The organism is Bradyrhizobium sp. LVM 105, from assembly GCF_003957705.1.
Classification (GTDB): domain Bacteria; phylum Pseudomonadota; class Alphaproteobacteria; order Rhizobiales; family Xanthobacteraceae; genus Bradyrhizobium; species Bradyrhizobium frederickii.
The window spans coordinates 962,061-1,134,705 of the sequence record NZ_QZMV01000001.1 but is presented as its reverse complement, the minus strand read 5'-3'; the positions used below and the strand labels follow the sequence as shown (position 1 = coordinate 1,134,705).

At 65.0% G+C, this 172,645-nt stretch carries 148 protein-coding genes and 1 pseudogene (1 of these 149 running past the window's edge); 75 read left to right on the top strand and 74 right to left on the bottom strand.

Annotated elements, in window-relative coordinates:
- From D6B98_RS40770 to D6B98_RS05345, 4 genes and pseudogenes are all read left to right on the top strand, one after another.
- A pseudogene (locus tag D6B98_RS40770) lies at positions 1-129 on the top strand (chemotaxis protein CheW); the annotation flags it as partial.
- 71 nt (positions 130-200) lie between these two features.
- Positions 201-566 (top strand): response regulator, encoded by a 366-nt coding sequence (locus tag D6B98_RS05355; protein ID WP_007600538.1) that lies wholly within the window; start codon positions 201-203, stop codon positions 564-566.
- 75 nt (positions 567-641) lie between these two features.
- Entirely contained in the window at positions 642-1,832 is a 1,191-nt protein-coding gene (locus tag D6B98_RS05350; RefSeq protein WP_126255841.1) for a protein-glutamate methylesterase/protein-glutamine glutaminase, read from the top strand.
- A complete protein-coding gene (locus D6B98_RS05345; protein WP_126255840.1) occupies positions 1,829-2,701 on the top strand; it encodes a CheR family methyltransferase in 873 nt (290 codons plus the stop codon). Before D6B98_RS05350 ends, D6B98_RS05345 begins: the two co-directional genes overlap by 4 nt.
- A gap of 175 nt (positions 2,702-2,876) precedes the next feature.
- Here D6B98_RS05345 and D6B98_RS05340 read toward each other — a convergent pair whose 3' ends face one another.
- The 4 genes from D6B98_RS05340 to ctrA all read right to left on the bottom strand — a co-directional run bounded on the left by D6B98_RS05340 (position 2,877) and on the right by ctrA (position 5,681).
- Positions 2,877-4,037: a glutathionylspermidine synthase family protein gene (locus D6B98_RS05340; protein ID WP_126255839.1), complete on the bottom strand. Its 1,161-nt coding sequence runs from the start codon at positions 4,035-4,037 to the stop codon at positions 2,877-2,879.
- A 3-nt stretch (positions 4,038-4,040) separates the two neighbouring features.
- Positions 4,041-4,433 (bottom strand): hypothetical protein, encoded by a 393-nt coding sequence (locus D6B98_RS40765; protein WP_126255838.1) that lies wholly within the window; start codon positions 4,431-4,433, stop codon positions 4,041-4,043.
- 1 nt (position 4,434) lies between these two features.
- A complete protein-coding gene (locus D6B98_RS05330) occupies positions 4,435-4,839 on the bottom strand; it encodes a DUF350 domain-containing protein (protein WP_126255837.1) in 405 nt (134 codons plus the stop codon).
- Between the two features lie 140 nt (positions 4,840-4,979).
- The gene (gene ctrA, locus D6B98_RS05325; RefSeq protein ID WP_016848562.1) at positions 4,980-5,681 is read right to left on the bottom strand and encodes a response regulator transcription factor CtrA; all 702 of its coding nucleotides are present in this window, start codon (positions 5,679-5,681) and stop codon (positions 4,980-4,982) included.
- 450 nt (positions 5,682-6,131) lie between these two features.
- Here ctrA and fliI point away from each other — a divergent pair, with 450 nt between their 5' ends.
- From fliI to D6B98_RS05295, 6 genes are all read left to right on the top strand, one after another.
- Positions 6,132-7,457 carry a flagellar protein export ATPase FliI gene (fliI, locus tag D6B98_RS05320; protein ID WP_126255836.1) on the top strand — a complete coding sequence of 442 codons (1,326 nt, stop codon included), beginning with the start codon at positions 6,132-6,134 and terminating at the stop codon, positions 7,455-7,457.
- A 121-nt stretch (positions 7,458-7,578) separates the two neighbouring features.
- On the top strand, positions 7,579-7,998 hold the full coding sequence (fliJ, locus tag D6B98_RS05315; RefSeq protein WP_011084990.1) for a flagellar export protein FliJ: 420 nt from the start codon (positions 7,579-7,581) through the stop codon (positions 7,996-7,998).
- A gap of 345 nt (positions 7,999-8,343) precedes the next feature.
- Positions 8,344-8,889 carry a sigma-70 family RNA polymerase sigma factor gene (locus D6B98_RS05310; RefSeq protein WP_126255835.1) on the top strand — a complete coding sequence of 182 codons (546 nt, stop codon included), beginning with the start codon at positions 8,344-8,346 and terminating at the stop codon, positions 8,887-8,889.
- A gap of 75 nt (positions 8,890-8,964) precedes the next feature.
- On the top strand, positions 8,965-10,035 hold the full coding sequence (locus D6B98_RS05305; protein WP_126255908.1) for an anti-sigma factor: 1,071 nt from the start codon (positions 8,965-8,967) through the stop codon (positions 10,033-10,035).
- A 225-nt stretch (positions 10,036-10,260) separates the two neighbouring features.
- Complete coding sequence (locus tag D6B98_RS05300) at positions 10,261-11,220, top strand: helix-turn-helix transcriptional regulator (RefSeq protein WP_126255834.1); 960 nt, start codon at positions 10,261-10,263, stop codon at positions 11,218-11,220.
- A 117-nt stretch (positions 11,221-11,337) separates the two neighbouring features.
- A complete protein-coding gene (locus D6B98_RS05295) occupies positions 11,338-12,561 on the top strand; it encodes an NAD(P)/FAD-dependent oxidoreductase (RefSeq protein ID WP_126255833.1) in 1,224 nt (407 codons plus the stop codon).
- A 1,138-nt stretch (positions 12,562-13,699) separates the two neighbouring features.
- On the opposite strand, the gene D6B98_RS05280 is transcribed toward D6B98_RS05295, so the two are convergent.
- Positions 13,700-13,936: a DUF1127 domain-containing protein gene (locus D6B98_RS05280; RefSeq protein ID WP_164718393.1), complete on the bottom strand. Its 237-nt coding sequence runs from the start codon at positions 13,934-13,936 to the stop codon at positions 13,700-13,702.
- 187 nt (positions 13,937-14,123) lie between these two features.
- Here D6B98_RS05280 and D6B98_RS05275 point away from each other — a divergent pair, with 187 nt between their 5' ends.
- The gene (locus D6B98_RS05275) at positions 14,124-15,467 is read left to right on the top strand and encodes an aminotransferase-like domain-containing protein (protein ID WP_126255831.1); all 1,344 of its coding nucleotides are present in this window, start codon (positions 14,124-14,126) and stop codon (positions 15,465-15,467) included.
- Positions 15,468-15,470: 3 nt separating this feature from the next.
- Here D6B98_RS05275 and D6B98_RS05270 read toward each other — a convergent pair whose 3' ends face one another.
- Entirely contained in the window at positions 15,471-16,070 is a 600-nt protein-coding gene (locus D6B98_RS05270) for a YdcF family protein (RefSeq protein WP_126255830.1), read from the bottom strand.
- A 65-nt stretch (positions 16,071-16,135) separates the two neighbouring features.
- A complete protein-coding gene (locus D6B98_RS05265; protein WP_126255829.1) occupies positions 16,136-16,723 on the bottom strand; it encodes a hypothetical protein in 588 nt (195 codons plus the stop codon).
- Between the two features lie 79 nt (positions 16,724-16,802).
- On the opposite strand from D6B98_RS05265, the gene D6B98_RS05260 reads away from it, so the two are divergent.
- Positions 16,803-17,237 carry a hypothetical protein gene (locus D6B98_RS05260; RefSeq protein WP_126255828.1) on the top strand — a complete coding sequence of 145 codons (435 nt, stop codon included), beginning with the start codon at positions 16,803-16,805 and terminating at the stop codon, positions 17,235-17,237.
- 151 nt (positions 17,238-17,388) lie between these two features.
- Here the strand turns inward: D6B98_RS05260 and D6B98_RS05255 are convergent, their stop codons facing one another.
- The gene (locus tag D6B98_RS05255; RefSeq protein ID WP_126255827.1) at positions 17,389-17,895 is read right to left on the bottom strand and encodes a YciE/YciF ferroxidase family protein; all 507 of its coding nucleotides are present in this window, start codon (positions 17,893-17,895) and stop codon (positions 17,389-17,391) included.
- Between the two features lie 436 nt (positions 17,896-18,331).
- Between D6B98_RS05255 and D6B98_RS05250 the strand changes: the two genes are divergently transcribed.
- From D6B98_RS05250 to garD, 7 genes are all read left to right on the top strand, one after another.
- On the top strand, positions 18,332-19,414 hold the full coding sequence (locus tag D6B98_RS05250) for a lysylphosphatidylglycerol synthase transmembrane domain-containing protein (protein WP_126255826.1): 1,083 nt from the start codon (positions 18,332-18,334) through the stop codon (positions 19,412-19,414).
- Positions 19,415-19,500: 86 nt separating this feature from the next.
- A complete protein-coding gene (locus tag D6B98_RS05245; RefSeq protein ID WP_126255825.1) occupies positions 19,501-21,453 on the top strand; it encodes an SGNH/GDSL hydrolase family protein in 1,953 nt (650 codons plus the stop codon).
- A gap of 458 nt (positions 21,454-21,911) precedes the next feature.
- Positions 21,912-22,817 carry a LysR family transcriptional regulator gene (locus D6B98_RS05240; protein WP_126255824.1) on the top strand — a complete coding sequence of 302 codons (906 nt, stop codon included), beginning with the start codon at positions 21,912-21,914 and terminating at the stop codon, positions 22,815-22,817.
- Positions 22,818-22,950: 133 nt separating this feature from the next.
- Positions 22,951-23,895 carry a 5-dehydro-4-deoxyglucarate dehydratase gene (gene kdgD / locus D6B98_RS05235; RefSeq protein WP_126255823.1) on the top strand — a complete coding sequence of 315 codons (945 nt, stop codon included), beginning with the start codon at positions 22,951-22,953 and terminating at the stop codon, positions 23,893-23,895.
- Positions 23,896-23,919: 24 nt separating this feature from the next.
- Positions 23,920-25,278, top strand: coding sequence for a glucarate dehydratase (gene gudD / locus D6B98_RS05230; protein ID WP_126255822.1), 1,359 nt, complete (start codon positions 23,920-23,922; stop codon positions 25,276-25,278).
- A gap of 18 nt (positions 25,279-25,296) precedes the next feature.
- On the top strand, positions 25,297-26,745 hold the full coding sequence (locus tag D6B98_RS05225) for an aldehyde dehydrogenase family protein (RefSeq protein WP_126255821.1): 1,449 nt from the start codon (positions 25,297-25,299) through the stop codon (positions 26,743-26,745).
- 116 nt (positions 26,746-26,861) lie between these two features.
- Complete coding sequence (gene garD, locus D6B98_RS05220; RefSeq protein WP_126255820.1) at positions 26,862-28,403, top strand: galactarate dehydratase; 1,542 nt, start codon at positions 26,862-26,864, stop codon at positions 28,401-28,403.
- Between the two features lie 20 nt (positions 28,404-28,423).
- On the opposite strand, the gene D6B98_RS05215 is transcribed toward garD, so the two are convergent.
- Together D6B98_RS05215 and D6B98_RS05210 are read right to left on the bottom strand one after the other, a co-directional pair.
- Positions 28,424-29,161 (bottom strand): hypothetical protein, encoded by a 738-nt coding sequence (locus D6B98_RS05215; RefSeq protein WP_126255819.1) that lies wholly within the window; start codon positions 29,159-29,161, stop codon positions 28,424-28,426.
- Positions 29,162-29,167: 6 nt separating this feature from the next.
- Positions 29,168-30,055, bottom strand: coding sequence for a MipA/OmpV family protein (locus D6B98_RS05210; RefSeq protein WP_245481246.1), 888 nt, complete (start codon positions 30,053-30,055; stop codon positions 29,168-29,170).
- Positions 30,056-30,403: 348 nt separating this feature from the next.
- On the opposite strand from D6B98_RS05210, the gene D6B98_RS05205 reads away from it, so the two are divergent.
- From D6B98_RS05205 to D6B98_RS05195, 3 genes are all read left to right on the top strand, one after another.
- Entirely contained in the window at positions 30,404-31,084 is a 681-nt protein-coding gene (locus tag D6B98_RS05205) for a response regulator transcription factor (RefSeq protein ID WP_126255817.1), read from the top strand.
- A complete protein-coding gene (locus D6B98_RS05200; RefSeq protein ID WP_126255816.1) occupies positions 31,081-32,445 on the top strand; it encodes a sensor histidine kinase in 1,365 nt (454 codons plus the stop codon). Before D6B98_RS05205 ends, D6B98_RS05200 begins: the two co-directional genes overlap by 4 nt.
- Before the next feature lie 196 nt (positions 32,446-32,641).
- Positions 32,642-32,911 (top strand): hypothetical protein, encoded by a 270-nt coding sequence (locus D6B98_RS05195; protein ID WP_164718392.1) that lies wholly within the window; start codon positions 32,642-32,644, stop codon positions 32,909-32,911.
- A gap of 52 nt (positions 32,912-32,963) precedes the next feature.
- Here the strand turns inward: D6B98_RS05195 and D6B98_RS05190 are convergent, their stop codons facing one another.
- The 3 genes from D6B98_RS05190 to D6B98_RS05180 form a co-directional block, all read right to left on the bottom strand.
- Positions 32,964-33,320 (bottom strand): hypothetical protein, encoded by a 357-nt coding sequence (locus D6B98_RS05190; RefSeq protein ID WP_126255814.1) that lies wholly within the window; start codon positions 33,318-33,320, stop codon positions 32,964-32,966.
- Between the two features lie 249 nt (positions 33,321-33,569).
- Complete coding sequence (locus tag D6B98_RS05185) at positions 33,570-34,163, bottom strand: DUF2147 domain-containing protein (RefSeq protein ID WP_126255813.1); 594 nt, start codon at positions 34,161-34,163, stop codon at positions 33,570-33,572.
- 105 nt (positions 34,164-34,268) lie between these two features.
- A complete protein-coding gene (locus tag D6B98_RS05180; RefSeq protein ID WP_126255812.1) occupies positions 34,269-35,297 on the bottom strand; it encodes an NAD(P)/FAD-dependent oxidoreductase in 1,029 nt (342 codons plus the stop codon).
- Between the two features lie 199 nt (positions 35,298-35,496).
- On the opposite strand from D6B98_RS05180, the gene D6B98_RS05175 reads away from it, so the two are divergent.
- Positions 35,497-35,964 (top strand): acyl-CoA thioesterase, encoded by a 468-nt coding sequence (locus D6B98_RS05175; RefSeq protein WP_126255811.1) that lies wholly within the window; start codon positions 35,497-35,499, stop codon positions 35,962-35,964.
- A gap of 21 nt (positions 35,965-35,985) precedes the next feature.
- On the opposite strand, the gene D6B98_RS05170 is transcribed toward D6B98_RS05175, so the two are convergent.
- Complete coding sequence (locus D6B98_RS05170; protein ID WP_126255810.1) at positions 35,986-36,306, bottom strand: 2Fe-2S iron-sulfur cluster-binding protein; 321 nt, start codon at positions 36,304-36,306, stop codon at positions 35,986-35,988.
- 184 nt (positions 36,307-36,490) lie between these two features.
- Entirely contained in the window at positions 36,491-36,865 is a 375-nt protein-coding gene (locus tag D6B98_RS05165) for an Hpt domain-containing protein (protein ID WP_126255809.1), read from the bottom strand.
- Between the two features lie 398 nt (positions 36,866-37,263).
- Here D6B98_RS05165 and D6B98_RS05160 point away from each other — a divergent pair, with 398 nt between their 5' ends.
- Positions 37,264-43,017: an apolipoprotein A-IV repeat region-like domain-containing protein gene (locus D6B98_RS05160; RefSeq protein ID WP_126255808.1), complete on the top strand. Its 5,754-nt coding sequence runs from the start codon at positions 37,264-37,266 to the stop codon at positions 43,015-43,017.
- A gap of 242 nt (positions 43,018-43,259) precedes the next feature.
- Here D6B98_RS05160 and D6B98_RS05150 read toward each other — a convergent pair whose 3' ends face one another.
- Genes D6B98_RS05150 through D6B98_RS05140 form a run of 3 tightly spaced genes read right to left on the bottom strand, consistent with a single transcriptional unit; the run spans position 43,260 to position 46,068 of the window.
- Positions 43,260-44,132, bottom strand: coding sequence for an MlaD family protein (locus D6B98_RS05150; protein ID WP_126255807.1), 873 nt, complete (start codon positions 44,130-44,132; stop codon positions 43,260-43,262).
- Between the two features lie 29 nt (positions 44,133-44,161).
- The gene (locus tag D6B98_RS05145) at positions 44,162-44,932 is read right to left on the bottom strand and encodes an ABC transporter ATP-binding protein (protein WP_126255806.1); all 771 of its coding nucleotides are present in this window, start codon (positions 44,930-44,932) and stop codon (positions 44,162-44,164) included.
- Between the two features lie 2 nt (positions 44,933-44,934).
- Positions 44,935-46,068 (bottom strand): MlaE family ABC transporter permease, encoded by a 1,134-nt coding sequence (locus D6B98_RS05140; RefSeq protein ID WP_126255805.1) that lies wholly within the window; start codon positions 46,066-46,068, stop codon positions 44,935-44,937.
- Positions 46,069-46,202: 134 nt separating this feature from the next.
- On the opposite strand from D6B98_RS05140, the gene dgcA reads away from it, so the two are divergent.
- Positions 46,203-47,198: an N-acetyl-D-Glu racemase DgcA gene (dgcA, locus tag D6B98_RS05135; protein WP_126255804.1), complete on the top strand. Its 996-nt coding sequence runs from the start codon at positions 46,203-46,205 to the stop codon at positions 47,196-47,198.
- Here dgcA and D6B98_RS05130 read toward each other — a convergent pair.
- Positions 47,168-48,364: an MFS transporter gene (locus D6B98_RS05130; protein ID WP_126255803.1), complete on the bottom strand. Its 1,197-nt coding sequence runs from the start codon at positions 48,362-48,364 to the stop codon at positions 47,168-47,170. The two genes, dgcA and D6B98_RS05130, sit on opposite strands and share 31 nt — an antisense overlap.
- A gap of 75 nt (positions 48,365-48,439) precedes the next feature.
- Between D6B98_RS05130 and D6B98_RS05125 the strand changes: the two genes are divergently transcribed.
- Together D6B98_RS05125 and D6B98_RS05120 are read left to right on the top strand one after the other, a co-directional pair.
- The gene (locus D6B98_RS05125; RefSeq protein ID WP_164718391.1) at positions 48,440-49,855 is read left to right on the top strand and encodes a hypothetical protein; all 1,416 of its coding nucleotides are present in this window, start codon (positions 48,440-48,442) and stop codon (positions 49,853-49,855) included.
- A gap of 391 nt (positions 49,856-50,246) precedes the next feature.
- Positions 50,247-50,600 (top strand): ADP-ribosylation/crystallin J1, encoded by a 354-nt coding sequence (locus D6B98_RS05120; RefSeq protein ID WP_126255907.1) that lies wholly within the window; start codon positions 50,247-50,249, stop codon positions 50,598-50,600.
- A gap of 13 nt (positions 50,601-50,613) precedes the next feature.
- Here D6B98_RS05120 and D6B98_RS05115 read toward each other — a convergent pair whose 3' ends face one another.
- Entirely contained in the window at positions 50,614-50,973 is a 360-nt protein-coding gene (locus tag D6B98_RS05115; protein WP_164718416.1) for a hypothetical protein, read from the bottom strand.
- Between the two features lie 84 nt (positions 50,974-51,057).
- Positions 51,058-51,501 carry an RbsD/FucU family protein gene (locus D6B98_RS05110; RefSeq protein ID WP_126255800.1) on the bottom strand — a complete coding sequence of 148 codons (444 nt, stop codon included), beginning with the start codon at positions 51,499-51,501 and terminating at the stop codon, positions 51,058-51,060.
- A gap of 164 nt (positions 51,502-51,665) precedes the next feature.
- On the opposite strand from D6B98_RS05110, the gene D6B98_RS05105 reads away from it, so the two are divergent.
- A complete protein-coding gene (locus tag D6B98_RS05105; RefSeq protein WP_164718390.1) occupies positions 51,666-53,486 on the top strand; it encodes a caspase family protein in 1,821 nt (606 codons plus the stop codon).
- Positions 53,487-53,820: 334 nt separating this feature from the next.
- Here D6B98_RS05105 and D6B98_RS05100 read toward each other — a convergent pair whose 3' ends face one another.
- The 4 genes from D6B98_RS05100 to thiD form a co-directional block, all read right to left on the bottom strand.
- Entirely contained in the window at positions 53,821-54,804 is a 984-nt protein-coding gene (locus D6B98_RS05100; RefSeq protein WP_164718389.1) for a threonine/serine dehydratase family protein, read from the bottom strand.
- Between the two features lie 62 nt (positions 54,805-54,866).
- Positions 54,867-55,925, bottom strand: a complete 1,059-nt coding sequence (locus tag D6B98_RS05095; protein WP_126255797.1) for a glycosyltransferase family 4 protein — start codon at positions 55,923-55,925, stop codon at positions 54,867-54,869.
- A gap of 13 nt (positions 55,926-55,938) precedes the next feature.
- Positions 55,939-56,751 (bottom strand): UDP-2,3-diacylglucosamine diphosphatase, encoded by an 813-nt coding sequence (locus tag D6B98_RS05090; RefSeq protein WP_126255796.1) that lies wholly within the window; start codon positions 56,749-56,751, stop codon positions 55,939-55,941.
- A 292-nt stretch (positions 56,752-57,043) separates the two neighbouring features.
- Positions 57,044-57,844, bottom strand: coding sequence for a bifunctional hydroxymethylpyrimidine kinase/phosphomethylpyrimidine kinase (gene thiD / locus D6B98_RS05080; protein ID WP_126255794.1), 801 nt, complete (start codon positions 57,842-57,844; stop codon positions 57,044-57,046).
- 166 nt (positions 57,845-58,010) lie between these two features.
- On the opposite strand from thiD, the gene D6B98_RS05075 reads away from it, so the two are divergent.
- A complete protein-coding gene (locus D6B98_RS05075) occupies positions 58,011-58,256 on the top strand; it encodes an Lrp/AsnC ligand binding domain-containing protein (RefSeq protein WP_126255793.1) in 246 nt (81 codons plus the stop codon).
- Here D6B98_RS05075 and D6B98_RS05070 read toward each other — a convergent pair.
- A complete protein-coding gene (locus D6B98_RS05070) occupies positions 58,253-59,188 on the bottom strand; it encodes a c-type cytochrome (RefSeq protein ID WP_126255792.1) in 936 nt (311 codons plus the stop codon). The two genes, D6B98_RS05075 and D6B98_RS05070, sit on opposite strands and share 4 nt — an antisense overlap.
- Positions 59,189-59,343: 155 nt before the next feature.
- Between D6B98_RS05070 and D6B98_RS05065 the strand changes: the two genes are divergently transcribed.
- Complete coding sequence (locus D6B98_RS05065; RefSeq protein WP_126255791.1) at positions 59,344-59,760, top strand: CHRD domain-containing protein; 417 nt, start codon at positions 59,344-59,346, stop codon at positions 59,758-59,760.
- Positions 59,761-59,833: 73 nt separating this feature from the next.
- On the opposite strand, the gene D6B98_RS05060 is transcribed toward D6B98_RS05065, so the two are convergent.
- From D6B98_RS05060 to D6B98_RS05020, 9 genes are all read right to left on the bottom strand, one after another.
- Positions 59,834-61,117: a cystathionine gamma-synthase family protein gene (locus D6B98_RS05060; protein WP_126255790.1), complete on the bottom strand. Its 1,284-nt coding sequence runs from the start codon at positions 61,115-61,117 to the stop codon at positions 59,834-59,836.
- A 288-nt stretch (positions 61,118-61,405) separates the two neighbouring features.
- On the bottom strand, positions 61,406-61,852 hold the full coding sequence (locus D6B98_RS05055; protein WP_126255789.1) for a c-type cytochrome: 447 nt from the start codon (positions 61,850-61,852) through the stop codon (positions 61,406-61,408).
- A 154-nt stretch (positions 61,853-62,006) separates the two neighbouring features.
- Entirely contained in the window at positions 62,007-64,316 is a 2,310-nt protein-coding gene (locus D6B98_RS05050) for a xanthine dehydrogenase family protein molybdopterin-binding subunit (protein WP_126255788.1), read from the bottom strand.
- Positions 64,317-64,574: 258 nt separating this feature from the next.
- Positions 64,575-64,850, bottom strand: a complete 276-nt coding sequence (locus tag D6B98_RS05045) for a YjiS-like domain-containing protein (protein WP_126255787.1) — start codon at positions 64,848-64,850, stop codon at positions 64,575-64,577.
- Positions 64,851-65,113: 263 nt separating this feature from the next.
- Positions 65,114-66,640, bottom strand: coding sequence for a murein biosynthesis integral membrane protein MurJ (gene murJ / locus D6B98_RS05040; RefSeq protein ID WP_126255786.1), 1,527 nt, complete (start codon positions 66,638-66,640; stop codon positions 65,114-65,116).
- A gap of 410 nt (positions 66,641-67,050) precedes the next feature.
- Positions 67,051-68,202, bottom strand: a complete 1,152-nt coding sequence (locus D6B98_RS05035) for a DegT/DnrJ/EryC1/StrS family aminotransferase (protein ID WP_164718415.1) — start codon at positions 68,200-68,202, stop codon at positions 67,051-67,053.
- Positions 68,203-68,253: 51 nt separating this feature from the next.
- Positions 68,254-69,258, bottom strand: coding sequence for a Gfo/Idh/MocA family protein (locus tag D6B98_RS05030; protein WP_126255784.1), 1,005 nt, complete (start codon positions 69,256-69,258; stop codon positions 68,254-68,256).
- Between the two features lie 180 nt (positions 69,259-69,438).
- Positions 69,439-70,851, bottom strand: coding sequence for a mannose-1-phosphate guanylyltransferase/mannose-6-phosphate isomerase (locus D6B98_RS05025; RefSeq protein WP_164718388.1), 1,413 nt, complete (start codon positions 70,849-70,851; stop codon positions 69,439-69,441).
- A gap of 7 nt (positions 70,852-70,858) precedes the next feature.
- Entirely contained in the window at positions 70,859-71,848 is a 990-nt protein-coding gene (locus D6B98_RS05020; protein WP_126255782.1) for an NAD-dependent epimerase, read from the bottom strand.
- 221 nt (positions 71,849-72,069) lie between these two features.
- Here D6B98_RS05020 and D6B98_RS05015 point away from each other — a divergent pair, with 221 nt between their 5' ends.
- On the top strand, positions 72,070-73,029 hold the full coding sequence (locus D6B98_RS05015; protein WP_126255781.1) for a lysylphosphatidylglycerol synthase transmembrane domain-containing protein: 960 nt from the start codon (positions 72,070-72,072) through the stop codon (positions 73,027-73,029).
- Positions 73,026-74,045, top strand: coding sequence for an MraY family glycosyltransferase (locus D6B98_RS05010; RefSeq protein ID WP_126255780.1), 1,020 nt, complete (start codon positions 73,026-73,028; stop codon positions 74,043-74,045). Before D6B98_RS05015 ends, D6B98_RS05010 begins: the two co-directional genes overlap by 4 nt.
- On the opposite strand, the gene D6B98_RS05005 is transcribed toward D6B98_RS05010, so the two are convergent.
- From D6B98_RS05005 to rfaD, 5 genes are all read right to left on the bottom strand, one after another.
- Positions 74,033-74,980: an NAD-dependent epimerase/dehydratase family protein gene (locus D6B98_RS05005; RefSeq protein ID WP_126255779.1), complete on the bottom strand. Its 948-nt coding sequence runs from the start codon at positions 74,978-74,980 to the stop codon at positions 74,033-74,035. The two genes, D6B98_RS05010 and D6B98_RS05005, sit on opposite strands and share 13 nt — an antisense overlap.
- Positions 74,981-75,023: 43 nt before the next feature.
- Positions 75,024-76,937, bottom strand: a complete 1,914-nt coding sequence (locus D6B98_RS05000; protein ID WP_164718387.1) for a nucleoside-diphosphate sugar epimerase/dehydratase — start codon at positions 76,935-76,937, stop codon at positions 75,024-75,026.
- An 84-nt stretch (positions 76,938-77,021) separates the two neighbouring features.
- Entirely contained in the window at positions 77,022-78,308 is a 1,287-nt protein-coding gene (locus tag D6B98_RS04995; RefSeq protein ID WP_126255777.1) for an O-antigen ligase family protein, read from the bottom strand.
- The gene (gene rfaE1 / locus D6B98_RS04990) at positions 78,305-79,789 is read right to left on the bottom strand and encodes a D-glycero-beta-D-manno-heptose-7-phosphate kinase (protein WP_126255776.1); all 1,485 of its coding nucleotides are present in this window, start codon (positions 79,787-79,789) and stop codon (positions 78,305-78,307) included. The genes D6B98_RS04995 and rfaE1 overlap by 4 nt, the downstream gene beginning before the upstream one ends.
- Before the next feature lie 12 nt (positions 79,790-79,801).
- Complete coding sequence (rfaD, locus tag D6B98_RS04985; protein ID WP_126255775.1) at positions 79,802-80,782, bottom strand: ADP-glyceromanno-heptose 6-epimerase; 981 nt, start codon at positions 80,780-80,782, stop codon at positions 79,802-79,804.
- Between the two features lie 154 nt (positions 80,783-80,936).
- Here rfaD and waaF point away from each other — a divergent pair, with 154 nt between their 5' ends.
- Positions 80,937-82,007, top strand: a complete 1,071-nt coding sequence (waaF, locus tag D6B98_RS04980) for a lipopolysaccharide heptosyltransferase II (RefSeq protein WP_126255774.1) — start codon at positions 80,937-80,939, stop codon at positions 82,005-82,007.
- 175 nt (positions 82,008-82,182) lie between these two features.
- On the opposite strand, the gene D6B98_RS04975 is transcribed toward waaF, so the two are convergent.
- Positions 82,183-83,220 carry a glycosyltransferase family 4 protein gene (locus D6B98_RS04975; protein ID WP_126255773.1) on the bottom strand — a complete coding sequence of 346 codons (1,038 nt, stop codon included), beginning with the start codon at positions 83,218-83,220 and terminating at the stop codon, positions 82,183-82,185.
- A gap of 126 nt (positions 83,221-83,346) precedes the next feature.
- Here D6B98_RS04975 and galE point away from each other — a divergent pair, with 126 nt between their 5' ends.
- From galE to D6B98_RS04960, 3 genes are all read left to right on the top strand, one after another.
- Complete coding sequence (gene galE / locus D6B98_RS04970; RefSeq protein WP_126255772.1) at positions 83,347-84,360, top strand: UDP-glucose 4-epimerase GalE; 1,014 nt, start codon at positions 83,347-83,349, stop codon at positions 84,358-84,360.
- 118 nt (positions 84,361-84,478) lie between these two features.
- The gene (locus D6B98_RS04965; RefSeq protein WP_126255771.1) at positions 84,479-86,281 is read left to right on the top strand and encodes an ABC transporter ATP-binding protein; all 1,803 of its coding nucleotides are present in this window, start codon (positions 84,479-84,481) and stop codon (positions 86,279-86,281) included.
- Positions 86,282-86,316: 35 nt separating this feature from the next.
- The gene (locus D6B98_RS04960) at positions 86,317-87,018 is read left to right on the top strand and encodes a fumarylacetoacetate hydrolase family protein (protein WP_126255770.1); all 702 of its coding nucleotides are present in this window, start codon (positions 86,317-86,319) and stop codon (positions 87,016-87,018) included.
- Between the two features lie 93 nt (positions 87,019-87,111).
- On the opposite strand, the gene D6B98_RS04955 is transcribed toward D6B98_RS04960, so the two are convergent.
- Positions 87,112-87,570 (bottom strand): YybH family protein, encoded by a 459-nt coding sequence (locus tag D6B98_RS04955; RefSeq protein ID WP_164718414.1) that lies wholly within the window; start codon positions 87,568-87,570, stop codon positions 87,112-87,114.
- 166 nt (positions 87,571-87,736) lie between these two features.
- On the opposite strand from D6B98_RS04955, the gene D6B98_RS04950 reads away from it, so the two are divergent.
- Positions 87,737-88,294, top strand: coding sequence for a Spy/CpxP family protein refolding chaperone (locus D6B98_RS04950; protein WP_126255769.1), 558 nt, complete (start codon positions 87,737-87,739; stop codon positions 88,292-88,294).
- Positions 88,295-88,404: 110 nt separating this feature from the next.
- On the opposite strand, the gene D6B98_RS04945 is transcribed toward D6B98_RS04950, so the two are convergent.
- The 3 genes from D6B98_RS04945 to D6B98_RS04940 all read right to left on the bottom strand — a co-directional run bounded on the left by D6B98_RS04945 (position 88,405) and on the right by D6B98_RS04940 (position 90,698).
- A complete protein-coding gene (locus D6B98_RS04945) occupies positions 88,405-89,334 on the bottom strand; it encodes an aspartyl/asparaginyl beta-hydroxylase domain-containing protein (RefSeq protein WP_126255768.1) in 930 nt (309 codons plus the stop codon).
- Between the two features lie 138 nt (positions 89,335-89,472).
- Positions 89,473-89,628, bottom strand: coding sequence for a hypothetical protein (locus D6B98_RS39710; protein ID WP_007612486.1), 156 nt, complete (start codon positions 89,626-89,628; stop codon positions 89,473-89,475).
- A gap of 146 nt (positions 89,629-89,774) precedes the next feature.
- On the bottom strand, positions 89,775-90,698 hold the full coding sequence (locus D6B98_RS04940; protein ID WP_126255767.1) for a LysR family transcriptional regulator: 924 nt from the start codon (positions 90,696-90,698) through the stop codon (positions 89,775-89,777).
- A gap of 215 nt (positions 90,699-90,913) precedes the next feature.
- Here D6B98_RS04940 and D6B98_RS04935 point away from each other — a divergent pair, with 215 nt between their 5' ends.
- Together D6B98_RS04935 and D6B98_RS04930 are read left to right on the top strand one after the other, a co-directional pair.
- Positions 90,914-91,624: an SDR family NAD(P)-dependent oxidoreductase gene (locus tag D6B98_RS04935; RefSeq protein ID WP_126255766.1), complete on the top strand. Its 711-nt coding sequence runs from the start codon at positions 90,914-90,916 to the stop codon at positions 91,622-91,624.
- Between the two features lie 16 nt (positions 91,625-91,640).
- Complete coding sequence (locus D6B98_RS04930) at positions 91,641-91,877, top strand: tautomerase family protein (RefSeq protein ID WP_205680450.1); 237 nt, start codon at positions 91,641-91,643, stop codon at positions 91,875-91,877.
- Positions 91,878-91,975: 98 nt separating this feature from the next.
- Here D6B98_RS04930 and D6B98_RS04925 read toward each other — a convergent pair whose 3' ends face one another.
- From D6B98_RS04925 to D6B98_RS04905, 5 genes are all read right to left on the bottom strand, one after another.
- Positions 91,976-93,442, bottom strand: a complete 1,467-nt coding sequence (locus tag D6B98_RS04925) for a flavin-containing monooxygenase (protein WP_126255764.1) — start codon at positions 93,440-93,442, stop codon at positions 91,976-91,978.
- A 49-nt stretch (positions 93,443-93,491) separates the two neighbouring features.
- Positions 93,492-93,911 (bottom strand): nuclear transport factor 2 family protein, encoded by a 420-nt coding sequence (locus tag D6B98_RS04920; protein ID WP_126255763.1) that lies wholly within the window; start codon positions 93,909-93,911, stop codon positions 93,492-93,494.
- Between the two features lie 166 nt (positions 93,912-94,077).
- Positions 94,078-95,499 carry an adenosylhomocysteinase gene (gene ahcY, locus D6B98_RS04915; protein ID WP_126255762.1) on the bottom strand — a complete coding sequence of 474 codons (1,422 nt, stop codon included), beginning with the start codon at positions 95,497-95,499 and terminating at the stop codon, positions 94,078-94,080.
- 252 nt (positions 95,500-95,751) lie between these two features.
- Positions 95,752-96,948 carry a methionine adenosyltransferase gene (gene metK / locus D6B98_RS04910; protein ID WP_028137567.1) on the bottom strand — a complete coding sequence of 399 codons (1,197 nt, stop codon included), beginning with the start codon at positions 96,946-96,948 and terminating at the stop codon, positions 95,752-95,754.
- Positions 96,949-97,009: 61 nt separating this feature from the next.
- Complete coding sequence (locus D6B98_RS04905; protein ID WP_126255761.1) at positions 97,010-98,365, bottom strand: hypothetical protein; 1,356 nt, start codon at positions 98,363-98,365, stop codon at positions 97,010-97,012.
- A gap of 172 nt (positions 98,366-98,537) precedes the next feature.
- Between D6B98_RS04905 and D6B98_RS04900 the strand changes: the two genes are divergently transcribed.
- Positions 98,538-100,256 (top strand): caspase family protein, encoded by a 1,719-nt coding sequence (locus D6B98_RS04900; RefSeq protein WP_126255760.1) that lies wholly within the window; start codon positions 98,538-98,540, stop codon positions 100,254-100,256.
- Between the two features lie 178 nt (positions 100,257-100,434).
- Here D6B98_RS04900 and D6B98_RS04895 read toward each other — a convergent pair whose 3' ends face one another.
- From D6B98_RS04895 to D6B98_RS04870, 6 genes are all read right to left on the bottom strand, one after another.
- Positions 100,435-101,565 (bottom strand): cobalamin-independent methionine synthase II family protein, encoded by a 1,131-nt coding sequence (locus tag D6B98_RS04895; RefSeq protein WP_126255759.1) that lies wholly within the window; start codon positions 101,563-101,565, stop codon positions 100,435-100,437.
- 76 nt (positions 101,566-101,641) lie between these two features.
- Entirely contained in the window at positions 101,642-102,358 is a 717-nt protein-coding gene (locus D6B98_RS04890; protein WP_126255758.1) for an ABC transporter ATP-binding protein, read from the bottom strand.
- Positions 102,351-103,106: an ABC transporter ATP-binding protein gene (locus tag D6B98_RS04885; RefSeq protein ID WP_126255757.1), complete on the bottom strand. Its 756-nt coding sequence runs from the start codon at positions 103,104-103,106 to the stop codon at positions 102,351-102,353. The genes D6B98_RS04890 and D6B98_RS04885 overlap by 8 nt, the downstream gene beginning before the upstream one ends.
- Entirely contained in the window at positions 103,103-104,131 is a 1,029-nt protein-coding gene (locus tag D6B98_RS04880; RefSeq protein WP_126255756.1) for a branched-chain amino acid ABC transporter permease, read from the bottom strand. Before D6B98_RS04880 ends, D6B98_RS04885 begins: the two co-directional genes overlap by 4 nt.
- Before the next feature lie 8 nt (positions 104,132-104,139).
- A complete protein-coding gene (locus tag D6B98_RS04875; protein WP_035674417.1) occupies positions 104,140-105,009 on the bottom strand; it encodes a branched-chain amino acid ABC transporter permease in 870 nt (289 codons plus the stop codon).
- Positions 105,010-105,175: 166 nt separating this feature from the next.
- Positions 105,176-106,354 (bottom strand): ABC transporter substrate-binding protein, encoded by a 1,179-nt coding sequence (locus D6B98_RS04870; protein ID WP_126255755.1) that lies wholly within the window; start codon positions 106,352-106,354, stop codon positions 105,176-105,178.
- A 578-nt stretch (positions 106,355-106,932) separates the two neighbouring features.
- On the opposite strand from D6B98_RS04870, the gene D6B98_RS04865 reads away from it, so the two are divergent.
- Positions 106,933-107,223, top strand: a complete 291-nt coding sequence (locus D6B98_RS04865; RefSeq protein ID WP_205680449.1) for a hypothetical protein — start codon at positions 106,933-106,935, stop codon at positions 107,221-107,223.
- Positions 107,224-107,292: 69 nt separating this feature from the next.
- Here D6B98_RS04865 and purU read toward each other — a convergent pair whose 3' ends face one another.
- Positions 107,293-108,156 (bottom strand): formyltetrahydrofolate deformylase, encoded by an 864-nt coding sequence (purU, locus tag D6B98_RS04860; RefSeq protein ID WP_126255753.1) that lies wholly within the window; start codon positions 108,154-108,156, stop codon positions 107,293-107,295.
- A 170-nt stretch (positions 108,157-108,326) separates the two neighbouring features.
- Between purU and D6B98_RS04855 the strand changes: the two genes are divergently transcribed.
- Positions 108,327-109,166, top strand: coding sequence for a uroporphyrinogen-III synthase (locus D6B98_RS04855; RefSeq protein WP_126255752.1), 840 nt, complete (start codon positions 108,327-108,329; stop codon positions 109,164-109,166).
- Between the two features lie 118 nt (positions 109,167-109,284).
- Here the strand turns inward: D6B98_RS04855 and D6B98_RS04850 are convergent, their stop codons facing one another.
- Together D6B98_RS04850 and D6B98_RS04845 are read right to left on the bottom strand one after the other, a co-directional pair.
- Entirely contained in the window at positions 109,285-109,965 is a 681-nt protein-coding gene (locus tag D6B98_RS04850; RefSeq protein ID WP_126255751.1) for a redoxin domain-containing protein, read from the bottom strand.
- A 21-nt stretch (positions 109,966-109,986) separates the two neighbouring features.
- Complete coding sequence (locus D6B98_RS04845; protein ID WP_126255750.1) at positions 109,987-113,304, bottom strand: adenylate/guanylate cyclase domain-containing protein; 3,318 nt, start codon at positions 113,302-113,304, stop codon at positions 109,987-109,989.
- 291 nt (positions 113,305-113,595) lie between these two features.
- Here D6B98_RS04845 and D6B98_RS04840 point away from each other — a divergent pair, with 291 nt between their 5' ends.
- Positions 113,596-114,858, top strand: coding sequence for an MFS transporter (locus tag D6B98_RS04840; RefSeq protein WP_126255749.1), 1,263 nt, complete (start codon positions 113,596-113,598; stop codon positions 114,856-114,858).
- 7 nt (positions 114,859-114,865) lie between these two features.
- On the opposite strand, the gene D6B98_RS04835 is transcribed toward D6B98_RS04840, so the two are convergent.
- The gene (locus tag D6B98_RS04835) at positions 114,866-115,540 is read right to left on the bottom strand and encodes a Crp/Fnr family transcriptional regulator (RefSeq protein ID WP_126255748.1); all 675 of its coding nucleotides are present in this window, start codon (positions 115,538-115,540) and stop codon (positions 114,866-114,868) included.
- A 335-nt stretch (positions 115,541-115,875) separates the two neighbouring features.
- On the opposite strand from D6B98_RS04835, the gene D6B98_RS04830 reads away from it, so the two are divergent.
- From D6B98_RS04830 to D6B98_RS04800, 6 genes are all read left to right on the top strand, one after another.
- Entirely contained in the window at positions 115,876-116,697 is an 822-nt protein-coding gene (locus tag D6B98_RS04830; protein ID WP_126255747.1) for an ABC transporter ATP-binding protein, read from the top strand.
- Positions 116,694-118,625, top strand: a complete 1,932-nt coding sequence (locus D6B98_RS04825) for a long-chain fatty acid--CoA ligase (protein WP_126255746.1) — start codon at positions 116,694-116,696, stop codon at positions 118,623-118,625. Before D6B98_RS04830 ends, D6B98_RS04825 begins: the two co-directional genes overlap by 4 nt.
- A 280-nt stretch (positions 118,626-118,905) precedes the next feature.
- Positions 118,906-119,799, top strand: a complete 894-nt coding sequence (locus tag D6B98_RS04815; RefSeq protein WP_126255745.1) for a branched-chain amino acid ABC transporter permease — start codon at positions 118,906-118,908, stop codon at positions 119,797-119,799.
- Positions 119,800-119,802: 3 nt separating this feature from the next.
- A complete protein-coding gene (locus D6B98_RS04810) occupies positions 119,803-120,876 on the top strand; it encodes a branched-chain amino acid ABC transporter permease (RefSeq protein ID WP_126255744.1) in 1,074 nt (357 codons plus the stop codon).
- A gap of 44 nt (positions 120,877-120,920) precedes the next feature.
- Positions 120,921-122,204, top strand: coding sequence for an ABC transporter substrate-binding protein (locus D6B98_RS04805; protein WP_126255743.1), 1,284 nt, complete (start codon positions 120,921-120,923; stop codon positions 122,202-122,204).
- 145 nt (positions 122,205-122,349) lie between these two features.
- Complete coding sequence (locus D6B98_RS04800; protein ID WP_126255742.1) at positions 122,350-123,183, top strand: ABC transporter ATP-binding protein; 834 nt, start codon at positions 122,350-122,352, stop codon at positions 123,181-123,183.
- A gap of 60 nt (positions 123,184-123,243) precedes the next feature.
- Here the strand turns inward: D6B98_RS04800 and D6B98_RS04795 are convergent, their stop codons facing one another.
- Positions 123,244-124,398, bottom strand: a complete 1,155-nt coding sequence (locus D6B98_RS04795; RefSeq protein ID WP_164718386.1) for an AGE family epimerase/isomerase — start codon at positions 124,396-124,398, stop codon at positions 123,244-123,246.
- An 86-nt stretch (positions 124,399-124,484) separates the two neighbouring features.
- Between D6B98_RS04795 and D6B98_RS04790 the strand changes: the two genes are divergently transcribed.
- From D6B98_RS04790 to D6B98_RS04755, 8 genes are all read left to right on the top strand, one after another.
- The gene (locus D6B98_RS04790; RefSeq protein WP_126255740.1) at positions 124,485-125,708 is read left to right on the top strand and encodes a phenylacetate--CoA ligase family protein; all 1,224 of its coding nucleotides are present in this window, start codon (positions 124,485-124,487) and stop codon (positions 125,706-125,708) included.
- Positions 125,709-126,033: 325 nt separating this feature from the next.
- On the top strand, positions 126,034-127,410 hold the full coding sequence (locus D6B98_RS04785) for a GHMP family kinase ATP-binding protein (RefSeq protein ID WP_126255739.1): 1,377 nt from the start codon (positions 126,034-126,036) through the stop codon (positions 127,408-127,410).
- A 19-nt stretch (positions 127,411-127,429) separates the two neighbouring features.
- On the top strand, positions 127,430-129,349 hold the full coding sequence (locus tag D6B98_RS04780) for an N-acetylneuraminate synthase family protein (RefSeq protein ID WP_245481244.1): 1,920 nt from the start codon (positions 127,430-127,432) through the stop codon (positions 129,347-129,349).
- Positions 129,349-130,038: an acylneuraminate cytidylyltransferase family protein gene (locus D6B98_RS04775; RefSeq protein ID WP_126255737.1), complete on the top strand. Its 690-nt coding sequence runs from the start codon at positions 129,349-129,351 to the stop codon at positions 130,036-130,038. Before D6B98_RS04780 ends, D6B98_RS04775 begins: the two co-directional genes overlap by 1 nt.
- Positions 130,031-130,795, top strand: a complete 765-nt coding sequence (locus D6B98_RS04770) for an SDR family oxidoreductase (RefSeq protein ID WP_126255736.1) — start codon at positions 130,031-130,033, stop codon at positions 130,793-130,795. The genes D6B98_RS04775 and D6B98_RS04770 overlap by 8 nt, the downstream gene beginning before the upstream one ends.
- Positions 130,792-131,640 carry a sugar phosphate isomerase/epimerase family protein gene (locus tag D6B98_RS04765; protein ID WP_126255735.1) on the top strand — a complete coding sequence of 283 codons (849 nt, stop codon included), beginning with the start codon at positions 130,792-130,794 and terminating at the stop codon, positions 131,638-131,640. The genes D6B98_RS04770 and D6B98_RS04765 overlap by 4 nt, the downstream gene beginning before the upstream one ends.
- Entirely contained in the window at positions 131,637-132,398 is a 762-nt protein-coding gene (locus D6B98_RS04760) for an SDR family NAD(P)-dependent oxidoreductase (RefSeq protein WP_126255734.1), read from the top strand. The genes D6B98_RS04765 and D6B98_RS04760 overlap by 4 nt, the downstream gene beginning before the upstream one ends.
- Before the next feature lie 14 nt (positions 132,399-132,412).
- On the top strand, positions 132,413-133,252 hold the full coding sequence (locus tag D6B98_RS04755) for an SDR family oxidoreductase (RefSeq protein ID WP_126255733.1): 840 nt from the start codon (positions 132,413-132,415) through the stop codon (positions 133,250-133,252).
- Positions 133,253-133,482: 230 nt separating this feature from the next.
- Here D6B98_RS04755 and D6B98_RS04750 read toward each other — a convergent pair whose 3' ends face one another.
- Entirely contained in the window at positions 133,483-134,358 is an 876-nt protein-coding gene (locus D6B98_RS04750) for a hypothetical protein (RefSeq protein WP_164718385.1), read from the bottom strand.
- Positions 134,359-134,416: 58 nt separating this feature from the next.
- Positions 134,417-135,157 (bottom strand): hypothetical protein, encoded by a 741-nt coding sequence (locus tag D6B98_RS04745; protein ID WP_164718384.1) that lies wholly within the window; start codon positions 135,155-135,157, stop codon positions 134,417-134,419.
- Positions 135,158-135,618: 461 nt separating this feature from the next.
- Here D6B98_RS04745 and D6B98_RS39705 point away from each other — a divergent pair, with 461 nt between their 5' ends.
- Positions 135,619-136,503, top strand: a complete 885-nt coding sequence (locus D6B98_RS39705) for a class I SAM-dependent methyltransferase (protein ID WP_164718383.1) — start codon at positions 135,619-135,621, stop codon at positions 136,501-136,503.
- A 42-nt stretch (positions 136,504-136,545) separates the two neighbouring features.
- Here the strand turns inward: D6B98_RS39705 and D6B98_RS04735 are convergent, their stop codons facing one another.
- Together D6B98_RS04735 and D6B98_RS04730 are read right to left on the bottom strand one after the other, a co-directional pair.
- Positions 136,546-137,955 (bottom strand): DUF6418 domain-containing protein, encoded by a 1,410-nt coding sequence (locus tag D6B98_RS04735; RefSeq protein WP_126255730.1) that lies wholly within the window; start codon positions 137,953-137,955, stop codon positions 136,546-136,548.
- Between the two features lie 10 nt (positions 137,956-137,965).
- A complete protein-coding gene (locus D6B98_RS04730) occupies positions 137,966-138,829 on the bottom strand; it encodes a hypothetical protein (protein WP_164718382.1) in 864 nt (287 codons plus the stop codon).
- A gap of 434 nt (positions 138,830-139,263) precedes the next feature.
- On the opposite strand from D6B98_RS04730, the gene D6B98_RS04725 reads away from it, so the two are divergent.
- The 5 genes from D6B98_RS04725 (at position 139,264) to neuB (ending at position 145,060) form a co-directional block, all read left to right on the top strand.
- On the top strand, positions 139,264-140,466 hold the full coding sequence (locus tag D6B98_RS04725; RefSeq protein WP_164718381.1) for an HAD-IIIA family hydrolase: 1,203 nt from the start codon (positions 139,264-139,266) through the stop codon (positions 140,464-140,466).
- A gap of 132 nt (positions 140,467-140,598) precedes the next feature.
- The gene (locus D6B98_RS04720; RefSeq protein ID WP_126255727.1) at positions 140,599-141,618 is read left to right on the top strand and encodes an NAD-dependent 4,6-dehydratase LegB; all 1,020 of its coding nucleotides are present in this window, start codon (positions 140,599-140,601) and stop codon (positions 141,616-141,618) included.
- A complete protein-coding gene (locus D6B98_RS04715; RefSeq protein WP_126255726.1) occupies positions 141,611-142,822 on the top strand; it encodes a LegC family aminotransferase in 1,212 nt (403 codons plus the stop codon). The genes D6B98_RS04720 and D6B98_RS04715 overlap by 8 nt, the downstream gene beginning before the upstream one ends.
- Positions 142,815-143,993, top strand: a complete 1,179-nt coding sequence (gene neuC, locus D6B98_RS04710) for a UDP-N-acetylglucosamine 2-epimerase (RefSeq protein WP_126255725.1) — start codon at positions 142,815-142,817, stop codon at positions 143,991-143,993. The genes D6B98_RS04715 and neuC overlap by 8 nt, the downstream gene beginning before the upstream one ends.
- Positions 143,990-145,060 carry an N-acetylneuraminate synthase gene (neuB, locus tag D6B98_RS04705; RefSeq protein WP_126255724.1) on the top strand — a complete coding sequence of 357 codons (1,071 nt, stop codon included), beginning with the start codon at positions 143,990-143,992 and terminating at the stop codon, positions 145,058-145,060. The genes neuC and neuB overlap by 4 nt, the downstream gene beginning before the upstream one ends.
- Here the strand turns inward: neuB and D6B98_RS04700 are convergent.
- The gene (locus D6B98_RS04700; protein ID WP_126255723.1) at positions 145,057-145,668 is read right to left on the bottom strand and encodes an acetyltransferase; all 612 of its coding nucleotides are present in this window, start codon (positions 145,666-145,668) and stop codon (positions 145,057-145,059) included. The genes neuB and D6B98_RS04700 overlap by 4 nt on opposite strands.
- A 195-nt stretch (positions 145,669-145,863) precedes the next feature.
- Here D6B98_RS04700 and D6B98_RS04695 point away from each other — a divergent pair, with 195 nt between their 5' ends.
- From D6B98_RS04695 to D6B98_RS04650, 10 genes are all read left to right on the top strand, one after another.
- A complete protein-coding gene (locus D6B98_RS04695; protein WP_126255722.1) occupies positions 145,864-146,913 on the top strand; it encodes a nucleotidyltransferase family protein in 1,050 nt (349 codons plus the stop codon).
- On the top strand, positions 146,910-147,818 hold the full coding sequence (locus tag D6B98_RS04690; protein ID WP_126255721.1) for a Gfo/Idh/MocA family protein: 909 nt from the start codon (positions 146,910-146,912) through the stop codon (positions 147,816-147,818). The genes D6B98_RS04695 and D6B98_RS04690 overlap by 4 nt, the downstream gene beginning before the upstream one ends.
- Positions 147,815-148,516, top strand: a complete 702-nt coding sequence (locus tag D6B98_RS04685; protein WP_126255720.1) for an acylneuraminate cytidylyltransferase family protein — start codon at positions 147,815-147,817, stop codon at positions 148,514-148,516. The genes D6B98_RS04690 and D6B98_RS04685 overlap by 4 nt, the downstream gene beginning before the upstream one ends.
- A 13-nt stretch (positions 148,517-148,529) precedes the next feature.
- Positions 148,530-149,351, top strand: coding sequence for an SDR family oxidoreductase (locus D6B98_RS04680; protein ID WP_126255719.1), 822 nt, complete (start codon positions 148,530-148,532; stop codon positions 149,349-149,351).
- A 71-nt stretch (positions 149,352-149,422) separates the two neighbouring features.
- Positions 149,423-150,877 (top strand): lipopolysaccharide biosynthesis protein, encoded by a 1,455-nt coding sequence (locus tag D6B98_RS04675; RefSeq protein ID WP_245481242.1) that lies wholly within the window; start codon positions 149,423-149,425, stop codon positions 150,875-150,877.
- 67 nt (positions 150,878-150,944) lie between these two features.
- Positions 150,945-152,333 (top strand): surface carbohydrate biosynthesis protein, encoded by a 1,389-nt coding sequence (locus tag D6B98_RS04670; RefSeq protein WP_164718380.1) that lies wholly within the window; start codon positions 150,945-150,947, stop codon positions 152,331-152,333.
- A gap of 4 nt (positions 152,334-152,337) precedes the next feature.
- Positions 152,338-153,741 carry a capsular polysaccharide export protein, LipB/KpsS family gene (locus D6B98_RS04665; protein WP_126255717.1) on the top strand — a complete coding sequence of 468 codons (1,404 nt, stop codon included), beginning with the start codon at positions 152,338-152,340 and terminating at the stop codon, positions 153,739-153,741.
- Between the two features lie 11 nt (positions 153,742-153,752).
- On the top strand, positions 153,753-154,502 hold the full coding sequence (locus D6B98_RS04660) for a glycosyltransferase family 2 protein (RefSeq protein WP_126255716.1): 750 nt from the start codon (positions 153,753-153,755) through the stop codon (positions 154,500-154,502).
- 164 nt (positions 154,503-154,666) lie between these two features.
- Positions 154,667-155,629 carry a UDP-glucuronic acid decarboxylase family protein gene (locus D6B98_RS04655; protein ID WP_126255715.1) on the top strand — a complete coding sequence of 321 codons (963 nt, stop codon included), beginning with the start codon at positions 154,667-154,669 and terminating at the stop codon, positions 155,627-155,629.
- Positions 155,630-156,191: 562 nt separating this feature from the next.
- Entirely contained in the window at positions 156,192-159,620 is a 3,429-nt protein-coding gene (locus tag D6B98_RS04650) for an autotransporter outer membrane beta-barrel domain-containing protein (protein WP_126255714.1), read from the top strand.
- 94 nt (positions 159,621-159,714) lie between these two features.
- On the opposite strand, the gene D6B98_RS04645 is transcribed toward D6B98_RS04650, so the two are convergent.
- Positions 159,715-163,026: a M10 family metallopeptidase C-terminal domain-containing protein gene (locus D6B98_RS04645; protein ID WP_126255713.1), complete on the bottom strand. Its 3,312-nt coding sequence runs from the start codon at positions 163,024-163,026 to the stop codon at positions 159,715-159,717.
- Between the two features lie 289 nt (positions 163,027-163,315).
- Between D6B98_RS04645 and D6B98_RS04640 the strand changes: the two genes are divergently transcribed.
- Both D6B98_RS04640 and D6B98_RS04635 read left to right on the top strand, forming a co-directional pair.
- On the top strand, positions 163,316-163,528 hold the full coding sequence (locus tag D6B98_RS04640; RefSeq protein WP_347338973.1) for a hypothetical protein: 213 nt from the start codon (positions 163,316-163,318) through the stop codon (positions 163,526-163,528).
- 119 nt (positions 163,529-163,647) lie between these two features.
- Positions 163,648-164,841: a CaiB/BaiF CoA transferase family protein gene (locus tag D6B98_RS04635; RefSeq protein WP_164718379.1), complete on the top strand. Its 1,194-nt coding sequence runs from the start codon at positions 163,648-163,650 to the stop codon at positions 164,839-164,841.
- A gap of 66 nt (positions 164,842-164,907) precedes the next feature.
- On the opposite strand, the gene D6B98_RS04630 is transcribed toward D6B98_RS04635, so the two are convergent.
- The 7 genes from D6B98_RS04630 to D6B98_RS04600 all read right to left on the bottom strand — a co-directional run.
- Positions 164,908-165,780 carry an outer membrane protein gene (locus tag D6B98_RS04630; protein ID WP_126255711.1) on the bottom strand — a complete coding sequence of 291 codons (873 nt, stop codon included), beginning with the start codon at positions 165,778-165,780 and terminating at the stop codon, positions 164,908-164,910.
- Positions 165,781-165,954: 174 nt separating this feature from the next.
- Positions 165,955-167,457, bottom strand: coding sequence for a tripartite tricarboxylate transporter permease (locus tag D6B98_RS04625; protein ID WP_126255710.1), 1,503 nt, complete (start codon positions 167,455-167,457; stop codon positions 165,955-165,957).
- A 12-nt stretch (positions 167,458-167,469) separates the two neighbouring features.
- On the bottom strand, positions 167,470-168,012 hold the full coding sequence (locus tag D6B98_RS04620; RefSeq protein ID WP_126255709.1) for a tripartite tricarboxylate transporter TctB family protein: 543 nt from the start codon (positions 168,010-168,012) through the stop codon (positions 167,470-167,472).
- Positions 168,013-168,186: 174 nt separating this feature from the next.
- A complete protein-coding gene (locus D6B98_RS04615) occupies positions 168,187-169,167 on the bottom strand; it encodes a Bug family tripartite tricarboxylate transporter substrate binding protein (protein ID WP_126255708.1) in 981 nt (326 codons plus the stop codon).
- Between the two features lie 148 nt (positions 169,168-169,315).
- Positions 169,316-170,113 (bottom strand): enoyl-CoA hydratase/isomerase family protein, encoded by a 798-nt coding sequence (locus D6B98_RS04610; protein ID WP_126255707.1) that lies wholly within the window; start codon positions 170,111-170,113, stop codon positions 169,316-169,318.
- 27 nt (positions 170,114-170,140) lie between these two features.
- Complete coding sequence (locus D6B98_RS04605) at positions 170,141-171,340, bottom strand: pyridoxal-phosphate-dependent aminotransferase family protein (protein ID WP_126255706.1); 1,200 nt, start codon at positions 171,338-171,340, stop codon at positions 170,141-170,143.
- A gap of 138 nt (positions 171,341-171,478) precedes the next feature.
- Positions 171,479-172,645: the 3' portion of a pyridoxal-phosphate-dependent aminotransferase family protein gene (locus D6B98_RS04600; RefSeq protein WP_164718378.1), read on the bottom strand. 36 nt of this gene lie beyond the right edge of the window; the window shows 1,167 of its 1,203 coding nt (coding positions 37-1,203); its start codon lies off the right edge, out of view; its stop codon occupies positions 171,479-171,481.

Genomic DNA, 172,645 nt, shown 5'->3' with positions numbered 1-172,645 from the left:
AACCCCGTCAACCTCGATCCCCGCATGGCCAAGCTCGCCGGCGGCGTCCACCGCCTCGACGGACAGCTCATGGTCGTCCTCGACGTCGATCGCGTCCTCGAGCTCGCGCCTGAGATGATGGCGGCCTGATACGGCGGACTCACCGCCGACGTGCCAGTAATTGGAAGTGCCCCCCGCCGGGGGAGGAAGCAGAGGTTCACATGCGCACTTGTCTCGTCGTTGATGATTCCAGCGTCATCCGCAAGGTTGCGCGCCGCATCCTGGAGGGCCTCGATTTCCAGATCCTCGAAGCCGAGGACGGTGAGAAGGCGCTGGAAGCCTGCAAGCGCGGCTTGCCCGATGCGGTGCTGCTCGACTGGAACATGCCCGTGATGGACGGTTACGAGTTCCTCGGCCATCTCAGGCGGATGCCCGGCGGCGACCAGCCCAAGGTGGTGTTCTGCACCACCGAGAACGACGTCGCGCATATCGCGCGCGCGCTGCATGCCGGCGCCAACGAATACATCATGAAGCCGTTCGACAAGGATATCGTGACGGCGAAATTCCAGGAAGTCGGCCTTATCTGAGCGATCGGCCGGAGGCCGACCGGATTCTTCGGCGCCTGTTTTCAACCGTCCCCTTTCAGTCTGAGTTGGTGAGTAATGAGTGTGGCGTTCGCAGGGAATTCGGCAACGACGGCGTCACGCGAAGCAGGGCCGCTGCGGGTGATGATCGTCGACGACTCCGTCGTCATCCGTGGTCTGATCTCGCGCTGGGTCGGTGCCGAGCACGACATGGAAGTCGCAGCCTCGCTGCGGACCGGGCTCGAGGCGGTCAACCAGCTCGAACGCATCAACCCTGACGTCGCGGTGCTCGACATCGAAATGCCCGAGCTCGACGGCATCTCGGCGCTGCCGAAGCTGCTGGCGAAGAAGCGCGATCTGGTCATCATCATGGCCTCGACGCTGACCCGCCGCAACGCGGAGATCAGCTTCAAGGCGCTGTCGCTCGGTGCGGCCGACTACATTCCGAAGCCGGAATCGACGCGCGAAGCGTCGGCCGCGGACATCTTTCATCACGACCTGATCCAGAAGATCCGTCATCTCGGCGCACGGCTGCGGCGCAAGTCCGCAGTTGCGAGTCCGCCGCTGGCACCCGCGAGCCCGGCTCCGGCCCCGCGCAGTCCCGTTGCGCGGCCCGCCGCGCCCGCTGCGACCGTGCAGGCCGCGCCGTCGGGATCGCTGGCGCTTCGCCCGTTCTCCAATCAGGCACCCAAGGTGCTGCTGATCGGCTCCTCGACCGGCGGCCCGCAGGCGCTGATGGCGCTTGTCGGCGAGCTCGGCCCGGTGATCGACCGCTTCCCGGTGCTGATCACCCAGCACATGCCGCCGACCTTCACGACCATCCTCGCCGAGCATCTGGCGCGTTCGAGCCGCCGGCCGGCAGCCGAGGCGGTCGACGGCGAGTCGGTGAAGCCGGGACGGATCTATCTTGCGCCCGGTGGCAAGCACATGCGCGTCGCACGCAACGGCGCGGACACCGTGATCGCACTCGACGACGGCCCCGCCGTCAATTTCTGCAAGCCCGCGGTCGACCCGCTCTTCATCTCCGCCATCGACATCTGGCACGGCAACATTCTCTCCGTGATCCTGACGGGCATGGGCTCGGACGGCATGCGCGGCGGCAAGGACATCGTTGCCGCCGGCGGCAACGTCATCGCGCAGGACGAAGCCTCCAGCGTGGTCTGGGGCATGCCGGGCGCGGCGGCCAATGCCGGCATCTGCGCGGCGATCCTGCCGCTCAACCAGATCGGCGCCAAGGTCAACCGCCTGTTCGCGGGAGATCGCTCGTGACGCCCACCGATTACGATTATCTGCGCAAGTTCCTGAAAGAGCGCTCCGGCCTCGATCTCTCGGCGGACAAGCAATATCTGGTCGAGAGCCGGCTCTTGCCGCTGGCGCGCAAGGCGAGCCTTCCCGGCATTCCCGATCTGGTGCTGAAGATCAGGAACGGCGACGGCCGGCTTGCGACCGACGTGGTCGAAGCCATGACCACCAACGAGACTTTCTTCTACCGCGACAAGATCCCGTTCGATCACTTGCGCGACACCATCCTGCCGGGTCTGATCCAGGCGCGCGCGGCGCGCAGGTCCCTTCGCATCTGGTCGGCGGCGTCCTCGACCGGCCAGGAGCCCTATTCGATCGCGATGTGCGTGAAGGAGATGGGCGCGGCCCTCGCCGGCTGGCGCATCGAGATCGTCGCCACCGATCTGTCGCAGGATGTGCTGGAGAAGTCGAAAGCCGGCGTCTACAGCCAGTTCGAGGTGCAGCGCGGCCTGCCGATCCAGCACCTGGTGAAGTACTTCACGCAAACCGGCGAGCTCTGGCAGCTCAATGCCGACATTCGCGCCATGGTGCAGTTCCGCCAGCTCAATCTGCTGCAGGACTTCTCTCATCTCGGCACGTTCGACGTGATCTTCTGTCGCAACGTGCTGATCTATTTCGACCAGGACACCAAGGCGGTGATCTTCGAGCGGATGGCGAAGTGCCTGGAGGCCGACGGCACGCTGCTGCTGGGGGCCGCCGAATCCGTCGTCGGCATCACCGACGCGTTCCGTCCCATCGCGGACCGCCGCGGTCTCTACCAGCTCAATCCCGCCCGCTCCGGCCGCCCCATGGGTAGATTGATGCCGCAGCCGCTGAAGCTCGCCGCGGCGAAGTGATCTTTCTTCCTTCTCCCCTTGTGGGAGAAGGTGGCGCGAAGCGCCGGATGAGGGGTTGTTTCGGCAAACTCAAATCGTGAGAGGTCGACCGTGGAGAGAGACCCCTCACCCGTCTCGCCGCCTCGCGGCGAGCCACCCTCTCCCACAAGGGGAGAGGGCAAGAAGACAGCTCCTTCTACAAGATCGCATGCGGCAGAAACCGCGAGCGGTTGCCCGTGATCGGGCTCTCGTCCTCGCGGATCGACAAGCCGCACGGCTCGTGATTCACCAGCCAGCTTCCCACCACCGGATAGAAGCCCGAGAAATTCGGCAGCGGTGCCAGGGCCTGCCGCACGAAACCTTCAGCGCCGTAAGGGCCCGCCTGCTCCTCGAGCGGCATCCCGCCGGACACCAGCGTGACGTTGGCGCCTTCGCGCGACAGCAGCGGCTTGCGCACATAGGACGTGCCGAGCTCGGCGGCGCGCGGATCGTCCTCGAAGAACGCCGGCAGCAGATTGGGATGGTTCGGAAACATCTCCCACAGCAGCGGCAGAATGCCCTTGTTGGAGAGCACCGCCTTCCACGGCGGCTCGATCCAGCGCGTCGACGCGTCCTTCAGCTTGGCGCCGAAGGCGTCGTGGAACATCCACTCCCAGGGATAGAGCTTGAAGGCGAGCGCGATGTCGTTCTCGTCGAGATCGACGAAGCCGCCGCCCTCATCGCGCCAGCCGATCGCCTCGATGTCGAGCAGCCTGGTCGAGAGCCCGGCCTGGCGCGCGGTGTCCTCGAGATATGCGAGCGTGCCGGCGTCCTCTGCGTTGCCGGTGATGCCGGCGAGATGGACATGGCGCCCGCCGGCAATCTCCTTCCATGCCGCGATCAATCGCTCATGGATGGAGTTGAACTGATCGGCACGGGAGGGGATGACGCGGCGTTCGATCGCCTGTTCGAGCCAGGTCCACTGAAACACCGCGGCCTCGAAGATCGAGGTCGGCGTGTCCGCGTTGTATTCGAGCAGCTTTGCCGGACCTTTGCCGTCGAATTTGAGATCGAGGCGGCCATAGAGGCTGCGATCGTCGCGCTGCCAGCTTTCGGCGATCAGGCTCCAGAACGCTTCCGGTATCTTCAAGCGCCGCAAACAGCGCTCGTCGCCGATGACACGTCCGGCAAGCTCGAGGCACATCGCGTCGATCTCGCCGGTCGGCGTCTCGATGCCGCGCTCGATCTCGTCGAGCGTGAAGCCGTAATAGGCGCGCTCGTCCCAATAGCGTTCGCCGTCGATGGTGTGGAAGACGAAGCCGCAATGCGCCGCGGTCTCTCGCCAGTCGTCGCGCTCGAGGCAGGTGATGCGCTGCATGGATCAGCCGCCGCCCGAGAAGCCGTGGCCGAACGAGCCGAAGCCGCCGCGGCTCACACTGCTGTGGCCCGAATCGGATGACGTTGCCGACGATGAATGGGACGACGAATCGCTGCTGAAGAAGCTCGATCGCGACGACCAGCGCGAGCTGCCGCCACTGCTCGACGAAGAGCTGCCGCTGCTGGTGCAGGTCGTGGTGGCCTGTCCCGGCACGGCGCCGGGCGTGGGCTCGCAGGTCTGCCGCGGCATCAAGGTGTAGGCGGTGGTGCCGACCGCGAGCGTGCCCATCACCAGCAGGGCGACATGACCAGAGCGCTTCACCGGCGGACGCGGAGGCGGTTTCTCGGCCACCGGCCGGCGCTTGCCGAATTCCTTCTTGGAGGGTTTGTCCGCCATCTCAATAGATCATGCTGGCAGCGTTGAGGAGGCCGGCCGCAAGCGAGGACAGGCCGAGCCAGATCGCGGGCGCAAGCTCGCCGTCGGCGATCCGGGCGGACAGGTTCGGCACCGGCACCCTCACGAGAAAGAACACGATGACCTGCACGATCAGCGCGATGGTCGCCCAGATCAGGCAGTCCAGCACATTGGCCGAGTGCGCGATGGCGCTGACCAGCGGCGCCACGAAACCGAGCAGGCTGAGGCCGAGCGCGACCGCGGCGGCCGGCTCGTTGTCGCGGATCAGCTGGAATTCGTTATGCGCCGTGATGCGGGTGTAGACGAACAAATACGCCACGATCGCGATCAGCCCGGTGCAGAAATAGACCAGGAAGGCGGGCAGGCCGGCCAGTGATTGCAGGATCATCGTTCCCCCATCGTGCAGCGACCATTCGTCGGCCGGGGAAGGATAGCGGTTCAAATGTTAAGCGAGGGATGAACTATGGCCCAAAAAACAAAACCCCGCCATTTGCGGCGGGGTCCAGGCTGGGAGGTAAACCCAGAAGATCAGGCGGGGATGCGCTCGTCGGCCTCGTGCGGCTCGCGCAGCACGTAGCCGCGGCCCCACACGGTCTCGATGAAGTTGCGGCCCTCGGAGGCGTTGGCCAGCTTCTTGCGGAGCTTGCAGATGAAGACGTCGATGATCTTCAGCTCCGGCTCGTCCATGCCGCCATAGAGGTGGTTGAGGAACATTTCCTTGGTGAGGGTGGTGCCCTTGCGGAGCGAAAGCAGCTCCAGCATCTGATATTCCTTGCCGGTCAGATGCACGCGCTGGCCGCCGACTTCCACCGTCTTGGTGTCGAGGTTGACGACGAGGTCGCCGGTCTGGATGACCGACTGGGCATGGCCCTTGGAGCGGCGCACGATCGCGTGGATGCGGGCCACCAGCTCGTCCTTGTGGAAGGGCTTGGTCATGTAGTCGTCGGCGCCGACGCCGAGACCCTTGACCTTGTCCTCGATGCCGGCGAGGCCGGAGAGGATCAGAATCGGTGTCTTGATCTTGGAGACCCGGAGCTGCTTGAGCACGTCGTATCCGGACATGTCGGGCAGATTGAGGTCGAGAAGGATAATGTCGTAATCGTATAATTTACCGAGATCGACGCCTTCTTCCCCCAAATCGGTCGTGTAGACGTTGAAGCTCTCCGACTTCAACATCAGCTCGATCGACTGCGCGACGGCGCTGTCATCTTCAATCAGCAAAACGCGCATGCCAGTTCCCCATAGTCGCCGCTCCTGGGCGTCAGGTCGGCCGCATTCGCGGCACTCAACAAAACGCCTTTGAACAACTGATTCGGATCCTGACAACAGATGGTTAACAAATCCTGATTCTGGAACGCAAGTCCCTCGGGTGCAATTTTTGTCGAATCGCCCTAAGGTCTTGCGGTGAAGCAGTTTTCGTCACCCAGCTCCGTTCAAGTTCCACTTTAAGAGACGGGCCTAACCGACTCCCGCGACTCAGCCTTCTTCTGAAGGGGAGTCACGCTCAGTCACAAAGACAGTGACGCAATGATTAATGATGCGGGTAAACACGAAGTTAAGCGCCGTTCAGAAATATGGCGAAACTTAAGGTTTCCTCCGTGATGTCCCGGAGATCGCTCGGGCGATCCGGGATTTCCGAAGGCGACTACGCTATGAAGGCCCTCATATGAAGGCTCCCCGATGAAGGCTCTTGCCGAACAGATCGGCGACATCGACGGCATCAATATCTATGGCCGTGTGGTCGGCGTCCGCGGCCTGATGGTCGAAGTGGCCGGTCCTATTCACGCCATGTCGGTCGGCGCGCGGCTGGTGATCGAGACCGGGGTCAACCGTTCGATTCCTTGCGAGGTGATCGGCTTCTCCGGCAACAATGCTGTCGTGATGCCGTTCGCCGGCCTCGACGGCGTGCGCCGCGGCTGCAAGGCCGTCATCGCCAATGCCGCCAATCTGGTGCGACCCTCGCCGGCCTGGCTCGGCCGCGTCGTCAACGCGCTGGGCGAGCCGATCGACGGCAAGGGACCGCTGCCGCAAGGCCCCTCGCCGATGCCGTTCCGCAATACGCCGCCGCCGGCGCATTCGCGCAAGCGCGTCGGCGCGCCGCTCGATCTTGGCGTGCGCGCGATGAACACCTTCCTCACCTGCTGCCGCGGCCAGCGCATGGGCATCTTCGCAGGCTCCGGCGTCGGCAAGTCGGTGCTGCTGTCGATGCTCGCGCGCAACGTCGACGCCGATGTCAGCGTCATCGGGTTGATCGGCGAACGCGGCCGCGAGGTGCAGGAATTCCTGCAGGACGACCTCGGCGAGGAGGGCCTGGCGCGCTCCGTCGTGGTGGTCGCGACCTCCGACGAGCCGGCGCTGATGCGGCGCCAGGCGGCATATCTGACGCTCGCGGTCGCCGAATATTTTCGCGACGAGGACAAGGACGTGCTGTGCCTGATGGATTCGGTGACGCGCTTTGCCATGGCCCAGCGCGAAATCGGCCTGTCCGCCGGCGAGCCGCCGACGGCCAAGGGCTATACGCCGACCGTCTTCACCGAGCTGCCGAAGCTTCTGGAGCGCGCCGGCCCGGGCCTCGGGGAGGGCGCCATCACCGCGATCTTCACGGTGCTGGTCGACGGCGACGACCATAACGAGCCGATCGCGGACGCCGTGCGCGGTATCCTGGACGGCCACATCGTGATGCAGCGCTCGATCGCCGAGCGCGGCCGCTATCCTGCGATCAACATCCTCAAGTCCGTCTCCCGGACCATGCCGAAATCGGCCGATCCGCAATTCTGGCCCGTGATCCAGCGGGCGCGCCAGGTGATGGCGACCTATGCCGACATGGAGGAATTGATCCGGCTCGGCGCCTACCGGGCCGGCTCCAGCCCGGAAGTCGACGAGGCGATCCGCCTGCACGAGCCGCTGGAGGCCTTCCTGCGCCAGCGCAAGGACGAAAATGCATCGCTTGCGGACGGCTACCGCCAGTTGGCGCAAATCCTCGGTAATTTGGAAACGGAACGCTAACTTTGTCCGGTCATCATCCGATCCCACAGAGTAGCAGAGCCGGTCTGGGCCTCCATTGGGCCCGTGGGGTGACCGGTATCGTCCCACGTGCAGCGGGGGGACTTCTGGGGAGTACGAGTCGATGAAGTCACGAGATACCCTCATCCGCCTGAAGAAGTTTCAGGTCGACGAGAAGCGCCGCCGGGTCACCCAGATCGAGACCATGATCGCCGATTTCCAGCGGATGTCGGTCGATCTCGAACGCGAGATCCAGACCGAGCAGGAACGCGCCGGGATCAACGATCCCTCGCACTTCGCCTATCCGACCTACGCCAAGGCCGCGATCCAGCGCCGCGAGAACCTGACCCGCTCGGCCGACGAGCTCAAGGGCCAGCTCGACGAAGCCAAGGCCGCGCTGGCCGAGGCCTTCGAGGAGCTGAAGAAGGTCGAGCTGCTCGACGAGCGCGACCAGGCCCGCGAGCGCGCCGAAGAGAACGCCCGCGAGCAGGCCGACCTCGACAGTATCGGCCTGATGCGCGCCCGCATCGGCGCCGTCGCCTGAGCGGCGCCGGCGGCAAGCCAGACCACCGAAACATCCTCAGAACCCGGACCCGCAAGGTCCGGGTTTTCGTATGTGCTGTCCACAGTGTGGCGCCGCCGCCCCTTGGTGGTCGGCTTTGTCGCGCGCTATGGTGGTGGGTGGTCTACCTCGCCCCGCTTGCGGGGAGAGGTCGGATCGCCCTGGCGATGCGTAGCATCGTCAGATGCGATCCGGGTGAGGGGGACTCTAGGCGAGTTCGTCTGCAACCTCCCTTGCGGAGGCTCCCCCTCACCCCAACCCTCTCAGGGCGAGCGTAGCTCGTCCCGACCCCGCAGGCGGGGAGAGGGAGGAAGATGAGGGGGCTGAATGCTGACGCCAGCAGAGCTGGTCGGGTTGATCGAGGCGGTGGCGAAGGGCGATCAGGCCGCGTTCGAGCGCCTCTACGCCGCCACGCGCGCGAAACTCTATGGCGTCGTCCTCCGTATCTTGCGTCGACAGGATCTCGCAGAGGAGGTCATTCAGGAGACCTACGTCAAGATCTGGAACGGCGCCGGCCGGTTCGATCCGGCGCTGTCGTCGCCGATCACGTGGATGGCTTCGATTGCGCGCAACCGCGCGATCGACATCGTCCGCAAGAAGTCGGAGACGTCCATCGAGGAAGAGCCCCAGGCGATGGAGGTTGCGGCCGACAGTCCCGACCCGCTGGCGCGCCGGGAGATGACCGAAGAGCTGAAGCGGCTGCTGGAATGCATCGGCCGGCTCGAGCCGGACCGTCAGCGGCTCGTGCTTCTCGCCTATTACAACGGCTGGAGCCGCGAGCAATTGGCGGAGAAATTCGCCGCCCCCGTCAACACGGTGAAGACGTGGCTCCGGCGCAGTATGTTGGATATCCGGGAGTGCCTCGGACTTTAGAGGATGATGAAGGTGGCAGGAATCAGCGCGGCACCGGCGGTCGACCTCTCTGTCCGGGAGAGGTGAAGGACAGTGATGGCCTATTCGGAGGACCATATCGCGCTCGCCGCGGAATATGCGCTCGGCACGCTCGATGCCGACGAGCGCGCGCAGGTCGAGACCATGATGGCGGTGGACGAGGCGTTCGCCGCGATCGTGCAGGCCTGGTCCTTCCGGCTCGGGGGTCTCAACCAGATGGTCGGCTCGCTCGAGCCGCGGCCGATCGTGTGGGAGAACATCAGGTCCGAGATCGCGCGTACGGCGCGGGCGCAGCAGCCGCCCGCGCTTGCGGAAGCTGCGCCGCCGCCACCTGCGCCTGCACCGGAGCTGCCCGCCTCGGAGCCAGCAGAGCCGGCAGAGCCGGCGACGGAGGCTGCGCCGATACCGGCCGGGTCGCAGGCCGAAGCCGCGCCGCCGGACATGCCGCGTCCGGAGCCGGACGCGCTTCCCGACGTCGCGCCGCAATTCATCCCGCAAGTCCATGCTCCGGATCTTGCCGTCGTGCGCGCGCCGGAGGCGGCGGTCGTCGACGATGGCAACGTGATTCGTCTCGAGGGCCGCGTGAAGCGCTGGCGCTCCATCGCGTCCGTCGCCGGTGCGCTCGCGGCTGCGCTGCTCGTGACGCTGTCGCTCCAGATCTTCCTGCCCGACGCGCTGCCGAACGGCTTGCGTCCTGCACCGCGCATCCAGACCGTGGAAGTCAAGGTTCCGGCCGCGCCGCTCGCCGCGTCCGCGCAATATGTCGCGCTGTTGCAGGGCCAGGCCGGCGGCCCCGCCTTCATTCTCACCGTCGACGGCGCGACGCGGAATTTCACGGTGCGCAAGGTCGGTGCGACGCCGGAGCCCGGCAAGAGCTTCGAGCTCTGGCTGATTTCCGACAAGCTGCCGCGCCCGCGCTCGCTCGGCGTGATCGGCTCCGGCGATTTCACCGCGCGTCCGCTGCTCGCCTCCTATGACGCCGAGGTCGTCAACGACGCGACCTTTGCCGTCACCGTCGAGCAGGCCGGCGGCTCGCCCGACGGCCGGCCGACCTCAGCCCCGGTGTTTTCCGGCAAGCTGATCGAGACCGTGCCGCCGTCCCAGCCGCAGGCCCCCGCGAAAAAGTAGGTGTCGTAGCCGGGATGGAGCGCCGCGCGAGTGCTGGACGCATTGCGCTCGATGCGAGCTGGAAGACATGCCTTCCTGTCGCCATGATCCATCCTGCTGTCGTGTCACGACAAGTCTCCCTGAATCAGTCCCCGATTTGAACCTCGCCGCAATCCGTGGCGTCAAATTTCCGGAAATTGCAGTCGGCGCCGCCGATCGCGGAGCCGGAGAGGGGCTAGAAAGCAGATGGATGCAGCGAGAACGCCGGGCATCGTCGTCCACCAATACACGGGACTGCCGCAGGGTGCGGCGTTCGAGCATTGGCGCGAGCGGGCTTTCGGTCCCTGCGGCCTCGACATCGGGCCGAGCCATGGCGATAGCATCGATTGCCGGCTCCAGGTCAGCGTGGTCGACAACATCGCGCTCGCCATTCCGGAAGGCGCCTCCGCGCAATATTCCCGCACCCAGAGCCACCTCGCCGACGGCAGCGACGACCTCGTCCTGATCGCCGCACATGCGGGCCGCGTCCGCGTCGGGCAGAACGGCCACACCGTCGAGCTTGCTCCCGCCCAGATGGTGCTCGTCGACATGAGCATCACCGGCACCGTCGGGCACACCGACGAAGACCGCTTCACCACCATTCGCATGCCGCGCCGCGCGCTGCTCGACATCAATCCGCGCGCCGAGAACAAGCTGTCGCAAGTGCTCTCCGACGGCGCCGTCGCCGAAACCATCTTCCGCTACCACGCGCTCGCCGCCAATCACGCGCCGCATCTCGACGCGGTGGGCCAGCGCCTGACCGCGCAGCACATGGTCGATCTCGTTGGCCTCCTGCTCGGCACCGATGCCGAGCATGCGAGTCTCGCCCGCGGCCGCGGACACGCGGCGGCGCGCCTAGACCTCATGCGCGCCGACGTGATGGCCGCGCTCGGCCGCAACGATCTGTGCCTGTCCGAGGTTGCAACGCGCTCGGGCTTAAGCCCGCGTCAGGCGCAACGTCTGTTCGAGCAGGCCGGCACGACCTTCACCGAATTCGTGCTGGAGCAGCGGCTGCTGCAGGCACGCAAGCTGCTCAGCGATCCCCGCGCCAGGGCGCGCAAGATCAGCGACATCGCGCATTCCTCGGGCTTCGCCGATCTGTCCTATTTCAACCGCGCCTTCCGCAAGCGCTTCGGCGCGACGCCGTCGGAATTGCGCGAGAGGTAAGCTGCGGTTTTCCGCAGCGGCGCGGCGCTAGCACGGTTGGTCGATCCGGCCGAATGAGCTATATCGGGCTCGGCGGGCAGACCGCAGGATTTTCTTTGGAAAGCACGGTCCACGGACATGGCGCGTATTGTCGTGCTCGGCGCTGGATTTGCAGGCCTGTGGGCGGCCATCGGTGCCGCGCGCAAGCGCGACGAGATCGGCGCCGGCCGCGATATCGAGATCTGCTTGATCGATCGCAATGCTTATCACAACATTCGTGTGCGCAATTATGAGGTCGATCTCAGCGAGGTCGCGATACCGCTATCGAAACTGCTCGATCCCGTCGGCGTCAGTCACGGGATCGGCGAGGTCGAGGCCATCGATCCAATACGGCGCGAAATTTCGCTGATCACAAGCAGCGGCGATGAGAAGCTGGTCTATGACCGTCTCGTGCTGGCGCTCGGCAGCGAGGTGATGCGTCCCGACATTCCCGGACTCGCGGAGCACGCGTTCGATGTCGATAGCTACGCTGCGGCGCTCCGCCTCGAGGAACATCTCGCCCGGCTAGGCCGCAGCGCGCCGTCGCAGGGGTATTCGACCGTCGTGGTGGTCGGCGCCGGCTTTACCGGCATCGAGGTGGCGGCCGAGATGCCCGACAGGCTGGCCCGTGCGGGCCTTGGCGGCAGCCCCCGTGTCATCCTGGTCGATCCCAATCCAGCGGTCGGCGCCAGCATCGGCGCGGCGGCGCGTCCCGTCATCGAGACGGCGTTGGCCGCGCTCGACGTCGAGATGCGTCTCGGTGTGCGCGTCGTATCGGTCGAGGCGGCCGGCATTCGCTTGAGCTCGGGCGAGTTTATTCCGGCTCAGACGGTGATCTGGTGTGCCGGGATGCGTGCGAGCCCCCTGGCGGCAAGTTTTCCGGATGCACGCGACCGGCTCGGACGCCTCCTGGTCGATCCCTTCATGCGGGTTTCGAATGTCGGCGGCGTGTTCGCGGCCGGCGACGTCGCTTCGAGCGTGGTCGACGGGCTGCATCCGACCGTGATGTCCTGCCAGTTCGCGCGTCCCATGGGCCGCTTCGCCGGCCACAATGTTGTCGCCGATCTCACGGGCTTGCCAATGCTGTCGCTGCGGATTGACTGGTACGTGACCGTGCTCGATCTCGGCGGCTGGGGCGCCCTCTATACCGAAGGTTGGGATCGCGACGTGAGGTCGACCGGCGCAGCCGCGAAGGCGACCAAGGAGATCATCAATCGTAAGCGCATCTATCCGCCGCTCACCGGCAACAAGGACGACCTGTTCGCGGCGGCAGCTCCGACCGTGCAGGCGCCGCCACCCACTTATGGAGCGTGGTCGCACTAGGCAATCTGTGACGCTGCCAGCCCGCGGTGTGCAGGTTGGAGCTTGGCGGGAAGCGCAAGTTGCTCCCTCATTGCGAGCTGGCACTCGCGAATCCCGGACGTCGCTTCGCTCATCCGCGCTACAACCCTACAAGGCCTTGCGTTGCCCGACGGGCAAAACACGCCAGCCGTGGGTCAACGCGCGCCGTCGAAAATATTCCACTTTACCGAAATTCGGAAATGACGTATGTGTCGCGCAACCCGGCCCAGGAAAGAGGGGCGTATCGCGATCGTCACGAACGCGGGTCGGGCGGCGGTGGACGCTGATGGCATCGGCGCGAAGGGTTTCGCAGGGCGGAGAGCCGTGAGCGAAACGTCTCGCGCACACGACCGGTGCGATCGGCGTACGGCAAAATCGTGTGGTCCTGACGCCCGGGGTCTGGCGTCAAGTCTTGCGGTGATGTGGCGGCCCGACCGGGCACGCGCATCGATCAGCCGCAAGGCGACGGGGGCAATAGTGCAACGCTCCCCGGGGAGAGCACGACATAAGCCGTCAAACCACTGCGCAGGGAAGGCCGGATGTTTGGCTCCACCTGTATGCCGCTGTGCAGCTTTTCTTAAGCACACGCTTTCGCACAGTGGACCGTGGGTGCCCGGCTGGCACCCGGTCTTCCCTGCGCCCTCTTTCAATTGATGAGGGTGAGGCGACAAGCAAAGCTCGGGCGAAGTGCGCCGCGAGGATGCGACGCCGTGTCCGCATGAAGGCGAGTACGTTGCAAACCCTATGCATCACCGTCACCCTGAGGTGCGCGCGCTGCGGCGCGATAGCGTCGCAGAGCAAGCCTCGAAGGGCGACGGCCCCGCTGCATCAGCTTCGGCCGCGCATCCTTCGAGGCTCCGCATGCGATGCATCCGCATCGCACGCCTCGCACCTCAGGATGACGGGTCGATTATTGTCGCGGCGAAGAGAGTCTGACGGTGTTGAGACGTATGCGCGGAACACTGAGCTCTCGTGCCCCGGACGCAGCGCAGCGTCCCTTCGACGGTGCGCTGCAGAGCCGGGGCCCATGTTGCAGCGAGCCGTGCACGGCCTGCCGGGTCCCGGCTCTGCGCAGCAGCGTAAGAACGCTGCAGCGCGTCCGGGACACAGCTGGGACAACTCACAGATACCGCGTCAGCTCGGTCCTGACCTGTCCGTAGACCGCGTCCTCGATCTGGCTGCGCGTGATCCCGATGTCGCGCAGGGCGCGGTCGTCGAGCTCGTTCAGCGTCTTGACGGCGGAGCGGCGCTCCAGGCGGTCGAACAGCGCATAGGCGGCGTTGGCGAGCGTGCTGAAAAAGCCGCCCGAGGAGGATGGGCGAAAGCTCCGCCCGGCAGTTTGCGAGATCGTGGTCATTTTTCTTCTCCGGCCTGTCGTTCCGCGCGGCGAAGCAAATGCCGTTGGCGCGGACGCTTGTGAGCGCCTGCACCTCATTTGCCGTCGGATTGCTCTCGCTCTCCTCGGCTCAATCGCGGACCTTGATGGAACTTAAATGCTTCAGTACACTGCTCGGAGCAAGTAAAACATTGCTCTCGGTGCAATAATGTCCAAGTTCGAGTACGTGAAGCTTGCCGATGCCATTGCCTCGGATATCTCTAACGGCACGTTAAGGCCCGGCGACCGGCTGCCGCCGCAGCGCAATTTTGCCTATGACCGCGGCATCGCGGTCTCGACCGCGAGCCGGGTTTATACCGAATTGCTTCGCCGCGGCCTCGTGGTCGGCGAGGTCGGCCGCGGCACCTTCATCTCCGGCGATATCAGGCGCGAGGTCGAGACGCTGAGAGAGCCGGCCGAGGCGCGCATCAATTTCGAGGTCAATTACCCGCTGCTGCCGCAGCAATGGGCGATGATCGCCAAGAGCCTTGCCGGGCTTGAGCGCGTCGATGCGCTCGAATCCGCCCTGCGCGTCTCGACCAGCACCGGCACCAAGAGCGCGCGCAACGCGGCCGCCGCCTATCTCGCGCGCAAGGATTTCGCGCCGCAGGCCGAGCAGATCGTGTTCACCGCCAACGGCAAGCAATCGCTCGCGGCCGCGCTCGCCGCGCTCGTTCCCACCGGCGGTCGCTGCGGCGTCGAGGCGCTGACCTATCCTTACGTCAAGAGCATCGCGGCGCGGCTCGGCATCACGCTGGTCCCGATTCCGATGGACGAGTTCGGCGCACGGCCCGATGCGATCCAGAAGGCGCATCGCGAGGCGCATCTGTCGGCACTGTATCTGCAGCCGATCATCCAGAACCCGCTCGGCGTCACCATGAACGCGACGCGGCGCGCCGACATCATGCGCGTCGCCGAAAAGCTCGACCTCACCATCATCGAGGACGCGGTCTACGGCTTCCTCGCCGACGACACGCCGCTGGCCGCGCTCGGCCCGGACCGCTGCATCGTGATCGACAGCCTGTCCAAGAAGGTCGCGCCCGGCCTCGCGCTCGGCATCCTCGTGGCGCCGCCGCGCTTGCGCGAGAGCGTGATGAGCGCGGTCCGCACCGGCGGCTGGATCGCCTCCGGCCATGCGCTTGCGGCCGGGCAGCGGCTGATGGCCGACGGCACCGTCGCCGAGCTGACGCGCTTGAAACGCATCGATGCCTCGCGCCGTCAGCAGACCGTGGCAAGGCTGCTCGCCGGCTACCAGCTCGCCGCCGACCCGCGCTCCTATCATCTGTGGCTGACGCTGCCGCCGCACTGGCGCTCGCAGACCTTCGTGGCGGCCGCGGCTCGGCGCGGCATCGCCCTGACGCCGTCCTCCACCTTCGCCATCGCCCACGGCCACGCCCCCAATGCGGTGCGCCTCGCCCTCGCCCCGCCCACCTTCGAGCAGCTCGATTCCGGCCTGCGCACGATCGTGTCGCTGCTCGGCACCAAGGAAGAGGATTTCGACTCGACGGAGTAGCTCTCAAGCCTCCGGCCATTCCGCGATGAAGCCCTTCGCCTTGTACGGCTCGATCTTGGCCCATTCATGCAGCATGCGGCGGCGAAATTCGGCATCGGTATGCCAGAGCGCACGCGGCGTCGCGAAGCTGTCGACGGTGAGCAACATCTTCTCGACCTCCGGCCAGTGCCGATGCAGCGTCATCGGGTAGCGCCGCGCGGTCCAGCTATTGCCGAGACAGATCACGCTGCGAATGTTGGCAAGGCCCAGCGCGGCATCGATGATCGGCAGCGAGAAGATCACGTTCTCACCGGTATTCATGGCGCGATGCTCTTCGAGGACAAGTTCCGCCGGAATGCCGGCCGCAATCATCGCCGCCTTGATGATCGAGCACTCTGATTGCTCCGAGCCCGGTGTCACCCCACCGCTGACAATCGCCCAGCGGAAATAGCCTTCGCGCCACAGCCGTGCCGCGGTATCGGCCCGCAACGTGTCGTCCTCCCGGGTGCCGAACACGAACAACAGATCGGCCGGCACGAGCGGCGTCTCGATCAGATGCGTGCGGTTGATCTCGGCGATCTCATCGGCGGTCGGCAGACGAGCACCATTGTCCCTGGCTGACATGGGCCGCACGATGCGGCAGCGGCGCACGGCTGCGAACTCACGTTTGATTGCGGCCGGTTGCAAAGCTACGGCAGCAGCGCCTCGGGCAGCCGCGCCAGGGTATAGGAGCGCGGCTGGTTGCGGCGCACGAAGCCGCCGACCTGCCAGGCAAACAGCGCGGCAAAGCCGAGGATGAACAGCGCGCCGGCGAACTCGCCGATCGCCAGCGCGCGGATCAACAGGCCCGCCATCGCGACCGTCAGCATCGCCAGGGATGCCAGCACCGCCGCATAGGCCGTGCGGCCGAGTCCCGACGTCAGCACCGCGCGGCTGCCGGCTTTGGCCATCCGCGCATGCAGCTCGACGATGAAGGCGCGAAAGCCGTTGTCCTGCGGCGCCATCAGCGCAGCGGTCTGCCAGCTCGTCGACAGGATCGCGATGCGGCGGCCGCTGCCGTGGGTGATATCGGCGCGAAAGCGGTGCTGCTGCATCGACACCGGGCGGAACGACAGCCGGACCGCGCTGATCTCGTCATAAGGCCACAGGCCGGACCTGCCGCCAATGTGCCACGACAGCCCCTGCTCCGTCAGCGCGAAGCGATGCGCCGAGCCGATCAGCGACGCCTTGTAGGCATAGCTCGTGACTGCCGCAGCCTCGGCTTTCGAACCCTGCATCCCGACAATCGATCCCGTCCGCGCTATCGCGCCCGCGATCCGCTTGCGCGATCGCCCTCGCCCATCCTACAAGCGAGGCATGGTTGAGACGACCTTTTTTCCGCGCCGTCTGATTCTCGGCGCCGCAATGATCTCCGGCGTGCTGCTGGCGCTCGCGGTGCACATGCTGGGCGCGCGCTACGGGCTCGACCTCGGCGGGCTCTGGCGCTCCGACTCGGCCGAGTTCATCCCCGCGGGCGCGGCGATCGCCTGGTGGCTGATCGCATCGGTCGGGTTTTCCGGCGGCTATTTCACCGCGACGTTGATGCAGAGCGCGGTGTCCGGCCAGATCCCGCAGCGGATGCGGCAGTTCCTGATCGCGGTCGGCGTGCTCCTGCTCGCGGGGGCGGGTCAGGTGGCGGCCGCGCCGAGCCCGATCCCGACCGTCTCGGGCGTGCTGGCCGGGCTAGCAGCGCTCTGCCTCGGCGCCGTCATGGCGTTTTGCGGCGCCCATTTCGCGCTGCGCCGCGGCTGATCTCGGACGCGCAGTCGTCGCCGCTCACGTCGCGCGTGCGTGCGCACCGAAGCCGATCACCGCCGCGGCTCGATCATGACCGAATGATGATGCAGGACATGCAAGCGCCGCGCGGATGGCCGCGCGGCGCCTTCCTCGTTCAGCATTAGGCCTAGCTCGCCGCGCGCAGGTTGACCTTGCTTTCGGCAAGGCTCGTCAGTTTCTTGTCGGTCGCCTTTTCCTCCTCGAGCGTCTTGGCGAGAACGCTGGCGCAATCGTTGCGGCCGAGCTGCTTGGCCCAGGCGATCAGGCTGCCGTAACGGACGATCTCGTAATGTTCGGCGGCCTGCGCCGCGTTGATCAGCGCGGCGTCGAGCACCGCCTTGTCGGCGACTTCGCCGGCGGTCTCATCGGCTTCCTCGATGATGCCGTCGATCGCCGGACAGTCGACCGCCTTCACGGCGACGCCGTGCATCTTGAAGACTTCCTCGAGCCGCGCGACGTGCTGCTTGGTTTCCTCGAGGTGCGTCAAAAAGCCCTGTTTCAGCTGCGGATCAGTGGCCTTGCTCGCCATCTTCGGAAGCGCCTTGGTCAGCTGCTGCTCGGCGTAATAGATGTCCTGGAGCTGGTGCACGAACAGGTCGTTCATGGTCTTGATGTCTTTTGTGAACAGTCCCATCGGTCCGTCCTTTTCTTTCTGGAACACGAAGGCAGCGGCCTGCACGAAAAGCCGCTCATTCCGCCATGTTCGGTTGCTGATGAGGCCCAACGAACGCGCGACATCGACGTTCCAAAAATCACCCGCAAGAAACACCCGTATGGCTTTTGCGCTGGAACAATGCGGAGGGCGCCGGGATCTGAAATCACAGGCTCCACACGTACCGCACGAGCCCGGCGGTTTCGCGACTCATATGCTTAACGCGCCTCCGATGTGAACCGCGTATGACAAAGTTGCCGATCCGACGCAGAACCTCTTGTTGTCAAGGGCTGCACAAGCCGCTGTTTTTGCCTTAAATGAGCTGGATCATGCCTAGCGATCGATGCCTGCCTTTGGCGATGATCGCACCCGACCGGCCAAGCCTGGCCGGTCGGTCTTGCCCCCACCGGGAGGATGAATGCACGGACTGCTGCCCGCGTTGAAGCGCGGCTTCAAGAGATGGATCGGCTGGCGACGGCTTGGCGTTGCCGCGAGCATCTTCATCATCGCGTTCGCGATCACCACGCTGGTGCGGACCCTCAAGGGCATCGATACCGGGGTCATCCTGACGGCGTTGACCGAGATCCCCCGCGGCAGCATCGGGCTCGCGGCGGTGTGCGTCTTTTTCGCGTTCTGCACGCTGACCTTTTACGATTTTTTCGCACTGCGAACGATCGGCAAGAAGCACGTGCCCTATCGCATCGCGGCACTCTCGAGCTTCACCTCCTATTCGATCGGCCACAACATCGGCGCCACCGTCTTCACCGGCGGCGCGATCCGCTTCCGGATCTATTCGGACTACGGACTGAACGCGATCGACGTCGCCAAGATCTGCTTCCTGTCGGGCCTGACCTTCTGGCTCGGTAACATCTTCGTGCTCTCGATCGGCTTGGCGATCCACCCGGATGCGGCGTCCTCGATGGATCAGCTTCCCCCATCGATCAACCGGCTGATCGCGCTCGGCGGCCTTGCCTCGATCGGGGCCTATCTCGTCTGGCTGTGCATGGGCGAGAAGCGGCGCGAGCTTGGCCAGAAGGGCTGGAAAGTGGTGCTGCCCTCGGCCCCGCTGACGCTGGTGCAGATCCTGATCGGTGTGGTCGATCTCGGCTTCTGCGCCATGGCCATGTACCTGCTGATGCCGGCCAATCCGCCGATCGACTTCATGTCGCTCGCCGTGGTGTTCATCCTGGCGACCCTGATCGGCTTTGCCAGCCATGCCCCCGGCTCGATCGGCGTATTCGATGCCGCCATGCTGGTGGCGTTGCCCGAGTTCGGCCGCGAGGAGCTCCTGGCGACGCTCTTGGTATTCCGCATCCTCTATTTCGTGATCCCGTTCGGCCTCGCCATCTCCATCATGGGCACGCGCGAGCTCTGGATGAACGTGGTCGAGCCCTGGCAGGAGCGACGGCGGCTGGCGGAGGCCTGTGCGCAGGCCAATCTGCCCAAGGAGGTGACGCCGATGGAGCGCGAGCGGTTGCTGCGGCAGGCCAATAGACGCTGAAGCAGCCAGCCCGGACCAAAGGGTTGCGGGCGGCGGCGCAATGCTCTCTTATTTCCGCCTCAACTTTGCCGTTGAAGACGCGGGTCATGATCCCTGTATTGCTCCGTACTCTCTCCGCCAGCGCCCTGCTGCTGGCCGGACTTTTGACCGCTTTGCCGGCCGAGCGCGCCGCCGCGCAGGACGCCGGCCCCCTGCAGATCACTTGGGAGGTCCGCAACCGCTTCCGGCTGTTCCGCGAGGAGCGCGACTTCCTGCTCCATGTCGAGAATGCGCGTAACCGCAGCATCCTGGCCGCAGAGCAATCGCTGGAGCTCCAGAGCGAAGGCCGCGGCTGGGCCCGCAACATGGTCAACCGTCTCTGCATCGACCTCCAGGGCCGCGTCAACCAGCCCTGCACCCGCGACAACACCAAGGAAAACTACCTGACCCCGATCGACCATCCCGTCACCGTGCGTCTCGTGGGCGCGGTGCCGGTCGGCGCCACCTGCGCCTGGTCGTTCGACGACGGCGACGGCCCGCAGCAATCGACCTTCGACTGCGCCGAGCCGATCAACTTGCGCGTCCGCTACGGCAGGCAGACGGTTGCGACCGTCGATGTTTCCGCCGGCTCCGATCCGACCCAGCGGGTCCAGACCGAGATCCAGGTCCGCGACATCTTCGTCGCCGGCCTCGGCGACAGCATCGCCTCGGGCGAGGGCAATCCGGACCGGCCGCTGGCGCTGTCCGACGAAGGCTTCTGCTTCCGCTCCTATCTCGGCACCGCTGGCGCGCAGTACTACCGGCCGAGCCGCCACGGCTTCAAGGGCGGCCGCGCTTGCGAGGCGCCGGATACGCTCGCGAACTGGCAACGCTATAGCGCGCTCTGGTTCAACGCACCGTGCCACCGCTCGCTGTACAGCTACCAGACGCGCACCGCGTTGGCGCTCGCGGTGCGCTACACCCACATCGCCGTGACCTACCTGCCGCTCGCCTGCACCGGCGCCAGCATCGGCGACGGCCTGCTCGGCTCGCAGCGCGCCCGCGAATGCCCGCCCGGCAAGACCGGCGTCTGCAACACCAGCGTGAACGCGCAGGTCGCCGAGCTGCGGGAGGCCCTCACCGCGGCGAAAAAGCGCCAGCCCGACCGCACGCTCGATCTCGTGCTGCTTTCGGTCGGCGCCAACGACGTCTATTTCTCCGGCCTCGTCGCCGACGTCATCGTCGACACCGCGACCGAGCGGGCGCTGTTCCGCCGCTCCGGCGTGATGGCGAGCGTCGACGATTCCCGCGATGCGCTGGCGCGCGAGCTGCCGCAGGACTTCGTCAAGCTGCGCGAGGCACTGAAGCCGCTGGTCGGCGGCGATCTCTCGCACGTGGTCTATGTCTCCTACGCCAACCCCGCGCTCGCAGAGGGCGGCGTGCCCTGCCGCGGTGGCCGCGCCGGATTCGACATCCATCCGTCCTTCAACGCCGACCCGCAGCGGCTCGCCCGCGTCTCGACTTTCGTCGACACCGAATTCCTGCCGCAGCTGAAGGGGCTCGCCACCTGCACAAGCGGTGCGCTGTGCCGCGATCCCGAAGCCGACCGCATGACCTTCGTCGATGCGCACCAGGCTGCGTTCGCCGATCACGGCTTCTGCGCGCATTCCGGCAACGATCCAGAATTTGACCGCACCTGCTTTGCCGAGAATGGCCAGAGCTTCAATCCCGATATCGTGAGCGCAGCGAGCCAGCCGATGCTGTGCGGCCGCGGCGCCTCGGAATATCGCGCCTACCTGCCCCGCGCGCGCTGGATCCGCGACGCCAACGACAGCTATTTCGCAGCAATGACCTATCCGCAGGGCTTGCCGGCCGCGAGCCAGCCGACCGACATTCACGATGCGACCTGGGGCGTGCTCTCCGCCGTCTATGGCGGCGCGGTGCATCCGAGCGCGGAAGGCCACGCCGCGATGGCGGATGCCGCCCTGCCGGCCGCAAGTGCCGTGCTCGGCCTCGATGCCGTGCCGCCGAACGTGACGCGCGGATTCCTGCCGCAGCTGCTGCCAAGCGGGCGGCAGTAGAAGCAAGGACGAGATTGCTCCACACCATCATTGCGAGCCTCGCGAGCACCTTCGCACTCCGGGTGTCATCGCCCGACTTGATCGGGCGATCCAGTACGCCGTGACGATCGTGATGACCGGATAAGCCGCGGCGTACTGGATTCCCGCCTTCGCGGGAATGACAGCTGAGTGGGCGGCATCGTCTCGCGCATCAATGTCGCTTGCAGATTTCTTCGCGCCAACATCGTCTCCCAGCTGCCGTTCCATCGATCCAAAAACGGCATCGATCGATACCCGTTTGAACTTGGACACGCCGCGGCGTGCGCCTCTACGACTCGTGAACGTTCCTCCTGAGGGCTCCCATGGGAGCTTGACCAGGCAACTCAACGGCGGCCCTCAAAAGCCGCCGTCTTTGTTTTTGGAGGTGATCGATGCTAGAAGTGCCGGGGAAACGCCTTATTCATCTAAGGCATGTATCGATGTTCGACCTCAACCAGCTCCGCTGTTTCGTCACGGTGGCAGAGGAACTGCATTTCGGCCGCGCCGCCGCGCGGCTGAACATGACGCAGCCGCCATTGTCCCGGCAGATCCAGGTGCTCGAGCACATCATCGATGCGCCGCTTCTGGAGCGCACCAGCCGCTCGGTCCGCCTCACCCCCGCCGGGCGCAGCTTCCTGCCCGAGGCGCGGCGCATCCTCAAGCTTGCGGAAAGCGCCTCGCAGGTCGCCCGTCGCATCGCGCTCGGCAAGATGGGCTCGTTGAAGATCGGCTTCACCGCGGCCGCGGCCTATGGCTTCCTGCCCGAGCTGGTCGCCGCCTGCCGCGCCAAGCTGCCCGAGGTGGACTTCTCGCTGAAGGAGATGGTGTCGGGCGATCAGTTCGAGGCGCTGACCTCGGGCCAGATCGACGCCGGCCTGCTGCGGCCGCCGATCGCGCGGCCCGAGCTCGCCAGCCGCCGCGTCGTCGCCGAGCCATTGCTCGCCGCGATCCCGAAGAAGCATCCGCTGGCGAATGCCGAAAGCATCACCATCAAGGATTTCGACGATCAGCCCTTCGTGATGTATTCGCCCTATGAGAGCCGCTATTTCCACGATCTGCTGGTGGCGCAATTCAGCCGCGCCGACGTGCTGCCGCGCTATGTCCAGCATCTCAGCCAGATCCACTCGATCCTGGCCATGGTCCGCGCCGGCCTCGGCCTTGCCATCGTGCCGGCCGCGGCCGCGGGCCTGAAGATCTCCGATGTACGGCTGCGGCCGCTGAAGCTGAAGGGCCGCGTTCCGGTCGAGCTGTTCATGGTCTGGCGCCGCGACGACGAGAATCCGCTGCTCTCGGCGCTGGTCAAAATCGCCGGTGAACTGTCCTCCGCGGAGGTGGCGGAGGATTGATGCTCAATCCGCATCGGTCGATATAGGCTTTGGCTTGGACCCGCATCGAACGGTCTCTTAAACCACGGCGCATGGACGCGCAGGCCTTTGAGGCTCCCCGTCCTCCACAACACGCACGAAGGGAACAGCGCCCGTGAGCAAGATGACCCCGCAGGAGATGGCCCAGAAGATCGGATCCGGCCTCCTGTCCTTTCCCGTCACGCCGTTTAAGGCCGACTATTCTTTCGACGAAGCCACCTATCGCGCCAACATGGACTGGCTGTGCGGCTACGACGTCGCCGGACTGTTCGCCGCCGGCGGCACCGGCGAGTTCTTCTCGCTGACGCCGACCGAGGTTCCTGAAGTCGTGAAGGTTGCCGTCGAGGAGACCAAGGGCCGCGTGCCGGTGCTCGCCGGCACCGGCTACGGCACCGCGATCGCCCGCGAGATCGCTGTCGGCGCGGAAAAGGCCGGCGCCGACGGCCTGCTCTTGCTGCCGCCCTATCTCACCCATTCCGAGCAGGAGGGCCTCGCCGCCCATGTCGAGGCGGTGTGCGCCTCCGTGAAGATCGGCGTCATCGTCTACAACCGCGACAACGCCATCCTCCAGCCCGACACGCTGGCCCGCCTTGCCGAGCGCTGCCCGAACCTCGTCGGCTACAAGGACGGCATCGGCGACATCGAGCTGATGACCCGCGTCTACACCAAGCTCGGCGACCGTCTCACCTATGTCGGCGGCCTGCCGACCGCGGAGACTTTTGCGCTGCCCTATCTCGACATGGGCGTGACGACCTATTCGTCCGCCGTGTTCAATTTCGTGCCGGAGTTCGCGACCCATTTCTACACGGCCGTGCGCGAGCGCGACCACGCCACGATCCAGGCCGGCCTGAAGAACTTCATCCTGCCGCTGATCGCGATCCGCAACCGCAAGAAGGGCTATGCGGTCTCGATCATCAAGGCCGGCATGAAGGTGATCGGCCGCGACTCCGGCCCGGTCCGCCCGCCGCTCACCGACCTCACCGAGCAGGAGATCGCGGAGCTGACCGCGCTGGTGAAGAATCTGCCCGCCATCCGATCGTCACAACAGGCTGCAGAATAGGACGACAATAGCGAGGAGCGTAGGATGGCCCTGACTGAGATTTCCGGCGCGCCGGTCGCCGGCGCACCTGTCGTCACGGCGATGCAGGTGATCCCGGTCGCGGGCCGCGACAGCATGCTCCTCAATTTGAGCGGCGCCCACGCGCCGTTCTTCACCCGCAACATCGTCATCCTCACCGACAATGCCGGCCACACCGGCGTCGGCGAGGTGCCGGGCGGGCAGAAGATCTGGCAGACGCTGCAGGACGCCCGCGATCTCGTGATCGGCAAGACCGTCGGCGCGATGAACAACATTCTCGCCGACATCCGCACGGCCTTCGCCGATCGCGATGCCGGCGGCCGCGGCAAGCAGACGTTTGATCTCCGCGTGATGATCCACGCGGTCACCGCCGTGGAATCCGCTCTCCTCGATCTGCTCGGCCAGCATCTGGGCCTGCCAGTCGCCGCGCTGCTCGGCGAAGGCCAGCAGCGCAGCAGCGTCGAGACGCTCGGCTATCTCTTCTTCGTCGGCGACCGGCGCAAATCCAAGCTGAACTATGTCCAGGGCGAGACCGGCAAGGCGGAATGGTTCAACCTCCGCCATCAGGAGGCGATGACGCCTGAGTCCATTGTGCGGCTCGCGGAAGCGACCCACGATCATTACGGCTTCGCCGACTTCAAGCTCAAGGGCGGCGTGCTGCGCGGCGAGCAGGAGATCGAGGCCGTCACCGCGATCGCCCGGCGCTTCCCGAACGCCCGCGTCACGCTCGACCCCAACGGCGCCTGGTCGCTGGACGAGGCGATCAGCCTCTGCAAGGGCATGCACGGCATCCTTGCCTATGCCGAGGACCCCTGCGGCGCCGAGGCGGGTTTCTCAGGCCGCGAGATCATGGCCGAGTTCCGCCGCGCCACGGGGCTGCCCACCGCGACCAACATGATCGCGACCGATTGGCGCCAGCTGTCCCATGCGCTGCGCCTCGGCGCCGTGGACATTCCGCTGGCCGATCCCCATTTCTGGACCATGCAGGGCTCGGTGCGCGTCGCCCAGACCTGCCGCGACAACGGCCTGACCTGGGGCTCGCACTCCAACAACCATTTCGACATTTCGCTGGCCATGTTCACCCATGTCGGCGCCGCCGCCCCCGGCAAGGTCACCGCGATCGACACCCATTGGATCTGGCAGGACGGCCAGGCCCTGACCAAGGAGCCGCTCCAGATCAAGGGCGGCAAGATTGCGGTCCCGGACCGGCCGGGACTAGGTATCGAAATCGACAGGGCCGCTATCGATGCCGCGCATGACCTCTACAAGCAGCATGGACTTGGCGCCCGGGATGACGCTATTGCCATGCAGGACCTGATCCCCGGCTGGACCTTCGACGACAAGCGTCCCTGCCTTGTACGGTAAAACACTCTGGAGGAAACGATGACTGCGATCCTGAAGAACTTCATCGGCGGCGAATGGGTCGACGGCTCCGGCGTCACCAGGAACATCAACCCCTCCAACACCAACGACGTCGTCGGCGAGTACGCCAAGGCGGACAAGACGCAGACCGAGAAGGCGATCGCCGCCGCAAAGGCCGCCTTCCCCGCCTGGGCGCAATCGACGCCGCAGGCGCGCTTCGACGCGCTCAACAAGATTTCCCTCGAAATCCTCGCCCGCAAGGAAGAGCTCGGCCGCCTGCTCGCGCGCGAGGAAGGCAAGACCCTGCCGGAAGGTATCGGCGAGGTCGCCCGTGCCGGCCAGATCTTCGCGTTCTTCGCCGGTGAAGCGCTGCGCCTGATCGGCGAGAAGGGCGCCTCGGTGCGTCCCGGCCTCGACGTCGAGCTGACGCGCGAGCCGATGGGCGTCGTCGGCATGATCACGCCCTGGAATTTCCCGATCGCGATCCCGGCCTGGAAGATCGCCCCGGCGCTCTGCTACGGCAACACCGTGGTGTTCAAGCCGGCCGAGCTGGTGCCCGGCTCGGCGCATGCGCTGTCGGAGATCATCACCCGCTCCGGCATTCCCGCCGGCGTGTTCAACCTCGTGGTCGGCTCCGGCTCGGTGGTGGGCCAGACCCTGCTCGATCACCCGGATGTGGCCGCGATCTCCTTCACCGGCTCGGTGCAGACGGGGCGCAAGATCGCGCAGGCCTGCGTGCTCTCCAACCCGATGAAGAAATTCCAGCTCGAGATGGGCGGCAAGAATCCGCTGGTCGTGCTCGACGACGCCGACCTCAAGACCGCCGTCGAGGTCGCCGTCAACGGCTCCTATTTCTCGACCGGCCAGCGCTGCACCGCCTCCTCCCGCCTGATCGTCACCGAAGGCATCCACGACCGCTTCGTCGCGGCGATGGCCGAACGCCTGAACAGCCTGTCGGTCGACGACGCGCTCAAGGCCGGCGTGCATATCGGCCCCGTGGTCGACCAGAGCCAGCTCGACCAGGACCTGCGCTACATCAAGATCGGCCAGGATGAGGGCGCCAAGCTCGCCTACGGCGGCGAGCTGCTCAAGCGCGAGACCCCCGGCCATTACCTGCAGCCGGCGCTGTTCACCGAAGCCAACAACAACATGCGCATCGCGCGTGAGGAGATCTTCGGCCCCGTCGCCGCCGTCATCCGCGCCAAGAACTACGAAGAGGCCCTCGCGATCTCCAACGACACCGAATTCGGTCTCGCCTCCGGCATCTGCACCACCAGCCTGAAATACGCCTCGCACTACAAGCGCAACAGCGAGTCCGGCATGGTGATGGTCAATCTGCCGACCGCCGGCGTCGACTATCACGTGCCGTTCGGCGGCCGGAAGGGCTCGAGCTACGGCGCCCGCGAACAGGGCTCCTACGCGCGCGAGTTCTACACGACGGTGAAGACGGCCTATACGTTCCCGGGCTGATCGGCTGACTACGTAGGGTGGGTTAGCGCAGCGTAACCCACCTCTTCTTTTTCTGCGGACCGAGACATTGGTGGGTTACGCTGCGCTAACCCACCCTACAAATCCCGGAGTCCTCCATGGACCAGGACGTCGCAGCGAAAGAGCAGCCCCGCTACATCAAGCTCAACGAGCGCGACAATGTCGCGATCGTGGTCAATGATTTCGGGCTTCCCGCCGGCTCCCGCTTCGCCAGCGGACTGACGCTGCGCGCCTTCGTGCCGCAGGGGCACAAGACGGCGCTGGTCGACATCGCGCAAGACCAGCCGATCATCCGCTATGGCGAGATCATCGGCTATGCATTGTCGCCGATCCGCGCCGGCGAATGGGTGGACGAGGCGCGCATTCGCATGCCGGAGGCCCCTGACCTCGACAAGCTCGAAATCTCCACCGCCGTCCCCGCCCCGCTGCCGCCGCTCGAAGGCTTCACCTTCGAGGGCTATCGCAACCCCGACGGCTCGGTCGGCACCAAGAACATCCTCGGCATCTCCTCCTCCGTGCAATGCGTCAAGGGCACGATGGAATATGCGGTCAAGCGCATCCGCGCCGAGCTGCTGCCGAAATACCCCAACGTCGATGACGTCGTGCCGCTCACCCACGCCTATGGCTGCGGCGTCGCCATCACCGCGCCTGACGCGGTGGTGCCGATCCGCACGCTGCAGAATCTCGCGCTCAACCCGAATTTCGGCGACGAAATCCTCGTCGTCGGCCTCGGCTGCGAGAAGCTTGCGCCCGAGCGGCTGGTGCCGGAGGGCGTCAGCGATGCCATCGTGCGGATGCAGGATGAAGCCTTCGACGGCTTTGGCGCGATCGTCGATGCGATTATGACCCAGGCCGAGGCCCGCTTGAAGGTACTCAACGCCCGCAAGCGCGAGACCTGCCCGGCCTCCGATCTCGTCATCGGGCTGCAATGCGGCGGCAGCGACGCCTTCTCCGGCGTCACCGCCAATCCCGCCGTCGGCTTCGCCGCGGACCTCTTGGTGCGCGCCGGCGCGACCGTGATGTTCTCCGAGGTCACCGAGGTGCGCGATGCCATCCAATTGCTCACGCGGCGCGCGATCAACGAGGATGTCGGCCGCGCGCTGGTGCGCGAGATGGCCTGGTACGATTCCTATCTCGCCCGCGGCGGCGCCGACCGCAGCGCCAACACCACGCCCGGCAACAAGAAGGGCGGCCTCGCCAACATCGTCGAGAAGTCGCTCGGCTCGATCGTCAAGTCGGGCTCGTCGGCCATCACCGGCGTGCTCTCGCCCGGCGAGAAGGCGACGCAGAAGGGCATGCTGTTCGCGGCAACGCCGGCTTCGGACTTCATCTGCGGCACGCTGCAGCTCGCCTCCGGCATGACCTTGCAGGTGTTTACCACCGGCCGCGGCACGCCTTACGGTCTTGCGGCAGCGCCCGTGATCAAGGTCGCCACCCGCAGCGAGCTCGCGCGGCGCTGGAAGGACCTGATCGACTTCGACGCCGGCAGCATCGCCACCGGCGAGAAGACCATCGAGGAATGCGGCTGGGACCTGTTCCGCCTGATCCTCGATGTCGCCTCCGGCCGCACCAAGCCGTGGTCGGACCGCTGGGGCATCCACAACGACCTCACGCTGTTCAATCCGGCGCCGGTGACCTGAGCGCCGACGAGCCGGCTTCACTATCCCCCGATCAAGTGCATGTCACCGAACGTGACCGGCAGGCTGCGCGTAATGAGGTCGACGACGGCCGCACGCAGGCGTTCGCTCGGCGCAGAACCGCCCAGCGCCTCGTCGACCGGCCCGCTCGGACCGGCCAGTGGCACGGTGCCGGTGTTGTCGAGCGGCGCGGCCGCCCGCTTCTCGATCACGTTGAACGACTTGCCGTCGATGATGCGAACTTCGTACAGCGCGTGGATCAGGCCGTAATCCGCGAGCAGCGTCCGGTATTCGGCAAGGCCAACGCCCTCGACGTTGCGGCCGTTTCCAAGTTTCGACCGCGCCCGGGTGATGACGATGTACGCGTCCAACCCCTGCGGGGCGACGTCGCTGCGAACCAGCTCCTTGAACGGATCGCTGCGCAAGAGATTGACGGGCGCAACCGCCGAATCCCTGATCGCAGCAAACGCAGCGCGCCTGTAGGTCAAGGGCTGCACGCGAAAGCGTCCCTCCAGCAGCCTGGTCGCCTGCTGGACGATCAACTCATCCAGCGCCCACGCGCTGATCGGCAGGCTTTGCGCGGTGGTGCCCAGTCGGGTCAGACCGGCTTGCGTCAGGCTCATCTCCTCGCCGATGGCGGAGACGATGCCGACCGTCTTGATCGCCTGAATACGACTCGCGCGCGTCTCGAATGCCGCGGCGGCGCCGAGCGCGACGCAAGCGGCCGCGAGGCCAATCCATAGAAATGCAATGCGGCGCATGGCGAGCTATCGAATCCTGAAATCGAACGAATAGGACGCGCCGAGGCCGACGGTGGTCTGGTTCGGCGACCCGCGCAGCTTCACCAGCGGACTGTCCGCGGCATCGCCGAGCAGCTTCTCGTATTCGACATAGGCGTGGACCTCCCATTGCGGATTGATGCGATAGGAGATCTGGCTGCCGAAGCCGACCGAGTGCGCGCCGCTCTTCGCGTCGTACATCGGCAATCCCGAGGCCAGTGCCTGCGCCGCATCGACGCCGAAGTAAGGCGCGGTCGCCTTGGTGCTCTTCCAGGTGAAGCGCGGACCGGCCGAGATCGTCAGCCTTTGAATCAGCGGCACGATGACGTCGGCGGAAATGTCGGCGACCGTCCCGGTGTGCCCGCCGATGCCCTGGCGCAATTCGCCGCGCAAGCGTAGCCAGTCGACCGGATAATATTCGACGAAGCCGCCAAGCTCGTAGGCAGCCTTGACGTCGCCAAGGCCGATCAGCTCGGCATATTTGTCGGCCTTGCGCGAGGCGACGTATTTGAAGGCAGGTCCCGCGCGAAAATTGCCGACGTCGAGCAGCGCGATGCTGGCGCTGTCGCGCGGCCCGCGAAACTGATCGATCGATCCGGCGCGACGAATCGAAAAGATCGGGATCGGCATCAGCTTGCCGTTCTTCGATCCGACGAAGTCAGGCATGTACTGCCCGCCGATGCCGACCATGACGGTCCAGTTTCCGGAGGGCGACGGCAGCATCGGCAGGTCGAACGGCGGCGCCGGCAGCGTGAACGCGGTCTGCGCCACGGCCGGTTGAGGGATCGTCAGCGTTGCGCCGAGTGCGGCAAGCACGGCGGTCGTCAGCCGCGCATTCCCCGAGAGGCGGAGAGCGGCTTCGTCAAGATGCATCATTAGGGGGCCCCGTACCGGCCTTGCTGGCCTGGTCGACTGAGTAGTTCGAGCCCCAGCATGTGGTCCGGCAAAATTGCCCCAAGATTGCAAGGCGAGAGCTGCTGGCCGATCCGCTGCCGCCATGTGCCGGTCGCGGGCCGCCGAACCGACATTGCCCGAACATTGCCGCGAGACCTGCAGGCGTCAAAACTTTGAGCGGCAGCACCAATCAGCGCCCGCGTTCCTGCCTTTTATTCGCCAAGCTGGCTGCCTTAATGGGAACCCTGCGAGAGCCGAAACGCCAGACTTCGGCCCGGGAGCGTCACGCTCAGGGGCGTGTTGCTCCAGCAGAGTCAAGGACGACCCCGCGTGCGTTCCCTCGTGATCGAAGACGAACCGCAGATCGGCGCCTATGTCAGCCGCCTGCTCGGACAATTGCACGGAATCGTCGACATCGTCGGCTCGATCGCCGATGCCCGTCAGGCGCTCGACAATTTCAAGTATGATCTCGCGATCGTCGATCGCATGCTGCCCGACGGCGACGCGCTCCAGGTGGTCACGGCGCTGAACCGGTCGCCCGACCGCCCCGCGATCATCATGCTGACGTCCAGGGACGCCAAGGAGGATGTCGTCGACGGGCTCAACGGCGGCGCCGACGACTATCTCGGCAAGCCGTTCGAGCCGCAGGAGCTGATCGCGCGGGTGCGCGCCGTGTTGCGACGGCCCCGCCTGCTCGCGCCCTCCGTGCTCTCGCTCGGCAATGTCGAGCTGCATCTCGGCAGCAACGAAGTCGTGGTCGCTGACAGGAAACTCCTGCTGCGGCGGCGCGAGGCGCTGATCCTCGCCGCCCTCTTGATGCGCCGCGACCGCGTCATCACCCGCGCCGCGCTGATCGAGGAAATCTACGGTTTCGACGACGAGATCGAATCCAACACGCTCGAAGCGCAGGTCTCGCGCCTGAGGAAGAAGCTGGCCGCATTCGGCGGCGACGTCGAAATTCGGAGCATGCGAGGCATCGGCTACATCCTGCGGCTGGCAACACCGCGATGAAATCGATCGCCCGGACGTTTGCACTGTCGCTCGGCATTGCCGCCACGGCGATCTTCCTGACCATGCTCGGTATCTTCATCTGGCGGTATCCGACCGAGGAACGCGAGTTTAGATCCTGTCAAGTTGTGGCCGCCGTTCTCGATCGCGCGACAGTGATCGAAGGGCAAAAACTGACGGTACGTTCGACTCCTGCCCTCGAGGAACTGAAAGCGGACAGCCCAAACCTCTGGTATGTCGTGTCCGCGGGCGACCTGCTCAGCGAGTACGGCAGCGAACATCGGCCCGCCCTCCCCTTCGTGTTTCCCTACCACGGGCCCGTCGGTTCGTCCGTCTTCAGCACGCTCGACCAAAACAGCACCTTCTGTCTCTCCGCGGTGCAACGGGGCTCGTTGCGGCTCGCGATGATGGTCGGCGAGCCTCAGGTGCGCTTTGGCCGTATTGCAAGGACGTTTCTCCTCCGCAGGGTCTTTTCGATCATGCTGGTGGCGCTGGCCTTCGCAGCCACCGTCGCGATCGGTTCGGCGCTTGCTGCGCGTTTCGTCTCGCGCGGCATCGAGCGGGTCGCGCGTCGCGCCCTCGCAATCGATCCGTCGGCCCCGCAGGGCCTGATCTCGTTGTCCGAGGTCCCGCGCGAGCTGAAGCCGCTGGTCGCGGCCTTGAACCGCGCCTTCGGCGAGATCGACGCCTATATCAGGATGCAGCGCCGCTTTCTCGGCAATGCCGCCCATCAGCTCCGCACGCCGCTGACCCTGCTGCGCGCCAAGATCGACGATGTGCCCGATCCGGCTCTGAAGGCCGAGCTGGTGCGCGACGTCCGCCGGCTGACCTCGCTGGTCTCGGCCATGCTGGACCTGGCGCGCCTGCAAAATCATGCGATCGAGAAGCGCCCGATCGATCTCGCGCAGATCACGCTGGATGTGCTGGCCGATTTCGGCCCCTCGGCGCTGGACGCCGGCATCGAGCTTGCGCTGGAGCAGGACGGCAAAGGTCCATTCGTGGTACAGGGCGTCGACGCTGCGATCCGCAGCGCGCTTGCCAATCTCGTCGGCAATGCACTCATCCACGCCCGTGGCGCGCGACGCATCGTCGCCACGCTCGACCGCAACGGCATCTCGATCTACGACGACGGCGCCGGCCTGCCGGACGGCGTCGAGCAAGGGCTGACCGAACCGTTTCAGACCGGCAATACAGCAGGCGACGGCGCCGGCCTCGGCCTGTCGATCGTCCGCGAGATCATGGCCGCCCATGGCGGCGAGCTGGTCATCTCCTCCGCGCCCGGCCGCGGCACGACCATGAGCCTGCGCTTTCCCGTGACCGCAGTGCCGGCCAGGTCTCCGCACCGGGAGCTGCAGACCGGCTAGCTGCGAGCGGCGTCGATCGATGCCGCGAAACCATCCGGAAACATTGACGCGGAAAACTTCGTCGTCGTTTCATCCTGTCGCATTACGCAATCAAATAGGTTCGTGCACGGACACACGATTGTTCGCACGCGAGCGAACCTCTTCCTGCATCGTCACGACCAAACCTCCGATTGACATCTTCAACGGAGATTCTCCAATGCGTCTTCTCACCATGATCGTCGTCGCCGGCGCCTTGGTTGCGAGCTCGACCAGCGCGTTTGCCGGTGAGCTTCCCTCTTACGAAGTGAATTCGTTGCCGATCTCGGCGACCCAGGTGCAGGTGCTCGGCGGCGCCGGCGTCGAGGAGCAGTCGGCCGCCCCCACCATGATCGTCGCCGGCATGCCCGCCTCGCCCGCCCAGGTTTCGGTGCTGTCGCCCCGGGTCAAGCAGCTTGCGAGCGCGGGTTCGGGAAACCAGGCGCGCTAAACCTCTACTTCGCTTGCGGCGCCTGCATCGGATGCGGGCGCCGTCAGCGTTTTCAGGTCATGCTGCCCGGCATGAAGCAGCGCACGCGCGGATGACCGTCGATATAATGCTTCCACACCATGGTGCGACCGATCTTGTTCGGCACGGTGATCACGGCACCGTCGGGCACCACCACCCATTCGTCGTCGATGCGGACGCGGAAGCGGCCGCGATCGGACTCCCAATCGACGTCGGCAATGACGTAGCCGTCGGCGTCGGTGCAGCATTGACCGAACTCGCTATGCAGGCTTTCGAACCAGGGCTTTAGCGGTGAGTTGGCGTAGCGCCCGTCGTCGCGCGCCTGTGCCGAGAATGTCAGAAGCGCCGTCGCGCCCAGCAGCGTCGCTGCGCACAATCTTGAAAATTTCATCTCGTCGTCCCGCGATCAAAATGATCCATGCGGGGGACGACAATGCCGTCGGTTGTCCGCGCCTTGAATCAGGCGCGGCACCGGCGACTCGTCCCCCGGCAGCTGACGACAACTATGCAAATCCGCTGCCAGGGCGCATTCCGGGCAACTACTGCCGCACGGCGCAAAGCCATGCGCCTTTCGGCGGACGCGGCCTAAGATCAAAATCCGGCGCCGAGAAGATGACGCTGAGAAATACCGAAAACCGGCCTATTGCTTGGCCGGCGCCATCATCGTGCCGCCGCTCTTCTTCGGCGCCGGTGCCGGCGGCTTGGTGGTCGCGGCTTGGGCGGGCAGATATTTTGCGACGATGGCGGGATCGACTTGGGCGATGTTGGCGTCAGGCAGACGCGTCCAGGTCTCATCCTTGCCGAGCAGCGCGATGCCGAGATAGCCGCGCAGGGTCAGGGTCTGGCCGTCGGGACTGACCTTCATGTTGGCCTTCCAGATCTGGCCATCGCGCGGATTGAGCACGTTGCCGCCTTCGTACTTCAAGCCTTCGCGCTTCATGTTGCGGACGAAGGAGATGCCGAGCACCGGCGCGTTCTTGCGGTCATCGGTGCACTTGCTGCAGACCTCGTTCGGATCGTCACCGGGGCGCGGGAAGGTCTTTGCGATCACGCCTTCGAAGATGCCGTTGCGGTCGACGAAGAGAAACCATCCGACCGTCTTGCCGTCTTCGACCTTCTGCCACAGGCCCGCCGCCGTGGGCTCGGCGGTCTGCGCCGCAGACGGTGTCACCGTCGCGAGCGACAACGCGAGCGCGAGGAAGGAGAGCAGCCGAAAGCTGGAGAAATTCAGCATTAGATCACCTTGCTATTCCACGACCGGAATGGCCGCAGACTACGGCGATTTCGCGAACTGTTCCAGCACCAGAAACATGGGGCATTGCTTCCCGCCCCGTTGCCGTCAGTTGACTCCCAGCTTCTTTTGCAGGCTGGAGGACGAGGTGGTGTATTGGAACACGAGCCGCTTCTCCGGATAGACGTAGCGATGGGCTTTTTGCGACATCAGCGCGCCCTCGTGGAAGCCGCACAGGATCAGCTTGATCTTGCCGGGATAGGTGTTGATGTCGCCGATCGCGAAGATGCCCGGCACATTGGTCTCGAACGCGGATGTTTCGACCGGCACCAGATTGTTCTCCAGCGCAATGCCCCAGTTCGCGACCGGACCGAGCTTCATGGTCAGTCCGAAGAACGGCAGCATGGTGTCGCAGGCGATTTCGGTGATGCTGTTGTCATTGCCCTTGACGGTGGCGCCGGTGAGCTTGCCTTCGGCGCCGGAGAGCGCGGTGACCTGGCCGAGACGGAGATCCATCTTGCCGTCGGCAACCAGCGCGCGCATCTGCTCGACGCTGTGGGGCGCGGCGCGAAACTCGTCGCGCCGGTGCAGCAGCGTGATGCGCTTGGCGATGGGGTGCAGATTGAGCGTCCAGTCGAGCGCGGAATCGCCGCCGCCGACGACCAGCACGTTCTTGTCGCGGAACGTTTCCATCTTGCGTACCGCGTAATGCACCGAGGTGCCTTCATAGGCCTCGATGCCCGGCACCGGCGGACGCTTGGGCTGGAACGAGCCGCCGCCGGCCGCGATCACCAACACCTTGCACTCGAACACCTTGCCCGCATCCGTGGTGCAGCGAAACAAGGGATCGCCGATCTTCTCCACGGTCTCGACCATCTCGCCGAGATGGAAGGTCGGATGGAACGGCTTGATCTGCTCCATCAGCGCGTCGGTGAGGCCCTGCCCCGAGACGTGCGGAATGCCGGGAATGTCGTAGATCGGCTTTTCCGGATAGAGCTCGGCACACTGGCCGCCGACCTTGTCGAGGATGTCGACGAAATGCGCCTTCATGTCGAGAAGGCCGAGCTCGAAGGCGGCGAACAGACCGCAGGGGCCGGCGCCAATAATCAGCACATCGGTTTTGATCGCGTCGCTCATGTCGTCTCTTTGTCTGTCGCTATCTGTCGGACGGCGCCCTTTGGCCGAGGTGACCGCGCTGGGCCGAGGTGACCCCGCCTGTCTAGCCAACGGGGATGGATCAGGGAAGGCATAAAAGCGGGAGCGCCCCGCGGCCGCACCCACTTGCCGGGGCAGGATAACTGGGCTGTAACGAGCAAGATATGACGGAGATCAATCGGTGAACGCACCAAGTCGCCTCGATACGACGCCGCGCCTGGAGGACTTTCCCTACCGCCTCCGCGACAACGTCCGCTTCGGCGATCTCGATCCCAACCAGCACGTCAACAACGCGGTCTACGCCACCTATTTCGAGACCGGCCGTGTCACCCTGATGAAGCTGCCGGAATACGGCCTGACGCCGCCGGGCCTCGCCTGGATCATGGTGCGGCTCGACATGCATTTCCGCGCCGAGCTGCATTGGCCGGGCACCATCGAGCTCGGCCTCGGCGTCGTCAAGCTGGGACGCACGTCCGTGACCTTCGAGCAGGTCGTGTTCTCGGAAGGAAAATGCATCGCCTCGGCGACGTCGGTCGGCGTCTTGCTCGACGAGGCGACGCGCCGGCCGGCCCCGCTGACCCCTGAGGTGATCGAGAAATTCAGACCCTGGCACAAGCGCGGCATCGAGGTCGCGCCGCCGAGCAGCTAGACTAGTCTTGTCGAGGGACGATCAGGCCTGACGTTCCGGCGTCGCCACGACGAGACCGTCGAGATCGTCGCTGACCTTGATCTGGCACGACAGGCGCGAATTCGGGCGCACGTCGAAGCCGAAGTCGAGCATGTCCTCTTCCATCGGCGTCGGGCTGCCGACCTTCTCGCGCCAGGCTTCGTCGACATACACATGGCAGGTCGCGCAGGCGCAGGCGCCGCCACATTCGGCCTCGACCCCGGGAATGCTGTTGCGGATCGCGGCTTCCATCACGGTTGCGCCGTTCTCGATTTCCACCGTGCGGGTTTCGCCCTTGTGGTCGACAAAGTGAATCTTGGCCATGTCTGCTCGTGTTGCCGCGGTGCTGGGAATGAAGGAGGGTCCGGGCTGTCCTATAACGGGTCGATCAGCCCGGCGCCATAGGGTTTTGACGCGAAGTGAATGCCGCTTTGCGGCAAGAAAATGCGTCAAAACAAGAGGCCAAAACAAGAGCCCGGTGTCCGGCTCGGCGCCATGGTCTCAAGACTCAAGACTTCAGGATCGCCTCGATCGCGGCGCGGGTCTCGGTCACGGCCTCCTTCAGCGCGACGAAGGCGTGGCGCTCGTTCTGGCCGATCTGGATCGCGGTCTCCAGGCTTGCGGCGGCGTCGGCCACCGCAAAGGCGCCGATCCCGCGCGCCGACCCCTTGAGCTTGTGGGCAAGCGCGCCGGCCTCGGCCGGCAATCCAGCCATCGCCGCGATCAGGCGGACCGCCTGCTCGGCGAACATAGCCAGCACTTCCTGCTCCAAATCCGCATCGCCGAGCGTCATCCGGGAGAGATGGTCGAGGTCGAGCGGGCTGTCGATGGGGGCAAGCGGGGGCGAAGGCATCCAGTCCATCCGTTGCAGTTCAGGCGTCATGGCGAAAGGCCCCGGCATCGCGCGACGGTTCCGCCGGTCCGGCGGTGACTTCGCCTCACCCAAGCATGGAAATGGTTAACGAAATGTTCGGGGTCAGAGACGCAGTTCCGCCCGCTTATTGACGAAAAGTTGCCGCAATTGGCCGAGTCCGGTGGAGAATTTCATTTATTGCTAAGGCGTTACGGCGCGATCCTGTTAACGATGATTAAGAATGTCTTAATCGCGGGCATTTCATTCGCGACGCTCTGCCAATAGGATGTTTCGGAAATTGGCGGACAAGCCGTCCGGGTGGGGACGGCTCGGAGATCCGCGCAAGCGGCATGATCCGGTCTGTGGGCTTGCGCAGGGCGCAGGGCTCGCGGGGGGACGCGTACAAGTAACGAGGGCTCGGACTGAACATGGCGAACACTCCGAAAAAGGTCAAAGACCCCACAGAAGTCGCGCTTTCTGCAATCCAGGAAGCTCTCAACATCAGCGACACCGCTGCGGACACCAGCCGCAACGCCGCGATGCGCAACGAGACGGCGCCCCCGGTGACGCCTCCGGCCTTCGACGAGCCGAGCTTCGAGCCGCGCCCTGCCGCCAACGAACGCTCGACCGTGTTCGACCCGGTCGAGGAGCCGCGCGCTTCGCGCCGCGCCGCCAATGACGACCGCGAGACCATCGGCCAGCTGCTGCAGGCGCTGCAGAAGGGCCGCCCTGCCCGCAGCGTCTATACCTTCGCCACCATCTTCGCCGGCGTCTGGCTCGCCGCCTGCGCCGCGCTGACGTTAGGCTTCCTGCCCTCGATCCAGGCCGCCATGGGCCAGAGCGGCGGCGTGCTCGTCATTGCCGGCCTGATCGCGATGTTCTTCGCGCCGATCATGCTGTTCTACTTCCTCGCCAGCCTGGTCTGGCGCGGCCAGGAAATGCGCATGATCGCCCAGGCGATGGCGCAGGTCGCGATCCGCTTCTCCGAGCCCGAGGGCTCGGCCTCCGATTCCATGGTCACCGTCGGCCAGGCCATCCGCCGCGAAGTCGCGGCGATGGGCGACGGCATCGAGCGCGCGATCGCGCGCGCCGGCGAGCTCGAGACGCTGGTCGCCAACGAGGTCGCCGCGCTCGAACGCGCTTATTCCGACAACGAGGTGCGCATCCGCGCCCTGCTCCAGGACATCGCGCACCAGCGCGACAACCTGGTCGGCCAGGCCGAGCAGGTCCGCAGCGCCATCTCCGGCGTGCAGATCGATTTGCGCCACGACATCGCGCTGATCTCGGATGCGATCGCCTCGCGCGTCGACGAGGTCGCCAAGTCCATCACCGGCGCGCTGGAAGAGCGCGGCGCCCACATCACCAGCGCGCTGAGCAATGCCGGCGACAACATGATCCTGGCGCTCGGCGAACGCGGCGGCGACCTGCTCGACCGCCTCGAGGAGGCCAGCAACGAGACCACGCGCGCCGTGCTCGACGCCAGCGAGCGGCTGACCACCAGCCTCAACTTTAAGACCGGCCACGTCCACGACGAGTTCGTCGACCTCGCCGACCGCGTCCACGAGATGCTGAACGAGCGCATCGACCGCATCACGGGCGAATTCGAGCAGCGCTCCGCTGCGATCGTCGACGGCATCTCCGAGCGCACCGAGCAGGTGCACGACAGCCTGAAGAATTCTTCCGACTCGCTGCTGCTCGAGCTCGAGCTGCGCTCCAACGACCTTTCCGCCAAGATCGACGACGCCGGCAACCGCCTCGCCAGCCAGATCATGACGAGCGGCGACAAGGCGAGCGAGGCGCTCGACGCCACCGTCAACACCCTCGTCGCCAAGGTCGTCAGCCAGACCGAGACCGCGCACGATTCGCTGTCGCTGCAGATGAGCGCGTTCGACGAACTGGTCAGGAACCAGGGCACCGAGCTGGTCGAGAAATTCGCCCGCGACTCCGGCACGCTGGGCGCCCTGATCACGCGCCACATCTCCGAGTTCGACCGCACCGTGAAGACCTTCGGCGGCGAGATCGTCGAGCGCATGGGCCAGCGCACGCAGGACATCCATGAGTCGCTGAAGACCTATGTCGACAATTTCGACACCCGCTTCACCGCCAACGGCGGCGAGATCACCGCGATCCTCGACCAGCGCCTGGCGCAGTTCGAGACCACCATCGGCGACCGCGTCGGCAATTTCGACGCCTCGCTGAACGGCAAGATCGCCGGCCTCGATTCCACGATCGAAGGCCACATCAAGACCTTCGACGAGCAGCTCGGCGGCCGCGTCACCGCGCTCGAACAGTCGTTCGACAGCCGCGCGAGGTCGATGACCGAGACGATCGACGGGCGCATCAACACGCTCGCCTCGTCGCTGACCGACGGCGCCGCGCAGGCGATCCAGTCGATCGACAGCCGCCTCACCCACCTCACGACCTCGCTCACCGAGGGCGCATCGCAGGCCGTCGAAACCATCGATGCGCGCCTCAACCACCTCACGACCTCGCTCACCGAGGGTGCATCGCAGGCCGTCGAAACCATCGATGCGCGCCTCAACCACCTCACGAGCACGCTGACCGACGGCGCCTCGCAGACCATCCAGTCGATCGACACCCGTCTGACCCACCTCACGACGACGCTCACCGGCGGCGCCTCGCAGGCGCTCGAGTCGATCGACAGCCGCCTCACCTACCTGACCACCACGGTGACCAACGGCGCCTCGCAGGCCGTGCACTCGATCGACACGCGGCTGACGCTGCTGACCTCGACGCTCACGGACGGCACCGCGCAGGCGATCGAGGCGGTCGACCGCCGCATCACCGGTGTCACCGAGATCATCGACGGCCGCAGCATGCGTCTGACCGACACGGTCACCGCGCGCTTCCAGGAGATCCAGCAGGCCATCGAGACCAAGGTCGGCTCGGTCGCCAGCGACATCGACGTGCGCGTGGCGCAGTTCGAGGACCTGCTCGGCTCGCGCGTCGAGGCCGTTGCCGGCCGCATCGAGAGCAGCGGCCGCCAGGCCAGCGAGGACATGATGTCCCGCGCCGAGATGATCTCGACCGCGATCCGCTCGCACGTCGAGGACGCCGAGCGCTCGCTCACCAATCTCGTCGTCAACACCAGCGAGACGATCCAGACCGGCGCGCGCGCCGCCCAGCAGTCGCTGATGACGGTCTCCTCCGACGTCAACGCCCAGCTCAAGATGACCTCCGCCGAGGTCGAGCGCGCACTGACCGCGGCCGGCACCGGTTCTGCGAACTCGATCCTGAGCAGCGCCCGCGAGGCGCAGTCGACCCTGGTCGCGGCGTCGGGCGAAGCCTCCAACCAGATCAAGGGGCTCGCGTCCGACGTCGAGCGCACGCTGTCGGCGGCAGGCTCGGCCACCGCAGCCTCGATCCTGGCCGGCGCCCGCGAGGTGCAGACCACTCTCGTCACGGCGTCCTCGGACGCGGCCAACCACGTCAAGACGCTCACCGCCGACGTGCAGCGCTCGCTGTCGCTGGCCGGCACCACCACGGCGGAATCGATCACCGCCGGCGCCCGCGACGCGCAGAGCGCGCTGATCGCGGCCTCGACCGAGACCGCCAACCAGATCAAGGCGCTGTCCTCGGACGTGCAGCGTTCGCTCACCATGGCCGGCACCTCGACGGCCGAAACCATCATGAGCGGCGCCCGCGAAGCCCAGAGCACGCTGGTCACGGCATCCTCGGATGCGGCGAACCAGGTCAAGTCGCTGGCGGCCGAAGTGCATCGTTCGCTCTCGCAGGTCGGCCAGTCGACCGCCGAGACCATCACCACCAGCGCCCGCGACGCCCAGAGCACCCTGCTTACGGTCTCGGCCGAACAGACCAGCCAGGTCCGTTCGCTCGCGGCCGAGATGCAGCGCGCGCTGGCGACCGCCGGCGGCGCCACCATCGAGGCGCTCACCAGCGGCGTGCGCGAGGCCCAGGGCACGTTGATCTCGGCTTCGACCGACGCGGCGAGCCAGATCAAGTCGCTGACCACGGACATCGAGCGCACGCTGACCGCGGTCGGCGCCGACACCGCCTCGACCATCCTCAACAGCGCCCGTGAGGCCCAGACCTCGCTGACCTCGACCTCGGCGGACGCCGCGAGCCAGATCCGCACGATCTCGACCGAGATCGAGCGCACGCTGAGCGCGGCCGCCGCGAACGCCACCAACGACATCCAGACCAGCGCGCTCAACGCCCAGAACGCGCTGATCTCCGCCTCCAACGAGGCGAGCTCGCGGGTCAAGTCGAGCTCGGCCGACGTCGAGCGTTCGGTGCTCGCCGCCAGCTCCAGCTTCGGCCAGGCCATGACCGGCAAGACCGACGAGATCGTCACCTACGTGCAGCAGCAGGCCGACCGTCTGTCGAACATGATCGACGCCAAGCGCGGCGCGCTGGTCGACGCGATCGGCTCGAAGACCAGCCAGCTCACGCTCGACATCGACCGCGTCACCTCGGACGCGCTGAAGTCGATCGAGACGCGCGGCCAGGCCTTCTCGCAGACCATGATGGGCAACGGCTCGGAAGTCGCCCGCACCATCAACGCGGCGAGCGAGATCGCCACCAGCGCGGTCGGCAAGTCGCTCAAGGATCTCGAGCTGGCCTCGCGCTCCGCGATCGACCAGTCGCGCCAGGTCTCGGTCGCGGCCGTCACCGAGATGCAGGAGACCAGCAAGATCCTGCGCACCGACACCGTGGCGCTATTCGAGCGTCTGCGCGAAGGCAACATCCTGCTCCAGGAAGTGCTGACCGGTGCGCACGATAACCTCAACTCGCTCGAGCGGGCGCTGGTGACGCGCGTCGCCGACTTCGTCTCGGCGATGAACGACGTCACCTCGCGCAACGGCGCGGCGACGCAGAACCTGGAAGAGCAGCTCAACGTCTTCAACAGCAAGACCACGAAGGCGCTGCAGGATCTCGGCGAGCTGTCGACCCAGTTCGACGCGCACGGCAAGGCACTGGTCGAGGCCGCTCAGGTCGTCGAGCAGAGCAACAAGAACACCACCGCCTCGCTCGCCGAGCGCAAGCAGGCGCTGGAATCGCTGGTCACCACGATCGACCTGCGCACCGCCGATCTCGACCAGCGGCTGTCGCGCTTCACCGGCCTGCTCGATGAATCGCTGGCCGCGGCCGAGGAGCGTGCCCGCGATATCGCCCGCGTGGTCGCTGAGACCGCCGGCGCCGGCTCGGCCGCGATCACCCGCCAGTTCGAGGCGGTGCGCGTGGCCTCCGAGGAGGAGCACCGCCAGACCATCGAGGCGATGCACGACATCTACCGCCAGACCACCGACGAGGCGGACGCGATGTTCAAGCAGTCGACCGAGAAGTTCACCAACCTCGTCGCCAGCATGAAGCAGATGGCCCTCGAGATGCACAACGAGCTCGAAGCCACCCGCAACGAGCTGCGCCGCGGCGTGCTCGAGATGCCGCAGGAGGCCGCCGAGAGCACCGCGCAGATGCGCAAGGTGATCGTCGACCAGATCGAGGCGCTCGCCGAGCTCAACCGCATCGTGGCCCAGCACGGCCGCGGCCTCGACGTCACCACGGCGGGCCGCGCCTCCGTCGCCGTGCATCGCCAGGAAGAGCCGATCATGGCCGTTGCGGGCACTCGCGCGACCGAGACCCGCATGCGCGACACCGGCAGCGCCTCCACGCTGCCCCCGCCGGACCTCGGCATGCCGGCCGCGCGGCGCACCGAAGCGCCGCCGGTCGCGCCTGGCGCCAATGATCCGGGCCGTGACGGCTGGCTGTCGGACCTGCTCAGCCGCACCGACGCCAATCAGGGCGCCCCGACCGGCCGTGAGGCTCCCCGTGGCCGCCCCGCGCCGCAGCCGCAGGCCAGCAGCAATCCGCTGGAATCGCTGTCGCTCGACATCGGCCGGCTGATGGACCGCAACCTCGCCGCCGAGATGTGGGACCGCTACCAGCGCGGCGAGAACAAGGCGTTCACCAAGCGCCTCTACACGCCCGCCGGCCAGAAGGCCTTCGACGAGGTCGCCCGCAAGTACCGCGCCGACCGCAACTTCAAGGGCACGGTCGACCGCTACGTCGCCGAGTTCGAGCGCCTGCTCGACGAAGTCGCCCGCGACGGCCGCGGCCCGCAGGAGCTGCGCAGCCACCTGACCTCGGAGACGGGTCTGGTCTACACGCTGCTGGCGCATGCGGCCGGACGGCTAGGGTGAGCGAAGCTCGCGAATAACGAGTGGCGAACAGCGAATGAAAAACGGAGGCCTCGCGGCCTCCGTTTTTGTTTTGCATCCTCGCTCCCGTGCCCCGGACGCAGCGCAGCGCCCCTTCGGCGGTGCGCTGCAGAGCCGAGGCCCATGGCGCGGCATCGCACGGTGCGGTCCTCTGGGTCCCGGCTCTGCGCAGCAACGCAAGAGCGTTGCGCGTCCGGGACACGAGGCAGCGAACTTACTCGCTCCTACTGCCGCCGCGGCGGCGCGGCCGCCGGCTTCGGCGGCTCGGGCGGCGGCGGTGGGGCGCTGCTGTTGCTGGCGCCGAACAGCACGCGGGTCGGGTTGCGGTCGAAATTGTTCACGGCGCGGCTGATGTCGCCGAGGGTGCGGCGGCCGTCGGCCATCAGAGCGCCGGAGCGCTTGTCGAAATCGTCGGCGAGCTCGCGGATCGACTTCACCGCCTGGAACAGCTCGCCGCCGTCCTTGCCGCCGGCGAGCGTGTTGAGACCGAGCATGAGGCTGTCGGCCTTGAGCATGACGCCGTCGACCTTGGCCATCACGCCGTCGATCTTCTCGGAATTGCGCGCGAGCGAATTGGTGAAGGTCTCCAGATTCTTCAGCGAGTTCTTCACCGATTCCTGATTGTCGGCGACGATCTTGTTGATGTTCTGCAGCGTGCCGCGGATCGCCTCGGTGACGTCCTGCAGCTTGTTGGGATCGGCGGTGAGCGTCGGGATGCCGTCCTGGTCGAGCGGCGGCGGGGCCGCGGCCTCGTCGCCGCCCTTGAGCGAGATTGCGGCGACGCCGGTGAGGCCCTGGAATTCGAGACCGACCAGGGTGTCCTTGCGGATCGGGGCGTTGTTCTCGATCATGGCGAGTGCGACAACCCGCCGCGGATTGTCGAGCTTCACCGAGACCACCTCGCCCACCCGGATACCGTTGAAGTTGACGCTGCCGCCGTTGCGCAGGCCCGCCGCCGGGCCCTCGAACACGACGCGCAGGGGGCTGCGCTGCTTGGTGGTGTGCAGCGACTGAAACCACAGCACGAAGCCGATCGCCGCGGCGATCACCGCCAGCGTGAACGACCCGATCAAGACGTAGTTCGCCCGCGTTTCCATCAGGTGCTCCGGCTACTCATCCCAGCTACTCAAGTCATGACCGCGCGGGCGCGCTTGCCATGGAAATACTGCCTCAACCAGGGATGCTGCGAGGCCTGCATGTCGGCGATCGACCCTGCCGCAATGATCTTACCGTTCCCTAAAACGGCGATGCGGTCACATGCTGTGTAAAGGCTGTCGAGATCGTGGGTTACCATGAAAACCGTCAGCCCCAAAGTGCGTTGGAGCGTCCGGACCAGCTCGTCGAAGTCGCCGGCGCCGATGGGATCGAGGCCCGAGGTCGGCTCGTCCAGGAAGACGAGGTCCGGATCGAGCGACAGCGCCCGGGCCAGCGCCACGCGCTTGATCATGCCGCCGGAGAGCTCGGAGGGAAAGCGCTCGGCCACTTCCGGCTTGAGGCCGACCATGGCGAGCTTGGCCATGGTGATCTCGTCCATCAGCCGCTGCGAGACCCGCAAATATTCGCGCATCGGAAACTGGATGTTCTGCCGCACGGTCAGCGAGGAGAACAGCGCGCCCTGCTGGAATAGCACGCCCCAGCGCCGCTCGACGCTGCGCCGCTGCGAGGTGCTGGAGGAATCGAGGTCGACACCAAACACCTCGATCGAGCCTGCGACCTTCGGCACCAGGCCGATGATGGTGCGCGTCAGCACCGACTTGCCCGCGCCGGAGGGACCGACGAAGCCGAGGATCTCGCCGCGCTTGACGTCGAGGTTGAGGCCGTCGAGCACGCGCGTTTCGCCGAACTGCACGGTGATGCCGCGGACGCGGATGATGGGATCCTGGATTTCGCCGACCATCGTCACATCCCGATCGAGGCGAAGAAGATGGCGAACACGCCGTCCATCACGATGACGAAGAAGATGCCCTTCACCACCGAGGCGGTGGTGTGCTGGCCCAGAGATTCCGCGCTGCCCTGCACGGCAAGCCCTTCGACGCAGGCGACGATGCCGATCACGGCGGCCATGACCGGGGCCTTGACGATGCCGACGATGAAATGATCGATCGAGATGGCGTCGCGCAGGCGCAGCAGGAAGGCCTCGGGCTCGACGCCGCCATAGAGCCAGGCCACGAGCCCGCCGCCATAGAGCGCGGCCATGGCGCCGAGGAAGGCCAGGATCGGCAGCGCCAGCACCAGCGCCATCATGCGCGGCAGCACCAGCACCTCGATCGGATCGAAGCCCATGGTGCGCAGCGCGTCGATCTCCTCGCGCATCTTCATCGAGCCGAGCTCGGCGGTGTAGGCGCTGCCCGAGCGGCCCGCGACCATGATCGCGACCAGCAATACGCCGATCTCGCGCAGCACCAGCACGCCGAGCATGTCGACCACGAAGATGTCGGCGCCGAACCGCCGGAAATGGAAGATGCCCTGCTGGGCGATGATGCAGCCGATCAGGAACGTGATCAGCACGATGATCGGCACCGCGCGCCAGCAGACCTGCTCCATGTGGTGCACGGTCGAGGTCAGGCGGAACGAGCGCGGATGGATGAGAACGCGAAACCATGCCGCGAGCACGGCACCGAGCATGTCGACGAGGCCCGCGACCGTCCCGCCGACGCCGGCCACGGTCCGGCCGATCTGCTCCAGCATGCCGGCGATGGTGATCGGACTGCTGTCGACCACGGCCCCCGCCCTGACCCGCCGAACCTCGTCGACGAGGCTGGAATAATTGGCGGACAGCCCCGCGATCTGCGCCTCGACGGCGCCCTGGGTCAGGCTGCGACGCAGCCGCTCGATCAGCCAGGCCCCGAACGTGTCGAGCTTGGCGACTTCGGAGACGTCGATGAAGATGCTTTGGGGGCTGCCGGCGAGCTTCTCGGCGTCGGCCACTATCCGTTCCAGCACCGGCGCGAAGCTCGCGGTCCAGGTCCCAGTGGCGCAAAGTGCCAGCGCGTTGCCCTTGGCAATCCGTTCCAGCTTCGGATCGCTGTTCAAGATGTCCGCTCCCGTACCGGGGCGGAGAAAATCAGAGAGTTGCGCACGCGCCCTTACCCAGAGAAGGTATCCCCAAGTGGTTAATGTTAGTTGCTAGAGGTAACTAGCAGGTTCAGATTTCGCCAGAGTTCAAAATGACTTCCATGAAATTTGCGTCCCTGGCGGCGCGAATCGAGCGCTTCCCGATCGCGGGCAGTTTTACCATCAGCCGCGGAGCCAAGACCGAGGCCGTGACCGTCATGGTGGAGGTCAGCCGGGACGGGGTGACCGGCCGCGGCGAGTGTGTGCCCTATCCCCGCTATGGCGAGACGCCGGAGGCGACGCTGGCGGCCATTCAGGCCATGCAGGAGGCGTTCGCCGACGGTATCTCGCGGCAGGCCCTCCAGGCCGCCATGGCCCCCGGTGCGGCCCGCAACGCCCTGGATTGCGCCCTGATCGACCTCGAGGCCAAGGCGGCCGGCTTGCGCGCCTGGAACCTGCTCGGGCGCCCGGTGCCGGGCGAGCGCACCACCGCCTACACGATCTCGTTAGGGACCCCCGAGGCCATGGCCGCCGCGACCGCCAAGGCGGCGCACCGGCCGCTGCTCAAGATCAAGCTCGGCGGCGACGGCGTTCCGGAGCGGATCGCGGCGGTGCGCAAGGCCGCGCCCGAATCCGAGCTGATCGTCGATGCCAACGAGGCCTGGACCGAAGCCAATCTGGAAGCCAACCTCGCCGCCTGCGCCGCCGTCGGCGTCACCCTGGTCGAGCAGCCGCTGCCGGCGGGCAGGGACGAGGCGTTGGCGCGGATCAGGCGGCCGCTCGCGGTCTGCGCCGACGAGAGCGTGCATGACCGCTCCTCGCTCGCGCCCTTGCGCGACCGCTACGACGCCGTGAACATCAAGCTCGACAAGACCGGCGGCCTCACCGAGGCGCTCGCGATGGCCGATGCGGCGCAGGCGCTCGGCTTCGAGATCATGATCGGCTGCATGGTCGCGAGCTCGCTGTCGATGGCCCCGGCCATGCTGGTGACGCCGCAGGCGCGCTTCGTCGATCTCGACGGCCCGCTGTTGCTGGCACGCGACCGCGACCACGGGCTGCGGTACGACGACAGCCTGGTCTATCCGCCGGATGCCTCGCTCTGGGGCTGAGCCTTGAGTCGGTGTCGCGCCGACCAGATCAGGAGCGCGCCGCCGGCGGCCATCGCCGCCATGACGTAGTACAGGCCGTCGCCGATGCGGGCGTAGATCGCGCCCGACGCGATCGAGGTCGTGGCGCCCAAGAGGCCGTTGCAGGCGGCGTAATAGCCCTGCCCTCGCGCGATCTGATGCGGCGGCACGCGCTGCACCAGGAGATTCATCGTGCCGACGATGGTCATGCCGAAGGTGAAGCCGTGGCCAAGCTGGACGATCGCGAGCAGCGCCAGCGGCGGCTCGTTCGCGGTGACGATCCAGCGCACCACGGCGCTTAAGCCGCCGATCGCGATCATGGTGGACGGGTGCAGCGAGAAGCGCGGCGACAGCGCGAACACGACGATCTCCGCGATCACGCCCAGCGTCCACAGCCCCGCGATGGTCAGCCCACTGATCCCATGGAGCTGCCAGTTGATGGCCGAGAACGTGTAATAGGCGACGTGGCTGCCCTGAATCAGCGCGGCCGAGACGATGATCGCCCAGAAGCCGGCGTCGCGCAGCAGCGCCTTGCCGGCATGCCTCTCCGTCGTCTTGCGCCTGAGATCGTCGAGCGGCTGAAGCAGCAGGCTGGCTGCGACCGCAACGACGGCCCACGCGACGATGATCCAGATCAGGTCGCGCGCGGCGATGCTGTCGATGAGATAGCCGCAGGCGAGCGAGCCGGCGGCGAACGCCGCCGAACCCCACAGCCGCAAGGGTCCGTAATCGAGGCCGTAACGGGCGACGCCGCGCAGCGCATAGGCATCGGTCAGCGGCATCGTCGGCGTCCACATCATGCAGGTCAGCGCGTAGACCAGGAACAATGCCAGCGGCTGCTGCTGTAATCCGACCGCCGTAAAGCCGATCGCGGTCGCCAGCACCGACACCATCATGGCCGCGCGGATCGCCTGCCGCTTCTCGGCAAAGGCGGTCACTTGCGGCAACGTGGTGAAGCGGGTGATCGCCGGCAGCGCGTTGATCAGCCCGATCCAGGCCGCGTCGATGCCGATCGCCTTCAGCCATACCGGAAAGAACGGCAGATGCGTGCCCGAGACCGCGAACACGGCCGAATAGAACAGGGCGAGGCTGACGGCGAATCGCCGCCTCCTCGATGCCGCGATGGGGATTTGTGATTCGGACTGCATCAAACCAATTGCGATTCGGTCGATATCGTGGTGATCGTTACAGTAACGCGTAGTGATTTGCGCGACGAGATCGTCATGGCCAACGAAGCATTCGCCCTCTCGCCCATGTCTGCCCGCGCGGCCGAGCCGAACGAGCAGGATTACGACGCGATCCGCGAAGCCTTCATGGAGACGGCGCGCGGCCGCTGGTTCCTTGGCGAATACGCCAAGCGCAACCGCAATGCCGACACGCGCATGGTGCTCGACGCGGTCGCGAAGATCGAGGAAACCCTTGCAGCGCAGCGGCAACCCGTCGTCGAGGACCGCCTGCCCGAGGCACTGGTCGAGATCCGCCGCGCGATCCGCGAGGCCGAGACCATTGCGCTTGCCGCGTTCGACCCCGCCGCGATCGAGGCGAGCCTCGCGCCGATTCCGCGCGGGGTGCGCATCATCAAGGAGATCTCCTGGCGCTGGCGCGAGATCGGCGCCGACGGGCGCATCTGCGACCTCATTGATTCGCAGCTCGCCTCGATCGAGGCCGCCTGCGGTCAGGCCCAGGCCATTGATCCCCGTGTCGAGCTCCGGATCGCGTTCGATCTGCTGAAGGACCGGGTCGAGCAGACCGAGGGTGGCGCAACGAAGCAGGCGGCGGCTCCGGCGCAGGAGGCGCCGTCATCCGTGGCCGAAGCGCCTGTCGAGACCGCGCCGGAGGCGATGGCCGGCAAAGCACCCGTGGCGTTTACGGAGCCGCCGCAGGACGCCGCAGCCGAGCCGGAAGCGGCCATGGCAACGGCCGGCGTTGCCGAAGCGTTTGCCGCGGCGGAGCCGACACTCGAGGCCGCCGCGCCGGAGAGGCCGGCCGAAAGCCAGATGGCCGTCGAAAGCCGGATCGCCGTCCAAGACGTCGCGCTCGACCAAGTCGCGCCTGAGACTATCGCGCCCGAGGATGCAGCGCGTGAAGACGTTTCGCTTGAAGCCCCGGCCGCTGACGCCGCGGACGCATTCGCGCTCGACGCCGCCGCGCAGGCCGAGGACGATGCCGTGCTCGAGGCCATCGCGCTGGAGATGGCCGCGCCCGATCCGGAGTTCGACGAGATCATCGCAGCCTCCGAGATGGAGGCGACCGTTCCGGAGCCGAGGCTCGCGGAGACCGCAGCGCCCGTCGCCGCCGAGCTGCCGGAGCCGATCACGCCTGAGCCGGTCGTCGCTCCCGTGGTCGAAGAGCCCGCCGACGCGCCGATCGCGATGGACTCGCTTGCACGCCTCACCGATGCCATCGCTGAGGCCGCCGCCGAGGTGATGGAGCAGCAGGCCCCGGCGATGGCGGCCAGTGCCACCTTCGCCGCGGCTCCGGCCACGACGCTGCCGACGCCCTCGCCCGTGCCGGAGCCCTCGCTCGGCGCCACCATCCTCGCCAGCGGCATCCTGCAAAAGCCCCGCGCCCCCGCCAACGACCCCCTCGCCCCGATCCGCCGCATGACCCAGGCCGAGAAGATCGCGTTCTTCTCGTAAGCGGAACGCCGCTCACTTTCGTGTCCCGGACAAGCGAAGCGCAGATCCGGGACCCAGAGCCACATTCTCGGTGGTCACATGGGCCCCGGCTCAGCAGCGCACCGCTGAACCGGACGATGCTGTGCATCGCCGGGGAAGCGCTGCGCTCGCAATGACGTGCTGAGGCAGCGAGCGTCGCTCTGTCGCCGTCATCCTGAGGCGCGAGGCGTACGATGCGCAGCATCGTGCGGCGAGCCTCGAAGGATAGACGGCCCCGATGCAGCCGGGCCGTCCCCCTTCGAGGCTTGCGGAGCGGCGCGATGCGCCGCTGCGCGCGCACCTCGGGGTGACGGTGATGGAACGGAGAAACGCATCAGTGTATGTAAGCCCATCAGACGCTGGTCCTCACACCATGCCCTCCACCGAAGACACCCTCATCCTCAGGCGCCCCGTCGGTCCCAAAGAGCTCCAGCTGATCGAGCAGTCTGGCATGCGCGCGTTTCCGCCGCGTCTGCCTGACCAGCCGATCTTCTATCCGGTGCTGACCGAGGATTACGCCATCAAGATCGCGCGTGACTGGAACGTGCCGGCGAGCGGCGCGGGCTTCGTGACGCGCTTTGCGATCGCGCGCAACTTCATCGAGAAATACGACGTGCAGGAAGCCGGCGGACGATCTCACCTGGAGTACTGGATTCCGGCCGAAGACCTCGATGCGTTCAACGCCGCGATCGTCGGCTTGATCGAGGTGGTCCGGCGTTTTCCCTAACCGTCTCGAACGATCACCCGCAATTCCACACCGCCCCGATCGGCGTGCGGGTCCAGCACGGGCCAAAGCTGCCGCCGTTGTAGCGGCCGCCGTTGAAGCCCGGGCGGCCGAAATAGTGCCACTCGCCGTCCCAGCGGTAATATTGCGGAACTGGATCGATGTACCAGTGGCGCCGGTCAGCGCGCGACATTCGGCGCATCGCGTCCTTCTGCTTGTAGAGCGGAATGCTGTTGCTGAGCGGCTGCCGATAGCCCGGCAGGAAGCCGTAGCCATGCCAGGCCTGCTTGGGACGCTTTTGAGTTGACGCAGCGGACGCGACGGCTGGCAGCAGCGACAGGACGATGGCAACAATTAGACACACGATGCGCGACATGAATCGACAATAGTCGGTCGGTTGCGCGGAGGCCATTCAAATTCGGGTGCAGGTTCTGCGCAACCTCGCGCGGAATGATTCCGCCTAACCGATCACGCCCTTCCTGATCAGGAAGCAGCCGTAGCCCCTGCTGTCGCCGACCTGCACGACGCCGAACCCAGCCGCCGCCGCGCGGTAGAAATCCGCCCGCGAGAGCTTGCCGGGACTGACCGGATCGCCGCTGGCGCGTTCGATCTCGGCCAGCACCGCGCGCTGCACGTCGGGCACGCGATCGGGATCGTCGACCGGCATCATCACGCGCACCGGATCGGGATCGAAATCGTCGAGCGGATAGACCGACATGATGGCACGGACGGCCGTCTCCATCGTCATGCCGGGCAGCTGGATCAGGCGCTGCGACGATGTGCTGCGGGCGATATGCGTGGCCGGGTGGTTGGCGTCGACGACCACGAGATCGTCGCCGTGGCCCATGGAAGCCAGCAGCCAGAGCAGGTCGGGCGTCAGGATCGGATCGATCGATTTCAGCATGGGGTGGCAGTTCCTCTCAGCGATCGCTAACCATAGCAGGTTCCAAGCGTGATTCAGATCACGTCCGTCGCCATGGTGACAGGGATCACGGACCGCACGCTCGAACGCGGCCAGGCTTGCTCGCAACCAATCTCGTATCGAGATGAGTGCCAAAGGAGCACGCCATGTTCCGCCTAAAGCCTTTGCTGATGACAGCCGGCCTCGTGGGAAGCCTGTTCGGCTTCACCTGCGGGCCCGTTTCCGCGCAAGTCGCCCCGGTCCAGCCTGCCCCCACCACGCTGCAAGGCCCGGAGCAGCGGGTGGCGCTGGTGATCGGCAATGCGAACTACCAGAACGCGCCGCAACTCGCGAACCCTGACGATGATGCCCAGTCGATGGCGCAGTTCCTGAACTCCGCCGGCTTCGAGGTGGTTGCCGCCACCGACCTGACGCAGAACGACATGCTGCGCGTGGTGCAGGACTTTTCCGCCAAGGTCGCCTCGCGCGGCCCGAACACGGTGGCGATGGTCTATTACGCCGGCCACGGCGTGCAGCTCGCCGGCGAGAACTATCTCGTTCCGGTCGACGCCAAGGTCTCGAGCCCGACCGAGCTCGTCAACAATTCGGTGCGCCTCGTCGACGTGATGTCGACGCTGGAGACGATCCCGAGCCGCATGCGCATCGTGATCCTCGATGCCTGCCGCAACAACCCGTTCCCTGAGGTCAACGATGCCGGCCGCGGCCTTGCCATCGTCGATGCGCCGAACGGCTCGATCGTCGGCTACTCGACCGCGCCGGGCGCCGAGGCGCTCGACGGCACCGGCGGCCACAGCCCGTACACGCGAGCCTTCCTCGACGTCGCGCGCGAACCCAACGTGCCGATCGAGCAGCTGTTCAAGCGCATCCGCCTGCAGGTGAACCAGACCACCAGCGGCGCGCAGATCCCGTGGGAGAGCTCCTCGCTGACGAGCGACTTCACCTTCTTCGGCGACACCGCAATTGCCGCCAACCGCGCGCCGGTCAGGGCGCCCGTGGTGCAGATGGCCTCCAACCTGCCGAGCCGTTCGACGCGCCAGGCCTATGACTACGTCGTGTCCGAGGGCCGGCCGGAATATTATCAGGAGTTCATCCGGATGTATCCGCACGACCCGCTGTGCGACCACGTCCGCTGGCTGCTCAACAACATCCTGCTCTCGCAGGCCTGGCACAAGGCCGTGCTCGCGAACTCGCCGCTCGGCTACAAGACCTTCTATGACAGCTACGGCAACAGCCCCTATGCACAGGTCGCGCTGAAGCTGCAGGCGCAGCCGAAGCAGATCCCCCTGATGCAGGCGACCAAGTTCCTGGCGCCGCAGAACATTGCTCCGACCTTGAAGATCGGCAATCTCGGCCAGCCGAAATACATGCCGCTGATGCAGCAGGGTAATGGCGGCGGTCAGATCAATGGCAACCTGCCGGTCGTGCAGAAGCCGGTCGACGGCAATGGCATCGGCAAGCCCGGCAATGGCGGCCAGATCGTCAACCTGCCCTCGGGCAACAACAACCAGCCGAACCCGCAGAACGGCACGCAGTCGCAGTCCCCGGGCAAGATCGTCACCCTGCCCGCGCCGACCACCACCACCACCAACAAGGGCGGCATCGGCAAGATCGTGACGCTGCCTGCGACCAACACCAAGCCGGACGGCGGCAACGCCAATGGTAAGCCGGGCAAGATCGTGAGCATGCCGGTGAACGTCGGCAAGGGCGGCTCGACGGTCGACGCAAAGCCGGTTGTTCAGACCCAGAACCATCCGATCCGCGTCAACAACGGCAACACCGGCATCGTGAAGCTCAACAACAACCCGGTGAACAAGGTGCAGGTGCAGAACAACGTGCAGACCAACCGTCCGCAGCTCAACACGATGCCGAGCCGCATGGTCAACAGCAACAACAACTTCCGGCAGTCGATGAACCAGGCACCGAGCACGAACAATGGCGGCAATCGCCGTAGTGGCTTCATGCACTGATCGCGCGAACGAAGAAGGTGCGCTCCCTCCCCCGCTTGCAAGCGGAAGAGATTGCACTGAGCAAGCCGTGAATTCGAACCACGAAATCGATAAGACAAGGGGCAGAGCGGTGACGCTCTGCCCCTTCTTCATCTCGGCCCTTGAACGTCGTCGTTCCGGGAGGCGCTTTCGCTCGCAATGACGAGGAGAGGTCTCTTAGGGTGGGCAAAGCGAAGCGTGCCCACGTCGCCTCTCTTTGGAATCACTGAAAGGTGGTGGGCACCGCGCTTTGCGCCTTCGCCCACCCTACGGCACTGGATTGCTTCGCCGAAAGGCGCGCGCCCCGGAATGACGGCTAGGCCACCAGCTCGGCGAACAGATCCGCATCGACGTTGCCGCCGGAGAGCACGATGACGACGTTCTTCCCGGCGACGTCGAGACGTCCCGCCAGCAGCGCGGCGAGACCGACTGCGCCGCCGGGCTCGACCACCAGCTTGAGCTCGCGATAGGCGAAGGCGACGGCGGCGCCGACTTCCCAGTCCGACGCCGTGACGCCGCGCGCCAAGAGCTTGCTGTTGATCGCAAAGGTCATCTCGCCGGGGATCAGGGCCATCAGCGCATCGCAGATGGTGCGGCCGGCCGGCGGATGCGGCTCGCGATGGCCCGCGCTCAGCGAAATGCCATGATCGTCGAACGCCTCGGGCTCGGCCACCACGATCTCGGCGAGCGGATAGCGTGCCTTCACCGCGGTCGCGACGCCCGCGATCAGGCCGCCGCCCGACGCCGGTGCCACCACGATGTCGGGGGACAGACCGAGCGTTGCCATGTCCTCCGCGATCTCGCGGCCGGCGGTGCCCTGCCCTGCGATCACGAACGGATCGTCGTAAGGCCTGACCAGCGTCGCGCCGCGCTTCTCGGCGATGCCGCGCGAGATCGCCTCGCGGTCGTCCTTGTCGCGATCATAGAGCACGACCTCGGCGCCGTAGGATTTGGTGCGCTCGCGCTTGGACAGCGGCGCATCCGCAGGCATCACGATGGTTGCCTGCATGTCGAGGATCTTTGCCGCCGCCGCCACGCCCTGGGCGTGATTGCCGGAGGAGAACGCGACCACGCCGCCGGCGCGCTTGTCCTGCGGGATCGAGAATACCTTGTTGAAGGCGCCACGGAACTTGAAGGAGCCGGTGCGCTGAAGCATCTCTGGCTTCAGGAAGACTTTCGCGCCAACCCGCTCGTTGAGCACCGGAAAGGACAACAGCGGGGTGCGGATGGCGTAGGGCGCGATCACGCGCGCTGCGGCATCGATGTCGGCGGGGCCGATCGGGAGAAGCTGTTCGGTCATATCAGACCTTATCGCGGCCATCGAGCCGCGGGCAAGACACCTCCGCGCGAGGAATCTTCCCTTTAGGCGACGAAGCGCGGCTGTTCCGTGCCGTCCCCGCCCGGCAGCACAGCCCCCACCGCCTGGATATTGTCGACAAAAGCCCTCGCCGAGGCTTCCCAGGTGTAGTTGCCGGCGAATTCGACACAGTCCTGCCGGGAGATGTCGAGCGCCGCGAAGCAGGCGCTGCGCAGATCGTGATCGAGGGCGCCGACCGGGGCATTGCCGATCACGTCGCGGGGGCCCTTCACCGGAAAGGCCGCGACCGGCAGCCCGCTCGCCAGCGCCTCCAGCAGAACCAGGCCGAACGTGTCGGTCTTGCTCGGGAATACGAACACATCGGCCGCCGCATAGATTTCCGCCAGCGCCTCACCCTGCTTCTCGCCGAGGAAGATCGCATCGGGATAGGCCTCTTCGAGCGCGGCGCGCGCCGGGCCGTCGCCCACGATCACCTTCGTGCCCGGCAGATCGAGGTCGAGGAAGGCTTGGAGATTCTTCTCCACCGCGACGCGGCCGACCGACAGGAACACCGGTGCCGGCAGGCAGAGGTCGATGGCCCGCGGATGGAACACATTTGTATCGACGCCGCGCGGCCACAGCATGACATTGTCGAAACCGCGCTCGGTCAGCTCACCGGCGAGCGCAGGTGTTGCTGCCATTACGGCACGGCTGGGGGCATGGAAGCGGCGCAGCGCCCGCCAGATCAGCGAGCCCGGCACCGGCACGCGGGCGCGGACATATTCGGGAAAGCGGGTGTGGAAGCTGGTCGTGAACGGCAGCCGGCGCTGGCGGCAATAGCGGCGGACCATCAGGCCGATCGGCCCTTCGGTCGCGATGTGGATGCTGTCCGGGCGCGCCTCCTCGATCAGCCTGGCAATCCGCGCCGGGCGCGGCATCGCCAGCCGCACGTCGCGATAGCTCGGCATCGCGAAGGTGCGGAACGATTGCGGCGTCAGGAACGTGAACGCAACGCCAGAACCTTCGACGTCAAGCCCCTCGGCCGCCTCAGCGAGCTTGGTCAGCGTCCGAACCACACCGTTGACTTGCGGGTGCCAGGCGTCGGTCGCGACCAGGATGCGCATCGGGCGGCCTCTGTTATGCAGCTCTGGCTGCAACCTGCGGGACGGCCGCCGACTTCTGCAAATGATCCGCCCAGGTGATGATCTCGAAATGACCGTCGTCATGCTCGACGAGCGCGGTGCAGCTCTCGACCCAGTCGCCGCAATTCATGTAGCGAATGTCGCCCTCGTCGCGGATCACGGCGTAGTGGATGTGGCCGCAGATCACGCCGTCGGCGTCGTAGCGCCGCGCCTCGGCGGCAAGCGCCTGCTCGAACGCGCCGATATAATTGACCGCGTTCTTGACCTTCTGCTTGGCCCATTGCGACAGCGACCAATAGGGCACCTTGAACAAGCGGCGGAAGAAGTTGACCAAGCGATTCATCTGGATCGCGAAGTCGTAGGCCTTGTCGCCGAGATGGGCGAGCCAGCGCGCGTTCTGCACCACGAGATCGAAGATGTCGCCGTGGATGACGAGATAGCGCTTGCCGTCGGCGCCGGTGTGGACGGTGTTCTCGACCACGTCGATGCCGCCGAAATGCGTGCCGTAATAGTTGCGCAGGAACTCGTCGTGATTGCCGGGGATGTAGATGACCTTGGCACCCTTGCGCGCCTTGCGCAAAAGCTTCTGGACGAGGTCGTTGTGGGATTGCGGCCAATGCCAGCTCGATTTGAGCGCCCAGCCGTCGACGATGTCGCCGACGAGATAGATCGTGTCGGCATCATGGTAGCGCAGGAAGTCCAGCAGAAGATCGGCTTGAGAACCGCGGGCTCCGAGATGAACGTCGGAGATGAACAACGTGCGAAAGCGCCGCTCGGGGCTCTCGTCACTCACATCGTAACTTCCCATGCGTCAGCCTGTAACAATGTCCCGTGACAGGGGGATGACCGATCGAACCTTTGAGGCACCTTCAGATACGAATCACGCCTAGCCTCGCCCTCCCTGCGAATATCAGTCGCATGCGACAATCAGGCGACACGGCGCCGCAGAAGGTGATCGTCATGCCCGGGCTTGTCCCGGGCATCCACGTTCTTCGTGCTGCGTGGCAAGGCGTGGATGGCCGGGACAGGCCCGGCCATGACGATGTGGGGCTAGCGTGCCCCCAAAGTGCGCCGCGGCGGCGCTCCCGCGCGCGGCGGCCTCAGTAGAACCTGTGAAAATGATGGATCGGGCCGTGGCCGTGTCCGACGCTGAAGCGGTCGGCGGCGGCGATCGCCGCGCTGATCCAGGTCTTGGCGTTGCGCACGGCGCTTGCCAGATCCTCGCCCTTGGCGAGCCCGGCCGCGACCGCCGAGGATAGCGAGCAGCCGGTGCCATGGGTGTTGCGGGTCGCCACCCGCGGCGCGGTGAGCGCGAGCGTGTTGTCGGCATCGACGAGATAGTCGATGCTCTCGGCACCCGTGCCGTGCCCGCCCTTGATCAGGACGGCATGGCAGCCGAGCGCCAGCAGGCGCCGCCCCTGGCCTTCGATCTCCGCCTCGCTCGCCGCGACCGGCTCGTCGAGCAGAGCGGCGGCCTCCGGCAGATTGGGCGTGATCACCGACGCCAGCGGTATCAGTCTTGTGCGTAGCGCATTGACGGCCTCGGCGGCGAGCAGCCGATCCCCTGACGTCGCCACCATCACGGGATCGAGCACGACGTGCCCCGGCGACCAGCGCGACAGTGCGGCTGCGATCGCGTCGATGCTGGCGACCTGGGCCACCATGCCGATCTTCACCGCGCCGATGTCGAGATCAGAGAACACCGCATCGATCTGCTCGGTGACAAACGCCGCCGGCACGGCGTGGATGCCGGTGACGCCCCGCGTGTTCTGCGCGGTCAAGGCCGTGATGACGGACGCGCCGTAGACGCCGAGCGCCGCAAACGTCTTCAGGTCGGCCTGGATGCCGGCGCCGCCGCTCGAATCGGAGCCGGCGATGGTGAGTGCGACCGGGGTCGTCATCGCCGGACACATTTGCTGGGAATGGACACCGCCATGGCCTGTCCTAGCGCGACCGTAGAACACCGGCAAGGCCTCGGATCGGCAGCTGGCGGCTCGCAAGTCCGCTTGCTAAATCGTGCCGGGTTTGGCCTATTAGCCGGAAGAATACGCTTTCGGAGTGCCCGCAATGGTTCCTTTTTTCGTCCAGATCAAATGCAAGCTCGGCCAGTCCTACACGGTGGCCAATGCGCTTGCCGAGGCCGAGATCGCCTCCGAGATCTACTCCACGGCCGGCCAATACGACCTGCTGGTGAAATTCTACGTCGACAAGGACACCGACATCGGCCATTTCGTCAACGAGAAGGTGCAGGTGCTGCCGGGCATCCAGGACACCCTCACCATCATCACGTTCAAGGCGTTTGGCGGCAGCTAGCCAGCTTCCTTGTCGGCTTCCTTGCGCTTGGGCCGCGGCGGACCGTCCACCGGCGGTAGCGATTTGAGGTACTCCGCCATCGCCGCAATATCCTCGTCGGGCAATTGCGAGGTGTTCTTGATCACGCGCGTCATTGCGCCGCCGACGCTGTCGCCATCGGGTAATTCGCCGTTCTTGAGGAAATAGGCGATATCCTTCACGCTCCACTCGCCGAGGCGCTTCTGGGTGATGTTGGGCACCCAGCCCTCGCCTTCGGGATTGGGCCCGCCGGCAAAGCGCTGGCTCGAGATGATGCCGCCCAGCGCGTTGCGCGGGCTGTGGCATTCGGCGCAATGGCCAAAGCTGTTGACCAGATAGGCGCCGCGGTTGAATTGCGGTGACTTGCTGCTGTCGGCGACGAAGGGCTTGTCGTCCAGAAACAGGAACTTCCAGATGCCGACATTGCGCCGGATGTCGAAAGGAAAATGCATGTCGTGGTCGCGCACCTTGCCGGTCACGGGCGGCAGCGTCTTCAAGTAGGCAAAGAGATCGAGCACGTCCTCGCGCCTGGCGTGCCGATAGGACGTATAGGGAAAGGCGGGAAAATAATGCTGCCCGCCCGGCGACACCCCGTACATCACCGCGTTGACGAAGTCGGCGTCCGTCCATTTGCCGATGCCGTCGTTCGGATCCGGGGAGATGTTCGGCGCGTAGAACGTTCCGAACGGCGACTTGATCGCGACGCCGCCACCGAGCCTGAGACGATCGGGCTGATTGGGAACGGCATGGCAGGAGGCGCAGCCGCCAGCGTTGAACATCACCTCGCCATTGGCGAGGTTGGCCACATGGGCCGGCGCGTTGCCTGCAGCCACTTTCGGCGCGCTGAGCCACCAATAGGTGCCCGCGGCGACGAGCGCCGCGAGCAGCCCGATGAGAATTGTTCGTTGCAACATGCAGATCCATTCAATCGCCGCGGCGAACTTATGCCCGATGTCGTCGCGGCTCCAGCCACGAAGAATTTAGCCCGCCCCGGCCGGACACGGGAATAAACTGAAACGCCGGCTGTTGGAAGTTTGCCAGCCCGAACGGGTTCAGCAGGGAGAATGTCATGAACAAGACCGTCATTGCCGCCCTGGCGCTTGGTGCCGTGACCTTTGCAGGCCCGGCCAGCGCCGAAAAGCTCAAAGCAACCCTCGACGGCAAGTCCGAGGTGCCGGCAATCACCACCAGCGCCACCGGAACCGCCGATCTGGACTACGATGCCGCCAGCAAGAAACTGTCCTGGACCGTCACCTATTCCGGCCTCTCCGGGCCCGCCACCGCGGCGCATTTCCACGGGCCTGCGGAGGCCGGCAAGAACGCAGGCGTCGCTGTCGCCATCCCGAATGCGGCCTCGAGCCCGGTCAAGGGCGAAGCGACCCTGACCGACGCGCAGGCCGCCGATCTGCTCGGCGGCAAGTACTACATCAACATCCACACCGCGGCCAATCCGGGCGGCGAGATCCGCGGTCAGGTGACGAAGTAAGCCGCAACGCTGCTTCGTGGCGCGAAGGCCGGGCGCAGGAGGGAGCGCCCGGCCTTTTCGATTTTGAGCGCGCTCAAGCCGCGTTCAGCGCCTGCGCGAGGTCGGCGATCAGGTCGGACGGGTTCTCGATGCCGATCGACAGCCGGATCGTGGAATCCAGCACGCCGATCTTCTGGCGGATGTCGGCGGGAACACCGGAATGCGTCATGGTTGCGGGCAAGCTTGCAAGCGACTCGGTGCCGCCGAGACTCACCGCCAGCTTGAGGATCTGCAGCGCGTTGAGAAACTTGACCGCCGCATCCTTGCCGCCGACGATATCGAACGAGAAGGTCGATCCCGCCCCGTGGCACTGCCGCGCGAACACGCGGCCCGCCGGCGAAGCCTCCTCGTGATGACCGAGATAGTGGACCTTGGCCACCTTGGGGTGATCGCGCAGATAGTCCGCCACGAGGCGCGCGTTGCTGTTGGCCTTCTCCATGCGCAGGCTCAGCGTCTCGAGCGAGCGGTTGATCATCCAGCAGGAATGCGGATCGAGCTGGGTGCCGATGGCGCCGCGCAGCGCCTTGATGCCTTTCATGATCGCCTTCGAGCCGAGCGCAGCACCCGCGATCAGGTCGGAATGACCGCCGACATATTTTGTCAACGAATACAGCGACAGGTCCGCGCCGTGCTCGATCGGTCGCTGAAACACCGGGCCGAGCAGCGTGTTGTCGCAGGCAATCACCGGTGTGTGCCCCTGCGCCTTGCCGATGGACTCGGCGACACGCCGGATCATGGCGACATCGACCAGGCCGTTGGTCGGGTTGGCCGGGGTTTCGATCAGGATCATCGAAACGCGGCCCTTGGCCATGGCCTCTTCCGAGGCCTGCTTGACGGCCGCTTCGTCGATCCCGTCGGCGAACCCGACGGCGCCGATCGACAGGCGCGCCAGCGTGTTGGTCAGCAGCGTTTCGGTCCCGCCGTAGAGCGGCTGCGAGTGCAGAATCACGTCGCCGGGGCGGACGAACGCCAGGATCGTGGTGGCGATCGCCGCCATGCCGGATGAGAACAGCGCGCAGCTCTCGGTGCGCTCGTAGATCGAGAGCCTGTCCTCGACGATCTCGCTGTTGGGATGATTGAAGCGCGAATAGACCAGGCCCGCGCCCATGCCTTCCGGCGGCTCGCGCCGGCCGGCGACGTAATCGAAGAAGTCCTGCCCGTCATCGGCCGTCTTGAACACGAAGGTGGAGGTCAGGAAAACCGGCGGCTTGATGGCGCCTTCCGACAGCTGCGGGTCATAGCCATAGGTCAGCATCAGCGTTTCGGGATGCAGCATGTGGTTGCCGATATGCGTCTTCGACGGAAACGGTTTGACCATGGCCTGTCTCGCTTTTCATTGGGATCCTCGCCGCGCGCTGGAATTCCTCACGTCATGAGGCAATCCGGAATGAGATGCGTCGACTCGCATCAACGCCGCGGCCGCTGGTGCGAACATAATCGCTCGGACGGCGATCCGTCAGACCTTATAAACGGAAAAAGGGCGGCTGCTTTCGCAACCGCCCTTTCCGTAGCCCGGATGAGCAAAGCGACATCCGGGATAGTTTCATCAACTCGCACAGGCTTCCCGGATATCGCTTCGCTCATCCGGGCTACGAAAGTATCCGCCTCAGCTGTTCTTGACGCGGTAGGTTTCGTGGCAGCCGCCGCATTCCTTGCCGATGGCAGGCATCGTCGCCTTGAGCGAATCCAGGTCCTTGATCTTGCCCTTGGCCTCGCCAACGACCTTGGCGAAGCTTGCGATCTTCGCGTCGAAACCGGCCTTGTCCTCCCAGACCTTCGGCGAGGCCGAGTAGTCCCCGTCGAGCTTCACGCCTTTGGCGCTGGCCGGAAACAGGTTCGGCAGCTTCTTGGCGGTATCCTCGAACTGCGCCAGCGCGCTGTCCACGGTAGCCTGGTCGTAGGGCTTCTCGCCCTTCACCATTGCCGACATCGCGCCGGCATTCTTGCCGTTGCCCTTCATGAGGGTCTGAGCTTCCTTGATGGAATCCTGTTGCGCCCAGACGGCACCCATCCCGAGCAGCAGCGCGCCCCCGACAATCAACACTCGCTTCATTCGCAAAATCCCTTTCCCTGATGCAGGATCGTGCCGACCCCTGAATGGCCAACACCGATTGGCTGATTTCATTCCATCCGGAGGGCGACGATAAATCGTCGCACTCCGGATCATTGGGCTGAGCCCGTAAAACGCGTTCCGCGTTTGCTTGGACTTACAGGCTGTGGCGGCGGTGATGCTCGTTGATGGCGATCCACACCCGCTCCGGCGTTGCCGGCATGTCGATGTGGTCGATCTTGTATTCGCGCCAGAGCGCATCGACGATGGCGTTGACGACGGCCGGACAGGAGCCGATCGCGCCGGCCTCGCCCGCCCCCTTCACGCCCATCGGATTGGTCTTGCAAGGGACGTTGTGGGTCTCGAACACGAAGGCCGGCCCGTCCGCCGCCCGCGGCAGCGCGTAGTCCATGTAGGTCGCGGTGATGAGCTGGCCGTCGGTGGCGCCATAGACCACCTGCTCCATCAGCGCCTGGCCGATGCCCTGCATCGCGCCGCCATGCACCTGTCCCGCCAGCAGCAGCGGATTGAGCGTCTTGCCGAAATCGTCGACGATCACGTAGTTGACGATCTTGATGATGCCGGTGGCCGGATCGATCTCGACTTCCGCGACATGGGTGCCGTTGGGATAGGTGCCGTCGGCGCTGGCGAAGGTCGCGCTGCCGTTCAGCTTCGACGGATCGACGCCGGGCCGCTTGGCAAGGTCGGCGAACGAGATCGAACGGTCGGTGCCGGCGATCCGCACCACACCTTCCGAAATCTCGAGGTCGCCGGCGCCGGCCTCCAGTGCCTGCGCCGCGATCTCCTTGAGCTTCTGCCCGAGCTCGCGCGTGGCGCGCTCGACGCTAACGCCGCCCGAGGGGATCGAGGCCGAGCCGCCGGTGCCGAGGCCGGTGGCGATCTCGTCGGTGTCGCCCTGGCGGACGTGGACCCGCTCCGGCGCCACGCCGAACTGCTCCGCGACGATCTGGGCATAGGCGGTCTGGTGGCCCTGCCCGCTCGACTGCGTGCCGATCAGCACGGTGACGTCGCCGTTGGGTTCGAGGCGGACATTGGCCGTCTCCTCACCCATCACGCCGCAGATCTCGACATAGCTCGCCAGCCCAATGCCGCGGATCAGCCCGTTCTTCTTGGCCGCCTTGGCGCGCTTTCCAAATTCCTTCCACTCGGCGATCTCCATCGCGCGCTTGAGATGCGCGGCGAAGTCGCCGGAATCGTAGACCTTGCCGGTGGCCGTCTTGTAGGGCAGCGCCTTCGGCGGAATGAAGTTCTTGCGGCGGATGGCGTCCGGCGTCATGTCGAGCTTGCGCGCGCAGGCGTCAACGAGGCGCTCGATGACATAGGCGGCCTCGGGCCGGCCCGCACCGCGATAGGCGTCGACCGGCACGCTGTGGGTGAAGATGGTGCGCACCCGGCAATGAAAGGCCTGGATATCGTAGAGCCCCGGCAGCATGCCGGCGCCGCCATGCGGGATGTAGGGGCCGAAGGTCGACAGATACGCGCCCATGTCGCCCATCAGGTCGCAGTCCATGGCGAGGAACTTGCCGTCTTCCGCCAGCGCCATCTTGGCGGTGGTGACGTTGTCGCGGCCCTGCGCGTCGCCCATGAAATGCTCGGTGCGGTCGGCCGCCCATTTCACCGTCTTCTTGAGCTTCTTAGCCGCAACCGCCATCAAGGCGTATTCGCGATACGGGAACAATTTTGTGCCGAAGCCGCCGCCGACGTCGGGACAGATCACCCGCATCTTGTCGGTTGGGATATTGAGCACGTTCTGGCACAGGATATCGCGCAGACGATGGCTGCCCTGGCTGCCAATCGTCAGCGTCAGATGATCGCGCTTGGAATCATATTCGCAGACCGCCGCGCGCGTCTCCATGAAGCTCGCAACCACGCGCGGATTGACGATCGAGATCTCGGCCACCGCATGCGCCTTGGCGAAGGCGGCTTCGGTCGCGGCCTTGTCGCCGATCGAGACGTCGAACAGCACGTTGCCGGCCTTGTCCGGCCAGACCTGCGGCGCGCCCTTCTTCACGGCATTGACGACGCCGGTCACCGCCGGCAGCGGGCTCCATTTGACCTCGATCGCCTCGATCGCGTCGCGGGCCTGGTCGATGGTCTCGGCGACCACGAAGGCGATGGCATCGCCGACATGGCGCACCTCGTCCTTGGCCAGGATCGGGTAAGGCGGTCCGGTGAACGGATCGGTCTCGAGATTGAACAGGCACGGCAGATTGCCGAGATCCTTGACGTCGTCGGCCGTGAGGATCAGCGCGACGCCGGGGAGCGTGCGGGCACGGCTCGCATCGATGGTGTATTTGGCATGCGCATGCGGCGAGCGCAGCATCAGGCAGCGCAGCGCGGCCTGCGGCGCATAATCGTCGGTATAGCGGCCCTTGCCGCGGATGAGCGCGTCATCCTCCTTGCGCAGCACGCTTTGGCCAACGCCGAACTTGATGGGAGCCGCCATGTTGTCTTCCCGTTCTCATGGTTGTTTTGCGGGCATATTGCCGTGGAAAAACTGGCAAGGCAAACGGGTTTAGGCAGCCGTGTCCCCAATTGAGGCCGATGATTCGAAGCCACTCTCGGCGGTTCTGGCGCGACCCGGCCGCGTAGCCGTGCCAGAAGCGCATCGGGGCTGAATTTCCTGACCAAAAGGTGCTTGTCATGTGGCATCACCTACGCGGACGGCGGCGGCAGCGGAGATCGGCAGGGATTGGTGGGCCTGTCACATTCCACCACGGCCCCACTGAGCCCTCGCATTGTCTCTCAATCTGTCGATGGCGCGTTCAGGCGCGAGGCTGTCGGCCTCGCCGCGCGTCAAGCCGATATCCATCAGCTCCCTGTCGCTGAGGTCGTGCAAGCTGTTGCGCGGGCGCCAGCGCCGCTCCTGAAAGGCAAACCAATAGCGCCCGAGCAGGCTCGGGATGATTGAAAGGTCGAGGCGAAGTCTCGCGGCATCGCGCTCCGTCGCGGCTGTGATGTTCGTCAGTTGGGGTGGCATCGGATGCTCCTGCTGTTGAGCCGGCAGGGAGCGTGGCCAAAGAAAAGAAAAGGCCCCGTCCGATGCCGGCGGGGCCTGGTGGAAAAGATGTCGTCGAATTCCTAGCGCACGACTCCTCCCACAGCCCAGCCGAAGCGGGTCATGTGATTGCGGTTGACGGTGCGCGACGATTTGATCATGCGTTGCTCATAGCACGCCGACCGCACAAAATCAAGAGATGTGCGCGGCCTTCCTGCATCCTGGAGGCGAGCAGCCCCGGTCGCCTAGCCGCGCACCAGCGAGACCAACCACCTGCGGCCGAACAGAACCAAAATCGCAATCGCATAGACGATGGTGCCGCCGACGGCGAGCAGGACCAGCATCAGCTCATCTCGGAAGTGCATCGAGCCGAGCCAAGCGCCACCGAAATGCGCGATCAGCCAGAAGGCGGCGGCGAGGATCAGTCCGATCACGAGGAATTTGCCGAGCGACATCAGCCAGGCACGGTCCGGCACCAGAAAGCCTCGCCGTACCGCGAAGAACAGTACCAGCAACAGATTGGTCCAGACACCAACGGCGGTCGCCAGTGCGAGGCCGATCTGGGCCAGCGGTCCCATCAGGGCAACCTTCAGGGCGACATTGACAGCAATGCCGGTCAGGGATGCGCGTACCGGCGTCGCGGTGTCCTTGCGCGCATAGAAGGTCGCGACCGCGCTGCGGATCAGCACGAAGGGGATCAGGCCGATGGCGTAGGCCGCGAGTGTGGCGCCGGCGGCGGCGGCGTCCGCTTTCGAGAACGCGCCGCGGGCGAACAGCGCCCGCATGATCTCGTCGGGCACGGTAAGGAACGCCGCCACGAACGGGATCGAGAACAGCAGCGTGAAATCGAAGGCGCGGCGCTGCGCCTTCATCGCGCCGTCATGGTCGTTGGCGGTGATCCGCCGCGACATCTCCGGCAGCAGCACCGTGCCGATGGCGATCCCGATGACGCCGATCGGCAGCTGGTTGAGGCGGTCGGCATAATAGAGCGCCGAGAGCGCGCCGGCAGGCAGGAAGGTTGCGATGATGGTATCGGCGAACAGCGCGACCTGCGTGCCCATCGAGCCCAGCGTCGCAGGTCCGAGCGCCTTGAAGAAACCGCGGACGTCCTCGTCGAGCTTCAGCGGTGCAAAACGCGGCAAGCCGCCATGGCGGGCGAGATCGCCGGCGAGCAGGAAATATTGCAGGAAGCCCGAAATGAGCACGCCCCAGGCGGCGGCGTGGCCGGCGGTCGGAAACCAGGCGGCGAGCGCCAGCGTCATCATCATCGCAACGTTGAGGAAGATCGACGCCGCCGCGGCGCTGGCGAAACGCTGCATCACGTTGAGCATGCCGCCATAGAGCGTCACCAGCGTGATCAACAGCAGATAGGGAAAGGTGATTCGGGTCAGCTCGATCGCGAGCTTGCGCTGCTCGGCGTCCTCACCGAAGCCCGGTGCGAGGATGCTCATGGCCTGCGGCATGAACAGCCAGGCGACGATCAGCAGCAGAACCTGTGAAGCCAATAACAGCGTGAAGATGCGGTCGGCGAACAAATGTGCCGCCGCCTGCCCCTTCTCGCCATGGACATGCGCGTAGGCAGGCACCCAGGCGGCGTTGAAGGCGCCCTCGGCGAAGATGGCGCGGAAATGATTGGGCAACCGCAGCGCCACGAAGAAGGCGTCGGCCACGGGACCGGCGCCGAGGATCGCCGCCAGCATGATGTCGCGGGCAAACCCCGTCAGCCGCGAGAGCAGCGTGTAACCGCCAACCGTGAAGATGCGTCCGAGCATGCGTCTGTTTTAGAGCATGGTAGGATTAGGTCTAGGTGCTAGCGGCGATGGAGCTGCGCCCCCTCGCCCATTTGCGGGCAGGGCTATCGGATTTGATAGCCTTCCCCTGCGGCCATCCTTCGAGACGCCCGCCTTCGGCGGGCCCTCAGGATGAGGGCTGAGTGCGCGGCGGCAGTTTCAGCGGGCACCGATGCCACTTAGCCTCATCCTGAGGAGACCGCGAAGCGGTCGTCTCGAAGGACGAGGCGCGCGCTCAGGCCCTGCCAGGACCTCAAATGCGATAGCCCTGCGCTTGCGGGAGGCTGAGGAGAAGGGTCTCAACAACGAAGCCCTCAGAGGGCATAGCCCTCACCCGCACCTTCGGCGCGACCTCTCCCGCAAGCGGGAGAGGTGAAGAAGCCGCGAAGGATTCAGCCCGCGAGCGCGCCGCGGACGGCGGCGATGATTCGTTCCTGGTCGGCTTCGGTCAGATAGGCATGCATCGGCAGGCTGATGACGTCCTGCGACAGGCTCTCGCAAGCCGGCAGTCCGCCCTCGGCGACCGGGTATTGCTTGTAGGCGGTCTGCTGATGCATCGACTTGCCGTAATAGATCGCGGTCGGCACGCACTGGGCCTTGAGCGCGGCAGCGAAACCGTCGCGGTCGGTCCCCTTCGGCAGGCGAATGGTGTATTGCGCCCAGACCGAGGTATTGCCCGGCGCCAGGCGCGGCACGGTGACGACGTTGCTGAGCCCCCGCGCGTAGCGTTCGGCGACCCTGTTGCGGGCGGCGATCTCGTCGTCGAAGATCTTCAGCTTCTCGATCAGGACCGCGGCCTGCATGGTGTCGAGCCGGCCGGTCAGGCCGAGCCGGACATTGTCGTATTTGTCGACGCCCTGCCCGTGCACGCGGATGCTGCGCAGCGTCGCCGCGAGCTCGTCGTCATCGGTGAAGATGGCGCCGCCGTCGCCGAAGCAGCCGAGCGGCTTTGCCGGGAAGAAGCTGGTCGCCGTGGCGAGCCCGAAGGTGCCAAGCTTGCGGCCCTTGTAGCTCGCGCCGAACCCTTGTGCGGCGTCATCGAGCACGAACAGGCCTTCGGCTTTCGCGATCTCGGCGATGGCGTCGTGATCGGCGGGCTGGCCGAACAGGTCGACCGGAATCACCGCAACCGGCTTGAGGCCGGCCTTGCGCGCGGTCGCGATGCCGCGCTTCAGCGAGTCCGGGCTCATGTTGAAGGTGGCCTCGTCGACGTCGACATAGACCGGCGTCGCGCCGGTCCGCGCCACCGGCGAGGCTGTCGCGATGAAGGTGAAGGACGGACACAGCACGGCATCGCCAGGCCCGACATTCTTCGCCATCATCACCATCAGGATCGCGTCGGTGCCGCTGGCGCACCCGACGACATGCTTGGCGCCGGAATAGGCCGCAAGCTGCTTCTCGAGCTCGAACACTTCCGGACCGTTGACGAACTGGCAGTGATCGAGCACGCGCTTGACGGCGGCATCGAGCGAGGCGCCGAGCCGACGGCGCTGCGAGGCGACGTCAATGAAGGGAATGGGTTCGGAACGCAGATGCTGGTTCATGGCCTGGTTCTTGGCGCCTTGCTGGTCTTGAGCGGTCGACATGGAAAGGGATCAGCCGACGACGCGGCGCGGCCCCTTGAGGGCGGGCGATTTGGCCGCGGGCCGTGACGGCGTCTCCAGGCACTGGGTGGCGATCTCGAGGCTGGCGACGCCTTCGTCGCCGGTGACCGCCGGCGTCTCGCCGTTGCGCACGGCCTTGAGGAACGCGATCAGCTCGGCGCGCAGCGGCTCGTCATGTCCGACCGGCAGATGCCGCATCGAGTAGCTGCCGTCGGGCTTGAAGCCGAAGCACTCGGTAACCTGGCGCGTCAAGAGATCGCCCATCACGTATTTGCCGCGGGTTGCGACCGTGACGCTGCGCGCCTTGAACGGCGTCAGCCAGTTGGTGTTGATGTGGGCGAGCACGCCGTTGGCGGTGCGGAACTGGAGCAGCGCGATGTCCTCGCGCTCGGCGACCGCGCTCGACAGCTGCGGCTGCACCTCGACGATGTCGGATTCGGTGAACCAGCGGATCAGATCGATGTCGTGCACGGCGAGGTCGATGACGACGCCGACATTGGACATGCGCGGCGGGAACGGGCCGACGCGGGTGATCGCGATGGAGAGAATGTCCTCGCCCGCGATCGCCTGCTTGACGGCGGCGACCGCCGGATTGAAGCGCTCGACATGGCCGACCATCAGCGTCACGCCGGCCTTGTGCGCGGCGGCGACGATCTCGCGGCCCTCTGCGACCGTGGACGCGATCGGCTTCTCGACCAACACGTGGATGTTCCTGGCGATGCAGGCGAGCGCGACCTCGTGATGCAGATGCGTCGGCGCCGCGATGGTGACCGCGTCGACGCCGGCGGCGATGAGCTGGTCGAGCGTCTCGAAGCTCGGGCAATTGGCAAGTTCCGTCGCGCGGGCGCGATGCGCGTGCGAAGGATCGACGACGCCGACGAGGCTGACGCCGGGCAGGCCGCTCAGCACACGCGCATGATTGCTGCCCATCACGCCGGCACCAATGACGCCGACGCGCAAGCCGGCCTTTGCCGGTGCAGATCCTTTGGAACTCATCTGAGCAAACCCCGATTCAACGCAAATCCCCGGCGCGCTTCTAGCACGGACGCCACATTTGTGGCGAATGCCGCCTTCGCGGCCCGGACACGATTTGATTCAAAAAGTTACACGTTCCCCGGGCCTTAAGCGGAAAAATATCGCCTGTTGGCCCGGGTCTCGTGATTCGGAGTTTGGTGGTTACGACCTTTGATAGTCGTCTTCAATCCGGATGATGTCGTCTTCCCCGAGATAGGAGCCGGTCTGGACCTCGATCAGTTCCAGCTGGATCTTGCCCGGATTCTCCATCCGGTGGACGGCGCCCATCGGGATGTAGATCGACTCGTTCTCGTGCACCGTCTTGACGGTCTCGTTGACCGTCACCTGCGCGGTGCCGCGGACCACGATCCAGTGCTCGGCGCGATGGTGGTGCTTCTGCAACGACAGCCGCCCGCCCGGCTTCACCACGATGCGCTTGACCTGATGGCGCTCGCCGTTGTCGACGGACTGGTAGCTGCCCCAGGGCCGGTGCACCTTGAGATGCTCCTCAGTGACCTTGGGCGCGACCGCCTTCAGCTTGGTGACGAGACGCTTCAGGCCGTTGGCATCCTTCTGGCGCGAGACCAGCACCGCATCCGCGGTTGCGACCACGACGAGATCGTCGACGCCTTCGAGCGCGACCAGCGCCTGGTCGGTAGTGACGTTGCAGTTGCGGGAATCCTCGAACACGGCGGTGCCGTGCGCGGCATTGCCCTGCGTGTCCTTCTCCGACAGCTCCCACACCGCGTGCCAGGAGCCGACGTCGGACCATCCGCACGACACCGGCACCACGGCCGCGCGCGAGGTCTTCTCCATCACGGCATAGTCGATCGAGATCGCCTTGGCCGCGCCGAATGCCTCCGGCTCCAGCGTGACGAAGCCGAGATCGCGGCCGGCATTGTTGACCGCATTGGTGATGGCCTCGACGCTTGCCGCATCGACCCTGCGATATTCGTCGAGCAGCACGCTCGCCGGGAACATGAAGTTGCCGCTGTTCCAGAAATAGCCGGAATTGACGTAGTCGGAGGCCTTCACCGCGTCCGGCTTCTCGACGAAGCGCGCCACCGCATGCACCTCGCCGGAGATCACCTCGCCCGGGTTGATGTAGCCGTATTCGGTCGCCGGCCGCTCCGGCTTGACGCCGAAGGTGACGATGCGCCCGGTGCTCGCGGCGTTAAGGCCCTCGCGGCAGGCGGCGACGAAGGCGGCATTGTCCTGCACCACGTGATCGGCGGCGAGCGCCAGCACGATGGCTTCACTGGCGCGGTTCTGCGCGAACACCGCGCCGGCCGCGATCGCCGGTCCGGAATCGCGGCGCATCGGCTCGAGGATCACGTCGGCCTCGATACCGATCTCGGCGAGCTGCTCCAGCACCATGAAGCGATAGGACGCGTTGGTGATGACGATCGGCCGGTCGAACAGCTGTGGATCTGAGACGCGCAGCAGCGTGTCCTGGAAGGTCGAGCGCGTGCCGAACAGCGGCAGGAACTGCTTGGGCCGCACCTCGCGCGAAGCCGGCCACAGCCGCGTGCCGGCGCCGCCGCACATGATCAGGGGGATTATGCGTTTGTCCATCGTCATCTCAAACCTTGAAGTAGTCCCGATACCAGGTGACAAAATTGTGGACCCCATGCTCGATCGGCGTTGACGGTGCAAAGCCGGTGTCGCGCATCAAATCCTCGACATCCGCGAACGTTTCCAGCACATCTCCCGGCTGCATCGGCAGCAATTCTTTGATCGCCGTCCGGCCCAGCTCCCGCTCCAGAAGACCGACGACGTGCATCAGTTCCTCCGGATGGTGATTGCCGACATTGTAGAGCTTAAACGGCGCATTTGCGGCAGAAGGATCCTCCGCCGGCACAAGATCGATCAGCCTGGATACGACACGGGTCACGTCATCGATATAGGTGAAGTCGCGACGCATCCTGCCGTGGTTGAAGAGCCGGATCGGCTTGCCGGCCATGATGGCGTTCACGAACAGAAACATGGCCATGTCGGGCCGTCCCCATGGCCCGTAGATGGTAAAGAAGCGCAGGCCCGTGACCGGCAGGCGATAGAGATGGCTGTAGGACTGCGCCATCACCTCGTTCGCCTTCTTGGTCGCGGCATAAAAGCTCACCGGATGATCGGTGCGGTCCGCAACCGCAAATGGCATTTTTGTGTTGGCGCCGTAAACGGAGGATGACGAGGCGTAGACGAGATGACGACAGCCGTTATTGCGGCAGCCCTCGAGCACGTTGAGAAATCCGACGAGATTGGACTCGGCGTAGGCGTGCGGCTGCTCGATCGAGTAGCGCACGCCGGCCTGCGCCGCCAGATGCACGACTTTGGCAAAACGATGTTGCGCAAACAGCGCGGCCATCGTCTCGCGGTCGGCGAGGTCGGCCTCGACGAAAGAGAAGCGGGGCTCGCCCCTGAGCAGCGCAAGTCGCGCCTTCTTCAGCGCCGGATCGTAATAAGTGTTGAGATTGTCGAGCCCGACGACGGACCGGCCTTCGCCCAGGAGCTGGCGGGCGACGTGAAAGCCGATGAAGCCGGCCGCGCCGGTAACCAAAATCGCCTGATCTGTCATCCTGTTCCCTGGGGATCCAAGCCGGCCCTGTTTAGCCGCCAGCTCGATCGGCTCGCAATAGGCCCGCAGCGCTTCATGAGGACTCCTCTCAGCGTCCTTAACGAGGGCAATTGAACGAGGGCTATTGCAAGATCGGCGCCAAAACCATACCAAAGCGGCCGAATTCGGCGCCTCGCGTCGGATTGCCTCAAATCTTCGCAAACCCTGTTCATGCGGGCGAAATGCGCCGAATCCTGCTTTCTGCGGCCAAAATCGTGACTTCCGCGGCGCTGCTCTATCTGGCGCTGCGCAAGGTCGATCTAACCGAACTGTTTTCGCGTTTCACCGCGACCAGCCTGCTCTGGATCGGCGTGGCCATCGCAATCACGTTTCTGCAGATCTTCGTCGGCGTGCTGCGCTGGCGCCAGATCAGTGCCGTCTGCGGCGCGCCGCTCGAGCTCGGCCGTGCCATGCGCTACAACGTGATCGGCTCCTTCTTCAACCAGACCCTGCCGTCGGCGATCGGCGGCGACGCGGTCCGGCTCTGGCTCGTCGCGCGCGCCGGCGCCGGCTGGCGTGCAGCCACCTACTCGATCTTCGTCGATCGCGCGATCGGCCTGATCGCGCTCGCGATTCTCATCGTCGCGAGCCTACCCTGGAGCTACACCCTCATCACCGATCCGCACGGGCGCTCGGCGCTGCTGCTCATCGACCTGCTGGCGCTCACCGGCGGCGTCGGCTTCCTGATCTTCGGCGCCCTGAAATGGCGGTGGCTCAAGACCTGGTGGGCCACACATCATCTTCACGCCTGCGCGGTGATCGCCAACCGCGTGATCTTCAGTCGCAGCCGCGGACCGGTGATCGCGATCCTGTCGATCCTCGTTCATGTGCTCGCCGTCGTCATCGCCTGGTGCGTGGTGCAGTCGATCGCGGCTCCGGTTCGCTTCAGCGACGTCTTTCTGCTCGTGCCGCCCGTGATGCTGATCACGATGATGCCGATCTCGATCGCCGGCTGGGGCGTGCGTGAGGCCACGATGGGCCTGGCGTTCGGCTTCGCCGGACTTGCCGCCAACGAGGGCGTCAACATCTCGCTGCTGTACGGCGCCGTGTTCTTCATCGTCGGCGCGGTCGGCGGCCTGGTCTGGATCCTCAGCGCGGAAAAGGCCGCGCAAGGGGCCGCTCCGATCGGGGTGCCGGAGTGAGCTCGACCACCGAAGCACTCGCCGGCGCGCCCGTGCTGCTTGCCGTTGCGATCGCCGCGCTGATCTCGGCGCTCGTCACCTGGACCAGCCGTCCCCTGCTCCAGCGCTACGCACTGGCGCGACCGAACGCGCGGTCCTCACATCGCATCCCGACCCCGCAGGGCGCAGGCATCGCGGTGATTGCCGCGACCCTGATCGTCGCCTCGCTTTGGGGCGCCTCGGCCAATGTCGCGATCCCGCCGGCGCTGGTCGCTGCGACGGTCGTGATCGCGCTGGTCGGCTTCGCCGACGACATCGTATCGCTGCCCGTGCTCGTGCGGCTGGTGCTGCAGGCGGCCTGCGTCGGCGCAGTGGTGTTCACCGCGCCGGAGACCGCACGCATCGTGCCGGCGCTGCCGCTTGCGCTCGAGCGCGGCCTCGTTCTGCTCGCCGGAGTCTGGTTCGTGAACCTCGTCAACTTCATGGACGGGCTCGACCTGATGACCGTGGCGGAAGTCGTGCCGGTCACCGCGGCGCTGCTGCTGCTCGGATGGCTCGGGGATCTCTCGTGGCCGGTCGGACTGCTCGCCGCCGCGCTGTGCGGCGCCATGCTCGGCTTTGCGCCGTTCAACCGTCCGGTCGCAAGGGTCTTCCTGGGCGATGTCGGCAGCCTGCCGATCGGCCTGTTGCTCGGCTGGTGCCTGCTGGAGCTCGCCTGGCACGGCCAACCCGCCGCGGCGCTGCTGCTGCCGGCCTATTACCTTGCGGATTCCACCATCACGCTGCTTCGGCGCATCGTCAGGCGCGAGCCGTTCTGGTCGGCGCACCGCACCCACTTCTATCAACGCGCAACCGACAACGGGTTCACGGTCCCGCGGGTGATCGGCGAGGTATTCGCGCTCAATCTCGTGCTGGCGTTGCTTGCCATCGTCACCGTTCGCGCCGGCTCGACGACGATCATTGTTGCGTCCTTGGTCGCCGGCGCGGTCGCCGTTGGTTTCGTGCTGCGACGCTTTTCCCGCACTCAGGCGTCCTGATCCGACAGCGCCAGCCGCACCCCCTCGTCGAGGGAGACCTGCGGCTGCCATCCGGTGGCGATCGCTTTCGAGATGTCGAGCTCGAGCGAGCCGATCAGCCCGTCCTGCATCTCCTGACGCCCCATCAAGCGGAGGACCATGCCGAGCAGGTTCGGCGGGACGCTGAACAGCCGGGCAGTCCTGCCGGAGGCGCGCGCCAGGCACGCGATGAATTCAGGCGTCGAGACCCGCTCCCGGTCGGCCAGCAGGAAGATCTCGAAATTGCTCACCGCGTCAGGATGGCGCAGCCGATGCAGGATGAATGACGACAGGTTCTGCACGGCAAGAAAGTTGCGGCGATTGCGGATCGCCGCAAAGGGCAGCGGCAGCCCCAGCCTGACCGCGCGCGCCAGCAGCGGGAAATTGCCCTTGGCATGCGCGCCGTAGATCAGCGGCGGCCTGATCACCGAGATCTTCATGTCGACGTCGCGGGCCAGCGTGCTCAAGCCCGCCTCGGCCGCGGCCTTGGATGTGCCGTAGAGGCCACGCGGCGTCGGCAAATCGCTTTCGCTGAACGGCGCGCGGCCGTCATTGCTGCGGCCGTGCACCAGAACGGTGCTGATGAAGATGAAATGACGCACGCCGGCCGTTGCTGCGTGGCGTGCCAGGCGCAGCGTGCCCTCGACATTGACCTTGCGGTGGAGTTCGGCCGCGTGCTCGTCGTTCTTATAATGCACGCGTGCGGCGAGATGGATGACGGCGTCGACGCCTTCAAGCGCCGCCTGCCAATCGGTTTCGGGGCCGATCGAGTCGATCACGACCTCGTCGTCCGCCCCTTGCGAGCTGCGCACCGCGCGGCGGACCGACCAGCCCTCGCGTGTCAATGCGGGCACGACGTGACGACCGACGAAGCCACTCGCTCCCGTTACCAGCGCGACCGGCTTTGTCTCACTCATCGTTGCTCCGACAGAACAGCGCGCAACCCATCGACCGGCATGGTCAGGCCGCCGTCGACCCGAATTCGGGCACCGCATCCTTCAGGATGGTCCTGATGGTGGCGCGGTCCTCGCGCGCGACGGCCTGCTCCAGCGCGCTGATCCATTTGCGCAGCGTCTGCATCGGCGGCTCGTTCGGCTGCGCGGCCATGATGCCGGCAATGCCGATCTCGCGGGTCGGCTCCTCGGAGGCGAACAGGATCTCATACAGGCGTTCGCCCGGCCGCATGCCCGTGAACACGATCTCGATGTCGTAGCCGGGCTGCAGTCCGGAGAGACGGATCATGCGCTCGGCGAGATCGACGATCTTCACCGGCTGGCCCATATTGAGCACGTAGACCGAGACGTCGGGACGCTGCGCGCCGAGCGCGTGCGTGGCCGCGGTGATGACGAGATCGCAGGCCTCGCGGATGGTCATGAAGTAGCGGACCATGTCGGGATGCGTCACCGTCACGGGGCCGCCGGCCTCGATCTGGGCCTTGAACTTCGGCACCACCGAGCCGTTCGACGCCAGCACGTTGCCGAACCGGACCGAGATCAATCGCATCTTCGGCCTGCCACTGCCGCTGGCTGCAGCGAGATCGCGATCGAGCGCCTGGCAGTACATCTCGGCGAAACGCTTGGTCAGACCGAGCATCGACACCGGCTCGATCGCCTTGTCAGTCGAGATCATCACCATGGCTTCGGCGCCGGCGCTGTGCGCGGCATCGGCGACATTGATCGAGCCGAAGATATTGGTCTTGACGCCCTCGCTCCAGTCGCGCTCGAGGATCGGCACGTGCTTGAGCGCGGCGGCATGGAACACGATGTCCGGCTTGAACTCGGCCATCAGGCGCATGATGCGCTCGCGATCGCGAATGTCGGCGATCCGCCCCTCGATCTCGGCTGCCGCACCCCGCGCAGCGAGCCGTTCCGTGATCGCGTAGAGCGCCGGCTCGGAGTTTTCGACGATCAGGAGCCGCGCGGCGCCGAAGGCGACGACGCGCTCGCAGATCTCGGAACCGATCGAGCCGCCGCCGCCGGTGACGATCACCGCCTTGCCGCTGATCAGGGCCTCCAGGCGCTCATAGTCGATCGCCTCGCTCGGCCGCAGCAGGAGATCTTCGACCGCGACGGCGGTGAGCCGCGGCGTATCGCCACTCTCAAGCGAGGGCATCCGGTTGACGATCACACCCAACTTGCGTGCACGCATCAGGACCGATTCCGGATGCGCCTCCGGCTCGAACGCCGACGGCGTCATCACGAGGCGGGCGATCGGCTTGTTGCGTTTGGCGAAGTCCGCAATGACGTCCTCGACATCGTCGATGCCGCCCAGCACCGGCAGGTTGCGGATGAACTGGCCCCGGTCCGCAAACGACGGCGATAAGACGCCGACCGGCCAGATGCGCTTGATTGCCCCGCTCTCGATGCCGCGCAGAAGCACCTCCGCGTCCGCGGCGCGGCCGATCAGCAGCGTCGGTGCCGCCTCCCCGGTCCGCGCATGACGCCGCACCCGCGTATAACGGAAATAGCGATAGGTCATGCGCAGCGCGCTGAGGAAGGCGATCTCCAGGAACCAGTAGAGAATGATCGTCACCTTGCCGAGGAAGAAGGCGCCGCGAACGTTGGGGGCAACGAAGATGTAGTCGAGCACGAGCAGCGCAACCGTCAGCACGGTCGCCGCGCGAATGATGTTCAGCGCGTCAGGCAGCGAGATGAAGCGCCATTTCGTCGTGGTCAGGTTCAAGACGAAGAACACGACCACGCTGAAGGCCAGAAAATAGGGCAGGATCTGGAACAGCAGCGGCAGACGGTCGAAGAAGTCGTCGCCGCCCTCGAATCGCACGTAAAAGGCGGCAAAAAGCGCCGCCGTCGTCGCCAGCAAATCGTGGAGCGCGATCAGGAAATTGCGCGAGGTGAGATGCGAGAGACGCGTCATCCGCCGACCGATGAAAATCCAGTTAGATGCAACCTGTCCGCGCTGATAGCCCATCTGGACCAGACTTGCCAGCCGCGCGGCCGCTCAGGAACCGGCTTCCCCCATCTTCGCCCGGCCCCGTTGCGCCCGGATCACCATGCCGCCGGCCACGCCGACGCCGATGACGTACATCCAGCCCTCATGGAAGTCGAACAGATGGGAGTTGAACAGCGAGGTGAAGACGTTCTGCACCACCACCAGGAGCCCGATCCAGTTGGCGAGCCCGTCGCCGCGAAACAACAGCAGATGCAGGATCCAGATCGCGTAGAGAATGAGGATGCCGATCGCGCCCCATTGCACGGCAACGTTGAGTGTCTGGTTATGGGGATTGCCGATCACCTCGGCCGACGCCCGGTTCTGACCGGCGGGCGCCGCGGCGCGTTCGAACAATCCGCGCGTCGAGCCGGTGCCGTGTCCCATGATCGGCGCCTCCGCCAAGAAGCTCAGCGACTTCCGCCAGAATTCGAGCCGCAGGCCTATGGAGGTCGCCTCGCCCCTTTCGACATAACGCGCGTAGTCGTTGGTAAACCGCTCGGCAGTATGGCGCAGTTGCGGGGAGGCCTGCCAGGCCAGAACGGCGCCGGCGAGCAGGGCGGCGGAGATGATCGCGATGCTGCGCCATTTGAGGTGGAGCAGCGCGAACACGCCGAGCATGATCGGAATGGTGACGAGCGCGGTACGCGACACCACCACGAAGGTCATGTTGACGAAGAAGCTCAGCGCCAGCGCCGTCAGCAGTCCGGCGAGCCAGTAGCGCTTCTCGCGCAGCAATGTCACGATTGGATAGGCCAGCGCGACCGCGCAAAGCGCGAATTCCTGGCTCTGGTCGATGTAGTTCTTGACGAAGACGCCCCGCTCGGGCGGATCGGTCTTGAGCGCGAGGTTCGGGTAGAAGGCGACCAGCCAGGACATCACCGACAACAAGGCGCAGGACACCAGAAAGGCGATGAAGATCCAGTGCCCGCGCGGCGATCGCTCGAAATGATAGAGCAGCAGCGGCAGCATGAGCAGCTTCACGGTCGGATTGACCGCATAGAAGCGCGCGCCCCAGGTCGCGTCCGACCAGAGTGTTCCCACCAGCGCCAGCAGCACCAGTGCGATCGGGGCCGCACAGATCGGACGCTTCAAGGACTCCAGGAACGCGCGGACGTCGAGGAACGGCACCATGCAGAGCAGCATCAGCGCGTTGAAGATTCCCGCAAGCGAGGTCGACCAGGGCAGCGAGGCTGCGGTCAGGACCGCGAAGATATCGACGGTCTCGCGCCAGGCGGCCGGGCTGCGCAGGCGGCGAAGCAACATTTCGCCGGTCGTCTCGCGTGCGAGCACCGTCACTTGCCCCCTCCCCGGGCGCGATGCACCAGCGCCGTCGTGCTGAAGCCCTGGAGGATGTCGACCAGCACGACCACCCCGCCCGCTTGCTCGACGACCTCGTGGCCCACCACCTGCTCGCGGGTGTAGTCGCCGCCCTTCACCAGCACGCCGGGCTTGATCCGCCTGATCAGGTCGATCGGCGTGTCTTCCTCGAAGATGACGATGAGATCGACGGCCTCCAGCGCGGCGAGCACCTCGGCTCGCGCGCGCTCGTCCTGGACCGGCCGCTCCGCGCCCTTGAGCCGCCGCACCGAGGCGTCGCTGTTGAGGCCCACGATCAGGCGGTCGCAGGCGGCGCGCGCCGCAGTCAGCACCTTGACGTGGCCGGGATGCAGGATGTCGAAACAGCCGTTGGTGAAGCCGACGCGCTGGCCCTGCCTCCTCCATTCGGCGAGCTGGGCGTCGAGCGCGGCCGGATCGAGCACGATCTTCTCCTCGGCCGCGAGACTGGCATGCGGCAGGATCTTCCGGCGCAGCTCGGCCGCGCTTACGCTGGCGGTGCCCTGCTTGCCGACGGCGACGGCGGCCGCGGCGTTGGCCATGCGCAATGCCGTGTCCCAGTCCGCGCCGGCCGCAAGCGACACCGCGAGCGCGGCGGCGACGGTGTCACCGGCACCGGAGACGTCGCGCACTTTCACCGGGAACGCCGGAACGTGAACAGCCTCGCCGCCGCGCGGCACCAGCGTCATGCCGTGCTCGCCCTGGGTGACCAGAATCGCCTCGCAATCGGCGAGCCGCATCACGTCCTCGCTGGCATCGACGATGCTCTGCGGCGTGTCGGCGCGGCTGCGCGTCGCTTCCGAAAATTCCTTGCGGTTGGGCGTGAGCAGCGTGGCGCCGCGATAGATCGCCCAGTTCAGGCTCTTCGGATCGACGATCACTGGCTTGCCGAGCTTTCGCGCGGCGTCGATGGTGTGGCGGATGACGCGCGCCGTCAGCACGCCCTTGGCGTAGTCCGAAAGCAGCACGAGATCGGCGCGCGCGATCTGCGGCAGGATCGCCTCGATCAGCTTGGTCTCGACCTCATCGGATACAGGCGCCGCCTGCTCCCAATCCGCGCGCAGCATGTGCGTGGAAAAATGTTCGGAGACGAAGCGGACTTTTCGCGTGGTCGGGCGCGAGGGATCGCACACCAGCACGCTTTCGATTGCAGCGAGCTCGTCCAGCGCCGTCTTGAGCCGGACGCCGGCATCGTCCTCGCCGACGAGGCCGACGAAGATGCAGCGCGCGCCGAGCGAGGCGACGTTGCGCGCGACGTTGCCGGCGCCGCCGATATGGATCTCGCTGCGCTGGGCCGTGATGACAGGCGTCGGCGCCTCCGGCGAAATCCGCGACACCTCGCCATAGACGAACTCGTCCAGCATGATATCGCCGATGCACAGCACCGTGCGGCCTGAGATGGCTTGCGCGAGAGCGTCGAAATCGAGAATGGGCGTCGGCATGGTCAAAGAGCCTCAGCGGAAGCGGTCGGGCCGGTCGAGGTAATCCCCGACATAGGCCTTCACCGCGTCCTCGAGCGTCGTGAAGCCGCCGTTATAGCCGGCGCGGTGGAGCCGATCGACCTCGCTCTGGGTGAAATACTGATAGGCCGAGCGGATCTGCTCAGGCATGTCGATATATTCGATGTTGGGCCTGGTGCCGAGCGCCGCATAGGCAGCCAGCATCAGGTCCCTGAAGCTGCGCGCCTTGCCGGTTCCGACGTTGAACAGTCCGGACACTGACGGCGTCGCCAAGAGCCACATGACGACACGCACGACGTCGTCGACATAGATGAAATCGCGGCGCTGATCGCCGTCGGCGATGCCCTCGCGATGCGATTTGAACAATTGCACGACGCGGCCGGCCTTGACGTCGTCGAACCGGCGCGCCAGCACGCTCATCATCGAGCCCTTGTGGTATTCGTTGGGGCCGAACACGTTGAAGAACTTCAGGCCCACACATTGCGGCGGGAGCGGATCGCCATTTGCCACGCGCCCGGCGACCGCAAGATCGAACATGTGCTTGCTCCAGCCGTAGAGATTCATCGGCCGAAGTTTCTTCAATGCGGGGATCGAGGCGTCGTCGTCGAAACCTCTTTCGCCGTCGCCATAAGTCGCCGCCGAGGAGGCATAGATGAAGGGCACCGCGCTTGCCGTGCACCAGTCGAGAAGGCGCATCGACAGACGGAAATTGGTCTCGAACACGAGGTCGCCGTCGGTCGCGGTGGTCGCGGAAATCGCCCCGAGATGGACGACACCATCGAGCTTGCGGCCTTTCAGCCAGTCCATCAGCTCGGCGGGCGGAACGATATCCACAAGCTGGCGCTTGGCGAGGTTCCGCCACTTGCCCTCGGTGCCGAGCAGATCGCAAACCACGACGTCGCCGCGGCCCGCGTCATTGAGCGCGGCCACGACATTCGACCCGATAAAACCGGCCCCGCCGGTCACCAGCAACATTCCGAAATCCCTGCCCGATTTTTTGCGGTCCGGTCCTGCCGTAGCGCATGAGCCGCTAAAGTGTAAGCGGTTTTGGGATTGAGCGGTTTGTCGGCTTTACCTGCCGGCCGGGAGCGGCTACCGAACCGCCAAATCATTGCGGCCCCTTCAACGAATGAACCAAAATTCACAACTTAGTGGAGATCCAGACCGGAGCGATACCCGCCCGATTCTGATCATTCCCTACATGTGGATCGGCGATTTCGTCCGGAATCACACCGTCGTACGGGTTCTGAAGGAACGCTGGCCAAACCGGCCGGTCGATCTCCTCACCACCCCGCTCTGCGCTCCCCTGATCGATTACATGCCCGGCGTGCGCGAGGGGATCGTCTGGGACCTGCCTCGAGGCCGGCTTGCCGTGGGCCGTCAACTGGCCTTGGCGCAGCTGCTGCGTGAGCGGAACTATGGCACCGCCCTGGTGCTGCCGCGCACCTGGAAGGCCGCCATCGCGCCTGCCCTGGCCGGTATTCCTGAGCGGGTTGGCTTCGTCGGCGAGTTCCGGTTCGGCCTGATCAACCGCTGGCGCTGGGGCGAAAGGAAGCTGCCCCGCTTCATCGACAAGAACGCCGCCCTGGCCCAGCCCGACCGGGCCCCCCTGCCTCCGGAATGGCCGGTGCCGCAATTGCGGGTCCCGGCCGAGGACATCGTCCGCTGGCGGCAGGCCAACGGCCTCGGCGCCGGAGCTGCGGTAGCGCTCGCTCCCGGCTCCGTGGGCGTCTCAAAGCGCTGGACGTACTATCCCGAGGCCGCCCGCCTGTTGGCCGAGCGCGGGCTGGAAGTCTGGGTGGTCGGCGGCCCCGCGGAAAAGGGCCTCGCCCAGGAGATCGTGGCGGCAGGCGGCTCTGGCGTGCGGGACCTCACCGGCAACGATTTGCGCAACGGCGTGCTGGCCATGGCGGCCGCCGGCGTCGCCGTCTCCAACGATTCCGGCCTGATGCACATCGCGGCCGCCCTGGGCACGCCCACCATGGGCATCTTCGGCCCGACCAGCCCCTATCTCTGGGCCCCCCTCAACGGCCTCGCCGAAACCGTGGTGCAGGACAAGGAGGCGCTGTCCTGCCAGCCCTGCCAAAGCACGATCTGCAAGATGAATGATCACAGATGCATGCGGAATATCGCGGCGAGCGATGTGGTGGCGATTGCGCAGCGGGTGTTGAGCGAGGCTGGGGCGCGGGCGACGACGTGAGCTTGGCAAGACCTGTGCCGATGATGACATCGTGCCGGTGTTTTGCCCGACGTGTCAACCAGCTTCGCGAAATCCGCAAAGCTGCGCAGGCGCCAAGTCGTTGATTTCGCTGGCCTCGGCTACTGTGCATGGGGTTGTTTTCGCGGTTTTGGTTTGTGGGCCCGAGAGCGGCACGTCAGAGCAGCGGGCGATAGACCTCGCCGATCCGCGCCGCTTCGGCATCGAGACTGAACTTTGCGAGCACCCGCGCCCGCCCCCGCTCGCCCATCGCTGCCGCAGCGGCCACATCGCACATCAGCGGCTCCAGCGCTGCAGCGAGCGCGTCGGCATCTCCCGCCGGGACCAGCACGCCGCTCACACCATCCTCCACCACGAGCTCGGCCGCGCCGGCACGGGCGGCGACGAGCGCGCTGCCCGCCGCCATCGCCTCGATCAGCGTCAGGCCAAAGCCTTCGTTGCGTGAGGTGAAGGCGTAGATCGTCAGCCGCTGGTACCAGCGCTGCACTGCTTCGATCGGCAGCTCGCCGGTGACGATGATGCGCGATTGCAGGCCGGCGGCCTCGATGCGCTTGTTCAGATCGTTCGCAAAGGGCGTCTGCTCGGCCGTGACCTGACCGACGATGACGGCGGTGAAATCCGGATAGCGCGGCAACAGGCGGCACATCGCATCGACGAAGACGTCGGTGCCCTTCTGCGCACGCACGCGGCCGAAGCAGCCGATGGCGTAGCGGCCCGGCAGACCGCTTTCGGCGAAAGCCGCAGCGCGATCGGTCGGCGGCGCGTAAACGTCGGTGTCGACGCCGTGCGGGATCACCGTCGCCTTCACCTTCAGGAACGAGGCCGAGATGTCACTCGTCGCGATGATCGCGTCCATGCGCCGGATCAGCCAGCGCGTGATCCAGCTATGATGCCGCTGCGCCGCCGAGGTGAACACGAGCCTCAAGGGCCAGCCGAGCGCGCGCAGCACGACGCCGGCGATCATCTCGTTGTTGCGCCGCGCATGCCAGATCAGCGGCGCGTTGCGGCGCCACAGCTTGAGAAAACCGGCAACGCCCAGGCGCGCAATCCCCGCCGGAGCGTCGGAGCCGAACCAGGCGGCGCGATACAGCTTCGCCAGCCGTGGCGCCACCATCCGGTTGGTCGCGGTGACCCCGGAATAGCGCCTGTGCAGATTTGGCACGATCACTTCGAGATCGCCGGGGGAATCGGCCACGTCACGCTCCATTTGACCGGCCCCCTATACGCAACATTAAGCATAGTGACCAGTTCGGCCGCGCCGATACCCCCTCTTCACCACGCAGACGTTAGCTTGCAGCGTTGATCGAAGACGGGTGAGATCATGACCGTGCTAGTCACCGGCGGCGCCGGCTATATCGGAAGTCACACGGTGCTCGCGCTGGCGGAAGCCGGCGAGGACGTCGTGGTGATCGACGATCTCTCGACCGGTTTCTCCGCCTACCTGCCCGAGGGCGTGCCGCTGTTCATCGGCGATGCCGGCGACGAGAACCTGCTCGAGGGCGTGATCGCCCAGCACGACATCGAGAGCATCATCCATTTCGCCGGCTCCGTCGTCGTCCCGGACTCGATGCGCGATCCGCTCGGCTATTACCGCAACAATTTCATGACCGCGCGCAACCTGCTGAATGTGGCGGTCAAGCGCGGCATCAATCGCTTCATCTTCTCCTCGACCGCCGCCGTCTATGGCGATCCGGACCAGGTCCCGGTGCCCGAGCACGCGCCGACGCGGCCGCTGTCGCCCTATGGCTCGTCGAAGCTGATGACCGAGATCATGCTGCACGACGTCGCCGCCGCCTACGGCATGCAATACGTGACGCTGCGCTATTTCAACGTCGCCGGCGCCGATCCGCACGCCCGCATCGGCCTCGCCACCGTCGGCGCCACGCATCTGCTCAAGATCGCGGTGGAAGCCGCGACCGGCCAGCGCGCCAAGATCGACGTGTTCGGCACCGACTATCCGACCCCCGACGGCAGCTGCATTCGCGACTTCATCCACGTCACGGACCTCTCGCAGGCGCATCGTTCGGCCCTCGCATATCTGCGCAATGGCGGTGCCTCGACGACGCTGAATTGCGGCTACGGCCGCGGCTATTCGGTGCTGGAGACCATCGACGCCGTGCGACGCGTGTCGGGCCGCAGCTTTGCCGTGCAATACGCGCCGCGCCGGCCGGGCGACATCATGACCATGGTCGCCGACACCAGCCGCATCCGCGGACTGTTGGACTGGAAGCCGCAATACGAGGACCTCGAGACCATCGCGGCCCACGCTCTGGCATGGGAGGACAAGCTGTTCCGCGAGCGCCATGGCGAGCTTCGCCACGCCGCCTCGGCCTAGAATCATCCCAAGCGCAAGCCCTTAATTGGGCTTGAAAAACCCCGCTTGAGCGGGCACAGAGGCCCATCGATCCCTGACGCGCGGGCAGGCTTTGTCCTGCGCCGTCAATGGACACCGGATGGCCCAGTTTCCAAAGAAAATCACCGACGATCCCTATGCGGCAATGGCCCTGGTGCGCCGCCTGGTCACGGAACAGGGGATCGTCTACTGGCGGCGCTACCTCGCTGCTTTCGCGCTGATGGCGGTGGCCGCGGGCGCGACCGCGTGCGCGACCTACGTGCTCGGCCAGGTCATCAACCAGGCCTATGTCGACAAGAACATCCCCGGCATCGCGATGTTCTCGGGGCTCACGGTGATCCTGCTCTTCATCAAGGGCGTGGCGACCTACGGCCACATGGTGATCCTGACCAAGATCTCGAACGCGATCCTTGCCACCAACCAGCGCCAGCTCTTCGCAAAACTGATGCGCGAGGGCGTCGGCTTCTTCTCCGAGCGCCATTCCTCCGAATTCCTGGCGCGGCTGACGGCCGGCGCCAAGTCGATCACCGACGTGCTCAACATGCTGGTCAACGCCATCGGCCGCGACCTGTTGATGCTGCTCGCCATGATCGGCGTGATGGTGTGGCAGGATCCGCTGATGTCGTTCATCGGCCTCGTCGTGGTGCCGCCGGCGATGCTGGTCCTGCGCAAGCTGGTGAAGCGCATCAAAGGCCTCGCCTACAACCAGTTCACCGGCACCGCCGACATCATGGAGACGATGCAGGAATCGCTGCAGGGCATCCGCACGGTCAAGGCGTTCACGCTGGAAGAGACCATGCAGAAGCGCATCGACGAGAACATCGCGATCGTCGAGCGCAACGCCAACAAGATGGCGCGCGTCGCCAACCGCTCCAACCCGCTGATGGAGATGCTCGGCGGCTTCGCGGTCGCCGGCTGCCTGATGTACGGCGGCTACAGCGTGGTCGCGCTCAACGCCACGCCCGGCGCGTTCTTCTCCTTCATGACAGCGTTCCTGATGGCGACCGAGCCGGCCAAGCGGCTGGCGCGGCTCAACATCGATCTGAACAGCCAGCTGGTCGGCGCCCGCATGCTGCTCGAAGTCGTCGACAGCCCTGCCAGCGAGCGCTCCGACGACGACAAGCCGGCGTTGAAGCTCACCGACGCGCGGATCGAGCTGCGCGACGTCAGCTTCGCCTACCGCACCGGCGAGACCGTGCTCAACCGCATGAGCTTCGTCGCCGAACCCGGCAAGGTCACCGCGCTGGTCGGCCCCTCCGGCGGCGGCAAATCGACCGTGCTGGCGCTGCTGCTGCGCTTCCATGAGGTGACGCAGGGCGACATCGTGATCGACGGCCAGTCGATCGGCGCGGTCTCGCGCAAATCGCTGCGCTCGCAGACCGCCTATGTCGGACAGGACGTCTATCTGTTCCGCGACACCATCCGGAACAACATCGCCTTCGGCAAGCCGGGCGCGAGCGAGGACGAGATCATCGAGGCGGCGAAGGCGGCCTGCGCGCATGATTTCATCATGGGCTTCCCGCTCGGCTACGACACCCCGGTCGGCGAGCACGGCACGCAGCTGTCCGGCGGCCAGCGCCAACGCATTGCGGTGGCGCGCGCGCTGATCAAGAACGCGCCGGTCATCCTCTTGGACGAGGCCACGGCGGCGCTCGATTCGGAGTCCGAGCGGCAGGTGCAGGAGGCGATTGAGCATCTCTGCCAAAACCGCACCACCATCGTGATCGCCCACCGTCTGCACACCATCATGCACGCAGATAGCATCCTGGTGGTCGAGGGTGGCGAGATCGTCGAGCAGGGCCGGCATGACGAGTTGCTCCGCCGCGGCGGCCGCTACGCCTCGTTCTTCCGCCTGCAACACCACCACGACGTCGCCCTGGCGCCGATCAGCGCAACCGCATAGAGTTCGTTCCACCTCAAGAGCAGCGAGACCGCTTCATGAACGCCGCCTCCTACGTCATCCCGCTTCCGCCCCAGGCTTCGCTTCCCGTCGTCGGGGAAAGCGGCCGATATCCGGTTCGCCGTATCTGGTGCGTCGGCCGCAACTATCTCGAGCACATCCGCGAGATGGGCAATGACGAGCGCGCCCCGCCGTTCTTCTTCGCCAAGCACGCCGACATGCTGGTGCCCGACGGCGCCACCATTCCCTATCCGCCGCTGACCAAGGACCTGCATCACGAGGTCGAGCTGATCGTCGCGATGAAGAGCGGCGGCCTCAACATCCCCGCCGACAAGGCGCTGGACCACGTTTACGGCTACGCCGTCGGCATCGACCTCACCCGCCGCGACCTCCAGCTCGCCTCGCGCAAGAAGGAGCGTCCCTGGGAGATCGGCAAGTCGTTCGACTATTCGGCGCCCTGCTCCGCGATTCAGCCGGCCTCGAAGATCGGCCATCCCGCCAAAGGCAAGATCTGGCTCACGGTTAACGGCAAGGAAGCGCAGAAGGGCGACCTCACCGAGCTGATCTGGAACGTGCCCGAGATCATCTGGCAGCTCTCGCAGCAGGTAAAGCTCGCCGCCGGCGACATCATCATGACCGGTACCCCGGCCGGCGTGTCCCAGCTCCAACCCGGCGACAAGCTCGAATGCGGCGTCGACGGTGTCGGCACGCTGAAGGTGAGCATCGGCCAGCCGGAATAGGCTGGAATCCTAGGGGGATTGACGAAAGCGTAATCCACCACCGTCTTTGCTGCGGCAAGATGGTGGATTACGCTTCGCCAATCCCCCTACAGGCTACCAGGCCTTCACCGGCCGATTGGCGTGGCTTGTCTGCGGCACACCGCGATTGAGCGACATGTGCGAATGCACACACAGCCAGCCGTCGCCATGTCTTGAAAACACCATCGTCGCTCGGCCGGGCCGCGCAAATGGGCTGCCATCTTGATGATAGCCCGTGCTCGTCCACGGCGCGATCACCGTTGCCATCGTGCCGTCGGACGATGCCAGGATTGAGGTCTGATCGAGCACGAAACGGAAGTCGGTCGTTTTCGGCCAGACATTGTCCCATTGCGTCGAGACCCACTGATCGAGGCCGGGGATGACATCGTTATGGGTACCGAAGGCCAGCACCTCCGGATGGAAGAGCGGCCGCGCCGAGGCGTAGTCGACGTCCCGGACATGGCCCGCGAAGGTTTCCAGCCAATCGCGGAAGAACTGCATGATCTCGGCATTCGCGGTCGGCAAGGAGGCCATCGCCAGCTCCACATTCGGCAACTCAATCGCGGCAACGTTTGTTGCCATGGCGCGGACTATCCAGCAAGATTTGAAACCCGAGATCACCTCGATCACGATAAAGGTAGCGTCGCAGCCGGGTCCGATGCTTCGGCATCGGCTGGCTCGATTTGATGGAGCCAAATTCATGAGCCGCCTGCTTCTGCTTGCCGCCTCTCTCCTCCTCACCAGCAGCGCCGCCGGCGCCCAATCCAGCCGCCCCTATGCCGGCCTCGAAGGGCGCCCCATCAAGGCGCTGTCACAGCAGCAGATCGACGATCTTCGCGCCGGACGCGGTATGGGCCTGGCTCTTGCTGCGGAGCTCAATGGATATCCCGGTCCCAGCCACGTACTCGAGCTCGGCGATAGCCTCGACTTGACGGCCGATCAACGCGTCGAGGTCCGGCGACTGTTCGATGCCATGAAACAGGAAACCGTTCCGCTGGGTCACAAGCTCGTCGAACAAGAGCGAGCGCTGGAAGACCTTTTCTCTTCCCGTGCGGTCACGTCGGAAACGCTCAAGACGAGCATTGGGGCCATTGCCGAAACGCAGGGGCAGCTCCGCGAGAGCCATCTCAAATATCATCTATCGACCGCTGCCTTGCTCAATCACAGCCAGATGCAGCGGTATGCAGAGTTACGGGGCTACCAGCGTCCCGATAGCTCCCGTCCCGATAGCTCCACAGGGCACAAGCACCATCGCTAGCCGATGCCGACCGGGATCGGCCGATCGTGGCAGGGCGGGACGAAAGCACCCCACATACCGGCATGACGCAAGGGCGAACCAAGCTTCGCCGATCCGCCCCACGCGTCGCTTCAATTCAGTGCCGAATACACGATGAGACCGAGAACCAGCGCCGTCAGAGAGTATTTCAGCGTGTAGTAGACGTTGCGGTTCCACTCCTTGACCTTGCGGCTGGCGAGATGGACCTCGTAGAGCTTGCCGAACACCTTGTTGAGCACGCCGACATTCTCACCGTCGACGTTCTGGGTCGCCGACGCCTTGACGATGTGATGGCTGACCCAGCGGTTGATTGCGGTCATGAAGCCGAACTTCATCGGGCGCTCGACGTCGCAGAACAGGATGATGCGGTTGACGTCGGTCGCGTTCTCGGCGCTGTGGATGAAGGTCTCGTCGAACATGAAGGCCTCGCCGTCGCGCCAGACGCATTCGACGCCATCGACCAGGATCCGGCACTTGTTCGAGTTCGGCGTGACCAGGCCGAGGTGATAGCGCAGCGAGCCCGCGAAGGGATCCCGATGCGCGCCCAGCTTGCCGCCCGGCGGCAACATCGCGAACATCGCGCCGTGCACGCTCGGGATCGACTTGAGCAGCTCAACCGTCTTCGGGCACAGCGTATTCGCCGAGGGCAGGAAGTCGTCATACCATTTCAGGTAAAACCGTTTCCAGCCGCTCTTGAAGAACGAGTAGAATCCCCAATCGTTATTCTTCGCCGCCGCGCGGATAAAACCTTCGTCGAACAGGCGCACGGCCTCGTCGCGGATGGTCTCCCAGTTCTCGCTCAGCGGCTTCAGCTCCGGAAATTGCTCGACCGAGATCACCGGCCTGTTCGGCACTGCCGAGCCCGCATACATCAGCACATTGTAAGGTGCCAGATAGGTGGAGTGATCGCCGAGCTGGCGCGCAAAGCGCAGCCGCTGCTTGCCGCGGAAGTGAACGTAAATCGTCGAGGCCGCCAGCACATAAAGAATGACAAGTTGCGGCGCAAAAAGCTGTTTCAACATCTCCCCGTTCCCCAGTGAACCCAGCCGGGGACGTCATCTACTCCGGGCGAACGGGCGCGACAAGATACTCACCGCTGGGTTGCGTTCACACTGGAGAGAGCAGACGAGGGGACCTGGCGGCGGTCAATCGCGCCCAAATCATGCCCTGGACAGAGCCTGGAGACCCTTGAAGGTCAGGCGCTTGGGATCGGTGACGCCGGCCAGATAGAGACGGCGGATGAAGGCGATGACAGCGTCGCGGTCGCAATCGGTCAGCGCGACGACGGCATCGACGGCGATTCTCTGGGCTTCCATTGGGCTCACCTCGGCCTTGCGAGTAACCCCGGCCGAGACAGGCTAGGACTCATCCGTTAAATCGGCGTTAACCGCTTTGGAACCCTCGCCGATTCAGCCGGGCCGCCGTATACGCAAAACAACGCATTGCGGGGGCGCGAAGCAGCTCAACGCGCCTTGATGCTCTTCTTCAGCAGCGCAAACTGCTTCTTCAGCCGGGGCACCGCGAAGTCGGTGAAGGCCCGCACCTTCGGCACCGAGAGCCGGCCCTGCGGGCAGATCAAATGCGCGGGCATCTCCGGGTCCTCCTCGCTTGCCAGTACAATCTCCAGCTCGCCGCGGGCGACCTGCTCGGCCACCTGATAGGAATACATCCGCGCGACGCCGCGCCCAGCGACCGCGGAGGCCACCGCCGCATAGGTGCTGTTGACGACAAGCCGAGGCGTGAACTGAACCGTGCGCGGCACTGACGCGCCGGCCTGCGGCGCAAAGGTCCAGGAATTGGGAAGGTGCGCCATCGCCACGATCTGATGCCTGGCGAGATCGCCGGGCTCGGTAATGCGTGGATTCTGCTTGAGATAGCGTGGCGCTGCCACGACGACGCGGCTGATCTCGCCGACCCGCATCGCGATCATCGCTGAATCCGCGAGGGGACCGATACGAAGCGCGATATCGATGCCCTCCTCGATCAGGCTGACCGCGCGATCGAACAACAGCAGCTTGGCCGACACGGTCGGATAAGCATCGAGGAACGCATCGAGGATCGGCCGCAAGACCATCTCCCCGGAGACCACGGGAGCCGTGATCGTGAGCAGGCCGCGCGGCGCCATGCGTGGTCCAGCCGCGATGTCGTCGGCTTCCTGGAGCTCGGCGAGCACACGGCGGCAGATCGCGGCATAGCGTTCCCCCTCCTCGCTCAGCTTGATCGCGCGTGTCGTCCGGTGCAGCAGCTCGGCGCCGACGCGTTCTTCCAGAAACGCGATGGCCCGGCTCACCGCTGCCGGCGAGCGGCCGAGCTTGCGCCCGGCGGCAGCCAAGCTGCCCTCGTCCACCGCCAGGACGAACACTTTCATCGCATCCAGACGATCCATTCCCTTCCCATCGCCCCCTGAGCTTCCGCTCGCAGGCTAGGCGCTCGCCGCAAGCTCGACAACTACCGTCGGGCCGCCGACCCCGCATTCGTTCGCGCGGCGAAAGAGTGTCTGCCGGACAGCGGATCTTCGCGACCGGCCCGCCGCAGCGTACCTCAGCACGCAAGCCAGCCGCTGCTGGCGCAGGTTCTCAGAGCAAACAACAGGAGCCCATCATGGGTATCGAGCAGAAGGTCGCCATCGTCACCGGTGCATCACAGGGCATCGGCGCCGCCCTGGTTAAGGGTTTTCGCGATCGCAATTATCGCGTCGTCGCCACAGCCCGCTCCATCAGGCCGTCGGGCGACGATGACATCCTCTCCGTTCCCGGCGACATCGCCGACCGGGCCACTGCCGAGCGCGTGGTCTCCCAGGCCGTCGCCCACTTCGGCCGTGTCGACACGCTGGTCAACAATGCCGGCATCTTCGTCGCAAAGCCGTTCACCCAGTACACGGCCGAAGACTATGCGGCGGTGATGGGCACCAACGTCGCGGGCTTCTTCAACATCACCCAGCTCGCCATCGCCGAGATGGAGAAGCAGGGGTCCGGCCATGTCGTCCAGATCACGACCACGCTGGTCGATCAGGCCAATTCAAACGTTCCATCGGTGCTGGCCTCGCTTAGCAAGGGCGGCCTCAACGCCGCGACCAGGTCGCTCGCGATCGAATACGCCAAGCGCGGCATCCGTGTGAACGCGGTGTCGCCCGGCGTCATCAAGTCGCCGATGCACCCGATCGCGACGCATGCGCAACTCGGTGCGCTGCACCCGATCGGTCACATGGGCGAGACGTCCGACATCGTCGATGCGGTGCTCTATCTCGAGGGGGCCTCCTTCGTGACCGGCGAGATCCTGCATGTGGACGGCGGGCAGAGCGCCGGCCATTGAGACGAGGAGAAGCACGATGCCGATCGTCACCATTCAAGTGACCCGCGAGGGAACGACGCCGGGAGCGGCGTCGCTCACGGCGGAGGAGAAGGCCGCACTGATCAAGGGTTCGAGCCAGCTCCTGCTCGACGTGCTCGGCAAGCCGCTCGAGTCCACCTTCGTCGTGATCGAGGAAGTCGACACCGCCAGTTGGGGCTGGGGCGGCCTGCCGGTGCAGGAATTCCGACGCCGCCGCGCCGCCCAGACAGGATGATCCGCCCGTCATTGCGCGTAGGAGGTCGACAGGACCGGCGCAGACACGGAGCAGGACGTCGTGAGCCGGCCGAAACCGCATTGATTGCGGAGGCGCCGTCAGGAATAGCGCATCACACCGTCATCGATCCGGCCAAAGCGCAGGGAGACGATGTCGAGCGCGTAGTTCTGGTGCAGCCGCCACGGCCGCTTCGAGCCCTGCTTCGGCATCTTGGCCACCGAGCGCTGCACATAGCCCGATGTGAAATCCAGCGACGGCTGCGCTGTGATCGTCGAATCGTCGTTGTGCGGCACGCATTGACGGAAATTGTGCCGGTCCATGTAGTTGATGAGACGGCAGACATATTCGCAGGTGAGATCGCATTTCAGCGTCCAGGACGCGTTGGTGTAACCGAAAGCCGAGGCCATATTGGGCACGTCGGCATACATCATGCCCTTGTAGGTCAGCGTATTGGCAAAATCGACGGCGCGACCGTCGACACTGACCTCGAGGCCGCCGACGACCTGGAGCACCAATCCGGTCGCCGTCACGATGATGTCGGCCGCAAGCTCGCTTCCGTCCTTCAGGCGGATGCCGTCATGCGTGAAGGTGTCGATCTCGTTGGTAACGACGCTGGCGCGCTGCTCGCGGATCGCCTTGAAGAGGTCGCCGTCCGGCACCAGGCACAGCCGCTGGTCCCAGGGATTGTAGCGCGGGGTGAAGTGGGTTGCGACGTCGTAGTCGGGGCCGAGCGCCATTCGCACGCCCTTGAGAATGAGGTCCTTGACCTTCGCAGGCTTGCGCCGGCTGAGCTGGAAGAAGAACATCCCCCACATCACGTTGCGCCAGCGGATCAAATGATAGGCCAGCTGCGCCGGCAGATTGCGGCGCAACTTGTTGGCGAGGGGATCCTGCGCCGGCCGCGATACCACATAGGTCGGCGAGCGCTGCAGCATGGTGACCTGCGCCGCCTTCTTGGCGAGCTCCGGCACCAGCGTGACCGCGGTCGCGCCCGAGCCGATCACGACGATGCGTTTTCCCGCATAGTCGATGTCCTCGGTCCATTTCTGCGGATGCACGATGCGGCCGGCGAAATCCGCAGCGCCCTTGAACTCCGGCGTGTAGCCCGCCTCGTATTTGTAATAGCCCGAGCACATGAAGAGGAAATTGCAGCTAAAGCGAACCAGCTCGCTCGCGCCCTCCCCCGTGATGCGCTCGGCCTCGACGGTCCAGCGTGCCTCGCTCGTCGACCAAGAGGCGCGCTTGACGCGATGGCGGAAGCGGATGTGTTTGACGATGCCGTTCTCGCTGGCTGTTTCGCGCACATAGTTCAGGATTTGCGGCCCGTCGGCGATCGCCTTCGGGTCGGTCCATGGTTTGAACGAATAGCCGAGCGTGAACATGTCGCTGTCGGAGCGGATGCCGGGATAGCGGAACAGGTCCCAGGTGCCGCCGATGCAATCGCGCCCCTCCAGGATGACGTAGCTCTTGGTCGGACACCTGGTCTGCAAATGATAGCCCGCGCCGATGCCCGATAGTCCGGCACCGACGATGAGGACGTCGAAATGTTCTTTCGCTTCCGTCATGGCGCTCTCCCTCGCCGCAGCATGGCAGGGCCGCGCCGAATTGCAACCATCACGGGACGGTCGCGCTGTAGACCTTGGCGGTGTCGAAATACTCGTGGAATTCAACCGCCTTGCCGTCCTCAAAGCGCCAGTAATCGATCTTCGGCGTCTTCGCGACCTTGTTGGTCTTCTTGTTGGTCCATGCGCACTCCCCGCGCGCGACGACGGTGTCGCCCTGCGCGACGAATTCGTTCATCGTGTAGTACTGCATGCTCCAGTCAGCCAGCAGCCCCTCGAAATAGCCTCGCAGTGCATTGCGGTCGTCATAACGCGTGGCAAAAGGCACCGCCGCATTCCCCTGCGGAATCGAATCGAACTCGATCTGCGGGCCGATGACATTGTCGAACCAGTAGTCGACGTCTTGGCCCTTGCTGTCGCTCCACTGGCGATAGGCTTCCTTCAATAGCTGAACATTGGCTTCGCTGGACATCGCATTCCCTCCATATGCATTTCCGACAATGAACGTGGGAAATCGGCCGCCGGCTCTGGAAAGTGGCAGGCTTGTTTCGGCTCTACCTGAAAGCGTACCACAGGCAGCCCCAACAAAAAAAGGCCCCAGATCGCTCCGGGGCCTTTGTGTCGCAACTGCGTACGGCTCAGTAGCGGTAATGATCCGACTTGTACGGACCTTCCTGCTTCACGCCGATGTAGTCGGCCTGGTCCTTGCGCAGCTCGGTAAGCTTGACGCCGATCTTGGCGAGGTGCAGGCGGGCGACCTTCTCGTCGAGCGTCTTCGGCAGCACGTAGACCTTCTTCTCGTACTTGCCGTCCTTGTTGTTGGCGAACAGCTCGATCTGCGCCAGCGTCTGGTTGGTGAAGGACGCCGACATCACGAAGGAAGGATGGCCCATCGCGTTGCCGAGGTTCACGAGGCGGCCCTCCGACAGCATGATGATGCGGTGCTTGTCGGGGAATTCGATCTCGTCGACCTGCGGCTTGATGTTGGTCCACTTCAGGTTACGGAGAGCCGCAATCTGGATCTCGTTGTCGAAGTGACCGATGTTGCAGACGATGGCGCGATCCTTCATCGCGCGCATGTGCTCGATGGTGATGATGTCCTTGTTGCCGGTGGCGGTGACGAAGATGTCGGCGCGGGGCGCGGCGTCTTCCATGGTCACGACCTCGTAGCCTTCCATCGCGGCCTGCAGCGCGCAGATCGGGTCGACTTCCGACACCATGACGCGGCAGCCGGCCTGGCGCAGCGAGGCGGCCGAGCCCTTGCCGACGTCGCCGAAGCCGGCGACCATCGCGACCTTGCCCGACAGCATCACGTCGGTGCCGCGGCGGATGCCGTCGACCAGCGATTCCCGGCAGCCATAGAGGTTGTCGAACTTCGACTTGGTGACGCTGTCGTTGACGTTGATGGCCGGCCACAGCAGCGTGCCTGCCTTCTGCATGTCATAGAGACGATGCACGCCCGTGGTGGTCTCCTCGGACACGCCCTTGATGCTCTTGGCGATGGCGGCGAAGTAACCCTTCGGCTTCTCCTTGAGCTGCTTCTTCAAAAGCGCGAAGAAGACTTCCTCTTCCTCGGAGCCGGGCTTGTCGAGGAAGGCGGCGTCGCCGTTCTCGGCGCGCAGACCGAGATGGACGTACATGGTGGCGTCACCGCCGTCGTCGAGGATCATGTTCGGGTGACCGCCGCCGTGCCAGTCGAACAGCTTCGCGGTGTAGTCCCAGTACTCGGTCAGCGTCTCGCCCTTGACGGCAAAGACGGGAATGCCCGCGGCCGCGATCGCGGCGGCAGCGTGGTCCTGCGTCGAATAGATGTTGCAGGAGACCCAGCGGATGTCGGCGCCGAGCGCGGCCAACGTCTCGATCAGCACGCCGGTCTGGATCGTCATGTGCAGCGAGCCGGCGATCCGCGCGCCCTTCAGCGGCTGCTTCGGGCCGTACTCCTCGCGGGTGGCCATCAGGCCGGGCATCTCGGTCTCGGCCAGCGAGAGTTCCTTGCGGCCGAAATCGGCGAGCGAAATGTCCTTGACGATGTAATCGGTGAAGCCGGGCTTCGCATTCATGTGTGTTTCCTAATCAGTGAGTCTGGCGTGTCAGTAGCAAGGCAAGCTGAACGCTTTGTGGCACCATTCTCCCTCTCCCCGTTCTTACGGGGAGAGGGCCGGGGTGAGGGGCTCTATCCGAGCACTGAGCTCGCGGAGAGTCCCCCTCACCCGCCGCTTCGCGCATAGCCGAAGCCTTGCTTCGGCGTCTCTTAAGTGACGGCCGCCGAAGGCGGCCCATGCTCTCCCCGCAGGCGGGGCGAGGCAAGAGCGTCAGAGCGCGCGCTTGAGCTGCTCGACGAGGTCGGTCTTCTCCCAGGAGAAGCCGCCCTCGTTGTCCGGCGTGCGGCCGAAATGGCCGTAGGCCGAGGTGCGCGCGTAGATCGGGCGGTTGAGGTCGAGATGGGTGCGGATGCCGCGGGGCGTCAGATCCATCGCCTGCGCCGCGGCCTTCTCGAGCTGTTCCTCCGGCACCTTGCCGGTGCCATGGGTGTCGATGTAGATCGACAGCGGACGCGCCACGCCGATGGCGTAGGCGAGCTGGAGCGTGCAGCGGTCAGCAAGCCCGGCGGCGACGATGTTCTTGGCGACGTAGCGCGCAGCATAAGCCGCCGAGCGGTCGACCTTGGTCGGATCCTTGCCGGAGAACGCACCGCCACCATGCGGGGCCGCACCGCCATAGGTGTCGACGATGATCTTGCGGCCGGTCAGGCCGGAATCACCATCGGGGCCGCCGATGTAGAACTTGCCGGTCGGGTTGATGTGCCAGATCGTCTTCGGGGTGATCCAGTCCTTCGGCAGCGCCTCGCGCACATAGGGCTCGACGATCTCGCGGACCTGGTTCGAGGTAAGGTCCGGAACCAGATGCTGGTGCGAGACCACGATCTCGCGCACGGCGACCGGCTTGCCGTTCTCGTATTGCACGGTGACCTGGCTCTTGGAGTCCGGTCCGAGCACCTTCTCCTTGCCGGAGTGGCGGGCTTCGGAGATCAGGCGGAGGATCTTGTGGGCGTAGAAGATCGGCGCCGGCATCAGATCGGGCGTCTCGTTGGTGGCGTAACCGAACATGATGCCCTGGTCGCCCGCGCCCTCTTCCTTGACCTCGCCCGGCTGCAGCGCATCGACGCCCTGGGCGATGTCGGCCGACTGCGGATGCAGGAGGATCTCGATGTCGCAGGTCTTCCAGTGGAAGCCTTCCTGCTCATAGCCGATGTCCTTGATCGCGCCGCGGACGACGCCCTCGATCTGCTCGTTGGTCACCGACTTCGGACCGCGGGTCTCGCCGGCAATCACCACCTTGTTGGTGGTGGCCAGCGTCTCGCAGGCGGCGCGGATCTGCCAGGGGTCGATGCCGGCCTTCGGCCCTTCGCGGTAGAACAGATCGACGATCTCGTCGGAAATGCGGTCGCAGACCTTGTCCGGATGACCCTCGGACACGGACTCGCTGGTGAAGAGATAGGACGCGCGCATCAGTAACCCCTTGTTCCGCCGCTAAGCCGGCGGGCGTTTGCGATGTTTACCTGTGGAAATGTCACTCACGCCGGCGCGAGATGACGTAGGATTCGTCGAGAAACCAGAGCCCATTGTACTTTCGCAGCACGTCCCTGGCGGCATCCAGAGTGCGGCCGTTTTGATTCATTTCTGTCAACCGGTCGTCCTCAATCTGAGCGACATACACCGCCGCATTCCACGCTGCAAAGGCCGTCGAGGTCCCGATCGTACCGGTAACCTCGTTGGGCAGCGCTTCCATATCATACCTGAAGATCGAGCGGTTATCCGCATATGCATTAAAATTTAAGTCGCGGCCCACCGATCCGAGTTCATACTTAACGGCGCGCAATAGCTCATGACGGCTCACCGCGAAAGGATTTTCTCCGGGCCAGATCGCCTGGATCATTTCCATGCCCGGATCCTGGCCATGGGAGTGAATACCGATCAGGCGCCCTCCCGGCCGCAGCGCCCGTGCCAGAGGTGCGATGATCCGCTTGGCCCGGAAGTTGACCGAGGACAGGGCACGGTAGGGCTGGGACGCGATGACGAGATCGAAATTGGCTTCGGTCTGGCCCGGCCGCGGAATGGTCGAATCCAGCAGGAACCTGTGGTCCTCGCGATACAGCACCAGAACCACGGGCCGCTCATACAGCGGCATGGCGGTGCGCGGGCTGATCGCGGCGCGCCAGTTCTGCTCCAGGAACGGCCTCAGCTCGGCGATCTGCTGCTCGAACTCCCCCGATGAGGCGCCCCGCAGCGGGACTTCGTGCCAGACGGTCGCGGCCGCCGCCGCAGGCGATGCCGGCGTGAGCCAGGGCGCCTCCGAATAGAACATGTTGGTGAAGACGAACACCGACGCCGGATGCTCGAAAATGCGGTCCGGCACCTTCTCCAGCGTCAGGCGAAGGTCTTCGAGACTGAGCTCCTTGCCGGCGACGTAGAACGGCATGTGGGGAAAGCGCTGGTGCGTTGCGCGCAGCACCCGCGCCAGCACGGTGCCGTCGCCGACGCCGGCGTCGAACAGGCGCAGGGCCGGCGGGCGCGGATGGATCGAGGCGAGCTCCAGCGCGACCCTGTCCGCGATCACCCGCTTTTCGCTGCAGGTATGGACGAACAGCAGGTATTTCTGGCGGTTCTCGAAGAAGCGGAAATTGCCGCGCGGATCGCGCTTCTCGGGCGGCACCTGAAGCCCCCGCGGCGGCGGCACGCCGCCGGCCATCGAGGCCGCCATATAGGCCTGGATCCGCTCCAGCGTGTCGATGGTGATGCGCTTGCCCTCGCGCAGGCGGTGCACCAGCTTCCCATCGTTCACCGCGCGCCGGCCAAAGGTCGATTCCGCCATGTCCGCCTTACGGCAGAACTCCGTGATCTGGCTCAGGATTTCGTCGTTCTTCATGGAGTGGGACGCGGTGGGCAGACCAAGTGGGACGCACCCTCCTAGCAAAGTCTGCCCACCAAGGGAATAGTGGATCGAGACGCCTCCCCTGCCGCTCACGCCGGCGCCAGCCGTGAACCGCTGCGGCCCACCGGGCAACAAACAGGCGCTTCTCCTGTGAAGGGCCATCGCCATGCGCCGCCTGCTCGTCGCGCTCAGCCTGCTCGCCGCGACCCTTTGGTCCGCACCCGCAGTCGCACAGGCGCGCAATCAGCTTGGGCCGCTCTGCACCACCGACACGACCCCTGCGGAGCAGATGATCGATGCCTGCAACAAGATCATCGCGTTGAAGGTGTTTCGAGGCGAGCAGCTCGCGACCATTCATTTCTGGCGCGCGGTGGGCTGGAATAAGAAGGGCGACTATTCGAAGGTCATCGCCGATGCCACCGAAGCGATCCGACTTCGGCCGAGCCAAGCGGCCTATAATCTCAGGGGATCGGCCTATTACGACAAGGGCGACTACGAGATCGCGATCACCGATTTCGACGACGCACTGACGCTCGGACCGCCCAGCGGCACCATCTTCCACAATCGGGGCAACGCCTGGCGCGGCAAGCACGACTATGCCAAGGCCATCGCCGACTACGACATGGCGATCAAGGCCGATCCGAAATCGGTATTTTCGTTCCAGAACCGCGGCATCTCAAAGCAGGCACTCGGCGACCTCGACGGGGCGCTGGCCGACATCAACCAGGCGATCCGGCTTGATCCTTCGCTGCCGCAGCCGCTGATCAACCGCACCGCGATCTGGCGCGCCAAGGGCGATCTCGATCGCGCCATCGCCGACGGCAGCGAGGCGATCCGGCTGGCCAAGGAAAGGCCGCCGGTCAACATCATGACGCCGCCGAACAGCGTGCTGATCTCCGGCTACACCCATCGCGCGCTGGCGTATGAAGCCAAGGGCGACTACGCCCGCGCGCGCGACGACTACCAGGCGACGCTGGCGATCGTGGCGTCCGACGCCGGCAGCAAGGCCAACCAGGCCACCGCAAAGGTCCGGCTGTCGCTGGTGACGGACGCGGGCGCGCCGATCCCGCGCGATGCGCCCTCGCCGACGACCCAGCCGGCGAATAGTCCTGCCCCACAGCAGACCGGCGCGGCACCGGCCCCCTCGCCTGCTCCGGCCGCTCGCGGCGCACGCATGGCGCTGATCATCGGCAACGGCGGCTATGACCATGTCAAGGCGCTGCCCAATCCCGCCAACGACGCGCGCGCCGTCGCCAAGAGCCTGCGCGACATCGGCTTCACCGTGTCGGAGGGCATCGATCTCGATCGCGCCGCGATGCAGAAGATGACGCGCGACTTCCTGCGCGAAGCCGCCCGGGCGCAGGTCGCGGTGGTCTATTATGCCGGCCATGGCGTGCAGGTCGACGGCCGCAACTATCTCATTCCCGTCGACGTCGCGCTCAAGCCGGGCACGGCCATGACCGAGGCGATGATCGACATGGACACGATCATGGCCGGCCTCGACGACCAGGTTCGCACCAACATCTTGATCTTCGACGCCTGCCGCAACAATCCCATGGCGCAGCAGGTGGCAAGCGCCGGCACCAATCGCGGCATTGAAGGCGCATCGGGCCTCGCGGCACCGACGAGCCTGGGCACTGGCGCGACATTGGGCGCAGGCACGCTGATCGCCTTCGCGACCGCGCCGGGCCAGGTCGCGCTCGACGGCGAAGGCGCCAACTCGCCGTTTTCCGCCGCGCTCTCCCGCCACCTCGGCACGCCCGGGCTGGAGGTGCAGCAGATGCTAACGCGGGTGCGGGCGGAGGTGGTCTCGACCACCAAGAACAAGCAGGTGCCGTGGTCGAACTCGTCGCTGCTGGGCGAGGTTTATCTGGCGGAGAAGTGAGATACGCTCGTGCCCCGGACGCAGCGTAGCGCTTCCCTGGCGATGCGAAGCATCGTCCCGCGAGCGGTGCGCTGCTGAGCCCGGGGCCCACATCTCCGAATAGCAAATCCTGCAGCATGGGTCCCGGCTCTGCGCGGCAACGCAGGAGCGTTGCAGCGCGTCCGGGACACGAGGGCGGCTAGCTCCGCGGCTTTTGGCCCCACACTTCCTTCGCGATCTCGACCGCGAGGCTGAGCTTGGCCCATTGCTCTTCCTCGGAGAGGATGTTGCCCTCTTCCGTCGAAGCGAAACCGCATTGCGGGGAGAGCGCGAGCTGCTCCAGCGGCGCGAACTTGGCGGCTTCCGCCAGGCGGCGCTTGATGTCGTCCTTCTTCTCGAGCTCACCGAACTTCGAGGTGATGACGCCGACCACGACGACCTTGTTACCTTTGGGCAGGAAGCGCAGCGGCTCGAAGCCGCCGGCACGGTCAGAGTCGTATTCCAGGAAGTAGCCGTCGTAATTGGTGCCGGCGAGCATGGTTTCGGCAACGGGCTCGTAGCCGCCCGAAGAAATCCAGGTCGAGCGGAAATTGCCGCGGCAGACATGGGTCGTCACCACCATGTCGGCGGGCTTCTCGGCCAGCGCGTAGTTGATGATGCGCGCATAGATCTGCTGGAGACCATCCGGATTGTCGCCGCGCTCGCGCGCCTTCTGCAATTCGTCCTGCGAGCAGAGATAGGCCCACACGGTGTCGTCGAACTGGAGATAACGGCAGCCGGCGTCGTAGAACGCCTTCACCGCCTTGCGATAGGTCCTGCCGAGGTCCTCGTAGAAGGCCTCGAGATCGGGATAGACGTCCTTGGAGATCGACTTGCGGCCGCCGCGGAAGTGCAGCACAGCGGGCGACGGTATCGTCATCTTGGCGGTGACGTGGGCCTGGTCGGCGACCTTCTTCAGGAAGCGGAAGTGATCCAGCATCGGGTGATCGGCGGGAAAGTCGAGCTTGCCGATGACGCGCACCGCGTCGTGACGGGTCTGCACGCCCGCGAACTGGATGCCGGTGTCGGGGTGGAACAGCTCGCAGCCGGTGAGCTTGGCCAGGAAGTCGAAATGCCACCAGGAGCGGCGGAATTCGCCGTCGGTCGCGAGCTTGAGCCCGATCGAGGCCTGCTTGTGCACGACCTTCTCGATCTCCATGTCCTCGATCTTGCGCAGATCGTCGGCCGAGATCTCGCCCTTCTCGAGCCGGGTGCGGGCTTCCTTGATCTTGGCCGGACGCAGGAGGCTACCGACCTCGTCGGCACGGAAGGGGGCTCTGGTTCGCTGCATTTTTGTTTCTCCCGAAATTTCAGTCGGCGCTCGTTGTACTGCCTCTCCCCGCAAGCGGGGAGAGGCGAAGAAAAAGTCAGTGGGCCACCGCCCCAGCGACGCCGAGGTGCCGCTCCAGGACCGAAGGGTCGGCCTTCAGCGCGGCGCTCGGGGCGTCGTGGACGATCGTTCCGCGCTCCAATATCACAACGCGGTCGGCCAGCCCCAGAATCTTTTGGGCATTCTGCTCGACGATGATCGAGCAGATGCCGCCCGCCCGGGTGATGGTCCCGATCGCCTTCAGGAGCTCCTCGACGATGATGGGGGCAAGGCCCTCGGTCGGCTCGTCCAGCAGCAGCACTTTCGGATTGAGGGTGAGCGCGCGCCCGATCGCCAGCATCTGCTGCTCGCCGCCGGAGAGCTGATTGCCAAAGTTGGTCCGCCGCTCCTTCAGCCGCGGGAACATCTCGTACACCTTCTCGACCGTCCAGGGGCCCGGCTGCGCCACCGCGGTCATGTTCTCCTCGACCGTGAGCGAGCGGAAGATGTTGCGCTCCTGCGGCACCCAGCCGATGCCGGCGCGCGCGCGCTGGTCGGGCCGCAAGCTGGTGACGTCGGTGCCGGCGAGCACGACCGAGCCGGAGAAGCGGCGGGTGACGCCGACGATGGAGTTGATCAGCGTGGTCTTGCCGGTGCCGTTGCGGCCAAGCAGCGCCAGGACCTGCCCCTCGGCGAGGCGCAATGACATGTTGGGCAGCACCACCGCTTCGCCATAACCCGCGCGAAGTGAATCGATCGCGAGCAGGTCAGACATTGACCGCCTCCTCGCCGAGATAGACCGCCTTCACTTGCGGATCGCGCGCGACCTGCTCCGGCGGGCCTTCGGTCAGCAGCGCGCCGGAGACCAGCACCGAGATGCGGTCGGCAAAGGAGAAGACGAGGTCCATGTCGTGCTCGATCAAGAGCACGGTGACGTCGCGCGGCAGCGCGCCGACCACGGCGAGGATGTCGTGGCGCTCGCTCTCAGGGACGCCCGCGGCAGGCTCGTCGAGCAGCAGCACGCGCGGCTTGGCCGCGATCGCGACCGCGATCTCGAGCAGACGCTGCTTGCCGTAGGGCAGCGTCACGGTCTGCTCGTTCATGACGTCGAGCAGGTGGAAGCGGGTCAGGAGATCGGCGATCTCGCCATTGACGTCGCTGCGCGTGCCCATCCGCCGCCACCAGTCGCCGCCATGGCCGAGACGCTCGGAGACGGCAAGACCGATGGTCTCGAGCGGGGTCAGATCGGGATAGAGCTGGTTGATCTGGAAGGTGCGCGACAGGCCGAGCAGCACGCGCTTGTGCACGGGCAGATCGGTGATGTCCTGGCCTTCGAGCAGGATGCGACCCGAGTTCGGCTTCAGCACGCCGGTGAGCTGGTTGATCACCGTGGTCTTACCGGCGCCGTTCGGACCGATCAGCGCGTGCCGGGCGCCCTGCTCGACCCTCAGCGAGAGATCGCGGGTGACGCGCAGGCCGCCGAACTGCTTTTCGAGCTTCTGGGTTTCGAGCGCGATGGTCATGCCTCGCTCTCCGGTACGGCGACGACCGCCTTGCGTCCGGCAACCTGTCTGATGACCAGGTTCGGCACATACAGCACCCAGCGATGCAGGCGCTGTCGGCCGACCAGCACGATCACGACCAGCACGAGGCCGATCCAGAACTGCCAGTATTGGGGGGTGATGGTGGAGAACAATTCCTGGAGCATGCGGAAGATCACCGCACCAATCAGCCCACCATAGAGATAGCCGGTGCCGCCGATGACGAGCACCAGCATCAGATCGGCCGAGCGCTCGAAGGCGAAGACGTCGAGCGAGGCGATCGCGGTGGTCTGGGTGAACAGCGCGCCCGCGATGCCGGCATAGAACGCAGCCAGCGTGTAGATGGCGATCAGGCGGCGGTTGACGGGAATGCCGATCGCCGCAGCCCGCAGCGGGTTGTTCTTGATCGCGCGCAGCGACAGGCCGAATGGCGAATGCACGACGCGGCGGGCGAACAGGAACAGGAGGAACAGCACCGCCAGCGAATAGAAGAAACCGGCCTTGCCGAACATGTCGAACGGAACCTGGCCGAAGATCGGCTGCATCTCGATGCCTTGCAGGCCGTCGGTACCGCCGGTGATGTTGGAGAAGCGCTCGGCGAGCGCTTCCAGCAGCAGCGCGATGCCGAGCGTCACCATCAGGCGTGTGAGGTCGACGCCGCGGATCACCAGGAAGCTGGTGGCAAAGCCAAGCACCATCGCGGCCAGGCCTGAGACGATCAGCGCGAGCACGGGCTCGTTGACGATACCGTGAAGCGCGAGAAGTCCCGCGGCATAGGCGCCGACGCCGAAGAAGGCGGCGTGGCCGAGCGAGACGATGCCGGCATAGCCAAGGATGAGATCGAGCGACATCGTGAACAGCGCCAGGCGCAGGATGTCGGTCATGATCAGATAGCGCGAGGGAAAGGCGAAGCCGCAGGCCAGCACGATCAGCCAGAAGGCGATTTCGCCGTAGTGCCAGCGCGCCTGGCGCTGAGCGTGATAACCGACGTCGGAAGCAGCGTTCATCGGCGAACTCAACGCGCGGCCGTGCGGCCGAACAGGCCGTTCGGGCGCCAGATCAGGATCACTATCATCATGGTGTAGATCACGAAGGGGCCCATCTTCGGCACGTAATATTTGCCGGCGACGTCGCCGATGCCGAGCAGGAGTGAGGCCAGGAACGGGCCTGTTATCGAGGAGGAGCCGCCGACGGTGACCACGATCAGGAAGTAGATCATGAACTTCAGCGGGAAGTACGGATCGAGGCCGAGGATCTCGGCGCTGAGCGCGCCGCCGAGGCCGGCGAGGCCGCAACCAAAGGCAAAGGTAAAGGCGAACACCTGCGGCACGTTGATGCCGAGGCCGCTCGCGGCACGGGGATCGTCGACGGCGGCGCGCAGGCGGCTGCCGAAGCGGGTCTTGGCGAGCACCATCTGCAGAGCGATGGTGAGCAGGCCGCAGATCACGATGATCATCAGCCTGTAGCGTCCGATGCCGACGCCGAACAGGTCGAACTGGCCTTGGAGCGCGGCCGGCAAATTGATGAAGACCCGCGAGGAACCCTGGATGTAGTCGACGGCTGCAACCGACATGAAGGTCAGGCCGATCGTGAACAGAACCTGGTCGAGATGGCTGCGCGCATAGAGGTGGCGGTACAGCGTGCGTTCGAGCACAATACCGATCGCGGCCGAGGAGACGAAGGCGAGCGGCAGTGCGGCGAAAAACGGCCAGCCCATCCGGTTGACCAGCACCATGCAGACATAGCCGCCTGCCATGGCGAAGGCGCCATGGGCGAGGTTGACGAAGTTCATCAGGCCGAGCGTGACCGCAAGCCCGCAGGCGAGCACGAACAGCAGCATGCCGTAGGCAACGCCATCGAACAGGTTGGTGAGGATTGCGGTCATCGTCTCAGCTTGGAGTTATCGTCATGGCCGGGCTCGTCCCGGCCATCCACGTTCTTGTCTGGGCTTTGCGTGGATGCCCGGGACAAGCCCGGGCATGACGCAGAAAGTGGCTCGCGAGATCCCGGATGCGCGCTAAGCGCGCCCCGGGATGACGCGCTTACGCGCGTCACTTCTTGGTCTTGCCGAGATCCTTGACCGCCTCGAAGGTGGCGAACTCGACATTGTAGAGCTCGCCGTCGACCTTCTCCACCTTGCGGATGTAGATGTTCTGCACGATGTCGCGGGTTTCGGGATCGATCGAGATCGGACCGCGCGGGCTTTCCCACTTCTGGCCCTTCATGGCTTCGACCAGCTTGGTGCCGTCGGTGTCGCCGCCCGTCTTCTTCAGCGCTTCGTAGATCAGGTGGATGCCGTCATAGCCGCCCACCGCCATGAAGCCCGGACGATTGCCGAACGCCTTCTTGTAGGCGGCGACGAAATCCTTGTTCATCTGCGAGGGGTGCGCTGCGGAGTAGAGATGCGCGGTGACCGTGCCGAGCACGGCGTCGCCCATGTTGTTGAGCAGGTCGTCGTCGGTGACGTCGCCCGGCCCGATCACCTTGATGCCGGCCTTGTCGAGGCCACGCTCGGCATATTGCTTCATGAAGTTGCCGCCCTGGCCGGCCGGCACGAACACGAAGATCGCGTCGGGCTTGGCGTCCTTCATGCGCTGCAGAAACGGCGCGAAGTCGGGGTTCTGCAGGGGAACCTTGACCTCTTCGACCACCTCGCCGCCGCCGGCCGTGAAATGCTGCTTGAAGAAGTTGAGGGCGTCATTGCCCGGCGCGTAGTCCGAAGTCAGCGTCGCGACCTTCTTGATGCCGTTCTTGACGGCCCAGTCGCCGATGATGGTGGAGGACTGCGCCAACGTGAAGCTGGTGCGCACGATATAGGGCGAGCGCTCAGTGATGATGGACGTGCCGGCCGCCATCACGATTTGCGGAATCTTGGCCTGGGTGGCCAGGGGCGCGGCGGCGAGAGCGGCCGGCGTCACGCCGAAGCCGGCGATGAAGTTGACCTTGTCGTTGACGATCAGCTCCTGCGCGGCAGTCTTGGTCTTGTCCGGGATCGCGGCGTCGTCCTTGACGATGATCTCGATCTTCTTGCCAGCGACGGTGTCGCCCTTCTGCTGCATGTAAAGCTTGATCGCGTTCTCGATCTGCTTCCCGGTCGAGGCCTGGCCGCCCGTCATCGGCAGGATCAGGCCGATCTTGACGCTGTCCTGGGCCTTGGCCGGCGCGACGGCCGCGAGGCTTGCGATGGCGGCCGCTACGGCAGTCCGCGAAAAAATCTTGCGTTCGAACATCAGATGTCCCTCCCCTTCATTCCTGCGTTCTTGTGAGCCGGACCGAGTGCCCGGTCCTTGCCGCTCTTCACTTGCGGACAAGCCATGCCGTGCGGCCACATGGCGTCCTCTGCAACCCCGTTGTCAATCGGACGTTGGGCGACCATTCGGCGCAAGCCGCGTGATCCGCCTCAACGTCGGGCGGGAGAGATTTGTACGATTGTACAAATGAAATGGTCCTGTCAACGAAAAAGCCCCTTGCCCGGATGGCGATGGCTCGTTGACGCGCCACTCTAAGGAGGCCGCACGATGCAGTGGATGGAGGATTCCGCCTCTCACTTGCAGAATCTGGACATCTCACGGCTCCGCGGTGAAGCCCCTCGTCACGCTGACCCAAGCCACCTGAACGAAAGCACGTAATGTATACCGTATCAGCTCAAACGAGCGCTTCAAGACCGAAGTTTGCGTATTATAATACCAATCATGTATACATTCTCCCCCACCGCTGAATAGGCCAATTTTACTGGTTGAGAGCTATGGTTCGCCGCTGACGCCATCCGGCGCTCCTCATCCAGGCCCGATCGGGCACGACCCAAAAGATGTCCATGCGCACCCGTCCGCTTTCGATCGCCGCAGTCGCCCTGCTCGCTTCCGGCCTTGCAGGCTGCGGCACGGTCAACGAGAAGCTCTCCGCCGGCATGGGTGACTACGTCCCGCAATGGGCCGGCGGCCTGCCGGCCGATGCCCCGCCGCGGCCGGGCACACCGCAATACGACGCCTACATGAAGGAACGCGAGCGCAAACGGCTGCTGCCGGCCGCGGACCGCGAGAAGGAAGAGCAGGCGCAGAAGGGCGCGACGGCGACGACGTCGGGGAGCCCGGTGCGCTAACGGAGCGAATGGCGAATAGGGAGTGGCGAATATACCCTCTCCCATTCGCTACTCGCCACTCCCCATTCGCTAATCCACGAACACCACGGTCTTTCGGCCGTTGAGGATGACGCGATCGTCGAGATGGTAGCGGATCGCGCGGGCCAGCACGCGGCGCTCGATGTCCCGACCCTTGCGAACCAGATCTTCCGGCGTGTCGCGATGACTGATGCGCTCGACGTCCTGGTCGATGATCGGGCCTTCGTCGAGATCGCGCGTGACGTAATGCGCGGTGGCGCCGATCAGCTTGACGCCGCGCTCATGGGCCTGGTGATAGGGCTTTGCGCCCTTGAAGCCCGGCAGGAACGAGTGGTGGATGTTGATGCAGCGGCCCGAAAGCTTGGCCGACAGATCATCCGACAGAATCTGCATGTAGCGGGCGAGCACGACGAGATCGGTCTTCGTCTTGCCGACGAGGTCCATGATCTGCGCTTCCTGCTCGCGCTTGGTCTCCTTGGTCACCGGCAGGTGGTGGAACGGAATGCCGCCGAAATCGAGCCCGGCATAGACCTCCCGCGGATGGTTGGAGACGATCGCAGTCAGCGTCATCGGCAACTCGCCGGTGCGCCAGCGATAGAGGATGTCGACCAGGCAGTGGTCGGACTTCGACACCAGCAGCATCACCTTGCGATGCGCGGCGCGGTCGCGCATCTGCCATTCCATGCCGAAACGCTCGGCGATCGCGGCAAAGCCGGTCTGCAGCGCCGACAGTTCCACGGCAAGATCGGCCGCGGTGAACACCACCCGCATGAAGAACTTCTTGGTCTCGATGTCGTCGAACTGCTGGGCGTCGAGAATGTTCTGTCCATTGTGGGCGAGGAACGTCGACACCGCCGAGACGATGCCGGGCCGATCCGGACAGGACAAGGTCAGAACATATTGATGATCGGGCATGTTGATGAACGGGCTTGGCTCTTGATGAAGGTTTGTGCAGCGGAACGACCTGCGATCTGCGCCCTGCTCTAGCACCGACCCCGCCCTTGCGCCAATCCCGAGACTTGCTTCAGCACAATGCACGGAGTCAGGATGAACGGACGATTGCGAATGACCACCGGAGAATCCCCATGGCCGACCGCCTGAACGGCTATCGCATCCTGATCCTGGAAACGCGCGAGGAGGCGCAGTTTTCCAAGCTGCTGGCCGAGCAAGGCGCCGAGGTCGTGCAATGCCCGATGTTCACCATCCACGACGCGCCGGACCCGGCTCCGGTCGAGGCCTGGATCCGCCGCGCCATTGAGCAGCCGCTTGACGATCTCGTGCTGATGACCGGCGAAGGTCTACGGCGGATCATGAAGCTTGCCCGCGCCCGCGGGCTCGACGCTGCCCTTGTCGCGGCGCTCGCCAAGGCGCGGAAATTCACCCGCGGCCCAAAGCCCGGCAAGGCGCTGCGCGAGATCGGTCTGGAGGCGCAGCAGACCACCGAGAAGCCGACCACCGAGGGCGTGATCGAGATGCTGGGCAGGCTCGACCTCAGGGAACGGCGCCTCGGACTTCAGCTCTATCCCGACAAGGATCATAGCGCGCTGACCGACGCGCTCGCCGCGCAAGGCGCCGCGGTCGATACGGTGCTGCCCTATGTCTACGATTCCAAGGCCGCCGATGCCAACATCATCGCCGCCGTGGACGACATGGCCGCGGGACGGATCGATGCCCTCGCGCTCACCAATCTCGGCCAGGTCCGCCGCCTGATCGAGGCCGCGAAGGCGCATGGCAGCGAGGCCAAGCTGCGCGCCGGCCTCGAACAGACGCTGATTGCGTCGGTCGGCCCTGCAGTCTCCGGAGAGCTCGCCGCGCATGGCTTGCGCACCGACGTTTCGCCGGCGGAGGAAGCGTACTTCATGCGCCCGCTGATCTCGGCGATGGCGGCAGCGCTCGCCGAGAAACGGCCGAAGGTAGCGGGTTAATCACTAGGCGACGATGCCTAAAGCGCGATGCGATTAGGATGAATCGTCATCGCGCTTTAGGTTGTTGTTTAAGCATGATCTTTTCGGAAAACCGCTGCGCACTTTTCCGGATCATGCTTTAGCTTGCCACCTGCGAGGCGGCCGACATCACCTCCTGAGGGCTCGGAGCCCCGAACATGCGCAGGCCACCGTCAGGAACCTCGGTAAAGGTCCAACGCACGATTCCCTCACGATCGAGCAGGAACTGGCCGAACAGCTGGCCCTGACCGGTTGCCGCCATCCGCTGGTCGGCCTCCGTGATCTCGTAGCCGTCCTTGTTGTTGAGGTACTCGGCAGCTGCCAACCGATTCATCGGCCCCGGCGTTTCGCCGGGCATATCGACCTGCATGCTCATGACGACGTCCATACCCACCTTGCGCGGCCACTCGGTCTCCTTTTCCGTGAACTCGAGATTGGGCAGACCGAACGCGCGGTGCGAGACCCGCTCGGGGTCGGACGCGGCGAGCAGATTGGGCAATGGATGATAGCGGAAGTAAAGCCGCGCGCGCTCGATCGGCGTATTCACGATCGTGAGACTTTCGACGCCCTTGTCGCGCAGGGCTGCATCGAGTTGCGCCTGTGCCGCGATATGGCGCCGACAGAACGGGCAGTGCAGCCCTCGAAACAAGCCGATCATTATCGGACTATGTCCGCGAAAATCCTGGAGCGCGATCGTTCCATCGCGTGTGATGGCGTCCAGCACGATGTTCGGTGCGCGATCGCCGGGTTGAAGCGGTCCATCGGCATGAAGTTCTGACATGGTTGAACTCCTTCATATGACCTAGTCAAGAAATGGCAGTACGATCAGCCCGGCGGGATCAAGCCCGTGGCGGGCGCAGACATCATGGGCCAGCGCGAAATATCGGTCGGCCTCGGGCATGTCGCCTCGATCAAGGCTCAGCGTCGCGAGACCATCATAGCATGGAAAAAGCTGCTGCGGTTCGCCGGTTTCGTTCGCCACCTCGATTGCTTCATTGTAGCAGAGGGCGGCCAGATCCGGGCGGAAATGGCATTGATGGATCTGCCCAAGCACAATCAAGGGCACGGAGAGATGCTCGCGCTGATCGAGCGCACGGTCGATTTCGATTGCCCTTTCGGCAGCCGGCACTCCTTCCTCGGTACATCTGTCCGTAAAGGTGCAACAAGCAACGGCGAAATTGGCAAGCAGACGCGCCTGGAAGCCGAGATCCCCGATCCGGCGCGCGACATCGAGTCCACGTCGGCAGACCTCCACTGCTTTCGCCGGGTCAACGATCGTGTAGAGCACGCCGAGATTGGTGTAGCCGCGGCACGCTACGTTAAGGAGCCCGGCCGCTTCGGCGGTCGCGACACTTTGCTCCACCTCGCGGACCGCCTCCTCGTGTCGTCCAAGCCGCGCCAGCGCAACCCCCTTGGTGTTGAGGGCCTCGGCAATGGCCCGTGCCGCCTCGAGCCTGGCCTGCTCGTCCCCGTCCGCCGGTACTGAGCGTGCATAGCCGAGCGCCTCGTCTGCCCATTTTGCGGCGGCTACGTGATCGCCCGTCCGAAACGCGAGACGGCCGCGCTCCTGCAAGAGATGCGCCCACTCGATGGGCGCGTCGGTCCCTCCGAGCAATTTGGCCGCCTCGGCGTAATGCGTCTCTGCCTTGATCCGCTTGCCGGCGTCCCACAACAATCGGCCAAGCTTGCGAACAATCCGCGCTTCGCCGATCCGGTCCTGTCTGGCGCGATGACCCTCCAACGCGCTCTGATAGTGCTCCTCGGCCGTGTTCCGGCGGCCAGCCGCACCACAGAGGTCCGCAATCCGCTCATACAGGACCAGACGTTCCGGCTCCAGTTCGCCGCCGGTCAACAGCACGGCGAGGGCCTGTTGGTAGAGACGGATGGCATCGTCATTGGCATAGCTGGCGCGTGCGCGATCGCCGGCCGCGCGCAGATAACGCGCGCCCTTCGGCTTGCTCGCGCTCAGACTGAAGTGATGTCCGAGCAGTATGAGATCTTCGAGGCGCTCGGGCTCGTTGCCGTAGAGCCTCTCGAGCGCTCCACCAATCCGTCCATGAAGCTCGATCCGGCGCTGCAGAAGCAGGTTTTGATAGATCACGTCCTGAAGCATGGTTTGCGTGAAGCGGTAGATCCGCAGCGAAATCGAGTTCGAGCCCGCGACCTCCTCGATGATCTCCGCGTCGCACAGACGTTCCAGCCCTGCTTCAACCCCCGCCGGCTCGGTTGCCGCCGCACCGAGAGCCGCCGCATCAAAACGCGGGCCGATCACCGCGGCCTCCTGTGCCAGCCGGCGTACCTGAGGCGGCAACCGGTCGAGGCGCGCCAGCAACAACGCCTGAATGCTTGCCGGAATATCGGCGGCGGCTTCGTCCGACGTCATCCGCCACTGCGCGCCGTCGCGCTCCAGCGTGCCGGCCTCGATGAGGCCCCGTATGATCTCCTCGAGAAAAAGCGGATTGCCGCCGGCGCGGTCGAGGATTCGGCTGAACAGGCGTCCCGGTGGGTCACGCCAAACGCGACTGAAGTAAGCCGCGAGCAGCCTCTGTCCCTCGGCGTCGTCGAGCGGGGGCAGCCGAAGGGTCGTGTGACTGATCTTGCTCGAACCGAACTGGTCCAATTCCAGCATCGGCCGATGCGTAAACAGCAGCATCAGCCGCGTCCGCTCCATTCTGTCCATCAGGAACCGCAGCGCTTCGAGGGATACCGCATCCGCCCAATGCAGATCCTCGACGATGATCAGCAGCGGCGACAGTGCCAGGCGGCGTTCGAAGACGGTGCGGATCGCGAAGAATATCTGCCGGCGGAGCTGTTCGGGCTCGACATGCCTGAGCACGGCGTTGGGGTCGCCGAGGCCGAGTACGTGCAGGTAGAGGGGCATCAGTCGGTCGGCCTCGTCAGTCGCGAGGCCGAGCTCCGACAGCGCTTCGGCGACCTTCGCCTCCGCCTCTGCGGCGCCAGCCTTCTGCGCGATGCCGTAGGCGCTGCGCAACACGGCGGCGAGTGTGCCGTAGGATTGTTCGCCCAGCGGCGAGCACGCCACCCGCCGAATCGCCACGCGTGCAAATCGATCCTCGTCGCGGATACGGGCGGCGAATTCGCTGACCAGGCGCGTTTTCCCGATGCCGGCTTCACCGACCAGCCGCACCAGTTGAGCTGCGCCGCCGCATGCGAGATCAAGACAGCCGATGATGCGCGCAAGCTCGGCGTCGCGCCCGATCAACGGCGCATTGAGGCCCAGCGCGTCGAGGCCGCGTGCCGCACGGGGCATGTCGAGCGGCTCCTTCAGGCGGTGCACCAGCACGCTGCCCATCTTGCCCTTGAGCGAGACCTCGCCAAGCGAGTCATAGGAGAACGCATGCCGCGTCAGACGGTGGGTCAATGGCCCGACCAGCACCTCGCCCGGGGCCGCCATCGACTGTAGCCGCTGGGCGGTATTCACTGTATCGCCGGTCACCGAATAGGATTTGGCAACGCCCACACCGAGCCCGCCCGCGACGACGTGCCCGGTGTTGATGCCAACATGGAGCAGCAGCGGCGAACCTGCATACGCCTTCGCGCGTTGGCTGAGACGCGCTGTCCGGCCGATCATGTCGAGGGCAGCGCGGACCGCCCGCTCCGGGTCGTCCTCGTGCGCTGCCGGGGCACCAAACAGAGCAAGCAGCGCATCGCCGATGAATTTGTCCACGAAACCGCCAAAGCTTTGCACCGCGGCCGTCAACTCTTCGAACAGCTCGTTTTGAAGCGTCTGCATGACCTCGGGGTCGAGCCGCTCGCTCATCGCGGTGAAGCCGCTGAGGTCGGCAAACAGCACGGTGATGGTACGGCGGTTCGCCTCGCTGTCGATCTTGTCCGACTGAAATCCAAATGCGACCTGAGCAGCATCCGCTGGCACGAGCGGCGGAGAGGACGGCCGGATCGGAAGCGTCGTCAGGCTCGTCGGCGCCTGCCCGCCGCCCGGGGGGACCTCGGAGACGAAGACGCCGCATTTCGGGCAATAGGCGAAATCCGGTGCGCATGGAAAGCCGCAGCCAGGGCACGGGTTCGGCTGCTTCGTGCCGCACTTCGGACAGAAGGCAAAGCCGCTCTGGACCTCGAAACCACAGCGAGAGCAGTTCATGGGTCAAGACCTCGCGGAAGCCGCGACGGCGCGATCTACCGGACCTGCCGAATGGGCCCAGGATGCAGACCAGAATGGGCTTTGCGCGCCGGAAGAGCAAGCGGGCTAATCTACCTCTCCGTATCGGCTGGCAGCGAAGCAATGCTGCGGGCGCACCGGCTCACCGCACGTCGTCGGCAAACATGGGGGCATGCGGTGGCGCCAATTGACAGGGGCATCGCCGGGGCTACCCTGCCGAACAGAAGAACAAAAATAAGGGCAGGGAATCGCCGTGAAACCCGTCATCGCATCTTGAGCACATCCGCACGACCTTCCGCGCTCGCGCCGTTCCGCATTCGCAACTATCGCTTTCAATGGCCGTCGGATCTGCTCACCTCCTGGGCGTTCGAGGTCGAGACGCTGGTGCTCGGCTGGTACATCCTGGTCGAGACCGGATCGGTGCTGCTGCTCACCGTGCTTGCCTCGCTCCAGTTCGTCGGGACATTGGTCGCGCCGGTGTTCGGCATGATCGGCGATCGCATGGGCCATCGCGATCTCCTGGTGGTGATGCGCCTTGCCTATACGGCGCTCTCGTCAACCATCATGGTTCTGGCGCTGACCGGTCATCTGTCGCCGCTGAGCGTCATGATCATCGTCGCGATCATGGGCCTGATTCGTCCCTCCGATCTCGGCGTCCGGGGCGCGCTGCTCGCCGAGATCATGCCGGCCGAGCAGCTGGTAGGCGCCATCAGCGTTGCACGCACCACCCAGGACAGCGCGCGCATCGCCGGCGCGCTGACCGGCGCCGGGCTGTTCGCCGTCCTCGGCATCGGCTTCGTCTATGTGGCGATCGCCTGCCTGTACTTCGTGGCCGCGCTTCTCATGCTCTGCCTGACCCGGCCCAAGAGAACCGTCATCACGAGCGATCTTCCGGCCAACAGCCACGCGGTGTCGCGACTGCTGGGCGACCTCAAGGAGGGAATCGTCTACGCCTGGAATGGCCCGGCAATGCGCGCGGCGCTGTGCGTCGCCTTCCTGGCCAATCTCACGGCATTTCCCTTCACTGGCGGCCTATTGCCCTACATCGCCCGCGAGATCTTTCATACCGACCAGACCGGCCTCGGTTATCTCTCGGCGAGTTTCGCCGTGGGCTCGCTGATCGGCTCCGTCACGCTCAGCCTGGTCAGTGGCGTCCGCATTGCCCGGCTTCTGATCGGCGCGACGCTGGCCTGGTACGCCATGCTGCTGGTATTCGTCGAAATCAGGACCATGCCGGTGGCGATGGCCTGCCTCGTTCTCGCCGGTATCGCCCAGAGCATGTCGATGATCTCGGCAGCCGTGATCCTGATGCGCACGGCCAGTGCGCACCTGCGCGGCCGCGTGATGGGCGTGCGCATGATGGTAATCTACGGCCTGCCGATCGGATTGCTCGCGGCCGGCAGCATGATCGACGTCATCGGCTATTCCGCGACCGGCTCGCTCTATGCCGCCGCAGGCTTCATCGCGATGCTGGCGATCGCGATCCGCTGGCGCGCCGATCTCTGGCCGGTGCACGCGCCCGCCAATGTGCGATGAGGTCGCCCTAATCCCCGTAGCCGCGCAGCCGCTCGATATCGAGGATGGTGACGCCGCCATATTCGAGCCGCAGCAGTCCCTCCTTCTCCAGCCGGTTCAGCGCGCGGTTGGCATTCTGGCGGGACATGCCGGAGAGCGCGCCGATCTCCTCCTGGGTGATCTCCAGATGCGCGGTCGATTCCGGATAGAGAATCGGGTTGAACAGTGAGGCGATGCTGCGGGCAAGGCGCGCGGTCGCATCGAGGGTGCGATTGACCTCGAGCATGCCGATGAACTGGCCGAGCCGTTCGTTGAGCTGGCGCACCAGAAAGCGGTTGAAGCCGACGCTGTTCTCGAACAGCCACATGAAGGCGCTGCGTTCCATCAGCGCGACGCGGCTGTCGCGAAGCGCGACCACGTCATAGCGGCGCGGCTCGTTCTTGAGCACGCTGCCCTCGCCGAACCAGGCCCCTGCCGTCAGCCCGGCCAAGCTCGTCTCCTTGCCGTCCCGGGAGACCCCACCCATGCGGGCAAGGCCGCGCACCATGCCGGCCCAATAGGCAAAGATATCGCCGCGCATGAACACAGTCTCGCCGGTGCCGTAGGACCGCTCCGTGATCCCGGCACGCGCGACCTCGATCTCCGCTTGCGTGAGCTCGCGCGACCAGGCGGCGACGCGCTTCAGATGATCTTCTGAAATCATGATCTCGCGGCCAGCCGCACCGTTTGGTCACTCCACCTTCTGTTGCATTGCAACATGATTATGACGACTGCCACCCGACGAAAGATGAAGGCCGCTGCCGCCGGCAAACTTTGTCGCAGAATTGTCAGCCGCGAGACATTTCAAAATAGCGCTTTCCCCTATTGAGGACCACCTCGGGCGATGCGGCTTTTGATCCCAAACGGGAACGAGAGTGGCGCGGCTCCGGTCGAGACCATCTGCTGCATGGCCTCACCGGCATCACCGTACTAGGATCGCCGGACAGAACGGACGAAGAGCGCCGCTAAAAAGCGCCATCACCGGGAGGGTTTCGTTTGGTGGCTAACAGTCTTGAAGTGCGCGGCGTGTCCTTGCGATTTGGCGGCGTCCGCGCGTTGACCGATGTCAGTTTCGCCATCAAGGACGGCGAGCTGTTCTCGATCATCGGTCCCAACGGCGCCGGCAAGACTTCGATCGTGAACTGTATTTCCGGTCGCTACAAGCCGACTGAAGGCCAGCTCTTCTACGGGGATCGCGACATCACCGGCTTGACGCCGAATGCCCGAGCCTCGCTCGGCATCGGCCGCACCTTCCAGAACCTGGCCCTGTTCCACCACATGAGCGTGCTCGACAACATCATGGTCGGCCGCCATCACCTTCTGAAGAACAATTTCCTGACAGGCTCGCTGTACTGGCTCACCGGCGCGCGCAAGGAAGAGCTCGAGCACCGCCGCAAGGTGGAGGAGATCATCGATTTCCTCGATCTGCAGTCGGTGCGGAAAGCCACCGCCGGCACCCTCTCCTATGGCCTGCGCAAGCGCGTGGAACTCGCCCGCGCCATGGCGCTGGAGCCTCGCCTCATCCTCCTCGACGAGCCGATGGCCGGCATGAACTTCGAGGAGAAGGAGGACATGGCCCGCTACATCGTCGACCTCAACGAGGAGTTCGGGATGACGGTGGTGATGATCGAGCACGACATGGGTGTGGTGATGGACATCTCCCATCGCATCATGGTGCTGGATTTCGGCAAGAAGATCGCCGAAGGGGACCCTGCGACGGTGCTCGCCGATCCTCACGTCAGGCGTGCCTATCTTGGCGAGGAAGACGAGGTACTGGTCGATCCCGACGATGCACCGCCGGCGCAGGAGAGCGCGGCATGATGGATTACGCAGGCCGCGTCGCGCAGGCCGACACCTATCCCAAGATGCTCCGGCTCAACGCGAAGGAGCACGGCAACGAAATCGCGTTGCGCGAGAAGGATCTCGGGCTCTGGCGGCTCTTCACCTGGAACGACTATCAGGCCCGCGTGCGCGACTTCGCGCTCGGTCTCGTCGAAATGGGCCTTGGCCGCGGCGATGTCATCGGCATCATCGGCGACAACCGGCCGGACTGGGTCGCGGCGGAAGTGGCAACCCACGCGATCGGCGGCCTCAGCCTCGGACTTTATCGCGACGTCCTCGACGAGGAGGCCTCCTATCTGCTCAACTATGGCGAGGCGCGGCTCGTCTTCGCGGAGGACGAGGAGCAGGTCGACAAGCTGCTCACCCTCGCCGAGCGTGCGCCGAAGCTGAAGCACATCATCTATTCCGATCCGCGGGGGATGCGGAAATACGACGACCCGCGCCTGATGTCGGCGGAGAAATTCGCCGAGCTCGGCCGCGCGCGGGCCGCTCGCGAACCGGAGCTCTACGACCGCCTCGTGGATGCGACCAAGGGCGAGGACGTCGCCATCCTCTGCACGACGTCGGGCACCACGTCCCATCCCAAGCTCGCGATGCTCGCCGCCGGCCGGGTGCTCGGTCACTGCGCGACCTATCTTGCCTTCGATCCGAAGGGACCGGACGACGAATACGTCTCGGTGCTGCCGCTGCCGTGGATCATGGAGCAGGTTTACGTGCTCGGCAAAGGCCTCCTGTGCCGGATGAAGATCAACTTCGTCGAAGAGCCCGAGACGATGATGAACGATCTGCGCGAGATCGCGCCGACGTTCGTGCTCTTTGCCCCAAGGGTCTGGGAATCCATCGCCGCCGACGTCCGCGCCAAGGTGATGGACGCAACCCCTCTCAAGCAGCGCCTGTTCGACGTCGGCATGAAGAGCGGCCTCGCCGCGCTCGAACAGGGCAAGCGCTCGGGCCTTGCCGACGCCATCCTGTTCCGCGCGCTGCGCGACCGTCTCGGCTTCACCCGCCTGCGCTCGGCCGCGACCGGCGGCGCGGCGCTCGGCCCCGAGACCTTCAAGTTCTTCCAGGCGATGGGCGTGCCGCTGCGCACGCTCTACGGCCAGACCGAGCTGCTCGGGGCCTACACGCTGCACCCCGAGGGCAAGGTCGATCCTGACACGACCGGCGTGCCGATGGCCGACAATGTCGAGATCCGCATCGACAATCCCGACGTCCACGGCGTCGGCGAGATCGTGGTGCGGCATCCCAACATGTTCCTAGGCTACTACAAGAACCCGGAAGCGAGCGCCGCCGACATCAAGGATGGCTGGATGTGCTCCGGCGATGCCGGCTATTTCAACGCCAACAACCAGCTCGTCGTCATCGACCGCATCAAGGATCTCGCCGAGACCTCGCGCGGCGAGCGCTTCTCGCCGCAATTCATCGAGAACAAGCTGAAATTCTCGCCCTATATCGCCGAAGCCGTGGTGCTGGGCGCCGGCCGCGACGCGCTCGCGGCGATGATCTGCATCCGCTACTCCATCATCTCGAAATGGGCGGAGAAGAACCGCCTCTCCTTCACCACCTACAGCGACCTCGCCTCGCGGCCCGAGGTCTATGCGCTGCTGCGCAAGGAGGTCGAGACCGTCAACGCCACGCTGCCGCCGGCCCAGCGCATCTCGCGCTTCCTGCTGCTCTACAAGGAGCTGGATGCCGACGACGGCGAGCTCACCCGCACGAGAAAGGTGCGCCGCAGCGTCATCAACGAGAAATACGCCGGCATCATCGACGCGATCTACCGCGGCGATTCCGACATCCCCGTCGACACCGTGATCCGCTTCCAGGACGGCACCACGCAGCGCGTGCGGACGACATTGCCTGTGGTGGACCTCGGCGGCCACGGGCACATGGCGGAGGCGGCGGAGTGAGCCAGGTGTTCATCGCGCGCGGTGCTGCTTTTCGCCTCTCCCCGCTTGCGGGGAGAGGCCGGAGCGCGTCAGCGATCCGGGTGAGGCCAGTCGGGGCTTGGCAAAAAATCGTCATGCCCGGGCTTGTCCCGGGCATCCACGTTCTTCGTTCCGCGTGGCTAAGCGTAGATGGCCGGGACAAGCCCGGCCATGACGCCGTGGAGGCTTTTCCGCTCAAATTGTCAGGTCATATCGAACTGCCCCGGCCGCAGGCGGGGAGAGGCGAAGGACAGCATATCACATGAACACCGCCTTCCTCATCCAGCTCCTGGTCAACGGCCTCGTGGTTGGCACGCTCTACGGCGTGGTCGCGATGTCGTTCGTGCTGATCTACAAGGCGACGCAGGTCGTCAATTTCGCGCAAGGTGAATTGCTGCTGGTCGGCGCATGGGTGTGCTGGGCGCTGCTGGCGAAATACCAGCTGCCGTTCTGGATCGGCATGCCGATCACGCTGGTGTTCATGTTCGTCTTCGGCATCGCGATCCAGGTGCTCATCCTGCGTCCGATGATCGGCGAGCCCATCATCTCGGTGATCATGGTGACGATCGGCCTCTCCACCGTGCTGCAGGCGACGCTGAAATGGATCTTCGGCGTCAATCCGCAGCCGTTCCCGCGCGTGTTCGAGAGCCAGTCGGTCAGCCTGTTAGGACTGCAGATCCAGACCGTCTATGTCATGAGCCTGGTGGTCTCGGTCGCCATGATGATCGGCATGGCCTGGTTCTTCCGCGCCTCCAAATACGGCCTGGCCATGCGCGCCACCGCGTTCAACCAGCAGGTTGCGCAGTCGCTCGGCATCTCCGTCAAGAGCGTGTTCGCGATGGCCTGGGCCATCTCGGCGACGGTATCGGCGGTCGCCGGCGTCGTCGTCGCCGTCGTGAACGGCGTGTCCTCGGGCCTTGCCGCCTACGGCATCAAGGTGTTCCCGGCGGCGATCCTTGGCGGGCTCGATTCAGTTGGCGGCGCCGTGCTTGGCGGCATCATCATCGGACTGCTCGAGAACGTCGCCCAATATGTCGACAGCGAGTATCTGCACTGGGGCAATCTCTACGAGATCGCTCCATTCTACGTCCTTATCATCGTGCTGATGATCAAGCCCTACGGGCTGTTCGGCACCCACGACATCGAGCGGATCTGACCCATGGCCGGCCCTGCCCTCATTCCTGCTGGTGATTTCCGCACCTCCTACGCGGCCGACACCACGATCTTCCCGACCGCGACGAGCCGCAACTTCGCCATCGCAGGCGTGCTGCTGCTGTGTCTGGCGCCGCAATTCTTCAGCGGTTATTGGCTGAGCATCCTGATCCAGATCGGCATCTTCTCGATCGCGGCGCTCGGGCTGAACATCCTGGTCGGCTTCACCGGACAGATCTCGATCGGCCATGCCGCCTTCTTCCTGCTCGGCGCATTTACCTCCGCCTACATTTCCAACAACGCGCCGATCCCGGTGTTCTTCGCAATCCCGCTCGCCGGCGTCGTCACCGCGCTGGTCGGGCTGATCTTCGGCATTCCGGCGGCGCGGCTGAAAGGTCTTTACCTCGTAATTGCGACGCTGGCTGCGCAGTACATCCTGCTCGACTTCTTCTCGCGCGCCGAATGGTTCTCCGGCGGCTCGGTGCCGGCGAGCGCCGCGCCTTTCTCGATCTTCGGCTATACGCTGCGTGGCGACAGGCAGTACTTCTACGTCGTGCTGGCCTATGTGCTCGTGAGCTACGTCCTCGTCACCAACCTGATGCGCACCCGTGACGGCCGCGCGCTGGTGGCAATCCGCGACCATTATCTCTCCGCCGAGATCATGGGCATCAACCTCACCAAATACCGGACGCTGTCGTTCGGGCTTGCCGCCTTCTTCGCCGGCATCGCCGGCGCGCTCTATGCGCACTACCAGCTCGTGGTGTCGCAGGAGGGATTCGGCATCGAGCGTTCGATCCTGTTCCTCGCCATGATCATCATCGGCGGCACCGGCTCGATCATGGGTACGCTGATGGGTACCGCCTTCGTGGTGCTGCTGCCGGAATCGATGGAGTGGCTGAGCCATCATCTGAAGGGCGGCGCGATCGACCAGGCGCTCTCGCTCAACAACAACATCACCTTTCTGCGCGAGATCGCGATCGGGGTGATCATCATCGCATTTCTGATGTTCGAGCCTGACGGGCTCGCGCATCGCTGGCGGCAGATCAAGGCGTATTGGAAACTCTACCCGTTCTCGCATTGAGCGCGGGCAACTTCACTTAAACAATAAACAGGAGGAGCCGACCCATGACGACGAAGTCCCTTTTGAGCACCGCATCGCTCGTGCTTGCGATCGCCGCATTCTCGGCGAGCGCTCAGGCGCAGATCGCGATCGGGCATCTCGCCGACTATTCCGGCGGCACCTCCGACGTCGGCACGCCCTTTGGCCAGGCCGTCGCCGACACCTTCGCCTGGGTCAACAAGAACGGCGGCGTCGGCGGCAAGCAGCTCAATCTCGACACCAACGACTATGGCTACCAAGTGCCGCGCGCGATTGCGCTCTACAAGAAGTGGTCGGCGCCCGACAACAAGGTCGCCGCGATCATGGGTTGGGGCACCGCCGACACCGAGGCGCTGACCGGCTTCCTCGCTCAGGACAAGATCCCCGACATGTCCGCCTCCTATGCCGCCGCACTCACCGATCCCGAGGGCGTCAGCGGCAAGGCCAAGCCCGCCCCCTACAATTTCTTCTATGGCCCGAGCTATTCGGACGCGCTGCGCGCGATGCTGATGTGGGCGGCCGAGGACTGGAAGGCCAAGGGCAAGCCCGGCAAGCCGAAATTCGTGCACATGGGCGCCAACCATCCCTATCCGAACGCGCCGAAGGCCGCCGGTGAAGCCATGGCGCAGGAGCTCGGCTTCGAGGTGCTTCCGCCGCTGGTGTTCGCCCTCACGCCGGGTGACTACAGCGCACAGTGCCTGAGCCTGAAATCCTCGGGCGCCAACTACGCCTATCTCGGCAACACCGCCGCCTCCAACATCTCGGTGATGAAGGCCTGCAAGACCGCCGGCGTCGAGATCCAGTTCCTCGGCAATGTCTGGGGCATGGACGAGAACGCCGCGAAGACCGCGGGCGATGCCGCCAACGGCGTGATCTTCCCGTTGCGCACCGCGGTGAGCTGGGGCGGCGATGCGCCCGGCATGAAGACGGTGATGGAAATCTCCAAGATGTCCGACCCGACCGGCAAGGTCTATCGCCCGGTGCACTACATCGCGGCCGTCTGCTCGTCACTCTACATGAAGGAGGCCATCGAGTGGGCCGCCAAGAACGGCGGCGCCACCGGCGAGAACGTCGCCAAGGGCTTCCACCAAAAGAAGGATTGGGTGCCGGCCGGGATGGAAGGCGTCTGCAATGCCTCGACCTGGACCGAGAAGGACCATCGCGGCACGCTCAAGGTCGACCTCTACCGTACCAAGGTCTCGGGCGCGACCGACGGCGACCTCAACGACCTCATGGCCAAGGGCACGATCAAGCTCGAGAAGGTCAAGACCGTCGAGCTGCCACGCAAGCCGGAATTGCTGGGCTGGTGAGCCTAGCATTTGCCGAGCCCGGAACTGTCATCCCCCGCGAGGGCGGGGGATCCAGTACGCCGCGGCCTTTCGGGGAACGTCAGGCGTCTCTGGAATACTGGGTCACCCGCCTTCGCGGGTGACGACACCGAGAAAGTAGCTGATCATGAGTGAAACGGCCCAGATCGAGCGACCCAGCATCGTATCCGCGCCTCCCCTCCTCGCCGTGCGCAACATCGAGGTCGTCTATGACGACGTCATTCTGGTGCTGCGCGGCCTCAGCCTCGACGTACCCAAGGGCGCGATCGTGGCGCTGCTGGGCGCCAACGGCGCCGGCAAGTCGACGACGCTGAAGGCGATCTCGGGGCTGCTCAAGACCGAGGACGGCGAAGTCACCCGCGGCGAGATCCTGTTCGAGGGCGAGCGCATCAACGGCATCGATCCCGACAAGATCGTCCGCCGCGGCATCTTCCAGGTGATGGAGGGCCGGCGCATCGTCGCCGACATGACGTCGCTGGAGAACCTCAAGCTCGGCGCCTTCACCCGCAGGGACCGCGAGGTCGATACCGACCTCGACATGGTCTTCAACTATTTCCCGCGCCTGAAGGAGCGCACCGGCCTCGCCGGCTATCTCTCAGGCGGCGAGCAGCAGATGCTCGCGATTGGCCGCGCACTGATGGCGCGCCCGAAGATGATCCTGATGGACGAGCCCTCGATGGGCCTGTCGCCGCTGCTGGTGAAAGAGGTGTTCTCGATCATCCAGAAGATCAACCGCGACCTCGGCGTCACCATCCTCCTGGTGGAGCAGAACGCACGCGCCGCGCTCTCGGTGGCGAGCCACGGCTATATCATGGAGCAGGGCAAGGTCGTGCTTGACGGCAGCGCCGACGAATTGCGCGACAACGAGGACGTCAAGGAATTCTATCTCGGCGGCGCCGGCGACCAGCGCAAGAGCTTCAAGAACCTCAAGAGCTTCAAGCGGCGCAAGCGCTGGCTATAGCGTTTTCAAGCGAAGTGGGACCCGGTTCGCGTGAAGAAAACGCGTCAAAACAAGATGGCTCTAACCCAACACCTGCTCCGCTTCCGTGACCGCGCAGAGAACATGATAGAACGACGACGCAGGAATGATGTCGATCAGCGATTTGCCGTCGCGATCGAACTGGTCGTACCAGCCGCCCTTCACGGGATGGCTGAGATAATGCCGTTCGAGCCGCACCAGCGCCGCGCGCGCCTCATCCGCCGCGCCCGCCTCGCCGGATTCCGCCTGCGCGATCCACGCCTTCGCGATCTCAGTCTGCGGCCAAAGTCGGCGGGTGCTGCGTCGAATGTTGCCGATGTCGTCCCCCTCGTCGATCAGGCAGCCCGTGGCCTCGTCGCGATAGCGCATCGCGGTCGCCAGCAGCTCAGCGCGCCGCTGCCCGGTCGGGCAGCCCGTGATGCGCTCGAACCCCTTCAGGAGCCAGACCCATTCCGCCTGATGGCCCGGCTCGACGCTGACCGGCTCGATCTTCGACCAGTCCTCCTCGAAATACTCCGTCAGGATGCGCTTTTGCTTGTCGTACAGATTGGCCAGGAACAGCGCGAAGAATTCGCCGGCGCGGTTCTGGAACGACAGATCGTGGGTCGCGTCGAAACAGGCGATCATCGCCTCGAACAGATGCATGTGCGGGTTCTGCCGGCGCGGCAACGACACCGGAAGGCCTTCGTGCACGCCCCCATGCGGCGAACGGAGATGGCCGTCGAGGAAAGCGAGCAGCGCATCGATCTCGGCGCGAACCTGCGCGTCCTGGTCGAGCGCGTAGACGGTCGCGAGAGCAAACAGGATGAAGGCGTGGTCATAGGCATCGCGCCGGCCTTCCAGCACCGTCCCCTCCGGCGTCAGCCGATGCACAAAGCCGGGCCGGCCGTCGGGCGCCTTGGCTTTGGCCAGCAGATGTTCCAGTCCCTTCAGCGCGACTGCGCGCCCCTCAGGATACCAGCCCATCTGCGCCGCCTTGGCGTAGCAATAGATCTGGCGGGCCTGAACGAACACGCGCCGCGGCGCAGCCGCATCCGCAGAACCGTCGCGGTGCAGCCGGTCGATGAAGCCGCCGGTGGCCTGATCCCAGCCGACCGTCGACCACAGCGGCAGCGCCTCGTCGACCATGCGGCGCTTCAGGCGCGCGACGACATCCGCAGCCTCATTCGCCGCCGCAATGCTTCCCATGTCCGCCATCGGGTCCTCTCCAGGCCTCACCAATGGCGGTCTGATACCCATGCCGGTGGCGGCGCGCAACGGATGCCAACACGGAAAGAACAGCCATGACCGCCCATTACGACGCCCGCGAGACGCGCGAGCCGGCAGCCCGCGAGGCCGATCTGTTCTCCCGCCTGCCGGAGGTCCTGCGAGCCGCAATGGCCGCCCCGGCCTACGCCGAGCGGCTGAGGGGTCTTGATCCCGCCGCCGTGGCCTCCAGGACCGCGCTGGCGGGCCTGCCGGTGCTGCGCAAGTCGGAACTGCCCGCTTTGCACAAGGCTTCTGCGCCCTTCGGAGGCTTCGTGGCGGCGGCCCCCGGCTCATTCGCCCGCCTCTTCACCTCCCCCGGCCCGATCTTCGAGCCGGAGGGACGGCAGGCCGATCCCTGGCGCGGCGCAAGGGCCCTGTTTGCGGCCGGGTTCCGGCCCGATGACATCGTCCTCAACACCTTCAGCTACCATCTCACCCCCGGCGGCTTCATTTTCGATGCGTCGGCGCGTGCGCTCGGCTGCGCCGTGATTCCGGCGGGGCCCGGCAATACCGAGCAGCAATTCGAGCTGATCGAGGCCTACCGCCCGGTTGGCTACAGCGGCACGCCGGACTTCCTCAAGATATTGCTCGATGCGGCGGCGAGCTCGGGCCGCGATGTTTCCTCGATCAAGCGTGCACTGGTTTCGGGGGCCGCGTTCCCGCCGTCGCTCCAGGCCGAGATCAAGGCGCGCGGCATCGACGCCTACCAGGCCTTTGGCACGGCCGATCTCGGCCTCATCGCGTTCGAGACCGGGGCACGCGAGGGCATGGTCGTCAACGAGGATCTGATCCTGGAGATCGTCAAGCCCGGCACCGGCGATCCCGTGGCGCCCGGCGACGTCGGCGAGATCGTGGTGACGTCGCTCGACCCGCATCATCCCTGGATCCGCCTTGCGCTCGGAGACCTCACCGCCGCTCTACCGGGTCCAAGCAAATGCGGGCGCACCAATATGCGCATCAAAGGCTGGATGGGCCGCGCCGACCAGACCACGAAGGTCAAGGGCATGTTCGTGCGTCCCGAGCAGATCGCCGAGATCGGCAAGCGTCATTCCTCGCTCGGAAGACTACGCCTCGTGGTCACACGGCAGGGCGAGACCGACGCGATGACATTGAGAGCGGAAACGGCGACCGCGAGCGAGGCGCTGCGCGAAGAGATCGCCGGAACTCTGCGCGCCGTGACCAAGCTCGGTGGCGCCGTCGAACTGGTCAGCCCCGGCGCACTGCCGAATGACGGCAAGGTGATCGCGGACGAACGCTGACTTCAAGTGACGTCGAGTCGCGGATGCGTGAAGCGCATCCCTTCGCAGCCGAGATCCACTCGCCGTCGCGCAGAAGCAATGCGTGATGCCCGTACTTGATCCCCGAGCTGCCTCCAGTCGCGACCATCTCGTTCGGCCCCGTTGCGGAAGCCTTCTCCAAGGGCCCCGGCCCATGTAAATCGGCTACGGCCCGGCCAAAATGCTTGCACCCGCCGTTCTGGCGCGAGTCCGGCGTGGCCTAGAAACCTTGCATCGTCGCTGCCGCTCCCGTATTACCAACCTTGCTACGATATGGCCGGAATCGGCCCTTTCTGGACCCCAAAACGTGCTTGAACGAACCCTCGTCACCATCGCCGAGACCGAAACCATTGAGGAAGCCTTCCGGCGCCTGAATGCCAACATGCTCGGCATCCTGTTCGCGCAGGATGCGAGCGGGCGAATCGTCGGCGCGGTGACGGACGGCGACATCCGCAGGCGCATGCTGACCGGCACCACAATCCAGGACCGGGTCGCAACCTGCATCAACCGCAATTTCGTCTGGGCCCGGACCGGCGGTCCGCGCGAGCAGATCCTCAAATTACTCGACCAGCGCGTGCACGTGGTGCCGATCCTCGATGGCGAAGGACGGCTCGTCGACGTGTTCAGCCGCGAGCTGTTCAACCTGTCCGAAGAAAGCGAAGTGTTCGCGCGCGCCCGCTCGCCGGTGCGGATCAGCTTCTCCGGCGGAGGCACCGACCTGACGCACTATTTCGTGGCCAATGACGGCGGCGCGGTCATCAACGCCACGATCAAGATGTACGCTCACGCGACGCTGCGACGACGGAACGATTCCAGCATCCGGATCTATTCGCACGATTTCCGCCGCACGATCGAGGCCGACAATCTCGCAGAACTGGGAACAGACGGAGATCTTGCGCTGATCAAGTCCGTCGTGCGCCTGATCAAGCCGGCTTACGGGTTCGAGCTCGAAGTCTCCGCCGACTTCCCGGTCGGCTCCGGCCTCGGCGGCTCGGCGGTGGTCACCTCCGCCATCATCGGCTGCTTCAACGAATTCCGCGGCGACCAGTGGGACCGCCACGAGATCGCGGAGATGGCATTCCAGGCCGAACGGCTGATGCTCAACATTCCCGGCGGCTGGCAGGATCAGTACGCCACCGTGTTCGGCGGCTTCAATCACATGGAGTTCTTCTCCGACCAGAACACCATCGTGCCGTTGCGGCTCGATCCCAACATCATCGCCGAGCTCGAGGAGAGCCTGGTGCTCTGCTACACCGGCTCCGGCCGCGATTCCGGCGACATCCATCGCGACCAGAAGGCACAGCACGAGACCAGCGATGCCGTCGCCGCGGCCGCCAAGCAGAAGGAGGTGACGCGCGACATCCGGCGACACCTCTTGCGCGGCCAACTCCTGGAATGCGGGCGTCTGATCGACGAGGCCTGGCACGCCAAGCGGAAGCTGAGCTCGAAGATCTCGTCGGACGCGATCGATGCGATCTACGATTTCGCCAAGCAGCATGGCGCAGTCGGCGGCAAGCTGTTGGGCGCCGGCGGCGGCGGTTATTTCCTGTTCTTCGTACGCCCATTCGAGCGCTACCAGCTGATCGCCGCGCTGGAACAACAGGGGCATAGCTGCTCGCGCATCATGTTCGAAGAGAACGGGCTGCGGACGTGGAAATCGCGTTTTCCCGCGCGATTCACCTGACTATGAGACGAGAATGTTGATGACATCGCCCAAACAGCCTGCCCCGGTCCGCATCGGCAACCGTCTTCTGGGCGACGACGAGCCCTGCTACGTCATCGCCGAGATCGGCAACAACCACAACGGCGACTTCGACCGCGCCATTGCGCTGGTCGATGCCGCGGTTGCCGCAGGGGCCGATTGCGCCAAATTCCAGATGCGCAAGCTCGACGAGGTCTATCGTGCGTCGAGCTTGTCCGGCAAGGATGACGACCTTGCAGTCGAATATACGCTCGATCTGTTGCGGCGCTTCGAGCTTCCGACCGCGCAGCAGAAGAAGATCGCCGAGTACTGCGCTGCAAAGGGTATCCAGTATCTCTGCACGCCCTGGGACGCGAGCAGCGTCGCCGTGCTCGAAAGTTTCGGCGTGCAGGCCTACAAGGTTGCCTCGGCCGACCTCACCCATCTGCCGCTGCTGGCGCGCCTCGCCGCCACCGGCAAGGCGCTGATCGTCTCGACCGGCATGAGCACGACGGACGAGATCAAGGCCGCGGCGAAATTCCTCGACGAGCGCAACGCGAGTTACGTGCTGCTACACTGCCAAAGCACCTATCCGGCCGCGCTGCACAACATCCATCTGCGTTTCATGGAGACGCTCCGCGAGATTCATCCGGTGGTCGGCTATTCCGGTCACGAGCGCGGCATTGCGGTGTCGATCGCCGCGGTGGCACTCGGTGCCGTCGTCATCGAACGCCACATCACCCTCGACCGCGAGATGGAAGGTCCGGACCATGCAGCAAGCCTGGAGCCGGAGGAATTCAAGTCGCTGGTCTCGGGCATCCGCGAGGTGGAAGCCGCGCGCGGCGAGAAGCTGGCCGAGCGCGCGCTGAGCCAGGGCGAATTGATCAACCGTGAAAACCTCGCCAAGAGCCTGGTGGCCGCGAAAGACCTTTCGGCCGGCACCGTGATCTCCGAAGCCGACATCGCGGTGAAGAGCCCGGGACAGGGCCTGTCGCCGCTGAAGATGCCGGCGCTGCTCGGTCGCAAGCTGACGCGGACGATGACGGCTGACGATTATTTCTTCCAGAGCGACCTCGATGAAGGCGCGGCAAAGGCACGTCGCTACCGCTTCGATCGTCCCTGGGGCGTGCCCGTGCGCTATCACGACACCGAGCGCTTCCTGGAGATCTGCGAACCCGACATCATCGAATTCCATCTCAGCTACAGCGACATGGAGCGCGACCCCGCGGCTTACCTGTCCGGCACTTACGATCTCGGCTTCGTCGTGCACGCACCCGAGCTGTTTGCCGGCTCCAAGCTGATGGACCTCGCAACGCCGGACGAGGCGCTGCGACGTTATTCGCTGGAGCAGACCCAGGCGGTGATCGACATTACCCGCGGCCTGAAGAAGTACTTTCCCAAGACCAAGCGCCCGCCCATCGTCGCCAATATCGGCGGTTTCACCATGGACGAGCCGCTGCCGCCGGAGGAGAAGGCTGAGCGCTACCGCATCTTCGCGCAGAGCCTGACCGAACTCGACATGGAAGGTGTCGAGCTGACGCCGCAGACCATGGCTCCGTTCCCCTGGCATTTCGGCGGTCAGCGCCACCAGAACATCTTTATCTTCCCGGAGGAGTCGGCGGCATTCTGCGCCAAGCATGGTTTGCGCATGTGCGTCGACATCTCGCACACCAAGCTCGCCGCCAATCATTTCGGCTTCGACTTCGCTCAAGGCCTCGCCCAGCTCGGACCGCACACCGCCCATTTGCATTTCGGCGACGCCAAGGGGCTCGACGGCGAGGGTCTCCAGATCGGGGAAGGCGAGATCGATTTCGACGAGATCGGACAGGTGCTGCGCAAGCATGCACCGACCGCGTCCTTCATTCCCGAGATCTGGCAGGGCCACAAGAACATGGGCGAAGGCTTCTGGACCGCGCTCGAGCGTCTCGAGGGACACATCTGATGGCGCGCAAGACGCTGGCCGTGATCGCCGCGCGCGGCGGCTCGAAGGGCATCCCGCACAAGAACCTGCTCGATCTCTGCGGCAAGCCGCTGATCGCGTGGACGGTCGAGCAGGCACGCGCGGCCCGCGGCGTCGACGTTGTGGCGGTGTCGTCGGACAGCGACAACATCCTCGCCGCGGCCGAGGCCGCCGGAGCCGTCGGCGTGCGGCGCCCGGACGACATTTCGGGCGACTTCGCCTCCTCCGAATCCGCCTGGCTGCATGCGCTCGAGGCGGTCGACGAGCGGATGGGCCGGTTCGAGCGGATCGTCGCGCTCCAGGCCACCTCGCCGATCCGCGAACCGAGCGACATCGAGAACGCGCTTGCGACCTTCGATCGCGATCATCTCGACAGCCTGCTCTCGGTTTGCGAGGTCGAGGATTATTTCAACTGGCGTATCGGCGCGAGCGGACCGGAGCCGATCAACTACGATTATCGCAACCGCCGCATGCGGCAGCAGATCGAGAAGCGCTATTTGGAGAACGGGTCGTTCTACGTCCTGATCCCGTCCCTGCTGCGCGAGCAGAACAACCGCCTCGGCGGCAAGATCGGATTCCACGTGATGGACCGTCACAAGATGTTCCAGATCGACCGTCCCGAGGACGTCAAGCTTTGCGCCGCCATCATGCGAAGTTACGGCTATGCCTGACCTCAGCGCCTTTTCTCTCGCCGGCAAGATCGCGGTGGTCACGGGCGCCTCGCGAGGCATTGGCGCTGCCATTGCGACCGGCCTGCGAGATGCGGGCGCTACGGTGTACGGCCTCAGCCGTTCCGGGACCGCGCCGCAGGACGTGACCGCCATCGCCTGCGATCTCTCCGACGACAAGGCGATCGATCACGCCTTCCGCATGATCGAGGCGCAAGGCGGGCGTATCGACGCACTGGTCAATGCCGCCGGCATCAGCCTTCCCGCCAGAAGCGAGGAAAGCGAGATTTCGCGCTTCCGCGCCACGGTCGCGACCGACCTTACCGGCGTTTATGCCGCCATCCTTGCCGCCTACCCGCTGTTGAAGAGGCCGGGCTCGGCTGCGATCGTCAACGTCACCAGCATCAACTCGGTCCGCGGCTTTCCCGGCAATCCCGGCTATGTCGCGGCGAAGGCTGGTCTGGCCGGGCTGACGCGCGCCCTCGCCGCCGACTACGCGCCCGACGGCATCCGCGTCAACGCACTCGCGCCGGGCTACGTCGCGACCGAGATGACCGCGAAAAGTTTTGCCGACCCCGTCATGCACGAAGACAGGCGGCGCCACACCATGCTCGGCCGCTGGGGACAGCCTGCCGACATGGTGGGGGCCGCCGTTTTCCTGACATCGGAAGCCTCTGCCTATCTGACCGGCCAGGAGATCTTCGTCGACGGGGGCTGGACCACCAAAGGCCTCGCCATCAGCTCGGATAGTAAATCGTGACTGCAACGCTGCAACGCATCGGCTTCATGCAGGGACGGCTCTCGGCCCTGGTCGACGGCAAGATCCAGGCCTTCCCGTGGAACGAATGGCGTGAGGAATTCCCGCGCGCGAAGGAGCTCGGCCTGACGCGGATGGAATGGACCATCGACCAGGAACGGCTGCGCGAGAACCCGCTGATGACGGAGCCGGGGCAGCAGGAGATTGTGGCGCTGTCGCGCGAGAACGGCGTGCGCATCCCGAGCCTGACCGGCGACTGCTTCATGCAGGCACCATTTTGGAAGGTCGATGCCGTCGTGCGCGACGCGCTCGTCGCCGACCTCGACCTCCTGGTCGCCGCCTGTAGCCGCATCGGCATCGAGTTCGTCGTGATTCCGCTGGTCGACAACGGCAAGATCGAGCGCGAGAGCGAAAGCGATACGTTGAAGCGTGTGCTGCTGGCTCGGCAGGAGTCACTGACGAGGCAGAACGTCAAGATCGTCTTCGAGTCCGATCTGCCGCCGGGCGAGCTTGCCAAGTTCATGGAGGCGTTCCCGGCCGACGTCTTCGGCATCAACTACGATAGCGGCAACAGCGCCTCGCTCGGCTATGACAGCGATGAGGAGATCGCGGCTTACGCGCGGCGCATCCTCAATGTGCACATCAAGGACCGCATTCGCGGTGGCACCACCGTGCCGCTCGGCACCGGCAACGCTGACCTTGCCAAGACGATCCGCCTGATCGAGCGCTCCGGCTACAAGGGCCAATACATTCTGCAAACCGCGCGCGCCGCCGACGGCGATCACGCCGGCGCGCTCGCCAGATATCGCGACATGACAATCGGCTGGATCGAGGACGCCGCGCGATGAAACTTGAGCTGAACGATCGCGTCGCTCTCGTCACCGGCGCCAGCCGCGGGATTGGGCTTGCGATCGCGACGACGCTCGCTGCAGAAGGCGCCAAGGTCGCGCTCGCCGCGCGGGGCGCCGATGCGCTTGATGCCGCCCGTGCTGCGATCGGCGGCACCACGTCGGCGCACGTGGCCGACGTTACCGATCCGGCCGGCACCGCGGCCCTGACTCAGGAGATCGAACGGCGCTGGGGGCGCCTCGACATCCTGGTCTGCAATGTCGGTAGCGGCGCTTCCGTACCGCCGGGGCAGGAGACTGCGGCTGAGTGGTCGCGCGTGATGGACCTCAATCTCTTTGCCACGACCAACATGATCGAAGCTGCCCGGCCGCTGCTGGCGCGCGGCAGCGGCGACCGCGCAATCGTCTGCATCTCCTCGATCGCAGGCATGGCAGCGCTCGGCGCGCCCGTCACCTATTACGCCGCAAAAGCGGCGCTGAATGCCGCCGTGCGCGGTCTGGCCCGCCCGCTGGCGCTCGAAGGCATACGCATCAATGCTATTGCACCGGGCAATATCCTGGCCGCGGAAGGCACCTGGGCGCGCAAGCTTGCGGAAAACAGGGTCGCGGTCGAGGAGATGCTTGTGCGCGAGGTGGCGCTGCGCCGACTTGGCAAGCCGGAAGAGATCGCTGACCTCGTCGCATTCCTCGCCTCGCCCCGCGCGGCATTCATCACCGGCAGCGTCATCGTCGCCGACGGCGGCCAGTTGCGCAGTTGAACAGGAGCCTTGGCATGGCAAGCCCGTCTTCACGCTATGACCTGACCGGCCGCACCGCTCTCGTAACCGGCGCGGGCGGCCTGCTCGGGCGCCAGCATGTCGCCGCGCTTTCCGAGGCCGGCGCGCGCGTTATCGTCACCGACGTCGGGCTTGCGCAAGCCGAGGCGGCCGTTGCCGCGCTCAAGCAGCACGCGCCGTCCGCCGACCTGATCGCCCTGGCGATCGACGTCACCACGCTCGACTCAGTGCGGGCTGCCAACGAGCAACTTTCCGGTCGCGGCGTCTCCGTCGACATCCTCGTCAACAACGCAGCGATCGACCCCAAGGTGACCTCCGCACCGGGTGTGATGCATTCTTCCCGTTTCGAGGCGTTTCCGGTGCCGCAATGGCAGACGGAGATCGCCGTAGGCCTGACCGGCGCGATGCTGTGCGCGCAAGTGTTCGGCGGTGCGATGGCGGCGCGTGGCCGCGGCGTGATCCTGAACATCGCCTCCGATCTCGGCGTGATCGCGCCGGACCAACGACTCTACCGACAGCCGAACGTATCGCGCGAGGAAGAGCAGCCGGTGAAGCCGGTGACCTACTCGGTGATCAAGCACGGCTTGATCGGGCTGACGAAATATCTGGCGACCTATTGGGCCGATCACGGCGTGCGCGTCAACGCGATCTCGCCGGGGGGCGTCTTCAACAACCAGGACCCGACCTTCGTCGAGCGACTGACACGACTGATTCCGATGGGCCGCATGGCCGATGTCGACGAATACCGCGCGGCCGTGCAATTCCTCTGCTCGGACGCATCGAGTTACATGACGGGGCAGAATCTCGTCATGGATGGAGGGCGGAGCGTCTGGTAACCGGGCCTGCGCCGCGCACGCCGTCGACGAGACTGGGCCCGGCGCTCCTTCTACCGTAGTTGCGAAGCACGCTCCGGCCCGGGCTTAAGCCGCCGCTGCCGCCTTGCGCCTCGCGCTCAGCAGCTTGCGAGGCGCTTCGCGGCCACGAAATCGGCCGGCTTATTCCTTCGAGAGCAAGGCCGTCAGACCAGGGCAGCATAGCCCCCTGCTCCGACACTCGATTTCCTTGATCAATGCTGCAGAATACCTGCGAGATTCATGTGCGCGGGCCGCGAGTGCTCGATACCGAGCAACGTCCGCCGATTGTCGTTCGTGCGCTGCAAGTGCAGGCTCGCAAGCGTCATTCCGGTGCAAGTGGTGACCGTAGTCCCTCGACCGCCGAATGGCTTGAGAAAGTCGAACACGCGACTGCCGAACATGTCGACGACCGACATCTCGCGGGCTCCGAGCGGCGGAATCTCCCCGAAGTCGCCCTCGATCTGCTCGCCGTCCTCGCGGATCAGCCTCGACGTCGGCCGCGCCGAGTGCGCATATTCGGGATCGGAGGAATGATTGATCAGCATCAGGCTGCTGACGATGTCGTCCGTCGCAATGATCTTCGGATTGATGCCCGTGAACCCGACATGTGCCTTGAGCCTGCCCTCGTTCAAAGGCCGGGCAAACGCGCCCGTGCGGTAGATCGCAACGTTGTCCTGATCGACATAGGTCATAGAATAGCTGGCCGGTGACGAACGGAAGCCGTCCATGCGTCCGCGCGACATCACGGCGATGACCAGGTAATCGTCCTGCGGCAGCTTGAGCGAGGCGAAAAGACGAGATAGCTCGATCTCGACGGAGGCGCCCGGCGCGTAGTCCTTCGGAAACTCGTAGGTCGCCCGGTATTCGCCGTCGCGCGACAGGATGTGCAGCTTGAATTTCAGCTTCTTGCTGAAGCCCGAGGCGACCAGGCTGGCGAGCTCGGGAACGAGATCCTTGACCGTCTCACGAAAATTCTTGCGCAGGCTGCCGGCAATGAGGCTGCGGAGATACCTGATGTCGACCGGACGATACCAGGCGGGGATCGAGAAACCCATGCGCGACTCGACGCCCGCGAAAGTCGGGAACATGAATCTCGGCTCGTAAGGTTTCCAAGGACTGGATGAGAAACGAGTCACGCACGCGCCCCTAAAAATGATGCAGGCTGAACTTGCCGTTGGCAAATTCATAATAGCTGAACGGACTGGCGATGTTGGTGCCCTTGAACTCCAGGGCGAATCCTTCGGCCGCGCCGATCAGCCGGTCAGCCTCGGGGAAAAGATCCAGCGTGCTGATGCGGACTGCGCCCATCGGCGCAATTTCCGGCAGCACACGTTCGCCCAATGCGGTGCCGTCCAGGGCCATGAGCCGGGCCGTCCCCACCGAGACGCCTTCGGACGCCATGCAGGAGTTCACGAGCACCACGCCGGACTCCTTCAGGAATCGCGTGAGGTAGGATTGCATCCAGGCAGAGGTCGGGAACGGCGCTGCCGCGACGGGTTCGCGCTCGTGCGACAACGTTATCGCCCCGTGCTGTGAGAAATATTGTGCGTAGTAGCCGGTGGTCACCTTCCGTCCGGGACGAAGCTTGGTCTCGTGTTTTGGGACCAGGGCCATCGCAACCGTTCCCGAAATGCCCGGACACAGCTCCGACGTCTGCAATTGCAATTGCCCGTTGACCCCAAGTTCCCTGTGGAAATATCCAGCCGGCTTGCCCGCTCCGTCGAAGAACCAGACATGAGCGTCCACCTCCGGATGATCCTTCATGAAAACCGAGAAGTAGTTGAATGCGCAGACTTCCGTGGTGACAGTCGCGTCGTTGCGCAGATACAGCACAGCGGGCGGATAGCCCCTCGCAACGGCCTCGCCAATCAGCAGTTCACCGGGCATTCGACAAGACTCGGCGGGAGAGCAATGGACCAGCACAGGCCGAACCGGCCGGCGGCGTTCGACAAACCATACGCGATTTTCCGGCCCGCATGCTGAAACTTCGACGTAATTTGAGCGTCTGTTTACGCTCAGCCGACCGTTGAATCAACCGGGAATGGCGCCACGCGAGCGGCTCCGAATACACGGCTCGCCACGAGCACGTCGGCAGCTTGGAGGGCAACCTGTCTCTGCGGCCGCGACGTAGCCGGAAGAGGCACTTCGACCTCGGTCGCACTTGCTTCCGGACCCGTCCTGCAACCTTGCGTTGTGCCTGCGGCTCCCATATAACCAAGCTGCCTATGCGACATGGTACCCGCCTGAACAGCCGGATCAGGGCCCATCGTGGACATCTACCATGCTTCAACGACCGGTCGTCAGCACCACGCCAACCACGGCGTCCATTCAACCGAGGAATCAGTGACGTGCGCTGGCAGGCAAAGGCGCGAGCGTTCTCGGTGCTGTCGAACATCCCCTTTGGCGAAGACATCCACTACGCCCTGCAGCGCTACGTCACACGACGGCTGCCGCGGCCCGAAAAGCAGGTCAAATCCGTCTACAAGCTCGCGCGGCGGCTGCTGGGCGTTCATGAAGCGTACGGTCTACGGCCGCTACGGGATTCGACCTGCTTCGAGTTCGGCACCGGGCGCGATCTGATCATTCCGCTCACCTTCAGCGCGCATGGAGCGCAGCGCTTCATCACGGTCGACATCGCGCGCCTGGCCAAGCTGGAGCTGATCCGCTCCAATGCCGCCATCATCTCCAGACTCAGCGGCACCCAACACCCTGATATCAATTCCCTAGACGACCTCGAACGTTCCTGGAGGATCGACTATCGCGCGCCAGCCGATGCCCGGACGACAGGCCTGCCTGCCGGATCGATCGACTGCGCGGTCTCCGTCGAAACGCTCGAGCACATTCCCAAGAGTGACATCGCGGCGATCTTGAACGAGCTGCGGCGCATCATGCGTCCTGATGGACTGGTCCTCATGCAGATCGACTATGGCGACCACTTCAAAGGCTTCGATCCGTCCATCAGCTCGTTCAACTTTCTGACCTATTCCGAGGAGGATTGGGCGCCCTTCCAGTCGCGCTTCCAGTACGTCAATCGTTTGCGCCACAGCGAGTATCTGAGACTATTTAGAGAGGCCGGGTTTGAGCTACTCAGCGATCAGCCCGATCGCCGGCCGCCGGAGCGGCATATTCTGGAACGACTGGCACCATGCTTCAGAGGCTTCTCCGAAGAGGATCTGTTCACGCTTGGCTCCCTGATCATCGGCCGTCCGGCCGATCCATCGAGCCGAGATTGAAGATCGCCATTTGCTCGTTGCTTGGCAGAATTGCGGGTTGTGTCAGGGCAATTGCCGACCTCGAACCACAAAGCGGCGAAACAATCGAGTCCTGTCGGCCAGCACCCACGGAAGAATGGGCGCCCGCTCTTCGATAATGATTGCCGCAAACAGCGCAGCAATCTTCACCCAATATGTCGGCGTCGCGACAAAGTTCAGCATGCCGCCGATGTACATCACGTAGATGCCGTACAGCACGTAAAAAGCTAGAGCCGCCGTCAGATATCGTTCGAAGATGATCGACCGGATCATGACAGCTGAGAGGAGCGCAGTGAGCCAACCGGCCCCCAGCAGGAAGATCCAGCCGAAATAAGGACCAAACAGTTCGAAGAAAATTTCGGGAAACCCGCCCGCGAACTGAAAACCGCCCATGATGTGTTCCGTCGTCCGCGGCTCACCAATGGTTTCGGACATAAGAAGCTGCGGGGTCGTGTTCCGTCCCGCAACGATGGGGCGGTCGAACAGGAAATCGAAGACGTGGCGCGCGTCCCAATCTCCGTTGACCAAAACGCGTTGATAGGACGCCCATCCTATCTCCGAGGGCTGCACCAGAACGCGCTCGACAAAAGCATCCAGCGCCGCCTGACCCTCGAACCCTCGGACCCTGGTCAGATTCCAATAGAGCGCGAATGCAATCATCATGGCCGTCAGCGCAATGACGCCGGTGCCGGCCAGCACGATGCGGCGGTCGGTAATCCGGGACAGCAAGCTGAACAAGCTTCCGCTCCCGAGATCTCGCGCCTGAACGATCAGCACCGCGGAAAACGGTATGACAAAGAACGCACAAAATCGGTAGAACGGCGAGAAACGCCCGCCCGCGAGAAACATGTAGAAGGTGAGGACGGCCAGCAAACCCACGAAGCGGTAATCGTATCGTTGGCGTCTCAATCGCTCGGCCACGAACATGGTGCCCCACCAGAAGCAGAGCATGTCGCCTCGTTCGATCACCAGGCGATGGAGGAAACCGGCCTGTTCGTTGAAGGTCCAACGCTCGATCCTGGCAAACAACGGAATGACACCTCCCTTAATCAGAGCACCGAAAAGCAAGATCAAGAAGAGGACGGACGCGTAGAACGTGACGTCCGAAAGGGTCAGTTGAGATTGGGACGTAGGCAGTCCGGGAGTTGGAGTCGCCCGCGCCCATTCATCGAGCGCCCTCGAATTGAAGACCCAGAGGAAGGGAAGAAGCGTCAGAAAATACGCAATCGACTGGAACACCGTCATGACGCCGGGTCCAATGAACATCTGAAGCTGGGACGAGAACACAGGGCCCGCGAGATCGATATAGAGCGAGGAGATCGTTCGCCATGCGAAGGTAAACAAAAGAAAGGCAAGACAAATGAGGATCGCCGACCTGAATAGCCCCAGCCAGACGAAGAAGAGTAGTATGGAGGCTCCAGCCAGCAGGGTCATTGCCGAAGTCCTAGCCGAGCCGCGCCGGCCGCCTCAGAAAGTAGGTCAAAAGACCGATGAAAAGCAGAATGCCCAAGCCCGCCAGGATGGCTCTTTGCACGAGATTGACTTCCCTCGGCCCTTCCGTGGCGGGAGACGAACCATCCTGCGGCCCCGTCATCTTCACGGTGCGTTCAATATAAGTCAGCAGAGCAATGCGCGTATCAACGTTGAGTATCCTGTCGACCGAAGCCCCCGGACTCTCCATGAAGGCAACCCCGATGGACCCCCCCTCCGGCCGCGCCGGCGTGAAGTCCATACTGCCCTTCCTGAATGCATCGTTGAGCTGCGCTCTCGCATCTTGCAGGCGCGCGCGCACCGAATGAAACAACTCCATCCTCGGCTCGAATAGTCTCTTGTGTGCGGCCTGGATCGCAAGAATACCCTGTTGAAGCAGGGTCGCCGCTTCCTCCTTCGAGGCTGAGCTCGCCTCCAGGCGGATCGACGAATCGTCAATAACGATCCCGCGCAATGAGGCTCCACCAAACGCCCCACGCGAGTCGGGAAGCGCCTTTCGAGCATCGGCCAGAACAGTGCTCTGAAACTGGACCGCTCCGATTCGCGTCACCAGATCACGGGCACTTTCCATGGGCTCAACTCCTGCCCCAGCGGTCCCGAAAATACTTTGAAGGGTGGGCACCGTACCAATCGCGATCGTCGAGGTCGCGGTCCAGGATTCCACCTTCCGGCCAACGGCAAGCGAGCCCAGAGCAGCCAACAAGATTGCCCCGATCATGAGCGAAAGGACCCAATGTTTCCGCGCTGCTCGGACAGCAACATGGAACCATCTCGCGAGCTGCAGAAACGCTGGAGCTTGCGGCGAACGCTCGGCCATCGGCATGTGACTCTTGCCCCCCCCCCGGCAACCCCCACAACACGGATGGGGAACTCGGTCATTATCATACCGGGCTGTCTCTGGTTGATCAATCGGCCCATAGCCAAGGGCTCTCGATGAGCGATCTCGTATGATCGCCCGCCTGCGCTCCGCCCGGTTCGTTCGATAAGACAATCGACGACTTCTCCCTTGCTCGTTGCCTCCGGACGTCGCCAAGCGTAAACAGCCCGCAACAGTTCCGGTCGCAGCGAACAGCTCGCCATTGACGGTGGTGCGGGGTCTTGTCACTCAGTGTCGTCCGCTAAGCCGTTGTCGACGATCGACCGACGTTGGGAGAAGATCCGGCCATCACAGCTCGATCCAACAAGAGCCAGAACCTTGAGACAGACATTTGCTGCGCACCTTCGACCGAGGTGCCGATGGGAAGAGCCGTCATGCTGAGACAGGCCGTCATCCTCGTCGGGGGACTCGGCACCCGCCTCGGCGAACGCACCAAAACCGTTCCGAAGCCGATGCTCGACATCGGCGGGCGACCGTTTCTCGACACGCTGATCGACGAACTCGTACGCTATGGCGTGTTCGATGAAATCCTGCTGCTGGCGGGCCACAAGGCGGAGATCGTCGAGACGCACTACGCGGCAGCCGCCAGGGGGCAGACGCGAATCGTCGTGTCCCGCGAGACGGAGCCGCTCGGCACCGGCGGCGCGCTCGTACATGCGCGCAACTTGCTGCACGACCGCTTCCTGCTGCTGAATGGAGATTCTCTGTTCGACTTCAACCTGCTCGATCTGATCGCCCGCGCGCATGACGGTCGCGTTCACATGGCGTTGCGGGACGGCGTCGTCGAGGACCGCTATGGCCGCGTCGTACTCGATGGTGACATGGTGCGCGACTTCATCGCCCCGGGTGCGGGGGCCACGGGGCCGGTCAATGCCGGCATCTACGTCATCGACAAGTCCGTTCTCGACGAGATCGCGACGCTTCCCGCTTCGCTCGAGCAGGAGGTCTTCCCCAGCCTCGCCAAGTCCGGCGCGCTGCGCGGCACGGCCTATCGCGGCTACTTCATCGACATCGGCATTCCCGACGATTTCGGTCGCGCCGATCGCGAATTGCGCCGGCAACTGCAGCGGCCGGCCGTGTTCTTCGATCGCGACGGCGTGCTCAACCACGATTCAGGATACACGTTCGAAACCAACAAGCTCGACTGGATCGATGGCGCACGCGAGGCCGTAAAAGCCGTGAACGATGCCGGTTATTTTGCCTTCGTCATCACCAATCAGTCCGGCGTCGCACGCGGCTACTACGAGGAGCATCACGTCGACACTCTGCACCGCTGGATGGCAGATCAGATGGCAGAGGTCGGCGCACATATCGATGCATTCGAATACTGTCCCGATCACCCCGACGGAACCGTCGCGCGTTACTGTCGTGTGAGCGACCGGCGCAAGCCGGCGCCGGGCATGATCACCGATCTCGCCCGGCGCTTTCCGATCGACATGACGCGCAGCATGGTGATCGGGGACAAGGAAAGCGACATGGAAGCGGCACGGGCAGCCGGCCTGGCGGGTCACTTGTTCGAAGGCGGAAATCTGGAGGCTTTCGTGAAACAGCGCCTGAGACCGACCGACAGGCCTTAGGGGCGCGACAAAAAACGCTGCATCCCCGGACATTTGACAGCCTCCGAGCGCAGCTCTGTTGCGCGCGACCGTCAGTGTGCTATAGCGCCATCTTGTTGCGAATATTGGCGTAATCGCCTTTTGGGGTCCGGCATGGCAGATCTGAGGGACGCCCGCGTCCTCGTTACCGGGAGCGACGGCTTCATCGGTTCGCATGTCGTCGAGGAGCTGGTGAAAGCCGGAGCCCGCGTCAAGGCGGTCGTCTATTACAATTCCTTCAACTCCTGGGGCTGGCTCGACACGATACCGGCCGACATCATGGCGTCGGTGGAGGTGGTGGCTGGCGACATCCGCGACCCGCATTTCATGATCGCGGCCGCCGGCGGCTGCACCGATGTCCTGCACCTGGCGGCGCTGATCGCCATTCCCTTTTCCTATGTCGCGCCCGACTCCTATGTCGAGACCAATGTGCGCGGTACCGTGAACGTGCTCCAGGCCGCGCGCATGGCGGGCGTGCGGCGCTTCGTTCAGACCTCGACCAGCGAGGTCTACGGCACGGCGCAGACGGTTCCGATCAAGGAGAGCCATCCGCTGGTCGGGCAGTCGCCCTACTCCGCATCGAAAATCGCCTCGGATCAGATGGCGCTGTCGTTCCAGGCATCCTTCGACATGCCCGTCGTGGTGATCCGTCCGTTCAACACATTCGGCCCGCGGCAATCGGCGCGCGCAGTGATCCCGACGATCATCAGCCAGATCGCGACGGGCAAGCGGAAGATCCGCCTCGGGGCCGTCAGCCCGACGCGCGATTTCTCCTTCGTCACCGACACCGCACGCGGCCTGATCGCGGGCCTCACGGCGCCCGCGGAACAGGTCGTGGGCCAGACCATCAATCTCGGCAGCGGCTTTGAGATCTCGGTCGGCGCGACCGCGCAGATGATCGCCGATGTCATGGGGACCACGATCGAAATCGAGACCGACGAAGCGCGCCTGCGCCCCGCCAACAGCGAGGTCGAGCGGCTCTGGGCCGACAATTCCAAGGCCCGCCAGCAGCTCGGCTGGAGCCCGGAGTTCGGCGGCATCGAGGGCATGCGGCAGGGTATGGTGAGGACGGTGAACTGGTTCACCAATCCCGCAAACCTCAGCCGCTACAAGGCTGACGTGTACAATGTCTGAGACAATGGTGGACGGTCCCGTGACAAGGTCAGGCTTCGACCAAGAAAAGATCGTCGATGCCGTGCGCCGCGCGGTGGGAACGCCGAACGGCATTCTCGGGCTGCACGAACCGGTGTTCGCCGGCAACGAGATCGCTTACCTCGAAGAGTGCATCAAGAGCACTTACGTCTCCTCGGTCGGCCCCTTCGTCGATCGGTTCGAGCGCATGCTCGAGGAGGTCACCGGAGCCAAGCGCGCGGTCGCCGTCGTCAATGGCACGGCCGCGCTACACGCCTGCTTCAGGCTCGCAGGCGTCGAACCCGGCGACGAGGTCATCTCGCCGGCGCTGACTTTCATCGCGACGACGAATGCGATCGCCTATTGCGGCGCAGCACCGCATTTCGTCGACAGTTCACTCGAAACGCTTGGCATGGACGCGCGCGCACTCGCGGTGCGGCTCGACGCGATCGCGCAGAAGACTGCAACCGGGACCATCAACCGCGAGACCGGCCGCCGCATTGCGGCGATCGCTCCGATGCACACCTTCGGCCATCCCGTCGATCTGGACGCGATCGCTGCACTTGCAAATGATTGGAACATCGCGCTGGTCGAAGACGCCGCCGAATCGCTGGGATCTACCTACAAAGGCCGTGCGGTCGGATCACAGGCACGCCTTGCAGCACTCAGCTTCAACGGCAACAAGATCGTCACGACGGGCGGCGGGGGCGCGATCCTGACCAATGACGAGGAACTCGGCCGCCGCGCCAAGCACCTGACGACGACGGCGAAGTTGCCGCACAAATGGGCCTTCGTCCACGACGAGATCGGCTTCAACTACCGGCTGCCGAACTTGAACGCGGCGCTCGGCTGCGCGCAGCTGGAGCAGCTCGACGGCTTCCTGGCGAGCAAGCGGAAGTTGGCTTCGGCCTATGAACGGGTTTTTGCGGAGGTGCCCGGCGTGCGCTTCTCGCGCGAGCCCGCGGGCACGACGAGCAATTACTGGCTGAACGCCATCCTGCTCGACGAGGCGTATGCCGACAGGCGTAACGACCTTCTCGCCGCGCTCAACGACGCCGGCTTCGGCGCGCGCCCAGTCTGGACGTTGATGCACAAGCTGCCGATGTTCGCACAAAGCCCGCGCGGCGATCTTTCGACAGCGGAATCCATCGAGCGCCGCCTGATCAACCTCCCCAGCAGCGCCAGCATCAGGGCCCGCGATGAATAGGGGCGCGCGAAAGATCTGCTTCGTCACCGGCAGCCGCGCCGATTTTGGCCTGCTGGTCTGGCCGATGCGCGCGATCCGGGGAACGCCCGGACTGACACTTCAGCTTGTCGCCACCGGGATGCATTTCGCGCCGGAGTTCGGCTACACCTTCGACGCAATCGGCGACGAAGGATTTGAGGTCGACGCGCGCGTCGAGACGCTGCTGAGCAGCGACACCGGCGCCGGCGTCGCGAAATCGGTCGGCCTCGGCGTCATCGGCTTTGCCGATACCTTCACTCGGCTACTGCCCGATCTCGTCGTCGTGCTCGGCGACCGTTTCGAGATGTTCGCAGCCGCGCAGGCTGCGATGTTCATGCGGCTGCCGATGGCGCATCTGTTTGGTGGCGACGTCACCGAGGGCGCGGTCGACGAATCCACGCGCCATGCCATCAGCAAGATGTCGCACCTGCATTTCACCAGCAATCAGGACTCGACGCGGCGATTGATGCAGCTGGGGGAGCACCCGTCCCGCATCCACACCATCGGCTCGGTCGGCATCGACGCCATCAAGCATCTCGATCTGATGGACCGCGACGGCATCAGCCGCGCGATCGGGATGCCGCTGGGCGAACGCAATGCACTCATCACGTTTCACCCCGTCACGGTCGAAGCCGGGCGCTCGGTGGCCGAACTGGACGAATTGTTCGCGGCCCTGTCGACGCTCGATCCCGCCTTTCGTTTCGTGTTCACGCTCGCCAACGCCGACGCCGAGGGCCGCGCCTTGAACGCCAGGATCGAGGCATTCGCGGCCGGCCGGCCGAACACGATCGCGGTCGCCTCGCTCGGCCAGCTTCGCTATCTCAGCCTGATGAGTCTCGTGGACGTGGTGATCGGCAATTCCTCGAGCGGCGTGCTCGAAGCGCCCTCCTTCGGCGTTCCCACGGTCGATATCGGCGACCGTCAGAAGGGACGCGCGCGCGCGGCCTCGGTGTTTCACGCAGCCCCCGAGCGCGGCGCCATTGCCGCCGCCATCGCGGCAGCGCTCCAGCGCGGCCGCCAGGCCACCGTCAACCCTTACGGCGACGGCGAGTCCAGCCGACGATTTGCCGATATCGTTGCCGGCATCCCGGATTTCCGGCAGCTGCTTGCAAAGGGCTTCTACGAGCTTCCGCCAAGCGGGGTGCAGGCATGACCACGCACACGCTGATCATCGCGGAAGCGGGCGTCAATCACGACGGAAGCCTGGAGAAGGCACTGGCGCTGGTCGACGCCGCCGCCGACGCCGGTGCCGACATCGTCAAGTTCCAGACTTTCAACGCGAAGGCACTGGCGGGCGGCACGGCGAAGAAGGCCGACTATCAGCAGCGGACCACCGATGCTGCCGAGAGCCAGCTTGCCATGCTGGAACGACTCGAGCTGCCGCAGGCCGCGCATCGCACGCTGATCGAACGGGCCACGGAGCGCGGCATCGAATTCCTGTCGACGCCGTTCGACGACGCTTCGCTCGCCTTCTTGCTGTCGCTGCGACTGCCGCGCATCAAGATCGGATCCGGCGATCTCACCAATGCACCGCTGCTGCATGCGGCCGCGAAAGCCGGCGCGACGTTGATCCTGTCGACGGGCATGGCAACGCTCGGCGAGATCGAGGAGGCGCTGGGCGTCCTCGCGCATGGCTACGGCCCATCCGACGACCCACCCGGCACCGCCGCCTTCCGCGCGGCGTGGCGCGATCCGGCCGCGCGCGCGGCGCTCGCACGGCACGTCAGCCTGCTCCATTGCACGACCGAATATCCCTGCCCCATCGGTGACGTGAACCTCGCGGCGATGGCGACGATGCAGACGGCATTCCAGCTTCCGGTTGGTTATTCCGATCACACCGATGGGTTCGAGGTTTCGGTGGCCGCCGTCGCGCTCGGCGCGACGGTCATCGAAAAGCACCTGACGCTCGACCGTAAGGCGCAAGGCCCCGATCACGCTGCCTCGGTCGAGCCGGACGATTTCAGGCGCATGGTCGTCGCCATCCGCAACGTCGAACGCGCGCTCGGCGACGGCGTGAAGACGCCAAGGGGATCCGAGATCAGGAACGTCCCTGTGGCGCGCAAGAGCATCGTTGCGGCGCGTGCGCTGAAGGCTGGCGAGACCATCGGACCCGCCGACATCACCGCCAAGCGACCCGGCGGCGGCCGGCCGCCGATCGACTATTGGTCGCTGGTCGGAACGGTTGCGCCGCGCGCGCTCGAGCCGGACGAGCCGATCTAGCCTTGCGGCTTGGCTGGAACGCCGCGAAGGGCGGAGCCCGGCGGGCATGGAGCCGTGACCACCGACCCCATCGCGACCAGCGTGTCGTTACCGATCGCGATATGATCCCTAATCCGGCTACCGAGACCGATGAAGCAGTTCTCGCCGATCTGGGCGCCTCCACCGACCACGGTTCCCGGCGACAGATGCGTGCAATCACCGATCCGCACGTCGTGCTCGACGACGACAGCGGAATTGATGATGCAGTGATCGCCGATCCGGCTCCGCGCATTGACGATCGCGCCCGGCATGATGACGGTACCTGCGCCGATCACGGCCGACGGCGAGACGATCGCACGAGGGTGAACCACAGATGCCCAGCGTTTGACCTGCATGCGGCCGACGATCTGCCGGCGTGCGGGCCCCGCCTGCATCGAACCGATTCCCACTACGAAGGCAGCATCGGGATACTCAGGCGCGGCATCGTCGGTTCCGAGATAGCTGACGTCGCCAAGCGTTCCGGGTTGGCGATCGAGGAAGCCGACGACCCTGAACTGGCCGGACGAGAGCGCCGCCTCGTAGACCATGAAGGCATGCTCGCCGCCGCCTATGATGATGAGATCATCCATCGCGATTCCCCTGCGCGGGGCGATCTTAACGGGGGACCGCGGGTCTTCAAACCGTCGATTCAGACCGCGAAACCCTGAGGTTAACAGAGCTGCTCACGGGGTGCCGTTGGGGTTGACGCCGCCTCTCGCAGCCGCGATATAGCAGGCTCAGCGGTGGGCCACCCCCGATATCTGGCGTAAACGAGGCAGATTGCCATGAAATCCTGGCGTAAGGCCGTCGTTGGAACGCGGGCGACCGTGGGCGAGGCTATTGCCGCCATCGAGAGCGGAAGCATTCAGATCGCGCTCGTGCTCGACGACCAGAATCGCCTGCTCGGCTTGGTCACCGACGGTGACGTGAGGCGCGGGCTGCTGCGGGGTGTACCGCTCACCGGCCTTGCGACCGACATCATGAACCGTGCACCGGTGTCGGTTCCTGCGACGCTGCCGCGCGAGGAGCGCCTGCAGCTGATGCGGCAGAAGTCGATCAAGCAGCTCCCGCTTGTCGACGAGGGCGGCCATCTGGTCGTGGTCGAGACGCTCGATGAGCTGCTCGAGCCGGCTCACTATCCGAACCCCGTCCTGATCATGGCGGGCGGCCTCGGCGAGCGCCTGGGCGCGCTGACGCGCGACGTGCCGAAGCCGATGCTCAATGTCGGCGGCCGACCGCTGCTCGAGACGATCGTCCGCAACGTCGTGCAGCAGGGTTTTGGCAACATCTTCATCTCGGTCAACTACAAGGCCGAGACGATCAAGGACTACTTTGCCGATGGCGCCGCCTTCGGCGCCAACATCCAGTACATCCACGAAACCGAACGCCTGGGGACTGCAGGCGCGCTCGGACTGTTCAGGACGCCGCCGGACCTGCCGATGATCGTCACCAACGGCGACATCCTCACCACGATCAACTACGGGGCCCTGCTCGATTTCCACAACGGAACGCCGGCGGAAGCGACGATGGCGGTGCGCGAGCACAAGGTCCACGTCCCCTATGGCGTGGTGTCCACCTCGGAGGGTTTTCTCGATGCCATCCGCGAGAAGCCGACCGAGAGCTGGTTCGTCAGCGCCGGGATCTACGTGATCGGCCGGTCCGTCTTCAGCCACGTTACGCCCGGCATCAGCATCGACATGCCCACCGTGCTCGAGCGGGTGATCGCCGACAAGGGACGGGTCGCAGTCTATCCCATTCGGGAATACTGGCTCGACATCGGCCGCCTGGAGGATTTCGAGCAAGCTCACGCGGAGTTTCACGAGGTCTTCCCGTGACCTCGACAAAAGCCGCCGTGGTTGGCCTCGGCTCGATCGGCACAAGGCATGCGCGCATCCTGCGCGAGCTCGGGCTGGAGGTCGCGACCGTCAGCCGCCGCGAAGGCGGCGACTACGGGTCGATCACGCAGGCCATCGTGGCGGCGCAGCCGGACTACGTGGTGATCGCCACCGAGACCGCGCGCCATGCAGCCAATCTGCAAGAGCTCGCGGAGGCCGGCTTCGATGGCAAAGTCCTTGTCGAAAAGCCGCTGTTCGCGACACCGGCTCCTCCCCCGAAATATCCGTTCGCCCATGTCAGCGTCGGATACAATCTGCGCTTTCATCCCGTGATGACGACGCTGGCCGAACGACTGCGCGGGCGCAACGTGATCACCGTCGCCGCCTATGTCGGCCAGGACATCAGGGACTGGCGGCCCGGCCGCGATCATCGCGCGACCGCATCCGCCACGGTTGATTCCGGAGGCGGCGTGCTGCGGGATCTCAGCCACGAACTGGACTACCTCCTGTGGCTGTTCGGGCCGTGGCATCGCGTCGCGGCGCTCGGCGGCGCATCCGGCGCGCGCGACATCGACGTCGACGACCACCTCGACTTGCTGCTCGACATGCAGCGGGCACCATCGGTCCACGTCCATATGGACTACCTCGACCGGCAGGGCATCCGCCGCATCCGCGTCAATGTCGACGAGGACACCATCGAGGCCGACCTCGTCGGCAGCCGCCTCACGGTCAACGGCAAGACGACGGAGATCCCCAGCGAGCGCGACCAGAGCTATCGCGACATGCATGTCGCGGCGATGCGCGGCGCGAGCCCGGCTTGCTCGCTGCCCGAGGCGCTCGGCGTCGTCCATCTGATCGACGCCAGCGAGCGGGCGCTGCGCACCAAGACCTGGATATCGCCATGAGTCTCCTCTGCACCATCTGCGCGCGTGGGGGCTCGAAAGGGGTCGTCGGCAAGAATGCGCGCGATCTCCTGGGCAAGCCCGTGCTCGCGTGGAGCATCGCGCAGGCGCGAGAGACCGGCCTGTTCGATGCGATCGCCTTCAGCAGCGATTCGGACGCCCTGCTCGAGGCGGCGCTGAAGGCCGGCGCCGACATCGCGGTCAGGCGCCCCGACGAGATGGCGACCGATACCGCGCCGAAGCTGCCGGCGATTCGCCACTGCCTCGAGCAGGCCATTGCGCAAACGGGCAAGACGCCGGAGATCTTCGTCGATCTCGACGTAACCTCGCCGCTCAGGCTGGCCTCCGACATCACCGGCGCTGTGGCACTGCTGCGCGAGAGCGGCGCGCGCAACGTCATCACCGGGGCGCCGGCGCGCCGCTCGCCCTATTTCAATCTGGTCGAGCAGCGCACCGATGGCAGCATCGGCCTTTCCAAATCCGCCGATCCTCCGATCACGCGCCGGCAGGATGCGCCGCGCTGCTTCGACATGAACGCGTCGATCTATGTCTGGCGCGTCGCGCCGTTCCTGGCGCAGCCGGCGGTGTTCTATCCCGACACGCGTCTGTTCGAGATGCCTGAAGAGCGCTCAATCGACATCGATTCCGATCTCGATTTCGCGCTGGTCGAACTGTTGCTACGCCAACGACTGTCGGCCTGAGGAGGCCCAAGCGATGACCACGAGCTTCAAGGCTCTGTTCGATCTGAGCGGCCGCACGGCCGTCGTCACCGGCGGATGCGGCATCCTCGGCCGTCGCTTCGCCGAAGGCCTCGCCGAGTTCGGCGCCAATGTCGCGATCGTCGATCTCGATCAGGCTGCGACCGATGCGGCGGCAACCGACGTCACGTCACGCCACGCCGTCCGCGCCAAGGGCTATGGCTGCGACATCACCGAGCCCAGCTCCGTCCGCACCACGGCCGATGCGATCGAGGCCGACCTCGGGCCAGTCTCGATCCTGCTCAACAACGCCGCCAGCAAGACCCGCGACGTCGATGCCTTCTTTGCGCCCGTCGAGAAATTCTCCCAGGACACCTGGCGCGAGATCATGGCGGTCAACCTGGACGGCATGTTCAACGTCGCGCAGGTGTTCGGCGGCCGGATGGCCGAGCGCGGATATGGCGCCATCGTGCAGACCGCCTCGATCTACGGTCTGATGGCGCCCGACCAGCGCATCTACGAAGGCTCCGAATATCTCGGCCGCGCCATCAACACGCCGGCGGTCTACACCGCGTCCAAAGCCGGCGTCATCGGCCTGACGAAACACTTGGCCACCTACTGGGCGGCGAAAGGCGTTCGCGTCAATACCCTCACCCCCGGCGGGGTGGAGAGCGGCCAGAACGAGACCTTCAAGGCGCGCTATGGCGCCCGTATCCCGCTCGGCCGCATGGCGCGCGCGGACGAGATGGTGGGGACCATGCTGTTCCTGGTGTCGGATGCCGCATCCTACGTGACCGGCCAAAACATCGCCGTCGATGGCGGACTGAGCGCGTGGTGAGCCGGCCGGGCATGCTCAGACAGCTGATCCGCAACACGTTGATATCCAGCGCGGCCTTCGGGATCTCGGCGGTGCTCGGCCTCGTCGTTATACCTGTCATCATCCGCACCTGGGGCGTGACCGAGTTCGGCCTGATCGTGCTGGCCCGTATCCTGCTGCCGAGCGGCATGATGGGACTGCTCGATCTGGGCCTCTCCGAGGTCACGACGCAAGCGGTCGCGCGGGCGCGGGAGCATCGCAATTGGCGGATCGCCGGCCAGCAGCTGGCGCTTCTGACCGTGATCGCGGGCTGCCTCGCAGGACTTGTCGCGGCCGCCATCTGGATCAGTGCGCCTTACCTGACCATCGCACTCCGTGTCGATACCGCTCACGCCGACAGGTTCTCGGATATTTTGCGCTACACCGCGCTTGCCAACCTGGTGTTGATCCCGGCGCTGGTCTGGGAAGGCATTGTCAAGGGCTTTGAGCGCTACAACGTCCTGCGGCTGGCGGAGGTGAGCTCAACGATCGCCTACGTCGCCTGCACGATCTGGGCCGCTAATGCCGCGGCTTCGTTCGAGCTGGTCGCCTATATTTACCTCGCCAGCACCTTAATGCGCGCATGTCTGGTGTTCGTCGCTGCCTTCGTCGCCGTCGTGCGCAAAGTCAGACTTGCTATGTGGGACGCGCCGATCCGGCGCGAGCTCATTCACCGATGCGCGCTGTTCGCGCAGGGGAAGCTGACGGGCGGATTGGCGCTGCCGGTTCAACCCTTCCTGGTCGGCCTCTTGTTCGGGCCCAAGGGTGTCGGGGTGTACGACACCTTGGTCAGGCTGCCTCGGGTATCCAAGGTCGTCGTTGGTCTGCTGACATCGGCCCTGCTGCCGGTGGCAAGCCGCCTCGACGAGCGCGGCAACGCTGCGGCGTTCCAGCGCCTCGGCGAATTTGGGCTGATCATCCTGCCGATGTTCACGGTTCCGCCGCTGGTGGCGGCCGCCGTGCTATCCCGCGAGATCATGCAGGTATGGATCGGCCCACAGATGGCTCCCTACGCCTTCTGGATGGGCTTGAGCTTCCTGGTCCCGATCTGCGCTCAGTACCTCGCCTTCGGCAACGTCATGTTCTTGACCCGAACAGACGTGCAGTCGCGTCTGAACCGGCTCATGATCTATCAATTGGCGGTGTGGACCGCGGTCGCGCTTGCGACGCTGCACCTGTTCGATGAACGAGCGTTGATCCTTGGCCAAGTCGTGGGGAACGCCGTCATTCTACCGTTGCAGATCCGGGCCGTGAGCCGCGGGTTGCAGCTTGACTCCTACCGCCTCCTGAGAGCACTTCTCGCCCAGGCCGCCATTCTGGCGGTCCTGGGCCTGTTGCTGCTCAAGCTTGCAGACCATTTGGCAATCCACAGCCTCTGGGGACTCGGGCTTGCGATCACCTCGTTCTGTGCGGTGAGCTGGGCCATCCAGTATTTTCTCGTTCTGGAAGACCGCCAGCGGGCGATCTTCGCGGAACTTGGCCAGCGTTTCGGCTGGGCGTCGACCTAGCTCACATGCACACCAGTATGTTCAGGAGATCGATGAACACCTTGATCGACACCAGGAGACACGAACGGTGCGCATAGGCCTGGTGGTCGATCACCCCAAGCGTGACCTGCCGGGGGCAGTCATGCTCGGTTATCAGCTCGCCCGGCGCGGCGCCGCCGTCGCGCTGGTGCCGATGTACGAGCAGGCCGTCGATGTCCCGCGACTTGGGCTGGACGCACTGGTCGTCAACTACGCGCGTCCCGTCAATCTCGACCTGATGCGCAGCTTTGCCAGAGCGGGCCTGGCGTTGTACGTGCTCGATACCGAAGGCGGCGTGCTGGCAGAAAAGGGCGGCAACTCGCCGCCGGCGATGGCCGCCCACATCAAAGGCAGCGGCTACGCCGACATATTGGCGGGCTATTTCTTCTGGGGTAGCCGGCTGCACGACGCCTTCCTCGCGGCCGGAACGATGAAGCCGGAGCAGCTTCATCTCACCGGGTGTCCGCGCTTCGATTTCGCTGCCCCGCGCTGGCGCGCGCTGCTCGACGGAGAGCCGCGAGGCTATCTGCTCGTCAACGCCAACTTTCCGCTGGTCAATTCGCGCTTCAGCGGCAAGCCGGGCGGCGAGCGCGAGGCCATGGTGCGGGCCGGTTGGGACGGCGCCTACGTCGATCGCTTCATCGCGGACCTGAAGCAGGTCTTCGCCAACTATCTCGTCGAGATCGACCGGCTCGCCGCCGCGCGGCCCGACCGCAACATTCTCGTGCGTCCACACCCCTTCGAGAGCGAGGACGTCTATCGCAATGCGCTCTCGCGCCACGCCAACGTCCTGATCGACGGCACCGGCAGCGTGCTCGACCGCATCCGCAATGCAGCCGCGGTCATCCATCTCAACTGCGGGACGGCCGTCGAATCGGTATTGCTCGGAAAGCTTCCGCTCCAGCTCGAATATTTGAACACCCCGACCACGGCAGGCCACGCCGCGTTGCCCGCGCGTGTCAGTCGTCAGATCGCCTCGTTCGAAGAGCTGCTCGGCGCGATCGATCACATCGAGCGCGAGACTGAGACCTTCGATTTCGCCCGCGTTCACGCCGCCGATATCGAGGCCTTCTTCCATCTCAACGACGGAAAAGCCGCCGAACGCGTCGCCGATGTTCTGATTGGCACAACGAACTCGCACCGGCCTTACGTCTCGCTGCTTGCCACGGTGAAGGGAACGCGTGCCAAGCCGAGCCTTGGTCAGATCGTCAAGGGTGCCGCCAGCGCCGCGCTCGGCTCGGCGGTCACCGAGCGGCTACGCAGCCAGTTCAATCCGGCCCGGCGCGACAAACGGATCGCGCCGTCCTTCGTCCAGTCCCTGCTCCAGCGCATCGCCGCTCACGATCAGGCCAGTCCGTCTCGATTTACGGCAAAACGCGCGCATTGCGCGACGACGGGCTTGCCGCTCGCGAGCATTGCGATCGAACACGCCAAATAGAGCCATGGCAACATCTGCAAAGACCATTCTCATCACCACGCTTGCCGAATACCAGACCCGGTTCTGGATTCCGGTCGCACAGCGATTGCGCGAGGCAGGCCATGACGTCGAGTTGCTTGCCTTCGACGATCGCAGCGCAGAGATGTCGGCTGCGGAGGGCGTGCCGGTCACGAATATGTATCGCGAGGGCCTCAAGGCCGGCCCCTCACCCGACGATCGCGGCGCGTTCGACGCGCGCGTCGCATCCTACGGGCTCGACGGGACCAATTTCCTGTTCAGCCACGAGCGCTTCACCTTCGGCATCCGCGACACTGCCGCGCTGCGCCGGCGCTTCATGATCTATGGCAACGCGATGGAGGCGGTGCTCGACCGGCTGGAGCGGCAAGGCAAGCGCGCCGAGCTGGTGCAGGAGCTGGGCGGCTTTCTCTCGGTGCTTGCGAGCTTCTATGCCGCCAAGCGCCGCAACATTCGCAACTGGTTCATCGAGCCTTCGTTCTTTCGCGGCCGCATGTACTTCACGCCCGACACGCTCGGCGCACCCGACGTGATGCCGGCGCCGGCGGACGCCGTGTCTTCGGAGGTGCGCGCCTATCTGGACGACACACTGACGCAGCGCGCGATCGTCATCCCCAAGAAGGACCAGCATCATTATTCGGCGGCCTTCAAGAAGGTCGTGAACCTGCGCAACGCCCGCCGTCTCAGCGAAAAGCTGTGGGACCAGTTCGCGCTCGGCAAGCACCAGGAGTTCGGGCACAATCTGCGTCACGCCCGCGTGCACGCCGCGATGGCGCTCAACGCGACACGGCTGCGCAAGCTCTACAAGCCGATGCCCGAGGCGCCCTTCGTCTACTATCCGTTCCACGTCCCGGCCGACATGGCGCTGACGCTGCGCTCGCCAGACTATCTCGACCAGGTCGCGACCGTCGACTTCCTGCTGCGGACGATCCCGGACTCGCATGTGCTGGTGGTGAAGGAGCACCCCGCTCAGATCGGCGCGATCTCTGCCGACCGCCTGTTCGAGCTGGCGCGCCGGTTCGACAATTTCGTGCTGCTGCCGCCGCAGACCAACAATTACACCGTGCTCAATCGTGCCGATGCGGTCATCTCCGTCAACAGCAAGTCGGGTGCCGAGGCGCTGCTGCTCGGCAAGCCGGTCGTGGTGATGGGCGATGCGTTCTACCGCTCTTGTCCGCTGGTATATGCGGTCAATCGTCTGGCCGACGTACCTGCCCGGCTGCGCGAGGCGCTCTCCGCCGGGTCTTTCGATCCGGCCAAGGGCGCACCCTATTTCGAGTCTGCCTGGCGCCGGTCTTATCCGGGCGAGCTCTATATCAGCGATCCCAATCTGCTCGACACGTTTGCGGCCTCCTTGCGCGCGGCAATCGCCGAGCCGGCCCGCGTGAACTGAACGGACCCATCATGCCGCTCGTCTCGATCATCACCCCGTCCTGGAACGTCGAAGGCCTGATCGAGGAGACGATCCGCTCGGTGCAGCGCCAGACATTCGCCGATTGGGAGCTTTTGATCGCCGACGACTGCTCGACCGACAAGACGCCTGCGATCATCGCCGCCATTGGCGAGCGCGATCCTCGCGTCAAGCTGATCCGCCAGGCCAGGAATGGCGGCCCGGCGCTGGCGCGCCAGGCGTCGATCGACGCCGCGCAAGGCCGCTATCTCGCCTTTCTCGACAGCGACGATCTGTGGCTGCCCGCGAAGCTGGAGCGGCAGCTTGCCTTCGCGAAGGAGAAGCAGGCCGCGCTCAGCTACACCGCCTTCCGCCGCATCAACGAGACCAGCACCGTCACCGGACGGCTGATCGAGGTCCCGGCCTCGCTCACCTACGACCAGCTCCTGAAGAACACCGCGATCGCGACGCTGACGGCGATGGTTGACCGTGAGATCGCCGGCCCCATCGCGATGCAGAACGAGGGCTACGACGATTTCTGCCTGTGGCTCTCGATCCTCAAGCGTGGCCATACCGCCTACGGCCTCAACGAGGATCTGGCGCGCTACCGCGTCAGGGGCTCCTCGGTCTCCAGCCGCCCGGTGCGCTCGGCCAAATGGGTCTGGCAGATCTACCGCAATGTCGAGCACCTCTCCCTGGTCCGATCGGCCTGGTGCTTCGGCCATTGGGGGGCACGGGCCTGGTTGAAGCGGCGGGAGTTCTAGGCTGATCGCCGGGCGTCCGGCGCGCCCGCCACAAAAAAAGTGAAAACAACCCCATGCACAGTAGAGGTGTTTAGATACCTCGATCCAAGGCATTTGGCTATTGGCGAGTCCGGCCGTTGCCGATACCACTCAGCCGCTCCCTTGCGAACAATCTGGAACCGATCATGCCGTTTGAAAACTACAGGAACAGCCGCATCCTCGTGACCGGGGGAGCCGGGTTCATCGGATCGCACCTCTGCGAACGACTGCTCGAAACCGGGGCCGAGGTGGTGTCCGCGGACAATTATTTCACGGGCAGCCGGCGCAATATCGCCCATCTGATCGCAAATCCGCTGTTCGAGGCGGTCCGGCACGACGTCACCTTCCCGCTCTATATCGAGGTCGACGCGATCTTCAACCTGGCCTGCCCGGCCTCGCCGATCCACTACCAGCGCGACCCCGTGCAGACCACCAAGACCTCGGTGCACGGCGCCATCAACATGCTGGGGCTGGCCAAGCGGCTCAAGGCGCGCATCTTCCAGGCCTCGACCAGCGAGGTCTATGGCGACCCGCTGATCCATCCGCAGACCGAGGATTACTGGGGCAACGTCAATCCGATCGGCATCCGATCCTGCTACGACGAGGGCAAGCGCTGCGCCGAGACCCTGTTCTTCGACTATTGGCGCCAGCATGGCCTGCCGATCAAGGTCGCGCGCATCTTCAACACCTATGGCCCGCGCATGCAGCCAAATGACGGCCGCGTGGTATCGTCCTTCATTGTCCAGGCTCTGAAGGGCGAGCCGATCACCGTGTTCGGCGACGGCGGTCAGACCCGCTCGTTCTGCTATGTCGACGACCTCGTCGAGGCCATCATGCGGTTGATGGCGACTGCGGAAGAGGTCACCGGCCCGATCAATATCGGCAATAATTCCGAGTTCACGATCCGCGAGCTCGCCGAGAAGGTCATCAAGCTCACGGGATCGCGTTCCAAGCTGGTGTTCAAGCCGCTGCCGCAGGACGATCCGCGCCAGCGCCAGCCCGACCTTGCCAAGGCCAAGGCGGTTCTGAACTGGGAGCCGAAGGTCGCGCTCGAGGACGGGCTGAAGGAGACGATCGCCTATTTCAAGCACACGCTCGACATCGCCTGAGCTGCTGCGAAACGTCCATCGTCCGCAACGAGCTTCCGGAAATGAGCGCGCCGCGCGGCATGTTCAGCGATTTGCGCGCCCGGCTGGACCGGAACGCCGCGCTGACGGCTTTGGGCTGCTACACAGCGCCGCCACCGGCCTGTCGCCGAGGTGATTTTCGGCAGGGCCGTCAGCTACGACCGGCGGTGGGCTGCGGTTCACCGCTGATCTTGCGACCGTCACTTTGTGCCGGCCCCTCCCGGGCCGACTTGCGGGCGCGGCCGCGGCCCCCAGCGACAGTGGCCCTCCGTGCCCAACTGGCCCGATCCGTGGTGTCATCAACCCACCGTCCGCCACCGAACGGGCACGGGCATTCCGGCCTGCCCCGTTGCATGCATGAATATGTTGCCCGGTAGCCACGACGGCTGAAAATGCAAGGCGAAACAGGCCGGAAACGAGCGCAAATGGATCGCCATTCATTGCAGGCCGTTGCGGCGCCATGGGAACATGGCGTGGGTGTCGGGCCGATACACGCATAGGCTGCATATTCCCGATGATTTCTTTGTTGATTTGAGAAGACCTGATGGCCGGACCGACAAAGGCAGGTGGACGGATCGGATACGGGCTGCGATCCATCGTGCGCCATTCCCTGGCGACACTCCTCGCCACCACCGGGCTCGGCGTCGTCACCGCCCATGCCGTGGACGGCACCTGGAGCGGCGGCTCCTCGGACTGGACCAATCCGGCCAACTGGTCGTCCAACCCCAGCGTGCCCGACGGGACCGCGACCTTCGCCAACACTGGCAGCGCGGCGGTCGACAACAACAACGGCGGCCTCAGCATCGGCACCATCCGGTTCGCGAACACCTCGCAGGCCTACACGTTCACGATCGGCAACCCGTTCGTCGTCAACGCAACGGGCATCATCAACAACGACACGGTCAATACCCAGAACTTCGAGGTCACCTCCGGCAACAATCTGGTGTTCCAGAACAGCAGCACCGCGAGCGGCGGCGCCGGGATCGTGATCATCACGAACGATGTCGGCGGCAACGTCAGATTCATTCAGAGCAGCACGGCCGGAACGGCAAGTCTCGCCAACAGCGGTATCGTCACGTTCGAGGATTCGGCCTCTGCCGGCAGCGCCACGATCACCACCAACAACGGCGCAACGACGAACTTCACCGGCACTGCAACCGGCGCCAGCGCCAAAATCATCACCAATGCAGGCGGCACCGTCGATATCTCAGGCCTGACCAGCGGCGGAATGACGGCCGGATCGATCGAAGGCGCCGGCAATTATGTGCTCGGCGCCAACACACTCACGACCGGCAGCGTCAACACCTCGACCCAGGTCGACGGCATCATCTCGGGCACCGGCGGCCTGACCAAGGTCGGCACGGGCACGCTGACGCTGGCCGGCACCAACACCTACACCGGCGCCACGACGATCTCGGCCGGAACGCTGGCAATCTCCGGCTTCGGCAGCATCTCGTCATCCAGCGTCGTCACGGTGGACGCGACGCTCGACATCTCGGCGTCGGCCGTTCCGTTCAACGCAATCACGACGCTTGCCGGCAGCGCTTCCGGCGTCGTCAACATGGGCGGCAACGGGCTGGTGATCACCAACGGTTCGACCGAGTTTGCAGGCACGATCCAGGGCACCGGCGGGCTCGAGGTTTTCGGTGGAACGCAGACGCTGTCTGGCGTGAATACCTACTCGAATGCGACCCAGATCGATGCCGGAGCCACGTTGGCACTGAAGGGGGCGGGCTCGATCGCAAACTCGGCGTTCGTCTCGTTCAGCGCGGCGAATGCCACGCTCGACATCTCGCAGACGACCTCCGGCACGTCGATCCGCGGCCTTGGTTCGCCGGGCGGCAGCGGCATCGTCGCGCTGGGATCGAAGACGCTGACGATCACGTCCGGCAGCACGTTCGGCGGCGTGATCCAGGACGGCGGCATTGCCGGCGGCAGCGGTGGCAGCGTCGTCATCGCCGGTGGTGCCGTTCAGGCGCTCGGAGCCGTCAATACCTATACCGGGACGACAACGATCCAGGCCCTCGGCGAGCTGGATCTCGTCACCTCCGGGGGCACCGATGGCAGCATTGCGACCTCGAGCAACGTGATCGCCAACGGCGTCTTCGACATCACGGCCTTGAGCACCGGCACCGCGATCAAATCGCTCTCGGGCGCGGGCACCGTCAATCTCGGCGCCAACACGCTGACGATCACGAGCGGCAACGGCACCTTTGCCGGCGTCATCGACGACGGCGGCGCCGGCGGCGGACTCACACTCACCGGCGGCACGCAGACGCTGACCGGCATCAATACCTATACCGGCGCCACCAATGTGAATGGCGGCATGCTGGTGGTGGACGGCACGGTTCTGAACAGCCCGACGACCGTCAATGCGGGAGGCACGCTCGCCGGCAGCGGCACGATCGCGGGCGTCGCGGTCAGCGGCGGTACGCTGGCGCCCGGCAGCACGACAAGCCCGTTCGGCCCGATGACAATCAGCGGATCGCTGACCTTTACCGCCGCCTCGACCTATCTGGTGCAGGTCTCCTCGGCCAACGCCACCCTCACCCAGGTCACGGGCGCAGCCGGTCTCGGCGGCGCGGCGGTGAGCGTCAATTTCACATCGGGTACGGTCAAGAAGCGGTATACGATCCTGACCGCGGCCGGCACCCTGGCCGGCAGCACCTTCAACCCGAACGTCGCCTCCAACATGCCGACGCTTAACGGGACGCTGAGCTACGACCCCAATAACGTGTTCCTCAACGTCAGCGTCAATTTCGCGCAAGGTGGCGGACTCAACGTCAACCAACAGAACGTCGCGAACACACTGACAAACTTCTTCAACACCACCGGCAATATTCCCTTGGCCTTCGCGGCACTGTCGCCGGCGGGGCTGACCACCGCCTCGGGCGAGCTCGGCACCGGTATCATCCAGGCGGCGATCAATGCCGACGGCCAGTTCCTCAACCTGATGCTCGACCCGACCGTCGTCGGGCGCAGCGGCGGCTTCGCCAGGGCGGGCAGCGTCGCACAGTTCGCCGAAAGCGATGAAGCAGCCACCTACGCCGCGATGCGGCCGGCCACCGCGCGCGAGCGCGAGGCTTATGCAATGGCGACCAAGGCGCCGCTCCTTTCCTCGCGCCCAAGCAGCCGCTGGAGCGTCTGGGCGGCCGGCTATGGCGGTTCGGCCGAAGTCGATGGCAACGCAGCGGTCGGCTCACAGGATCTGGCGGCGCGGGTCTGGGGCGGTGCCGCCGGCGCGGATTACAGGATCTCGGTGGACACGCTGGTCGGCTTTGCGCTCGGCGGCGGCGGCCTGAATTACTCGCTCGCCAACGCGATGGGCTCGGGCTCGGCCGACCTGTTCCAGGCCGGCGTCTACGGCCGGCACAATTTCGGGCCGGCCTACGTCTCGGCTGCGCTCGCCTATGGCTGGCACGACGTCACGACCAACCGCACCGTGGCGCCCGGCGGCTTCGACCAGCTCCAGGGCCGTTTCAAGGCCGACACATTTTCGGCCCGCTTCGAGGGCGGCTACCGCTTCGCGACGCCGCTGGTCGGCATCACGCCCTACGCTGCGGCGCAGGTGACGAATTTCAATCTTCCCAATTACTCCGAGGTCAGCCTCAACGGCGGCGGGCTGTTCGGGCTGAACTATGCTTCGCAATCGCTGACCGATACCCGCTCTGAGCTTGGCCTGCGCGCCGACAGATCCTACGCCATGCAGAACGGCGTGCTGACGCTGCGCGGCCGCGCCGCCTGGGCGCACGATTACAATCCGAGCCGCGCAGTCACCGCGCTGTTCCAGACCCTGCCCGGCACCAGCTTCGTGGTGAACGGCGCTCAAGTCGATGCCGACTCCGCACTCGTGAGTGCCAGCGCCGAGATGAAATGGCTGAGCGGCTTCTCGATCGCCGCCACCTTCGACGGCGAGTTCTCAAGCAACATCACCAGCTATTCCGGTAAGGGCGTGTTCAAGTACGCCTGGTGAACTGCGAAGCCGAGGCGCCCGGCGCGCGTCAGCCGTCTTCGAGATCGCGCCGGACAGCCGACTACACTTGCGTCGATCGACACAACCCACGCCGTCAGCGCAGCAGGAAACCGTGTTCCTGCTGGTTGTGAAGAAAATCGGCCAGAATGTCGCCTACAGCCGTGTCTGGGCTTCCCGACTGTTGCGCCCACAGCTCTGACGCTGTCTGCACAATTGCAGGCGCAGGCATGGCGTCCGGTAACTCCAACGAGGTGGTCCCGTCCTGGGTGAAATTGAAGGCAAAGCTCTCGCCGGACATATTGAGCCCGGCAGTCGCTGGCGACGCTGCGCCCACGGCGCCATCGCCATTGAGATCCTGCTGCAGCGTCGGCTCGAGCGCCTTCAGGGACGGATCGGTCCCGAGCACTTCGGGAGCCGCGGCAAGCGTCGTCACGAAATTGCCGTTGCTGTCGGTGCTCCAGACCGAATAATGCCCGTTCGCCGAATTCTTCCAGACCACGTCGTAGCCGCCGCCCGACACTTGCTCGGCGGCAATGACCGACCATGTGGTGTAATTGGCCGTGCTCACCACAGAGCCTGCGTATTTCAGCGCAGGCCCGATGCCGGTGGAGATGTTGTCCAGATAGTAGTTACCGCCCGACAGCACGACGCTGGTCGATCCCAGCGCCTCGATCGTGACGAGGTTGAGGCCAATCGTCCCGTCGCCGTTGAGATCCTGCTGCAGCGTCGGCTCGAGCGCCTTCAGGGACGGATCGGTCCCCAGCACTTCGGGGGCCGCCGCAAGCGTCGTCACGAAATTGCCGTTGCTGTCGGTGCTCCAGACCGAATAATGCCCGTTCGACGAATCCTTCCAGACCACGTCGTAGCCGCCGCCCGAGACCTGCTCTGCGGCAATGACCGACCAGGTGGTGTAGTTGGCCGTGTTCACCGCAGAGCCTGCATATTTCAGCGTAGGTCCCGTGCCGGTGGAGATGTCGTCCAGATAGTAGTTACCGCCCGACAGCACCACGCTGGTCGATCCGAGCGCCTCGATCGTCACAGGGGGGACAACCGGCACCCCAATCGTGCCATCGCCGTTGAGATCCTGCTGCAGCGTCGGCTCCAATGCCTTCAGAGAGGAATCGGATCCCAGCACTTCCGGGGCCGCCGCAAGTGTCGTGACGAAATTGCCACTGCTGTCAGTGCTCCAGACCGAATAATGTCCGTTCGCCGAATTCTTCCAGACCACGTCGTAGCCGCCGCCCGACACCTGCTCGGCTGCAATGACCGACCATGTGGTGTAATTGGCCGTGTTCACCACAGAGCCTGCATATTTCAGCGTAGGTCCGGTGCCGGTGGAGATGTTGTCCAAATAGTAATTACCGCCCGACAGCACGACGCTGGTCGATCCGATTGCCTCGATCGTCGCAGGAGGGGCAACCGGCACCCCAATCGTGCCGTCGCCGTTGAGATCCTGCTGCAGCGTCGGCTCCAGCGCTTTCAGAGAGGGATCGGTCCCCAGCACTTCGGGGGCTGCCGCAAGCGTCTTGACGAAATTGCCGCTGCTGTCAGTGCTCCACACCGAGTAATGCCCGTTCGACGAATCCTTCCAGACCACGTCGTAGCCGCCGCCCGACACCTGCTCGGCGGCAATGACCGACCATGTGGTGTAATTGGCTGTGTTCACCACAGAGCCTACGTATTTCAGCGCAGGTCCGATGCCGGTGGAGATGTTGTCCAGATAGTAGTTACCGCCCGACAGCACGACGCTGGTCGATCCCAGCGCCTCGATCGTGACGACGTTGAGGCCAATCGTCCCGTCGCCGTTGAGATCCTGCTGGAGGGTCGGCTCCAACGCCTTCAGAGAGGGATCGGATCCCAGCACTTCCGGGGCCGCCGCAAGTGTCGTGACGAAATTGCCACTGCTGTTCGTGCTCCAGACCGAGTAACGCCCGGTCGACGAATCCTTCCAGACCACGTCGTAACCGCCGCCCGACACCTGCTCCGCGGCAATGACCGACCAGGTGGTGTAATTGGCCGTGTTCACCACAGAGCCGGCATGTTTCAGCGTAGGTCCGGTGCCGGTCGAGATGTTGTTCAGGTAATAGTTGCCGCCCGACTGGACCACGCTGGTCGATCCGAGCGTCTCGATCACGGTCGTCACCAGAGTGGAGCTGGCGACCGCGACGCCGGCAAACTGGAAATATTCGACCCCGGTGACGGTATCGGTGCCGTCAGGAGAACCGCTGCGCAGGTCGACCAGGGTGAAGGTCTGTGTCGCCCCGTTGTACGTAATCGTGTAATTGGCCTGGCCGCTTGAGTACACCGCGGTGTCGGTGCCGGCGCCGCCGGTGATCGTGTCGTTGCCCGCCCCGCCCGTGATCGTGTCGTTGCCGCCGCCGCCGTTCAGCGTATTGGCGATGGCGTTGCCGATGATGGTGTCAGTGCCGGATCCGCCGATGGCGTTGTCGATGTAGGAGCGTGCGTCGCCGCTGTAGAGATAGGCGTTGTAGACGTTGCCGGAGGCGTAATGGCCGTTGCCGAGATAGGCCAGTTGCACGGAGGAGAACACCGACGAAGCGCCGGGATTGAGGTTGATGCTCAGGTTGGTCGTGTAGTTCGACAGGTCGTAGGTATCGACGCCGCCGCCGTCCCAGACGGTCTCGTAGATGCGGTTGGCCGAGCCGCCGACCCCGCCGCCCGGCGCGAGCTGACCGACGCCGTTGATGAACTGCTGTCCGGTGGTCGAATTCCAGGTGTAGACGGTGTTGCTGCTCTGCGTCGTGTAGTCCGCGCCGTACATGGTCTGGAGCGCGAGGATATCGTTGGCCATGTAGGTCTGCGAATATCCATAGGCTTCGTTGGTGTAGCCGCCCGTGGTCGAAGCGCCGACATAGCTGCGATAGCTCATGACGGTGTATTCGCTGCTGTCATGCGCGCTCGGCACCGCGACGTTGGCGGGGCCGCCGGCCTCCTGGCTGTGCTTGAGGCCGAGGGCATGGCCGAGCTCGTGCAGCGCGGTCGTGAAGTAATAATTGCCGAGCTTGGCCAGCGAGAAATTGTATTGGGTGCCGAACCAGATGTCGCCGCCGGGCGCATAATTGAAGGGATAGTAGGCGTAAGCAGTCGGATTGGCCGCCGGCGACTGCGCGATCATGATGTCGGCGCCGTTCGTGCCCGCGTACTGGATGTTGGCGTTGGTGTAACCGAGGATCAGCCCGATCGCGTAGTTGATCGCGGCCTGGATCTGGGTGGGCGCCGAGGCAAATCCCGACGTGGTCGGCTCGCCGTCGCCGTAATAGGGATTGGGATAGTCGCTCGATGCGTCGGGAAAGCTATAGGTGATCGTGCCGGTCCATTTGTAACCGGACAGCAGGCCATCGATCTCGGCGTTGTTGGTGGCACTGACATTGACGGCGGTGGCCAATTGACTCTCCAGAGCAACGCATTGGGCGTGATTCGCGGCGAAGGCGTATGATTCTAGCCTGAGAGTTAAACGTTTGGTTTAAATGGGACAGTGGCGTGCGTGCCGCTTCGATAAGAGTATGTTAGCCATCATAACCCGTAGTCATACGGGCGCGAACAAGAGTCTGGGTTCCCGGAACACCCGCAATTTGCAGGGTCTCATGACACGACCTCGATTCCCAGCTCGTCTGTTTGGCGCCCTGCTCGCGCTCGCCGGACTGAGCCATCAACCCTTCGGAGGACTGCCTGTCATGGTGGAGAAGGCCAAGGCCGACGACAAGGGCAAGGCGGTGCGCGCGCCCGTCATGCCAATGGCCCGCGACCCCGCTGTTGCGGTGGCAGAGGAATACGAAGCCGCGCACCGGAAGGGAACGCGGGAAGCCCTTGAACTCTTCATCGCACGCCACCCCGACGATCCTCTGGCCGCCCAGGCGCGCGTCGAGCTGAAGCGTCTGTCGCGCTGACCTTACAGGCACCGCATCAGGCATGGCATTTCGGCAGGCGGGATCGGCGTCGGGCCGGACTTGTCGCGTGATCTTTCGGCACTATGGTAGGCCCGCAATCTGTCCCGGAGCCTTTCAAGATGCCCTTTCCGCATGCCTCGGAAGCCCTGTCGCGCTTCACCGTGCTCGATCTGACCCGCGTCCGTTCCGGGCCGACGTGCGTACGGCAACTGGCGGACTGGGGCGCCAATGTCGTCAAGATCGACGCGTTGACCGAGGACAGCGGCGGCGAGCAGCCCGGCGGACCCCGGCGAGGTTCCGACTTCCAGAATCTGCACCGTAACAAGCGGGCCATGACGCTGAACCTGAAGGACGAGCGCGGGCTCGCCGTGTTCAAGCGCCTCGCCGCCAAGGCCGATGTCGTGGTCGAGAATTTCCGGCCCGACGTGAAGAAGAAGCTCGGCATCGACTATGACAGCCTTGCCAAGATCAATCCGCGCATCGTCTATGGCAGCATCTCCGGCTTCGGCCAAGACGGCCCCTATCACAAGCGGCCCGGCTTCGATCAGATCGCGCAAGGCATGGGCGGGCTGATGTCGATCACCGGGGCGCCGGGCCAAGGCCCGATGCGGGTCGGCATTCCCGTCGCCGACCTGACGGCCGGCCTGTTTTGCGCCATGGGCGTCCTCACCGCGCTGCTCGAGCGCGAGGTGTCCGGCAAGGGTCAGTGGGTGCAGACCTCGCTGCTGCAGGCCCAGATCTTCATGCTCGACTTCCAGGCCGCGCGCTGGCTGATGGAGAAGGAGGTCGCCAAGCAGGCCGGCAACAACCATCCGACCAGCATCCCGACGGGCGTGTTCAAGACCTCGGACGGGTACATCAACATCGCCACGACCGGTGGGCGGATCTGGGAGCGCTGCGCGCAGGCGATCGGCGCACCGGAGCTCTATGCCCATCCCGACTATGCGACGGCCCCTGCCCGTTCCAGGAACCGCGACGCGCTCAACGCCGAGATCGAGAAGCGCACCGTGACGAAGTCGACCGAGACCTGGGTCCGCGAGCTCAACGAGGCCGGCGTGCCCTGCGGGCCGATCTATGCCATCGACCAGATGTTCGAGGACGCCCAAGTCAAGCATCTCGGCATCGCCCAGGACGTGCCGAACGAGGAGGGCCGCCAGATCCGCCTGGTCGGCCAGCCCGTGACGCTGTCGCGGACGCCGAGCAGGATGGTGGCGCGGCCGCCGGAATTCGGCGAGCAGACCGACGAGGTCTTGAAGGAATTCGGCATCAGTGCGGACGAGATTGCCAGGCTCAGGGACGCGAAGGTGGTGTGAGCCAGGCCGGAAACGACGATGCCCGGCAGGATTGCCGGGCATCGAAGGCAGTTCGCGCTGGACAGCTCAGTATTTCGCGACGACAGGCGTCGGCGTGAACGCATAGTTGAAGCCGGCGCGCAGCACGTGATCGTGGAAGCTGACGTCCGCCTGGTTGGCGGTGCCCGCGAAGTAAGTCTTGCTGCCGAAATCCATGTAGAGATATTCGAGCTTGGCCGACCAATTCCGGGTGAACTTGCGTTCAACGCCCGCGCCCACCGTCCAGCCGACCCGGGTATCGGTGCTGGTTGCCCCTGCCCCGATTGGTAAGGTGAAACCGCCGAGCGGAGTCGTGCCGCCGAGACCCGGCCCGAAGACCTGGATTCCAAGCGAGGTCGCGGACGAATATTTGAACTCGCCGACGGCGAGGCCACCGGTCGCGTACCAGAGAGTCTGCGGATCCGACAGGATACCGACGCGCCCGCGGAACGTCGCGAACCACTGCAGGTCATAGGAAAGATTTGCGGTGAGCGTCGCAATGGAATTGAAGTCGGTGCCGATCGGCAGGCCGATGATATTCGAGCCGTAACGCGCGCTTGTCGTGGTCACCGTCCGCGACGAACGCTCGCCGGTCGCCTGAATGTCGCCCTCGAGGCCGACGACCCATTTCGGATCGACCTGCCAGTTGTAGCCGAGCTGACCGCCGGCCAGCCAACCGTCGACATTCTGGCCAAACGCGCTGAATTGTGTGGCCGGGAACGGCAGTGCGATCGGCGCGACGGTCGTCTCCGCCCTGCCCCAGCTGTATCCGGCGTTCAATCCGGCATAGAAGCCCGTCCAACTCCAGACCGGATCGACGACGGGCGGGGCCTTCACGTAGGGTTTCGATGCCAGATCGGCGGCCAATGCGCTGCTCGCGACCAGCGATGCAGCCACAATTCCTATCACAACCTGCTTCATGGCATTGCCCCCGTGAAAAACAATAAATCTAGGGGCAGCATAAGCGCAAAGCCCCGCCGAGGGCTGTCGCGCAAGAGCAACATTTGGAAACAACTATTGTGCGCCAGCAACAGGACTACGGCGACACAATAACACCAAGATATTGATTGGATTGACTTTTCTTGCGCCGCCCGTTTATCTCGCCGGCTTCCAGCCGACCCGGCCGAGCAAGCCCTCGATCAGGGGCCAGAACAGCAGCACGATCGCCAGGGTCGTGATCGAGCCGACCAGCCCGTTCGACCAGAACACCTTCAGCGTCCCGCCGGAGCCGATCATCGAGAGGCGGAAGGCATCCTCGGCGCGGTTGCCGAGCACGAGCGCGAGGGTAAACGGGGCCAAGGGAATGCCGATCTTCTTGAAGACGTAGCCGACGACACCGAAGCCGAGCATCAGCCAGATGTCGAACATCGCGTTCTGGATCGCGTAGGCGCCGATCGCGCAGGACACCACGATCATCGGCGCCACCGCCGCAAAAGGCACGCGCAGGATCGAGGCGAAGATCGGCACCGTCGTCAACACCAGCACGAGGCCGACGACATTGCCGAGATACATCGAAGCGATCAGGCCCCAGACGAAGTCCTTGTGCTCGACGAACAGCAGCGGCCCCGGATTGAGCCCCCACACCATCAGCCCGCCGAGCAGGATCGCCGCCGTGCCCGAGCCGGGAATGCCGAGCGCCAGCATCGGCAGCAGCGCCGAGGTGCCGGAGGCATGCGCCGCCGTCTCGGGCGCGAACACGCCCTCGATGCGGCCCTTGCCGAAGCTCTCCGGCTCCTTGGCGAAACGCTTGGCAAGGTTGTAGCCCATGAAGGAGGCCGCGATCGCGCCGCCCGGGGTGATGCCGAGCCAGCAGCCGATGAAGGAGGAGCGCAGCAGCGTCACCCAGTATTTCGGCAAGTCCTTCCAGACGCCGAGCACGACGCGCAGCGAAATGCTCGCCGCATGTCCGCGCAGCGCCAGCCGCTCCTCCATCGTCAGCAGGATCTCGCTGATGCCGAACAGGCCGATGACGGCGACCAGGAAGTTGATGCCGCGGAGCAATTCCGGCGAGCCGAAGGTCATGCGGAGATTGCCGGACACGGTATCCATGCCGATGCCGGCGAGCAGCAGCCCCAGCGACATCGAGATGACCGTCTTGTGCTTGGCCTCGCGTCCCAGTCCGACGAAGGAGCAGAAGGTGAGCAGATATACCGCGAAGAACTCGGGCGGGCCGAATTTCAGCGCGAAGGACGAGATCATCGGCGCAAGGAACGTGATCAGCAGCACCGCGACCAGCGAGCCGATGAAGGAGGAGGTGAACGCCGCGGTCAGCGCCTCCGCCGCCCTGCCCTGCTGCGCCATCGGATAACCGTCGAAGGTGGTCGCGACGGACCAGGCTTCGCCGGGAATGTTGAACAGGATCGAGGTGATCGCACCGCCGAACAGCGCGCCCCAATAGATGCAGGACAGCATCACGATCGCGGAGGTCGGATCCATCGTGAAGGTGAGCGGCAACAGGATCGCGACGCCGTTGGGACCGCCGAGGCCCGGCAGCACGCCGACGAAGATCCCGAGCACCAGCCCGACCATCATCAGCACAAGCGTCTTCCACGTCAGCAGGACGGCAAAACCGTGAAGCAGGAGTCCGAAAGCTTCCATTTGCAGGCCCGCCTAGCGGCCGAAGGCCGCTTCGAGCGGCCCTTTCGGCATGATGACGTCGAAGGCGATGTCGAAGGTGACGAACATGATCGCCGTGAACAGGAAGGCCGTAAGCAGCGACTTCCACAGCGCGATCTTGCCGACGAAGCGCATGAAGCTCGCGATCAGGAGGAAGCTCGCGACATAGAGGCCTAGGAACTGCATCGCCAGGCAGAACAGCAGCGTCGGCACGAACACCGCCAGGACGCGGCGCGCCTGCGCGTGCGTGACGAAGGTCTCGGCCGCCTTGCAGTGCGCGACCAGCGCCGCGATCAGGCCATAGAGGCTGCCGCCGCCGAGGATGACCGAGAGATAGAATGGGAAATAGCCGGGCTCGGGGCCGGTCGAATCCCAGGACGCGCCGGTGCGCCAATTGTCGTAGCCGAGCGTGACGGCCAGCGCGAGCAGCAGGAGGCAGACGACGATCTCGATCGTGCCGGAGGACACGACGGAGGGCGAGTCGTCTTCAGGAGCGGTCGGATCGTCGACGACGATTTCGATATCGGTTTGGGACATGGTGAGCATCAAATGCTGTGGCCAATCCCCTCTCCCCGCTTGCGGGGAGAGGGTTAGGGTGAGGGGAGGCTCCGCGGAGACGGCGAGAGTTGGACTCGCGGAGAGTCCCCCTCACCCGGATTGCATCTTCGATGCAATCCGACCTCTCCCCGCAAGCGGGGCGTGGTGAAACAGCTACTTCGCGACGAAACCGGCTTCGGTCATCAGCGACTTGTTGAGCGCGTCGTCCTCCTCGAGGAACTGCACCATGTCCTTGCCGGTGAGGAAGATCGGCTTCAGCGCCTGCTTCTCCATGTACTCCTTGTATTCCGTGGTCTGCGTCACCTTGTGGAAGAGATCGACATAGAACGCCTGCTGCTCGGCCGTCACCTTGCCGGGCAGGAACATCGCGCGCAGCATCAGATATTGCACGTCGACGCCTTCCTCCTTGCAGGTCGGAATGTCGGCCCAGGACTGGGTGTCCGTCACCTTGCTGGTGTAGGAGATGCGCTCCTTGTCGAACACGCAGAGCGGACGCACCTGGCCGGCGCGCCAGACTTCGAGATTTTCGGATGGGTTGTTGACGTTGGCTTCGGTGTGGTTGCCGACCAGCTGGGTCGCGGCCTCGCCGCCGGACTTGTAGGGTAGATAGGAGAACTTCGCGCCGGTCTTCTGCTCGAGGAAGACGGTGAGCACGTGGTCCTCGCGCTTGGAGCCGGTCCCGCCCATCTTGAACGGTGCACTCGCGGCTTTCGCGGCCGCGACGAATTCCTTCACGGTCTTGGGGCCTGCGCTGTTGTCCCACAGCACGAACTGGTCGAGCGCGACCACCGAAACCGGGGTCAGCTCGCGCCAGTTGAAGGGGATCTTCGCCGAAAGCGGCAGCATGTAGATCAACGAATAGGCGATCAGCACCTTGTTCGGATCGCCCTCGCTGGACTTCATGTACATCAGCGCTTCCGCACCCGAGGCGCCGCCCTTGAGCGAGACGACGATCGGCTGCTTCATCAGATTGTTCTTCTGGATCGCGGCCTGCATCATCCGCGCCATCTGGTCGGAGGCACCGCCCGCGCCTGCCGCCACCACGATCTCGACCGGCTTGGCCGGCTCCCAGCCGGCAACAGCCGGCGTGCTCAACAACAGCGCCATGGCGGCGCCGACGGCTTTCACTGGCATTCGCACGAGTTTCGTCCCCTGATGTTTTTTGAGTTGTAGCGCGGAAACTTTAATCCCTGCATTGTGCGGACTAATACCGACGAGTTCAAGCAAACCGGCCAGTCGAACCATATGACTTTCGGCTGACGAAGCCGAAAGCGCATGAGACTTATTTGCCCTTCCAGACGGGCGCGCGCTTGTTGAGGAAGGCGTCCATGCCCTCGCGGAAATCTTCGCTCATGTAGGCCTTCAGGATCAGGTCCTCGCCCTCTTCGCGCGACAGCGTGCGGCGGATGCGACGCACGGCTTCCTTGGTCGCCTCCAGCGTGAGCGGCGCGTGGCCGGCGACGAGCTTTGCGGTCTCATCGGCGCGGCGTTGCAGCGTCTCGACATCGGGCACGACCTCGTTGAGCAGGCCCAGCGCCAGCGCTTCTTGCGCCTCGACCAGGCGCGCCTTGAAGATCATGTCCTTGGTGCGGGCGGGTCCGACCAGCGCGACGACGCGACTGATGTTGGACATCGACAGGCAGTTGCCGAGTGTGCGCGCAATCGGAAAACCCATTCGCGTCGTCTCGGTGCCGATGCGGAGATCGCAGCAGGCGGCAATGCCGGCGCCACCGCCGGTACAGGCGCCGGCGATGGCGGCAATCACGGGCACGCGGCACTGCTCGAGCGTACCGAGCACGCGGTCGATGCGGGCCTCGTAGTCGAGCGCGTCCTGCGCGGTCTTGAATGCACGGAATTGCGAGATGTCGGTGCCGGAGGCGAATGCCTTGTCGCCGGCGCCGGTCAGGATCAACGCCTTGATCGAGCGGTCGGCGTTGATCTCCAGGCAGATCTCCGCCATGCGGTCATACATGGCGAAGGTCATGGCGTTACGCGCCTGGGGGCGGTTGAAGGTGATCCGCGCGATGCCGTCCTGGACGGAGTAGAGCAGGTCTTCGTTGGCGGTCGCAGGTAGATTCATCGCGCGCTCACTTCAGTGTTGTTGTTCTCAGGCCACCTGAGCCTTGGTCATCGGGACCACGTCGCGCCCCTTCAGGACGTCCATGGCCGCCAACACGCCGCCGCTCCGGTGCGGAATTTTTGCGAGATCGAGGCCCATCTCGACGCCGGCGAGCGTGCCCATCAGCATCAGATCGTTGAAATGGCCGATATGACCGATGCGGAACACCTTGCCCTTGACCTTGTTCAGGCCGGTGCCGAGCGACATGTCGAAATTTTCCAGCACCACCTTGCGGAAGGCGTCGGCATCAAAGCCCTCAGGCACGCGCACGCCGGTCAGCGCCGGCGAGTGCGCGGCCGGGTCGGAGCACTGCGTCTCCAGGCCCCAGACCTTGACCGCGGCACGCGTGGCCGCGCTGTGGCGCTTGTGGCGGGTCCAGACGTTATCCAGCCCCTCCTCTTCCAGCATCTTGACCGCTTCGCGCAGGCCGTAAAGCAAATTGGTGGCGGGCGTATAGGGGAAGGTGCCGAGCTTGTTGAAGCTGATCACTTCCTGCCAGTCCCAATAGGAGCGCATGCCGGGATTGGCCTTGGCGACCGCGAGCGCTTTTTCCGAGACGGCGTTGAAGCCGAGGCCGGGCGGCAGCATCAGGCCCTTCTGAGAACCGGCGACCGAAACGTCGATGCCCCAGGCATCGTGCTCATATTCCATCGAGCCGAGGCCGGAAATGGTGTCGACCATCAAGAGGGCCGGATGCTTGACCCGATCGAGCAGCTTGCGCACCTCCAGCGGCGGCGTCACGCAGCCGGTCGAGGTCTCGTTATGGACGACGCAGACGGCCTTGATCGTATGCTGCTTGTCCGCGGAGAGGCGCTTCTCGATCTCGGCGAGGTCGGCACCATGGCGCCAGTCGCTCGGGATGAAGTCGACGTCGAGCTTGAACTTGTCGGCGATGCCGCGCCACAGCACGGCGAACTGGCCGGTCTCGCACATCAGCACCTTGTCGCCCGGCGAGAACACATTGACCATCGCCGCTTCCCAGGCGCCGGTGCCGGACGACGGAAAGATGATCACCGGCTGCTTGGTGCGGAACACCCGCTGCATCGCGGCAAGGATGGCAAAACCGAGCTCGGCGAACTCCGGACCGCGGTGGTCCAGCGTCGGCATGTCCATCGCCCGCAGCACGCGGTCGGGCACGTTGGTCGGTCCTGGAATCTGTAGGAAATGCCTTCCAGTATGCACGGTCATCGGCGTCCTTCCCGGTTGAGCCTTGGTTTGGTGGGCGCCGAATAGCACCATTTGACCGGCTTGTCCCCTCTCGAAAGGGTTCGTCCGTGCTTGGCGGACCGACCCGCCCTCGCCTGCCTTTCCTTCCATCGCGGCCCCTTACGTGCCGACGATCTTCAGATGCGGCGAGGCATTGCCCTGCGGGCGTTGCTCCAGGAGCTTCATCGCGACGTCGACGCCGCCGGAGCGATGCGGCACGCCGGCGACCGAGAGGCCCATTTCGACGCCCGTAAGCGCACCGAGCAGCGTCAGCGCGTTGCATTCGCCGAGATGGCCGATGCGGAAGACCTTTCCCGCCACCTTCGACAGGCCCGAGCCGAGCGACATATTGTAATTGTCGAGCACGACTTTCCGGAACTGGTCGGCGTCATGCCCCGGCGGCATCAGCACCGCGGTGAGCACCGGCGAGTACTCGGCCGGCTCCTGGCAAAGGATCCCGAGCCCCCAATGATTGACGGCGGCGCGCGTCGCCGCGGCCAACCGCTGATGGCGCGCGAACACGTTGTCGAGCCCCTCTTCCAGCAGCATCGCGATCGCCTCGCGCAGGCCGTAGAGCAGATTGGTGGCGGGCGTGTAGGGAAAGAAGCCTTTCGCATTCGGCTTGAGCATCTCCTCCCAGTCGAAATAGGAGCGCGGCATCCGGTTCGCTTTGGACGCAGCCAGCGCCTTCTCCGAGATCGCGTTGAAGCCGAGGCCGGGCGGCAGCATGAAGCCTTTCTGCGAGCAGCTGACGCTGACGTCGACCTTCCACTCGTCGTGGCAGTAGTCGACCGAGCCGAGCGAGGAGATGGTGTCGACCATCAGCAGCGCGGGATGCGACGCGCGGTCGATCGCGGCGCGGATCTCGGCGATGCGACTGGTGGCGCCGGTCGAGGTCTCGTTATGCACGACCATCACGGCCTTGATCGCGTGCGCCGCGTCTTCGGTGAGCTTGGCCTCGATCACGGCCGGATCGGCGCCCCGCCGCCAGTCGCCCGGCACGAAATCGACCTCGATGCCGAAGCGGCCGGCCATCTGCCGCCACATCGTGGCGAAATGGCCGGTCTCGACCATCAGCACCTTGTCACCCGGCGACAGCGTGTTGACGATCGCAGCCTCCCAGGCCCCCGTGCCCGAGGAGGGGAAGATCACGACCGGCCCCGTGGTCTTGAAGATCTGCTGGCTGCCTTCGAGCACGGCGCGGCCGAGCTCGCCGAACTCCGCGCTGCGGTGGTCGATGACGGGCATGTCCATGGCGCGCAGGACGCGTTCAGGGACCGGGCTCGG

Coding starts and splice junctions, on each gene's coding strand:
- D6B98_RS05355 (WP_007600538.1), top strand. CDS start 201: ATGCGCACTTGTCTCGTCGTTGATGATTCCAGCGTCATCCGCAAGGTT.
- D6B98_RS05350 (WP_126255841.1), top strand. CDS start 642: ATGAGTGTGGCGTTCGCAGGGAATTCGGCAACGACGGCGTCACGCGAA.
- D6B98_RS05340 (WP_126255839.1), bottom strand. CDS start 4,037: ATGCAGCGCATCACCTGCCTCGAGCGCGACGACTGGCGAGAGACCGCG.
- D6B98_RS40765 (WP_126255838.1), bottom strand. CDS start 4,433: ATGGCGGACAAACCCTCCAAGAAGGAATTCGGCAAGCGCCGGCCGGTG.
- D6B98_RS05330 (WP_126255837.1), bottom strand. CDS start 4,839: ATGATCCTGCAATCACTGGCCGGCCTGCCCGCCTTCCTGGTCTATTTC.
- ctrA (WP_016848562.1), bottom strand. CDS start 5,681: ATGCGCGTTTTGCTGATTGAAGATGACAGCGCCGTCGCGCAGTCGATC.
- fliI (WP_126255836.1), top strand. CDS start 6,132: ATGAAGGCTCTTGCCGAACAGATCGGCGACATCGACGGCATCAATATC.
- fliJ (WP_011084990.1), top strand. CDS start 7,579: ATGAAGTCACGAGATACCCTCATCCGCCTGAAGAAGTTTCAGGTCGAC.
- D6B98_RS05310 (WP_126255835.1), top strand. CDS start 8,344: ATGCTGACGCCAGCAGAGCTGGTCGGGTTGATCGAGGCGGTGGCGAAG.
- D6B98_RS05305 (WP_126255908.1), top strand. CDS start 8,965: ATGGCCTATTCGGAGGACCATATCGCGCTCGCCGCGGAATATGCGCTC.
- D6B98_RS05300 (WP_126255834.1), top strand. CDS start 10,261: ATGGATGCAGCGAGAACGCCGGGCATCGTCGTCCACCAATACACGGGA.
- D6B98_RS05295 (WP_126255833.1), top strand. CDS start 11,338: ATGGCGCGTATTGTCGTGCTCGGCGCTGGATTTGCAGGCCTGTGGGCG.
- D6B98_RS05280 (WP_164718393.1), bottom strand. CDS start 13,936: ATGACCACGATCTCGCAAACTGCCGGGCGGAGCTTTCGCCCATCCTCC.
- D6B98_RS05275 (WP_126255831.1), top strand. CDS start 14,124: ATGTCCAAGTTCGAGTACGTGAAGCTTGCCGATGCCATTGCCTCGGAT.
- D6B98_RS05270 (WP_126255830.1), bottom strand. CDS start 16,070: ATGTCAGCCAGGGACAATGGTGCTCGTCTGCCGACCGCCGATGAGATC.
- D6B98_RS05265 (WP_126255829.1), bottom strand. CDS start 16,723: ATGCAGGGTTCGAAAGCCGAGGCTGCGGCAGTCACGAGCTATGCCTAC.
- D6B98_RS05260 (WP_126255828.1), top strand. CDS start 16,803: ATGGTTGAGACGACCTTTTTTCCGCGCCGTCTGATTCTCGGCGCCGCA.
- D6B98_RS05255 (WP_126255827.1), bottom strand. CDS start 17,895: ATGGGACTGTTCACAAAAGACATCAAGACCATGAACGACCTGTTCGTG.
- D6B98_RS05250 (WP_126255826.1), top strand. CDS start 18,332: ATGCACGGACTGCTGCCCGCGTTGAAGCGCGGCTTCAAGAGATGGATC.
- D6B98_RS05245 (WP_126255825.1), top strand. CDS start 19,501: ATGATCCCTGTATTGCTCCGTACTCTCTCCGCCAGCGCCCTGCTGCTG.
- D6B98_RS05240 (WP_126255824.1), top strand. CDS start 21,912: ATGTTCGACCTCAACCAGCTCCGCTGTTTCGTCACGGTGGCAGAGGAA.
- gudD (WP_126255822.1), top strand. CDS start 23,920: ATGGCCCTGACTGAGATTTCCGGCGCGCCGGTCGCCGGCGCACCTGTC.
- D6B98_RS05225 (WP_126255821.1), top strand. CDS start 25,297: ATGACTGCGATCCTGAAGAACTTCATCGGCGGCGAATGGGTCGACGGC.
- garD (WP_126255820.1), top strand. CDS start 26,862: ATGGACCAGGACGTCGCAGCGAAAGAGCAGCCCCGCTACATCAAGCTC.
- D6B98_RS05215 (WP_126255819.1), bottom strand. CDS start 29,161: ATGCGCCGCATTGCATTTCTATGGATTGGCCTCGCGGCCGCTTGCGTC.
- D6B98_RS05210 (WP_245481246.1), bottom strand. CDS start 30,055: ATGATGCATCTTGACGAAGCCGCTCTCCGCCTCTCGGGGAATGCGCGG.
- D6B98_RS05200 (WP_126255816.1), top strand. CDS start 31,081: ATGAAATCGATCGCCCGGACGTTTGCACTGTCGCTCGGCATTGCCGCC.
- D6B98_RS05195 (WP_164718392.1), top strand. CDS start 32,642: ATGCGTCTTCTCACCATGATCGTCGTCGCCGGCGCCTTGGTTGCGAGC.
- D6B98_RS05190 (WP_126255814.1), bottom strand. CDS start 33,320: ATGAAATTTTCAAGATTGTGCGCAGCGACGCTGCTGGGCGCGACGGCG.
- D6B98_RS05185 (WP_126255813.1), bottom strand. CDS start 34,163: ATGCTGAATTTCTCCAGCTTTCGGCTGCTCTCCTTCCTCGCGCTCGCG.
- D6B98_RS05180 (WP_126255812.1), bottom strand. CDS start 35,297: ATGAGCGACGCGATCAAAACCGATGTGCTGATTATTGGCGCCGGCCCC.
- D6B98_RS05170 (WP_126255810.1), bottom strand. CDS start 36,306: ATGGCCAAGATTCACTTTGTCGACCACAAGGGCGAAACCCGCACGGTG.
- D6B98_RS05165 (WP_126255809.1), bottom strand. CDS start 36,865: ATGACGCCTGAACTGCAACGGATGGACTGGATGCCTTCGCCCCCGCTT.
- D6B98_RS05160 (WP_126255808.1), top strand. CDS start 37,264: ATGGCGAACACTCCGAAAAAGGTCAAAGACCCCACAGAAGTCGCGCTT.
- D6B98_RS05150 (WP_126255807.1), bottom strand. CDS start 44,132: ATGGAAACGCGGGCGAACTACGTCTTGATCGGGTCGTTCACGCTGGCG.
- D6B98_RS05145 (WP_126255806.1), bottom strand. CDS start 44,932: ATGGTCGGCGAAATCCAGGATCCCATCATCCGCGTCCGCGGCATCACC.
- dgcA (WP_126255804.1), top strand. CDS start 46,203: ATGACTTCCATGAAATTTGCGTCCCTGGCGGCGCGAATCGAGCGCTTC.
- D6B98_RS05130 (WP_126255803.1), bottom strand. CDS start 48,364: ATGCAGTCCGAATCACAAATCCCCATCGCGGCATCGAGGAGGCGGCGA.
- D6B98_RS05125 (WP_164718391.1), top strand. CDS start 48,440: ATGGCCAACGAAGCATTCGCCCTCTCGCCCATGTCTGCCCGCGCGGCC.
- D6B98_RS05120 (WP_126255907.1), top strand. CDS start 50,247: ATGCCCTCCACCGAAGACACCCTCATCCTCAGGCGCCCCGTCGGTCCC.
- D6B98_RS05115 (WP_164718416.1), bottom strand. CDS start 50,973: ATGTCGCGCATCGTGTGTCTAATTGTTGCCATCGTCCTGTCGCTGCTG.
- D6B98_RS05110 (WP_126255800.1), bottom strand. CDS start 51,501: ATGCTGAAATCGATCGATCCGATCCTGACGCCCGACCTGCTCTGGCTG.
- D6B98_RS05105 (WP_164718390.1), top strand. CDS start 51,666: ATGTTCCGCCTAAAGCCTTTGCTGATGACAGCCGGCCTCGTGGGAAGC.
- D6B98_RS05100 (WP_164718389.1), bottom strand. CDS start 54,804: ATGACCGAACAGCTTCTCCCGATCGGCCCCGCCGACATCGATGCCGCA.
- D6B98_RS05095 (WP_126255797.1), bottom strand. CDS start 55,925: ATGCGCATCCTGGTCGCGACCGACGCCTGGCACCCGCAAGTCAACGGT.
- D6B98_RS05090 (WP_126255796.1), bottom strand. CDS start 56,751: ATGGGAAGTTACGATGTGAGTGACGAGAGCCCCGAGCGGCGCTTTCGC.
- thiD (WP_126255794.1), bottom strand. CDS start 57,844: ATGACGACCCCGGTCGCACTCACCATCGCCGGCTCCGATTCGAGCGGC.
- D6B98_RS05075 (WP_126255793.1), top strand. CDS start 58,011: ATGGTTCCTTTTTTCGTCCAGATCAAATGCAAGCTCGGCCAGTCCTAC.
- D6B98_RS05070 (WP_126255792.1), bottom strand. CDS start 59,188: ATGTTGCAACGAACAATTCTCATCGGGCTGCTCGCGGCGCTCGTCGCC.
- D6B98_RS05065 (WP_126255791.1), top strand. CDS start 59,344: ATGAACAAGACCGTCATTGCCGCCCTGGCGCTTGGTGCCGTGACCTTT.
- D6B98_RS05060 (WP_126255790.1), bottom strand. CDS start 61,117: ATGGTCAAACCGTTTCCGTCGAAGACGCATATCGGCAACCACATGCTG.
- D6B98_RS05055 (WP_126255789.1), bottom strand. CDS start 61,852: ATGAAGCGAGTGTTGATTGTCGGGGGCGCGCTGCTGCTCGGGATGGGT.
- D6B98_RS05050 (WP_126255788.1), bottom strand. CDS start 64,316: ATGGCGGCTCCCATCAAGTTCGGCGTTGGCCAAAGCGTGCTGCGCAAG.
- D6B98_RS05045 (WP_126255787.1), bottom strand. CDS start 64,850: ATGCCACCCCAACTGACGAACATCACAGCCGCGACGGAGCGCGATGCC.
- murJ (WP_126255786.1), bottom strand. CDS start 66,640: ATGCTCGGACGCATCTTCACGGTTGGCGGTTACACGCTGCTCTCGCGG.
- D6B98_RS05035 (WP_164718415.1), bottom strand. CDS start 68,202: ATGAACCAGCATCTGCGTTCCGAACCCATTCCCTTCATTGACGTCGCC.
- D6B98_RS05030 (WP_126255784.1), bottom strand. CDS start 69,258: ATGAGTTCCAAAGGATCTGCACCGGCAAAGGCCGGCTTGCGCGTCGGC.
- D6B98_RS05025 (WP_164718388.1), bottom strand. CDS start 70,851: ATGGACAAACGCATAATCCCCCTGATCATGTGCGGCGGCGCCGGCACG.
- D6B98_RS05020 (WP_126255782.1), bottom strand. CDS start 71,848: ATGACAGATCAGGCGATTTTGGTTACCGGCGCGGCCGGCTTCATCGGC.
- D6B98_RS05015 (WP_126255781.1), top strand. CDS start 72,070: ATGCGCCGAATCCTGCTTTCTGCGGCCAAAATCGTGACTTCCGCGGCG.
- D6B98_RS05005 (WP_126255779.1), bottom strand. CDS start 74,980: ATGAGTGAGACAAAGCCGGTCGCGCTGGTAACGGGAGCGAGTGGCTTC.
- D6B98_RS05000 (WP_164718387.1), bottom strand. CDS start 76,937: ATGACGCGTCTCTCGCATCTCACCTCGCGCAATTTCCTGATCGCGCTC.
- rfaE1 (WP_126255776.1), bottom strand. CDS start 79,789: ATGCCGACGCCCATTCTCGATTTCGACGCTCTCGCGCAAGCCATCTCA.
- rfaD (WP_126255775.1), bottom strand. CDS start 80,782: ATGTTGCTGGTGACCGGCGGGGCCGGTTTTATCGGGTCGAATGTCGTG.
- waaF (WP_126255774.1), top strand. CDS start 80,937: ATGAACCAAAATTCACAACTTAGTGGAGATCCAGACCGGAGCGATACC.
- galE (WP_126255772.1), top strand. CDS start 83,347: ATGACCGTGCTAGTCACCGGCGGCGCCGGCTATATCGGAAGTCACACG.
- D6B98_RS04965 (WP_126255771.1), top strand. CDS start 84,479: ATGGCCCAGTTTCCAAAGAAAATCACCGACGATCCCTATGCGGCAATG.
- D6B98_RS04960 (WP_126255770.1), top strand. CDS start 86,317: ATGAACGCCGCCTCCTACGTCATCCCGCTTCCGCCCCAGGCTTCGCTT.
- D6B98_RS04955 (WP_164718414.1), bottom strand. CDS start 87,570: ATGGCCTCCTTGCCGACCGCGAATGCCGAGATCATGCAGTTCTTCCGC.
- D6B98_RS04950 (WP_126255769.1), top strand. CDS start 87,737: ATGAGCCGCCTGCTTCTGCTTGCCGCCTCTCTCCTCCTCACCAGCAGC.
- D6B98_RS04945 (WP_126255768.1), bottom strand. CDS start 89,334: ATGTTGAAACAGCTTTTTGCGCCGCAACTTGTCATTCTTTATGTGCTG.
- D6B98_RS39710 (WP_007612486.1), bottom strand. CDS start 89,628: ATGGAAGCCCAGAGAATCGCCGTCGATGCCGTCGTCGCGCTGACCGAT.
- D6B98_RS04940 (WP_126255767.1), bottom strand. CDS start 90,698: ATGGATCGTCTGGATGCGATGAAAGTGTTCGTCCTGGCGGTGGACGAG.
- D6B98_RS04935 (WP_126255766.1), top strand. CDS start 90,914: ATGGGTATCGAGCAGAAGGTCGCCATCGTCACCGGTGCATCACAGGGC.
- D6B98_RS04930 (WP_205680450.1), top strand. CDS start 91,641: ATGCCGATCGTCACCATTCAAGTGACCCGCGAGGGAACGACGCCGGGA.
- D6B98_RS04925 (WP_126255764.1), bottom strand. CDS start 93,442: ATGACGGAAGCGAAAGAACATTTCGACGTCCTCATCGTCGGTGCCGGA.
- D6B98_RS04920 (WP_126255763.1), bottom strand. CDS start 93,911: ATGTCCAGCGAAGCCAATGTTCAGCTATTGAAGGAAGCCTATCGCCAG.
- ahcY (WP_126255762.1), bottom strand. CDS start 95,499: ATGAATGCGAAGCCCGGCTTCACCGATTACATCGTCAAGGACATTTCG.
- metK (WP_028137567.1), bottom strand. CDS start 96,948: ATGCGCGCGTCCTATCTCTTCACCAGCGAGTCCGTGTCCGAGGGTCAT.
- D6B98_RS04905 (WP_126255761.1), bottom strand. CDS start 98,365: ATGAAGAACGACGAAATCCTGAGCCAGATCACGGAGTTCTGCCGTAAG.
- D6B98_RS04900 (WP_126255760.1), top strand. CDS start 98,538: ATGCGCCGCCTGCTCGTCGCGCTCAGCCTGCTCGCCGCGACCCTTTGG.
- D6B98_RS04895 (WP_126255759.1), bottom strand. CDS start 101,565: ATGCAGCGAACCAGAGCCCCCTTCCGTGCCGACGAGGTCGGTAGCCTC.
- D6B98_RS04890 (WP_126255758.1), bottom strand. CDS start 102,358: ATGTCTGACCTGCTCGCGATCGATTCACTTCGCGCGGGTTATGGCGAA.
- D6B98_RS04885 (WP_126255757.1), bottom strand. CDS start 103,106: ATGACCATCGCGCTCGAAACCCAGAAGCTCGAAAAGCAGTTCGGCGGC.
- D6B98_RS04880 (WP_126255756.1), bottom strand. CDS start 104,131: ATGAACGCTGCTTCCGACGTCGGTTATCACGCTCAGCGCCAGGCGCGC.
- D6B98_RS04875 (WP_035674417.1), bottom strand. CDS start 105,009: ATGACCGCAATCCTCACCAACCTGTTCGATGGCGTTGCCTACGGCATG.
- D6B98_RS04870 (WP_126255755.1), bottom strand. CDS start 106,354: ATGTTCGAACGCAAGATTTTTTCGCGGACTGCCGTAGCGGCCGCCATC.
- D6B98_RS04865 (WP_205680449.1), top strand. CDS start 106,933: ATGTCCATGCGCACCCGTCCGCTTTCGATCGCCGCAGTCGCCCTGCTC.
- purU (WP_126255753.1), bottom strand. CDS start 108,156: ATGCCCGATCATCAATATGTTCTGACCTTGTCCTGTCCGGATCGGCCC.
- D6B98_RS04855 (WP_126255752.1), top strand. CDS start 108,327: ATGGCCGACCGCCTGAACGGCTATCGCATCCTGATCCTGGAAACGCGC.
- D6B98_RS04850 (WP_126255751.1), bottom strand. CDS start 109,965: ATGTCAGAACTTCATGCCGATGGACCGCTTCAACCCGGCGATCGCGCA.
- D6B98_RS04845 (WP_126255750.1), bottom strand. CDS start 113,304: ATGAACTGCTCTCGCTGTGGTTTCGAGGTCCAGAGCGGCTTTGCCTTC.
- D6B98_RS04835 (WP_126255748.1), bottom strand. CDS start 115,540: ATGATTTCAGAAGATCATCTGAAGCGCGTCGCCGCCTGGTCGCGCGAG.
- D6B98_RS04825 (WP_126255746.1), top strand. CDS start 116,694: ATGATGGATTACGCAGGCCGCGTCGCGCAGGCCGACACCTATCCCAAG.
- D6B98_RS04815 (WP_126255745.1), top strand. CDS start 118,906: ATGAACACCGCCTTCCTCATCCAGCTCCTGGTCAACGGCCTCGTGGTT.
- D6B98_RS04810 (WP_126255744.1), top strand. CDS start 119,803: ATGGCCGGCCCTGCCCTCATTCCTGCTGGTGATTTCCGCACCTCCTAC.
- D6B98_RS04805 (WP_126255743.1), top strand. CDS start 120,921: ATGACGACGAAGTCCCTTTTGAGCACCGCATCGCTCGTGCTTGCGATC.
- D6B98_RS04800 (WP_126255742.1), top strand. CDS start 122,350: ATGAGTGAAACGGCCCAGATCGAGCGACCCAGCATCGTATCCGCGCCT.
- D6B98_RS04795 (WP_164718386.1), bottom strand. CDS start 124,398: ATGGCGGACATGGGAAGCATTGCGGCGGCGAATGAGGCTGCGGATGTC.
- D6B98_RS04790 (WP_126255740.1), top strand. CDS start 124,485: ATGACCGCCCATTACGACGCCCGCGAGACGCGCGAGCCGGCAGCCCGC.
- D6B98_RS04780 (WP_245481244.1), top strand. CDS start 127,430: ATGACATCGCCCAAACAGCCTGCCCCGGTCCGCATCGGCAACCGTCTT.
- D6B98_RS04775 (WP_126255737.1), top strand. CDS start 129,349: ATGGCGCGCAAGACGCTGGCCGTGATCGCCGCGCGCGGCGGCTCGAAG.
- D6B98_RS04770 (WP_126255736.1), top strand. CDS start 130,031: ATGCCTGACCTCAGCGCCTTTTCTCTCGCCGGCAAGATCGCGGTGGTC.
- D6B98_RS04760 (WP_126255734.1), top strand. CDS start 131,637: ATGAAACTTGAGCTGAACGATCGCGTCGCTCTCGTCACCGGCGCCAGC.
- D6B98_RS04755 (WP_126255733.1), top strand. CDS start 132,413: ATGGCAAGCCCGTCTTCACGCTATGACCTGACCGGCCGCACCGCTCTC.
- D6B98_RS04750 (WP_164718385.1), bottom strand. CDS start 134,358: ATGTTCCCGACTTTCGCGGGCGTCGAGTCGCGCATGGGTTTCTCGATC.
- D6B98_RS04745 (WP_164718384.1), bottom strand. CDS start 135,157: ATGCCCGGTGAACTGCTGATTGGCGAGGCCGTTGCGAGGGGCTATCCG.
- D6B98_RS04735 (WP_126255730.1), bottom strand. CDS start 137,955: ATGACCCTGCTGGCTGGAGCCTCCATACTACTCTTCTTCGTCTGGCTG.
- D6B98_RS04730 (WP_164718382.1), bottom strand. CDS start 138,829: ATGGCCGAGCGTTCGCCGCAAGCTCCAGCGTTTCTGCAGCTCGCGAGA.
- D6B98_RS04725 (WP_164718381.1), top strand. CDS start 139,264: ATGCTGAGACAGGCCGTCATCCTCGTCGGGGGACTCGGCACCCGCCTC.
- D6B98_RS04720 (WP_126255727.1), top strand. CDS start 140,599: ATGGCAGATCTGAGGGACGCCCGCGTCCTCGTTACCGGGAGCGACGGC.
- D6B98_RS04715 (WP_126255726.1), top strand. CDS start 141,611: ATGTCTGAGACAATGGTGGACGGTCCCGTGACAAGGTCAGGCTTCGAC.
- neuC (WP_126255725.1), top strand. CDS start 142,815: ATGAATAGGGGCGCGCGAAAGATCTGCTTCGTCACCGGCAGCCGCGCC.
- neuB (WP_126255724.1), top strand. CDS start 143,990: ATGACCACGCACACGCTGATCATCGCGGAAGCGGGCGTCAATCACGAC.
- D6B98_RS04700 (WP_126255723.1), bottom strand. CDS start 145,668: ATGGATGATCTCATCATCATAGGCGGCGGCGAGCATGCCTTCATGGTC.
- D6B98_RS04695 (WP_126255722.1), top strand. CDS start 145,864: ATGAAATCCTGGCGTAAGGCCGTCGTTGGAACGCGGGCGACCGTGGGC.
- D6B98_RS04685 (WP_126255720.1), top strand. CDS start 147,815: ATGAGTCTCCTCTGCACCATCTGCGCGCGTGGGGGCTCGAAAGGGGTC.
- D6B98_RS04680 (WP_126255719.1), top strand. CDS start 148,530: ATGACCACGAGCTTCAAGGCTCTGTTCGATCTGAGCGGCCGCACGGCC.
- D6B98_RS04665 (WP_126255717.1), top strand. CDS start 152,338: ATGGCAACATCTGCAAAGACCATTCTCATCACCACGCTTGCCGAATAC.
- D6B98_RS04660 (WP_126255716.1), top strand. CDS start 153,753: ATGCCGCTCGTCTCGATCATCACCCCGTCCTGGAACGTCGAAGGCCTG.
- D6B98_RS04655 (WP_126255715.1), top strand. CDS start 154,667: ATGCCGTTTGAAAACTACAGGAACAGCCGCATCCTCGTGACCGGGGGA.
- D6B98_RS04650 (WP_126255714.1), top strand. CDS start 156,192: ATGGCCGGACCGACAAAGGCAGGTGGACGGATCGGATACGGGCTGCGA.
- D6B98_RS04640 (WP_347338973.1), top strand. CDS start 163,316: ATGGTGGAGAAGGCCAAGGCCGACGACAAGGGCAAGGCGGTGCGCGCG.
- D6B98_RS04635 (WP_164718379.1), top strand. CDS start 163,648: ATGCCCTTTCCGCATGCCTCGGAAGCCCTGTCGCGCTTCACCGTGCTC.
- D6B98_RS04630 (WP_126255711.1), bottom strand. CDS start 165,780: ATGAAGCAGGTTGTGATAGGAATTGTGGCTGCATCGCTGGTCGCGAGC.
- D6B98_RS04625 (WP_126255710.1), bottom strand. CDS start 167,457: ATGGAAGCTTTCGGACTCCTGCTTCACGGTTTTGCCGTCCTGCTGACG.
- D6B98_RS04620 (WP_126255709.1), bottom strand. CDS start 168,012: ATGTCCCAAACCGATATCGAAATCGTCGTCGACGATCCGACCGCTCCT.
- D6B98_RS04615 (WP_126255708.1), bottom strand. CDS start 169,167: ATGCCAGTGAAAGCCGTCGGCGCCGCCATGGCGCTGTTGTTGAGCACG.
- D6B98_RS04610 (WP_126255707.1), bottom strand. CDS start 170,113: ATGAATCTACCTGCGACCGCCAACGAAGACCTGCTCTACTCCGTCCAG.
- D6B98_RS04605 (WP_126255706.1), bottom strand. CDS start 171,340: ATGACCGTGCATACTGGAAGGCATTTCCTACAGATTCCAGGACCGACC.